Origin of the sequence: Roseibium alexandrii DFL-11, assembly GCF_000158095.2 — a bacterium.
GTDB classification, from domain to species: Bacteria; Pseudomonadota; Alphaproteobacteria; order Rhizobiales; family Stappiaceae; genus Roseibium; species Roseibium alexandrii.
The window spans coordinates 542756-769801 of sequence record NZ_CM011002.1 but is presented as its reverse complement, the minus strand read 5'-3'; the positions used below and the strand labels follow the sequence as shown (position 1 = coordinate 769801).

General features: G+C 57.2%; 217 protein-coding genes, 1 tRNA gene, 1 pseudogene and 2 riboswitches (2 of these 221 only partly in view). Of the genes and pseudogenes, 89 read left to right on the top strand and 130 right to left on the bottom strand.

The features are described from left to right. Positions 1-933 carry the 5' end (the start) of an ammonium transporter gene (amt, locus tag SADFL11_RS03660; protein ID WP_209002719.1) on the bottom strand. 2262 nt of this gene lie to the left of the window's left edge, so 933 of the gene's 3195 nt are visible here — the first part of the coding sequence; the start codon lies at positions 931-933; its stop codon lies beyond the left edge, outside the window. 259 nt (positions 934-1192) lie between these two features. Between amt and SADFL11_RS03655 the strand changes: the two genes are divergently transcribed. Continuing rightward, entirely contained in the window at positions 1193-1675 is a 483-nt protein-coding gene (locus tag SADFL11_RS03655) for an Mpo1 family 2-hydroxy fatty acid dioxygenase (RefSeq protein WP_008196563.1), read from the top strand. A 16-nt stretch (positions 1676-1691) separates the two neighbouring features. Here the strand turns inward: SADFL11_RS03655 and SADFL11_RS03650 are convergent, their stop codons facing one another. Beyond that, a complete protein-coding gene (locus SADFL11_RS03650) occupies positions 1692-2759 on the bottom strand; it encodes a metal-dependent hydrolase (RefSeq protein ID WP_008195961.1) in 1068 nt (355 codons plus the stop codon). Between the two features lie 448 nt (positions 2760-3207). On the opposite strand from SADFL11_RS03650, the gene SADFL11_RS03645 reads away from it, so the two are divergent. The 3 genes from SADFL11_RS03645 to SADFL11_RS03635 all read left to right on the top strand — a co-directional run bounded on the left by SADFL11_RS03645 (position 3208) and on the right by SADFL11_RS03635 (position 6551). Then, entirely contained in the window at positions 3208-3675 is a 468-nt protein-coding gene (locus SADFL11_RS03645) for a GyrI-like domain-containing protein (protein WP_050775955.1), read from the top strand. A gap of 225 nt (positions 3676-3900) precedes the next feature. Beyond that, on the top strand, positions 3901-5133 hold the full coding sequence (locus tag SADFL11_RS03640) for a GGDEF domain-containing protein (RefSeq protein ID WP_008194223.1): 1233 nt from the start codon (positions 3901-3903) through the stop codon (positions 5131-5133). A gap of 167 nt (positions 5134-5300) precedes the next feature. Then, on the top strand, positions 5301-6551 hold the full coding sequence (locus SADFL11_RS03635) for a GGDEF domain-containing protein (protein ID WP_008189749.1): 1251 nt from the start codon (positions 5301-5303) through the stop codon (positions 6549-6551). A gap of 31 nt (positions 6552-6582) precedes the next feature. Here SADFL11_RS03635 and SADFL11_RS03630 read toward each other — a convergent pair whose 3' ends face one another. The 4 genes from SADFL11_RS03630 to SADFL11_RS03615 all read right to left on the bottom strand — a co-directional run bounded on the left by SADFL11_RS03630 (position 6583) and on the right by SADFL11_RS03615 (position 10187). After that, positions 6583-6855 carry a PepSY domain-containing protein gene (locus SADFL11_RS03630; RefSeq protein WP_040450689.1) on the bottom strand — a complete coding sequence of 91 codons (273 nt, stop codon included), beginning with the start codon at positions 6853-6855 and terminating at the stop codon, positions 6583-6585. Positions 6856-7060: 205 nt separating this feature from the next. Beyond that, a complete protein-coding gene (locus SADFL11_RS03625; protein ID WP_008194631.1) occupies positions 7061-8167 on the bottom strand; it encodes an alkene reductase in 1107 nt (368 codons plus the stop codon). A 105-nt stretch (positions 8168-8272) separates the two neighbouring features. After that, positions 8273-8887, bottom strand: a complete 615-nt coding sequence (locus tag SADFL11_RS03620; RefSeq protein ID WP_008189040.1) for a TetR/AcrR family transcriptional regulator — start codon at positions 8885-8887, stop codon at positions 8273-8275. Between the two features lie 112 nt (positions 8888-8999). Then, positions 9000-10187, bottom strand: coding sequence for an ABC transporter substrate-binding protein (locus SADFL11_RS03615; RefSeq protein ID WP_040452148.1), 1188 nt, complete (start codon positions 10185-10187; stop codon positions 9000-9002). A 284-nt stretch (positions 10188-10471) separates the two neighbouring features. Between SADFL11_RS03615 and SADFL11_RS03610 the strand changes: the two genes are divergently transcribed. From SADFL11_RS03610 to SADFL11_RS03590, 5 genes are all read left to right on the top strand, one after another. Next, entirely contained in the window at positions 10472-11470 is a 999-nt protein-coding gene (locus SADFL11_RS03610) for an SH3 domain-containing protein (RefSeq protein ID WP_167578947.1), read from the top strand. An 89-nt stretch (positions 11471-11559) separates the two neighbouring features. After that, positions 11560-12033: a hypothetical protein gene (locus tag SADFL11_RS03605; RefSeq protein ID WP_050775956.1), complete on the top strand. Its 474-nt coding sequence runs from the start codon at positions 11560-11562 to the stop codon at positions 12031-12033. A gap of 143 nt (positions 12034-12176) precedes the next feature. Beyond that, the gene (locus tag SADFL11_RS03600) at positions 12177-13373 is read left to right on the top strand and encodes a lytic murein transglycosylase (protein WP_008196654.1); all 1197 of its coding nucleotides are present in this window, start codon (positions 12177-12179) and stop codon (positions 13371-13373) included. After that, positions 13373-13720, top strand: coding sequence for an SMR family transporter (locus tag SADFL11_RS03595; protein WP_040450690.1), 348 nt, complete (start codon positions 13373-13375; stop codon positions 13718-13720). Before SADFL11_RS03600 ends, SADFL11_RS03595 begins: the two co-directional genes overlap by 1 nt. A 76-nt stretch (positions 13721-13796) precedes the next feature. Further along, a complete protein-coding gene (locus SADFL11_RS03590; protein ID WP_134852891.1) occupies positions 13797-14372 on the top strand; it encodes a hypothetical protein in 576 nt (191 codons plus the stop codon). A 49-nt stretch (positions 14373-14421) separates the two neighbouring features. Here SADFL11_RS03590 and SADFL11_RS03585 read toward each other — a convergent pair whose 3' ends face one another. Then, positions 14422-14973, bottom strand: coding sequence for a cupin domain-containing protein (locus SADFL11_RS03585; RefSeq protein ID WP_008194217.1), 552 nt, complete (start codon positions 14971-14973; stop codon positions 14422-14424). 110 nt (positions 14974-15083) lie between these two features. Continuing rightward, positions 15084-15788, bottom strand: coding sequence for a metal-dependent hydrolase (locus SADFL11_RS03580; RefSeq protein WP_008197240.1), 705 nt, complete (start codon positions 15786-15788; stop codon positions 15084-15086). 236 nt (positions 15789-16024) lie between these two features. On the opposite strand from SADFL11_RS03580, the gene SADFL11_RS03575 reads away from it, so the two are divergent. The 5 genes from SADFL11_RS03575 (at position 16025) to SADFL11_RS03555 (ending at position 21677) form a co-directional block, all read left to right on the top strand. Beyond that, positions 16025-18433, top strand: coding sequence for a bifunctional diguanylate cyclase/phosphodiesterase (locus SADFL11_RS03575; RefSeq protein WP_008191319.1), 2409 nt, complete (start codon positions 16025-16027; stop codon positions 18431-18433). A 153-nt stretch (positions 18434-18586) separates the two neighbouring features. Then, complete coding sequence (locus SADFL11_RS25750; protein ID WP_134852890.1) at positions 18587-19900, top strand: calcium-binding protein; 1314 nt, start codon at positions 18587-18589, stop codon at positions 19898-19900. Beyond that, positions 19866-20051 carry a hypothetical protein gene (locus tag SADFL11_RS03565; protein ID WP_167578946.1) on the top strand — a complete coding sequence of 62 codons (186 nt, stop codon included), beginning with the start codon at positions 19866-19868 and terminating at the stop codon, positions 20049-20051. Before SADFL11_RS25750 ends, SADFL11_RS03565 begins: the two co-directional genes overlap by 35 nt. Before the next feature lie 140 nt (positions 20052-20191). Beyond that, positions 20192-20677, top strand: a complete 486-nt coding sequence (gene ruvX, locus SADFL11_RS03560; protein WP_008196320.1) for a Holliday junction resolvase RuvX — start codon at positions 20192-20194, stop codon at positions 20675-20677. A 73-nt stretch (positions 20678-20750) separates the two neighbouring features. Next, complete coding sequence (locus SADFL11_RS03555; RefSeq protein ID WP_008196384.1) at positions 20751-21677, top strand: AEC family transporter; 927 nt, start codon at positions 20751-20753, stop codon at positions 21675-21677. On the opposite strand, the gene SADFL11_RS03550 is transcribed toward SADFL11_RS03555, so the two are convergent. After that, entirely contained in the window at positions 21674-23353 is a 1680-nt protein-coding gene (locus tag SADFL11_RS03550) for an acyl-CoA dehydrogenase family protein (protein ID WP_008195303.1), read from the bottom strand. The genes SADFL11_RS03555 and SADFL11_RS03550 overlap by 4 nt on opposite strands. Positions 23354-23610: 257 nt before the next feature. Here SADFL11_RS03550 and SADFL11_RS03545 point away from each other — a divergent pair, with 257 nt between their 5' ends. Beyond that, a complete protein-coding gene (locus SADFL11_RS03545; protein WP_040452157.1) occupies positions 23611-24567 on the top strand; it encodes an aspartate carbamoyltransferase catalytic subunit in 957 nt (318 codons plus the stop codon). 20 nt (positions 24568-24587) lie between these two features. Continuing rightward, positions 24588-25889, top strand: coding sequence for a dihydroorotase (locus SADFL11_RS03540; RefSeq protein ID WP_040452159.1), 1302 nt, complete (start codon positions 24588-24590; stop codon positions 25887-25889). A gap of 18 nt (positions 25890-25907) precedes the next feature. On the opposite strand, the gene SADFL11_RS03535 is transcribed toward SADFL11_RS03540, so the two are convergent. After that, on the bottom strand, positions 25908-26471 hold the full coding sequence (locus SADFL11_RS03535; protein ID WP_008195866.1) for a peroxiredoxin: 564 nt from the start codon (positions 26469-26471) through the stop codon (positions 25908-25910). A gap of 288 nt (positions 26472-26759) precedes the next feature. On the opposite strand from SADFL11_RS03535, the gene plsY reads away from it, so the two are divergent. From plsY to rpmG, 7 genes are all read left to right on the top strand, one after another. Continuing rightward, positions 26760-27422, top strand: a complete 663-nt coding sequence (plsY, locus tag SADFL11_RS03530) for a glycerol-3-phosphate 1-O-acyltransferase PlsY (RefSeq protein ID WP_008197322.1) — start codon at positions 26760-26762, stop codon at positions 27420-27422. Further along, positions 27419-28555, top strand: a complete 1137-nt coding sequence (gene dprA, locus SADFL11_RS03525) for a DNA-processing protein DprA (RefSeq protein WP_008190284.1) — start codon at positions 27419-27421, stop codon at positions 28553-28555. The genes plsY and dprA overlap by 4 nt, the downstream gene beginning before the upstream one ends. Positions 28556-28730: 175 nt before the next feature. Further along, complete coding sequence (topA, locus tag SADFL11_RS03520) at positions 28731-31472, top strand: type I DNA topoisomerase (protein WP_008193600.1); 2742 nt, start codon at positions 28731-28733, stop codon at positions 31470-31472. A gap of 62 nt (positions 31473-31534) precedes the next feature. Continuing rightward, positions 31535-33814: a ribonuclease R gene (gene rnr / locus SADFL11_RS03515; protein WP_085955889.1), complete on the top strand. Its 2280-nt coding sequence runs from the start codon at positions 31535-31537 to the stop codon at positions 33812-33814. Between the two features lie 6 nt (positions 33815-33820). Beyond that, on the top strand, positions 33821-34291 hold the full coding sequence (locus SADFL11_RS03510) for a DUF983 domain-containing protein (RefSeq protein ID WP_081450466.1): 471 nt from the start codon (positions 33821-33823) through the stop codon (positions 34289-34291). Next, complete coding sequence (locus SADFL11_RS03505) at positions 34288-35034, top strand: NUDIX hydrolase (protein WP_040450692.1); 747 nt, start codon at positions 34288-34290, stop codon at positions 35032-35034. The genes SADFL11_RS03510 and SADFL11_RS03505 overlap by 4 nt, the downstream gene beginning before the upstream one ends. A 214-nt stretch (positions 35035-35248) precedes the next feature. Further along, positions 35249-35416 carry a 50S ribosomal protein L33 gene (gene rpmG, locus SADFL11_RS03500; protein ID WP_008192710.1) on the top strand — a complete coding sequence of 56 codons (168 nt, stop codon included), beginning with the start codon at positions 35249-35251 and terminating at the stop codon, positions 35414-35416. Between the two features lie 57 nt (positions 35417-35473). Here rpmG and SADFL11_RS03495 read toward each other — a convergent pair whose 3' ends face one another. Together SADFL11_RS03495 and SADFL11_RS03490 are read right to left on the bottom strand one after the other, a co-directional pair. Then, complete coding sequence (locus SADFL11_RS03495; protein WP_167578945.1) at positions 35474-35866, bottom strand: YybH family protein; 393 nt, start codon at positions 35864-35866, stop codon at positions 35474-35476. Between the two features lie 2 nt (positions 35867-35868). Further along, a complete protein-coding gene (locus SADFL11_RS03490) occupies positions 35869-36291 on the bottom strand; it encodes a YybH family protein (RefSeq protein WP_040450693.1) in 423 nt (140 codons plus the stop codon). Between the two features lie 109 nt (positions 36292-36400). Between SADFL11_RS03490 and SADFL11_RS03485 the strand changes: the two genes are divergently transcribed. Next, a complete protein-coding gene (locus tag SADFL11_RS03485) occupies positions 36401-36817 on the top strand; it encodes a winged helix-turn-helix transcriptional regulator (protein WP_081450609.1) in 417 nt (138 codons plus the stop codon). Between the two features lie 94 nt (positions 36818-36911). On the opposite strand, the gene SADFL11_RS03480 is transcribed toward SADFL11_RS03485, so the two are convergent. Both SADFL11_RS03480 and SADFL11_RS03475 read right to left on the bottom strand, forming a co-directional pair. Further along, positions 36912-38627 carry a methyl-accepting chemotaxis protein gene (locus SADFL11_RS03480; protein ID WP_008189989.1) on the bottom strand — a complete coding sequence of 572 codons (1716 nt, stop codon included), beginning with the start codon at positions 38625-38627 and terminating at the stop codon, positions 36912-36914. A gap of 576 nt (positions 38628-39203) precedes the next feature. After that, positions 39204-39575: a response regulator gene (locus SADFL11_RS03475; protein WP_008196858.1), complete on the bottom strand. Its 372-nt coding sequence runs from the start codon at positions 39573-39575 to the stop codon at positions 39204-39206. 163 nt (positions 39576-39738) lie between these two features. On the opposite strand from SADFL11_RS03475, the gene SADFL11_RS03470 reads away from it, so the two are divergent. The 3 genes from SADFL11_RS03470 to SADFL11_RS03460 are packed head-to-tail and all read left to right on the top strand — an operon-like array spanning position 39739 to position 41996. Further along, entirely contained in the window at positions 39739-40014 is a 276-nt protein-coding gene (locus SADFL11_RS03470; RefSeq protein ID WP_228198244.1) for a DUF3572 domain-containing protein, read from the top strand. Further along, positions 40007-40669: a hypothetical protein gene (locus SADFL11_RS03465; RefSeq protein WP_040450694.1), complete on the top strand. Its 663-nt coding sequence runs from the start codon at positions 40007-40009 to the stop codon at positions 40667-40669. The genes SADFL11_RS03470 and SADFL11_RS03465 overlap by 8 nt, the downstream gene beginning before the upstream one ends. Positions 40670-40697: 28 nt before the next feature. After that, the gene (locus SADFL11_RS03460) at positions 40698-41996 is read left to right on the top strand and encodes a DNA polymerase IV (protein ID WP_008194649.1); all 1299 of its coding nucleotides are present in this window, start codon (positions 40698-40700) and stop codon (positions 41994-41996) included. A gap of 4 nt (positions 41997-42000) precedes the next feature. Here the strand turns inward: SADFL11_RS03460 and SADFL11_RS03455 are convergent, their stop codons facing one another. Continuing rightward, complete coding sequence (locus SADFL11_RS03455; RefSeq protein WP_134852888.1) at positions 42001-42882, bottom strand: cell envelope integrity EipB family protein; 882 nt, start codon at positions 42880-42882, stop codon at positions 42001-42003. Between the two features lie 260 nt (positions 42883-43142). On the opposite strand from SADFL11_RS03455, the gene SADFL11_RS03450 reads away from it, so the two are divergent. The 5 genes from SADFL11_RS03450 (at position 43143) to SADFL11_RS03430 (ending at position 47561) form a co-directional block, all read left to right on the top strand. Next, positions 43143-43610 (top strand): RidA family protein, encoded by a 468-nt coding sequence (locus SADFL11_RS03450; RefSeq protein ID WP_008194695.1) that lies wholly within the window; start codon positions 43143-43145, stop codon positions 43608-43610. Between the two features lie 52 nt (positions 43611-43662). Further along, on the top strand, positions 43663-44424 hold the full coding sequence (locus SADFL11_RS03445) for a glycerophosphodiester phosphodiesterase family protein (RefSeq protein WP_008193196.1): 762 nt from the start codon (positions 43663-43665) through the stop codon (positions 44422-44424). 98 nt (positions 44425-44522) lie between these two features. After that, entirely contained in the window at positions 44523-45848 is a 1326-nt protein-coding gene (locus tag SADFL11_RS03440) for a GNAT family N-acetyltransferase (RefSeq protein ID WP_008192104.1), read from the top strand. 108 nt (positions 45849-45956) lie between these two features. After that, positions 45957-46076, top strand: a riboswitch (SAM-I-IV-variant riboswitch). Between the two features lie 34 nt (positions 46077-46110). Continuing rightward, positions 46111-47028 (top strand): homoserine O-succinyltransferase, encoded by a 918-nt coding sequence (locus SADFL11_RS03435; protein ID WP_008192704.1) that lies wholly within the window; start codon positions 46111-46113, stop codon positions 47026-47028. A gap of 104 nt (positions 47029-47132) precedes the next feature. Next, positions 47133-47561: an HIT family protein gene (locus SADFL11_RS03430; RefSeq protein ID WP_134853154.1), complete on the top strand. Its 429-nt coding sequence runs from the start codon at positions 47133-47135 to the stop codon at positions 47559-47561. Positions 47562-47626: 65 nt separating this feature from the next. On the opposite strand, the gene SADFL11_RS03425 is transcribed toward SADFL11_RS03430, so the two are convergent. From SADFL11_RS03425 to SADFL11_RS03410, 4 genes are all read right to left on the bottom strand, one after another. Beyond that, on the bottom strand, positions 47627-48286 hold the full coding sequence (locus tag SADFL11_RS03425; protein WP_040450695.1) for a glutathione S-transferase family protein: 660 nt from the start codon (positions 48284-48286) through the stop codon (positions 47627-47629). 85 nt (positions 48287-48371) lie between these two features. After that, positions 48372-48725 (bottom strand): AzlD domain-containing protein, encoded by a 354-nt coding sequence (locus SADFL11_RS03420; RefSeq protein ID WP_040450696.1) that lies wholly within the window; start codon positions 48723-48725, stop codon positions 48372-48374. Then, entirely contained in the window at positions 48722-49483 is a 762-nt protein-coding gene (locus tag SADFL11_RS03415; RefSeq protein ID WP_008188876.1) for an AzlC family ABC transporter permease, read from the bottom strand. The genes SADFL11_RS03420 and SADFL11_RS03415 overlap by 4 nt, the downstream gene beginning before the upstream one ends. A 106-nt stretch (positions 49484-49589) precedes the next feature. Beyond that, the gene (locus SADFL11_RS03410; RefSeq protein WP_008192066.1) at positions 49590-50294 is read right to left on the bottom strand and encodes an SDR family oxidoreductase; all 705 of its coding nucleotides are present in this window, start codon (positions 50292-50294) and stop codon (positions 49590-49592) included. Between the two features lie 104 nt (positions 50295-50398). On the opposite strand from SADFL11_RS03410, the gene SADFL11_RS03405 reads away from it, so the two are divergent. The 4 genes from SADFL11_RS03405 (at position 50399) to SADFL11_RS03390 (ending at position 54072) form a co-directional block, all read left to right on the top strand. Next, a complete protein-coding gene (locus SADFL11_RS03405; protein WP_008191464.1) occupies positions 50399-51283 on the top strand; it encodes a LysR substrate-binding domain-containing protein in 885 nt (294 codons plus the stop codon). Positions 51284-51382: 99 nt separating this feature from the next. Further along, positions 51383-52600 (top strand): FAD-binding domain-containing protein, encoded by a 1218-nt coding sequence (locus SADFL11_RS03400; protein WP_040450697.1) that lies wholly within the window; start codon positions 51383-51385, stop codon positions 52598-52600. Beyond that, positions 52597-53538, top strand: coding sequence for an NAD(P)/FAD-dependent oxidoreductase (locus SADFL11_RS03395; protein ID WP_040450698.1), 942 nt, complete (start codon positions 52597-52599; stop codon positions 53536-53538). Before SADFL11_RS03400 ends, SADFL11_RS03395 begins: the two co-directional genes overlap by 4 nt. 63 nt (positions 53539-53601) lie before the next feature. Further along, on the top strand, positions 53602-54072 hold the full coding sequence (locus SADFL11_RS03390) for a DUF427 domain-containing protein (protein WP_008191523.1): 471 nt from the start codon (positions 53602-53604) through the stop codon (positions 54070-54072). Positions 54073-54145: 73 nt separating this feature from the next. On the opposite strand, the gene clpA is transcribed toward SADFL11_RS03390, so the two are convergent. From clpA to SADFL11_RS03375, 3 genes are all read right to left on the bottom strand, one after another. Then, positions 54146-56590: an ATP-dependent Clp protease ATP-binding subunit ClpA gene (gene clpA, locus SADFL11_RS03385; RefSeq protein ID WP_040450699.1), complete on the bottom strand. Its 2445-nt coding sequence runs from the start codon at positions 56588-56590 to the stop codon at positions 54146-54148. Positions 56591-56602: 12 nt separating this feature from the next. Next, positions 56603-56935, bottom strand: coding sequence for an ATP-dependent Clp protease adapter ClpS (clpS, locus tag SADFL11_RS03380; RefSeq protein ID WP_008195276.1), 333 nt, complete (start codon positions 56933-56935; stop codon positions 56603-56605). Between the two features lie 402 nt (positions 56936-57337). Further along, a complete protein-coding gene (locus tag SADFL11_RS03375) occupies positions 57338-57667 on the bottom strand; it encodes a phasin family protein (protein WP_167579032.1) in 330 nt (109 codons plus the stop codon). A gap of 723 nt (positions 57668-58390) precedes the next feature. Between SADFL11_RS03375 and SADFL11_RS03370 the strand changes: the two genes are divergently transcribed. Beyond that, a complete protein-coding gene (locus SADFL11_RS03370) occupies positions 58391-60091 on the top strand; it encodes a serine hydrolase (protein ID WP_040450700.1) in 1701 nt (566 codons plus the stop codon). A 17-nt stretch (positions 60092-60108) separates the two neighbouring features. On the opposite strand, the gene SADFL11_RS03365 is transcribed toward SADFL11_RS03370, so the two are convergent. The 3 genes from SADFL11_RS03365 to SADFL11_RS03355 form a co-directional block, all read right to left on the bottom strand. Then, positions 60109-60813: a DnaJ domain-containing protein gene (locus SADFL11_RS03365; protein ID WP_008195065.1), complete on the bottom strand. Its 705-nt coding sequence runs from the start codon at positions 60811-60813 to the stop codon at positions 60109-60111. Then, positions 60810-61529, bottom strand: coding sequence for a vWA domain-containing protein (locus SADFL11_RS03360; protein ID WP_050775957.1), 720 nt, complete (start codon positions 61527-61529; stop codon positions 60810-60812). Before SADFL11_RS03360 ends, SADFL11_RS03365 begins: the two co-directional genes overlap by 4 nt. 119 nt (positions 61530-61648) lie before the next feature. Next, positions 61649-62083, bottom strand: a complete 435-nt coding sequence (locus tag SADFL11_RS03355; RefSeq protein ID WP_008192759.1) for a DUF1489 family protein — start codon at positions 62081-62083, stop codon at positions 61649-61651. A gap of 121 nt (positions 62084-62204) precedes the next feature. Between SADFL11_RS03355 and SADFL11_RS03350 the strand changes: the two genes are divergently transcribed. Beyond that, positions 62205-63089: an SDR family NAD(P)-dependent oxidoreductase gene (locus tag SADFL11_RS03350; RefSeq protein ID WP_008193521.1), complete on the top strand. Its 885-nt coding sequence runs from the start codon at positions 62205-62207 to the stop codon at positions 63087-63089. A gap of 146 nt (positions 63090-63235) precedes the next feature. Further along, complete coding sequence (locus SADFL11_RS03345) at positions 63236-63718, top strand: hypothetical protein (RefSeq protein ID WP_134852887.1); 483 nt, start codon at positions 63236-63238, stop codon at positions 63716-63718. A 100-nt stretch (positions 63719-63818) separates the two neighbouring features. Here the strand turns inward: SADFL11_RS03345 and SADFL11_RS25690 are convergent, their stop codons facing one another. After that, positions 63819-63941 (bottom strand): hypothetical protein, encoded by a 123-nt coding sequence (locus SADFL11_RS25690; RefSeq protein ID WP_265936775.1) that lies wholly within the window; start codon positions 63939-63941, stop codon positions 63819-63821. Between the two features lie 416 nt (positions 63942-64357). On the opposite strand from SADFL11_RS25690, the gene SADFL11_RS03335 reads away from it, so the two are divergent. Continuing rightward, the gene (locus SADFL11_RS03335) at positions 64358-65113 is read left to right on the top strand and encodes a DUF599 domain-containing protein (protein ID WP_134852885.1); all 756 of its coding nucleotides are present in this window, start codon (positions 64358-64360) and stop codon (positions 65111-65113) included. Here the strand turns inward: SADFL11_RS03335 and SADFL11_RS03330 are convergent. From SADFL11_RS03330 to SADFL11_RS03320, 3 genes are all read right to left on the bottom strand, one after another. Further along, positions 64999-66246 (bottom strand): adenylate/guanylate cyclase domain-containing protein, encoded by a 1248-nt coding sequence (locus SADFL11_RS03330; RefSeq protein ID WP_040450701.1) that lies wholly within the window; start codon positions 66244-66246, stop codon positions 64999-65001. The two genes, SADFL11_RS03335 and SADFL11_RS03330, sit on opposite strands and share 115 nt — an antisense overlap. A gap of 90 nt (positions 66247-66336) precedes the next feature. Beyond that, complete coding sequence (locus SADFL11_RS03325; RefSeq protein ID WP_008196728.1) at positions 66337-67143, bottom strand: YdcF family protein; 807 nt, start codon at positions 67141-67143, stop codon at positions 66337-66339. A gap of 9 nt (positions 67144-67152) precedes the next feature. Continuing rightward, positions 67153-67980, bottom strand: a complete 828-nt coding sequence (locus tag SADFL11_RS03320) for an aldo/keto reductase (protein WP_040452164.1) — start codon at positions 67978-67980, stop codon at positions 67153-67155. A gap of 107 nt (positions 67981-68087) precedes the next feature. Between SADFL11_RS03320 and SADFL11_RS03315 the strand changes: the two genes are divergently transcribed. After that, positions 68088-68492, top strand: a complete 405-nt coding sequence (locus tag SADFL11_RS03315) for a globin family protein (protein WP_134852884.1) — start codon at positions 68088-68090, stop codon at positions 68490-68492. A gap of 63 nt (positions 68493-68555) precedes the next feature. Here SADFL11_RS03315 and SADFL11_RS03310 read toward each other — a convergent pair whose 3' ends face one another. The 7 genes from SADFL11_RS03310 to speB (SADFL11_RS03280) all read right to left on the bottom strand — a co-directional run bounded on the left by SADFL11_RS03310 (position 68556) and on the right by speB (SADFL11_RS03280) (position 75159). After that, positions 68556-69170: an ATP-dependent Clp protease proteolytic subunit gene (locus SADFL11_RS03310; protein WP_008190473.1), complete on the bottom strand. Its 615-nt coding sequence runs from the start codon at positions 69168-69170 to the stop codon at positions 68556-68558. A gap of 189 nt (positions 69171-69359) precedes the next feature. Next, positions 69360-70208, bottom strand: a complete 849-nt coding sequence (locus SADFL11_RS03305) for an adenylate/guanylate cyclase domain-containing protein (protein ID WP_008194485.1) — start codon at positions 70206-70208, stop codon at positions 69360-69362. 147 nt (positions 70209-70355) lie between these two features. Beyond that, the gene (locus tag SADFL11_RS03300) at positions 70356-70760 is read right to left on the bottom strand and encodes an ACT domain-containing protein (protein WP_040452166.1); all 405 of its coding nucleotides are present in this window, start codon (positions 70758-70760) and stop codon (positions 70356-70358) included. Between the two features lie 61 nt (positions 70761-70821). After that, positions 70822-72609 (bottom strand): TRAP transporter permease, encoded by a 1788-nt coding sequence (locus tag SADFL11_RS03295; RefSeq protein ID WP_050775959.1) that lies wholly within the window; start codon positions 72607-72609, stop codon positions 70822-70824. Between the two features lie 62 nt (positions 72610-72671). After that, positions 72672-73628 carry a TAXI family TRAP transporter solute-binding subunit gene (locus tag SADFL11_RS03290; RefSeq protein WP_008195480.1) on the bottom strand — a complete coding sequence of 319 codons (957 nt, stop codon included), beginning with the start codon at positions 73626-73628 and terminating at the stop codon, positions 72672-72674. Positions 73629-73798: 170 nt separating this feature from the next. Continuing rightward, positions 73799-74185, bottom strand: a complete 387-nt coding sequence (locus tag SADFL11_RS03285; protein WP_008191135.1) for a cupin domain-containing protein — start codon at positions 74183-74185, stop codon at positions 73799-73801. Further along, positions 74182-75159, bottom strand: a complete 978-nt coding sequence (gene speB / locus SADFL11_RS03280; protein ID WP_040452168.1) for an agmatinase — start codon at positions 75157-75159, stop codon at positions 74182-74184. The genes SADFL11_RS03285 and speB (SADFL11_RS03280) overlap by 4 nt, the downstream gene beginning before the upstream one ends. 155 nt (positions 75160-75314) lie before the next feature. Here speB (SADFL11_RS03280) and SADFL11_RS03275 point away from each other — a divergent pair, with 155 nt between their 5' ends. Then, positions 75315-75626 carry a DMT family transporter gene (locus tag SADFL11_RS03275; protein WP_040452170.1) on the top strand — a complete coding sequence of 104 codons (312 nt, stop codon included), beginning with the start codon at positions 75315-75317 and terminating at the stop codon, positions 75624-75626. 38 nt (positions 75627-75664) lie between these two features. Here SADFL11_RS03275 and SADFL11_RS03270 read toward each other — a convergent pair whose 3' ends face one another. The 13 genes from SADFL11_RS03270 to SADFL11_RS03210 form a co-directional block, all read right to left on the bottom strand. Further along, a complete protein-coding gene (locus tag SADFL11_RS03270; protein WP_040450702.1) occupies positions 75665-76354 on the bottom strand; it encodes an SDR family NAD(P)-dependent oxidoreductase in 690 nt (229 codons plus the stop codon). 122 nt (positions 76355-76476) lie between these two features. Continuing rightward, a complete protein-coding gene (locus SADFL11_RS03265) occupies positions 76477-76983 on the bottom strand; it encodes a hypothetical protein (protein ID WP_008191887.1) in 507 nt (168 codons plus the stop codon). A gap of 152 nt (positions 76984-77135) precedes the next feature. After that, the gene (locus SADFL11_RS03260) at positions 77136-77630 is read right to left on the bottom strand and encodes an SET domain-containing protein (RefSeq protein WP_040450703.1); all 495 of its coding nucleotides are present in this window, start codon (positions 77628-77630) and stop codon (positions 77136-77138) included. 53 nt (positions 77631-77683) lie between these two features. Next, positions 77684-78922 (bottom strand): RNA polymerase sigma factor, encoded by a 1239-nt coding sequence (locus tag SADFL11_RS03255; protein ID WP_008190261.1) that lies wholly within the window; start codon positions 78920-78922, stop codon positions 77684-77686. 31 nt (positions 78923-78953) lie between these two features. Further along, positions 78954-79313 carry a YciI family protein gene (locus tag SADFL11_RS03250; RefSeq protein ID WP_040450704.1) on the bottom strand — a complete coding sequence of 120 codons (360 nt, stop codon included), beginning with the start codon at positions 79311-79313 and terminating at the stop codon, positions 78954-78956. Between the two features lie 494 nt (positions 79314-79807). Further along, entirely contained in the window at positions 79808-80980 is a 1173-nt protein-coding gene (locus SADFL11_RS03245; RefSeq protein ID WP_008189642.1) for an isovaleryl-CoA dehydrogenase, read from the bottom strand. Next, positions 80977-81435, bottom strand: coding sequence for a GNAT family N-acetyltransferase (locus SADFL11_RS03240; RefSeq protein WP_008192683.1), 459 nt, complete (start codon positions 81433-81435; stop codon positions 80977-80979). The genes SADFL11_RS03245 and SADFL11_RS03240 overlap by 4 nt, the downstream gene beginning before the upstream one ends. 2 nt (positions 81436-81437) lie before the next feature. Next, a complete protein-coding gene (locus SADFL11_RS03235) occupies positions 81438-81881 on the bottom strand; it encodes a PaaI family thioesterase (RefSeq protein ID WP_008188720.1) in 444 nt (147 codons plus the stop codon). A gap of 2 nt (positions 81882-81883) precedes the next feature. After that, on the bottom strand, positions 81884-82282 hold the full coding sequence (locus SADFL11_RS03230; protein WP_008194610.1) for a MerR family transcriptional regulator: 399 nt from the start codon (positions 82280-82282) through the stop codon (positions 81884-81886). A 79-nt stretch (positions 82283-82361) separates the two neighbouring features. Continuing rightward, positions 82362-83072, bottom strand: a complete 711-nt coding sequence (locus SADFL11_RS03225) for a glycoside hydrolase family 25 protein (RefSeq protein ID WP_008193292.1) — start codon at positions 83070-83072, stop codon at positions 82362-82364. 55 nt (positions 83073-83127) lie between these two features. Further along, positions 83128-83592, bottom strand: coding sequence for a VOC family protein (locus SADFL11_RS03220; RefSeq protein WP_050775960.1), 465 nt, complete (start codon positions 83590-83592; stop codon positions 83128-83130). 33 nt (positions 83593-83625) lie between these two features. Continuing rightward, entirely contained in the window at positions 83626-83919 is a 294-nt protein-coding gene (locus tag SADFL11_RS03215; protein ID WP_008196965.1) for a YciI family protein, read from the bottom strand. 57 nt (positions 83920-83976) lie between these two features. Beyond that, positions 83977-84402: an organic hydroperoxide resistance protein gene (locus tag SADFL11_RS03210; RefSeq protein ID WP_008190516.1), complete on the bottom strand. Its 426-nt coding sequence runs from the start codon at positions 84400-84402 to the stop codon at positions 83977-83979. A gap of 149 nt (positions 84403-84551) precedes the next feature. Between SADFL11_RS03210 and SADFL11_RS03205 the strand changes: the two genes are divergently transcribed. After that, positions 84552-85292, top strand: a complete 741-nt coding sequence (locus SADFL11_RS03205; RefSeq protein ID WP_008194715.1) for a MarR family winged helix-turn-helix transcriptional regulator — start codon at positions 84552-84554, stop codon at positions 85290-85292. 17 nt (positions 85293-85309) lie between these two features. On the opposite strand, the gene mgtE (SADFL11_RS03200) is transcribed toward SADFL11_RS03205, so the two are convergent. From mgtE (SADFL11_RS03200) to SADFL11_RS03180, 5 genes are all read right to left on the bottom strand, one after another. Further along, complete coding sequence (gene mgtE / locus SADFL11_RS03200; RefSeq protein WP_008192366.1) at positions 85310-86725, bottom strand: magnesium transporter; 1416 nt, start codon at positions 86723-86725, stop codon at positions 85310-85312. 142 nt (positions 86726-86867) lie between these two features. After that, on the bottom strand, positions 86868-87206 hold the full coding sequence (locus SADFL11_RS25815; protein WP_050775961.1) for a YARHG domain-containing protein: 339 nt from the start codon (positions 87204-87206) through the stop codon (positions 86868-86870). 67 nt (positions 87207-87273) lie between these two features. After that, the gene (locus SADFL11_RS03190; protein ID WP_050775962.1) at positions 87274-90528 is read right to left on the bottom strand and encodes an EAL domain-containing protein; all 3255 of its coding nucleotides are present in this window, start codon (positions 90526-90528) and stop codon (positions 87274-87276) included. 452 nt (positions 90529-90980) lie between these two features. After that, on the bottom strand, positions 90981-91430 hold the full coding sequence (locus tag SADFL11_RS03185; protein WP_008188563.1) for a DUF1499 domain-containing protein: 450 nt from the start codon (positions 91428-91430) through the stop codon (positions 90981-90983). A gap of 123 nt (positions 91431-91553) precedes the next feature. Beyond that, a complete protein-coding gene (locus tag SADFL11_RS03180; protein WP_008197260.1) occupies positions 91554-91913 on the bottom strand; it encodes a DUF2237 family protein in 360 nt (119 codons plus the stop codon). Positions 91914-92110: 197 nt separating this feature from the next. Here SADFL11_RS03180 and SADFL11_RS03175 point away from each other — a divergent pair, with 197 nt between their 5' ends. After that, entirely contained in the window at positions 92111-92485 is a 375-nt protein-coding gene (locus SADFL11_RS03175) for a PAS sensor domain-containing protein (protein ID WP_008197038.1), read from the top strand. Between the two features lie 302 nt (positions 92486-92787). Here the strand turns inward: SADFL11_RS03175 and SADFL11_RS03170 are convergent, their stop codons facing one another. Further along, positions 92788-93774 carry a zinc-dependent alcohol dehydrogenase family protein gene (locus SADFL11_RS03170; protein ID WP_008196225.1) on the bottom strand — a complete coding sequence of 329 codons (987 nt, stop codon included), beginning with the start codon at positions 93772-93774 and terminating at the stop codon, positions 92788-92790. A 261-nt stretch (positions 93775-94035) separates the two neighbouring features. On the opposite strand from SADFL11_RS03170, the gene SADFL11_RS03165 reads away from it, so the two are divergent. Together SADFL11_RS03165 and SADFL11_RS03160 are read left to right on the top strand one after the other, a co-directional pair. Continuing rightward, positions 94036-94617, top strand: a complete 582-nt coding sequence (locus tag SADFL11_RS03165; RefSeq protein WP_050775963.1) for an SOUL family heme-binding protein — start codon at positions 94036-94038, stop codon at positions 94615-94617. 40 nt (positions 94618-94657) lie between these two features. Continuing rightward, positions 94658-94888: a TIGR03643 family protein gene (locus SADFL11_RS03160; protein ID WP_040452190.1), complete on the top strand. Its 231-nt coding sequence runs from the start codon at positions 94658-94660 to the stop codon at positions 94886-94888. Positions 94889-94915: 27 nt separating this feature from the next. Here the strand turns inward: SADFL11_RS03160 and SADFL11_RS03155 are convergent, their stop codons facing one another. Continuing rightward, on the bottom strand, positions 94916-95476 hold the full coding sequence (locus SADFL11_RS03155; RefSeq protein ID WP_008194050.1) for a hemerythrin domain-containing protein: 561 nt from the start codon (positions 95474-95476) through the stop codon (positions 94916-94918). A 264-nt stretch (positions 95477-95740) separates the two neighbouring features. On the opposite strand from SADFL11_RS03155, the gene SADFL11_RS03150 reads away from it, so the two are divergent. The 5 genes from SADFL11_RS03150 (at position 95741) to SADFL11_RS03130 (ending at position 99982) form a co-directional block, all read left to right on the top strand. Further along, complete coding sequence (locus SADFL11_RS03150) at positions 95741-96472, top strand: dienelactone hydrolase family protein (RefSeq protein ID WP_040450706.1); 732 nt, start codon at positions 95741-95743, stop codon at positions 96470-96472. 169 nt (positions 96473-96641) lie between these two features. Further along, a complete protein-coding gene (locus SADFL11_RS03145) occupies positions 96642-97367 on the top strand; it encodes an SUMF1/EgtB/PvdO family nonheme iron enzyme (RefSeq protein ID WP_040450707.1) in 726 nt (241 codons plus the stop codon). Between the two features lie 80 nt (positions 97368-97447). Further along, complete coding sequence (locus SADFL11_RS03140; RefSeq protein ID WP_134852883.1) at positions 97448-98212, top strand: DUF3750 domain-containing protein; 765 nt, start codon at positions 97448-97450, stop codon at positions 98210-98212. Positions 98213-98404: 192 nt separating this feature from the next. Then, a complete protein-coding gene (locus SADFL11_RS03135; protein ID WP_008196121.1) occupies positions 98405-99055 on the top strand; it encodes an NAD(P)-dependent oxidoreductase in 651 nt (216 codons plus the stop codon). A gap of 639 nt (positions 99056-99694) precedes the next feature. Beyond that, positions 99695-99982: a hypothetical protein gene (locus SADFL11_RS03130; RefSeq protein ID WP_008194783.1), complete on the top strand. Its 288-nt coding sequence runs from the start codon at positions 99695-99697 to the stop codon at positions 99980-99982. Positions 99983-100539: 557 nt separating this feature from the next. Here SADFL11_RS03130 and SADFL11_RS03125 read toward each other — a convergent pair. Next, a complete protein-coding gene (locus SADFL11_RS03125) occupies positions 100540-100932 on the bottom strand; it encodes a hypothetical protein (RefSeq protein WP_008196301.1) in 393 nt (130 codons plus the stop codon). 174 nt (positions 100933-101106) lie between these two features. Here SADFL11_RS03125 and SADFL11_RS03120 point away from each other — a divergent pair, with 174 nt between their 5' ends. Beyond that, positions 101107-101352, top strand: coding sequence for a hypothetical protein (locus SADFL11_RS03120; RefSeq protein WP_040450709.1), 246 nt, complete (start codon positions 101107-101109; stop codon positions 101350-101352). Between the two features lie 53 nt (positions 101353-101405). Here the strand turns inward: SADFL11_RS03120 and SADFL11_RS03115 are convergent, their stop codons facing one another. The 5 genes from SADFL11_RS03115 to SADFL11_RS03095 all read right to left on the bottom strand — a co-directional run bounded on the left by SADFL11_RS03115 (position 101406) and on the right by SADFL11_RS03095 (position 110363). After that, positions 101406-101864, bottom strand: coding sequence for a GNAT family N-acetyltransferase (locus SADFL11_RS03115; RefSeq protein WP_008190259.1), 459 nt, complete (start codon positions 101862-101864; stop codon positions 101406-101408). Between the two features lie 129 nt (positions 101865-101993). After that, entirely contained in the window at positions 101994-108509 is a 6516-nt protein-coding gene (locus SADFL11_RS03110; RefSeq protein ID WP_040450710.1) for a hypothetical protein, read from the bottom strand. A gap of 256 nt (positions 108510-108765) precedes the next feature. After that, complete coding sequence (locus SADFL11_RS03105; protein WP_040450711.1) at positions 108766-109047, bottom strand: hypothetical protein; 282 nt, start codon at positions 109045-109047, stop codon at positions 108766-108768. A 102-nt stretch (positions 109048-109149) separates the two neighbouring features. After that, positions 109150-109446: a hypothetical protein gene (locus tag SADFL11_RS03100; protein ID WP_008194397.1), complete on the bottom strand. Its 297-nt coding sequence runs from the start codon at positions 109444-109446 to the stop codon at positions 109150-109152. Continuing rightward, positions 109443-110363 (bottom strand): glycoside hydrolase family protein, encoded by a 921-nt coding sequence (locus tag SADFL11_RS03095; protein ID WP_040452193.1) that lies wholly within the window; start codon positions 110361-110363, stop codon positions 109443-109445. Before SADFL11_RS03095 ends, SADFL11_RS03100 begins: the two co-directional genes overlap by 4 nt. Before the next feature lie 131 nt (positions 110364-110494). Between SADFL11_RS03095 and SADFL11_RS03090 the strand changes: the two genes are divergently transcribed. After that, the gene (locus SADFL11_RS03090) at positions 110495-110938 is read left to right on the top strand and encodes a hypothetical protein (RefSeq protein WP_008194407.1); all 444 of its coding nucleotides are present in this window, start codon (positions 110495-110497) and stop codon (positions 110936-110938) included. Between the two features lie 19 nt (positions 110939-110957). Here the strand turns inward: SADFL11_RS03090 and SADFL11_RS03085 are convergent, their stop codons facing one another. Beyond that, complete coding sequence (locus SADFL11_RS03085; protein WP_008192750.1) at positions 110958-111671, bottom strand: DUF2793 domain-containing protein; 714 nt, start codon at positions 111669-111671, stop codon at positions 110958-110960. A gap of 39 nt (positions 111672-111710) precedes the next feature. On the opposite strand from SADFL11_RS03085, the gene SADFL11_RS03080 reads away from it, so the two are divergent. Beyond that, positions 111711-112724, top strand: coding sequence for a phospholipase D family protein (locus SADFL11_RS03080; protein WP_209002718.1), 1014 nt, complete (start codon positions 111711-111713; stop codon positions 112722-112724). Here the strand turns inward: SADFL11_RS03080 and SADFL11_RS03075 are convergent. The 3 genes from SADFL11_RS03075 to SADFL11_RS03065 all read right to left on the bottom strand — a co-directional run bounded on the left by SADFL11_RS03075 (position 112715) and on the right by SADFL11_RS03065 (position 118631). Further along, positions 112715-116698: a baseplate multidomain protein megatron gene (locus tag SADFL11_RS03075; RefSeq protein ID WP_040452198.1), complete on the bottom strand. Its 3984-nt coding sequence runs from the start codon at positions 116696-116698 to the stop codon at positions 112715-112717. The genes SADFL11_RS03080 and SADFL11_RS03075 overlap by 10 nt on opposite strands. Positions 116699-116892: 194 nt before the next feature. Next, positions 116893-117633: a type 2 periplasmic-binding domain-containing protein gene (locus SADFL11_RS03070; RefSeq protein ID WP_134852882.1), complete on the bottom strand. Its 741-nt coding sequence runs from the start codon at positions 117631-117633 to the stop codon at positions 116893-116895. 575 nt (positions 117634-118208) lie between these two features. Continuing rightward, the gene (locus tag SADFL11_RS03065; RefSeq protein WP_040452200.1) at positions 118209-118631 is read right to left on the bottom strand and encodes an NlpC/P60 family protein; all 423 of its coding nucleotides are present in this window, start codon (positions 118629-118631) and stop codon (positions 118209-118211) included. A gap of 126 nt (positions 118632-118757) precedes the next feature. On the opposite strand from SADFL11_RS03065, the gene SADFL11_RS03060 reads away from it, so the two are divergent. Further along, complete coding sequence (locus tag SADFL11_RS03060; protein WP_008196470.1) at positions 118758-119456, top strand: SDR family NAD(P)-dependent oxidoreductase; 699 nt, start codon at positions 118758-118760, stop codon at positions 119454-119456. A gap of 13 nt (positions 119457-119469) precedes the next feature. Here the strand turns inward: SADFL11_RS03060 and SADFL11_RS03055 are convergent, their stop codons facing one another. Beyond that, positions 119470-120360, bottom strand: coding sequence for a DUF2163 domain-containing protein (locus SADFL11_RS03055; RefSeq protein ID WP_008196402.1), 891 nt, complete (start codon positions 120358-120360; stop codon positions 119470-119472). Next, on the bottom strand, positions 120357-120989 hold the full coding sequence (locus tag SADFL11_RS03050) for a DUF2460 domain-containing protein (protein WP_008189208.1): 633 nt from the start codon (positions 120987-120989) through the stop codon (positions 120357-120359). The genes SADFL11_RS03055 and SADFL11_RS03050 overlap by 4 nt, the downstream gene beginning before the upstream one ends. Positions 120990-121328: 339 nt before the next feature. Here SADFL11_RS03050 and SADFL11_RS03045 point away from each other — a divergent pair, with 339 nt between their 5' ends. Further along, entirely contained in the window at positions 121329-123602 is a 2274-nt protein-coding gene (locus tag SADFL11_RS03045; protein ID WP_008191564.1) for a putative bifunctional diguanylate cyclase/phosphodiesterase, read from the top strand. A 12-nt stretch (positions 123603-123614) separates the two neighbouring features. Here the strand turns inward: SADFL11_RS03045 and SADFL11_RS03040 are convergent, their stop codons facing one another. Beyond that, positions 123615-125255 carry a phage tail tape measure protein gene (locus SADFL11_RS03040; protein WP_008192509.1) on the bottom strand — a complete coding sequence of 547 codons (1641 nt, stop codon included), beginning with the start codon at positions 125253-125255 and terminating at the stop codon, positions 123615-123617. A gap of 150 nt (positions 125256-125405) precedes the next feature. Beyond that, positions 125406-126302, bottom strand: a complete 897-nt coding sequence (locus SADFL11_RS03035) for a LysR family transcriptional regulator (RefSeq protein ID WP_008195543.1) — start codon at positions 126300-126302, stop codon at positions 125406-125408. Positions 126303-126431: 129 nt separating this feature from the next. Between SADFL11_RS03035 and SADFL11_RS03030 the strand changes: the two genes are divergently transcribed. The 4 genes from SADFL11_RS03030 to SADFL11_RS03015 are packed head-to-tail and all read left to right on the top strand — an operon-like array spanning position 126432 to position 131000. Then, the gene (locus SADFL11_RS03030; RefSeq protein WP_040452202.1) at positions 126432-127385 is read left to right on the top strand and encodes a tripartite tricarboxylate transporter substrate binding protein; all 954 of its coding nucleotides are present in this window, start codon (positions 126432-126434) and stop codon (positions 127383-127385) included. Continuing rightward, positions 127382-127888, top strand: coding sequence for a tripartite tricarboxylate transporter TctB family protein (locus SADFL11_RS03025; RefSeq protein ID WP_008191458.1), 507 nt, complete (start codon positions 127382-127384; stop codon positions 127886-127888). The genes SADFL11_RS03030 and SADFL11_RS03025 overlap by 4 nt, the downstream gene beginning before the upstream one ends. Before the next feature lie 5 nt (positions 127889-127893). Continuing rightward, positions 127894-129405, top strand: a complete 1512-nt coding sequence (locus SADFL11_RS03020) for a tripartite tricarboxylate transporter permease (RefSeq protein ID WP_008197293.1) — start codon at positions 127894-127896, stop codon at positions 129403-129405. After that, on the top strand, positions 129405-131000 hold the full coding sequence (locus SADFL11_RS03015) for a gamma-glutamyltransferase family protein (protein WP_008189348.1): 1596 nt from the start codon (positions 129405-129407) through the stop codon (positions 130998-131000). Before SADFL11_RS03020 ends, SADFL11_RS03015 begins: the two co-directional genes overlap by 1 nt. A 463-nt stretch (positions 131001-131463) precedes the next feature. On the opposite strand, the gene SADFL11_RS03010 is transcribed toward SADFL11_RS03015, so the two are convergent. The 17 genes from SADFL11_RS03010 to SADFL11_RS02935 all read right to left on the bottom strand — a co-directional run bounded on the left by SADFL11_RS03010 (position 131464) and on the right by SADFL11_RS02935 (position 143578). After that, positions 131464-131736: a hypothetical protein gene (locus SADFL11_RS03010; protein WP_008192678.1), complete on the bottom strand. Its 273-nt coding sequence runs from the start codon at positions 131734-131736 to the stop codon at positions 131464-131466. Positions 131737-131798: 62 nt separating this feature from the next. Continuing rightward, a complete protein-coding gene (locus SADFL11_RS03005; RefSeq protein WP_008195893.1) occupies positions 131799-132173 on the bottom strand; it encodes a hypothetical protein in 375 nt (124 codons plus the stop codon). A gap of 14 nt (positions 132174-132187) precedes the next feature. Beyond that, entirely contained in the window at positions 132188-132613 is a 426-nt protein-coding gene (locus tag SADFL11_RS03000; protein ID WP_008196694.1) for a phage tail tube protein, read from the bottom strand. Positions 132614-132624: 11 nt separating this feature from the next. Continuing rightward, positions 132625-133008, bottom strand: coding sequence for a tail completion protein gp17 (gp17, locus tag SADFL11_RS02995; RefSeq protein ID WP_167578944.1), 384 nt, complete (start codon positions 133006-133008; stop codon positions 132625-132627). 13 nt (positions 133009-133021) lie between these two features. After that, on the bottom strand, positions 133022-133477 hold the full coding sequence (locus SADFL11_RS02990; protein WP_008191348.1) for an HK97-gp10 family putative phage morphogenesis protein: 456 nt from the start codon (positions 133475-133477) through the stop codon (positions 133022-133024). Further along, complete coding sequence (locus SADFL11_RS02985; protein WP_040450715.1) at positions 133474-133812, bottom strand: phage head closure protein; 339 nt, start codon at positions 133810-133812, stop codon at positions 133474-133476. Before SADFL11_RS02985 ends, SADFL11_RS02990 begins: the two co-directional genes overlap by 4 nt. Continuing rightward, positions 133812-134402 carry a head-tail connector protein gene (locus SADFL11_RS02980; RefSeq protein ID WP_040450716.1) on the bottom strand — a complete coding sequence of 197 codons (591 nt, stop codon included), beginning with the start codon at positions 134400-134402 and terminating at the stop codon, positions 133812-133814. The genes SADFL11_RS02985 and SADFL11_RS02980 overlap by 1 nt, the downstream gene beginning before the upstream one ends. A gap of 6 nt (positions 134403-134408) precedes the next feature. Continuing rightward, positions 134409-134567, bottom strand: a complete 159-nt coding sequence (locus tag SADFL11_RS25190; protein ID WP_008196088.1) for a hypothetical protein — start codon at positions 134565-134567, stop codon at positions 134409-134411. 104 nt (positions 134568-134671) lie between these two features. Then, complete coding sequence (locus SADFL11_RS02975) at positions 134672-135910, bottom strand: phage major capsid protein (protein ID WP_040450717.1); 1239 nt, start codon at positions 135908-135910, stop codon at positions 134672-134674. A gap of 14 nt (positions 135911-135924) precedes the next feature. Further along, positions 135925-136779, bottom strand: a complete 855-nt coding sequence (locus SADFL11_RS02970) for a head maturation protease, ClpP-related (RefSeq protein ID WP_050775965.1) — start codon at positions 136777-136779, stop codon at positions 135925-135927. Continuing rightward, positions 136766-138052: a phage portal protein gene (locus SADFL11_RS02965; protein WP_008193005.1), complete on the bottom strand. Its 1287-nt coding sequence runs from the start codon at positions 138050-138052 to the stop codon at positions 136766-136768. Before SADFL11_RS02965 ends, SADFL11_RS02970 begins: the two co-directional genes overlap by 14 nt. Continuing rightward, entirely contained in the window at positions 138052-139749 is a 1698-nt protein-coding gene (locus SADFL11_RS02960) for a terminase large subunit (protein ID WP_008194268.1), read from the bottom strand. Before SADFL11_RS02960 ends, SADFL11_RS02965 begins: the two co-directional genes overlap by 1 nt. Further along, positions 139746-140261 carry a hypothetical protein gene (locus SADFL11_RS02955; RefSeq protein ID WP_050775966.1) on the bottom strand — a complete coding sequence of 172 codons (516 nt, stop codon included), beginning with the start codon at positions 140259-140261 and terminating at the stop codon, positions 139746-139748. The genes SADFL11_RS02960 and SADFL11_RS02955 overlap by 4 nt, the downstream gene beginning before the upstream one ends. Before the next feature lie 168 nt (positions 140262-140429). After that, positions 140430-140765 carry an HNH endonuclease gene (locus tag SADFL11_RS02950; protein WP_134852881.1) on the bottom strand — a complete coding sequence of 112 codons (336 nt, stop codon included), beginning with the start codon at positions 140763-140765 and terminating at the stop codon, positions 140430-140432. 400 nt (positions 140766-141165) lie between these two features. Continuing rightward, on the bottom strand, positions 141166-141813 hold the full coding sequence (locus tag SADFL11_RS02945) for a transcription termination/antitermination NusG family protein (protein WP_008190169.1): 648 nt from the start codon (positions 141811-141813) through the stop codon (positions 141166-141168). After that, positions 141810-143309, bottom strand: a complete 1500-nt coding sequence (locus SADFL11_RS25405; RefSeq protein ID WP_050775967.1) for a helix-turn-helix domain-containing protein — start codon at positions 143307-143309, stop codon at positions 141810-141812. Before SADFL11_RS25405 ends, SADFL11_RS02945 begins: the two co-directional genes overlap by 4 nt. Next, positions 143306-143578, bottom strand: coding sequence for a hypothetical protein (locus SADFL11_RS02935; protein WP_040450719.1), 273 nt, complete (start codon positions 143576-143578; stop codon positions 143306-143308). The genes SADFL11_RS25405 and SADFL11_RS02935 overlap by 4 nt, the downstream gene beginning before the upstream one ends. Before the next feature lie 144 nt (positions 143579-143722). On the opposite strand from SADFL11_RS02935, the gene SADFL11_RS02930 reads away from it, so the two are divergent. Further along, entirely contained in the window at positions 143723-144055 is a 333-nt protein-coding gene (locus SADFL11_RS02930) for a helix-turn-helix domain-containing protein (RefSeq protein WP_167578943.1), read from the top strand. Here the strand turns inward: SADFL11_RS02930 and SADFL11_RS02925 are convergent. Next, positions 144027-144371, bottom strand: a complete 345-nt coding sequence (locus SADFL11_RS02925; protein ID WP_008192012.1) for a hypothetical protein — start codon at positions 144369-144371, stop codon at positions 144027-144029. The two genes, SADFL11_RS02930 and SADFL11_RS02925, sit on opposite strands and share 29 nt — an antisense overlap. A 368-nt stretch (positions 144372-144739) precedes the next feature. On the opposite strand from SADFL11_RS02925, the gene SADFL11_RS02920 reads away from it, so the two are divergent. The 4 genes from SADFL11_RS02920 (at position 144740) to SADFL11_RS02905 (ending at position 148962) form a co-directional block, all read left to right on the top strand. Continuing rightward, positions 144740-145234: a hypothetical protein gene (locus SADFL11_RS02920; protein WP_008193154.1), complete on the top strand. Its 495-nt coding sequence runs from the start codon at positions 144740-144742 to the stop codon at positions 145232-145234. Beyond that, positions 145215-145535, top strand: coding sequence for a hypothetical protein (locus SADFL11_RS02915; RefSeq protein ID WP_134852880.1), 321 nt, complete (start codon positions 145215-145217; stop codon positions 145533-145535). Before SADFL11_RS02920 ends, SADFL11_RS02915 begins: the two co-directional genes overlap by 20 nt. A 605-nt stretch (positions 145536-146140) precedes the next feature. Next, on the top strand, positions 146141-147577 hold the full coding sequence (locus SADFL11_RS02910) for an alginate export family protein (protein WP_040452214.1): 1437 nt from the start codon (positions 146141-146143) through the stop codon (positions 147575-147577). A gap of 122 nt (positions 147578-147699) precedes the next feature. Continuing rightward, positions 147700-148962, top strand: a complete 1263-nt coding sequence (locus SADFL11_RS02905; RefSeq protein ID WP_008189898.1) for a serine hydrolase domain-containing protein — start codon at positions 147700-147702, stop codon at positions 148960-148962. A 604-nt stretch (positions 148963-149566) separates the two neighbouring features. Here the strand turns inward: SADFL11_RS02905 and SADFL11_RS02900 are convergent. The 8 genes from SADFL11_RS02900 to speB (SADFL11_RS02865) form a co-directional block, all read right to left on the bottom strand. Continuing rightward, positions 149567-150745 (bottom strand): MalY/PatB family protein, encoded by a 1179-nt coding sequence (locus SADFL11_RS02900; RefSeq protein ID WP_008189282.1) that lies wholly within the window; start codon positions 150743-150745, stop codon positions 149567-149569. Positions 150746-150788: 43 nt separating this feature from the next. Continuing rightward, a complete protein-coding gene (locus SADFL11_RS02895; RefSeq protein WP_040450723.1) occupies positions 150789-151790 on the bottom strand; it encodes a succinylglutamate desuccinylase/aspartoacylase family protein in 1002 nt (333 codons plus the stop codon). Positions 151791-152248: 458 nt separating this feature from the next. Continuing rightward, a complete protein-coding gene (locus tag SADFL11_RS02890) occupies positions 152249-152977 on the bottom strand; it encodes an MBL fold metallo-hydrolase (protein WP_008191771.1) in 729 nt (242 codons plus the stop codon). Between the two features lie 3 nt (positions 152978-152980). Then, a complete protein-coding gene (locus SADFL11_RS02885; protein ID WP_008191547.1) occupies positions 152981-154063 on the bottom strand; it encodes an ABC transporter ATP-binding protein in 1083 nt (360 codons plus the stop codon). Further along, entirely contained in the window at positions 154060-154857 is a 798-nt protein-coding gene (locus tag SADFL11_RS02880; RefSeq protein ID WP_040452216.1) for an ABC transporter permease, read from the bottom strand. Before SADFL11_RS02880 ends, SADFL11_RS02885 begins: the two co-directional genes overlap by 4 nt. A gap of 2 nt (positions 154858-154859) precedes the next feature. After that, positions 154860-155723, bottom strand: coding sequence for an ABC transporter permease (locus tag SADFL11_RS02875; protein WP_008196070.1), 864 nt, complete (start codon positions 155721-155723; stop codon positions 154860-154862). A 39-nt stretch (positions 155724-155762) separates the two neighbouring features. Then, positions 155763-156845: a polyamine ABC transporter substrate-binding protein gene (locus SADFL11_RS02870; RefSeq protein ID WP_008192409.1), complete on the bottom strand. Its 1083-nt coding sequence runs from the start codon at positions 156843-156845 to the stop codon at positions 155763-155765. A gap of 44 nt (positions 156846-156889) precedes the next feature. Next, entirely contained in the window at positions 156890-157807 is a 918-nt protein-coding gene (gene speB / locus SADFL11_RS02865) for an agmatinase (RefSeq protein ID WP_050776124.1), read from the bottom strand. Positions 157808-157962: 155 nt separating this feature from the next. Between speB (SADFL11_RS02865) and SADFL11_RS02860 the strand changes: the two genes are divergently transcribed. Continuing rightward, positions 157963-158865 carry a LysR family transcriptional regulator gene (locus SADFL11_RS02860; RefSeq protein WP_008196540.1) on the top strand — a complete coding sequence of 301 codons (903 nt, stop codon included), beginning with the start codon at positions 157963-157965 and terminating at the stop codon, positions 158863-158865. Between the two features lie 271 nt (positions 158866-159136). On the opposite strand, the gene SADFL11_RS02855 is transcribed toward SADFL11_RS02860, so the two are convergent. Further along, positions 159137-160348 (bottom strand): MFS transporter, encoded by a 1212-nt coding sequence (locus SADFL11_RS02855; protein WP_008193667.1) that lies wholly within the window; start codon positions 160346-160348, stop codon positions 159137-159139. Between the two features lie 218 nt (positions 160349-160566). Beyond that, positions 160567-160722: a hypothetical protein gene (locus tag SADFL11_RS25185; RefSeq protein WP_167578942.1), complete on the bottom strand. Its 156-nt coding sequence runs from the start codon at positions 160720-160722 to the stop codon at positions 160567-160569. Positions 160723-161025: 303 nt separating this feature from the next. Here SADFL11_RS25185 and SADFL11_RS02850 point away from each other — a divergent pair, with 303 nt between their 5' ends. Beyond that, positions 161026-162162: a hypothetical protein gene (locus SADFL11_RS02850; protein ID WP_008191641.1), complete on the top strand. Its 1137-nt coding sequence runs from the start codon at positions 161026-161028 to the stop codon at positions 162160-162162. Between the two features lie 46 nt (positions 162163-162208). Then, positions 162209-162481, top strand: a complete 273-nt coding sequence (locus SADFL11_RS02845) for a hypothetical protein (protein WP_040450726.1) — start codon at positions 162209-162211, stop codon at positions 162479-162481. Here the strand turns inward: SADFL11_RS02845 and SADFL11_RS02840 are convergent. Next, positions 162467-163951, bottom strand: a complete 1485-nt coding sequence (locus SADFL11_RS02840) for a methyl-accepting chemotaxis protein (protein WP_008196795.1) — start codon at positions 163949-163951, stop codon at positions 162467-162469. The two genes, SADFL11_RS02845 and SADFL11_RS02840, sit on opposite strands and share 15 nt — an antisense overlap. Before the next feature lie 494 nt (positions 163952-164445). Continuing rightward, complete coding sequence (locus SADFL11_RS02835) at positions 164446-165537, bottom strand: HD-GYP domain-containing protein (RefSeq protein WP_008196466.1); 1092 nt, start codon at positions 165535-165537, stop codon at positions 164446-164448. 565 nt (positions 165538-166102) lie between these two features. Here SADFL11_RS02835 and SADFL11_RS02830 point away from each other — a divergent pair. Then, positions 166103-167347 (top strand): sensor domain-containing diguanylate cyclase, encoded by a 1245-nt coding sequence (locus SADFL11_RS02830; protein ID WP_040450728.1) that lies wholly within the window; start codon positions 166103-166105, stop codon positions 167345-167347. A gap of 90 nt (positions 167348-167437) precedes the next feature. On the opposite strand, the gene SADFL11_RS02825 is transcribed toward SADFL11_RS02830, so the two are convergent. The 6 genes from SADFL11_RS02825 to SADFL11_RS02800 form a co-directional block, all read right to left on the bottom strand. Next, entirely contained in the window at positions 167438-168136 is a 699-nt protein-coding gene (locus SADFL11_RS02825; protein WP_040450729.1) for an EAL domain-containing protein, read from the bottom strand. Continuing rightward, positions 168097-170250, bottom strand: coding sequence for a sensor domain-containing protein (locus SADFL11_RS02820; RefSeq protein ID WP_008193640.1), 2154 nt, complete (start codon positions 170248-170250; stop codon positions 168097-168099). Before SADFL11_RS02820 ends, SADFL11_RS02825 begins: the two co-directional genes overlap by 40 nt. A gap of 218 nt (positions 170251-170468) precedes the next feature. Beyond that, complete coding sequence (locus SADFL11_RS02815; RefSeq protein ID WP_008196686.1) at positions 170469-172709, bottom strand: methyl-accepting chemotaxis protein; 2241 nt, start codon at positions 172707-172709, stop codon at positions 170469-170471. Further along, complete coding sequence (locus tag SADFL11_RS02810; protein WP_040452218.1) at positions 172706-173086, bottom strand: response regulator; 381 nt, start codon at positions 173084-173086, stop codon at positions 172706-172708. The genes SADFL11_RS02815 and SADFL11_RS02810 overlap by 4 nt, the downstream gene beginning before the upstream one ends. 14 nt (positions 173087-173100) lie before the next feature. After that, entirely contained in the window at positions 173101-174210 is a 1110-nt protein-coding gene (locus SADFL11_RS02805; protein WP_008189163.1) for an ATP-binding protein, read from the bottom strand. A 198-nt stretch (positions 174211-174408) separates the two neighbouring features. Next, positions 174409-176670, bottom strand: coding sequence for a bifunctional diguanylate cyclase/phosphodiesterase (locus SADFL11_RS02800; protein WP_050775973.1), 2262 nt, complete (start codon positions 176668-176670; stop codon positions 174409-174411). Positions 176671-176984: 314 nt separating this feature from the next. Between SADFL11_RS02800 and SADFL11_RS02795 the strand changes: the two genes are divergently transcribed. After that, positions 176985-178328, top strand: coding sequence for a globin-coupled sensor protein (locus tag SADFL11_RS02795; RefSeq protein ID WP_040450730.1), 1344 nt, complete (start codon positions 176985-176987; stop codon positions 178326-178328). Positions 178329-178608: 280 nt separating this feature from the next. On the opposite strand, the gene SADFL11_RS02790 is transcribed toward SADFL11_RS02795, so the two are convergent. Further along, the gene (locus SADFL11_RS02790) at positions 178609-178998 is read right to left on the bottom strand and encodes a DUF423 domain-containing protein (protein WP_040450731.1); all 390 of its coding nucleotides are present in this window, start codon (positions 178996-178998) and stop codon (positions 178609-178611) included. A 426-nt stretch (positions 178999-179424) separates the two neighbouring features. After that, entirely contained in the window at positions 179425-181698 is a 2274-nt protein-coding gene (locus SADFL11_RS02785; protein ID WP_167578941.1) for a methyl-accepting chemotaxis protein, read from the bottom strand. A 394-nt stretch (positions 181699-182092) separates the two neighbouring features. Here SADFL11_RS02785 and SADFL11_RS25180 point away from each other — a divergent pair, with 394 nt between their 5' ends. The 3 genes from SADFL11_RS25180 (at position 182093) to SADFL11_RS02770 (ending at position 185415) form a co-directional block, all read left to right on the top strand. Further along, positions 182093-182869: a substrate-binding periplasmic protein gene (locus SADFL11_RS25180; RefSeq protein ID WP_167578940.1), complete on the top strand. Its 777-nt coding sequence runs from the start codon at positions 182093-182095 to the stop codon at positions 182867-182869. A 367-nt stretch (positions 182870-183236) separates the two neighbouring features. Beyond that, complete coding sequence (locus SADFL11_RS02775; protein ID WP_008196792.1) at positions 183237-184868, top strand: diguanylate cyclase; 1632 nt, start codon at positions 183237-183239, stop codon at positions 184866-184868. 241 nt (positions 184869-185109) lie between these two features. Continuing rightward, positions 185110-185415, top strand: coding sequence for a hypothetical protein (locus SADFL11_RS02770; RefSeq protein ID WP_008195545.1), 306 nt, complete (start codon positions 185110-185112; stop codon positions 185413-185415). Between the two features lie 48 nt (positions 185416-185463). Here SADFL11_RS02770 and SADFL11_RS02765 read toward each other — a convergent pair whose 3' ends face one another. From SADFL11_RS02765 to SADFL11_RS02740, 6 genes are all read right to left on the bottom strand, one after another. After that, positions 185464-185658, bottom strand: coding sequence for a hypothetical protein (locus SADFL11_RS02765; RefSeq protein ID WP_008194163.1), 195 nt, complete (start codon positions 185656-185658; stop codon positions 185464-185466). Between the two features lie 5 nt (positions 185659-185663). Further along, positions 185664-186587 carry a GGDEF domain-containing protein gene (locus SADFL11_RS02760; protein ID WP_008196074.1) on the bottom strand — a complete coding sequence of 308 codons (924 nt, stop codon included), beginning with the start codon at positions 186585-186587 and terminating at the stop codon, positions 185664-185666. A gap of 543 nt (positions 186588-187130) precedes the next feature. Then, positions 187131-187334, bottom strand: a complete 204-nt coding sequence (locus SADFL11_RS02755) for a hypothetical protein (RefSeq protein WP_008195506.1) — start codon at positions 187332-187334, stop codon at positions 187131-187133. Next, positions 187334-188818, bottom strand: coding sequence for a DUF6538 domain-containing protein (locus tag SADFL11_RS02750; RefSeq protein ID WP_040450734.1), 1485 nt, complete (start codon positions 188816-188818; stop codon positions 187334-187336). The genes SADFL11_RS02755 and SADFL11_RS02750 overlap by 1 nt, the downstream gene beginning before the upstream one ends. Before the next feature lie 131 nt (positions 188819-188949). Further along, positions 188950-189036: transfer RNA gene (locus SADFL11_RS02745), tRNA-Leu, on the bottom strand. A gap of 119 nt (positions 189037-189155) precedes the next feature. Further along, complete coding sequence (locus SADFL11_RS02740) at positions 189156-189422, bottom strand: FliM/FliN family flagellar motor switch protein (RefSeq protein WP_008192565.1); 267 nt, start codon at positions 189420-189422, stop codon at positions 189156-189158. A gap of 96 nt (positions 189423-189518) precedes the next feature. Here SADFL11_RS02740 and lipB point away from each other — a divergent pair, with 96 nt between their 5' ends. The 4 genes from lipB to SADFL11_RS02720 all read left to right on the top strand — a co-directional run bounded on the left by lipB (position 189519) and on the right by SADFL11_RS02720 (position 196864). Then, on the top strand, positions 189519-190226 hold the full coding sequence (gene lipB, locus SADFL11_RS02735) for a lipoyl(octanoyl) transferase LipB (protein WP_008195022.1): 708 nt from the start codon (positions 189519-189521) through the stop codon (positions 190224-190226). 175 nt (positions 190227-190401) lie between these two features. Further along, entirely contained in the window at positions 190402-192396 is a 1995-nt protein-coding gene (locus tag SADFL11_RS02730) for a methyl-accepting chemotaxis protein (RefSeq protein ID WP_008192130.1), read from the top strand. A gap of 199 nt (positions 192397-192595) precedes the next feature. Then, positions 192596-193738: an efflux RND transporter periplasmic adaptor subunit gene (locus tag SADFL11_RS02725; protein WP_008197221.1), complete on the top strand. Its 1143-nt coding sequence runs from the start codon at positions 192596-192598 to the stop codon at positions 193736-193738. A 6-nt stretch (positions 193739-193744) separates the two neighbouring features. Then, positions 193745-196864 (top strand): efflux RND transporter permease subunit, encoded by a 3120-nt coding sequence (locus tag SADFL11_RS02720; protein WP_008191259.1) that lies wholly within the window; start codon positions 193745-193747, stop codon positions 196862-196864. An 18-nt stretch (positions 196865-196882) separates the two neighbouring features. On the opposite strand, the gene SADFL11_RS02715 is transcribed toward SADFL11_RS02720, so the two are convergent. The 4 genes from SADFL11_RS02715 to SADFL11_RS02700 form a co-directional block, all read right to left on the bottom strand. Then, positions 196883-197776 carry an NAD-dependent epimerase/dehydratase family protein gene (locus tag SADFL11_RS02715; protein WP_008191791.1) on the bottom strand — a complete coding sequence of 298 codons (894 nt, stop codon included), beginning with the start codon at positions 197774-197776 and terminating at the stop codon, positions 196883-196885. 12 nt (positions 197777-197788) lie between these two features. Next, complete coding sequence (locus tag SADFL11_RS02710; protein WP_008190509.1) at positions 197789-198643, bottom strand: glycosyltransferase; 855 nt, start codon at positions 198641-198643, stop codon at positions 197789-197791. 7 nt (positions 198644-198650) lie between these two features. Next, positions 198651-199871 (bottom strand): NAD-dependent epimerase/dehydratase family protein, encoded by a 1221-nt coding sequence (locus tag SADFL11_RS02705; RefSeq protein ID WP_040452228.1) that lies wholly within the window; start codon positions 199869-199871, stop codon positions 198651-198653. Between the two features lie 152 nt (positions 199872-200023). Continuing rightward, positions 200024-200311 carry an acylphosphatase gene (locus tag SADFL11_RS02700; RefSeq protein WP_040450735.1) on the bottom strand — a complete coding sequence of 96 codons (288 nt, stop codon included), beginning with the start codon at positions 200309-200311 and terminating at the stop codon, positions 200024-200026. Between the two features lie 156 nt (positions 200312-200467). Between SADFL11_RS02700 and SADFL11_RS02695 the strand changes: the two genes are divergently transcribed. Next, positions 200468-200791 (top strand): hypothetical protein, encoded by a 324-nt coding sequence (locus tag SADFL11_RS02695; RefSeq protein ID WP_008194270.1) that lies wholly within the window; start codon positions 200468-200470, stop codon positions 200789-200791. Positions 200792-200812: 21 nt separating this feature from the next. Here the strand turns inward: SADFL11_RS02695 and SADFL11_RS02690 are convergent, their stop codons facing one another. Then, entirely contained in the window at positions 200813-201718 is a 906-nt protein-coding gene (locus SADFL11_RS02690) for a DMT family transporter (RefSeq protein WP_040452230.1), read from the bottom strand. Positions 201719-201800: 82 nt separating this feature from the next. Beyond that, positions 201801-201952, bottom strand: a riboswitch (FMN riboswitch). Between the two features lie 124 nt (positions 201953-202076). Further along, positions 202077-204089 carry an acetyl-CoA carboxylase biotin carboxylase subunit gene (locus tag SADFL11_RS02685; RefSeq protein WP_008196959.1) on the bottom strand — a complete coding sequence of 671 codons (2013 nt, stop codon included), beginning with the start codon at positions 204087-204089 and terminating at the stop codon, positions 202077-202079. Positions 204090-204316: 227 nt separating this feature from the next. On the opposite strand from SADFL11_RS02685, the gene SADFL11_RS02680 reads away from it, so the two are divergent. From SADFL11_RS02680 to SADFL11_RS02670, 3 genes are all read left to right on the top strand, one after another. Continuing rightward, complete coding sequence (locus SADFL11_RS02680; protein WP_134852877.1) at positions 204317-204787, top strand: hypothetical protein; 471 nt, start codon at positions 204317-204319, stop codon at positions 204785-204787. A gap of 116 nt (positions 204788-204903) precedes the next feature. Beyond that, positions 204904-205383 (top strand): hypothetical protein, encoded by a 480-nt coding sequence (locus tag SADFL11_RS02675; RefSeq protein ID WP_134852876.1) that lies wholly within the window; start codon positions 204904-204906, stop codon positions 205381-205383. Positions 205384-205507: 124 nt separating this feature from the next. Further along, the gene (locus SADFL11_RS02670; RefSeq protein WP_040450736.1) at positions 205508-205807 is read left to right on the top strand and encodes a hypothetical protein; all 300 of its coding nucleotides are present in this window, start codon (positions 205508-205510) and stop codon (positions 205805-205807) included. Between the two features lie 115 nt (positions 205808-205922). On the opposite strand, the gene SADFL11_RS02665 is transcribed toward SADFL11_RS02670, so the two are convergent. Continuing rightward, entirely contained in the window at positions 205923-207455 is a 1533-nt protein-coding gene (locus tag SADFL11_RS02665; RefSeq protein ID WP_040450737.1) for an acyl-CoA carboxylase subunit beta, read from the bottom strand. Between the two features lie 256 nt (positions 207456-207711). On the opposite strand from SADFL11_RS02665, the gene SADFL11_RS02660 reads away from it, so the two are divergent. From SADFL11_RS02660 to mgtE (SADFL11_RS02640), 5 genes are all read left to right on the top strand, one after another. After that, complete coding sequence (locus SADFL11_RS02660; protein ID WP_040450738.1) at positions 207712-209136, top strand: circularly permuted type 2 ATP-grasp protein; 1425 nt, start codon at positions 207712-207714, stop codon at positions 209134-209136. 6 nt (positions 209137-209142) lie between these two features. Then, on the top strand, positions 209143-210093 hold the full coding sequence (locus tag SADFL11_RS02655; protein WP_040450739.1) for an alpha-E domain-containing protein: 951 nt from the start codon (positions 209143-209145) through the stop codon (positions 210091-210093). Positions 210094-210122: 29 nt separating this feature from the next. Further along, a complete protein-coding gene (locus tag SADFL11_RS02650) occupies positions 210123-210941 on the top strand; it encodes a transglutaminase family protein (RefSeq protein WP_008194910.1) in 819 nt (272 codons plus the stop codon). An 86-nt stretch (positions 210942-211027) separates the two neighbouring features. Continuing rightward, positions 211028-211759: a proteasome-type protease gene (locus tag SADFL11_RS02645; RefSeq protein ID WP_008196975.1), complete on the top strand. Its 732-nt coding sequence runs from the start codon at positions 211028-211030 to the stop codon at positions 211757-211759. Positions 211760-211845: 86 nt separating this feature from the next. Then, entirely contained in the window at positions 211846-213273 is a 1428-nt protein-coding gene (gene mgtE / locus SADFL11_RS02640) for a magnesium transporter (protein WP_008195320.1), read from the top strand. 96 nt (positions 213274-213369) lie between these two features. Here mgtE (SADFL11_RS02640) and SADFL11_RS02635 read toward each other — a convergent pair whose 3' ends face one another. Further along, the gene (locus SADFL11_RS02635; protein ID WP_008189783.1) at positions 213370-214143 is read right to left on the bottom strand and encodes an ATP12 family chaperone protein; all 774 of its coding nucleotides are present in this window, start codon (positions 214141-214143) and stop codon (positions 213370-213372) included. After that, entirely contained in the window at positions 214143-214823 is a 681-nt protein-coding gene (locus SADFL11_RS02630; RefSeq protein ID WP_008195931.1) for an HAD-IA family hydrolase, read from the bottom strand. The genes SADFL11_RS02635 and SADFL11_RS02630 overlap by 1 nt, the downstream gene beginning before the upstream one ends. 398 nt (positions 214824-215221) lie before the next feature. Here SADFL11_RS02630 and SADFL11_RS02625 point away from each other — a divergent pair, with 398 nt between their 5' ends. Further along, positions 215222-216523, top strand: coding sequence for a DUF2778 domain-containing protein (locus tag SADFL11_RS02625; RefSeq protein WP_008191934.1), 1302 nt, complete (start codon positions 215222-215224; stop codon positions 216521-216523). A 73-nt stretch (positions 216524-216596) separates the two neighbouring features. Further along, positions 216597-216767: a hypothetical protein gene (locus SADFL11_RS25175; RefSeq protein WP_008192193.1), complete on the top strand. Its 171-nt coding sequence runs from the start codon at positions 216597-216599 to the stop codon at positions 216765-216767. Here the strand turns inward: SADFL11_RS25175 and SADFL11_RS02620 are convergent. The 4 genes from SADFL11_RS02620 to SADFL11_RS02605 all read right to left on the bottom strand — a co-directional run bounded on the left by SADFL11_RS02620 (position 216764) and on the right by SADFL11_RS02605 (position 221647). Further along, the gene (locus SADFL11_RS02620) at positions 216764-217549 is read right to left on the bottom strand and encodes an inositol monophosphatase family protein (protein WP_040450740.1); all 786 of its coding nucleotides are present in this window, start codon (positions 217547-217549) and stop codon (positions 216764-216766) included. The two genes, SADFL11_RS25175 and SADFL11_RS02620, sit on opposite strands and share 4 nt — an antisense overlap. 29 nt (positions 217550-217578) lie before the next feature. Then, positions 217579-218601: an RluA family pseudouridine synthase gene (locus SADFL11_RS02615; protein WP_008189687.1), complete on the bottom strand. Its 1023-nt coding sequence runs from the start codon at positions 218599-218601 to the stop codon at positions 217579-217581. Between the two features lie 147 nt (positions 218602-218748). Further along, complete coding sequence (gene crcB, locus SADFL11_RS02610; protein WP_040450741.1) at positions 218749-219132, bottom strand: fluoride efflux transporter CrcB; 384 nt, start codon at positions 219130-219132, stop codon at positions 218749-218751. A gap of 124 nt (positions 219133-219256) precedes the next feature. Continuing rightward, positions 219257-221647 carry a patatin-like protein gene (locus tag SADFL11_RS02605; protein ID WP_008189206.1) on the bottom strand — a complete coding sequence of 797 codons (2391 nt, stop codon included), beginning with the start codon at positions 221645-221647 and terminating at the stop codon, positions 219257-219259. 440 nt (positions 221648-222087) lie between these two features. On the opposite strand from SADFL11_RS02605, the pseudogene SADFL11_RS02600 reads away from it, so the two are divergent. After that, positions 222088-222942 (top strand): annotated as a pseudogene (locus SADFL11_RS02600) (adenylate/guanylate cyclase domain-containing protein); the annotation flags it as partial. A gap of 46 nt (positions 222943-222988) precedes the next feature. Here the strand turns inward: SADFL11_RS02600 and SADFL11_RS02595 are convergent. The 3 genes from SADFL11_RS02595 to SADFL11_RS02585 form a co-directional block, all read right to left on the bottom strand. Then, positions 222989-224293 carry a replication-associated recombination protein A gene (locus SADFL11_RS02595; protein WP_008196040.1) on the bottom strand — a complete coding sequence of 435 codons (1305 nt, stop codon included), beginning with the start codon at positions 224291-224293 and terminating at the stop codon, positions 222989-222991. A 13-nt stretch (positions 224294-224306) separates the two neighbouring features. Then, positions 224307-225764, bottom strand: coding sequence for a DegQ family serine endoprotease (locus tag SADFL11_RS02590; protein WP_050775974.1), 1458 nt, complete (start codon positions 225762-225764; stop codon positions 224307-224309). 132 nt (positions 225765-225896) lie between these two features. After that, positions 225897-227046 carry the 3' portion of a methyl-accepting chemotaxis protein gene (locus SADFL11_RS02585; RefSeq protein WP_208981245.1) on the bottom strand. 1031 nt of this gene lie beyond the right edge of the window, so 1150 of the gene's 2181 nt are visible here — the last part of the coding sequence; the start codon falls outside the window, past its right edge; it ends in the stop codon at positions 225897-225899.

Sequence of the window (227046 nt, the reverse complement as noted above, 5' to 3'; positions counted from 1 at the left end):
ACACCCGGCAGTCACTGCCACGAGACCGCCGAGAAGCCCCGAAATAGAGTTTTCCGGTAAAACCACGCCATCCCGATACTTGCCTGCCAGATACCCAGCGGCAGTCCCGGCTGCGGCCGCCAGGACCGTGTTGGCGAAGATCTTGGGCACATCCCAACTGGCGGCCAGTGTTGAGCCACCATTGAATCCGAGCCAGCCGACGAAGAGAGCGACAGCACCGGTTGTTGCCAGAACGGAACTGTGCCCTTGAATACGATAAGCTCGGCCCTCGGCGTCAAACCGCCCGATACGGGGACCGAGGATGATACACGCTGCCAACGCAATCCAGGCGCCGGTCCCGTGAACAACCGTTGACCCTGCAAAATCTACAAAGCCGCGATCGGCAAGGAAGGCTTCGGCGTCCGGGAACAAAACGCCGCCCCACGCCCAACGGGCAAAGACCGGGTAGATGACGGCTGCGGTTAAGACCGTGCACCAGACATAGGCCTGAAGCCGCATGCGTTCAGCAACTGCGCCGGAAATGATTGTCGCCGCAGTCCCGCAGAACATGACCTGGAACGCGAACACGGTCAGAGCCCAGGGCGTAACGTCTGACAGCAAAAACAACCGGTCATCGTAGCCGGCAAACCATGTGCCTCCTGCCCCAAACGCAACTGCAAATCCGAACACGGCAAAAATGATCACGCAAACAGCTAGATCAAGCAGATTTTTCTGCGCAACGTTGATGGAGTTCTTTGACCGGACCATGCCTGCTTCAAGCAGCATGAAGCCGAGCTGCATCAGAAGAACCAGCCCCGCAGCAACCAGCACCCAGACCATATCAAGGCGCTGTTGCAAATCATCCGAAGCAGCCTGCGCAGGCAGCATCATACCCTGAAGAAAAAAAACTCCACACCAAACAAGAGTTTCGAACTGTACCCGAAGCTTACGCATTCCAACCGCCCAAGAAACCAGAATGGGCGGCATGATCCTGCGCAATTTGTTAATTATGCCTTGCAAATATTGCCAATGCCGACAAGTTCAGCACACTGCTCAACTTTCATGCAATTACATGCCTGCAGGAGATCTTATTCTATGCAAATCACCACCTTTGCGGTCGCAGGGAAACGTCAAAACAGCCTAAGTCGGCGGTTGATTTTAATTGAACATATGTTCAATATAAGAGTAATGCACGAGCATACGGGAGGAGCGCATGACGACACAGACAGCGAACAACCGCCGGATTGACAGTCTGTTGGCGGAGTATGGCGAAAGCCACCAGAACGCGACCAACAAGTTTATTCACTGGATTTGTGTTCCCGTGATCGTTTGGACCGTCACCGCATTGCTCTGGAGCCTGCCGGTTCCGTCATGGTTCGCCGCAGTGCCTTACCTTAACTGGTCAACGCTTGTGATCGGGCTGGCGACGCTCTACTACCTGACCCTCTCCGTTCCCCTTGCCTTTGGCATGGCAGTCATCGGGGCAATATGCTCCGCCATCAACGCCAGCTACGGCCTGCCGCTGCCACTCTGGCAAACAGCGTTGGCAGTGTTTGTTCTTGCATGGATCGGGCAGTTTATCGGCCACAAGATCGAAGGCAAGAAACCGTCCTTTATAAAGGACATTCAGTTCCTGCTGATCGGACCGGCGTGGCTCTTGCATTTTGTGTATCGCAAGGCCGGGATCAAATACTGACGCAAGTACGCTCAAACTAGCATGAGCGCTCGGCAACCGACGCAACAGACGACTTTTCTGACGCTTCGGCCGCGCGTATAGCAGGCCGCCCTCTCAAACGCTCACCGAGCCAGGCGAAGTCTTCGCTGTCAGCGCGGCGCAGAGACAAATCGCGCTCTGGCATCATCGGAACAATGCCGCCATCCGTCTGTTCAGCAACGGCAAACCGGAACGCATAACCTGGTGTCAGACCCATCCGCAGATCCGAGATGACCACCTTACCGTCCACCAGTTCCGCGCGATTGAAACCGCGGCTGAACCAATCGAGCTTTTGGTAAGCATCCGAGTTTTGAACACAAGCAACGAGTTCAGGATGGCGCGGATGAGTGTAAATCTCCGGTTCCTGATCCCCATCAAAGAGCGACAGGTAAAGGTTCTGATACCGGTCTTCATCGAGACTGATCACTTTCCAGAGCGCAATATTAAACGGCGCTGCGATGGCGAAGATCTTTTCGGGAACCTCTCCCTGGCTGGCGAAGATTTGCTCTGCCCTTTGTTCGACATGGGCTTGAATTCCCACCGACAACAGCATGTAGGCGCTGGTCGCCACCAGAACGCCACCGACCCACCGTCCAAATCTTTGTGTCCAGTCCCTTTTGAAAAACGCCCATATTGCGACAAACAAAAGCGGCAGCGAGTAGACCGGGTCGATGATGAAGACTGATCCGACACCCACGGGATCTGGATAAAACGGCCAGAAAATACGTGTCCCATAGACGGTCATCGCATCAATCATCGCGTGGGTCGCGAAACACAGATAAACCGTCAGGTAAGTCAGCCAGCGGTGCTCTCTTAAACCCTTGTAGAGGCGAACGAGCAGCTCCCCAAAGACCGGTGCCGCCAGCGCATGAACAAACATCGAATGTGTCCATCCACGGTGATAGACAAAGCTGTCGACCGGGTCGGCGAACGGAATCAGAACATCCAGGTCCGGAACGGTCCCCAATAGGCCGCCTACAAGCGCTGCTTTCCGTGGACCGATTTTCTTGCCAAGACACGCAGTTGAAACGGCTGCGCCCAGTACGAATTGGGTAATTGAATCCATGAAGGGGTCCGGATGGCCTAAGCGGTCGTTCTTCGTTTTACGATAAGTGGGTCAATAGTTTGGTGATGCAAGGCGTACGCGTCGCTTTGCACAAAAGATCGCGTTAGGCGCACCTGCAATCTTGCCGGAGGACGGGAGGCATGTTCTGCACAGGAAAGCACCCTCTCAGGATCTGGTTCGGGATGTCGATTACGATCGTGCCGCCCTCTGCTACAAACGCGATTGCCCCGCCTTACGCTGTTTTTGGTTAAAATCCGTGCGCTTCGGTACGAATTTGAACTGATTTGGCCGCCGACCAGAGCGTCGTGCAAAAGGTGCGATAGAACATCGGTGTTGCCGGCACACTTCACCACGCAATCATCCGTCTTTTTGACAAGGATCATCGACACTCTGCCCTGGGGCCTCGACAATAGTCAGGACCAGCCCCTTGGACGATAAGGAGAGTGAGATGCCTGACTTCAAAACAATCACCGTTGAAGAGACGCCCTATCTTTTTCAAGAGGCGACTTGCAGCATGGATCCTGCTGATATCGGAACGACCATGGGCAAGATATTTCAGTCCGTATGGGCCTTCATCCAGAAAAACAGAATAGAAACGAGCGGCAAAGTATTGGCTGTTTACTATACATACAATCCTGAAACCATGACCTTCAGGGCCGGTTTTTCTGTTTCACCGGACGCCGCAAACAAAGGGGAAGCGCCAATCCAGTTCGACCGAACTCCGGCCGGAAAGGTTGTCTATTTTCAGCACAAAGGTGCCTACTCAACGCTTCGTGACAGTTATGGTGAAATGATGTCATGGATGGAGAAGGAACGACTAACCATGGGGGCACCTGCGTGGGAAGTCTATCTCAACGATCCGGCCACCACGCCTGAAGACGCGCTTTTGACGGATGTCTATGTCAGCCTTTCATGAGCGTCTTTTTATACGCGAGTGGCCGTGCGGCAGCAGCCGCACGGGATCTATTGTATTTGATAACAGCGGGATAGAGATAGATCAGAGAACAATCAAACTCACCGTCACGCGGTTAGGTATTTGCCAACACTTTACATGTAAAAAATGACATAAGCGCATTAGTTGCGTTATTATATTTTATCTATCTTAAATTTAGAATCGTGATCCAACGAGCCGGAAGACAGCATGACACTGGACACGCCGACACTGTTGATCGCATTGGCAGCAGCAGAATTTGCAAGTGCGCTGATTTTGCTGGCGTTTCTTGTGAGCCTGAAGAAAGCCAACCGGGCAACACGCTTGGCATTTGCCATCTACGCGCCCGCCATGTTTTTTGTGGCGTGTGGAACTGTTCTTGTCGCCTTCCGATCCGAGATCTCAGCATTCTGGAGCATCACGTTTGCGAATGCTCTCGTTTTGATCGGCTTTGCCTTGCGCCCGGAAGCCATTGCTGTGTTTTACGGACGCCCGGCTCGGGGCTGGATGCTGCTGGCAGCCCTTAGCGGCTGGACAGTCATTTGCATTGTTCCAGATTTCTTTGCATCGTTTACGCTGCGACTGATTTTCGTCCAATCGATGCTTCTTGCGGCTGCGGCATACTCCGTTTGGCGTGTATTCAGATTGAACAGCGAACATCTGACATCGGTTATATTGTTTATGGTCGGCAGCTTTTTGGAAGCATCAGCCTACCTAATGACGATCGGCAGCCAGTTTATCTACCAGCACGAATCCCTCAAGGTCTTTGCAAATCCCATCCAGCCACTGGCCTATTTGGTGCTGTTGATGGTGGCGATTGTCATTGTGTCGGCCTCCTTTGTCGCGATGGCCATTGAACGCATCCAGGTCCGGTTTGAGAAGCAGGCCTTGACCGACAGCCTGACCGGTCTTGCAAACAGGCGTGCTTTCATAAAGGCGGCTAAACGCTGGTTCTCATCAACGGCCCAAACTCAAGCCTTCACTCTCATCCTGATCGACATTGATCATTTCAAGTCGATCAACGACCAGTTTGGACATACTGCCGGTGATCGCGTGCTCGCCTCCTTTGGAACGGCCATGAAATCGATCTTCCCCCGCGCAATTCCGCCAGGGCGGATCGGCGGCGAGGAATTTGCTGTGCTTTTGCCGGAAACTGAAAAAGCAGATGCCGTCCATCTACTTGGCAGACTTCGTGAAGTCATTTCGCAGTGCGCGATTTGCCCAAAGTCGGAAGCGTCGGGAATTACGGTCAGTGCCGGTCTGATCACTGCGACGACCAGCCATGATTTCGAACAGGCCTTTGATCACGCCGATCAGCTACTTTACGAAGCCAAGAAAACCGGCCGCAATCGGCATGTCGCTCTCGACAAGACTGTTCCCTCTGACGAGCTGACGATTGTGAATACAGCGAACCAGCCACGGGGTATGGTTGCGAGCTTGTAATGCAAAATCTGCCATTTTGCGGAAACAATCGGCACTGCGTTTAAGGCTAAAGCGCGAGTCTAGCTGACACGCCTTCGTTAATATTGGCGAGGACATATGGTAGCCGGTAGTGTATAGATTCGACACCTTCCGTTTTCGTCACATTCATTGATTCAGACTTTCCCGCCATGAACCTGGACGTCAAAACCCTCTTTACGGTTGTTACTCTGGCCTATCTGATCGGCGCGGTCGTCATGACTGTTTTGTCGATCGCAATGCGGTCCGCTCCGAAATCTGTTCGGGCCGGTTGGGGGCTTTGGGGAATTTGCCTCTTTTTGTCCGCGGCGGCGGCAACAATGATCAGTCAACGCGGTGCCATTCCAGATGCGCTCAGTATCATTGTTGCCAACGCCCTCCTGACCATCGGGTTTGGTCTGAGGCCCAGTGCAATCGCACTCTTGAACGGCAGTAAGATGTATTACCTGTGGCTCCCGGTCGCAGGAACACTTGGATGGCTGGGCCTTTATGCGTTTGAGTTCTTCCGCTCAGACATTCTTTTGCGGGTCATTTACATCAATGGCTTTTGCCTGCTCGGGGTTTTGCTCTGTGTACGGGAAAGCATGCGCTTGAACCTTCACAGGGTCAGCAGCTGGTTTTTGACGATTGCGTTTTCCATGGACGTTGCAGTTCGGATCAGCCTGATCGGCACGCATTTGCAAAAACACTACCCAACGCTTCTAGAGGCCTATGAGACCCTGCCCCTGCAACTGTGTTTCCTTGCTCTGATCACGGCAATCGTCTTGAAGCTGGTCGGGATCACGGTGTCGATCTTCGAGATGCAGCGGCACCAGTATCGGGAAGAAGCGGAGAAAGACCCCCAAACAGGATTGCTCAATCAGCGTGGTTTCATGCGCGCCACTTCGCAACACCACGAACAATTGGCCGCGTCATCCGCCCCCTATGCGCTGGTCCTGATGGACATCGACGAGCTGAGACAGATCGAAGAGCGTTATGGCGTGACCATGCGCGACGCCTTGCAGAAACTCTTCGGGAAAATCGCCGGTTCCACATTGCCCTCAACTGCAGTTGCGGGTCACTTGCCAACTGGCCAGATCGTTGTGTTCATGCCTTTATCCGACGGTGTTGAAGCGAATTCCTACGCCCGCCGGATTTCCAAAATGCTGGTTACGGAAAGCCAGTCGGCGTCTGGCAATAAGGTCGCCGCGCGATTGAGCGCCGGGATATTTACCGGCACCGCCGACACCGATATTCAGCGCGCGATTGAAATCGCTGGCATTTGCCTGCGCCAAGCTCGGCAAGACAATCACAGCAACATCATGACGCATCACGCGGCAACCGGAGACCCAGTATCGGCGACAAGCGACGAGACACCCTTCGCCCGCCGCCAGAAGCAAGAAGTTTTGGATCCGGCGCAGTAAACCTCCGACCGTTAGTCACTGCGGCAGAACGTTAGTCATCCTCGATCTTGATCACCGTGCCACTGGTTCGATCGACATCGATCTCATAGTCCGCGCCATCAAAGGTAACTTCGACTTCGATCTTGCTGCGTGACACATCAATCTCGCGAATAGTGTAACCCTTGTCCTCAAGCTGGCCGGCGATCTCGGACACCTTGGTCCCAAGCGTATCACCCACGGCAACAGCTGCGAGTGCAGATCCTGCCGCCAACATGACTGCGGTTCCGAGTGCCGCCCCTGCCACCCAACTCTTCATGTTTGTCATTTCCAAAAATCCTAATTCTCGTTTCATCGAGACCTGGAGATAGGGGCTCAATTGCGGCTCCGGGGTGGCGTTTGTATTAAGCTTTGGTCATCTGCCGCACGGGTTGGATCTCGCGCAGAACAAGAGAAGCCGGTGCAGCTGTCTGCACCGGCTTCTTTCGGGCCGCCCTGGATTTTGTGGATGCCAGGCAGCCTGACCTTAATGCTTACTCAGCAGCGACCGCGCTCTCTGCAAGGCTTGGGTAATCCACGTAGCCCTTCTCTCCGCCGCCATAGAGTGTATCCGGATCCAGCGGGTTGAGTGGGGCGTTCTTTTCAAGACGCTCTACCAGGTCCGGGTTGGAGATGAACGGACGGCCAATCGCAACAAGATCCAGTTCACCGCTGTCGACAGCCGCGATGGCCATGTCACGGTCATAACCGTTGTTGCCCATCGTGGCGCCGTCAAACAGCGCATAAAGCGCCGCCAAGTCACCGCCCTCCGGGACCTCCCGCGGTCCACCTGTCTGACCTTCCACCAAGTGAAGATAGGCAAGCCCGTAGCCATTCAACAGTTTGATCACATGGCTAAAGACCGCCTGCGGGTCACTTTCTGTAATGTTGTTCGCGTTGGAGAACGGGCTTAATCGGATCCCTACACGGTCCGCACTCCAGGCCCCGGTCACCGCATCGACAACTTGCTTGAGGAAGCGCGTGCGGTTTTCGATGGAGCCCCCATAGTCATCGGTGCGCTGGTTTGCGCCATCTTTCAGGAACTGGTCAATCAAATATCCGTTCGCCGCATGGATTTCCACGCCATCGAACCCGGCCGCCTTCGCATTCAAGGTTGCCTTCCGGTAGTCTTCAACGATACCGGCGATTTCATCTGTTTCCAGCGCCCGTGGTGTCGTGGTTTCAATAAAGCTGGTGCCGTCGAACGACTTCGATGCCGCGGAAATTGCGGACGGCGCAACCGGGTCTGCCCTACCTGGCTGCAGAACCGGATGGGAAATCCGGCCCACATGCCAAAGCTGGATGACGATCTTGCCGCCTTTGGCATGAACGGCGTCTGTAACTTTCTTCCAGCCTTCGATCTGGGCTTCAGAATAGATGCCCGGGGTCCAGGCATAGCCCTTGCCCTGCGGTGAAATTTGAGAAGCCTCGGAAATGATCAAACCAGATCCTGCGCGCTGCGCATAATACTTGGCATGAAGCTCATACGGCGCATCATCCTCCGCACGTGCGCGGTTGCGGGTCAGTGGCGCCATTACGATCCGGTTTTTCAGATCGATGGCACCCGCTTTCGCCGGGGAAAACAGTTTGGTGTCGGACATCACGTTTCCTTTTCAACGATATCGACGGTTGCAACTGATGTTTACGGACCAATCAGTCCATATTTAATCCCCAATCCCCACTTGGCGGGACCAGAGACAAAGAGGCTAATCTGGATTCAGGATAGATTTTGCCTGAGCGAGTGTTTTGGCGATTCGTTCAGCCGGAACCCCGGCTTTCCTTAATGCAAGTGTCCCAATGGCCAGCGACGCATAGGCGCTGGCCTGATCACGGGCTGTGTCCGGGTTGTCCGGTTTGATTGCCTTGGCAATGATTTCCTCGATGGATTCCAAATGACGGCGGCCGATGGTTGCCACATCCTGATCATGCGGCGCGAGTTCCGTAACGCAATTGATCAGCATGCATCCACGCGACCCGCCCTGTGGATCTGCCAGCGCTTCAACCATTGCCATGACGGGATCATTTGCTGCCGTATCGGCAACATCCTGAAGATTATCCAGAGCCTTGTGGGAATATTGGACCAAGGCGCGTTGAAACAATGCCTGCTTGCTGCCGAACGTCCCGTAGAAACTTGACCTGCTGAGGCCCATGGCCTTTGTCAGGTCATCAAGTGACGCAGCCTCAAAGCCTTTTTGCCAAAAGACATTGAGCGCAGTCTCAAGTGCTTTCGTTTCGTCGAACTCCCGCGGCCGCCCCGGCCCGGGGGCACGCCCCACGGACTTTGGTCCAATCGTTTTTCGAATGTCTGCCGTGTCACTCATGATCCGGATATGGACTGCTCATTCCGGAATTGCAAGACGCATGAAAAAATTTCGGACTGTGCAGTCCGGAAACAAGATCCGAACTTCGTACAGGTCCCTGCCCTAACCCCGTTTACATGCGGCACGAGCCAGAATAGGCGTCACCAACATCATCGAAAATTCGGGCGGTTGCCTCCATCTCGTAGAGCGTGCTCGTCCGGCGCACCCCTTCTACGAGATAGAAATCCTGGATCGGAAATTGATTGTCATTGAAGCGAAAGTCACCGCGCACGCTTTCAAAAGGCGCTGCGTTCATTGCGGAAATCAACGTCTCCGGATCTTTTATGCCGCCGGTCAATTCTAGTGAAAAATGAAGAAACTTTGCTGCATCATAGCCTTGGGCTGCATAAACAGACGGCTGGTAGCCATAAGTCCGTTGGAATTCACGCATGAAGCGCTTGTTCGCCGGATTGTCGAGGTTGGGCGCCCAGGACGATGCAGACATCAGCCCTTCGGCGGTCTCGGCCATATACGGCAATGAGACGCCGTTTATGGTCTTGGCGGACAGGAACGGAATGGCTCCTTTGAGCCCGGAGGTGTGAAACTGGCGCACCAGCTCAACGCCCATACCCGACGGCATGAAGGCGTAAATCGCATCCGGGCTGATTTCATCGATCTGAGCAAACTCGCCTGAGAAATCGGTTTGTCCAAGGCGGGGGAAAAGCTCACGCGCTATCTGGCCCTTGAAATGCCGCTGAAAGGCCGCGAGCGCGTCCCGGGCAGCCTCATAGTCCGGCGCGATGGTGACCACCCTCTGATAGCCTTTCAGGCTCGCAAACCGGCCCATCGTCTCATGGACCTGATCATCTTGCGACGCAGTTGAATAAAAATACCGGCTGCAGGTCCGCCCGGCGATTGGCGCCGGCCCGGAACTGGTCCCGATAAACAGCGTGCGGCTGCGCACAACAGGATCATGGACCGCCAGCATCACTCTGGAAAAGTTGACGCCAACCAGCACATCGATGCCATTGACTTCGATGAGTTCCGTAACCTTTTCAACGGCGTAGTCAGGATCCAGCTTGTCATCAGTGATGAGGACGTTTGTTTCCAGGCCGCCGAGCGTCCCGTTTGATTGATTGACTGCGAGCATGAAGCCATCGCGCATGTGCTCCCCGTAAATCGCCGCCGGCCCTGACAAGGTCGCCATGAAGCCAACCGTCAACTTGGGCGGGTTTTGCGCGTAACCAGGTGAGACCGCCATCAGAGCACTGCAGAGAACCGCTCCGGCCAAGTGTTTGAACCGCACGCGCATATTCATCATCGTGTTTTGCCCATTTTTGACCAAGTAGCGGTGCCGCAGATCCCCAGAAGACTGGACTGCCAGAGCACCCTTCACCCTAGGGTGCAGTCTGACAGCGACTCGTTATGCAATTGCAAACAGCCAGCATGTTTTGACACAGCAACCCATCGCGAGATTTACAGAATATTTCCCCAGAGGCGCCGCATTCCAGCCCGCATGACGGCGCATTGACCGGGTTTAATTGACAGGTCTCCAACATGGCGATCGCTCCGCGCGTGACAAACCGCAAACTCATGGAGGGCTCAATGGTAAAAGTAACTGCCCAAACCAACTCTTGCGAACCTCAGTCTGAGGGCACACCGGACAATGCAACACAAGAAACGCAAGACATCAAAACCACGACAACAACTGCAAACGCTGCCACCGAAGACAATCAACACGATCCTAGCGCCCTGGCGGCCCGGATTCTTCAATTGAGTTCGGATTTTGAAACAAAGATGCCGCTGCGCCCCAAGAAGCCGGCGCTGAAGGGGTCGGATGAGACCCCCTTGGATATGCCGGAGGTTCTGACTGCAGATCCAATGGATGACTGGCCCCCCCGCCCAAGACGGCGACGCGTGAGCCGCGCCCTGCCCGTTCAATATGGACCATCATTCAAGACCCTGGCGGTGAGTACAGTTCTGCTCGCTCTTGCAGGCACCGGTGCCATTGCGCTTGGCTTGCCGGATTTGATGGTGGGCAGTGATCCGGATGTCGTCCAGGTCGAAACCCAAACAATAACAGCAGTTCCCAAGGGCGATCTCACAAGTTCGGTTTCGAACACCCCGTCTACCGGTGCGACACGGGAAACCCCGAAGACCTTTACGAAAGCGCAGGACCGTATCCATCAAGCTTTTGCGGAAACAGGGATAAGCGCCAACACGCCAACAGATGAGTTGGCAAACCGGGCGATGGCGTCTTTAGATCAAGGCGCGATTTCACGAAGCCTAGTAAATTCTGAAACAACAGCTGCCCGGCAAGTGTCGGCGAGTGGCAGTACAGAAACAGCTTCCCGCTCCCCTTTAAAGTCCGAACCGCGGCAAGCAGCTGGAACGCCGCTCGCGCCGCCTATTTCGAACGGCGAAACAACCGGAACGATCACGGCGTCTGTCAATCTGCGCGCAACTGGGACCAAAAACGGGAAGATCATCGGGATTGTGCCTGAAGGTTCAGAAGTCAGCTTCAACGACTGCGACAAGTGGTGGTGTGAAGTCGTTCACGACGGCAAGACGGGCTTTGTCGGCCAAAAATTTGTCGACAGGTAACGCATCCAATGGGCAACGCGGCAGGTAGAAGCTTGTTAAGGCGTTGCCCTTAAACTCAATTCCCGGATCCAACAGCGGGAGACCTCGGCATGCGAACCACGTTCAGTCGCACTCTTTCTTACAGCGTTCTTGTGCTGCCTCTTCTGCTGTTTGCTGTCTCTCCTTCCAAGGCCGATGGCACGGACTGCGTCGTCTACGCAACAGACTATGCCAATGCGCATGTCGGCAGCGGCAACATGGTTGGTGATGCAGTTTCGGGTGGCATGACCGGTGCCGTTGTCGGTGGGCAATGGAACCCGTTGACTGGGGGCGCCGCCCGCGGCGCACGGACAGGCGCAGCTCTCGGCGTGTTGAACAATCTCGGCTCTGTTCCTCAAGGCTGGCAAGCACTCTACGATATGGCTTACCAGATCTGCACACAGCAAAATTCCGGAGCAACTGCAGCCCCTTATGGTGCAGGTGTCATGCCTAACTGCCGGTCTACCGCCAGTGTTGATGGTCCATCCGAAAGATCTCCAGACGGCGGGTTGATGGTCGGCTCCGGCGGCCGGAACTGCCGCTAACCAGTGCAGACCGTTGCGTCTTTCGTGGATGAAACAGGGCCCCCTTCCGGAAACGGTTGACCTTGCCAGCAAAGCACACTCAACTGATCGGGATTTTGTGCCAAAAAGCACCCTCATTTGATCGTTGACGACAGGACTGGTTCATGACCCGCCACCCTTTTCCATTGAAGACATTTACAGTTGCCGCGCTGACAGGCCTGGCGCTGATGACCGCCCCGGCTGTGGCCCAACAATGCGGCGGTGACTTTCAAACATTCCTTGCCGGCGTGAAACAGGAAGCCGTTGCCAAAGGCCTGTCCGCAAGCGCAGCAGATCAGACACTCTCTGGCGCTCAGATTGACCGGAAGGTCCTGTCGCGCGACCGGGCACAGGGCGTCTTCAAGATGACGTTCCTGGATTTTTCCAAGCGCGTGATCTCCAGCTACCGCATGAAAAACGGCGCTGCCAACATGGTCAAATACGCCAGCGTTTTTGACCGCGTTGAGAGCGAGTACGGTGTTCCGGCTCCTGTCATCACAGCGTTCTGGGCTTTGGAAACGGACTTTGGCGCCGTTCAAGGTGATTTCAACACAGTCAACGCGCTCGCCACGCTCGCACACGACTGCCGGCGGCCCGAACTCTTCAGGCCTCAGTTGATTGCTGCAATTGAGATGGTCCAGCACGGTGATCTGGACCCGCAGAATACCACGGGTGCCTGGGCGGGCGAAATCGGCATGGTCCAGATGCTGCCCGAAGACATAATCAAGTTTGGCAAGGACGCTGATGGAGACGGCCACGTCCGCCTGAAAGCCAGCGCCCCGGACGCGATTCTGACGGCCGGTGCCTTCATCGGTCATCTCGGCTGGCAGCCAGGTGAACCATGGCTGCAGGAAGTCACGGTTCCGCAAAGCCTGAACTGGGCCGAAACAGGCCTTGGCAAAACGAAGTCTGGCAGCGACTGGGCTGCGCTCGGCGTTCAGCCGCGCTGGGGGCAAATTTCCGGGAACTTGCCTGCGTCCCTCCTGTTGCCTCAGGGCCGCAAGGGTCCGGCCTTTCTCGCTTATCCGAACTACAACATTTATTTGGAGTGGAACCAGTCGTTCATCTACACGACGTCGGCGGCCTACTTCGCAACGCGCCTTGCAGGTGCCCCGCGTTACGATGCCGGCAATCCGGACCCGGGCCTGAATGATGCTCAAATGAAGCAGCTGCAGACCAAGCTGAGCGCATTAGGATATGACGTTGGTAAGATCGACGGGATTTTGGGTGCCGGAACGCGCAACGCAGTCCAGCAAGTCCAGCAACAACTCGGCATGCCCGCCGATGCCTGGCCAACCCCCGCCCTGTTGAACAGACTTTGATGCCCGCTCCAACCGCTGCCACCTTTGTGTTCCTCGCCGCGGCCATTTTAGCCGAGGTTATCGCAACGTCGGCCTTGGCAAGAGCCGAGAACTTCACCCGGTTCTGGCCAAGCATCATCACGGTTGTCGGCTACGCCATTTCGTTCTGGTGTCTGTCCTATCCGATCCGCGTCCTGCCCACGGGCATCGTCTATGCGGTCTGGTCCGGTGCCGGGATCGTGCTGATCACCATGGTCGCCTGGTTGGTATTTGGCCAAAAACTGGACCTGCCTGCGGTTCTCGGCCTCGGCCTGATCCTTGCCGGTGTGATCGTGATCAACGTATTCTCAAAATCTGTGGGGCACTGAACTTCCAACCACAGATTGACATGAGCCGGTGCCCAACCCACTCTGGTCCTGTTCTATGCCGGAGGGGGAAACCGCCATGGACCAGGATGGTTTTAATAAGGACCTGATCGTTCGTGCGCTGGTGACAGTCGCGGCATTCGCGATGGTCGCCGTGAGCATTGTTTATCCAGACAAGATCACCACCGAAGCGCTCGTGTTTTGTGGCATCGCCGTGTTGCCTTGGGCAGGATCGTTCGTGAAGTCTTTCAAAGTCGGCAAAGACGGTCTGGAGGCCGAACTGCAGGAGCTGCAGCGGGAGCTGCATCAGACAAGTGACACCGTCTCCGCCATCATAGAAACAACCGCAGAAACCGAGGAACCTTCAGCGGCTGGACCAGAGCATTTGGCGATATTGGAAACCAGCGCGCCAGGCCTCATCGATGAAAATTGGCGGAAAATCCTGACTGCATTGGTGTCCGACAAGTACAATTTCCGAACAGCGACCGGAATTGCGAAATCCAGTGGCCTGAGTTTGAGGCAGGTTCGCCAAATTTTGCCCGAGTTGCGGGATGAAAACCTTGTCCGGGAACTCAGCCGGACATCCCAAAACCGTCAGCTTGGAAAAACACAGCCGCTGTGGGGTATCACAGCGGCTGGTCGTCATTTGATCTGATTGTTTGCTTCAAGGCTCGCATCAGCCGGCAGTTTCAGTTTCCAGGCACTTACTGGATCTTCGGCGCATCACCGCCACCCGGAGCTTCTTCAAGCACCGTTGCCTTGCCGTCATCGCCCCGCAGGAACACTGCGAGAATTTTCGCAGGACCGTCTCCCGTATTCACACCGCGATGCGTGACATTCATCGCTTCAAGCAGCCCCTCACCTTCTCGGTAGATTTTCTTGCCGATCCCCTCGTAGGTCACGGTGATTTCGCCTTCCAGGATATAGGCATAAAGAGGTGCATGATGCTGGTGCCATTCTGTTTCCTCGCCAGGTGCCATGGTGACAACCAGTGAATGGATCGACGGATTGTTTTGAGGAAACCTGATGTCCTCACCTGCAACGGTCTGGTTGCCGGAAAAAACCTCGCGCACTTCGTTGTACGGCGTCTTGGCAGCCTCTTCCTTTTCAATGGCCGCTTGAGACCCCGGTTTTGCCGCTGGTTGTGACGGGGCCGGTTTGCCGTCCGGTGTAACCGACTTGTCAGCCGCAAAACTGACGGGCATGCCAAGGGTCACTGCCAGTCCAAGGCTTGCTATCCATAAGGCCAGCCGCATGTTTCCTCCGATCAGTTTAGTAGTCTGTCATTGTATGGTTGCTTTTCAGCGCTCGGCACACTGTCCGAGCTCCCAAAACTTCTGGAAGAACTGGCCAGACGCAAGACCAATTAAATCTCTATGAAGTCTCCGGGTGCCATAGCGGCCACTTTGCCACTGTGGTCCCCCATCGCTGTCAGGAATGCGTCCGTGTTCTGATCCAGAATCGGGAACGTGCCATAGTGGCAGGGCACAATTGTGTCGAATTTGAAGAACCGCTGACATGCCATTGCAGCCGTCTTTCCGCCCATCGTGAATCGGTCCCCTACCGGGACAAGTCCAATCTTTGGCTGATAGATTTCATTGATCAATGCCATGTCGGAAAAGATATCGGTGTCTCCCATGTGATAGAGGACTTTCTGACCGGGCACCTCAACAATGATGCCATGTGGATTGCCGAGATAAATGGCTTCTCCGTCCGACTGCTTGGATGAGGAATGATCCGCGCGGACCATACCAACCCGGAAAGGCCCGGTGTCAACCATGCCGCCTGAGTTCATCGGATTGATGTTTTCGATCCCCTGGCGTGTTGCCCACATGCAGATTTCGAAATTGGCCGTCAGCTGCGCACCAGTTTCCTTCAGAATGTAGATTGAATCCCCGATGTGATCGTCATGGCCATGGGTCAGGATGATGTGGGTTGCACCTTGCGTTGCTTCCTCGGGAGTTGTGGCATCAGGAAACATTGGGTTTCCGGTCAAAAACGGATCAAACAAGATGGTGGCAGCGCCGGTTTCAAGTTTGAATGCGGAGTGTCCATACCAAGTGAGTTTCATGCCCATGTAACATCCTGCTCGATAACATTAATAACGTTTGCAGTCAGTGCCCTGCAAAATTACAGTGTTGAGTTTCCGTATGTTAACATAAAGCCGCTTTTGCTACGGTGTTGCAAGACAGACAGCTTACGACTTGGAATTTTGAACGGGAAGATCGCGCAAGACGATAACCAAATTAGACAATGCAAGAAGCCAGGCGCTGATCAGGGCGCTTTGTGCAGTCCAAAGGACATCAGATGAAGATCAGAAGTTATGTGATTTTCTGTTTTTTGCTTGCTGCTCTTTTGCCGACGATCATCTTCAGCGTTTGGTCCTATCGGGAAACCGTTGCCCGTGAGCTTGCGGATGTTCAGGACCGGCACCTGCTCCTTGCGAAGAAAGCAGCTGCGACGCTGGATCATTACCAGAAAAACCTGATCGCAGCCGTTGAGGCGATCGGGACGTCGGCGAGGTCCAGTGAAACATCCGGCGCCTACAGCCGTCTTTTTGAACAATTATTCATTGCATGTGTTGGAATTACCGACAAGCGGACCGGGCACACCGAGTACTTCTTCAAAACCGGTGTCTCTGGAGAAGGCCATATTGAAGAAGCAACCCTGGAAACCCTTCTCGGCAATTCGAAGCCGGATCAGGCGGTGTTCTCAAATATCTTGCCTGACAAAGAGGGACGCAACCGGATCTATCTGGTCATTGAACAACCCAATCGAACTCTCATTGGGGTTATCAAGCCGGACTATATTGTTGAACTCGGCGAGAGCATTGTCTTCGGTGAAAAAGGGCACGCGGCCATAGTCGACAGCTCGGGAACTGTAATCGCTCATCCGCGGGACGAGTGGATTGCGTCCAGAAAAAACATCTCTGCGGTGCCTGTCGTTGCGCAAATGATGGCCGGCAACAGCGGGGTTGGAGAGTTCTACTCGCCGGCAGTTGAAACGCAGATGATTGCGGGCTTTGCAACAGTGCCCGGTCCAGGCTGGGGGATCATGGTTCCACAGCCGGTCTCAGAAATTCATGCCAAGGCAAGCCAGGTTCTGTTTTCTCTGCTTCCGGTGCTCGGGATCGCGCTCGTTTTTCTGATGTTTATCGGACTTTTCCTGGCAAGGTCGTTGTCGCGGCCGATTGAAGAACTTGCCCAAGCAATGCATCTTGGCGCCTTGAACCAGAAACTGTCTCCACTGAAAATGCCGAAAAGCCTGATCCGCTTCCGGGAGACAGAGGAGGTGTGTGACAGCTACAACACGATGGTGTCCCGCATATCGATGGCGAGCGCACAAATCGAAAAACTTGCGTTTAGCGATCATGTGACAGGACTTCCGAACCGCGATCATCTGCATCTTCAGGCGGCGTCCATCCTTGAAGAAGCGATCAGCCCGAGGCGTGGTGGCATCATTCTGCTGATTGATCTGGACGATTTCAAAGAGATCAACGACCTCTATGGCCATCTTGCCGGTGATCAACACCTTAAGGCGTGCGCCGAGACCCTCTCTAAGGTGGCTCAGGATGCAAAGGTGAGCACGCCCGAGGGCAAACCCTTCGCCCCGCCGATTGTGGCGCGCATCGGCGGGGACGAGTTCATCGTCATGATTCAGGGAATGATTGACGACGAGGAGATCGAAGAGTTTCTGGCCCAAGTCCGAAATGCGTTGGCGGAGCCCATTGCCGAACTTAATATCACACCAGGTGCCAGCATCGGCTGCGCGAAATTCCCGAACGACGGCGTTGAGCTGATTGAGCTGATCAAACGGGCCGACATTGCCATGTACCACGCAAAAAGGTCGGGCAAGAACAAAACTCAGGTCTATGCGCCGCATATTGGCACGAAGTCCGTCTCCGAGATCCGGCGTGACCTTACCGAAGCGATTGAGCAAGAAAAGCTCTATCTGGAGTACCAGCCAAAGGTTTGCACGCGGCGCCGCAAGGTAATCAGCGTCGAGGCCCTCGCCCGCTGGGAACATCCGGAGTTCGGGCTCTTTATGCCGAAATTCTGGGTCCCTAGCCTTATGGGGTCCAATGCCATGCCGCGTCTTGGCGAGTGGGTCATGAAGACCGCCATGAAGGACCTCGACCGCATGCGGTCTGAAGGGCATGATCTTTGGATGTCCGTGAACATCGGCACCGATCACTTTGTCTCAAAGGGTTTCATAAGCAACGTTGAGGCGATCCGAGATGAACTGAATTTCGATCCCGGCCTTCTTGAGATCGAAGTCACGGAAGACACGCTTTTCAGTTCGGAAGAAAAAGCCGTCGATGCATTCAACCAGCTGCACGATCTCGGCTACAGGGTCTCTATCGACGATTTCGGCCGCGGCTATTCGAACATTGCCCGGCTCGCGAACCTGCCGGTTGATTTCTTGAAGATCGATCAGTCCATCATTGCTGGTGCAAGTGATGATCCGCGCATTGGCACGATCATGGCTTACACCCTTAAGATGGCAAAAGAGCTCGACTGCAAAACCGTGGCAGAGGGCATTGAGACCGAACAACAGGCCGAGTTCGCGAGCAGATTGGGCGCGGACTGCCTGCAGGGCTATTTCTTTACACCAAGCCTTCAAGTCGGCGAACTGTTGAATTGGCTGGATGCTCAGCCTGGATCAAACGGTCATCCCTATTTGCGCGAAACAAATGATGCAGTGGCTCAGGCCTGACCGGTTGTCTGAACCTTTTTCCGTAAACTCTCGTCAAGCAGGAAACAGAATTTCAACTGGACTGTGTCAGAGTGTGTTTAGACCTAATGGTTGTTACCCGGCCAATTAATGCGAGCCCATCGCATAAGAGACTGAATTCTTAAACTATTTGACATGACAAAGCTTTCTTCAGAAGAGATTTTCCAAATCCTGCTGGGCACCGAACACGCGGGCAACACTGCAACGGTGTACCGGGTTTCCTTTGCTGTCCCGAATTCGCTTCTGAGCCAAAGTCAGGGTGGCAACAACAGCGGGTTTTCCTTTGGGATTGTACAGCTTGATGCCGGATCCAACAGTTTTGCGCAGTCTGCTTTCACGTTGATCCTGCAGACAGCACGCGACACCGGCAGCCTGACAAGCTCTCAATTCACCCATTTAAGCCAATATGTCGGTGCCAGCCGGCCTGACCTAAATCCAGGTCTTTCGTCCACGTATGCTGCAGACCGGGCCTTTTTGAACGACACCATTTTTGGCCAGCAGTACGCTCGGGACATCGTCGATCAATACAGTCAGCTTTATATCGAGAGTTCGCTTCTCCCTACGCTCACAACCTTCCTGGATACAATGGAGGACCGCTGGGGCACAGGAACAGCTTTCAACAGCAACCATCCGGATTACGCATCTGCACTTGCGATGATCACCTCGATCGCGAACCGGTTTGGCTCCATCCGCGAAACAACAGCGCATTTTCTGGATACCGAGCCGAGCAGTCTGGCCGTTGTCAAAGCAAGGTTTGATCAGCTCGCAGCGACAACAGTCGTCGAACCAGAAGATTGGGATCTCGTTCTGATTGGCGCCGAACTTTGGCAAAGCACCTTTGGAACAACGAACGGAGATGACATCCTTCAAGGAACGGCTGGAAATGACAGCTTGTTCGGCGGGAATGGCAATGATCAGCTCACCGGCGGCCTTGGAGATGATGTCCTGGATGGCGGTAACGGCACCGATACTGTCGTGTTTTCGGGAACCCGGGAACAATATGCTGTTTTCGCCGGCAGCAACGGGCGGATCATGGTGGCCGATACAGTCGCCAACCGGGATGGCCGGGATTTCGCAGCAAACTTCGAGACTATCCAGTTCTCCGGCGCAACACTCGACATCACGACCGCCTTGATCGAGCCGTCTGACACGGACAACAGCGCTTTTCAGATCTATCGTTTCTACAACTCCGACACGGGCGCCCATTTCTTCACATCGAGCGTTGAAGAGCGCAATGCCGTGATCGAGACGTTGCCGAGTTTCGTTTACGAGGGCAACAGTTACGACAGCAACGTTTCTGCAGACGATGGAACGGCCGTGTATCGTTTTTATAACGCAGATACCGGTGTTCATTTTTACACTGCGTCCGAGGCAGAGCGCGATACGGGGCTGGGACCAATTGCCGAGCTATTCGTTGGAAGGGATCAGCTACTTCGCATCACCGGATGACAGCGACGGCGGACAGGCGCTCTACAGGTTTTACAACACATCCAACGGGACACATTTCTACACAGTTTCTGAAGCCGAACGGGACGCGATCATACAAACGCTGGGTCACTACTCCTATGAAGGTGTTGCCTACTTTGTTGAATTTGCCTGAGAAACTTTGCAGAGGTGAAGGTCTTTTCCGCGCTTATGATGCGCGGTTTGAAACTTCGGTGCCGCTGACCAAGTCTTTAATCTTCTCCTATCATCAACAACAGACTGGATTGGCGGCGCCCATGCTGTTAAAGGCCAGCCATGGCTAACGACCCCACCCTTTCGCTGGAAGACTTCATTGCTGCGGTCCCGGACCGCACACGGCTCATCGGCCTCGACCTCGGAACGAAAACCATTGGCCTTGCGCTTTCCGATCTCGGTCGTGGCATTGCAAGCCCGATGGAGACAATCCGGCGCAAAAAATTCACACTGGACGCCGAGCAGCTCTTGAAAATTTGCAACGAACAGGGTGTCGGGGGGCTCGTGCTCGGCCTTCCGCTCAACATGGACGGTACAGAAGGTCCGCGCGTGCAAGCCACACGGGCCTTTACACGGAACCTCGCGCCCAAGACCGATCTACCGATGACCTTCTGGGACGAGCGCCTCTCGACGGCCGCCGTGACGCGAACACTTCTCGAAGCGGACTCGAGCCGGGCAAAACGCGCCGAAGTCGTCGACAAGATGGCCGCCGCGTACATCCTGCAAGGCTTTCTCGACCGGCTCGGCTTCATGGGTCTCGAAACCTGATCTTTTTCTTATTCCCAGCGCTGGAGGTGACGGCTGTTTCCGACCGGCGCGATCTCATGAAAACTCTTTTCCCATGCAAATGATTTTCTTTGCCCTCGCCCCGGTCATCCTCGTGATTGCCTCAGGATACCTGCTCGCCCGCGCCAATCTGATCAGCGGCGAACAATGGGTGGGCGTCGAACGTCTTGCCTACTTCGTACTGTTTCCGGCCGTTCTGTTTCGCACGATCGCTTTGGCCGACTTTTCAAGCGTCCCAACCTTCGACATGGGCGCTGCTCTCCTGTCCGCGATTGTCACGCTCGCTGTAGCGCTGCTTGCCGCCCGAACTTTAATCGAGAAGATCTGGGGCATTCCGGCTGTCCGCTTCACGTCCATCTTTCAGGGCTCTTTACGCTGGAACGCCATGATCGCTCTTGCCCTTGCAGCCAACATCGGCGGCCAAACGGCACTCGCAATGCTGGCGGTGGCGATGGTGTTCATGATCCCGATCCTGAACGGTGCAAGCATTGTTGTCCTGTCGTGGTATGCCAGCGGAACCACACCGAATTTTTCAAAGATCCTCAAAGACCTTTTCACCAATCCTTTCATACTGTCGATCTTTGCCGGTGTCTTGATGAACATCAGCGGTCTGACCATGCCGGCAATCGTTGATGATACGCTGGAAATCTTCGCGCAGGCGGCCCTGCCGATCGGCATCATCTGCGTTGGAGCGGGGCTCGACTTAAGCTCCCTGCGCCGTCCGGGCCCCGCGCTCACCATGGGCACCTTCCTGCGGCCGGTCTTCATGCCGCTGCTCGCCTTCCTGTTTGCGAATCTCTACGGCGTCACCGGCCAGGCGCTCACCGTTATCATCATCGCCTCAGCCGTGCCCTGCGCAAGCAACTCTTACCTGCTCGCCCGCCAACTTGGCGGGGATGCAAAGCTGATGGCCGAGATCATCACGCTGCAGACCCTCGCTGCGACCGTGACCATCCCGCTAGCACTGTTGCTTTTCACCTAGACTGCCGGCGGATAAAGGCTTTCCAAGATCCCTGCTGCATCAATACCAGCAGGCAGGATGCCGTAGGTCGAGCGCCAGCCGCCGGAAAGCCGCGTCTTTGCAAAGGCGTCAGCGACATCATCCAGCTGCAGCTCCTTCAAAGCTGCAACGGCTGCTGTCAGGGCGAGACGTTCCGTTAGAACGCGGGCATGAGCTGGATCTGCCAAGGCTTGCGCTGCCAGGCTGGGCAAGCCGCTGCAGGCCGCGGAGAGAGACGCACCGCCGCTTTTCGAGAGCTCACTGAGCACTAGGTTCGGCGCTTCAGGGTGGCGGCCAAGCGCACGCAGAACGTCCAGCGCCATAACATTGCCGGAGCCCTCCCAGATCGGATTGACCGGGGCATCCCGGTAAATCCGGGCCATATCATAATCCTCGACATACCCATTGCCGCCGAGACACTCCATCGCCTCGTAGGTGAGCGCGGGACCGGTCTTGCAGATCCAGTACTTGATCGCTGGGGTCAGCAACCGGGCATAAGCAGCTTCAACCGGGTCAGTTTCCACCTTTGCCGCGGCACGAACCAAGCGCAAGGCCAGAGCCGTGGCTGCGGCGACATCCAGCGCCATGTCGGCGAGGACCGCGGTCATCAACGGCTGGTCGATCAAATAGGCCCCGAAGGTTTTGCGGTGCCGGCAATGGTGGACGGCACGGCTGACCGCTGCTCGCATCTGACCGGCAGAGCCCAGCGCACAATCAATCCGGGTCGGGGTCACCATATCGATGATTGTGGCAATGCCCCGCCCCTCATCGCCAAGCAGATATCCCTCGGCCCGATGGAATTCGACTTCCGAGGAGGCGTTCGATTTGTTGCCAAGCTTGTCCTTCAGCCGCTGAAATCGCAGCCCGTTGACCCGGCCATCAGCCAAAATGCGCGGGATCAGAAAACAGCTCGGTCCGTTTGCTGTCTTTGCCAGCACGAGGAATGCATCACACATCGGTGCGGAGAAGAACCATTTGTGCCCGGTGATCGCGTAGCTTCCCTGATTGCCAGCCTCTGCCGTCGACGAAATGGCCCGGAGATCGGTGCCGCCCTGCTTTTCCGTCATGCCCATGCCGATGGTAATGCCGGTCTTTTCGTGCATCGGGAGGAACCGGGGATCATAGGTCCGGGTTTGCATCTTTGGCAGAAGGTCTGCGCAAACATCCGGATATTGCGCCATTACGGCTGCCGCCGCGTTTGTCATGGTAATCGGGCATGTGTGCCCCGTTTCAGCTTGTGACGTCAGGAAGAATTTGGCAGCGCGCACCAATTGGGTCGACACACCACCGTCCAGCAAAGCGCTGTGCATCCCGGCAGAAAAGCTGTGCGCCATCAGATCATGATAGGCCGGATGGAACTCGACTTGATCCAACCGGCGGCCATGGCGGTCATGGGTTTTAAGGGCGGGAAGATGGATATTCGCCTGCCGCCCGAGCTCCAGAAACGCCTCAGCTCCCACCTCAGCGCCATGAGCAAGGACATCCTTCAGCTCCCAGGCCGAAACATGCGCGGAGACTGTAGCCAAAAGCAGCGGATCGCCTGCCGCCAGATTGGACCCGCCATATGGTGGGGCCTGATTGAAAACGTCATGTGTTGCAAGGGCTTCCACCCCGGCATCGCCTGAAGACTTAGCTGCTTCGCTCAGATGGTCTGCCATGACGGTTCCTCCTCCCGATGAGCACTCTGAATGCCCTTGTCAGTTTACGTAAGCGTAACAAGATAGTGGAAATCAATGCAACCACCGACCGTTGTGCAGTGCAGATATTGCCCAACCTGATGCATGGTCAGATAGAAGAATGTGCCTTTTTCAAATTTGACCATTTGATTAAAGTCTTAGTCTGCATGTGGACAGCGGGTAGAGACCCGATTCCGGCCTTGTGCGCAGACCCGTTCCACCTTAAGAAGATGATCTCGATGAGCGAGCAAGAATCCTATCGAGACAACCCTTTCCCCCATCGTCATTTGCTGGGCATTGAGGGTCTTCACCCCCACGAAATACTGGGCCTTCTGGACCGTGCCGAAGAGGCCGTGGAAATCTCCCGGCAGGTGCACAAGCGCAAGCATGTGCTGCAGGGCCGGACACAGATCAACCTCTTCTTCGAGGCCTCCACCCGCACGCAGAGCTCCTTCGAGCTGGCCGGAAAACGCCTTGGCGCGGACGTCATGAACATGGCGGTCTCCCAGTCGTCGGTCAAAAAGGGCGAGACCCTGATCGATACGGCCGCGACCCTCAACGCCATGCATCCGGACCTCCTTGTGGTGCGTCACCATGCAGCCGGCGCGGTTCATCTTCTGGCCCGCAAAGTCGGCTGCGCGGTGGTCAACGCCGGTGACGGCCCGCATGAGCACCCGACACAAGCCCTGCTCGACGCACTTACCATCCGCCGCCACAAAGGCAAGATAGCCCGGTTGACGGTGGCGATTTGCGGCGACATTGCCCATTCGCGCGTTGCCCGCTCCAACATCATACTTTTGAACGCACTCGGCGCCCGGGTCCGGGTGATCGCCCCGTCAACGCTCCTGCCCTCTGGCATCGCCCAAATGGGCGCAGAGGTCTATCAGGACATGCGGGAGGGCTTGAAGGGCGCCGATATCGTCATGATGCTGCGCCTGCAGCGCGAGCGCATGAACGGGGCCTTCATCCCGTCCGTCCGGGAGTACTACCGCTATTATGGCCTTGATGCGGAAAAGCTGTCTCATGCCAAGGACGATGCGCTTGTCATGCACCCCGGCCCGATGAACCGCGGTGTCGAGATCGATCCGGCGATCGCCGACGGACCGCAAAGCCTCATCCGCGAACAGGTCGAAATGGGTGTCGCCGTTCGCATGGCAGTGCTTGAAGCCCTCGCCGACAACCTTCCAACTGCTTGAAACTCCAGAGGACAAACACCGTGGCACTCGACACACCCAAACCTCTGGTTCTTTCAAACGCCAGAGTGATTGATCCGGCGCGCGATCTGGACGCGCCAGGATCGATCATCATCGCCGACGGCACCATTCTTGCCGCCGGGCCGGAAGCCGCCAATCAGGGCGCGCCTTACGGCGCCGAACTCATCGACTGCAAGGGCGCCATCGCCTGCCCGGGCCTCATCGACATGTGTGTGTCGGTCGGAGAACCCGGCGCAGAACACCGCGAAACGCTCGCAAGCGCCTCGGAAGCTGCTGCAGCAGGCGGCATCACCACAATATGCACCATGCCGGACACCGATCCGGTGATTGACGATCCAGCGCTGGTCGACTTCATCCACCGGCGCGCCCGCGACACGGCGAGTGTGAACGTTCTGCCGCTTGCCGCCCTCACCAAGGGTCTTGCGGGCGTTGAAATGACCGAGATCGGCCTGTTGAAGGAAGCTGGTGCAGTCGCCTTCAGCAATGGCCACAAGTCCGTGCAGAACCCGCAAATTCTGCGCCGGATCATGACCTATGCCCGCGATTTCGATGCGCTTGTGATCCACCATACCGAAGACCCGGCCCTTGCCGGCGGCGTGATGAACGCCGGACTCAACGCCAGCTGGAAGGGCCTCTCCGGTGTGCCGCGCGAGGCGGAAATCATCATGCTGGAACGCGACCTGCGCCTCGTTGGGATGTCCAAGGGCAAATACCATGCGAACCTGATCTCCACCTCGGAAAGCGCCGATATCATCCGAACTGGCAAAGGCCGGGGGCTGAACATCACGGCAGGGATCTCGATCAATCACCTGACGCACAATGAAAACGACATCGGCGCTTACCGCACCTTCTTCAAGATGTCGCCGCCCCTGCGCGATGAAGACGACCGGCAGGCGATGATCGCGGCGATTGCCGACGGCACGATCGACATCATCTGCTCCAATCACGATCCGCAGGACGTCGAAACCAAACGCCACCCCTGGGCGGAAGCTGAAGACGGCGCGATCGGCTTGGAAACCCTGCTTGCGGCGAGCCTGCGCCTGTACCACGCAGAACAAGTGGACCTGAAAACACTGCTTGCGGCGATGACCTACAATCCGGCAGACCGGCTGGGCCTTGAAACCGGACGGCTTTCAAAAGGCGCGCCAGCCGATGTCACTGTCTTTGACCTCGACCGGCCCTGGGTTCTGGAAAAGAGCGCCATCCGCTCGCGCTCCAAAAACTCCCCATTCGAAGACGCCCGCTTCTCGGGCCGTGTGATGCGCACCGTGGTCGGCGGCAAAACCGTCTTTGCGCATGGGTAAGTAACCGTCTAGCCGATGTCAGGCAGGGTTCTCTTCCAGCCACGCCATGACATCGGCAGCGTTCCGGTCCGGCGGAAACACCGGATAGAATGCTTTGATCACGACGCCGTCTCGGACAATCAAAGTTAGGCGCTTCAAAAGCGTCTGACCATCGGCTTCGAAGGACGGCAAATCAAGGGCATTCGTGAAGGTCAGATCCGCGTCCGACAACAGCGGAAACGGCAAATGAAGACGCTCGACGGCCTCCGCCTGGTAGGCCGTCGATTGGGTCGACAGACCGAAGATATGACCGGCGCCAAGGGCCGAAAGTTCTTTATAATGATCCCGGAAGGCACAGGATTGCGGCGTGCAGCCCCGCGCACCAGGGATCGTGTCCCAGCCGTCCGGCAAGGGCACACCCGGCTGCCCTGTCTTGGGGTAGATGTAAATCACACTGGTCCCGGTAAGGTCCGCCAGATGCACCTTGCTGCCATCCGTTGCCGCCAATTCCAGCTGAGGCAGTGTCGTGCCCTCAACACGCGCAGCCGTGCTGTCATCCTCTGGCGCCGGCAATTTCGACCAATCCACATCTGTCAGGCTCACGGATATTCTCCAGGTGGGTAGATACTTTAAACCGCTTTTTGGCACAGCGCCGTAATTTGGCAAGGAAGTCAATCAATTTGCTGGAGCAGGTTTTCATGGCCGTCATTGCCGGACTTGATCCAGCAATCCATGCCGCTTCGAAGCCACAAGCACTGGCGGTATGCTTTTGAAACGAAACGGTATGGATACCCGGATCAAGTCCGGGTATGACGGTAATAGGAGCGCTTTGGTTTAAGGTGGGAATTCTTATGCAGACCCTGCCCCGCGCACTCGGGAGAAGAACAAAAAATGCCTGATCCGATCAGCTGGGAATTTGCCTGGCCCTATTATCTGGCCGCACTCGCCTTTGGCTATTTGCTTGGCACCATTCCGTTTGGCCTGATCCTGACGAAACTCGGTGGGCATGGCGATATCCGCGAGATCGGCTCCGGCAACATCGGCACCACCAATGTCCTGCGCACAGGCAGCAAGAAGCTGGCGGCGGCAACACTTCTGGGCGATGCGCTGAAAGGCACCGTTGCGGTCCTGATTGCGGCCCGGTTCGGGCCGGATACGGCCTTGATTGCTGGGTTTGGCGCGTTTCTCGGTCACCTCTTTCCGGTCTGGCTGAAATTCAAGGGCGGCAAGGGTGTTGCTACCTATCTCGGCATCCTCTTGGGCCTTTATTGGCCGATGTTCCTGATCGCGGCTCTCACCTGGGTCGGCATGGCCGTTGTCTTCCGGTACTCCTCACTGTCGGCCCTGACCGCCTCGGCCGTTACGCCCATTATTCTGTATTTCGGCTTCAGCCAGTTTCAGCTGGGCGAGATGTTTCTGGTGCTCACCCTCTTGCTCTGGGCCAAACATCACGAGAATATCGGCCGGCTCCTCAAAGGACAGGAGAGCAAGATCGGCAAGAAATCGCGACCGGCAGAGGCTTCGGTCTCCGAGCCGTCACCGGGAGACGGGTGAGAAGCCCGGCCCACGATAAAACCCTTCGCCTCTCAGAGGCCCAACGCCTTGCCTGGCTGCGTTTAATACGGTCGGAAAATGTTGGCCCCACCACTTTCCGTGATCTTCTGAATCATACTGGATCTGCCGAAAAGGCCCTGCAGCTTCTCCCTGAACTTTCCAGGCGGGGCGGCAAAAAAAGCTACAGGCTCTGCACGCAAGACGATGCGGAAGCCGAACTTGAGGCCCACGCCCGGTCCGGCGCCCGCCTTGTTGCCCTTGGCGAGCCGGAGTATCCGCCGCATCTGCGTCACATCGACGGACCGCCACCGCTTTTGTCCCTCAAGGGGGGATCTGTCACTGCCCGGCACAAGACGCTGGCGATCGTCGGGGCGCGCAACGCCTCGCTGTCGGGCCGGAAACTGGCCGCAATGTTCGCCCGGGATCTTGGAAACGCCGAGTTCGTCATCGCCTCCGGCCTTGCCCGCGGCATAGATGCCGCAGCTCACGAAGCAGCGCTCTCAACGGGGACTGTGGCTGTCTTTGCCGGCGGGATCGATGTGCTCTACCCGAGTGATCATGACCGCCTTCTCGCGGCGATCCTTCAAACTGGCGGTGCGGTGATCAGCGAAATGCCGTTCGGCTGGAAACCTCGCGGACGCGATTTCCCCCGGCGCAACCGCTTGATCTCTGGCGTTTCGCTCGGCGTCATCGTGATTGAAGCTGCCAAGAAATCCGGGTCACTCCACACGGCGCGGTTTGCGCTTGAGCAGAACCGGGACATTTTCGCAGTTCCCGGCTCCCCTCTTGACCCGCGCTCGGACGGTGCCAACAGCCTTATCCGCCAGGGCGCGGCGCTGGTGACAAACGCAAAAGATGTTCTGGAGGATCTTGGGAACAGGATCGAACCTGTCCTGCCGTTCGATCAGGACTTGAATGAACCGGAAAAGGATCTTTTCTCGGCAGCTCAGGAACCGGACGAGAGCCTGCGCGCCCGCATCATATCCGCCCTCGGCCCCACACCGGTCGATCTTGATGAACTGATCCGGTTTGCGGCCGTGCCGCCGCGGATGGTGCACATCATTTTGTTGGAGCTCGAACTCGCCGGGCGGCTCGAGCGGCACCGCGGCAATAAAATATCGCTGCTTTTATAAGGATATTTTCCCCGTATAAGACAGTGGATAACCTCTCTGCAAAACGGACAGCTTGACCCCGGTCGCGCAAAGGTCCATTTGACACGCGGCGCATGATCCGTGATCGTCTGCGCCACAAAACCAGCTTCTCTCCCGGGCGAACTCCTCCGTCCCGGCACAAAAAATTTGGGTAAGAATGAACGTCGTCATTGTGGAATCGCCGGCGAAAGCCAAGACGATCAACAAGTATTTGGGCTCGGATTATACCGTTCTGGCCTCTTATGGTCATGTGCGGGACCTGCCCCCCAAAGACGGTTCGGTCAAACCCGACGAAGACTTCGCCATGAGCTGGCAGGTCGACAGCAAGTCCCAGAAGCGGCTGAGCGAGATCGCCAGTGCGGTCAAGGATGCCGACCGCCTCATTCTTGCAACTGACCCCGACCGCGAAGGGGAAGCGATTTCGTGGCACGTTTTGGAAGTTCTTCAGAAGAAGCGCGTTTTGAAGGACAAACAGATTGAGCGGGTGGTGTTCAACGCGATCACCAAGAAGGCGATCCTTGAGGCGATGGACAATCCGCGCCAGCTGGACACACCGCTTGTCGATGCTTACCTCGCCCGCCGTGCGCTCGACTATCTGGTCGGTTTTACCCTGTCTCCGGTTCTGTGGCGCAAATTGCCAGGCGCCCGTTCAGCCGGCCGTGTGCAGTCTGTGGCGCTCCGTCTCATCTGCGACCGGGAAATGGAGATCGAAACCTTCAACCCACAGGAATACTGGTCGATCTTTGCCGGCATGAAAACACCGGCCGGCGACGTGTTCCAGGCAGGTCTGACCGGCTATGACGGCAAGAAAATTGGCCGCCTCGACGTCAAGACGGGCGAAGAAGCTGGCGCCATCAAAACCATGCTGGAAAGCGCCAGCTTCAAGGTCGACAGCGTTGCCTCCAAGCCGGCCAAGCGCAATCCGGCGGCACCCTTTACCACCTCGACCCTGCAGCAGGAAGCGTCCCGCAAGCTCGGCTTCTCCGCCTCGCGCACCATGCAGGTGGCCCAGAAGCTCTATGAAGGCATATCCATAGGCGGCGAGACCTCCGGCCTTATCACCTACATGCGTACCGACGGCGTCTCAATTGCAGGAGAAGCGATTGCCGCGGCCCGCTCGGTCATCGGACAGGATTTCGGCGACAAATATGTTCCCGAAAAGCCGCGCGCCTATTCCTCCAAGGCCAAAAACGCGCAAGAAGCGCACGAGGCGATCCGTCCAACTGATCTCGCCCGCCGCCCGAAAGATGTCGCCGCGTTCCTCGACCAGGATCAGGCCAAGCTCTATGAGCTGATCTGGAAGCGCACCATGGCCTCCCAAATGGAATCGGCCGTTCTCGAGCGTACAACAATTGAAATTCTCGCGGACGGCTCCGGCAAACGCGCAAATCTGCGCGCAACCGGGTCGGTTGTACGCTTTGACGGGTTTCTGGCGCTTTATCAGGAAAGCCGCGACGACGACGACGAGGAAGGCTCCAAGCGCCTTCCGGCCGTTGATCAGGGCGCGGCACTGACCGCGACCTCCATCGACGGTACCGCAGAGCCGATCAATTCCGCCCAGCACTTCACCACCCCGCCGCCGCGCTACACCGAGGCGAGCCTGGTCAAGAAGATGGAAGAGCTCGGCATTGGCCGCCCGTCCACATACGCCTCCACGCTGCAAACCCTGCGCGACCGCGAATATGTAGAGCTGGAGAAAAAACAGCTGGTCCCACAGGACAAGGGCCGGATTGTCACCGCGTTCCTGGAAAGTTTTTTCCGGCGCTACGTGGAGTTCGATTTTACGGCCAGCCTGGAAGAACAGCTCGACAAGATTTCAGCCGGCGAACTCTCCTGGCTCGACGTCCTGAAGGATTTCTGGACGGCCTTCTCTGGCTCGGTCGACGAGATCAAGGACTTGCGTGTTGCCGAGGTCATTGATTCCCTGAACGAACTCCTCGGGCCGCATATCTTCCCGGAAAAGGAAGACGGCACTGATCCGCGCAAATGTCCAGCCTGTGACACAGGTAAACTGTCCCTGAAAGTCAGCCGTTGGGGTGCCTTTATAGGCTGCGAAAACTACCCGGAATGCGGTTACACCCGCCAGCTGGGCAAACCGAGCGGCGAAGAGGGTGAGGCCGATGACGGCCCGAAGGTCTTCGGTGAGGATCCGGAAACCGGCATGGAAGTCTCGCTGCGCACCGGACGGTTTGGCCCTTATGTTCAGCTCGGAAACGAAGCCAAGCCGAAGCGCTCGTCGCTGCCGAAAGGCTGGTCTGCGGCAGACATGGATCTTGAAAAGGCCTTGCAGCTGCTGTCGCTGCCACGGGAAGTCGGCGAGCATCCGGAAGACGGCAAGATGATCACGGCCGGCCTTGGACGCTACGGCCCGTTCGTGTTGCATGACGGCACCTATGCCAATCTCTCTTCGCCGGACGAGGTGTTTTCCGTCGGCATCAACCGCGCCGTCGATGCACTGGCAGAAAAACGCGCCAAGGGTGGCGGACGCCGGGGCGCCGCGGCAACGCCGCTGAAGGAACTTGGCGAGCATCCGTCCGAAGGCGGACCGGTCAACGTCTATGACGGCCGCTATGGGCCTTACGTCAAACATGGCAAGGTCAACGCGACGCTGCCCAAGGACACTGCTCCGGAAGCGGTGACCATGGAACAGGCTGTGGAACTGATCGCGGCCAAAGGTGGCACCAAGAAAAAGGCGGCCGCCAAGAAGACCCCCGCAAAGAAAACCACTGCGAAAAAGACAACAAGCAAAAAGGCAGCGGCCAAGGACGGTGAGGAAAAGACCACCTCCAAGAAGCCTGCTGCCAAGAAAACGGCAGCCAAGAAGACAACGGCAAAATCCGCGGCCAAGGCCGAGGTGGACGCAAAGTCTGAAGAAGTGCCCTGGGACGACCCCTCTTGAGCGCAAAACGCATCAACACGCGGAAACACACAAAACGCAAACACGCCAAAGTGCCAGGTGACATGCCCTCCCGCGAGGACATCCTGGCCTTCGTCGCCGACAATCCGGGCCGGGCGGGCAAGCGCGAAATCGCGCGCCATTTCGGCATTATCGGTGGTGCGCGCATCCATCTGAAAAAGATCCTCAAGGATCTGGCTGAAGACGGCCTCATTGAGAAGCGCAACAAGCGCATGATCCGGCCGGGCGACCTGCCACCGGTGTTTGTCGCCAACACGGTTGCCCGCACATCTGATGGCGACCTGCTTGGCACGCCGGTCGATTGGGACGATGAAGCCGGCAATCCGCCGCAAATCTTGATCCTTGCCGGCAAAACCAAAAACACCCAGCCCGGACTTGGCGACCGGGCCCTAATCCGCCTGAGCGAAGGCGACAGCGGCTCGGAAGCAGAATTCACAGCACGGGTCATTCGGGTTCTGGAAAAACGCCAAGGCGCAATTCTGGGCATCCTCAGAAAGCGTGACGGCAACCGTCCGCCTTATCTGGAACCCATCGACCGCAAACAGCGCGAACTGGATGTCGATCCGGCGGAGATGAAGGAAGCCGAGGACGGCGATCTCGTCAGCGTCCAGATTTCACGGTCCGGGAAGTATGGCCATCCGCGCGCCGGTATCGTGGAACGCTTTGGCTCGATGAACTCCGAGAAAGCAGTTTCCGAGATTGCCCTGCATTCCCATGGCATTCCGCATGTCTTCCCGAATGCGGTCGAGGTTCAGGCAGAAAGCGCCAAGCCGGTTGATAAGCTTGGACAGCGCGAAGACTGGCGCCAGATCCCGCTGGTCACCATCGACCCGCCCGATGCCAAGGATCATGACGATGCGGTTTACGCCGAACCGGACGAGAATCCGGACAACGAAGGCGGCTATGTTGCCTACGTGGCGATTGCCGACGTCGCGCATTACGTCACGCCGGGCTCACCGATGGACCGGGAAGCAAACCTACGCGGCAACTCGGTCTATTTCCCGGACCGGGTGATCCCGATGTTGCCGGAGCGCATATCCAACCAGCTGTGTTCATTGCGGGAAAAGGAAGACAAACCGGCAATGGGCGTGCGCATGGTCTTCGACAAGACCGGCCGCAAGATCAGCCATACGTTCCACCGCGTGCTGATGCGCTCGGCCGCAAAGCTCTCCTACATCCAGGCGCAAAAGGCGATTGACGGCGTCACTGACGAGAAGACAGAAACGCTGCTGGACGGTGTTCTGAAGCCGCTCTGGGCCGCCTATGCCGTTCTTCAAAAAGGCAGGGAAGCGCGCGAGCCGCTGGAACTGGATTTGCCGGAACGCAAGATCAAGCTGAAGGAAGACGGCACCGTTGACCATGTCTACGTGCCTGAGCGTCTCGATGCGCACAAGCTTATCGAAGAATTCATGATCCAGGCAAACGTTGCGGCTGCCGAAACGCTGGAAAAGAAAAAGACGCCCCTGCTCTACCGGGTACACGATGCCTCAACGCCGGAAAAGCTGGAGAACCTGAAGGAATTCCTGTCGACGATCGACATGAAGCTGCCTTCCTCTGGCGGTTTGCGGCCTTCGGTGTTCAATGGCATTTTGAAGAAGGTCAAGGACACTTCCCAGGCGCATTTGGTCAACGAAATTGTCCTGCGCAGCCAGGCGCAGGCGGAATACAACCCGCAGAACATCGGTCACTTTGGTCTCAACTTGCGCCGCTATGCGCACTTCACGTCACCGATCCGCCGCTATGCCGACCTCATCGTCCACCGGGGCCTGATCTCGGCGCTTGGGCTCGGCAAGGACGGTTTGCCGGAAGGCGTTGAAAGCAAGCTGGAGGCAATTGGCGGCGAGATTTCCGGCGCCGAGCGCCGGGCCATGCTCGCCGAACGCGACACGATCGACCGGTTGATTGCCCTGTGGATGAGCGATCAGGTTGGCGCCACATTCCAGGGCCGGATTGCCGGAGTGGTCAAATCCGGAATGTTCATCCGCCTGGAGGACACGGGCGCAGACGGGTTCGTTCCCGCCTCCACCATCGGGCTCGATTATTACCGCTACGACGAAGCGTCGCACGCCCTGATAGGTGACAAAACCGGCGAAACCTACCAACTTGGGGATCAGGTCGAAGTCCGGCTTGTGGATGCAGCTCCATTCGCCGGCTCTTTGACGTTTGAAGTTGTGAGCCACGGACGGATTGCCGGAAAGGCGATCCGCAAACCGATGCCCAAGGCACGGCGCGGTCCTCCGAAGGGAGGCGCACGTGGCAGCGCGACGGGCGGCCCCAAGGGCCCGAAGGGCAAGGCCGCTCCGCGGAAAAAGACCCGAAGGTAGGTTAAAGTGACGGTCCGGTATGAATTGAACGGCGTTGAGGAGACCATCGACGAAGCGCCGGAAAAACTCAAACGTCCTCTCATGCAGGCAATGATGCGCGGCGCCATGGGCCGCTGCATGTCCTGTGGCAAAGGTCAGCTTTTCGATGGATTTCTGGCAACCCAGGATGCTTGCAGCAATTGCGGCGAAGAGTTCCACCATCAGCGCGCAGACGATGCCCCGCCCTATTTCACGATCACGATCGTTGGCCACATCATCATTCCGGGCCTTTTGATCGTAGAAATGATGTGGCGGCCGGAACTCTGGATCCACATGGCCATCTGGATCCCGCTGACCATCATTTTGTCTTTAGCCCTAATGCGACCTATCAAGGGTGCTTTGGTGGGGCTACAGTGGGCGTTCTACATGCATGGATTTGATCCGGATGCAGAAGATGACCTGCCCGCTGCATCCCCCCACCTTGAAAGCCCGAGATGAGCGATTCTTTTAAAGAAAAATTGGACAAAGATGAGCAAGCCGGAAATCACCCCTACATTCGCCCCAAAGATGCCGCGACGCTTCTGATCCTTGATCGCTCAGGCTCTGGCGACGTCAAATTGCTGATGGGCCGCCGGCACATGCGGCACACCTTCATGCCGGGAAAATTCGTGTTTCCAGGTGGTCGGGTCGATCCAAGTGATTCCCGCATCTCAAACGTTCTGCCGTACCACCCCCAAGTTGAGGCACGCCTGTCAGAGGGTCTGAAGAATTCGAAAACCGCTGCCCGCGTGCGCGCCTTTGCGCTCGCCGCCATTCGCGAGACCTACGAAGAGGCCGGCATTTTCATCGGCCGCAAGGCTGACACGGATCAACTGCGTTTGGGGACCGGATTTGAGGCCTTCGCAGAACGCCATGTTCAGCCGGACCTTGGCGGCATGCGCATGATCGCCCGCGCGATCACCCCCCCGCAGCGCCCGCGCCGCTTTGACACGCGTTTCCTGGCCATCTGGGCCGACGCCATTGCCGACAAATTGCCGGGCGGCCACGGCCCCTCCGGTGAACTGGAAGACTGCGCCTGGTTGACCTTTGACGAGGCGCGCCAGAAGGAGCTGCCGCTCATCACCACAAAGATTCTTGAGGATCTTGAGACCCGGTTGCGGCAGGATCCGGACCTCTCCCCGGAGACCCCGGTTCCTTATTACTTTTTCAAAAAGGGCCGCTTTGAAAAAGAGATTCTTTAGCGCGCGCAGCACGAAACATTCCCATACGGCGCGGGCACCGAAAGAAACCTAACTTTTTTCTCCGGCAAAACTCTCCGGAACCTCAGGCAACACTTGACTTTCCCGCCGTGATGAGTAGTTTGCGCGCTGATTTCAGACATTGGGGCAGATTCACCGCCAGCCCATCTGGCCATAAGAACCCTTTGCCCGGTAACCGAGAACAGGATCCAAGGCCATGGCCAAGGCGACAACAATCAAAATCAAGCTTCTGTCCACGGCGGACACCGGCTTCTTCTACGTCACCAAGAAGAACTCCCGCACAATGACCGAGAAAATGGTCAAGCGGAAGTACGACCCGGTTGCCAAGAAGCACGTTGAGTTCAAGGAAGCCAAGATTAAGTAATCTTCGGCATTCCGAAAGCTAAAAAACCCGCCGTTTCCGGCGGGTTTTTTGTTTCACTCAGATATTCGTGGCAAGTGCCGGTGGCCCTAACGGGCAATCAATGAAAAACCCCCAACCACCATTGTCCAGCCTGCGGACAACTTCCGTTGACTTCCCTTCTGCAATCAGGTTCCCCCCGGCATCTTCAAACCGCCAGTCATGCTGAAGGAGCGCCGTTTCCCCGCACTCCTGGATACCCGTTACACGGTTCACAATCCTGGGCTTCGCCGCAATAAGTTCAGAAAAAATCTCACGGACCGCCTCGTGCCCATACTTTGGGGGCTCCTCGGGCGGGAAACAGATCACGCAATCAGGGTGAAATAGCGAAAGAACCCCTTCCAAATCACCCGCTTCCATACATTCGCCGACCTTCACGCCAACTTCATGAGGATACTTGGCCATTTGTGTCATGCTCATATCTCCGATTTGTTAAAGTCAGCCGGAGCAGCGTCCGGCGGAGTGTTGTCCATGTCGAAGACAATGCGCCAAGCACCATTCGGGTCCTTCTTCATGACCAGCGCAACCCGTCCAGCATCATCCGTCCCAGCAGGTCCCTTTGACTTCTTCAGACAATACTTTCCATAAAGGATGGCGATCTCTCCGGTAATAACGTGACCTTCCTCCTGAAACATCATTGAACCGTCCAGCATTTCAAAAGCTGTCGCGAACCAAGGCCGTATTTCCGAAACCCCTTGCATCAGCGGCGACTGTGCATTCGCATAAACGCACTCGGCGTGATAAACGCGCATCAACGCATCCAGGTCGTGCGTTTCAAAGGCGGCGAGCCACGTGTTCATAACCTCCCGCACTTCGGAAAGTTCATCAATTGCTTCCATCTTTTCTCAAACTCCGTCTCAATGAAAAGAGCGTTTTTGCTCAGACGGATACCCATATATTCAGCTCTGGAGACGGGTGTAAGGAGGCATGAAAAAAGTGGGTAGTGACATGAAAGTAACCTTCGATCCCGTGACAACGATCCTGCGGGAAATCGACCGGTCGCAAGAAACCAGTGGAGAAGCTCCCTGCCCGGTCCGAGACGTACTCGACAGGACCGGTGACAAATGGAGTGTTCAAGTCCTCTTGCGGCTCGCACCAAAACCGGAACGGTTTAATGCGCTGTTGCGGTCCGTGTCCGGAATATCGCAGCGCATGTTGACCGTGACGCTGAAAGGATTGGAACGGGATGGGCTTGTTGAACGGACAGTATTCGATACCCGTCCTCCCTCGGTCGAATACACGCTAACTCCACTCGGCGCTTCATTAATTGAGCACCTGGCAGCTTTGGCCAATTGGGCAATAAAGAACGAGCCGCAGATCTCAAAGAACCGCGCAGCATACGACAATGAGGCACCTGCGCCTTGAGTTTTTTGGTTCAGACCGAAAACAACTCTGAAAAGAAAAAGGCCCGCGGAGTGCAGCGGGCCTTTGTTCATTTCAGGGTCTGGAAAGTAGCCTATTAGGCCGCTTCGACGTTCGTCAGAAACTGTTCGATTTCAGCTTTCAGCTGATCCGTCCTTTTGGCCAGGTCCCCTGCGGATTGCAGAACGTTATTTGCAGAGCCTAGTGTGTGCTGTACCGCGCCGGACAGGTTCGTCATGTTCGACGAGACGAACTCGGTTCCATGCGCTGCCTTCTGAGCGTTCTGGGTGATCTCGCTCGTGGCCGCACCTTGCTCATGAACCGAGCCTGCGATGTTCCCGGTGTAGGAATTCACCTCTTCCATGATCGATGTAATTTCCGCAATTGACTTGGCCGAATCCTGTGTCGCATCCTGGATGGCGGTGATCTGGGCGCTGATCTCTTCGGTTGCCTTGGAGGTCTGCGTGGCAAGTTCTTTTACTTCGGCCGCAACGACCGCGAATCCTCTGCCGGCCTCCCCGGCACGGGCCGCTTCGATGGTCGCGTTCAATGCAAGAAGGTTTGTCTGTTCAGCAATCGCCTGAATGAGGGTGACCACCTCGCCGATCTTCGTTGCAGATTCGGCCAGTCCCTCAACCTTCACGTTGGTTGACCGTGTGCCCTCAGTTGCCCGTTCCACAATTTGCGTGGTTTCAGACACCTGCCGAGAAATCTCTGTAATCGACGCGGAGAGCTCTTCTGCAGCGCTTGCAACCGTTTGGACGCTCAAGGTCGTGTCCTGACAGGACGCTTGAGTTTCATCAGCCCGTGTCGCGCTGGTCTGGGAAACCTCAGACATTTTGGTGGCTGTTGCATCCAACTGACCGACGGTATCGCCCACTTGATCAAGAACCCCGGACACACTGCCTCTGAACTGGGCGATCATGGCCTTCATGCGATCCTGGCGGCCAGCTGCCTCAGCTTCCGAATGTTCGCGCTGACTGCTCAACACGGCGCGTTCTTCCGCCTTCTTGCGCAGTGTGGACAGAGCATTTGCAAGGATACCAATCTGATCAGTGCGGTCCGCGAACGGAATATCGATCGTCAAGTTGTCTTCCGCGATTTGCTCGGTCACAGAGGCAAGTTCAGTCACCGGCCGCAATTGGCGCTGGATTAGGAAGACCAAGAGACCAAGCGCAATCAGCACCACCGGCAGTGCGAGCATGGTGAAACGCGACATGATCTCGCTGACATTGGCCTGAACCGCCGCCTTTTCCACGCCTGCATACAGAATACCGATGATGTCGCCGCCCGGCGTAAAGATCGGCTCATAGACAGTGTAGTAGTCTTTGCCCAGGATGGTCGCCTGCCCGTGGAATGTTTCACCTTTGGTAACGACCGGATACACTGCACCCTTCTTGCCAAGGGGCGTCCCGACAGCACGATTGCCGTCGCCCTTGATAATGTTCGTTGACTTGCGCCAGAAATCCTGGCTATCGGCTTCCCAAGCGAACACAGTTGCCGTTTCGCCGGTCATACGCCCGATCGTATCAATCATGTCGTGATTGGCGAACTCTGGGATTTCCGCGAGCTCAATACGCTGGACGTCGCCATCCCCTCTCCAGGACACCTTCGTGCCTTCAATATCCCGCGCCATGATGGTTGCAGCGACACGAAGGTTAGCGGCTTGCTTGCCAACTGCAGTCTGTTCGGCCTGATTTGCCGCCACCTGATAGACAATACCGCCAACAACAAGCATGGAAAGTGTAAGCAATGCGGCGCTCGCCAACGCAAGGGACGCAGTGACGCTCAGTGAAGAAAGTCGTTTGATCATATTCCACCCCTAGAAAAACTAGGCTGGATCATATCTTCCGCTAGGTTAAGGATAGTATAATCACATACATCGTAAAAGTTGCGGAGTAGCGTTCGCACATTAGTAAAATATTCTAAGAAGCCAACCTAGCTGACGCGCAAATTTTTCAAGGTCCCGCTCATGGTCAGGCTAATATTTTATAGAAGTATCAGAGAGTTAGTGGTCGGCGGGAACACGGTATTCGAGGAGGCCACTCTTCGACCGGTTCCCTGCCGACCTACCCCACGGACCCAGGAGATGCGGCGGACCTGAGCAATCCCGAGGGGAAACTGAATAGGTTTGCTGCGGAAAATTCAGCAAGACAAACGGTTGTCAGGCCGAAACCTAACAAAAACTACACTAACTCATCGCTGTTGAATTGCAATAATTTCCGTGGATAGCACACAGAAAGATAAGGGTTTTAATTAAAATGTAACCTTAACATAAACAGCAACCCCGGCATTTCAGACGAAAGACATGGAACTCTTTACGGGTGGACTGCCTTTGCCTCCGCGCAATCGGGAATCGTTTCGCCTATGTAATACATTCTTTGCCGGCTTAAGGCTCACCAAGGAACGACTTGACCGTATCAAGGAATTTGGAAACCGAAATTGGTTTGGATATGTAGGCTTCACAGCCGCCTTGGCGGATACGCTCTTCATCCCCCTTCATGGCAAAAGCAGTGACAGCAACAACTGGAATCGACGCAATACTCTCGTCTTCCTTGATCCACTTGGTCACTTCAAGGCCGGAGACTTCGGGCAGCTGAATATCCATGAGGATGAGATCAGGCCGGTTTTCGCGCGCCAGTTTTAATGCTTCAATGCCAGTTCTTGTTTGAAGCGTATCAAAACCGTGTGCTTCGAGCAGGTCATGAAACAACTTCATGTTCAACTCGTTATCTTCCACGATCAACACGGTTTTCGCCATATATTTCAGGCCCTTCGCCGGCTAGAGCCGGTCCTACTCTTTTTTGACGCGAAGTCGTCTTATCCCTTGTGGAACCCATCCCCGGGTCGCATTACAACTCTTCTAACCCGGAATCGTTTCAGAAAGGCAAAAAAACACAATGAAAAATGTGCAAGGAAAATCATTGAGTGTTGAAGAAGCTCAGGGAATTGCGACGCAAGCCCTTGTGCAGCTCAGCCAAGACCCTGAACAGGTCGGCCGGTTTTTAGCCTTTTCCGGCATTGGCCCGGACCAAATCCGGGACGCTGCAAGCGAGCCCGGGTTCCTGGCCGGCGTCCTTGAATTTTACATGATGGACGAAGCGCTTCTCCTTGCCTTTTGCGAAAATGCCGGCCTACGTCCGACGATGATGGCAGCCGCTCGCTATGCCTTGGCCGGAGGTCCTGAGTACGATGCCTGAACCGACCCCCGTGCTTCCGGAAGTCCTTGCACAAATTCAAAGCCTGCCAGCTTCAGACCGCCCTTTGATCATCTGCGATGTCGATGAAGTCATCCTGCACATGATCCTGCATCTGGAGGAGTACTTGAACAACAAGGGTATGCACTTCCTCAATCACTCCTACCGGCTGACCGGCAACATCGCGCGCACCGAGGATGGCGCGCCGGTTCCCGCGGATCAGGTCAAGAGGCATCTGATCACCTTTTTCGATGAGGTCAGCCATGAGCAAGCCATGGTTCCGGACGCAAACGCCGCGCTTGCCGAGCTCACAGATCAGTGGGACATCGTTCTGTTGACCAACCTACCCGGCTCTCACAACAAGCCGGTGCGGGAAACGCTGCTAAGAGGTATGGGGATCCCCTATCCGGTGCTGACAAACTCCGGGCCAAAAGGCGGTGCTGTTGCCGCCCTCGCCGGCGGACGAGCCCATCCGGTCGTTTTCATCGATGACAGTCCGACCAATCACCGATCTGTACAAGCGTCCCTGCCCGCCTCTGTCCAGATCCAGTTTATTGCCGATCAACGCTTCCTGAACTCGGTTGAACCAGAGCCTCATATCGACCTACTCTCCGGTGACTGGCGCGAGACAAGCCGGTTCATCAGGTCTATTCTTTAGGGCTGGTTTTGAAGCCCGGTACGAGCCTATGACAGAAGAGCCAAAAGCCCTGTGCCGGGATTGCGGCGCACGCGCCCCGCAGCATGTAAGCCGCTGTCCGTCTTGCGGCAGCCCGAGGCTTTTGGCGCACCCGGAGCTCGACATGCTGTCGATTGCCCACATCGACTGCGATGCGTTTTACGCCTCGGTTGAAAAACGCGACAATCCGGAACTCCAGGACAAGCCCGTGATCATCGGCGGCGGTCAGCGGGGCGTTGTGTCGACCTGCTGTTATATCGCTCGCATCTCCGGCGTTCGCTCCGCCATGCCGATGTTCAAGGCCATGGAAGCGTGTCCCGAGGCCGTGGTGATCAAGCCGAATATGGAAAAATACTCAAGGGTCGGCAAGGAAATCCGCAGCCGCATGCAAGCCTTGACTCCGCTGGTCGAACCCTTGTCGATCGACGAGGCCTTTCTTGACCTCACCGGTACAGAGCGCCTCCACCATGCAAGCGCTGCCGAAACGCTCGCCAAGTTCATCCGAGACATTGAAGCTGATATCGGCATCTCGGCGAGCGTCGGCCTTGCGCCCAACAAATTCCTCGCGAAGCTCGCCTCGGATTTGGAAAAGCCACGGGGATTTTCCGTGATTGGTGCAGCAGAAGCGGAACAGCGCCTTGCACCAATGCCCGTCGGCAAGATTTGGGGTGTTGGGAAAGTCTTCCAAACGAAACTGGACCGTGACGGCATACGAACGATCGGCCAACTCCAAACCATGGATGCCAACACCTTGGCCCGGCGGTATGGTTCTATCGGGCTGCGCTTGGCGCACCTCTCCCATGGCGACGACAGCCGTGACGTGACCCCTTCGCGCGGCGCGAAAAGCGTTTCCACCGAAACCACCTTCAGGACAGATATATCGGACTTCCATGTCCTGAAACCGATCTTGCGAGACTTGTCTGAAAAGGTGTCCTTCCGCCTGAAAAAATCGGAGCTTGCAGGCCGCGGCATCACACTCAAACTCAAAACCTCTGAGTTCAAAACGATCACGCGCGCGCGGCATTTGACCGACCCGACGCAGCTGGCGGACAAGATATTTGATGCAGGGGTTGCCCTCTTGGAGGCGGAAACAGATGGGCGCCGCTTCCGTCTGATCGGCATTGGGGTCAACGACATCTCAGATGCCTCTCAAGCGGATCCAGAGGACCTTCTCGATGCAACGTCGGGACGGAAGAAAAAGGCAGAACTTGCCATCGACAAACTGCGCGGCAAGTTCGGCAACTCAGCTGTCGAGCTTGGCTTGACACATGCCGCGAAACAGGCACGCAAAGCCGCCGAAGACAAGTAGACGATTACTCGCAGTCAGATTTGTCGGTCAGATCTCGAAGTTCCAGCGCCGTCATGGTTCCGGCAATTTTGAAATCGCCGTAATCCAGAACAAGTTTATCGCTCACACCGTTTTCAAACAGCCTGAAGGACAACTGGTAGACGGGTGTCTGTTCGCCGGAATTTTCCTGCGTGGAGGGATCGAAATAAGCAACGGTCACCGGCCAGGATGCAACAGCATCCAAGGCGTCCTGCCGTTCGCCATCAATTTCCGGCACAATGCCTACGGCTTTGGCACCGATGACGGCAGTGGTCCCAAAGACTTTGTCTCCTGTTTCTGCACCATCATAAATGTCGCTTGCGGTGAAATGCCCGCCATCTTGCGCGGTCTTTACGATGTTCATCAGGTGCTCTGTTGGAAACTGAACATCTTGGCCGATCTGCAGAGACTTTTCGTCCGGTTCTTTCAGTTCGACCGCCTTCAAGCCCGTTTCAGTCCGCGCCAGTCCCCGGCTCGATTCGACCAGTTTCTGATCGACATAGGTCTTGGACAGAAATTGGTAACTCTCTGCATCCGGGCCCTCGAACGACGTGGTCTGAAGATCTGTTACCTGAGAGCCACCACTCAGATCCCGGAACTCGGTGACAAACCGGAAATTGACGCTGTACCCTTCGCAAGCATTGCCTGAAAACTCATAGACCATGCGTCCGGAGAGACCTGCAATCCCGGACTGTTGCTCGGTATCGGAAAGCTTCATGTCATAGACAGCTCTATGCGGGGCAAGCTGTATGCCCGCCACTTTGGCAGCTGCTTCACTGGCACCAAAAGTGACAACCACGATGGCCGCCACAGCGCACTTAAATAGAAAAGCAGTTTCAAAAGCCCGGTCTGAAACGGTTCGCCGCATCACTTTTCCTCGTCACCGCCTTTGGAGCGGAAATTTCTTGTTTCTATTCTTTTATTCGGGTTCATGCCGGACTGCCAGCAAGGAATGCCCGGCCCCACCGATAATGTAGGTCACAAAAACAGGCGCAAAACCATTAACTGGACTTTGTTTTGTAACGAGGTGGCGAACAAATACCGCCCCCATCTGCCGGAAATGAGCTTGTCAGTTTCTGCAATTTGGGCCAAGACACCGGCAACTAACCATTTTTATCGGGGACACACATGACCAGCAAAACCGAAGCCCGCTTGGCCGAACTCGGCATCACACTTCCAGATGCCGCCGCACCAGCTGCCAACTACGTGCCTTTTGTCAAGACCGGCAATCAGCTGTTCATTTCCGGCCAGCTGCCGATGGACAGCGGTGCCATCGCCGTGACCGGCAAGCTTGGCGACGGCCTTGAAGTTGAAGACGGACAGAAAGCTGCAAAACTCTGTGCCATCAATCTCCTCGCACAGGCAAAGGCGGCAACTGGGGACCTGGACAAAGTGGTTCGCCTGGTCAAGATCGTTGGTTTTGTGAACTCAACGGGTGATTTCACCGACCAGCCGAAGGTGATCAATGGTGCGTCCGATTTCCTGGTTGAGGCTATGGGAGACAGTGGCCGCCATGCACGTTCCGCAGTCAGCGCTGCCTCACTTCCGTTTGGCGCCGCAGTTGAAATCGAAGCCATTTTCGAGATCGCGGACTAATTCCGCTCTGGCGGGGCCCCGTAAACGCTCCGCCAATTCCGGACAAATCAATATGTCACCAGAACTTGCCGCCATTTTCGCCCGGCCAATCGCGCACCGGGGGTATCACGATGCCAGCAACGGCATCATCGAAAACACTCCAACCGCAATCCAGCAGGCTGTGGACAAGGATTACGGGATTGAAGTTGACGTTCAGCAGACCAGTAATGGTGAAGCGCTCGTCTTTCACGACGATGACCTGGATCGTCTCGCAGATGGCAGTGGGCCGGTTTCCGGGCTGTCTTCAGCAGATCTCGTCAAACTGCAAATGCGCACGGGCACAGACCACTTATGGCTGCTCCAGGATCTTTTTGATCTGGTGGATGGCCGCGTGCCGCTGGTTGTCGAAATCAAGTCCTTGCTCCGGCGCGATGCGCAAGGTGACTTTGTCCGCCGCGTTGTTGATCAGGTCGATGCCTACAAAGGACCAGCCTGCATCAAGACCTTTGATCCGGACATGTTGGCAGTGGCAAAGGAGCACAACAATTCCGTCCTCCGCGGGATTGTGGCAGATGCGGCCCGCCCCGGCCCGGACTACACACGCCACAGCCGGATGGACCGTTTCATTTTGCGCCATCTGCTCCACTTTCCACGCACAAGTCCGCACTTCATCTCCTATGGCGTCAACGATTTGCCGAGCCCCGGCCCCAGCATGATGAAAAAGGTTTTCAAGACACCAATCATGGCCTGGACGGTCCGGACACCGGGACAGTTGGAAGTCGCAAAACGGTTTGCCGATCAAATCGTCTTTGAGGGCTTCGATCCGGATCAATAACGGACGAACATTCTTGGACTGGCATTCCCTCTTGCGGCGCAGCAAAGCGGCTCTACATTCTTGTCAACAACCCTTTTATGGCGGGCCGACATACTGACATGACGTCTTCTATTTCACCGGACAATGAACAGCCGCAAAAACCTGGCGCCGGTGACGCGGAGACGACACTTTCCATTAGACTTCTGTCGTCCCTGGCAGATGTGCCAGCTGACAAATGGGATGCGGTTGCCAATCCCGGCTGGCTCCTCAGCCAAGGTGGAAAGCTGACACGCACACCGGGCGCTGGTGAGTCTCAAGATCTCACTTCCACCCTAGCCCCTGAAGCTGATTCATTTTCTGAAGAAACAGACTTCAACCCCTTCTTGTCTCACGCCTTTCTGGAAGCACTGGAGGCGTCCGGCTGCGCGACACGCCAGACAGGCTGGATGCCCCGGCACATGGTGCTGGAGGATGGTAACGGCGCGGTTCTTGGAGCTGTTCCCGCTTACCTGAAAAGCCACTCCCAGGGCGAATATGTCTTCGATCATGGCTGGGCCGATGCATTCTACCGGGCTGGTGGCGACTATTATCCAAAACTCCAGATATCGGTCCCTTTTACTCCGGCTACAGGCCGCCGGTTTCTGACCAGCCCTGACATCAACCGGGAAGCCGGGCTGCAGGCACTCGCGGCTGGCCTTGTACAGGTTTGCCAACGCACCGGCGCCTCCTCGGTCCACGCGACTTTTTTGACAAAACCGGAATGGCAGTCACTTGGTGACCTCGGCTATCTGCGGCGCACGGATCAGCAGTTCCACTGGGACAACAACGGCTACGACACCTTCGACCAGTTTCTTGGTGACCTCGCCTCGCGCAAACGCAAGGCAATCAAAAAGGAACGCCGCGAAGCACTCAGCGCTGAAGGCCTCGAAATCGAATGGGTTACCGGCAGCGATTTGACCGAGGCCCATTGGGATGCGTTTTACGGATTTTACATGGATACGGGCGCCCGCAAGTGGGGCCGCCCTTATCTCAATCGTGCTTTCTTTTCGCTGATCAGTGAACGGATGGCCGACCGCATTCTTCTGGTTCTGGCAAAACGCAACGGCCGGTATGTGGCCGGAGCCCTCAACTTCATCGGATCGGAAACCCTTTTCGGTCGCCATTGGGGCTGCACCGAACACCATCCGTTTCTGCATTTTGAGCTGTGTTATTATCAGGCAATCGATTTTGCCATTTCCAAAGGACTGAAACGCGTCGAAGCCGGTGCTCAGGGAGCGCACAAGCTCGCGCGCGGTTATCTGCCGCAAACGACCTATTCGGCCCACTGGATTGCTCATGAGGGCCTTCACGACGCAGTTGCGGACTTTCTGGAGCAGGAGCGGCGCGCGGTTCAGCGGGAAAACGAAGCGCTGGCTGAGCATGCCCCCTTCCGGAAAGACAGCTGAACCTTCAATTCGCCACGCGACTGAGATCCAACACCAATTTGCGTCTTTCACAAGATCGGCATTCGTCTGTACAGGGCTTGCCCGATCGCGTCCAATCCATTACCTAGAGACCATCATCAAGAGTTGGGACAGATGCCCCACGCCAACCTGCCGATCCGGGCAAGGTGGTTCTTCGAACAGAAGATGCGGCCCTGAACTTTAAGTTCAAAGGCAACGAATCGGATCGAAGAAAGGCATCTGTCTCTGGTTACAGGACGCGCAAATGCCGATAAAAATTCCAAACGATCTTCCCGGCCGCCCCATTCTGGAATCCGAAGGCGTGATGATCATCCAGGAAGCGGATGCCATGCGTCAGGACATCCGCCCGCTGCGCATCGGTCTTCTCAACCTGATGCCGAACAAGATCAAGACAGAGACCCAATTCGCACGCCTCCTCGGTTCCACCCCACTTCAGATCGATCTGACGCTGGTGCGCATGACCAACCACGTGCCCCGCAACACGCCGACTGAGCATCTGGAAGCGTTTTATCGGCCCTGGGAAGAAGTCCGGAACGAGAAGTTCGATGGGTTCATCATCACCGGCGCCCCGGTCGAGAAGCTACCGTTTGAAGATGTCGGATACTGGCAGGAAATGCGCGATGTGCTGGATTGGACCCAGACACATGTTCATCGCACGCTGACCATCTGCTGGGCCGCTCAAGCGGCCACTTATCACTTTCATGGCATGCCTAAATATGCGCGGGACGACAAGGCAACGGGCGTCTACCGGCAACGTACACTCGCACCGGCCTCGCCGTATCTCCGAGGGTTTTCCGATGATTTCTGTTTGCCAGTCTCACGCTGGACGGAAACCCGAAAGGTCGACATCCCGGACGGCAGCAATCTGATGGTGCTTGCGGAAGATGACGAGACAGGTATGTGCCTTCTGGACGACCCGGAGCATCGCTGCCTGCACATGTTCAACCACATTGAGTATGATACCACGTCTCTAGCAGATGAATTCGAGCGGGACAGCCAGGTATCTGACACGCCGCTCCGGCCACAGAACTACTTTCCGGACGATGATGCCACCCGGCAGCCCGTAAATCGCTGGCGTGCCCACGCGCATCTCCTGTTCGGCAACTGGATCAATGAAATGTATCAGTCCACACCGTTTGATCTGAACGATATCGGGCATTAATCCGGACATTGCCAGGCGTTCTCAACCCTTGTTGTTAAACCGCCTGGCAGAGTACTGTGGCCAACGACATTCGAAGATTTTTCCTTTTAGAGGTACGCATGCCGATCGAAACGCCAGCCTATGATGACCAGAACATCTTTGCCAAAATCATGCGCGGAGAACTGCCGAGCCACAAGGTCTATGAAGACGACAAGACGGTCGTGATCATGGACATCATGCCGCGCGGAGACGGACATGTGCTCGTCATTCCGAAGGCTCCGTCCCGGAATATTCTGGACATTGCGCAAGAGGATCTGAACGCTGTGATGGCCACGGTCCAGAAGATGGCTCATGCCGTTATCAAGGCATTTGGGGCGGACGGCACCACAATTCAGCAGTTTTCTGAACCAGCCGGTGGCCAGGTGGTGTTTCACACCCATGTTCACATCATCCCCAGGTTTGACGGTGTCAAGATGAAGCCGCACACCGGCGAAATGGCAGACAACGATCTTCTTGCCGAACAAGCCGACAAGATCCGCGCCGCGTTGGGCTAGGCCTTAAACCTGCGAAACTGTTCCGGAGGCAGGGTGTAGCGCCTCCGGAACCCCTAAACCTTGCCTCAGCTCGCGGCGGCGATCCGTGCCGGGTTCGCGGCGGCCTCCTGCTCTGAATCGAGCACGGCCTCATTTTCCAAGACACGCTGGAAACTCGGCCGTGCGGTAATCCTCTCGGCATACTCGGTAAAGACGGGCCAGTCCGGCACAAGATCAAACATCAATGTCCAACGCAGAGCAGATCCCCAGAAGATGTCTGCTGCGGAAATCTGATCCCCGAGTATATGGGGTGCTTTTTCCAGCTGCGCCGCCAGCGTCTTCATCACGGCGTCATAGGTGCAATACGGCGCAATCTGCCGCGGTATATCCGTGTCGAACGCCTTGTTGACCACGGCGGGCTCAAAGGATGCGGCATAAAACACCATCCATCGCAGATAAGCGCCGCGCCGGGGATCGGTCAAACATGGTGTCAGTCCTGCCTCGGGATAAAGATCGGCAACATGCAGGGCGATTGCGATGGATTCGGTAATGAGTGTCTCACCGTCTTGAAGTGCCGGCACCTTCCCGAGGGGATTGATCTTCAGATACTCCGGCGACTGTAAATCACCGGCTTTCGCGTTGTGTACTTTCAACTCGTAATTGGCACCAAGTTCATCCAGCAGTATGCGGAGCGTGCTGGCGCGGCTGCGCGGTGCATAATGAAAAACGAGTTTGTGATCGGTCATGGCGGGACTCCTTTGATCCGGTGCGGCCAATTGGCCAATGCGCGCCATGTATCAGCCCCCTCCTGCCACCCCTCTGTCAGGAGTGTCAGGAGCCCAAGATCACCCATCCAGTCAGCAGAAAAACAACCGCGGACAGCACGCCGACGATCACGCGCTGCCCCAGAGCCAGAAAGCAGACAAACCCGAAGGCCGCGGCCGCCAACCGCAACCAGATCGGCGTATCGCCCAGCACGCCTTGAGGAAACAGGACAAGCTTGGAAATCACACCGGCAACCAGTGCCGTTGCAACGCACCGGACCCAAATGAAAAGTTCGCTGTCTTCGCGCAGTTTCCCGCCGGCAAAAACGCCCAGCCACCGCCACACATCGGTTGCAAGCCACCCGGCGACGAGGATCATCACATAGGGCCACCACCAGGTTTCCGTCATGAGATCACTCATGACAGCCCCCGGCGCCAAAATCGGGTTGCAAGATAGGCAAGCGTTCCGCCAAGCAGGCCGGTCCAAAGAAGATCAAGACCCGGAAAATAAAGGAAAAACAAAGGGCCGAGCACAAGGCCGGAAATCATCGCCGCCTTGTCGGCATTCATCCGCGCTGCACCCCACAAGGAACAAAGAAAATAAACAGGTGTCACCAGGACAAGAGCGCCGGCGGCCATAGGCGGCATCCGCTCCACAAGCATGTAGGCAATTCCGGTGGACACAAAGACAAAGCTGGTCACCCCACCGCCAAACCCGATGAAGAATGGCAACCGCCCTTCCCTCGGCAGGTCGGGCAGGTTCTTCATCGCGTAGACCCAAGCCGTCACCGCCACGAAGTGCGAGGCGATCAGCAAGTGCCAGGTTTTGGTCTTTCCCGGCACCTTCAAGAACGGCATCAAGGCCATCGTCATCGGCATCAAGCGGACAGACGCGAGGGCCACAGCGACAGCGGCGGGAATCACTCCCATGCCCGACGCCATGGCTCCGGTTAAAACCACCACGGATGGCAGGGCCCACACCGCCCCTGTCATGAGAAGTGTTTCGGCCAGACTCAATCCTGTTTCGCGTGCCATCCCGGCAAACCCGACAAAAGCAGACGTCAGGATAAAGGCGGGAATGGAGATGGCTGCGCGCGCGCCGCGCAGCATCCAGCCCCGGCCGGAAACGGGTGGTTTCGACGATAGCTGCGGTTGCCCCGTGTCCTTTGAGGCAGTCATGTAGGCATGTCCAAATTTCTGAAGTTAGTAAGGATTCCTTACCTTTATCCAGCAAACCTGTCCAGCCCACTGTCCGGTGGCTTCGGCCTCCAGATCAAACTCCGCACTAAACCGACCGTGTCAGCCCGCCATCAATCCGTATGTTCTGACCCGTGACATAGGCTGCGGCATCACTGGCCAGATAGGATATCAACCCGGAGACCTCCTCCGATCGGCCATAGCGGCCCATTGGGATTCGCGACCGGCGGTCTTCCTTTTCCGGCAAGCTGTCGATGAAGCCGGGCAAAACATTGTTCATGCGCACGTTCTCAGCAGCATACTTGTCCGAAAACAGCTTGGTGAAGGCAGCAAGTCCGGCCCGGAAGACGCCGGATGTCGGAAACATCGGATCTGGCTCAAACACCGCGAAGGTGGAGATATTGATAACGGTTCCACCACCCTGGCCAGCCATAATCGGCGCGACAAGACGGCTCGGACGGATCACATTCATCAGGTAGTAATCCATGCCGAGATGCCAGTCTTCATCCGGGATCTCCATGATATCGCCCTTTGGACCGTGCCCGGCAGAGTTCACGAGGACATCAATGCGCCCGAAGGCAGTCATCGTCTTGTCGACAAATGCTTTCAGGTCATCATTGTTCAGGTTCGAGCCGGTGTGACCAATCCCGCCAAGTTCCGCGGCGAGCGCCTCCCCCTTGCCGGAAGACGACAGGATCGCGACTTTGAACCCATCTGCCGCCAGCCGTTTTGCTGCGTCCGCTCCCATGCCGGATCCACCGGCTGTGATCAGGGCAATTTTTTGTTTACTCATGACTTGTCTCCTTTGGGCTTAGTTTTAGCGTTGAAGCATCTGCTTGACCAATCATGCTTTCTGCACCTAAACAGTAGAAAAGCTACTGCCAAGGCCTGAGAGCAATGCGCCACCCCAGCCTCAACAAACTCAGAGCATTTGATGCTGCGGCCCGGCACCTCAATTTCCGGCTGGCTGCAGAGGAGCTCAACCTCACACAAGGGGCAGTTGCCCAACAGGTTCGCGCTCTGGAGGATGAACTTGGCGTTCAGCTGTTTGACCGGCTTCCCCGCGGTCTTGCGCTGACCGGGCCGGCAGAAGAGTTTCACGCGCAAGTCCGGCGCGGGCTCGATGAAATCGATCGGGCGATAATCGATATATCCCAACAGGTCCCACGCATCACACTCAGTCTGCCACCCTCTTTCGCAGCACAATGGCTTGTTCCTCGCCTGCCCGGCTTTTTGGACAAGAACCCCGGACTGGATCTCGCGACTCTCGCCACCGAGCGGCTGGCAACCTTCAAAGGCGATGGCGTCGACCTGGCCATTCGGATCGGCACCCCACCTTTTCCAGGCCTCAAAAGCCATTTTCTTGCACCAATTCGGCTAGTGGCCGTCGCATCGCCGATGCTGACCGGAAACCGGAAGACAATAGAAAATATTCAGGATATGCCGCACCTGCGCATTCTTCTGGACAGCCATACCTCCTGGGAAGAGGTGCTAGGGACAGAGCTGCTGCCGGAAGACGTAACTTACCTGAGCTTCAGCCATTCCAGCCTTGCCATCAACGCGGCGTTGGAGGGGCAAGGCATCGCCCTTGTCCCGGAGCTTCTGGTGCAGCGGCAACTCACAAACGGTGCATTGACATGTTTGTGGCGTCAATCCGATCAAGGAATAGGCACACGCGGCTACCATCTTGTTTACCCGGAAAATCCGGTCCGATTTGGCGCAGCACGGCAGAAGGTGATTGATTGGATCTGCCGGGAGTTTGGGAAAGACCGACCGGCATAATATCTGTCCAGTTTTGCTCTGTTCAAACTTCTATTCGTGCCATCCAAAGCAGTGCGACTTGCGTAAGCAGGGTAAAAAAACAGCGCTGGACATTGCCATATGACGATCTTTTCGCCGACCCGCGAATCAGCTCTCCAACACCTTGATGATTTTACACCGCAGATGGGCCGGGCTTATGCGGCTCAGAGGAACCACGATCGCGGCTCTGGCAAGCACACGTCCGTTTCCTGCCTGTCGCCATACATCCGGCGGCGGTTGATCAGCGAGCAGGAAGTCGTGACCGCAGCACTCCGGAACCACGGTCTTGATGGCGCTGAAAAGTTCATTCAAGAGGTGTTCTGGCGCGGATATTTCAAAGGCTGGCTCGAACGCCGTCCGGCCATTTGGACCTCTTATCGGCAAGGGTTGACTGCCGACCTGGAGGATCTAAAGAAGGACAGCGGTCTTCGTCAGGCGGTCGCTCGTGCGGAGGCCGGCCAAACCGGGATCGACTGCTTTGATGCATGGGTGAATGAGCTCATCGACACTGGATACCTCCACAACCATGTACGTATGTGGTTTGCGTCCATCTGGATATTCACATTGAAGCTTCCGTGGCGTATCGGCGCCGATTTTTTCTACCGGCACCTTCTGGACGGCGACCCGGCCTCGAATACCTTGAGCTGGCGCTGGGTTGCCGGACTGCATACGCGCGGCAAGACCTACGAAGCTCAAGCCTGGAACATCGCCAAGTTCACCGGCGGTCGGTTTGCGCCGGAAAGTTCGGAACTTGAAACCGGAGTAAAGTCGCTGGATTGGAGCGAGCCGAACGGGCTGCCGTCCGCGCAACCGCCACGGGATTTTGTTGCGCCGGAACCGGGCAAGCCGACGGCCCTTCTCCTCACCGAAGACGATTGCCTGCCGGAAACGCTGATCCCGGACGGCATCGAACTCGTTGCAACCGCGACGCTGACATCAAGTGACCTGAGATCACCTCGGCCTGTTCCAGATCTCATTCGATCATTCGAAGCAGCGGCTTTGGACGATGCTGCACAACGGATTGGACAGGCGGCGACAAGGTTGAACACAGCTTCGCCAGACCCAATCATCGAGTGGGCGGCAGAAGCCGGAGCCAAGCAGATCCTCACGCCCTATGTCCCGACCGGACCGCTCAAGGACTGGCTGGACGCAGCCCGGCCGAAGCTCGAAAACCATGGCCTCACCCTGACCGAAATCCGGCGTCCTTGGGATGATGCGATCTGGCGCTATGCAACGGCCGGTTTCTTCAAGGTGAAGAAGGAGATTCCAAACATCATCAACCGACTGGAGATCGCATGACAGAACCGGTTCGCATCGGCATCATTGGGGCTGGTATGACAGGGCTCTCTTGCGCCCGAACACTCAAAGATGCCGGGCACGCGCCTATGATCTTCGACAAAGGCCGCGGCATTGGTGGGCGTCTTGCGACCCGGCGGGCAGAGAACGGTCTTCAGTTTGATCATGGCGCGCAATACATCACAGCAAAGACGGAGGAATTTCAGAAACTGATCCAAAGCCTCATGTCCGTTGATGCCGCCGGTGAATGGGACATGGGCGAGCGGACCGGCTTTATCGGTGTGCCCTCCATGAACGCCCTTGCAAAAGCCTTGGCCAGTGACCTCGACATCCGCCGGCAAGCCCAAGTGAGTTCGGTCACCGAGACCGAGGACCGTTGGTTTTTGGCCATCGGTGAAGAATCGCTTGTCTTCGACCGATTGATCATCACCGCCCCGGCCCCGCAAACCATGGCTTTGCTGGGCACCGGACACCCGATCTCAAAACAGATCGCCCATGTCAGTCTTTTGCCCTGCTGGACCTTGATGGCAGCTTTTGTCGATGAGGTTGACGCTCTACCCGCGTCCCACCGCGACCCGGATACCCCGCTGGCCTGGATCGCGAATGAGAAAACCAAGCCAGGGCGCCCCGGCCGGACTGCATTTGTCGCACAGGCAAGTCCCGACTGGAGCAAAGACCATCTGGAACTCGACAAGGCCGCCGCGTCTGACCTGATGCTCAGCGAGCTTTGCAAGAAACTGGACCTTGATCGGAGCAAGGTCATCCATGCCGATGCACACCGGTGGCGCTATGCAAAAGTCGGCACTCCACTCGGAGAACCGTATTTGTCGAATGCCTCCAAAACGTTGTTCCTAGGCGGTGATTGGTGTCTCGACGCCCGTGTGGAAGCCGCGTTTCAAAGCGGCTCTGCAATCGCGGAAGCCCTTCTGAGTGAGCTGTGAAGCAGCTTTTTCAGACGCAAGCGCCCATCAAAACGAACCCATTTCTGAAACGAGGGAGCCACCATGGATTTGCCGATTGAAAACGTCCAATCCTATCCGAGACCACCGATTGTCGAACCGGTCCCGCAGCGGATCCTTGTCGTTCTGGGGTCCGTGGAGATCGTTGATACCACGCGGGCCTTACGGGTGCTCGAAACCCATCATCCACCGACCTATTACATTCCGCCGGAGGATGTGAATGCCCATTTGCGCCGCCTCCCGCAATCCACCCTATGTGAGTGGAAAGGTGCAGCCACCTATTTCGACGTGTCAGCCGGCACCCGGACCGCACGGGCCGCCGCTTGGCGCTATTCCCTGCCAACAGCCGAATTTCAGTCGCTCAAAGACCACCTCGCCTTTTATCCTGGAAAAATGGACCTTTGTCAGGTGGGTTCTGAGCGTGTCGATCCGCAAGCTGGAAAATTCTACGGTGGCTGGGTGACCCCGAACCTTCAAGGTATGCCGAAAGGCGCACCCGGGACCGAACACTGGTAACGCGATCAGACCAACTCCCACTAACGAAAACGGGCGCCCATTGGGCGCCCGTTTACATTTGATTTCAATACCTTCAGTCCGCAAGCGGAACTTTCGGAACCAGGCTTTTCTTCGACGACCCGCCTTTGTCCGTTGGCTTAGACGCCTTAGAGGCCGTTGGTTTGGCCGCCGGTTTGCGCTTGCGCTTTGGCTTTGCCCTTGTAACCGCTTTCGGCTTGGCCTTGGGCGGTGTGGCGCGTTCTTCAACGCTCTCCAAGAGCAGACCGTTGCCGTCCTCGGACACCGACACCTTGACCATGCCGCCCTTTTTGAGCTTGCCGAACAGCACTTCATCAGCCAGCGGCCGCTTGATGTGCTCCTGGATGATACGGCCAAGCGGCCGGGCTCCCATCTGACTGTCGTATCCCTTGTCGGCGAGCCATTTCACAGCATCGTCGCCAAGTTCGAAGGTGACATTCCGGTCTGCAAGCTGGACTTCCAGCTGCATGACGAACTTCTCGACGACCTTGTAGACAACTTCGACCGGCAGGTTGCCGAACGGAATGATCGAATCCAGACGGTTGCGGAACTCCGGTGTGAAAAGCTTGTTGATCGCTTCCTGATCGTCCCCTTCCCGCTTGATGCGGTTGAAGCCCACCGGCATTTTAGCCATATCGGCCGCGCCTGCGTTGGTGGTCATGATGAGGATGACATTGCGGAAGTCGACTTGCTTGCCGTTGTGGTCAGTCAGCTTGCCGTGATCCATGACCTGCAGGAGAATGTTGAAGAGGTCCGGATGGGCCTTTTCGATTTCATCCAACAGAAGGACGCAGTGCGGATGCTGGTCGACGCCGTCGGTCAACAGCCCGCCCTGATCGAACCCGACATAACCCGGAGGCGCGCCGATCAGGCGGGACACCGTATGCCGCTCCATGTACTCCGACATGTCGAAGCGGATCAGCTCCACACCCATCGATGACGCCAGCTGACGCGCGACCTCGGTCTTGCCAACACCCGTTGGTCCGGAGAACAGGTAGGACCCGATCGGCTTGTCCGGCTCGCGCAATCCAGCGCGAGCAAGCTTGATCGCGGATGCCAACGTTTCGATGGCGTTGTCCTGACCGTAAACGACGCGCTTCAGATCCTTGCCAAGGTTTTCCAGAACCTCTGCATCGTCCTTGGAGACCGACTTCGGCGGGATCCGCGCCATCGTTGCAATGGTGTTCTCGATTTCTTTGACGCCGATTGTCTTACGGCGGCGGTTTTCCGGAACCAGCATCTGGCTCGCACCGGTCTCATCCAGAACGTCGATCGCCTTGTCCGGCAGTTTCCGGTCGGCAATATACTTAGCCGACAGCTCAACCGCCGTCTTGATGGCATCGTGTGTGTACCGGACCTTGTGGAAATCCTCGAAATACGGCTTCAGGCCTTTCAAAATGTCGATGGCGTCCGGAATGGTCGGCTCGTTGACATCGATCTTCTGGAACCGGCGCACAAGTGCCCGGTCTTTTTCAAAGAACTGACGGTATTCCTTGTAAGTCGTCGACCCGATGCACCGGATGGCACCAGAAGCCAGCGCCGGCTTCAGGAGGTTGGAGGCATCCATTGCCCCGCCTGATGTGGCACCTGCACCGATGACCGTATGGATCTCATCGATGAACATAACCGCACCCGGGTAGTCCTCGATTTCCTTGACCACCTGCTTCAGCCGCTCTTCGAAATCACCGCGATAGCGCGTACCTGCGAGCAGCGCCCCCATGTCGAGTGAAAAGATCGTTGCATCCTGCAGAACTTCAGGCACATCGGCATTGACGATGCGGTGGGCCAAACCTTCAGCAATCGCCGTCTTGCCCACACCTGGGTCACCGACGAACAACGGATTGTTCTTGGACCGGCGGCACAGGATCTGGATGGTCCTCTGGATTTCGCTGTCCCGCCCGATCAGCGGGTCGATCTTGCCCTTCTCCGCCTTCTCATTGAGGTTGACGCAGTAGGCTTCCAGAGCGTCGGTTTTCTGTGTCGGCTTTTTCTCAGCATCGTTGCCGGAAAGCACGTCTTCTTCTTCCGCGCCCTCAACCGGCCGGGTCTCCGACATGCCGGGACGCTTCGCGATCCCGTGAGAAATGTAGTTGACTGCGTCGTAGCGGGTCATGTCCTGGTCTTGCAGGAAATAGGCTGCGTGGCTTTCGCGCTCTGCAAAGATCGCCACGAGCACATTTGCACCGGTAACCTCTTCGCGCCCTGACGACTGCACATGTATAACAGCGCGCTGAATCACACGCTGGAAACCGGCAGTCGGTTTGGCGTCCTCGTCACTATCGGTGACAAGGTTGTCGAGTTCGGTTTCGATGTATTCGATCAGGTTCTGCCGGATCGTGTCCAGATCCACATTGCACGCCCGCATGACGGCGGCCGCGTCCTGATCGTCCAGCAAAGCCAAAAGAAGATGCTCTAGCGTAGCGTACTCCTGCTGGCGCTCATTGGCGAGCGCCAAGGCTTGGTGGAGGGCTTTTTCAAGACTGCGTGAGAAAGAAGGCACGTGTGTAAGTCCTCACTTTTTTTCCATGACGCATTGCAGGGGATGCTGGTGCCGGCGCGCGAAATCCATAACCTGTGTCACCTTGGTCTCGGCAACTTCATAGGTATAGATCCCGCATTCCCCAACGCCGTGATGATGCACGTGCAGCATGATGCGCGTGGCTTCTTCACGGTTCTTTTGAAAGAAGCTTTCCACCACATGGATTACGAATTCCATCGGCGTGTAGTCATCATTCAAAAGCAGCACGCGATACAGGTTTGGCCGCTTGGTGACTGTTTTCGTCCGGGTGACAACAACCGTTCCGGCGTCGCCACCGTCCTTGTCATAATCAGGTCCCGCAGTCATTTCCGTTACACTCGTATGTGTCACTCCAGCCCTAACCGTCTCATTTCCAATAGGCCCGCTTAGCATTCAGAGCTGGTCCCGGCCTTATCTTACGCAGGTTACATCCCACCGGATATCCGGCCTTCGGATATGTAATCCTGCCGCGCTCGAGGCACTTTCGCAATGGTCGATTTCATCAACATCTGGGCATTTGCCATCCCGGATGCATCAGCATGTTGTCAATTACGGATGTAGGTCTCTAAAATCCGATTAAAAGACCGTGCTTTGAGCGAAAATCGACCAACGTTCTCACCAAGACGGGGAAAAAAGAATAATTGGGTAAATCCCAAAAACACAAAAACCCGGCCGTAACCGACCGGGTTTTCAAAAACTCACTCCAGGCACAGGCCCAGGGATGGCAAGTTACTTGCCGAACTTACCGATCATGCCTTCGTAAGGCTTGTAGGCGTCTTTGGACAGATCAGTGACCATTTCACCGATCTTGGTCATTTCGCCAACAAAGCCCTCGTAGGAGGTCTTCACATAGTCAGCCTGGGCTTCAAATGCAGTGTCGATGGATTTGGAAGCCACCAGCTTCTCAACAGCGGCTGTGCCTTCTTCGAAGGATTTCTTCTGATAATCAGCAACCTCAGCAGCAATTGCCTGAAATCCTTTGCTCATGGAGCCGAATGATTCCATGGCCATGTCCATGCTGTCTTTGCTCATCTTCTGGATTTCATTGAAGTTGTTCATCATGTCGTTTGCCCTTCTCCGGCGAACCGGTCGTCAGCGGCATCAACTGTGACCCGTCTGAACTGTCCGGCGCGCTTATCGCTTTACCTAACGCAAGCTTCATAATGCACTGCACAAATTCTGTCAAGGTGATTTTGCAATGCAAAAACAACTTTAACGGGAACAACTTAAGTAAATCCCGAAAAGCTAATTTTCTGGCAACCCAACGGAAACCGGGTCAATTATGAGCGCCACTGCCCGTTCCTAAACCCAGACATGCGCAGTCTGAGTTTTCACGGCCAGCTCTCCGCACCGATACAAATAAGGTTCAAACTGAAGAAACCATCCCAATTGAAAAAAGAAGCGCGAATTCGCAATTCCTTTTCACCGAAAATATAAGCGTTAGACGACCAATGCATTTTCTTGACGCTTCCCTCTTCAAAAAAATAAAAAGACGGTACTTCAAAGTAACCGTTCCATTTTCACTATCAATTATGCTCAATGCATACACTGGCCCGGAAGACCATTCGAGCAAGATGCGGATTTACACTTGATTAACCATAACAAAAAACAAAAAATTTAAGTGCTTTTCTGGCATCCCCTTTACACATTCGTAACCGTGATTCCATCAAATAGCCCTCGTACTTCGCGGACGGCTTGAATGAACGGCCTGGGGCTGGCCGATCATCCCCGTCCACAAAAAGAAACGCGTGACCCGAATTGGGAAAAGTAACAGTGTTAGGTATGCGTTCTTCACGCTCTGCGCGAATGATTGGCCGTCTCGGCAAAATGCTTGTCGTCGGCACTCTTGTGCTCTGCGCCCCAACCGTGGCTTCGGCCAATCCTAAATATGCTGGCATCGTCGTGGATGCCAAGACCGGCAAAACCCTCTATGCGGCCAATGCGGACGCCTACCGGTTCCCGGCCTCGCTGACGAAGATCATGACGACCTACATTATCTTCGAAGAGCTTGAGGCGGGCCGGCTTTCCATGTCCAGCCGTTTGAAAGTTTCAAAAAACGCCGCTGCTGAAGTGCCGTCAAAACTCGGCTTGAAACCGGGCAGCACCATTTCGGTGAAAGATGCGATTGGTGCGCTGGTCACCAAATCGGCCAACGATGTGGCAACCACTGTTGCGGAAAACATCGCCGGTTCCGAAGCAGCATTTGCCCGACGGATGACCCGGACAGCCCGGCAACTCGGCATGTCCAAGACAACCTTCCGAAACGCACATGGTTTGCCGAACTCAAAGCAACGGACCACTGCACGTGACATGGCGACATTGGGCCGCGCCATCCAGGAGCGGTTTCCGGAGCGGTACAAGCTGTTCAATACCCGTGTCTACAAATACAAGGGCCGCAACCTGCGCAATCACAACAGACTGCTGGGCAGTGTGAAAGGCGTGGACGGGATCAAGACGGGTTATATCCGGGCATCGGGCTTCAATCTGGTCACGTCCGTTCAACGAAACAACCGTCATATCGTTGCTGTTGTCATGGGCGGCCGCACCGGCGCACGCCGAAATGCTCATATGACTGACCTGATCGGACGGTATTTGCACAAGGCGAGCCGAGGCACGCGGACTGCACCGCTGATTGCTTCGGCCGGTCCCGTTTTCGCTTTTGATGCGGCGTCCCTTAAAGAACCGCCGCTACCTGCGAATAAGCCGGGTGGTGGAATTGCACCGCCTGCAACCGGGGCGCCGGTCGTTCTTGCAAGTGCCTACGCACCGGTAAAACTTCCGGAAGACGCGCTGGCTGCCAATCAGGTCCCTGCCCCTGCTCCGGCACCGGTTCCAGGCTTTGGAAATGAAGTTCCGATCCCGCCGAAGGCCGTAAAGTCACGCTTCAATGACACGTTCGCGGTTGCAACATCTCTGCCACCGATCCCGAGAACCAGCCCGGACGCATCGATCACGACACAGTCCATTTCCAAGACGGCTCTTCTGCAGGCAGCGCGCCAGCAGGCGGGTATCGATCTGCCGGTCCGCAATGACGAGCAGGCTCCAAGCGCTCCGATCCCGGTACGCACTGTTGCAACTGAAGCCATTGAAGTCATTCCGGCGGCCGAAGTCGGTGCAACGCAGACAGCTGCACTGACGCAAACCATTGATGCGTCTTCAGAAGAGCTGGCGCAGGGCGATGCTGACGAAAATGAGCGCGGAGATGCCGATAGTGCGGCTGAACCCGCTATCGCGGTCTCTGGCTGGCAGGTGCAGATTGCTGCCGCCGAAACCGAAGCTCAGGCCATGGCCCTTCTTCAGAGAGCTGAAGCACGGACCGGCAACGCCTTGAACAACCGCACACCTTTCACAGAGCCTGTCGAGGCCAATGGCACGACGCTCTATCGCGCCCGCTTTGCCGGGTTCGACAACAAATCTGCAGCCCGTAGGGCCTGCCGTACCTTGAAAAAGGCGAAATTCGCCTGCTTCGCCATCTATGAGTAATTGAGTAACGGATGTCGTTAATGTCTTCTGAGAAGCGTGTCTTTCGCCTCGTTGATTTTCGCCGCGAGGAAACCGGAGCCTCCTTGGTCGGGATGGACCCGCATCATAAGCCTGCGGTGCGCGGCTCGGATTTCCGCGTCCCCGGCATCGGGAGAAAGCCCCAGGATCTGGTAGGCCTCCTCATCTGTCATGGGGCCCGAGCTCGACGCGCTTCTCTGCCGATGTGTGGCATCCGGCTCGAAGTCTTCACGCCAACCGGCAAGCCTGCGGTCGAGATAAGCTTCGACTAGCTTCAGGCTTTGATCGTCCTGATGAGCTTCCTGCCAAAACGTCTGCAGCTCCTCATCTGTCAGATCATCCAGCCGGCGGCCCTGGAAACTGCCGGCAAGTACCGTTCCAGATAACGCACCAGTGTCATGGTCCAATTCCATTTCGACCATGGCAGAGCGGACCTGGGACTGCTGCCCGGCAGTCTTTTGGGGATTATAACCCGACAAGTTCCGCAGTCCGGCCAATCCAAGCAGCGACAACCCAAACCCGAACGCCGGGATCGCCAGCGCAAACCTTCCGGTAACGGCAAAAACACCCGCAAGGATCATCAAGAGAATACCGCCATAGGTGCGGATAGACTGCGCGAGCCTGGCCGGGTTGGCCTGAACGAACTGCCGCATCATGGCAATGAAGACGACAAGCAGCACAAGGCCGAGAAGCAAATAGATCATGATGACGGCTTGAGTTGCTCCAACAACAATCGGGCGCCCTGCCCGCCTTTCTTTTCAAACGCAGTCAGCGCCTTGTGACCACCGCTAGCGAAAACAGCAACCGCCTTCAAGAGCTCGGAAAGTTGACGCGCAGCACCGGCGTCAAACGGACAATAAGCTCCGTTGGTTAAACGGGCGATTTCGCGGAACGCGCTCTCTGCAACCTGATCCCGGCCTTCTTGAAAAAGAAACATCGGCACTCCCAGAAGGCCAAGCTGACCTGCCTTGTCACATAGGGCGTCGACGTTTTCTTCCATGCAGTCGCCGACATAAACAACCGCCGCAATTTTCTCTTTTTCCGCAGCGCTGATCGCAGCTGAAAGTACTTTACGGATCTGCGTGTGACCGCCTTGGCAGGTAATCCGGCTCATCACTCCGGCGAGCTCCTGCCCTGTTTCAAACCAACGCGAGGCTCTGCACTCGCCAAAGCCGCGGAAATAGACAAGCTTGATCTTGAGGCCACCAATGGACGCGGCTTCCTGAAACATCTCACCCTGCAACTGACAAGCCGTGTCCCAAGTGGGTTGCCGGCTCATTGTAGCATCGAGCGCGAAGATCAGCCGGCCGGATGTACCCGGGGCCGGGCGCGGCGCTGACTTCACCTTGTCGAGAAAAGCGGACACATCGGCCTCGGTCGAACGGACAGTCTGATCCTGCCGTTTCGCCGGGGTATTCATGCTGTCCCGTGTCTTTGCCAAGACTGAGTGTCCCTTATCCTGCCGTTCACAACCCGAACTTGGTTCTTGGGACCGTCTACGTCAACGCTTTTGCCGCAATTGCCGCAGGCGGTTTGCAATCAAATGAGACAGAGCTCCGTGAGATCCCGCCGCATGCTGTCCGGCATGTTCTGAACATCTCCACCGGCACGAATATCCTTTGGTGCATCTTCGGCCTTCAGATAACGCCACCCCTGGAACGGCCGCTTTGGCTGATATTGTGTGAGTATCAACCGCGGCTCCAGCACCAGGTCGCAGCGTTTCACCCCAGCATCATCGGTAAAAGGCCGAATATCCAGGAGATGCTGACGTGCCTGAATTTTTCCTTTGATGACCCAATAGAGCGACCCGCCATCCAGCAGCGCGTCACGCCGGGTCGGCACCATACGCGTGGTATGGGTGGTGTGTGCGCCAAGCCCGGCCGCCCGCGCCTGCTCAACGCGAAAGTCGATCCAGGCCTGAAGGCTCTCGACGCTATCAGCACCCACACAGAGTTTCACAAGATGCAAGGTCATAAAACTGACCTATCAGTTAACAAAGCAAGGTCAAGAGAGCGACCGTCTGCAGCGGTGGATAGTGATTACAACAAGGGCTTACGCTCTTGCGCTTGAAGCGGTAAACCGGTCATCTCGTACAATGGATGTATTCGTTACAGGTGGCACGGGCGGGATCGGCTCGGCAGTAGTCAAACAGCTCGCCCAGGACGGTTGCCAGGTCATCGGCCTGTCCAGATCCGATCAATCTGCAGAAAAACTGCGCCGCCTCGGCGCCTCAGCTTATCCCGGCGATCTGCGGGATCCGGCCACGTGGGTTGAGCGGGCAACAGCATGCGATGCTGTTGTCCACCTCGGAGCGACCTTCTCGTCCGACATGGGCAAGGTCGACCGGATCGCCATGCTGGAGATGAAAAAAGCCGCGCGGCACCGCAAACAACCGCTCAAAGTTGTTTATACCGGTGGGATTTGGCTGTACCCGCCCTGCAAGGCAGGAGACATGCTCAATGAGAAAACGCCGTTTTCACCGCTGCCTGCCTTTCGGTTCATGACAGAGACCATCAAGACGCTCTCCACAGGAACAGACCTCGCGCTTTGCGTGGTCCACCCTGCCCTTGTGTGCGGACCAGATTTTGGTCCGGTTGCAGAAATGACAGCTGCCTTGAAACAGAGCGGGAGGTTTGAAACCCGGGCCTCGGAACACACGTTTTGGCCGCTGGTTGAAGTATCCGACCTTGCCCGGCTCTACGCGCTGGTGTTGCGTCAGACCCGATTCCGCATGTCCGTCATAGGCAGTGGTATCTCCGGCGTCTCCGTAGACCATCTTACAAGCCATATCTCAGCTCGTCATGGCAAGCCTCTGGAAATCGTTACGCAGCCGGCCCCGGAAGGTATTGATCGCGATCAGGACTGGGCCGCCGGCTACGCTCTGTCCCAATCTGCAGACAACACACATGCGAAACGGCTTCTTTCCTGGTCTCCGGAGCACGCCGCAGTCGAGGATCTGGTGATCTCGCTTTCCAGATAATCGGCACCTCATCGACCGAGCGAAGACTTTATCAACATACGTACGGTAGCTTTCAGGGATCATTACCGAACGGATGATCGACATTGCGGCTTTTCCTCTCGCTGGTTCTAATTTGGATGCTTTCAGGTACTGCCCTGGCAGATACCATGCAGCCGCTTGGAAGGTTTCATGTCATCAACACGGCAGGCTTTATTGAGCGGGACGGCAATCGGGCACCGCTTGCGTCTGATCTTGAGACAGGCGAACTCACGCTTTACAGAAATGTCGTGGGCAATCTGGTTTTGACCATCAGCGAAACAGACATTGAACTCTTTGAGGTTGAAAATGGCCTCGCTGGTCTGACCTGGAACTCAGGAAACTCATCTCTGTTGGAAGCTGCGGACATTCTGGATTTGAGCCCTCACACCCTGCCAGAGCAAGTGCAGGCCTGGGGCGCCGATGTCACCTGGCCGGGACAAGGCGAAGTGCAGCTTGTGCTTCTGCCGCTAGGCGAAAATGCATACAGCAGTTTTCTGATCAGCCATCCGGGAAGCAGCACGGTTGTGCGTCAGATGGAGTTGCGCAAAGTCTCAGGACCGCCAAACCGCCCAGCCCCAAAAGCGACTGTTCCAGCTCCCGTATTGAATTGAAAAACGTCAGAACTTGACTGTTTCACCGCCCAATCGGACAGCCAGAAAGCAAAAAGCCGCAGCGATCGCTACGGCTTTTGTGTTTCGTGCGCCCTCAGGCTTATTTGGCGATGGCGACGGCTTGTTTGGCGTTGTCAACGTCGTTGAACAAGAGAACCATGGCGAGTGCGATGCCAACGGCTCCGACTGTCCAAAGTGTCACGCTCCAACAAGATTTCTGCACGTTTTCGTCCATTAAATCCCTACATATTTTTCCGCGTTGCGGGCCGCATCCGACCGCAAATGTGGCGCTAGTGAGGCGAGGTGGTAAACGATCCCTTACCTGTTCGCAAGTGCAAAAATCTGGCATCAGTTCTGCAATTTTCACATTGCCGGTTTTTTGTTTTAATTTGAGCAACTTACGGCCCTGAGAGCAGTTGCACATATTCTGATCAGCTTGCCGCAAACGTAAGAACCCAGCCCCAATTATGTCCGATTCCAAAGAAGACGCGGCACCTGTTTTGGGGCCCTTTTATCGCTCATCCGCATATCCATGACAGTTGCCTCAGGAATTTGTCCTTCACCGCTTATGCTGGGCTGACGTTCCCGATAAGATGCGCAGGTTCCACGTCAATCGCTCTCAAGACCATACGGACCTCTATGCACGCCCTATCCCAACTCGATTATGCCGCCGCCGGCCTGTTCCTGGTAGCTTGGCTCGGTTTCAACCTGCTGATTGATCTGGGTCCGCTGCGCAAGAAAACCCTGTCATATGCGATGGAAACGCAGCGTCGGAACTGGATGCTGACCATGGCAACGCGCGAGGTCCGGATTATGGACACCGCGATCCTGTCGGGATTGCAGCAAGGCACGGCCTTCTTTGCATCAACCGCCTTGCTGGCAATCGGGGGAAGCTTTGCCCTTCTGGATGCGACAGATCGCATTCTTCAGGTCGCCGGAGATCTCTCCATCCCGGTTTCCGACAGCCGTGCTCTCTGGGAGATCAAAGTGTTGGGGCTCATGCTGATTTTTGCTTACAGCTTCTTCAAGTTTGGTTGGGCGTATCGGCTCTTCAACTACGCCAGCATCGTCATGGGCGCTGTTCCGGAGCGCAGCCAGGGCGATCCGGACGCCATTCGCGAAATTGCGGGAAAAGCAGGTGAGCTAAACGTCCTTGCCGGCCGCCACTTCAATAGAGGCCAGAGGGCGCTCTTCTTCGCCATCGGCTTTCTAGGATGGTTCGCCGGCCCGATCGCCTTCGCGATCCTGACCGTCGCCGTGTTTTTGGTGCTCCTGCGCCGTCAGTTTTCTTCCAAAGCCCGCGCAACAGTTATGTCCGGGCAGTTGTCGAACTTCTCTCCAGACGTCAGATTGGGAGAATACACCGACACCGGATCATCAAACCCCTTCACGTGATAGCTGCCAAACAGTCCTGAGCGGCAGCCCATCAGGCCTGCAACATTGTCGGACACGAGCACTTCGCGGCCCAAGTCCTTGGCCAGTTCCGCAATGCGCGCGGCGAGATTGACGGCCGGTCCGACAACAGTGAAATCAAGACGCGTTTCGCTGCCGACATTGCCATAAAATACATCGCCTGCATGCAAAGCGATCCCGACGCTCATGTCAGGTGTCACCATGCAGGTTTTCTGCTGATTGATCTCTCCGATCTTCTTCAGCGTGTCCCGTGCAGCCAACAAGGCGTTGTAGGCAGCTGACTTCGCTTCCTCTTCCGTTTCGTAGGGGAAGATAGCCATCACCTCGTCGCCGATGAACTTCAGCACCTCACCGCCGTGAGCCTCAACGGCTTCGGTCATCGCACCGAAGTATTTGTTGAGGAACAGAACAAGCTTGTCGGCAGGCAGACTATTGGACAGACGGGTAAATCCGCGGATATCGGCAAAGCTGATCACAGCCTTGATCCACTCGCCCTCCCCGCGCCGGGTCGTGCCATCAAGCACCTTCAAACCTGCCCTTGGGCCGACATAGGTATTAAGCACGGTTTCCGCAGTGCGGCGTAGCGATTTGAGTTCGCACACGAGCGCCAACGGCCGCATGATCGAATCGAAAACACTCAAGTTACCGCCCGAAAAGCCTTTGGGTGCCTTCGTCGCGAAGGTCGCGACCTTCACCGAGCCATCTGAAAACGGCATCGGCAGAGCGATGTAATCGGTGTAGCCCTCTTCACGGAGTTCCTGGCAGACCGGAAAATCATCGTCGGTGCCGGCGCAGTTGGAGATGTCGACCCGGACAGGCTGTTTGGTTTCATGAACACGTTTGATCGGGCTGCTTTCGTAATTGGCGTCAGCATCTTCGCCGGGGACATAGCGCCGGAGCTCGCGTGTGCCTTCGCTGTCCCAGATCGAACCTTCCGCACGAACGTTCGGGTGAACGATCCAGATACCCGTTGTCGCACGGTCGACCGGCACACCACCCGCCCGCAGCCGCTGCGCAAGTTCACTAACGATTTCAAGAGTGCCGTCCAGCTGGGGTGCGTCGCTGTAAAGCCATTGCACCACATCTGCCGCGACAAGCGGCGCTTCGAGGACCATCTGCCCGCCCTTACTTTTCAAATGAGATGAAACCCATATGGGTCTCTTAACCGGAGAATAAAAGTGGTGTTTTTCGGAAACTTTTACTGGTTAAGAAAAACCCGGGCCTGGAAACAAGGCACTGCTGCGGCCAGTCATCCAATAAACCGTTAGGCCGATCCACTCCCGAACACCAATGTCCAGGCGGCGCAACCCTTTGGACGCACCATCAAAGCCGAGTCCCCAATCCGCGCCACCGCGGGTTCGGTAGTCAACAGGATAGGCTGTTACGCCGGTCCATCCGGCAGCTTCAAAAACCCCCATGGATCGGGGCATATGGTACGCCGAGGTCACCAAAAGCCAGGTCTGTCCCGGCTTTGGATCGACCAGCTCTTTCGTGAGAACAGCGTTCTCCCAGGTGTTCCGGGATTCGTCTTCCAAAATTATGCGTTGTGAAGCGATACCGAAATCGTCAAACAGGCGCGACGCCCCTTCGGATTCCGTCGCCTGCCCCGTGATGATTGTCCCCTGGCCGCCGGTATGAATGATCAAGGCTTCAGGGAGCTGCTTGGCAAGCCGGGCAGCGATGGTCAACCGCTCCCCGGAAACGGTCAAAGCCGTCTCACCGCGCGCACCCGTGACCACCGTATCGACCGCGCCGCCCAAAATGATAACGCCGTTGAAAGACCCGAGCTCAGCCGGTCTTGAAAACCTGTCTTCCAAAGGCTGGATCAACAAGTTTGCTGCCGGAGAAAACCCGCAAATGACGAGGCCAAGTGCGCCAACCCAAATGAACCGCCGCCCCCACTTTTGAAGCCGCGTTCCCATCGATACAATCAGGCCGACCACAACAAGCGCAATCAGGAAATTGGACGGCTGAATGAAAAACGCTGCAATCTTGGAAAGATAAAAGAACATCTACTTATATCACTCTGGATCCCAGACAGGCCCCCAGGCGGCGTTGATTAGCCGGCCCTCAGGCCTTCCCAAGGCGCTGATTTGCGCCATCTCGTCGCTGTCGAGCTCGAAATCAAAAATTTCAATGTTGGCTTTCAGCCGATCCGGATTGCTGCTCTTTGGGATGGCGATGACGTTCGGCTGCTGCACATGCCATCGCAATGTGATCTGAACCGGCGACTTGCCATACTTCTCAGCCAAATCGCGGAACAAGCCTTCCTGATCAACCCGCCCTTTGACGATCGGACAATACGCGGTCAGCGCCATTCCAAGATCCTGTGTCGTCTGCAAGAGCGTTCGCTGGCTCAAGAAAGGATGATACTCAACCTGGTTGGTCACAAGCTGGCCACCGGCAAGATCCTGCGCCTGCCGCAACAGCGCGGACGGGTAATTGGACACACCAATCGACCTTGCAAGGCCGCGGTCTTTCGCTTCAACAAGTGCGCCGATGGTTTCCGCGAGCGGTATGTCGGGGTTTGGCCAGTGAACGAGCAAGAGATCCACATAATCGGTTTGAAGCTTGCGAAGACTTGTTTCTGCCGAAGTACTGAATGCATCGGCTGCGAGCTGATCCCACCAGACCTTGGTGGTCAGAAAGAGGTCCGGGCGGTTCATACCGGAAGCGCGAATCCCATCGCCGACCTCAGATTCGTTTTCATAATACGCTGCCGTATCCACATGGCTGTAACCGTTCTGTAAAGCAAATGACACAGTCTGCGCGCATTGTGACCCACGCAAATCCCAGGTTCCCAACCCAATAGCCGGGATCGATACGTCACGAATAGATCTGAAAATCATTGTGGATTCTTCCATGGATGAAACAGCTGTGATGACAGTCACAGCCACCGCAGACGAAAGGGGTCAAACTTCCCGCAACGTTCGCAAAGATGGCCGGAGACAGTGATATGACATTGTATATGAAAATTGGTGGCAGAAAGGCAGTCTTGGCTGCAATTCCCCCGCTCAGAGACCGACTGGAGTCCGATCCGTGTTTCGATCTTGCACCGCTGCGCGGTGAGTTCGATGCGTCGGGAGACTTTTGCGAGTTCCTGGTTTTCCTCTTCGGCGGTTCCCCGTTTTATGACGGCAAGCCTGTGACCGACCTCCTCTCGCCCCTGTGCGATTGCGACGATGTTTATCGCCGTTTCGTAGACCACCTCGTGGCGGTATTGCTTCACGGTGATCAAAACGAGGAAAACGAAGCGGAACTGCGTTCGCTCATGGAACGTCTGCGCCCACATGTTCTGGCGCCCAGGCCCACAGCTCCAGTTCTGGTCTATTCCGTAGACAACGACCAACTGCGCGCCTGACGCTGCAAACAGAAGCGCCGGCGACTTCCATCACCGGCGCTCTTTGTTCTAAGACTGAAAGGATCAGCCGAGTTCGTTGACGCTGGTCACGACTTTCCCGACGAGGCCATAGTCAATGCCCTCTTCCGGGCTCATCCAGTAGTCACGATCTGTATCTTTTTCGATACGCTCGATCGGCTGCCCGGTTGCATCCGCGAAGATCTTGTTAAGACGATCGCGCATCTTAATGATTTCCTTGGCCTGGATCTCGATGTCCGTCGCCATACCGCCGGCGCCACCGGACGGTTGGTGCAACAAGAAGCGGGTGTTCGGCGTGCAAAAGCGCAACTCTTTCGGCACAGAAACGTAGATCAAGGCACCGGCACTTGCGACCCAGCCCATGCCGAGAATACGAACTTCCGGAGAAATGAACTTGATGGCGTCGTGGATCATGTCACCGGATTCAACGTGACCGCCCGGAGACGACACGATGACGGTGATCGGATCATTGGAAACTTGTGCCAGCGCCAGAAGGCGGGCGCACACGTCACGGGCCATGTCCTGGGTCACCGGACCTGTAATCAGGACGGTGCGCGCTTCGAACAGATGCTTGTCGACCTGGATCGACGGTTGGGCTTTGGACTTGTCCTCGTCTTCATCGTCGAGGCGTGCAGGCACCGTGGTCGAATAGTTTTTCATGCGCAGGATTTAGCTCCCTTGGCTGTTGTGCCGGTCATTCCCGGCGGTTCTTTCCGGTCTGGTCAGCGGGCCGAGCCGAACCGGTTTGTCCCATGTGTAAGCGAAGAGCTGCGCTCTCGCAAATCTTGTCAGCGTTCTTAAGCCGAAAAGAGTTATCAGACCGGCAACATATGCTCACAAAGACGCTTTTCAATCCGGCCGGTGTGGATGAATGGGGAGTTTGTCGCCCCGGCGCCCCGCGATCAGATGCCAGACCAGCATCATTCCAAACGGCAGAGACGGCCAGACGAACCACAACGTCGACAGGCCTGAGGTCAACAAATTGAGGACAAAGAAGAAGCCGATCATGAAAACACAGGACTGGACCCGCCTCGGTTGAGACCGGATCCATCGGCGCGCCTGTTCAAATCCGTTCGCCACCGCCTGCGTGTCTTTTTCCCAATTGCCACTGCTGTTGGGTTCAGCAGTGTCCTGCAAGTCGTCCTCTTCAGATCCAGCGGTCTCAGGAGAGTTCCGGCCACCGAGGCGCACTGAGAAAGTTTGCACAGGTTCGGAGACATTCTTGACCTGTTTTGGCCCGAGCGGCTCGAAGCCGAGCGCCAGTTTTGTGCGGACCTGGTCGTAAACCGATTGTGACAGCATAATGCCGCCCTTTGGGGCCAGTTCCTGCAGCCGTGCGGCGACGTTGACGCCATCACCGTAGATATCATCGCCCTCAATCATGATATCGCCGAGGTTCAACCCGATCCGGAATTCCATGCGGGTCGCGTCCGGCAACTCGGCGTTTTTATGAGACAGCTCGTTCTGGATTTCGACTGCGCATTGCACCGCCTCAATCACGGAAGAAAACTCGATGATGACCGCATCGCCCCAAGTATTGACGATGCGCCCACTATGCCGTGCTGTGAGGGAAGACATGATGCTGCGGTAGGTTTTCAGACGATTGAGCGTGCCGTCTTCATCCTGCTCCATGAGCCTGGAATAGTGTGCAACATCCGCACACATGATAGCGGCCAAACGGCGCTTCGCCCGTTCCATCAATCTACCCCTGACTGCCCGGCGCCCGATAACATACTTGTGACCGTCGCCTTAGTTAGGAATGGGAATCTTCGGCTGAAATTGCAAGGAAAAACCTTTGTCAATTGTCGCAATGCCGGTCGTGAGGTGAGTTCCAATCCCGGTAACTCACTGCGTTTCAGCAAGCGTTCTCAAAGCGTTCAGCGCATCTTCCGCCCGTTCTTCTGGAACAAAAACATGGTCGTGAAAAAACGCCGCAACCACGTTTGCCGGGATACCCTCCTCCGCCAAAGCTCTGGCAACAGCTGCCGTCAAACCAACCGCCTCTAGCGACGAATGCACTGTCAGAGTGATCCTGCGGAACCATTCTGCCTCAACCAGTTCGAGCTCCCGTGCCCGTTCCAGCGGGAGAATGGCCGTCATGCCCTCCGTCTCGGAAAAAAGACCGATCGGTTCGTACTCAGCGAGTTCAACGAGGCTCTTCGTTGCAAACGTGCAGAACACATACGGCTTGGGATCAAGCATTGGCCGCATATGGGAGATCAGGTTTTGGAGGTCGGTTTCACCGGTCATGATTTTCCATCTGCTTGCGTTTGTGTTGCTGCGCTTTGGTCCGAGATGCTCTGCTTGCAGACTAAACACCTGCCAAAAACACAACAAGCAGGCCACTGCCGATGGCCAAAAATTTCTGAACCGGCTTTGTGAACCCGATCACGCCAAAGGAAATCAGGCCCAGACCGAGACCGATCTTGGCCGCAGCCAACAGCGCCAAAGTCGGTGCATCGGATAGGGCAATCACCGACGGGTTGGCGATCATCGCCAAGGGAATGACGTAGAGCCCGATGCCCAGCGCCATCGCCGTGAAAGCCACTTTCAGCCAGTTCTCGCCGATCATCCCGGCTGCAATGAAGACCGCCCCACACACTGGGGGGGTGATGGTAGAAATCAGCGCAAACCAGAACACAAACAGATGCGCTTGAAGCGGTTCAAGACCCTGCTCGATAAGGGCTGGCCCGGCAACCGAAACACAGATGACGTAGGCCGCCGTCGTTGGGACTTCCATGCCCAGAACCAGACATGCAATGGCAGTCAGCAATAGCGCCGGCCACAAGTATCCGCCAGACCCGGAGAGGATCAGCGAAGTGATCTTCACCCCGAGCCCGGTAATCGCGAGAACACCGATGATGATAGAGGCGCAGATGATGATCGAGGCGATGACGGAGACTTGGCGCGCTGCATTCACAAAGGCGCTTTCCAACCGACCAAGGATCTCCTTGCCCGAAGCCACACCTTTTGCAGTGAAAAACAGAAGGACAAAGCCTGCCAGAATGGCGAGGCAGGCCGCATACTGCGGTGTGTATTTCGCGACGAACATTCCGTAAAGCAGCACCGCAAACGGCACCATGAAGAACGCCGAGGTGATGAGCACCTGGCGGACCGGCGGCCGGTCCTCCTTCGCCACGGCTTTCAGATTATGATGGCGGGCGTAGGCATTGATGCCGATCCAGACCGCGAAAAAGTAGAGAATCGCCGGCAACAGTGCGGCCATCATGATCTGCGTGTACGGTACGCGGGTCAGTTCGACCATGACAAAGGCTCCTGCCCCCATCAGCGGCGGCATGATCTGGCCACCAGAAGACGCAACAGCCTCTACAGCGCCAGCCAAACGTTTGGGATATCCCAGCCGCGTCATCGCCGGCAATGTAATTGCCCCGGTTGAGGCGACATTCGCCGACGCCGAGCCGGAGATGGACCCAAAGAGCGCAGAAGACAGCACGGACACCTTGGCCGCACCGCCCTTGAGACGGCCCGCCGCTGCGGCTGCCAGGTTCATGAAGCCTTGGCCCGCTTCGCCGGCATTCAAAACCGCACCGAAGATCACAAAGATCGCAACCACATTGACCGAGACCCCGGTCAGGCTGCCCCAGATCCCGCCCTCGGCGATGGTGAGTGTTCCAAGAAAGCTGGCCAGCGGTGTTCCTGAATGCCCGAATTCACCCGGAATATGTTGACCGAACAACCCGTAAGCCAGCGCAAGCGCTGCCACGATCGGCAGTGGCCACCCGATTGCCCGGCGGGCACCTTCCAAAACCACGATCAAAAGAACCGCAGCCAGCCAATACTGAAAAGAGCCTTCCAAAAAGCCGTATTGATCGGACAACATATCCTGGTTGATCGCCACCCATAGGCATCCGGCGACACCAAGGACACACAGCACAGCACCGCTTGCGCGCTTGAGCAGTGCGCCTTCAACGAACAGGAAGATCCACGGCAAGGCCAAAGCAAGGTGCAGCGGCCGGCTGACCAGGTTTGGCACCAAGCCGGAAAAGATCAGTCCGAGGTGAAACACCACGAGGACAACGGCAAGGCAAAGCATCAGGGTTCGCCAGAGTGGCGACGTCGGGGTGTCAGTGCTGATCATGGGAACTGTTCAAAAAAGAGAGATCCGGCGCCAAATGAGCGCCGGATCGGGAGACAAACGAGTTACTTTTGAGCATCCGTGAGATCGATGCCCGCTTCCTGGTAATAGCGCACGGCACCTGGATGGATTTTGCCAGTGATGTTTTCCATCAAGCCCTGGTCAACGCCGTTCCACCAGGCTGCACCCTCACCCATCTTCGCTTTCTGCTCCCAGAAGGTCTTGGTCAGGGCGTAGGCCGTGTCATCGTCCATTGCAGTCGTGGTAAAGGCGACCACCGGCAAGGATGTTGTGGTGATGTCTTCGCTCTGTCCGGCATAGGTGCCCGCCGGAATGACCAGCTTGGCCCGCTTGGATTGCGCGATCTGATCATCAGACAATGAAATGACATTCACTCCGGTCGACGCAGCCGCTTCAATAACGTTCGGTGCCGGCCAGGACCCGGCGGTCACAAATCCGTCGATTTGGCCATTCTTGAGCGCCGCAACAGCATTGGACAGTTCAACCTCGGCAAGATCGACCTTGCCTTCCAGGCCGAAGAGCTTGAGGTACTTCTCACCTTCACGCGCCCCGAATGAACCTTTACCGAGCAGGATGGTTTTGCCTTCCATACCAGCGAAATCCGTCACGCCGCTCTTTTCAGACATGACGAAATGCATGGTCAGCGACGGGATCGGGAAAAGGGCGCGGATCTCGTCGAACTTCGGATCGCCCTTGCCCTCGAACATGGCTTTGCCGCCCTGGGCAAGCCTCACGAGCACCGGCGGTGTGGTGAAGACATAGTCTCCGCCGCGCGCACGGGCTTCCATCACGTTTTGAACTGAGCCCTGGCTTTCTTCAACGGTGACGATGATGTCGCCGTTGCTGCCTTCCTTGACCGCTTCAGCAATCTGAACGCCCATTTGGTAGTAGGACGAGGTGGACTTCGCCGACTTGTAGGTGATGCGCGTTTCCGCCTGTGCGTGAACAGCACCAAGCGACAAGGACAGGCCTATGGCCAGTTTCAAAAGACCGGATTTCATGCGATCGCTCCCTATGGTTTTCATTAACGTTATTGGGAGCGCTTCCAAGGCGCAATGCTATTACAAGCAGAAATGGTACGTCGGTTGTTCAAACCGGATCAGCTTGACTATAAAACGTGCAATAAACGTCAGAAGCCGAAGACGGATATTATCCGGCAATCCACTGCCAATCAGCCGATGGTCGGCTTCCATATTCCTTTAACAGGCTCGGCTTCTGAATCTCCCGGCCATGGTGGCATGGAGATACAGATGAATTTCAGCGGCTGATCGCCGTCGCAGCGGTATTGAAACGCTGTCCCTACCGGAATGTCGATGGACACTCCAGCTTCCAGAACCACCGTTTCTTCACGCCCTTCCCTTGCACGCCAGATTTGACCGCGCCCCTCCAGCACATGCCAAAACTCGCTGACGGTCTTCAAACGGCATCCCTTGTTCACTTGCCCGGGCGGGACTGTACTGTGGATCATGTTCCCGGTCTCGCCGTCCATGATGTAACGGATTTGAGCACCGGCGGGCGATTTGGCGTCCGGCTTAACCGGGAGTTTGGTTGTTTTCATTCCTGCTCCGCTCCTTTCAGGGTCAAGGCCATGTTGCACAAGAGTTCGAACATGATCGAAACACCCAGGAAGGCCGTCCCGCCGCTTTGATCGAACGGCGGCGACACCTCTACAAGATCCGCCCCGACAATATTGACCCCGTCCAGCATGCGCGCGACTTGCAGCGCTTCAAAAGAGTTCGGACCTCCGACTTCCGGTGTGCCGGTCCCTGGGGCAAACGCCGGATCAACAAAATCGATGTCGTAGGAGACATATGTCGCGCCTTGACCGGCGATCTCCTTTGCCTCCGCCAGGACATCCTGCACCCCGCGGGCGAAATACTCCTCGATGGCAATCACCCGAATGCCAACACTCTCGGCAAAATCCCGGTCTTCAAAATCATAAGCCGTTCCGCGAATGCCGATCTGCACAACCCGCTTGGGGTCCAGCAATTCCTCTTCAACAGCGCGCCGGAAGGGCGTTCCATGGGTATATTGCATGCCGCCAAAATAGCTCTTGAAGAGATCTGTATGGCTGTCGAAATGGATCATCCCGACCGGTCCGTGTTTGTTGGCGATCGCTCGGAGTATCGGTAGCGAGCACAGGTGATCACCACCAGCTGTCAGCGGGACGACGCCTGCATCCAGAACTTCATCATAATATGTGGTCATCCGGTGCAGGCTGTCGTCAACACTTGCCGGGTTCGGTCCGACATCACCAAGATCCGCGCAATTGACCAGCTCAAATGGCCGCACACCCGTATCCCCGTTTTGCGCCCGGATCATTGTAGAGGCGTCCCGGAGCTGACGGGGACCGTGGCGCGGACCGGGACGGTTGGTCGTGCCACCATCCCAGGGCGCTCCGATCAGGCCGATCTGCACCTCCGGTAGCCGGGGGTTGTCGAGTTCGACATGGGGCAGCCGCATGAATGTCGGCACACCGGCAAAGCGCGGCAGGTCGAACCCGGAAACGGGCTGAAAAAACGGATCTGACATGAACAATTCCCAAAGCGACGCGGCTGGAGCAAAAGATGTCTGATTGAACATAACCAGACTTGAACCCGTCAAGTGACTTCTTATCTGACGGGTACGCGGACGGCCGCGCCTCCCCATTACATTCAATCCGGGACGACCCGAGCATGGAGACAAACATGGCTTGGGTCTTGTTGTTTTTGGCCGGCCTTCTGGAAATCATCTGGGCGTATGCGATGAAACAATCGCACGGCTTCAGCCGCTTCTTGCCAACCTTTGTCATGACTGTGGCCATGGCCGGATCTTTCGGACTGCTGGCAGTTTCAATGCGCAGTTTGCCGCTCGGAACGGCTTACATGATCTGGACCGGGATTGGTACGATCGGCGCTTTTGCCGTCGGTGTCTGGGTACTTGGCGAAGCGATCACCCCGCAACGCCTGATCGCGGCACTGCTGATCGTCGCCGGTATGGTGACGATGAAACTGTCTTGATCAAACCGGCAGCAACAAAAAGACCGGATCGGCGTGGGCTACCACTCGATCCGTTCGCCCATGTGATCAAAATAGCCGCCGGTCTCGGCCGGTGTCAGGCCGTTGATCACGGTCAGCAGGCGTTCGGCGGCCTTATCGGGCGCCTGCACCTCCAGACCCGATTTGGCAAACCCTTCAGTCAATGGTGTCCGCACGGTTCCAGGATGAAGCGCGACACAGACCGCATGCGGTTTGCGCCGCGCGAGCTCAATGGAGGCGGTCCGCACAAGCTGATTAAGGGCGGCTTTCGATGCCCGGTAACCGTACCAGCCCCCCAGATTGTTGTCTGAAATGGATCCAACCCGCGCCGATAGTGTTGCAAAGACGCTTTTGCCATCCTTGGGTAGGAGCGGAAGGAAATGCTTCATCAAAAGCGCCGGACCGATGGCGTTGATGGCATAAGATTCTGCAAGGGCTTGTGGATCCAGCTCCCGAAGGCTCTTTTCCGGCTTGCGATCGCCGAGCGTCAAAGCGCCGGTTGCATCAAAGACGAGCCGGAGATCATCACCCTGCCCGGCAACCCATTTGGCAGCGGCTTGAATGCTGGTCTCGTCGAGCAAATCCAAACCTGGATGCGTTCTCCGGGAAAGGCCAACCACGCGGTCATAAGGACCACTTTCATCCAGCACCCGCACCAAGGCGGAACCGATGCCGCCCGTTGCCCCAATCACAATTGCCAAAGTGCCCATAGATTGTCCTGTTTGCGTTTATGTCGTTACGCAACAACAGCCAATCAGGATTGGTGGTAATGATGACTATCTTGGAGGGCAAGGCAGACCGGCCCAACCTCAGACCGATCTGCCTCATCGTCTTAGGTGCAGGCGATGTTCACATTGAGTTGGGCGTCACCATTCTCCTGCATCGAAAAGGTGATCTGGCCATTGGCATCTTCAAACACGCCCGATCCACCGAGCACATCGCGGGTCTGTTCATTGCCGATCGTGCGGGTTTCCGGTGAATGAACCGGTTTGTCGACCGTATAAGCCCCTGAACGGGCATAGAGATTGCCGTTTTCAAAGCTCAGGACAACATCAGAAGCCAGCCGGACCTGACCTGCATCATCTTCACCGAGGACACGGGTTTCCCATTCAACTGAGCCCACCGCGTTGCCGTTGTTGTCGACGAGATCGCTGTGACCGATTCGAAGATCACCGGGCATCGGTGCATCGGATCCCTGCTTTACCACTTTGACGACGCGATGTTCATTCATCGGCGCTGTAACCGAAAATGGTTGGCATTGTTCAAGGGCGTGCGCACTGCCAATTCCCAAAGCTGCGGTGGCGAGTGTTGCTGTGATGAGTGTTTTTTTCAGGGGCATGTCATTCCTCCATGAGTTTGTGCCGTTCGATGCACTGGAGATGCGACCACCCGTTCGTATATTCAATAATTATTCAAATGTATAATCATTACATTTACTACAGGAAAACGTGATTCAATTGCAAGACACTCAAACGAAATGAAATCTATATTTTATGTAATTTTCCGCGCCAAGTAATCCGAGAACCAATCAGCATACCGAACCTGCAGTTCCGCACGGCGCCAGTCTCGTCCTGTTATAAGTCCGCGGCAGCGATCAGTGCCGCAAGCGCATTCCATTTCCCAGTCATCATCATCACCCGTCGCATAGTCAAAACTGAGTTCCTCACCGTCTTTGATGTGGCGCATCGCATGAAAGGCAATCTGGCCCCGAATTCCGAGATTTGGCGCACACGAATGATTGAGGTGCATCATCGAGCTTTCGCGCTCGTCGGCTGATACCGGCCCAATAAACAGGTCGTCCCCGATCTGGATCTCCGCCGGTCCCAAACTCTTTGCAAGTTCGTCGCGCCTTGCCCGGTCGAACACATGACCGCCCTTGACGACCACCAGCTCACCTTTGGTGATTGGCGCAATGGCAAAAAGACCGCGCCCTTCGAATCCGCTGCTCCGCTTTTCCACCTTTGGCGAAAACCATGTCATCGTCATTGCAACAAAAATCCTTCAAATACCGTTTGGCGAAACTGACCGGTATCATCCGGTTATGACTGCTCCCTGACACACCGCCTTGCCCGGTGTTCCAGAAACAAACGGTCGGCTTTCGCCTGTGCCAATGCGATTGCCTTCGCATAGACGGAGTGCGCCTTGCCGAGGTTCCCCGCGCGATAAAGCAGTTCCGCCTTGGCGGCATAAAGAGGCTGATAGTCCGAGAGATCCGGCTCCAACACCGCAATCAGTTCCAGTGCCTCATGGAGGGCGCCGATCTCCGCCAATGCAACAGCACGGTTCAGGCGGACCACATCCGTCGGCTCGAAAACCAGCAACTCTTCGTAGAGCAACAGGATTTGTGCCCAGTCTGGCGATGCGCCTTCACAATGGCACGCTGCAATCGCCGCTTTGATTTGGTAAGGCCCCAGTTTTCGGCGCGCCAAGGCGGTTTCGACCAGCGAGATGCCGTCTTGCAGTTCTGAAGACTGCCAGAGCGCCCGGTCCTGATCGAGAAAGGCAACGCGAGCTCCCTCACCGTCAAACCGTGCCGCACGGCGCGCATAATTGAGTGTCAAAAGCGCGAGGCAACCTTCGATTTCCGGGTCATCAGGCCGAAGTTTGTTCAATATGTTGCAAAGGAAGATAGCTTCGTGGGCGAGACCGCGTTGATCATCCTCAGGTGCAGATAAGCCTGTTGTGAAGATCAGATAGACCACACCCAAAACGGCATCGAGCCGTTCCGCCCATTGTTCGGGACCTGGCACTTCATACGAGATACCTGCGCCGCCAAGCTTCGCTTTCGCCCGGGACAATCGCTGTCCCATGGTGGTTTCGCGGTCCAGGAAAGCCCGTGCGATTTCTCCAGTCGTCAGTCCGCCTAATGTGCGAAGCGTTAGCGCCATCCGGGATTTGGTTTCAAGTACCGGATGGCAGCAGGTGAAGATCAGGCGCAATCGCTCATCCGGGATATCTTCGTTCTCCTCCAGCCCGGACACCTCATCCATCATCATGGAAAGGTCCGTCTCGGCGCGATCGACCGTTTGTTTGCGTCTGATGCGATCGATTGCCTTTCGATAGGCAACTTTCAGGAGCCATGCCTGGGGAGATTTGGGCAGACCATTGCGCCCCCAATGAGAGACTGCGGACACCATGGCATCCTGGAGGACGTCTTCGGCGAGTTGAAAATCCCGGAATTTGCCAATCAGGATAGATAACAACCGCCCCCGCTCGTCCCGGGCGAGGCCGCCCAGGACTTTGGTGACTGCGATGGCATTCGAGCCGGAGGCGGTCATGGAACCTTCCAGACAGTTTAGGACACCGCCGTTAGCCAGCGTCAGGATAGTCCATCACCGGCCGTACTTCGACCGTCCCGTATTCCGCGCTCGGGATCTGAGCGGCATAACCAAGGGCCGTATCAAGATCCGGAACGTCGATGAGATAAAACCCGCCCAGGTGCTCCTTGGTCTCAGCGAATGGTCCATCCATGGTTTCCACTTTTCCGCCGCGCACACGCAGCGCTTTGGCAGTCTCCGCCTCTTTCAGCCCCTCACCGGCCAGCATGACACCGTCCGCCGCCAATTTCTCACTCAACGCGAAATAGCCGCTCATCATCTTTTCAAACTCCGGCGTGCCATAAACCGGTTCGCGGGCGGGGTCTGCATAGATCAACATCATGTATTTCATACTGAAATCCTCGTTTCTTCAGTGTCAAAAACTGTCAAAATCCAAAATCGGGCCGCGAGCAGACTTGTTCTTTTCCGATCAAATCGCAAGACGCTTGCTCTCCGGACTTCCTTGACCAAATCGGAGGAAGTGAACAGGGTCGCACCCATTCCGATCCGATAAAAGGTCCTCTCAAAACACCAAATTCAGGTTTCGACACACTTCTGACGTTCGGCGTCCGTCTTTTTCGACATGCTTGAAAATGTATTTGCAAAAAATTGTCCGACCGCGGCAACGAGAAGCGCTTTAGAAACAAAAAAGCCCCGGCAAACAAAGCCGGGGCAAACTTGATGAAAAACCTCATTTCTCACAGTAGTCGTCCTCGGCCTTGTGCCGAGGATTCATATTTTTCAATATCTTATGGATGTTCGGAACAAGTCCGAACATGACGCCGAAGGGAACATTGGGCTTTGTCAGAAGTCTGGGGCCTGTTGCCAATCTTGGGAGACAAAAAATCACGCTGTCTTGGAGAAAATCTCGCGGCCGATCAGCATGCGGCGGATTTCCGAGGTGCCGGCGCCAATTTCATAAAGCTTGGCATCGCGCAAAAGCCGACCGGTCGGGTACTCGTTGATGTAGCCGTTGCCACCGAGAAGCTGGATGGCATCCAGCGCCATCTTGGTCGCGTTTTCCGCCGCATAGAGGATCGCGCCAGCTGCGTCTTCGCGGGTGGTTTCACCCCGGTCACAGGCCTTTGCGACCGCGTAGACATAGGCCTTTGAGGCGTTCATGGAGACATACATGTCCGCGACCTTGCCCTGGACCAGCTGGAACGTGCCGATCGGCTTGCCGAACTGCTCGCGCTCGTGAACGTAAGGGATAACCACATCCATAGCGGCTTGCATGATGCCAACGGCACCGGCTGCCAGAACCGCGCGCTCATAGTCGAGGCCGGACATCAGGACATTGACGCCCTTGCCGACTTCTCCAAGCACGTTTTCTTCCGGCACTTCACAATCCTGGAAGACCAGTTCGCCGGTTTCAGATCCGCGCATACCCAGCTTGTCGAGCTTCTGGGCAACGGAAAAGCCCTTAAAGTCCTTCTCGACGAGGAAGGCCGTCATGCCTTTGGGGCCCGCGTCCATATCGGTCTTGGCATAGATGATCATCGTGTCCGCAGACGGACCGTTGGTGATCCACATCTTGGAGCCGTTGAGGATGTATTTGTCGCCCTTTTTGTCAGCGCGCAGTTTCATCGACACAACGTCGGATCCAGCACCCGGCTCGGACATCGCCAGCGCGCCGAGATGTTCACCGGACACCAATTTTCCGAGATAGCGTTTTTTCTGATCGTCATTGCCCCAACGGCGCAGTTGGTTCACGCACAGGTTCGAATGCGCCCCATAACTCAGGCCGATCGAGGCCGAGGCCCGGCTGACCTCTTCCATGGCAATGCAGTGTTCCAGATAGCCGAGGCCGGAACCGCCCCACTCTTCTTCAACCGTGATACCGTGCAAGCCCAGTTCACCCATTTCCGGCCACAGCTCGCGCGGGAACCAGTCGTCCCGGTCAATCTTTTCAGCCAAAGGCGCAATCCGGTCCTGAGAATAGGACCGCACCGTGTCGCGCAGCATGTCGGCTGTCTCGCCGAGATCGAAGTTGAAGCTTGGAAAATCGTTGCGGATCATACGCTGTCCTCCCATTTGCGCTTTTCGTAGCGCACGAAATTGCTCAGGATACCGACCCGGTCATAGAGCTGCCGGGCTACGGTGTTGTGATCGTGTGTGTGCCAGTAGACATTGCTGCAGCCGCTTTGCTCAGCCGCTGCGTAGACGGCCTCAATCAACTTGCGACCAACGCCGCCGCCGCGCTGAGTGCTGTCGACATAAAGATCTTCGAGATAGCAGGTCGGGGTGAGCGACCAGGTCGAGGCGTGCTCAAGGAAATGCACAAAACCAACCAGTTTGCCGTCTTGCTCCGCCACCAGCCCGTCATGAAAGCCATCTGAGAGCAATCGCTCGAACAACCCATCGGTGACTTCGTCAGACAGGGTTTGCTGGTAGAATGCAAGATACGCCTGCCACAGCGGCAGCCATGCGGATTTGTCCGCCCGTTCGATCGGTCTGATTTGAATGGGTGCCATATTCAGTCCTTCATGCCCGCAACGCTCATCAGCGTGAAAAGCCCGGTCGCCACATGGACTTGTGTGTCATCCGACAAGCCATAGACATCAGCCTGCGCGATCGTCAGTGTCCGCCCGGGCTTGAGAACACGGCCCCGGGCGACAAGCGTTGGCTGGGCCGCAGGATTAAGCAGATTGATCTTGTATTCTGTGGTCAGAACGCCGGTGCCATCAGCGAAGAGCGTCAGGGCCGCATAGCCGGCCGCGCTGTCAGCGATCGAGGATGTGGCACCTGCATGAAAGAACCCATGCTGTTGCGTCAGCTCCGGGCGCATCGACAGTTCCAGATCGACCGCCCCTGGCTCCAAATGGACCATGCGCGCACCAAGATGCTCCATGAAGGCCTGCGCTTCAAAACTCTTGCGGACCCGCTGCTCCCAGTCGGCTGATCGCGGTTTCAGTTCCATCTTCAACGCTCCTCACTGGTGACTGGGGATAGCTCTTCCATACGCGCGAGCGCACCGGCTTCCACTTCTTCCAGCTCAAGCAACGTCAATTCAATATCGCGTTGTTTTTCCAAAAGCTCTTCGCGCCGTGCGGCAATTTTCTCCATCAGCAGACGCAGCTGGCCGGCTTCACCCGGCGCACTGCCGTACATGCCGATCAGCTCTTTGACTTCCGCCAGAGAAAAGCCAAGCCGCTTGCCGCGCAAAATCAACTTGATGCGGGTCCGGTCTCCGGGCGTGTAAAGCCGTTGACGGCCCCGGCGCTGCGGCGTCACCAACCCCTGTGCCTCGTAAAACCGAAGCGTTCTGGTGGTGATGTCGAACTCTTGCGTGAGCTGTGTGATGGTAAAATAGCGCTGCATACCCGATCCTTCGCGGGCACACTTCCGCCTTTTTACGTTAAAGTCAATAGATCTTATTTTTGATATTTATTTCAGTATTTTAACTTTGAATATCATCAACAGACAATTCCTTCTGGAGAACATTCAGATCAACGCTGCCGGAAATCCCGTCCACAGTCCCGCGCTGGTGAAACTGCCAGAGCACCCAATCTGAGGAATAAGACGGCGCATGCCAGATGGAGCGCACCCAAAGCCTGCGGTTCAGCCCATTGCCGCTCAAATACATCCGGTAAAACTCTTCCGGCGCATAGAAAATGACCCGCTTGCCTGCGATCGGTTCCACCGCTGCAACAAAGGCGCTGATCTCCCGCAGCAGCTCCTCAGTCGTCGGCCGCCGGGCACAATTTCCTTCAAACTCCAGATCAACAACGGGTGCCAGCATATCCGGCTCGTCCGGCAGGACGGCCAAGAAGTTGCGCGCCTGCGTTGCACCGTCCTTGCACAAGCTGAAGAAGTGATAGGCGCCCGTCGGCAGGCTGGCGGCCCTCGCCGCTTGCCAGTTTGCAGCAAATGCCCGGTCGCGGAAATCGCCACCTTCGCTGGCCTTGATGTAGGCGAAGGCAACGTCGTCGCTCGCAACCTTTGCCCAGTCGATGTCGCCTTGATGATGCGAGACATCAATGCCGCGCACAGGAAAATCGTCCCGGTCCGGTTCCCAGTTCATGAAAAAGTAAGCCGCCCCTGCAATCGAGATCACACCACCGACGGCAATGTAGAACAAGGCCCGCAAAACCGCTTGCAAGAATTTCATACCATCCCTCGCCGTCCCCATGCAGCGGCCACCATGGCGTAAAAGTCTTTAAAATTTAGGCCAGAAAGTTCGGCCAAAGCGGCGCCGATGCGAGTTCCAGAATATTGCCGTCCGGATCCTTGAAATAAAGGCTTGTGCCACCCGCCGGCCAGACAACTTCGCTGATGATGTCGACACCTTTCGATGAGAGGTAATCCCTCCAGGGACCGAGCTGATCATTCAAAATCCGGAAGGCAAAATGCCCATGCCCACTTGTGTCATGGCCGGGAACAATTCCGCCAGGTGTTGGCACATCCTCTCCAGTGTGTCCGCGGTAGAAGACAAGAAGGGTTTGCGCCGGCCCCGCATCATAGGCGAACAGTCGATCGCCAGCGACCATGCGCTTTAGACCCAATATCCCTTCATAAAAGCCATGCGCCGCGTCCATGTCATCGACATAGACCGCAGTCTCAAGAATTCCGTCCAATTTCGGTCTATCGCTCACACTCACCGTTCCCACTGCACTTTCAGCAATTGGCATTTAAGCTCAAGCCGGGGGGCCACGGGGCCTCCGCTAAAACGAGATGCAATCGGCTTTCATAACCGGATTAAACTCCGTGACGTGATACGCGGCAACGCCCTCTTGCTTGAAAGGGTCTTGGTCAATCAGCTTTTGACGTTCTGCGCGGGTGTCCGCGCGGGCAAGAATGACACCACCTGTCCGTGGTTCCTTCGGTCCAGATGCCAGAAACACACCGTGATCATAGCCGGACTTCAAGAAAGCCCGATGAGGTTCAAGCAACGCGTCAACTTTCGAAAAGTCGGCGATATAGGTCAGATCGACCACAAACAGGTTTCCTGCCATCATTGAGAATACCTTCAAGAGGATACCGGTCCACCGTTTGAGATGAACCGGCGGATCACGTCAGACGATTGACAGTTTCACGTCGATGTTGCCACGGGTCGCATTGGAATACGGACATACTTCATGTGCCTTGGCGACAAGAGCTTCGGCCTCGGCCTTATCCATGCCCGGAACCGAGACTTCCAGCGCGACCTCCAAACCAAATCCACCCTCGGATCTAGGGCCAATGCCGACTGTCGCAGTGATGGATGTGTCTGCCGGGACCGCAATTTTTTCCTGGCTGCCAACGAATTTCATGGCGCCGATGAAACAGGCTGCATAACCGGACGCAAACAGCTCTTCCGGGTTGTTGCCTGCACCTCCGGCACCGCCGAGTTCTTTCGGCGTCGTCAGCTTGGTCTTGAACGATCCGGTTAGGGTTTCGACTGCGCCATCGCGCCCACCGGTTGCTTTTGCTTTCGTTTCATAAAGCACTTCAACGCTCATCTCATCATTCCCTTAAAATGTGAAAACTGATTTTTTGCCGGTAGCCAGCATCTTTTATATCGCACACGATATAATTTACCCACATAAGCTGCACTGGCAAAAACGTCAACAGGTTGCGATCAAGTCGCGCGCGATTTATAAGGCGGATTATGAGTACGACGACCAATCAAATGTCTCTTCTGGACGCAATCGGCTTGAATGCGCCGGAAGACGAAAAACCCAAAAAAGACAAGAAGTCAGCTGCGCCGGAAAAGTCTTCCAAGCCAAAGAAACGGAAGTCCAAAAAGACCGCTGACGAGGCAGCCATGGCTTTGGATGCAGCAGCAGTCGAAGGCACTGATCCAGCAGATGCAACCGGTGAGGTTCCGGTGAACACATCGGATGCATCCGCAGAAAATCCAATTGAAAACGGCGAAAAATCCGACGGGATCGGCACGCTGGAGATCCGTCCTGATGGCCCGCTGCCGCTGGACAAGTATCTGTGCTTTTCGCTCTATTCGGCGAACCACGCGATGCACGGTGTCTATAAAACGCTGCTGAAAGACGTAGGCCTGACGTATCCGCAGTTTCTTGCCATGACTGTCTTGTGGGACAAGAACAATGTCCCGGTCGGGGCGATCACGCAAAAGCTTCAGTTGGACACCAACACGCTCACACCGCTGCTGAAACGCCTGGAAGCCATGGGCCTCCTCACCCGTACCCGCTCCACCAAGGACGAACGGCAGGTGATCCTGAAGCTCACCCGCAAGGGCCGAAACCTTCAAAAGAAGACCGAACATTTTGCAGAATGCATCTTCTCGTCAACAGGCCTGAGCCTTGAGGAGATCGTGGATCTTCAAACCAAGATTATGAAATTGCGGGATAATCTCAGAAACACTGACCTTAAATGACGCGAAGTCTACGGATGCTAGAACGGCAAGCCAAACCAGAGTGCGGCAATGCCAAGGAAGGCGAAAAAGCCGACGACGTCCGTCACGGTTGTGACGAACACACTGGATGCGATTGCCGGATCAATATTGAGCCGGTCGAGTGCGATCGGGATCAATAGGCCAGACAAGCCGGCAAACAGCATATTGATCACGATGGCGCTGCCGATCACGACGCCAAGCCCGAGGCTTGAAAACCACAACCAGGCGGTCACACCGATCAGGACCGCCAGTGCCAGTCCGTTCAAACAGCTGACAAGAACCTCACGATTGAGAACACGCATAAGGTTCCGGGCGCTGAGTTCCTGGGTTGCGATACCGCGGACGGCAACGGTCATCGTCTGAGTGCCGGCATTGCCTCCCATCGACGCCACGATTGGCATCAGGACGGCAAGTGCCACCATGGCCTCGATCGTCTCCTCGAACAGCGCGATTACGACAGACGCCAGAACCGCGGTTCCAAGATTAACAACCAGCCAGGTCAAACGGGACCTGGCAATTGTCATGACATTGTCGGAAATCTCCTCATCGCCCAACCCTGCGAGGGCACGCAGGTCTTCTTCAGCTTCTTCCTGGATGACGTCAACGATGTCGTCGACAGTCAGAACGCCGACAAGCCGATCGTTTTCGTCAACCACCGCAGAGGACACAAGGTTATAGCGTTCGAACCGGCGGGCAACCTCTTCCTGATCTTCCGTCGCCTGGACGGCGTCCAGTCGCTCGGCCATGATCGAGGTGACTTTTTCACGCCGCTTGGTTCTCAAGATCTTGTCGAGATGGACAGACCCCAAAAGCTTGAACGAGGGATCGACAACATAGATCTCATAAAAATCATCCGGAAGATCCCGGGCTTCGCGCATGTAATCAATGGTCTGGCCAACGGTCCAGAACGGCGCTACGGCGATAAACTCACTCTGCATGCGGCGGCCGGCGCTATCTTCCGGATAATCCAGCGCCTTTTTGAGCTGGGCCCTGTCCGCATAGGGCAGTTCCTCAAGGATTGCGGCCTGGTCGTCTTCGTCCAGATCTTCAAGGATGTAGACCGCGTCATCGGAATCAAGGTCGCCAAGGCCTTCCGCGATGACATCATTTGGAAGATCTTCGAGAAGTTGAAGACGGACCGCCTCGTCGGTCTCCGTCAGGGCGGTGTAGTCGAAATCCTCGCCGAGAAGCCGGATGAAGGCGGCCCGGTCATCCGGACTTAGGGCTTCGAGAAGATCGCCGGTATCTGCTTCATGCAAATCAGCAGCAATCGCTGACAGACCGGATTTGTCTTCCGCCGCGATTGCGGTTTCAACGGCGGCGATAAAGTCCGGATTAAGCCGTTCGTCATCGTCGCGAACCGGGATCTGCAGCTCGGGTGAAGGGGACATGTCAAGCTCGGCCGCATTGCTCATTTCGCCCTCCCTTTTGTTCCGTACGCTTTTGCCGGAAGCAGCCGCATCCTATTTGCAGGAGCATCTAGAACTAACGGCAGATGCACGAAAGCGCCACCGGAAAAGCGATGAAGGTCCACAGGCTTAACGAAAGCCTGTCCACTCAGGAGCACTTCTTCAAAGATGCCGTTTCTCGCACCGCTGAGAGATAGTCCCTCACCTTCGCCGGCAAAATTCTTTCCTCATCGGAAATACATGGCTTGGCTCGTTTGAACGCATTCTGTGCACGCTGGCTCTTCAAGCACACACGGGCTTTAGCCAGAACTTCCTGCTCCAGATACCAAAGCTGCTGGCAGGTTAAGGAGCCAAGCGAAGACTCGTTTGGCGTAAACTCTTGCGATTGGACACCCGGCGGCCACAATAGAAGCGCGACCAGCGCAATACGGACCCGCTTCCGGGATATGGGCACTGAAAACAATCGTCCGCAGGTGTATTTTGCCATCTCTTAGGTATCCGCCACCCCGCTCGATTCACAAAACTATCTTAGCCGATGGATAGCCGAAATGTACCTAAATGCTCCAGGAGCTTTCCGGACGGTCATCCTGTTCAGCATCCAGCGCAGCCTGGTACGCATTGACCAGTTTATCCGGCTTGCTGATCAGAAAACCCTGGATATCCGAACACCCGGCGTCAATCAGGAAATTTCGCTGTGCCCGGGTTTCGACGCCTTCAGCAACAACGCCCATACCAAGGCTCTTTGCCAGGACAATGGTGGTTCGGACGATTGTGGCCGCGCTTTCGCTCGTATCAAGGTTCTCGACGAAGGACTTGTCGATTTTCACCTTATTGATCGGCAACCGCCAAAGGTGTTTGAGAGATCCATAGCCAGTGCCGAAATCATCGAGCGAGATCAGCACACCAAACTCATGCAACCGAACCAGATTTCGATGAATTTCCTCGAAACGCTGATCCAAAAGCACGTTTTCGGTAATTTCAAACTCAAGCCGCCCCTGCAGCACCTTCAGATTGTCCAACTGGCGCGCAACGCGATCCGGAAACTCCGGGTCGCACAACTGAGAAGTCGATAGATTGATAGCCAAACGGCCAGGATCAAATCCCTCGTTGATCAGATTTGCAAAGTCACGGCACGCCGCCTTGATCACGGCGCAGCCCAAGGGAACACCGAGCCCCGCATCCTCAGCGATGGCCACGAACTCGGCGGGCGATACAGGAGTTCCAATGTGCGCCCAGCGCGCCAACGCTTCGAAACCAACCAAACGGCCTGTTGCCGCCTCAACCTGAGGCTGGTAGGCAACAGTGATCTGATCGTTCGCGATTGCTTCCTTCAACCCTTGCGCAAGGTCTTGGCGCCGCTCAAGGCTACGCCTGTAAAGCGCGTCGTAACATCGCCATCCGTTCCGACCGGACGCTTTGGCCTGATAAAGCGCCAAGTCTGCACTCTTGAAGATTTCCGTTGCTGTATCGCCATCAGCCGGCACGCGTGCCAAACCCATTGAAACCGTTGAAGGAATTGTTCGCGACCCAAGTTGGACCGGCTGGCACAGCGCGGAATGTAGGTCGGGCATATCGGAGAGTCCGCCATCAAGACCACCAAGGCCCGGAACGATAAATGCAAACTCATCGCCTCCAAGACGTGCGACCGTGCCGCCACCGGCCCGGTCGACAAACCGTTCCAGACGGGCAACGGTTTCCTGCAGCAACAGGTCGCCGGCATCATGCCCCAATGTATCGTTGACGGATTTGAACTGATCCAAGTCCACGATACCGAACAGCGCGCTCTCCGATGCCGCCTTTGCACTTTCCGCTATTTTGGAAAGCTCCCGGATCATGACGTTCCGATTGGAAGCGCCCGTCAGCGAATCCGTATCGGCGATGCGCCGGATCTCCTCTTCCGCCCGTTTCAGCGATGTCACATCCGTTCGCACTCCGACACTGACACCGCCATCTGATACCCGTTCGCGAATTTGAACCCATCGACCATCGGTGAGTTTTTCCACCAAGATAGACTTGGGATTTCGATATGATTCCAATCGCCGATTTAACCAGCGTTCCTGTTGTTCTGGAGTATCTCCGGCATCTGCATAAAGGCCTATGTCGAGGCCATGAATTAACATCTCGCGGAAAGTAACCCCGTCCTCTATGGCAGGAGCGGTATCGGCGTAATTTGATCGGTAGGCGTGATTGCACATGATCAAATGGTCGTGGCTATCAAATGCAACGACAGCGTCAGGAATTGTTTCAATCACATCCCTCAGGAGCGTCCTGGCCTCTTCAAGCTCGCGCTTGTGGTTTTCCTCAGCTGTGATGTCCACAAAACTGGCCACCACTTCTTGTTCTCCCGTCGGCGAAGATCTTGTCGGTCGCGCATTCACCCGCAGCCACTGCACGCCACCATCGGGACGCTTAACCCCAACGATCTGGTTGATGACCGGCTCGCCAGTGCGCAGCACAACGGTCGACGGCATCTCGTCTCCGCCCATTGGACGGCCATCAGGAAATATCGTGCCCCAAGTCGGGTCCATGATTTCCTGCCCACGCATTTGGGCTTCGCTCATGTGCAAAAGACGGCAGGCCTCTGGATTGGCTGCAATAATGTCGCCGTTCTGATCATGAAGAACCACACCGGCCGTGACGTTGTCGACGATCGCCTGAAGTCTCTGCCGACTCTCAACCAATGCAGTAACATCGGACTCTATCGCCATATACCCGGTCAAAACGCCTGCATCATTTCTCAGCGGACGAATTTCCATATCCAGCCAATACTTTTGACCGGCTTTTGACTGATTAAGTATGGTTTCACGTACAGGTTCACCGGCACTGATAGCGGCTGTCAGGCGGGCGGAGGTTTCGGGGTCCGTTTCGTCACATCGCAGGAAGTGGCCTGGCTTACGGCCTGCGACTTCTTTCAAGGAGTATCCAGTTAACTCTTCGAAAGCCGGGTTTACCCATTCGATGGCACCTTCTGCATCCCCAACGATTACTGGTGTTCTCGTCGCATTGATAATTTGATCAGCAAACTTGAGGCGTCGTGTCAAAGCTTCCCGGCGAGTTACATCGCGCGCAACTCCCCAATGGCCAAGAAACTTGCCTCTTGGATCATAACGGGGCTCGCCGTGGACCTCAAAATGGGACGCAGATCCATCGCGCCCTCGGAGCTCGCAGATAAAGCCCTCGATGGCTTGTTGGTTGGTCAAGACTTCGTGGAATTTGGCTGGGCTCCCGTCGAGGCCCGCTTTGTCCTCGATGATTTCCCAGAGCTTGCTGCCAGTCCAATCAGGAAACTGTTTGACCATGAAGCCATCATCGCCCTGGATGCGCGTCAGCCGATGTTCGGCATCCGCCTCCCACAACCAATCTGACGATAGAGCCAAAAGAGTTTCGAGCCGCGCTTGTGCTGCAGCTTTTTGCCGTTCTGCCGCCACAAGTGCAGTCTTATCCGTCGCGATACCAATCCCACCGACGATGCGGCCGCCTATCACAAGCGGCACAAGAGTCGTCTCAGACATAATGCGGCCGTGACGGGTCTCCGTTTCGGTCATGCAATGGACCGTTTCCCCCGCCAAGACGTTTTTGTGCATCGAAGCCCAGAGTTCGACTTGCTCCTTGGGCATGCGCGTCTCGTCGGCCCGTTTACCGATCAGGTTTCCGAAGGCTTCCCGGTCGAGCTTGTTTTGAAAAATATACCTGCCTGCTCTGTCAAACACCCAAGCGGGTTGCGGCAGGTTTTCGTAAGCGGCACGCAGGAGATCGTATTCCGGAGCTTCAAAGCGGGAGTTCTCATCAAACTGAACAGGTTGCTTCATCGGCACTCACATCAGACCAAATGCGCTATTCCTCTAGGGCAAAACAGCACCTTAAGCAGCATTCTCAAGAGCAAAGACTAAAGAAAGCGCGAACACAAGCTTGTAAATTCAGCAGAATATGCAAAGAAATTTTTTGAGCTCTGGCGAGTGACTTGTTCTTCTGCAGATAATGACAATGGTCTTACGTTCCTGCCCGCTCATACCGCCAACTTGGGTCGGCGCTTTTCAGCGTCAAAGCTGCTAGCGGAAGTGCCACCGCATGGTTTGACTTGGACTGGTGACCACAGATATTTGAGACCGGTTTACCGAACCGGAACTTCAGAGGAACTCGGTGCTCACGGAACGTCCGGCTTCCGAGCCGGGAAATGTCGAGTGCCAGCCCGTTGGTGCCAAGTGTTCGCCGCAGCGCCGTCTACAACAATTCAGAATTTGGCTGTGCCCGGCCCTTAACGCTAAATGCCAAGAGCTTCGAACCAGCCAACCATCCGGTCCCGGTTCACACCTAGATCAGAGCCGCCGTAGACAAGGTGCGAGTAGATGTGGACGAAATCGCCTTCCACCCAGACCTGGGTGACATCCGGGAAACCCCAAACCAATGAACGATGGACGAATACGAGCGGCAAATCATCTAACGAGCCTGACACGCGGCGTGAGCGGGCGGTCTGAGCAATCTGCCGTTCCAGTGCAGAGAGGTCTACGGCCTCGAGCCGGCGGACAGCATAAAAACCGCCAGCAAGTTCCGTATCACCAGCGGCGAACCGCGTTGTCACCGCAGGAACATCCGCCCTGGTTACGGGCACAAAGCGGAAAAACAGGACCGCCCCCACTCCGCACAACACCACAACCAGAGCGACCAGTCCCCAGAACCATGAACTGCCGAAACCGAGTTGCAAGACGTTCATTATGTCCTCCGAGGCAAGGAACAGCCAAGTGGATTTTGCCTGAAGCGTGCGTCGGACAGCCTGCGATGGTTTTCCCCAACGCAGTTCAGACGAGAGCTTACACCCGCTTCATCGCAGCGCACATCAATCAATCCGATAGGCAAGCAACACATCCTTGGACACGAAGTTAAGAGCACTTTCATGAGTTGCACGGGCTTTAACTTTTGGAGCCGCCCCCGCTTCATGCGCCTCCTTCCAGCGCAGGGCGCATAAACACCAGCCATCTCCCGGCTTGAGCCCAGGAAAACCGGAGGCTGGAATGGGCGTTTTTAGATCGTTCCCGCGTGCCTTTGTGAAAGATAAAAATGCCTCCGTCACCACAGCGCAGATAACATGGCTCCCGCGGTCTTGATCATGCGTGGCACAAAACCCATCCCTGAGATATCCGGTCATCGGGTCGGTACAACAACTCTCAAGAAGATCGCCAAGAATGTTTTTTGCCATACGTCACTTCCGTCAAAAATGGAGGTAAAGTTGCCATTGCGGTCAGCCGCCAGCCAGATAGAGCAAGACATCCATGCGACAAGGCAGATGGCATCAGCAAGACCCCTGAAAATTCAGGTTGAGCTTTTCGTTGAAGTTGTCTCGTCGATGAGATCTTCTAAGGTCATGCTGCAAGATAAAATCCGGAGGAAAGCGACATGGTCACCTCTCTAACTGACGATCAGCTGAGATCTCTTTTGGAAACAGAAGAACAGGATATGAGCGTCGTATTTTCCGATCCGAATGTCCCTGACAATCCGATGATCTTTGTCAGTGATGAATTCGAACGCCAGACCGGATACACATCGGCCGAAGCCGTTGGACGCAACTGTCGATTCCTTCAAGGTCCCGAAACCAACCCGTTCGCGATCGAAGCAATCCGGCAAGGTTTGAAGGCGCAAACGCGCTTTACAATCGATATTCTGAATTATCGAAAAGACGGAATGCCCTTTATGAACCGGTTGCGCATCAGGCCAATCATCGATGGCGATGGACGGCTTATTTTCTTCGCTGGTGCGCAAAACCCGGTGTAGATAGCGCAGATGCAACGGTTGGACCGCTGGATGTCAACCCATCACTTGACTTGGTCCAGTCCGCGTACATCCGATTTCGAACGCGGTGCACGGGTTTGGTAAATGGCAAAGGCCGCCTCAACAGACAAGTCAGGCGGCCAATTATTGTTGGCGTAAAATGTCGAGTTAAACTCGCATCCGCCCGCGGCCTCGTTCAATTGGCTGCATCATAGACGGGTTGGCAAATTCTCTCATGCTTTTCGAGTAATCAGGAAACCAGGATGCGACATCCATGCGCATCCGGCCTCCTTGCATTTGTGCGACTAAAGCTCCACGACGACCTTGCCGATCGCCTGCCCGCTTGTCAGCCGGTCATAGGCCGCTCCAACTTCTGTATGGCCAAAACTCGTTGCATCCAAAAGCGGTTTCAGCTCCCCAGCATCAACGATTTCGGCAAGCTTGGTGAGAATGACGCCGTGCTCTGAGCGCTTGAAATCATGCAGCATGGGGATCAGCATAAAGACCACATGAAGGGACAGGCCCTTGAAGTGGGCGACGCTCAAGTCCAGCTCGACCAACGCCACCGTAGACGCGACATTCGCGTTCAGCGAAGCTGCCTCGAATGAGTTTGCCATATTGGCGCCGCCGACGGAGTCAAAGACTACATCAAAACCCCGGCCATCCGTGTATCTCGCCACATAGTCGGCGACCGGCTCGGAAGTGTAGTTGATCGCTGTCGCCCCGTATCCGTTGATCACAGACAGCTGCTGGTCTTTCGAGCCGGTCGCGTAAACCTCGGCCCCAAAATGTTTGGCAAGCTGCACTGCGACATGTCCAACTCCTCCAGCGCCACCATGAACCAGGACCTTTTGGCCCGCTTTAACGCCCGCGCGGGTGAGACCCTCAAACGCGGTGATACCAACAAGCGGGAGTGCTGCTGCCTCGCGCATGGTCAACGACTGCGGTTTCTTGGCAATTAGCCGCGCATCAACTGCCATCAGCTCCGCCAATGCGCCCGGCAGATCGGCCAGTCCGCCAGCACAGCCGTAAACCTCATCGCCCGGAGCAAATCGGTCAACGCCTTCTCCCACGGCCTCAACCGTGCCGGCAAAGTCCATTCCCAAGAGGGCTGGCAACTCTGGAGACAGCGGAAGGTCGGTTCCCATCTGTTTTATCATTGTATCAACAGTGTTGACGCTGGTCGCGCCAATGCGCACGAGCACTTGTCCGGACTTCACCTCAGGTTCCGGCAATTGGACAGCATCAAATTCTGCAGCCTCACCATATGTCCTTAAGACCATCGCTTTCATACATCATCTCCTTGAACAGCGTGTTGCCCCGAAGATGAGGATTTTCATTTTCCGTATAAACCGGTCGAAATAACATTCTGTTTTCGGTTTTTGCGCATAAACGCTAAGCTGATCGATAAAAAACATTTCACGGAGCTGTTTGCCGAACCCGCAGTTCTTGAGTGGGTTTGTCAGATATGCCGCATACAGGCAAATGGATCGGGTCTGGCATTTGTCCGCCGCTGCTCCATGTGCTCTCCAAACAACTTTGCGAGGGCGGCGATGGTGCGCGCAAATCACGACCGGGCAACGCTTCAGCAGCCCGTCCATGAGCTTTTGCAGGAACACAGCCAGTTCGAGATCCGGCACTACCCGGCAGCAGGTGCCGTCCGGATCATAGAAAGCAACGGCCGGAGCGCCGCAACCCGAAACGGGTTCAACGCTCTTTACAGCTACATCACCGGAAACAACGAAGACCGGCATCACTACGACATGACCGCGCCGGTTCTGCAGCGGGCGTGTAGTACAAATCGCGGTTCTCAGCACTTAGGCGATAAAGGCGATCTGATGGGTGGTGACTGGGAGATGTTTTTCTTTCTGCCTGACGGTGTCGACGCGGCTTCCGCAGCAGAGCCGGTCAATACACGCATTGAAGCGACGACGCTTGGCGAACGAAAGGTGGCGGTCCGCAGCTTCTCCGGCCGGTGGTCGGATCAAAATTTCGCGGATGAGGCGATGCACTTGCTCGCCAGTCTGACAGAGAACGGTTTTACAACCACCGGCCCGGTCTCCTTCGCATTTTACGATGCACCGTCCATCCTCCCGGCTAAGAGGTATAACGAGGTTCAAATTGAGGTCGAGTAACGCTGAACAAGAGATGCTGCCACTGAAGACCAAGTCTTCGATGCGACGCAAAAAGCTGACGGAACCGTCCGAGCTGTCTGAGGAGCATGCCAGTGAGGTGATCGAGATGGCCCTTTCCGATCACGTCAGTTTTGCCGAGATTGAACTGGAATACGGGCTTTACGAACCACAGGTCAAGGCGCTGATGCGGGATCGCTTGAAACCCTCCAGCTACCGGGCCTGGCGCAAACGGGTCCGCAAGTTCTCCGACCGGCGCGCGCATTACAAATGACGGCACGTAGGAACAGCTGCTGACAACTTATAAACCGAGCGCGCCGTACTTCAGCAGCACCGGCACAACCAGCTCTTCCTCATCTATCAGGTGGCGATCAAGCTTATCGGAAAGTCGCTCGACTGTTTCATGAAAAGCAGCGATAGGGTTTGTATGTTCGGCCCTCTGCGACAAGACGGTTTTGGCCTGATCTACAAACCCCTGCAGATGGGCGTCCAGCAAGTGGTGATCTGAGTCCAGTAACTCAAACCCTTGAGCGAGCCGATGGTCTTTAGACACAAGCACCGGAAAATAGTGATGATCTTCGATCGTATGGTGCCCATGCAACTCAGAAACCAGCAAGGATCCGTATTGAGCGAGGTTTGACGCGAAAATCTCTGGCGCGATCTCTTTACCAAGCCGATGCTCACACAAGGAATTCAGGCGCGCAAGAAGATCCCGGAACATCATGTGCCGTTCGAGCCAGAACTGGATCAGACCGTTGTAGCCAGCATCTTGCGTCCATCCGGTGCGTGGATAGTCCTCCAAAAGCACGCGCAAGGCATCTGGAAGCGCGGTTCGATAGTTCAGTGAGAGCTTTTCGTCCATAAGAATTCGCAGGAAAGGCCGCCCAAGGCTGCTGATTGAGCTTTCTGTCGGCGGCTGTGGTTCAAAAATGAATTGACGCAGTCGGGATATAGCGCTGTGGCGCCGTAATCAAAGGGCTTCATGTCTTTCGACAATCCTAACGCGCAGTCACAATAGCGCAAACCCGCGCGAGATTGCCATGGAGCCCACCTGTTCTATCTGACGTTTGGTCAGCGGCGGAGGCCGCACAGCAAGTTAACGACTGGATTTAAGGTGGGATTTGATATGCGTTTCACGATACCGCTCTTGGCTGCGATGATGCTGACCGGCCCGGCCCTAGCCGAAGACGTTGCCTATGACGTCTCCGGAGAAGCCTTCACCGGATATTTTGCCAAGGCTGAAGACCCAAAAGGCCTTGTTCTGATCGTTCATGACTGGGACGGCATGACCGATTACGAACGCAAACGGGCGGATATGCTTGCGGACATGGGTTACAACGCCTTCGCCCTTGATATGTTCGGCAATGACACACCAACCGAAACAGTTGACCATCGCAGGGCTGCAACCGGAGCCCTTTATCAGGACCGCGATCGCATGAGGTCCCTGATCCAAGCAGGTGTTGATCAGGCGAAACAACTGGCGGGTAACACCCAAATGGTGGTTATGGGGTACTGCTTTGGTGGTGCGGTCGCCCTTGAAATGGCCCGCAGCGACATGTCCGGCATGGCGACCGGCTATGCCAGCTTCCATGGCGGACTGTCCACACCAGAGGGTCAATCCTGGACCGGCGATGAACCACCGCTTTTGGTTTTGCACGGTGGCGCCGACACATCAATCACGCTGGATGATGTTGCAACGCTCGCCAAAGAGCTAGAAACCGCCGGCACGCCTTACGCCATAGAAGTATACTCTGGCGCGCCCCATGCCTTCACAGTCTTCGGCTCGAACCGTTACCAGGAACGGGCTGACACCGCGAGCTGGGATGCCTTCTCGACCTTCTTGAGTGAACAGCTCTAACCGCATCTCTTTAATCCTGCGCGGCCAACAAACCGCGCAGTCCCGGACGATGGCGCGATGTGAGTAAATGTTCTAAAGGCGGTGCTGTACGCGATTTCGGCGGAAAAACCGTCGCAAAAACCGCCCAGCCACCTCTCAGAGTGAACCCGAATAGACAAAGAAAGTGCTCATGCAAACTTTGAAGTGTCTGTTTCTTATGCTCGCTTTCGCTGGCAACGCGAAGGCTGAAGAGATGGTCAGTATCGGCAGCTTTGGAATAGATAGGACTGAGGTCACGATCGGCGCGTTCCGCGAGTTCATTGATGCCACAAACACAACAACGTCGGCGGAAATCGCGGGCGGCGGAGAAGTGTATGAATCCGGCTGGGTTCAAAAACCTGGCTGGAACTGGCGAACGCCCTTCGGCCTTCCCGCGTTGGACACGGAGCCCGCCGTGCACGTGACCTACGATGAAGCATCAGCCTATTGCGCCTGGCGCGAAAAACGTCTTCCAACTGATGCGGAGTGGGTCGAAGCCGCTTACACGGAGCATCGGATCTCACCGCCCGCGCCCTTCGAACCGGGCGTGACATACCCCTACCCAACCGGAAAGATCCCGGAGGGCGCCAACTGCCTGCAGGGTTGCGGCGCCTCACCGGCTATTGACGTCAGTGCTGTCTTGCGCCGTGGCACCGGCCATGCTCCAGCTGGAACAACACGGCCCGGTGCCAACGGTCTCTACGATATGGGTGCAAACGTCTGGGAGTGGACCGACAATGGCGCGGGCGGTCAAAAAACAACGCGCGGCGGCTCTTGGTGGTATGGGCCGCAGCAAATGCATAGGGATCACATCGCAACAAAACCGGCAGGCACAGCGGTGGTCTATATCGGCTTTCGCTGTGCCCGGTCTTTGTAGGCGGAGCTGCTGCCAGTGTCTTGGTCAAAAGAAAACCAAAATCACCTCCAATCAAGAACTTCCATGACGAAAGGAACACCATGCGTCGACTCTTGATCTGGAGTGCCTGTTTTGTCCTGTTCAATCTGGCTCTGGGGCTGACGGCCTATCTGTCGGGCGACCGGTCACCGGACACCCACTGGAGCACTGCCAACCGGGAGCCCATCGGCATTGCGCCAAATCCAAGGACGGAACAGCAAGCGATCGTTCAGGTTTACGCGGCGCGCGCGTTCAGCTGGCGCGGCTATTTTGGTGTCCACAGCTGGATATCTGTGAAACCGGCGAACGCGGATCATTTTACCACTTATGAAGTCACGGGGTGGCGGGTCCGCTACGGCGGCAACGCCGTCCGGGCCTCCCGGCGCGCACCGGACAGCCGCTGGTTTGGCTCCGAACCAGAGCTTCTGGCAGAACTGCGCGGCGAACCGGCAAGCGAGGCGATTGTACGCCTGCAAACTGCCATTGACGCTTACGAATTCAACAGCATCTACACAGTCTGGCCCGGCCCCAACTCGAATACATTTGTCGCCCATCTTGGCAGAATGCTCCCTGAATTGCGGCTGGACCTGCCCCCTACCGCTGTTGGCAAGGACTACCTGGCCTCCGGTTTGTGGGCCCCAGCACCGAGCGGGACTGGATATCAACTGTCCTTGATGGGGCTCTTTGGGGTTTTGGTTGCCTGGGAAGAAGGATTGGAGCTGAATATTCTGGGCCTCACCTACGGCATTGATCTCAATGATCTTTCTCTGAAATTGCCAATGATCGGGCGGATCGGATTTTCATCCGGAAATACGCCTTCGGCCTGATGATCGCTGGGCGAACGGCAGAACAGCTGCCCTGATCAGCGATCCTCCAACCAACCTTTGATCGGCACGCCTCTCCTTATAAAAGCCGTTCCTGCGGTGTTTGGCCACGCTTGCCGGCTGGCCTTCCTGGTCGATTTTCACCCGCAGACATGAGCGCTTAGAAACGCTTAGCGAACAGGAATTGGAGGTCTGATGGCGAACATATTGGTGATTGGCGCCAGCCGGGGCATTGGCAAAGCAGTCTGTTTGGCAGCTGCGGAGAAAGGTCATGCGGTGCGCGCAATGTCTCGCAGCGGGGCAACACCGATGGGGAAAACCGGCGCGGTTGAAGCAATCCAAGGCAATGCATTGGATCGCGGCGACATCGATCGTGCGCTTGATGGTGTCGACACAGTCGTCTTGGCTTTGGGCGTTCCTGCTTCCCTGGACATGATCACAGGCCCTGTAACCTTGTTTTCAAAGGCCACCCAGGTGCTTCTTCCGGCGATGGAGAGTGCCAACATCGACCGTCTCATAGCCGTGACGGGATTTGGGGCCGGTGATAGCCGCTCAGCCATCAATCCGCTGCAACGCCTCCCGTTCAAGGCGCTTCTCGGACGCGCATATGCAGATAAAACCACCCAGGAAGCGATGATCTCGGAAAGCGGGCTTGATTATTTGATTGTTCGGCCGGGCGTTCTGACAAATCAACCCAGATCCGGGCGGTACAAGGTTCTGGAAGACCCGAAAAAATGGCGCAACGGCGTCATTGCACGCGCCGACGTTGCCGATTTCATCGCGGGCCGGCTGACAGATGAAACGCTTGGATGCAAAAAACCGGTCCTGATCCGCTGGCCCTTGTGATCTCTTGACGCATATCTCAGCGCATCAGGCGATGGGTGACTGGTTGGACCAATGGCCATAAGCAAAACTGATCCAGCTCTGCAAAAAACGAAAAACGCAGCAAAAATTCCAACATCTGGAAATCCATATCAAAATTGACTGCGTAACAGCATCAGATCCCGAACTTGGATCTTGTTTCAACGCAAGGTGTGCTGCGCTCCCCCTGCAGCAAATTGCGTTCTCCTCCTGCTGACCCGCCAACACCAGTTGGTGGGTCTCTTTTTTTGAAGGTTCGGCCTCATCAGCATGCGGCACCAACGGGTTGACGGACTTCAGGTTGCCTCGACCAGCAGTCGATGCAAAAAAACGGATCGAATACCAAAAACAAAAAAGCCGACCCAAGGGCCGGCTTCTTTATGAACTCAATCACTTGGTAGTGTGATTGATGGTGCGGTCGAGACGCCCAAAATCAAATACTTTTATTATATATTTCAATGACATAAATTTTTCTGCGATTCATTTTGGGGTAAAAGTTGGGGTAAAAACTGGGGTAAAGAGTCCTCAGGTGCGAAGGCGAAATATACATCTATTGATTGCATTTCTATAAAATGCACGTAATTTAAAACCTTCCTTTCCCTGCTGACAGGTAAGAGGGTCCGTATGCGCGCACTTGTTTTCTCGGTTGCAGTCCTGTTGCTTCTGTCGCCGCCGGGCCTGGCACAGCCAGTGGAGGTGCTTTTCCAGGCCGTGATCACGACCGAAGGAAAGGCCTGTCCCGCCGTCACACGAGTGAAGGTCCTTGGGAAGTCGACCAGCGGCACGAGCTTCGTCGCGGCGGCCTGTTCCGACGGCAGCCGTCATGTGATCGAGATACTGCCGGATCTCGCGCTCAACTACATCTCCAGCTGCAGCACCTTTGAAGCCGTCAGCGGGACGTCCTGTTTTTGACCGGCACGATGCTCGGCTTTGGGGCCATGTTGGAAAGCCACACGATCCCGAACACCAACGCAGGCCTTAGCCGGCCCGCACCACTTGCCCAACCGCTTTCCAGGGTCGGTCGCATCCGATCACGGTCGCACGCTTCGCGTTGAGCACGCAGGAGGCGGGAAATTGCGCGCCCCCTTTGTTCAAAGGGGCTGCGACAAAAACAGCCAATTGATGCGGCCAGGCTGCGATCTACTTTTGGTGTTGCAAGGCGGTCGCGGAAGCCGCTCACAAAAAGGCCCAGTGCTGCCGCAGGCGTGTCCCCCAACCGACGTCTCCAGCGCCGACAGGCTTGAAAGATGAGCGGCAACCGCGGTCTCCTGCACTCAGGCATTGGGGCAAAAGGCTCAGCTCCGATCCTAACCTCGATCGACTTGCAGACCCGGATGTCTCACTAAAGAGCATCCGGGCTTTTTTGTGTTCCGAAAACCGATCAACAAGCGTGTTCGCTCCGGGCTCAGCCAGCCACACAGGCCCTGTTCGGAGCTCATGCGGTAAGGCGCCCAGAAAGCCATTTTGTCTCACCGCGCCCGGCCGGTTCCCGCCGTTGGCAAGCGCACGACATTGCCGGCCCCGCCCGGATCCGGCGGCCCGGAATCAAGCACCACCCGGATGCCCTGGCGCACCACCAGCCGCCCGCCCGGACGGGTTTTCAGGGCCGCATCAAAGACCAGCTTGATCAGCTGATAGCTCTGGGCCGCGGCAAGCAGCTCCAGAAATCCGCGCCCGTCCGGGCTCCAGACTTCCAGGCGAAAGCCGAGGCCGGCCAGATGCCGGTCCGCGCCGGAGGGGGTGAGCAGCCGCCGGGCAATTTTCTCGGCCGTCTCCGGCCGCAAGGTGACCATTCGGCCGCGCGCGGCCCGGGCCCGGATCAACTGGGCCAGCTCTTCTTCCGTTGTCCAATCCGCGCTCATGTTCTTCTTATGTTCTCAAGTCACGAAAACCGTCAAGCGCCGATCCGGAAAAGCTCACATCGCATTCAGGACAGGCCCTTGCTCTGACCCTTTACTGCCGATTGCCCCTTCAAAGGCGGCACATCTTCCGGTTAAGCTGGGTGCCTGTTGCACCCCGGGAAAAGAGGCTCCGGCATGTCCAGAATCAAAGAGAGTGACGATGAAACCCGGGGTTTGGGGGACGCGCTTCTGGCCTTTGCCCGGGCGGTTCATGAATTGGCGCCGGACTGCCTCGACCCGGCCATTGCCGCTGCCTACGACGCGCTGGACGCGGAAAAGGCCAGACGCCCGAACGCCGATCTCAGGCTCGGATATGAATTCCTTGAGCTTGCCCAGGCTCAGGGAACACCGTTGATTGTACCAAAGCCAAAGCTGCAGTGAGCGCGGCAGCGTCTCCGAGTGCGGCCGCCAAATTCACGGCTTTTGCAAACACCTCAAGACAGATGTTTTCGTAAAGGAACCCATTCGTAATGGGTGTCCAGCGCATCCTTCAAAACTGCTTCAAAGCCACACGCCTGGTAGAAGGAATTGGCTGGACTTCCGTTCAAGGCCATCAACCGGACCGGCAATCCGGCAAAGCGCGCTTCGGCCTGCACGTCGTCGACGATTGAACGCCCGATCCCCCGGCCCTGACAGGCTGAAGTGACATAAAGATGATCGAGGTAGATGTGATCGGTGTTTCGTCGAACAACAAAAAATCCAACCACCGAACCTTCTAAACGGATTATCTTGGTATCTGCAGCACAAAAGGTGCTCAGGAACCGGTCTCTGGCGCGCACGGGATCGAACCGCCCGGCAGCCTCCAGGCTCGGGCGCATGGCCTCAACCCGAAGTGCGGCCAGTCCCTCTGCATCCGCTGCATCAGCAGTCTCTATTCGAATGTCAGCGCTCACTCCGCGCCCCCCTTAGGCTATAGAAAGGCCTGATCTGATACCGCCGCTCGATCCAACAGGTCATTCACGTCCTTTAGGACAGCACATGGGCGGCAACAAGCATCTGCGGGACCGGGTCATCCGCAGACCCTAAAACTTCATGCCGATCTTAAAGCTCGCAGAATGCGACAGGGTTTCCGATCCAATCCCGGCTTCATACCGAAGTTGCGCCTCAAGTTTATCCTCCCAAAAAAGGGACGCTCCCGTTGCCAGAGTCGCCATCACATCCTCTCTTTCAAAGTCCTGGTCAATGCCCGCTTGCGGAAGAAAGGAATTGGGAAGGGAAACCGTCACGCTTGAATCGTTAAGGGCAATCCGTGCGCCTGCTTCCACATAACCGCGGGCCAGAACACCGTCCCCGAGATCGAAGGCATCGGAGCCAACACGGACCGCAGGGTGCAAATCTGCGAAGAAATGTGTCTTCGGAACCACTTTAAGGTTGAGAGACCCGGCCCCCCGTTCCTGATAGCCTTCATCTTGGATCAATGCGAGATCAAGTTCCACCAACGGCAGGATATTGATGGTGTCATACTCAAAGAGATAACCCGCCCGAAGCCGCGTTGCGACAGAATAAGTCTCTTGATCTGAGCTGGCGATCATCGACGAACCAGGAATGGAAACCATTCGCTTGTTGTCTCCCCAACCGTAGCTGCCAGCCAGCGACACGGAACTGTAGATCGGACCGTTGGTGTATTTCAGGATGGCACCGGCATGGATGCGGTGGCCATCACCTGATGTTGTTTCACCTTGGGAATAGGACTGCTCGTATGCACCGGACACCCCAACAACAACGTTCGGCACGATTTCCTGTTGGGCCCCCAGGCTGAACATGGCGCTGGTGACACGGTTGTTCCAATCAAACCGCGTGGTATCAAAAGACACCTTGGACCAGGTACAGTCGTGCTGCTGTATCATCGCAAAAGCACCCGTTGCGCTACCACAGCTCTGCATGTTGTTGAGGTGTGCAGTTGTGGACGCGCTGGTCGCCTGCGCCGTGTAGTGATGATTGGACGCGTCTAAAACCTCCAGTTCCTTCACTAAGGCCGTCGTGTCCAAAGCGTTCGCTGCTTGAAGCGTCACTGCATACAGCTCTTGCGCCGCAGCCTGCCCCCCGGCAGCAGAAAGAAGTGACAATTGACCATCAACGTATTCGGCAATCGCTCCAGCATTCCCCGTAAGGCCCGCACCACCGAAATCAACCGTCGCACCGGTCACGTCGACCAGATACGTGCTGCCGTCGCTGGTGCTTTCAGTTCTTGATTGGTAGGTGAATGTGGTCGCAGCTGTTCCTTGCGCAAGGCCAAAGGGGAGCGGGTCACCTGCAACGATTGCTGAGCTTTGCCCATCGTCCCGTCCGTTTTCAATGATGGTTTGAGTGACAAACGAACGTCCCGGTAATGCCGTCAACTGAGGGATCGTCCTTCCGCCGCTGTCGGCTGAGAAAAAACCACCCGCGCTGATTTTGCTGGACGATACACCGTTCGGGTCCAGGTTCAGGAAGTGACGCCCGCCCCGCAGATGATAAAACTCGCCGGTGAAGGATCCGGTCAGATCCCCGCTGTTTTCAAACCTCGGCATTTCACCTGTTGACCCATCGTAATTTAGTTGAATGTCTCCGAACACGACGCCGGTCTTGCCGATGCGGTAATTTCCCTGACCATTGGATGAGAGAGCTGTCCGGCCAGAAGCATTGATTGATCCGTTGATTTCAACGTCTATGTTCGAGGTCGTTGTTTGATCAATGAAAATACCACCTGCAGCGCCACCTGTGGCAGTGATCGATGCGCCATCTTGTACCTGCAGCCCGTACCTGGACGTGGCACTCGTTTGCAGAGGGCTATCCGCATATACTGCCCATGAATTGGCACCCGAAACGGCTAGGTCACCGCCGAGTGTAACATCAATGTTGTCAGACTGAGCACGCACAGCATGAGCTGCCGATCCACTCGTGGAAACGCTTGATCCGGGCCTTAAGTAGATTGCAACTGCATTGTTGCTCTGAGACGCGCTCGCATTGCCAACCGTCTTGAAACCATCTGACGCAAAGACTGTTGTCGCGTTGGTCATAGCCTGCGCCAGAATGCCGTGCGCCGCATTGCCGCTTGTTGAGATGGTCCCGCCAAGACTGACATTCACGCCAATAGAGCTGTTGAAGTCGGATCCACTATAGTCGCCGGAGCTGATCGACATCGTCGCATCGGCCAAGGCCTTGTTCAAGAGCCAGGCCCCGCCACCACCACCGATCGACTGCGCGACGACACCAATCGCACCATCGCCGCTTGTCTTTATCTCCAGCGGATTCGATGACTTGGTGTCATCCACGACAACGCTGCCCCCAAGTCCGCGATTGCCGTTCGTCGCCAAATCGAAAGTGATGTGCTCCTGGCTCACATTCGTATGAGCTGATTGCATCAAGCCCCCGCCGCCACCGACGGATTGCGCAAAGATCCCATGGGAAACCTGACCTTGCGTGGTGATTGTGCCTCCGGGAACAACTTTCACGGTGCCACCGCTGCCACCATCTCCAGCTGACTGGCCAAGCCCACCGATGGACAGGCTCAGGTTGTCAACGGTGCCGGTTGTATCGGATTCCGACTTTTCAGCGCCACCTGCAGCACCACCGCCGCCGCCAACAGACTGCGCGAAAATCCCGACGCTGTTGTCGCCAACGGTCGTGATGGATGTCGCGGATGTGACGGTCACGACGCCGCCTTTACCGCCAGCGCCACCTGAACCCCCAATCTTGAAGCTGTTTTTGCCATCAACGTCGGCACCCGCTCCGTCGCCGCCGCCACCACCGACGGACTGTGCAAACAGGCCGATGGCGTTCTGGCCAGCGGTCACAATATTTGCAGGTGTTTCAATGGTGAGGTCGCCACCGTCTCCCGAGGCCCCTCCGGTCCCGCCGACCGAGATGGCCAGGATTTTTGTTGTCGCCTTGTACTTCTTTTGCGGGTCCGGCAGCTTCGGCGCCTCTTTGTATCCGGCATCGGACTCCCCGCCTTCACCACCGCCGCCGCCGACGGATTGCGCAAAAACGCCGTAGGACCGGTCTCCAGTGGTGTAGATTGCAGCGTTACCGGTCTCTTTTGTGATGGTCACGTTGCCGCCTCTGCCGGCAGCGCCTCCGCTGCCACCAAGTGCAAGGGAATAGGCACGCGAACCTTCCTGCTGGAACCCGGACGCCGAGACATCTCCGCCCGAGCCGCCACCGCCGCCGACCGACTGAACAAAGGCGCCGTGCGCCTGATCGCCGGTTGTTGCGATTGCTGCAGAACCGGCCATGGCAAAGTCTACCTGGCCACCATCACCGCCGCCGCCACCGCTGCCGCCGATCGCAACCGAGACATTGACCAATGTCGGTTCCTTTTCTTCGCTGTTTTCGCTCTCGCCACTGGAAGATCCGCCAGCAACGGCGGCCTCAAAAGTGTGAGCGCGGCCGCCGTCACCGCCCCCACCACCAATCGATTGCAGCTTGGCGCCAACGGACCGGCCACCGACCGTGTTGATGGTCGCCCCCTCAAGCATTTTGAACGAAACGCTGCCACCGTCATTGCCGGAGCCACCATCACCGCCGATACCGATGGAAGCCGCGACCTTAGACCCCTCTTCGGATTTGCTCAGCGCTGCAACCGCATTCAAGGAATAGACATTGCCGCCGTTGCCGCCACCACCGCCTATCGACTGTACAAGTGCGCCGTAGGATTTTTGACCAACCGTCACGATGGCGCCGGACTGGGACCCATTGATCTGGCCGCCCACATTGCCGCTGCCCCCGCTTCCGCCCAGGAAAACGCCACCCGATACGCCAAGGCCCTCGCCACTGACCAAAGAGCCGGAATAGTTATGGACAGAACCACCATTGCCGCCGCCGCCGCCAACAGATTGTGCGACAAGTCCGTGCGCCTGATCTCCCGTTGTCCCAATGTATGCCCCGGTGTCGAGCGCGAACGTGACTGCTGAACCGCTCCCACCTTCGCCGCCGTTACCGCCAAGATTGGCAGAGATGTCGACGGCATTCTTGCCCGCAGCTCCGCCCACGGACGTTACGTTGCCACCAGCGCCGCCACCGCCGCCGATTGACTGCAAAAGTGCCCCGACCGACTGGTGGCCGGAAGTTGCGATCTCACCGCCATGGTTGAAAGTGACGCTCCCACCTGCATTGCCATCGCCGCCATCGCCGCCGATATTCACTCCGAACTTGGCGGCACCGCCTTCATCACTGATTGCGCCGGCCGCCGAAAAACTGTTTACGGCCCCTCCGACACCGCCGCCGCCGCCGATGGATGAGACGGCAGCCCCGTGCGCTTGCGCACCGGTGGTTGCGATCCGTCCGCCTTTTCCGATTGTGAAACTTGTTTCACCACCGCCCCCGCCAATGCCGCCGCTGCCACCAAGTTTGGCCGTGGCCTCGAAAGCGTTTGAACCGAGGGAGAGACCGAGCGATGTGACATTGCCACCTGCCCCGCCACCGCCGCCAATAGACTGGATGAGCATGCCATACCCTTGGTCTCCGCTGGTCCAGATCCTGCCGTCATGTGTCGCTGTGACCTTACCCCCGAAGGCACCAATTCCGCCGTCTCCACCGAGATCGACCCCGAGGTTGACCGCAACGGAATCGTCATCTCCGGCAGCAACAGCGCCATCGTAAGCGTGTACGGAACCGCCGGTTCCACCACCGCCGCCGACGGAAAGCGCCGACACACCGTGGGCTTGCGTGCCACGGGTCAGAATTGCGGACGTCGCAGCGCTTGAGTATTCGATTTTTCCACCGATACCGCCGCCGCCGCCTTTGCCGCCGATATCAACATTCGCGTTGACGCTGTCTACGCCTGCAGCAGCATTGACCGAGGTGACGCTCCCGCCTGCACCGCCGCCGCCACCGATCGAGTGCAAGGCGGCACCGTCCGACCGGTCACCGAATGTGTATAGAACACCGTTGACCGAAGCATTCACCGATCCGCCCGCGCCCCCCGCGCCGCCCGAACCGCCAAGCGCCACATTTGCGGTGATTGCCACTTCAGACGCAGATGCGCCGAGCGCCGTGCTGTTGCCGCCGGCCCCGCCGCCGCCGCCAACCGAAAACGCAGAAAACGCGTTCGCAATTCGACCATTGGTAACAATCGAGCCACCGACCTGACCGGTTACATCTCCTCCAAAGCCGCCTTGGCCGCCACTGCCGCCGAGAGAGACATTCAGTGTTAAGGAGGGTCCTTCCGCATCGCCGGACACTCCGGCCGCGAAAGCGCGCCCTCCAAGACCACCGCCACCGCCGACCGACATTGCAAGGACGCCCGTGCTGAAATTGCCGGATGAGTTCGTTCCGGTTGCAATTTTGCCAGATCCGCTCTGGGTGAAGCTGACCGAGCTGCCCGACCCACCTTGGCCGCCACCGCCCCCCACAGAGGTTTGGAACGACGCGCCGACACCAACGGCCACGCCGGACGCGGCGCCGCCGTCGCCACCGCCACCGCCGATTGACATCGACAGGATGCCCTTTGAGTGGTTACCAGTTGTTTCAATGGAACCGCTGTTTGTTGTAGCAACCGTACCGGAATTGCCGCCGCCCCCACCGGAGCCTCCAACGGCCACGCCAACAAACAATCCGACATCAAGCGCTGCGCCGCCATGGCCACCGCCCCCACCGACAGATAGGGCCGAAACACCATGCGCTCCGTCACCGGATGTTCCAATCAGCCCGCCATTGTTGAAGATGACATCCTCGGAGTTGCCTCCATTGCCCCCGCTTCCGCCGAGCGAAAAGAAAGCAAGTCCGGAACTGCCCCCATCGCCGCCATTCCCCCCGACAGAATGCAGCATGGCTGCTGTCGCGCCAACGCCCGACGTGGTGATCGATCCGTTTTGGTTGTTGACCGTGACGTCGGCCCCGGCGTTGCCGCCGACGCCGCCACTTCCGGCGCCGCCGAACCAGCCCCCTTCGCCGCCATCTCCCGCGGTCCCGCCAATACTGCGGGCCAGGATCCCGTAGCCATAGGCGCCCTGTGTTGAAACAGAACCGTCGTTCGTGACAGTGACGTCACCACCATTGCCGCCATTCGCTCCGCCAGCGCCCTCAGAAAACACGTGACCGCTCCCGCCACCGCCGCCCGTGCCGCCCTGGCTCAGAACCTCAATTCCAATCGCGTGATCCCTCGTAACGAGGATGGATGTGCCGCTGTCTGAAGTGAGCTCTATCACGCCGCCATCGCCGCCGCGGCCGCCTGCAGACCCGTCATGGATCGCGTCACCGTCGCCGCCCTGACCACCATCCCCGCCCTGATTGAGGATATAAAGGGACGTGTTTCCTTGGTTTGTGAGCTGAAGTTCAAGTCCAGGAAAACCGGCACCACCACGGCTAGACCGATCAAATGTGGATGCATTGCCGCCGTGCGGACCGTCCGGAGCTACACTAACAATATTTGTACTATCTTGGGTGGTGGCACAGACCGGCGGCCAAAGCGTTACGTATTCGACAGACCCGCAAGATAAACCATCATCCGCTTCGGAAAACGGACTAAACAAAATCAGCGTACTGAGGGCTGTTGTGCCGAAAAGCGCAAGTCGTGAAATTGCAGGAAATGAATTGGATAACTTTATAAATTGCATAAATCTGCCCCACCAGTTCAGCTAATAAGATCACTAGATGCGGCACATGGTTAACGAACTGTTAACCATGTGCACTCCCGGCAAAGTTAGCTGGCGAAGAAGGTTTATTAGGGCGCGTTTTTCAACAATAGACCCGGCAAAGAAACCACCCCCGTCAGAGATAAAGTGGCGGGCAGGACCTATCTCACATCGGATTAAATGGCTGATTCTGACTTTATCACGTCGCCCACCTCATCCCGCTGCGGCCTGATCCCAATCAATGGCGAACGGAGGCCAGCACGCTGGCCAACCTTTCGGGCAATGTCTCAAGATCCGCCGACAGTTTGTTGATCGCATCCACAAGCCGCAATTCGACTTCCCGCAAGTGTTCCCGGCTGGCGTATTCCTCTGCCACCTTCAAGCGGAATTCATTCAGATCCCGCCGGACCCCTAAGATCGCGGCAAACAGGAACCACCACGCCCCGCCAAGCGCCCCGCCGATCACGCACAAGGCCAGCAACTGTTCCCAGGTGATCGCAGCCTGTAAGTCACTCGGCATCACCAGCACCCCCGCCGTTTGCCGTTGCGGTCATTGCCAGCGACGCGCTCCGCCCCGCCGCGATCGATCCTGACAAGGGCTGCAAACCCGGCCGGGCTCAAGCTATTCGCTGTGAACCCCGCGCAAGGCCCGGCAGTCGTCAAGGTCTTGCACCCGGCCAATATTGCGGAAATACTCAAGACACAAGTGATCGTCTTCCAAGTTCTGCAAATAGGCATCGTCGCGCGCCCTTCCCTGTTCGAGTTCCAGGGCCGTTTCCAGATCCTTGGCCCTGTCCTTTAACCGCGCGTGGTTTCCCCCAAGCGCATAAACGGACGCAATGAACACAGCACCAACCAAAACGGCCGCACACAGGCGGCCGGTTTTGGTAAGCGCGAAAAACTTGAACACGGCAATCATGGCGCAGCTTCCCTTTTTGCCGCGCTGCCTTGCAGCCGCCGGGTCAGAACATCGCCATAACGCCAGACAAGGTACACGATAAGGATCAGCCCGAGCCCGAAGGCGACGCCCAGGATCCAGGTCCACGGCACACCGAACAGGCCGCCACCGGTCACAGCCGTGACCAGCGCCCCGCCGATCTGGCTGTCCTTGATGACAAGCGCATCCTTTCGGAGCTGCACCAGCGTGGCCGGACCGATAATGCCGTCATTCACAAGGTCCGGATGCTGGCGCTGATAGGCCAGCACAGCCGCCTTTGTCCGATGTCCCATCCAGCCGTCAATCACGCCCGGATCAAATCCAAAGCGGGTCAGCGCTTCCTGCGCCTCCCGGACAACGGGATCCGGTGCGGATGGCGGCACCGGCCGGGCAAGACGCGGACGACCTTCCAAAACACCGGTGTAGACCCCGTGTTCCAAAAGGTCCGCCTCTTGCCGACGCCGGCGCACCAATCCGTTCAGACGATGCCCGCCGGCGGTTGTTCCGGTCCGCCGCAACAGTCTTGCAGCCTCTTTGACATCGCCCCGCTTCAAGGCCTTGGCCCATTTCCAGCTCAGCGCCCGGGCGCCCAGATTGTAGACGACCGACACGCAGGCATCGAACTGGTGTTGCGGTAGGGTTTCAAAGGTCCGCTCCACCGGGATCTCATACTCATCGTCGAGCATCCGCGTCATGATGTGGTCCGCGTCCCGCCGGCTGATCGTGTCCCCCAGCCTCAGCTTGCGGCCATGGCGGGTCCGCCACCAGGCGGCAAAAACCCGGCCGCGCATGGTGAACCCATACCCGATCGTCACCACGCCGACCGGGTCGATGTACGCCCGGCTCACATACCCCTCATGACCGGCCAAAAACGCCAGTCCTTTTTCACTCATCTGCATGATCTGCCCCCTTTCCTTCAGGCACAAAAAAACCGCCTTGTGGCGGTCGAAATCCGTCAATCTTAAAAATTGACGGCGCGGGAAATTCATCTTTAGATTGTTGTGATTTGAAGAACTGAGGGTCCAATCTCGTGGCGATAAACAACCATGCAATTTTGATGATTACCGGATTGATTGCGGCATTTGCTGCATGTAGTGCCAATGCACTTGAGTATCGTTGCGAACTTGAAAATCAGCTCGTGGTGAATTCACAAAACGACGTTGTTGAGATGAAAAACGGCTCTGACACCATGTCGTTTTCCATCATTGATATCGACGCAGACAGCAAAACCGCGCGCCTAGTAGCAAATGTCGGTAGCGCGAACATCTACGCCTTTGAAACCGGTGCTGGCTTCAATTTCGTGGAAATCACGGGCGGTGGATCTGCCCATGTCTTATCTGTTGATCGCGCCAATAAGCTTACTGCACCGGGAAACTTTGGCACCGCCAGGCCGGCCACATACAGCCGCCAAACCCACATGTTTGACGGAACTATCACAACATTCTATGTCGGAAAGTGCATGGAATTGTCTTAGTCAACGCACCTGATCGGCATCAGCTTTGCGGCACCACCGGCAGGAAGTAATGCAGCGCTATCCGGACCTTGCCCCCGGTAAAGGCTTCCGTGTCGCCATGCGCCGTGATCACCACCGGTGTATCGGCATAAAAGGCCTCTGGCCCGATCACCCCGGCATTGTTGGATCCGGCCGCGATCCCGAGATACCCGCCGAATTTCTCAGGCTGCCCGGAAATGCCGCAGTGATATTGCCAGACACCGGTCACGTCTTCCGTCGTCAGGGTCGACACGCCAAAGACGATGGCCCGGTTCGGGATTTGAACCGTGCTGGAGACACTGGCACCGCTTAAGGTCAGTTCCTCTTCCACGGTCACAATCCGGCTTTCCGCGCCGTTTGGGGTGACGGAAATCAGGGACGGGTCCGGCCCGCTCCAATTGGTCCCGTCATAGACCGCAAAACCGCCCTCATCTGCCACAAAGGCCCGCCACCCGGCCGCTGCATCGTAAAACGTCCAAACGTCCTCACGGTAAGACGCAATCTTGCCGTCATGCCCGGCAAAGGCGCCGTTAGCGCCTGCCGGGACCAGATACCGGGCGCCATCATCTGGGCCTGCCGGATCGCTGGTGACCGATTGCGAGAGGACGGACAGGTTGACCACTGCGTCAAGGATGCCCAAGGCCTCATTGTGCGTGATGTGCTTCTGGCTTTGACTGGCGGCAATTTCCGGCAGCTTCAGATTTGGGGTTGTCATTTTTGCGGATCCTCCGTTAGAAATTTTGAGATTGATTCATTGATTGAACAGGCATTGGAGAGAGTAAATTTGTCGGACAATACGGAAACGAAAATCGTTAATGGCCATGAGTTGAAAGACCGCGTACGCCGCCTCTTCGAGAACCATGCGCCGAATATTGCTGTTGCGTTCTGGGGAGAAGGAGCAACAGAAGGACTTGGCCTCGACAAGTCACCCAAAGGCCGGATTGTCTGCAATCTCGCGATGGGAGGAACAAACCCGAAAGAGATCGAGAAACTTATGCAGTTTCATGATGTCCGGCATTGCGACACCTTGCACTCCAAGGTTTACCTTGGCGCCAGAACGGCAATTGTTGGATCATCAAACGCCTCAGCAAATGGACTTTCTCTTCAAGGGGCAAGCTGTGACGGGTGGATAGAGACCAATATCGTAACCGGTTCACGGAACATCTGTGCCGAACTGGCCGATTGGTTTGACAATCTTTGGCAAGATGAAGAAAGCCGGGAGATCACTACAGAGGATTTGCAGAAAGCCTACAAGGTATGGTCAAGCCGCCGCCGCTCAGGTTTTCGAGATAAAAAAATCGAGGGAGATCTGGTTCGCCGGATCCTCCATCATCCTGAAGACTTTTCGGCTACTCGATTGTTTGTAACGCTATACGGCGAAGGCGAAGTCAGCGCAGCAGCACAAAATGCCCTGGAGCATGAAAACAAGAACCACTCCGCCGGACTGGAGCTGGATTGCTTCGAGAATTGGGATGAGATCGAACCAGATGCTGATCACATTTGCTTCCATGTCGGACCGCGTGACGGAGTTCGATACGATGGAGTATTCACCGTACCACCAGGTCCCCCTATTCGGAATATCGACGAGAACAACAGCATCACACTATGCTGGAAGACCGACAGCCAGCACCTAACATCCGAGGGGTCGATGCACATGAAAGCGGCTGTAAAAACTTGGCTCAAAGATAATCCACTCGATGAGGCACGATGCATACCGATTGAAGAATTCATCCCAGCCTTACGGAAAAGCAGCGACGCCTATACCTGATAGCTTCCCTTTCCGGCCGCGCCCCGGCCATAGGTTGCGGACATCTGGAAAACGCGGAATTCAAATGACTGTCCTGAAGACCCAAAATCGGCCGCCTGTTGGGCGGCCGTATAGGTGACAGACTGGCTGGTCGACTGAAGCGTTCGCTTCAAGCTTCCGTCTTTCCAGATTTCGATTTCATAAGCCTCAAGATCTTCACCAAGCGGCACATCCGCCTGTTCCCATCCGTCCCCGCCAATGCGGGTTCGGCGGATCCAGGACAAGGCGATGTCACCACCCCCCGCGTCACTTGGCTTTAGATGAACCGGGGACAGAGGCCGTTCCCCGCGCCCGGTGAAGGTGACGGTTTTTCCGACAAAGTCCGGATCCCCGACCGCTCCACTTGCGGGTCCGGCTTGCCAGTTCAGCGGCAAGCCGATCTGTGCGCGATCAAGACCCGTTTGTTCCAATCCGCCATCCAGGAAGACCACGCGCGCACCGCTTACGGCACCCATGGCGGTTTCCGTTCCCTTTTGACCGCGCAGCAGCCGGGTCAAACGGTAGGTCCGCGCGCCGGTCAGCTCCGCATTTGCGAACTGCACCAGTTCCCAGTCCCCGTTCGGCGCCTCGATAAGGACAGCGTTGCCGCCGGCGAACACCTGAAGATCGTCAAGACCCTGCAGCTGGCCGTCGTACAGCTCCAGTTCCACCGCATTCCTGCGATCCCAGCGATGGAGCGGTCCCGGCGCAAGATCGGCTATCAGATGCCCGATGCGACCGGGGACCGCCAGGCTGGCCCGAACCACATATCCGCTTGTGGTTGGACTGGACAAAAACACCAAACCGGACGCAAACGGCTTTCGTATTCCCGTCAGATATCCCTGATGCGCACTGTCCTGATCCCGCAGCAAAGGCCCATCGATAAAGACCGGCGTCACGTCCGCCGTCACGTCCGGCCGGCCACCGCCACCCCCGCCTGTTCCGCCGCCACCGGATCCACCGCTGCCATTCCCGCCACCGCCGCCAATCCGGCCAAGCTCGATGATCGAATTGCGCGCCGGTTCATAAACCGGCCCGTCATAGCTCTTGCCCTCGATCTTGCGCCCCAGACCGTCGACGGCCTTTGTCAGTCGCACCAGATGTGAGCGGCCGCCAAAGTCAAACGACACCAGATCGCCCGGCTCCAGCGCAAGGTCTGCCTCTGACGTGCCAAACTGATAACCTTCCCGGCTGGCCCAGGCTTCCTGCAACAGGAATTCCGCCAGCGCCACCATGCGCGGAAAGTCCGCCACCATCGGCGTATCGGTCACCACCACACGGTCACTGACCACCATTTCCAGAAGGGCTTCCCCCGTCACGGTCTGGAAATCCCGTGCCGCGTCATAAGCGGTCACCCGAACCGCGCGCGGCAAGTCCGTTTCCTGCGCCCGGCGAATGGTGACCGGCGCTTGGTTTTTGCCCCGGTCTAGCATGTCCGCCGGATCCAGATCGGCCACCGGCTTGAGGTGGCGCCGGGATCGCCCTTCGATGCGCCCACCGCTTTCCACCGGATCAAAGGCCATGGCTGCCGCGAGGCTTTCAATCACGGACCGGGCAGAGGTTATGGTGTCGATGATGTAGCCGTCCGCCGTGCCAATCATCCCGTCCGTATTAAAGTCCGCGCCCTCAACAAGGCCGCTCCGCTCCATCATGAGTTTGGCAATGCCGTCCGCCGGCGCCCCGCCCATACGCCGGGACAGCCAGTGTCCGGTATAAAAGTTGGCATGATCAGCCCAGACATCGGCGGCAATCGGAAACGACGGAAACGGCCTTATATCCCATGCCCAGCCATAGAGCCGGCCGGGCTCCAGCATCGGACCGCCGTAAACGGGTGACACCGGGTTATTGCCAGGATCCGCCCAGAATTCCAGCATGGCGCGCAGATAGCGGCGCTGAACAAAGTCATCGCGCGCGCCGGATGAATAATACGGCACGAACGATTCTGATGATTTCGGATCATAAAAGACGTTCGGCTGGTTGGGTCCCTTGTCGATCCCCGGACAGCCTAGTTCGGTGAACCAGACCGGCTTGGATTGCGGTACCCAGCCTGTCACGCTTGTGTCACGCACCCCGCCCGGCCGGTTCTGGTGTGGGTTCTGCCACCAGTTCCGGACATCCTTCTGCCGGAATACCCAGTGGTCCCCATGCGCCGTGTCCTCGATCGGTGTGCGCGTCTGGCTGTCGCGGTCTTCAGGACTGGCATAAAACCAGTCGTAATATTCCCCGCCCTCGATGTTCGCTTTGAGGTACGCGACATCGTAGATCGATTGATACCCGGCCATGTGGTCCGCATGTCCAAACCCATCCCGCCAATCACTCAGCGGCATGTAATTGTCGATCCCGATAAAGTCGCAGTCCGACGACGACCAGACCGGATCCAGTTGAAAGAACACGTCCCCGCTGGCATCATTCGGCCGGTAGGAATGATATTCGGACCAGTCCGCTGCATAGCCCAGCTTGGTTGAAGCGCCCAGCATCGATCGAACGTCTGACAACAACGACACCAGGGCGGAGACAAACGGAAAGCTGTTCCCAGCCCCACGGACAAACGTCATGCCCGGCATTTCCGTGCCGACACAATAGGCGTCCACCCCGCCCGCCATTTGAGCCAGCTTGGCAAGGTGCAGGATAAACCGCCGGTAAGACCACTCTTGCGGCCCGGAATAGGTGACCTCGGATCCACTTCCGCCAAAGTGACCCGGCTGCGCGGTTCCAATAAAAACGGCGGCTTGCGTTGCCGCAGCCGCCGTCTTGTCCGGAGTGCCGGGCTGCCCCGGCGCCGGATGGCAGGTGATCCTGCCGCGCCAGGGATACGGCGGCTGCTGCGGCCGGCCGTAGGGATCCGGAAAGCCGTTGTCGTTTTCGATATCCATCATGATGAAGGGATAGAGCAACACCTTGAACCCGCGCGCCTTCAAGTCCTTGATCGCGGCAATCACGCTGGCATCGTTCGGGGATCCGCCGTAAGCCGGTTTCCCGTCGATGTAGGAAACAACCGTTGCAGTCTCGCGGCTCAACCCCGCCACCTGCCACTCGATCGGATCTGTTTGCTTGACCGCCTCAATGCGCGGTTCAACAAGACACTGGTCACAGCGCAAGTCCGTCCCGAACCAGGCCACAACAAGGGCTATTCGGTCAACATTCGGGCAAACGGCTTTCAAGAGATCCAGGGAGTGCAACCAGTCGCTGGTGTGCGTCTTGGTGTGGCGGTTGTTGTCCACCTTGTCCGTTGTGGTGATGAAGTCCGCGACCCGCTGCGGTTCATAGCCGAATTCCGTTGACCCCGGAATGATGCACATCCCGGTCAACAGCTCTTCCTCACGCCCGACACTGCGCATCACTTCAAAGGTCAGCTGCGGGATCCGATTGCCGAATTTTTCCAGCGGCAAGCGGTCAAAGACCACATAGGCAAGGCCGCGATACGCCGGCGCATTGCCAGCGCCCTGCTTGGCTTCAATCAGACTGTCCGGCAACTGGTCTTCAGACCCGGTGTAGATCCGGTGCGTGATCTGGGTCAGGTCCAGTTCATTGCCGTCCGCCCAAACACGCAGGACCGCAGCAATCGGACCTTCACACAGACCCACGGCGAAATTGCCAAAGTAAGCGTATGTGGTTGTGGTGACCTTGGATCCACCGCCCCCGCCCTTGCCGCCGGTGCGCTGCGTGGACGTTTGAATTTCCTCTTCCAGGTTGGTGGCCCAGATCACCTGCCCCGAGACGCGCGCAAAACCGGCGACGATCGGGATTGCCGCCCCTTCCGTGCTTGATAAGACCTGCAGGCTGTCCAGCCGCGCGCCCTCGACGGTCTGGGAAGATCCACCGCCGCTGAACAAATAGCTGTCCAGCAAGGATCCGCCGATGGTGACGGCCGTTGTGATGGCGCTTGCGACAAGACCCGTCGCGCCGGTCGCCCCGACAAGCGCCGACGCGGCCGCACCCAAAAGAAGTGTTGCCATTGGTTTTTCCGGTTTGTTTTGGGCCGAGAGTATTGGGCGCGTTTGGTCGAGGCTCATGGAGCCTTGGGCCTTGCTCCGCAAACGTTGGATTGGCAGTGCCGAAAGCGCTCCGAAGGTATCTGCGAATGCTTCGATCACATCAATGCCAAACGAAACATTTGAAGGCGCTAGGTGCGTCCATCACGCAAACTCATCTATTCGGTTAATGGACGCGCAGGTTCAAGGCTTCCGGCAACGTCAGCATGTGGACCCAGTATTTCCAGAAGTCGTCCGCTCTGGTTCATTTTGCTGATCGTTTCATTGATGCTGCCAATGAAGTGCCTGCCGGTCTCATTTTCATGGCAAATAAAGCTCAAGGGATAGCGGAAGCCATTTATGAATTTGTTTTGTGCAAATACCAGGTCTGGTTTGCCGTGTTTTTCAAATGCCAATGCAATATCGGGATGATAGCCAACGATGGCATCCAGCCTTCCAAGCTCCATCATGGTGATGAGCTGCTCCTCCGACGACACAACAGCATAGTGTGAGAGTTTCTTGCCAAACAGCCTGGAAGCGACAGCTCCATTGATAACACCCAGCCGCGAAGGGGCAAAACCGTCCAGCGCCACATCCGAATGTGTGGGCTCGCGCGTGTAAAGGCGAAGTGTCAGGTAATCGACGGGCTCAGATACAAGCAAAGAGCCTGTTCCGCCGTCTCCTTCAAAAACGGCGAGCGCAGATGGAAACAAACAGGAGTTTTTGTTTTCCAGAAATAAATACTTGGCTCTTTGCAACGGCGCCGCGAGCAGCGCGACTTCGGCATTTCTTTCCGGAAACACTTCACTCAGAAACAGGTCGTATTGGCTGCCACTTTCCATCGTCAGCCGATACGGAAGATAGTTCAGATATAGAGTCATCCCGTTTTCAGTGTCGGCAGCCGACTTGGTTGGTGCCATGAAAGACAGCCAAGCGACCAACACCGCTGCCAAAAAAAGCTCTCATATCGAACGACCTATTCCACGCACAGCAAGGGGTTTGTAATCTCTGCGTAAGGTACCACTCCCTGCCTAAAGCAAACGTAACCGGCGCAGAATTGACATCATTCAATGGCTTGGCCAACACAACGACGTGGGGGGCTTTTAGGAACCTCTGTTTGACAGGCCTGCCTCCAAAGCCCGCTTGGCGCGCCAGATCATTCGGATGGATCGCCGCGATTTATCCTACCGTTTGTTTCAATTATACGTTTGCTTTAGGGTGCCGAACCGTGGCCGATGGGGTCACGTGCACAGTAACTTGATTGCGCCAATTCACTTCCCAACCGGAAGTGTATTGGCGTTTTTTTTACCCCCTGCCACGGCTCTGATAAAAACGGTAACAAAAAAGTCTTTTCGGTCAACAAATTTTCTTTATTTCGAATGTGTTTTGAATAAAATTTACTCAATCAGATAAAGTCATCATGAATTGATGATTTATTCGGCAAGAAAAGTAATTTAATCTGTATTCTGCAGAATACAGATCTTGGAATTTAACTCTACGGTAATTCAAATCCTTCCGCAGCCCGCCGAATCCAAAAATCATCCAGCGTGACTTCACACACGCCCGTGCCTTCCAGGGCATGGATCATTCGGCTATCACCCGAGACAATGCCGCAGTGTTTGGCGATGGCTTTCGGCAGCATGCGGAAGATCACCAAATGGCCCGGCTCCAGCCTGTCTAATGCAACAGGCGCAAAATGCCGCTTGGCAGCCGCCAGCAAGGTTTCGTCCGCTGACACCTGCCCCCAGTCCGGGGAATAGGCCGGCGGTGTTTCCGGCTCTTGGCCGTAAAGCTCCCGCCAGACACCGCGCACCAGTCCCAGGCAATCGCATCCAATGCCCTTCAGACTGGCCTGATGGTGATAGGGTGTGCCGGTCCAACCACGCGCCAAATCGACCACATGCAGATTATGATCCATCTTTCCGTCCATCCTTGTCATCCAAACCTCTGCGGACAAAGCCGCTTGAAGGGCTGGTCCATCTTGTCCTCACCGCTTCGTGCGCCCACCTAAAAAGTCAGGTCCAAGCCGAAGGAGTTTCCGGACATGACTGCCCCTCTCGCCCTGATCATTGGCGCCGGCACCGGCGTTTCCGCATCCCTTGCCCGCAAGCTTCATCAATCCGGCTACCGGCTGGCCCTTGCCGCCCGCACCACGGACAAGATCCGGGACCTGGCAGAGGAAACCGGCGCACAGACCTTTGCCTGCGACGGGTCGGACCCGGCCGCTGTTGATGCCCTGTTCTCCGAATTGGACGGTCCTTTAAGGGTGGCGGTCTACAACCCGTCCGCGCGCCAGCGTGGCCCGTTGATCGAGCTGGACCGGGCAGCGGTTCAAAATGCCATCAATGTGACGGCCTATGGCGCCTTCTTGATGGGTCAGGCGGCCGCAAAAGTGATGCTCGGCCAGGAACCGGAAAACGGCACGAAGGGCACGATCCTCTTTACCGGCGCCTCTGCCGGGGTGAAGGGTTTTCCGCAATCCGCGCCCTTCGCCATGGGCAAGTTTGCGCAGCGCGGCCTTGCCCAATCCATGTCCCGCGAACTGCACCCGCAAGGGATCCATGTCGCCTGGATCAACATTGATGGGGCCATTCGCAATCCCGGACGCACGGAACCGGCAGACCGGCCGGATTCGATGCTGGACCCGGATGCCATTGCCGACAATTACATCAACCTGATCAATCAGGACCGCTCCACCTGGTCGAGCGAACTGGAGCTTCGGCCGTGGGTGGAACGGTTTTAGGAACGGCAGCCCCCTAACCGACAATCGCGGATCCGTCATTGTCCGTTTCCCCTGTCACCGCATAGCCAAGGACAAAATCATTGCCGGGCATATGCGGAAACCCCCGGAAGTTCACACCGTTTGAAAACTTCGACTGGCAGACGGAAAACGTATGCGGACAGCCTGCCCGCACCGTGAACGAATCCCCCGGCTGGATGGCGTTGACCGGACGCTGCCAGACGGTGAGTTCGTTTCTGCCATCATTGACCCGGTGCAGCTTCACCTTGACGGTCTGCCCGGCATTCGCACTAGTTCCCCAGATGAGTGTCCCGCGTGAAAAGTGATCATCGGCAAAGCCGTCCAGGCCACTCACCTGAAACACCCGGTCATTGACCGTCGTCACAGTGCCGCTCGCCTTGTAAGCCGCGCTTTCCAGATCAACCCCGCACCGGCTGTCACCCAGCGCGGCATCACAGCCATATTGATAGGTTCGCCCGACAGTCTGGTTCAGCTTGTGCGCCAGTCCCCGGAATTCCGCCTGAAACGCGATGTCTCCGCGGGTCACTTCCCCGATATGGCCCCGCTTGATGACCTCGGCTTGAGAAAGGTCTTGCCAGTTCACGCGGTAAAGGACGATTTCCGCGTCATCATAGAGCCCACCGGCAATGTCATTTTCGGTAATAGCGGAAGAGGACAAGGCCCCTTCCACGTCCAGATTGTCCACCGACAGCCCGAGGCTGCTTTCAATTTCGGTTGCCGAAAACCCGGAAAAGGCTTCAAAGGTAACGCCATTGAACGTCAGGGCACGGTCATGGTCCGTAAATCCAAGAACCACCCCGTCATTGCGGGTCACCTTCCAGCACCAGCACAGCGTTGTCACTGCCCCGGCAATATGTGCCGAAAACCCGGCTCCAAACTGTCTCATGACAAAACCTCGACGATCGGTATGGCCGGGATGGACCCGAGCCGGTGATTGTTCAGTTGAACATCCAGATAGTCCGTGTCGAACCGCGCCGGGACGTCGAACTCAAACCCGGCCGTGACCACCACGCCGCCGCCGGGCGCAACCGAAAAGCTGACCCGCCCGGTGATCGGGTTCACACTGTATCCGCCCTCCTGAAGGGCGCCATTCAAGGCAACCCGCACGGATCCCGGCACCGGCTTCGTGATGGTCCGGACGTAAGGATTGAAGCCCGTGCCATAGGTCTTGATCAGCTGATAGTCCGTCTGCGCACCGTCCCCGATGCCCAGGGGCTGGTCCGTGGCTGTTACGGGATCAGACGGATCACAGGACTTGTAATCCGCCCAATCCTTCCAGCGGAAGGCGCTGAGCCGCCCCCGCCGTTCTTCAAAAAAGGCAATGACTGCGTTCAGGTCATCGACCTGCTTGATGCCATAACCGGCGTCATACCGGCGCCGCGAGTCCTGCCATTGCTGGTTCCGCTGTTCCTTGCCGGATGTCAGGGCCACCACAACCGTTTTGCGCTCCGGTCCGCCCCGGCTCCCAAGGGAAATCGTGGCCGGAAACCGGACATCATGAAACTCATCGGGCATATTTCTGATCTCTTTCCGTCATCCCGGACAAGCGCAGCGCAAGCTGCGGGACGATCCGGGATCCAGCGCATCAGCCGCGCGCCAGCGCGACCGGTTGAAATCAGAGCCGTTACCGTCTCCGCCGTCCGCGCGCGCACCGGGACCTGTTGACTTAAGGTCAGGGAATGGCACCCAAAAAGGCTGCAATCTCAAAAGAGTACTTGTCGAAATTGAAAAAAATGTCTCTACAAGTATTTGCCCTGGATAAAATGGCTAGAGATTATTCCATACGTTGTCGATCTGTTTTAACGACTTATAAATATGGATAACTACTTACTTTTGCCGTAAGGGAGATTAGGCTTGGATATTAGCGCTGCCCTTGTTGGTCTTGTTGGAAATGTGGCTGTTCTTGCCGCAGCAGCAGCACTTACGCTTCCTCTTCAATACAAGTTTCGTTCCCTCCGGGGCAAAGTCGGGCTTGGCATCCTGTTCGGCTGCCTGTGTCTCCTTGTCATTAAAATGCCGGTTGAGTTTGCAAGCGGAGCACAGTTTGACACTCGGGCAGCGCCAGCGCTCATGGCAGGCTATATTGGCGGGCCAATCTCTGGTCTGATCACAATGGCAATCGGGGCAGCGGCGCGGTACAGCGAAGGTGGAACCATGGCGCTCGGCGGCGCCCTCAGCCTGGTCATCTATGGCAGCGCCGGGCTTGCAGCACGCGCGCTCTTCAAGACCCTCACGTGGCCCCTGCTGTCGGCTCGCGCGTTGTTTGCTCTGGCCGCCGCTGGCACAATTGCCACGCTACCTGCGTTTTTTGTTGACAAGGGCTTGGCATTTGGCCTCGCGGTCCTGCAACAAGCCGGGTTTATGCTTGTCATCGGAAATATGGTTGGCGTGCCAACGCTGGGTTTATTGATCCGCGTGTTCCAAAAATCATACGAGAAGTCGCGGCGCGCACGTGACGACGCCTTTATTACACGTCTTGCTATGAAAGCGGGTCGGGCGGGCATATGGGAGTACGACCCCCGAACAAAGACCTTCACTCTTGACGAGATTGGCGCGGCCCTGATGGGTGCCGACGAGGCTCGCAAAGGAATTGCCTTCGATGACCTCACCGCGCAATTGGACCAAAAAGACCAGAAGAAGCTTCAATCGGCACTGCAAGGGGCTTGCATGAGCCCAACCCCATTTTCTGTCGATCTGCGGACAACGGACAAACTCGGTTTGCCTGTCTGGCTTCGTTTCCAGGGGAGTTGTGCCAATCCGGGGGACCCGGATGAAACAAAGCACTTGGGCATACTCCAGGACATCACGTCCGAGGTTCAGACCCGCCAGCAGATCAAGAAGGCCGCCTGGACAGATCATCTGACAGGACTGGCGAACCGGATGGTGTTCGATACACTCTTGGAAAAAAACTGTACGCAAGATCCAAGGGCCCGCCCCTTCAATGCGCTCCTGGTTCTGGATGTCGATAACTTCAAACTGATCAATGACAATTTTGGTCATGCCGCAGGCGATGCGGTTTTGAAAAGAGTGGCTGCAACGCTCCATGAGAAGGCACAGCCTGGGGACACACCCATCCGGATCGGCGGGGATGAGTTTGCTTTTTTGTGTTCTTGTCCAACCGCGCAATCTCTGAAGCAGCGTGCGGAAACAATCGCCGATGCGATTGCAAAGCCTCATCAGATTAACGGCCTGTATATACCGCTGGACGTCAGCATCGGGGCAATCCAAATCACCGCAGACCAAACGTCCGCAACCGAAACAGTCTTGTTTGCTGATGCCGCGCTCTATGCTGCGAAAGAGACCCAGGGCACGATGGTCAGCGTGTTTGACCAAGATATCGAAAAGAAGTTTGTTCGGCGAAAGCGTATTGAGAACAAACTCCTCCAAGCGGACTTCGATACGACATTTAGTCTCAACTACCAACCGGTTGTGCAGATGCCTGAGGGCAGAGCCACCGGTTATGAAGCCCTGTTGCGCTGGAAGTGTCCCGACGGAACAAACGTCTCGCCCGCCGAATTTATACCGATCGCTGAAAGTCTCGGCCTCATCCGTGAAATTGGCGCCTGGGTTTTGAAAACCGCGATTAAGGAAGCCTTGACCTGGCCTGGGGAGTTGCGCGTGGCCGTGAATGTCTCGCCGCACCAAATTGGCACTGGACACCTTGCATCTTACGTCGAAATGCTGCTGAGAGAGTCTGCGTTTCCCGCCGAACGGCTTGAGCTGGAGTTCACGGAAACGGTCTTCATGCGGTCGGACCATTCCACCCTGGAAGAACTTGCGCGGATCCGGGCCATGGGCATCCGGCTTGTCTTGGATGATTTTGGCATCGGCTATTCGTCCCTCTCCTACCTTGACAAGTTTTCATTCGACAAGATGAAACTTGATCGCAGCTTTGTGACGGATGTCACACTCAACCCGACCCGCGCGGCGATCGTCGCAAGCGTTGTCGATCTCGCCGCACGGCTGGACATTGATCTCGTAGCCGAAGGCGTTGAAACACTCAAAGACTTGCACTTTTTGACCGGAACCGGCGTCAAGCTCGGCCAGGGCTTCTACTTCGCAAGACCTATGCCTGCTGCGGACTTGCCTTTGCTGAAACAGCCGGCCCGAAATTCTGCAGGCTCCTGATCCCCAGCGCCGTCATCGTCCCCGCCGGCCCCGCGCGACCGTGTCCAGGATAACGCCACCAATCTGGCCTTCCGAGCGCCGGAAGCTGTCAGCGTCTGGTGTTTGGACCGACATATGAATGACGACCGGCACCGCGTCGTCCCCCTCCGAACGTGCCCGAAGTCTGGCCTCCAGGGGCGTGATGTGCGCCGGCCCGTGGATGATCTCCGGTCCGTTTTCTCCTGCAATGCCCCACTGGCCGGCCCCGAGCGTTCCGCCATCTGCGAAGAAGCCGCCAAACATCGGTTTTGCGATCCCGCCCCCGAACACTGCAAAAGCAGAGGACACAAACCCGTTCACGGCACGCGTCAGGGCCGCATTCGACACCTGCTCCAGAACCGACTTCAGGGCCTCCTCAACCGACCGGGCTCCGGTCACAATGCCGGAAAAGGCACCCGCCACGCTGTTTGAGATCGTTCCGGCAAGCCCCACGACGCTGTCCTGCAATCCTGCAAGCCCGCGCGCCAGTCCGCGCATGACCTCTTCGCCGATTGTCATCATCACCTTGGACGGCGACCGGATATCCAGCGTGTCGCGAAACCAGGCGCTGATATTGTCACCGACCTCGAGGATTTGGTCCTTGAGGTGGGTCACCTCAGACAGGATCCCGTCCACCAGCCCGAGCATGATCTGCCGGCCAAGATCCACCATCTCGCCCGGAAGCTTGGCGAAGGCAGTCAAAATGGCATCGGTAGTCTCGCGGACCATTGTTTTGACGCGCCCAGCCCAGTCGACCAGACCGTCCCACCAGGTCTCGAAGGCGCCCCAGGCATCTGCCAGCGCCGTCACGATGGACGAAATCTCGTGAACAACCGCGACCCCGAAGGAGATCATCGCCGAGGACATTTCGGCAATGCGCGGCGCATGTGTGACAAGCCAATCGGAAAACCCTTCGAGATGCGGCGCAAGATCTGCCGCCAGCTGGCGGCCCAGCACGCTGAAGATGGCCCCGAGCCGGGTCATGTTGTCGTTGAAAGCCTCCGCATGGGCCGTCATGTCTTCCGTAAAAACAAGCCCGAGCCCATCCGCTTCGGCCATCATGGTGTCCAGCGCGGCTGTGCCCCCGTTGAGCATCGGAATCATGTCCGTGCCAGACCGTCCCATGAGAGCCATCGCAAGCGCGGTTTTTTCCGCACCATCCGGCAGATCGGCAAAGGCGGCGGCGAGCTCCCGCAGGACCTGGCTGGAGGACTTCAGCGTTCCGTCCGCCTGGCTGACGCTCACACCAAGCCGGCCAAAGGCCGCATGCGCCTCCCCTGTCCCGTCCCTTGCATCTTCCATGCTCACCGCGAGCCGGCGCAACGCGGTTTGAAGCCCGTCAAAGGAGACACCGGAAAGGTCCGCCGCGTGTTTCAGCCGTGACAGCTCGGCGACCGGGACCCCGATTTTCCGCGACGCCTTGGCCATGGCATCGGCCGCTGTGAGCGTTCCACGCACGGACACAGCGAGCCCCGCTGCCGCCGTTGTCGCCGCAGCCCCGACCGCCAACAATCCCTTGGACGCTATCTTGCCGAACCGGGACAACCGCGACTCTGCGTTTCGCAGACCTTTGGAAAAGGCTGCGGAATCCATACCGAGCGTCACGCGCAGCGCGCCGACAACTGCTTGGGTCATGAGCAGGGTCCTGGTTTGAGGGATGGCAGCGAACACAAGGCCAAGAAATCCTCGGTGGTCCGAAAAAAGTGGGTTGCCGGCAGCCGTGGAACCGCTGTGTGTTCGAACCGGCTCCAGCAACCAATCAGCCCGGTCAGCTACATCCCAACGTCATATCGTTTCGGCATGAGCGATCCCAAGCCGATCGCTGATGTCGGACAAGGTCGTGGTCAATCGGTCAATGACCCCAAGACGGCCGGATTTTTTTCGTCGGACAATACCGAGGCGCCGCGAAATTGGAGGGCCGCCGAACGCAAAAGAGGCAAGATGTGAGGCCGTTGGATCCAAAAGCGCCGTCTTCGGAACGACTGCGATCCCAAGACCCGCATAAACACTGCTTATGATTGCAGGAATGGTGTTGATCACCGCGATCTCTCGCGCAGTGATGCCCATACGGGAAAATTCTGTATCAATTTGCCGCGACAAGGGCACATTGGTCGCATAACGAATAAAGGCATAGGTCTTAAGGAGCTGCTTGTAGGTCTTATCCCGACCGTCCGGAGGACCGATCAGTTGGAGAGGTTCTGTAAGGAAGGGCGTCCAGATAAGGCCGCTCGGAACACCGACGTGCTCAGCAACGATGGCAACGTCCAGTCGTCCAGCCACCACATCACTCATAAGAGTTTCGGACAAACCAACGCGCCAATTGAACAAGAGACCTGGATAGGCCTGCCGCATCTCAACCAGAGCCTTGGGGAGAAGCATCATGGAAGCGGTCCGGATTGCGCCAATGTTAAGCGTTCCACTGACTTGGACTCCAGACAAAACACGTTTCGTCTCGCTTACAACCTGAATGATTGTGCGGGCGGACTGGAGAAGTTCCATGCCGTTGGCGTTCAGGCTGGGCGGGCGTCGCGTTCTGTCAAAAAGCTGTGTCCCCAGTTCTGTTTCAAGGGCCTGAATTTGCTGGCTGACCGCCGATGGTGTCAGGTTGACCACGGAGGCAGCCGCGGCGAAGCTCCCCGTGTCTGCAACGGCAAGCAAGGTTTCCAGTTGACGCGTGTCCATCGCATCAAATTAAGAAACTCTAATTTTAAAAGCAAATATTATTCGCTTACATAAGCAATATAAATTTTATAAGACTTTCGTAATGCCTATGGATTGGGCGTGCGTACTTTTTATTCACAGGAGATGGCGATGACGTTTTTGAAAAGCCTTGTTGCTGGCGCGGCGGTTGCGCTGGCAGTAACTGGGACGCAGACCGTTGCGGCCCAGACCTACCCAGAAAAGCCGGTTGAGTTCATCGTTCCATGGTCCCCCGGTGGTGGCAGCGACACATTGATGCGCATTGTATCGAACAATGTCACCCCATTCCTTGGCACAGAAATGCCGGTCATCAACATGCCCGGCGCGGGCGGCACGGTCGGCCTGAGGGAGGCCTCCCGCCGGGATGCTGACGGCTACACGATTTCTCAGGTTCATGAAGGACTGCTGACGGCAAATGCGACAGGGTTGACCGAACTGAACTGGTCCGATTTCGATCCAATTGCGCTTATGACCGCATCACCGCAGTTTCTCGTGATTGGCAACAACCTGCCATACAAGACCTTTGAGGAGTTTGTCGATTACGCCAAGGCCAATCCAGGCGAAATCACGATGGGTGTAACCTTGGCTGGCGTTCCGCATCTGCATGCCGCCATGATCGAAGAGGCATTCGGACTTGAGTTTTCTTATGTTGGCTACGAAGGAACAGGCCAACGCATTCGCGCGCTTGTCGGAGGCAACTTGGACGCCGCAATCGGCGATATCTCATCTTCGGCCCAGTTCGTGGAAAATGGTGACCTGATCTTCTTGGGGATCGGCAGCAGTGAGCGCATCCCTCAAGCGCCGGACGTTCGCACATTCAAGGAACTTGGCGCGGATCTGGAGCTTCAGGTAACGCGCGGCATTGTGATGCCAAAGGGGTCACCTGAAGAGGCTCGCGATGCGCTTGAAGCTGCGCTCTCTGAGCTGTCGAAAGACCCGGCCTTCATTGAGCAAATCAACAACGCTGGTGCATCAGTCAACTTCCGTGGTCAGGAAGAGTACAGCACATATCTGACCAACCTGTCCGGCACAGTCGACCGCCTGGCAGAGGTATTGGCTCCATGAGTGGAGAAGCTACCAGGGTCCAAAACGAAGCGGGCGAAGTCGCCCGCTTTTTTTCCTACATCGTGTTGCTGCTGGTGTCAGCATTTCTGCTCATCGAAGCCATTTCAATTCCGAAATCAAGATTTGAAGTTCTCGGTGCAGGTGCGTTTCCGACACTTCTTTACAGCTGCATGATCCTGCTTTTGCTGGCGGCCGCGATAAGATCGTTGCGTGCACTTCCGGCAGCTGCGTTTTCCCGGTTTTTTAAAGGCATTCCGGCCTGGGCTATCGAACGGCGATTGGTTTTTGCAGTGTTCGCATGCCTGGCAGTCTACTTGGCCGCAATGCCCATGGCGGGGTTCAGGGTATCAACCTTTTTCTTCCTGCTGGTTTTGCAATTCATTCTCGCTCCGAAAACTCCAAAAACCGCGATCCTGATTGTTGCAAGCTCAGCCGTTTTTTCCTTCGGAATTGAATTCGTCTTTGACAGGGTCTTTCAAGTGTTTCTCCCGAGAGGTTGGTAGCCGCTATGGATGCGTTTTTGACCGGTGCGGCCGAGGTGTTGTCGGCGCAGACCTTGCTGTTCATGCTGATTGGCTCCGTTGCCGGAATCATTGCTGCGGCGATTCCGGGATTTACGGTGACCATGGCCATTGTGTTGACCTTGCCCCTCACCTTCACGATGGAACCTCTTCAAGGCATCGCAGTCATGTTGTCGGTGTATGTCGGCGGCTACACCGGCGGCCTCATCTCTGCCGCTCTCCTGGGCATTCCAGGGACCCCTTCATCCGTCGCAACAACATTCGACGCCTTTCCGATGGCGCGCAACGGCGAACCGGGACGCGCTTTGTCCATTGGGATCTGGGCATCTTTTTTCGGGACGATGATCTCAACTGTGGTTCTTATTTTTGCCGCCCCCCCACTGGCAATTTTCGCGGTCAAACTTGGGCCCTGGGAATACTTTTCCCTCATCGTGTTCGCGCTGACCATCGTGGCAAGCCTTGTCGGGAATTCTCTCCAGCGCGGCTTGATTGCAGCGCTGATCGGCCTGGCTATCTCAACCGTTGGCACCGACCCGATCCTCGGCAGACCGCGGTTTGATTTTGAGATCGAAATGCTGCAGGCGGGCCTTCCCTTCTTGGTCGTTTTGATCGGCATATTTGCGATCTCACAGCTCGCGTCGGAGGTCGAGAACCCCAACGAATCGACCTCCGGTCGGGCGATCATTGACCGAAAGATAGAGTTTCACACGTGGCAGGTGATGCGCGAGGTCATCATGAGACCCGTCAACCTTGTGCGATCGTCGCTGGTTGGAGTTGTCATCGGAGCACTTCCCGGAGCCGGTGGGTCCATCGCAAACCTGCTCGCATATGATCAGGCAAAGCGGGCGTCAAAGACGCCGGAAAAATTCGGAACCGGCATCACCGATGGCGTTGTTGCATCAGAATCTGGAAACTCGGCGACCGCCGGTGGCGGCTTGATACCGATGATTGCTCTCGGCATTCCGGGATCTGCTGTCGATGCGATACTCATGGCATCCCTGATGGTTCATGGAATTTCAATCGGGCCGCGTCTCATCCTCGATAACGCAGACCTCGTTTATGGCATGTTCCTTGCCATGGCGGTGTCCAGCTTGATGATGCTGCTGGTGTGTCTTGTTTCCATGCGCGTGTTCTTGCGCGTATCCGAAGTCCCGAAATGGATGATTGTGCCAACCGTATTGGTCTGTTGTGTGATTGGCTCTTTCGCCTTGAACAACCGGATCACCGATCTCTACCTCTTGGGTCTGATCGGCGTTGCTGGCTACAGTCTGCGGGCCCTTGACTATCCGCTTGCCCCCCTTGTTCTTGGCGTGATTCTGGGCCCGATTGCAGAAACGAATCTGCGCCGTGCATTGATGACGGACCAGGACGTGACGTTGTTCCTCACACGTCCCGTAAGCGCGTTGTTTCTGCTGGCAGCAGTTGCGTCGGTTCTTTGGGCCACCAGGACATATTTCAAAACTCAGAAATCCAACACTCCCCCGGAGAGTCCGTCATGATGAACTTGGGCTACAATCCCATCTACCCATCGCATCGCTCTGCCGTTTTTGCCGACGACATCGTATCGACGTCCCACCCTCTGGCTGCGCAGGCAGGTCTGTCGATCCTGGCACAAGGAGGCAATGCCGTTGATGCGGCGCTCGCGACAGCCGCGGCGCTAACGGTCGTCGAACCGACGGGCAACGGGCTGGGATCGGACGCCTTTGCGATCCTGTGGGATGGCCAGGAACTTCACGGCCTGAATTCCTCCGGGGCCGCTCCCGCAGCATGGACGCCAAATCGCTTTTCCGGGCTGGATCAAATGCCCTTCCGAGGATGGGAAAGCGTCACTGTGCCTGGCGCTGTGAAGGCCTGGGCTGAGCTGTCGAGGCGATTTGGAAAGCTGGAATTCGAACAACTGCTCATGCCAGCCATCAAATATGCAGAAGATGGTTTCATTGTCTCTCCCATCATTGCCTCTCTCTGGCAAAGGGGGGCCGACATGCTCAAGCAACAGCCTGGCTTCAGCGATGCTTTCATGCCGGACGGGAAAGCACCGGTCGCGGGTGAGCGGTTCAAAAATCCTGCACTTGCCAGAAGCCTCAGGCTGATAGCCCAAACAAAGGGAGATGCTTTTTACACCGGTGAGCTTGCGGTCAGAATGGCGGCATTTGCCAAGCAACATGAGGCCGCCCTCACGGTGAACGATCTGGGCACCCACCAACCAGAATGGTGCGGGACGATACAACAGTCCTTCGACGGTTTTGAACTGCACGAAATCCCGCCGAACGGCCAAGGCATAGCGGCCCTCATGGCACTTGGCATCCTCCACCACACACCCTTGCGGGAAATGCCCGTGGACGATGCGGATGCCTATCATCTCCAAATCGAAGCGATGAAGCTCGCGACCAGCGACCTGCACAAGTATGTGGCGGATCAACGGTTCATGACAGCCGTCACACCAGAAGCCTTGCTGGACCCTGACTACCTAAAATCTCGGGCCGCCCAGATCGACATCAAATCGGCGCGGCATCAGGCCGCTGGCGTCCCCAAACACGGCGGAACCGTGTATCTAACCACGGCGGATCGATCCGGCATGATGGTGTCTTTCATCCAATCCAATTACTCTGGTTTCGGGTCCGGTGTTGTTGTACCGGAAACAGGTATCAGCCTTCAGAACCGGGGAGCAGGATTCACTCTGCAAGAGGGGCATCCAAACCGGGTTGGCCCGGGGAAACGACCATTTCACACCATCATACCGGGCTTTTTGACCCGCAGCGGAAAGCCACAAATGAGTTTTGGCGTCATGGGCGGTCCAATGCAGGCTCAAGGTCATTTGCAAATGGCCCTGCGGACGCAGCTTTGGGGCCAAAGCGTTCAAACGGCGGCCGACGCGCCGCGATGGCGCATTACCCAGGGATTGGAAGTGGCGTGTGAGCCAACGTTGCCACAAGATGTTCTTCAGGATCTGGCCGACCGGGGGCATGAAATCAAACTGGAAACACCAGACAGTGCTTTTGGCTTTGGTGGCGCACAACTGATCCATCGTTTGCCTGGTGGCGGGTATGTCGCCGGATCAGATCCGCGGAAAGACGGTCAGGCAGTCGGTGTTTAGCGTGTCATCAAGAACTGCAGCGAAGCGCAAATAGCTTAGGCTCAGCCGCGGTCACCGTCACGCGCAGCGCGCCGACAACTGCCTGGGCCATGGGACGGTTCCTGGATAAGGAGAAGGAGAAACTGGAAGATCGGCGGGACGATGAGAGGAGCCCAAAAGCCCGGATTGCCGCTGAATTTGCAAATTCTCGGCGGCAACCAACTAACGTAGCGTCAGAAATTGATTTAAGTCACGGACAGCCCGCCTGGCCCGTTGTTGAATAACGCTACAGCAAGGCCGGTTGATGTCCTCCCAAGACCGGCCTCTCTGCTGACTTCAGCCGCCGTCTCGGGCGGCTTTTCTTTTTTCCGGAACCCGAACCTGACAGACTGTCATGCGCGTTGTCTACGGACATCAAAGTCGATTGACCTGTGTGCGAAACGGATCAACAGCGAACGGACGAAGAGGAAAAATCGGTGCGGCCTCACCCTCTGCGCGCCTCCTCTCGGCGCCCGCCAAAAGCGGCATTCATGACCAGGGCCATTTGCTTTAGATGCTGCCAGCTTTGCCGCTGTTTTGAGGCAGAACGGTTGCGCTCCTTGTTGGGCCGGTGGGTCTGATATTTCGGAAACTTGCCGCCCTTGAACGGCTGACTGAACAGCCCGGCGTGGTAGGCCGTATAATAGGCCAGATCGAGGTCCAGAAGGTGACGGTCCGTCGCCGCCTTCAAGAAAAGATCCAGCTGCCTCAAGGTCATCCGCCAGAACTGCTCCGGATCCCCGCCTGCGGCAAAGAACCGGCGTTGCAGCTGGTCCCAGTCTAGCGGGCCCCAGTCTCGCCGGTCGTCGCCGGATTCAGCGGCTTTCCCGGCGCATGAGTGTCTTCCGGGGATGGAAAGGCAAGCGCCAGCGCCTCGCCGATTTTGGGGCCGACCTGATCCAGCCCAAGTGCGTCGATGATCTCTCCGGCTTTGGCCGCATCAACGTCCGGGTGATGGTCTTTTAGTCCGCAGAGAAAGAAATCTCGAATGCTCCGGATCCGGACGGTGGCTTCATCCTCAAAGTCCCGCGCCACATCCAGCGCACTGCGGCCGAACAGGTCCTCGATCTCGCACAGCGCGTTGGTCCCGTAGCGCAGCGTCCAGGTCTGCCCGAGGGCGTCAAAACCCGTCTCACCCTTTTGCCGGTTTGCCATGACGGTCTCCCAATTTAGGCGACAAAGGCCGGCTGGCCGGACAGTTTGAACGTGACCGAGGCGGTCATCTTGTCGTCGAGCGGCGCCGTTGGCTCATATCCGGTCACAAACGCGGGGAAGCCCCACTCGGTCGCGTCCGGGAAAACGATCTTGTAGTAACCGGGCGTGTCCTCATGGATGTCCGCAAGAAGGCTGGTCACATCCGGGCCATCCGGATCAAACTCCAGATCAAGACTGACCTCGCCAGGATCTTTCAGCCCACCGGCAAACTCCCGCCACCCTCCCGAGGAAGCCATGTCGGTGACATCCACCGCATCGCGGGAAAGTCCCGGACCGCTGATCGCCACTACACCGGCAAGGCTTGCGAAAACACCTCCGGCGGTTCCATCTCCCGATCTTTGAAAACTGGTCCCGTGTCCAATGCGTGCCTGCGCCGACATGGCTGCGCCTCCTATTCATCGTGCCAAAGTGTCAGATCGATCGAAATGCGGAAGACCGGCTCTCCGCCTGCGGCGGTTTCGGAGCTGTCGCGCTCGTTCGCGATCGCAATCAGCTGGAAAAACGTCCCCGACCGGTCACCGGAATACCCGTTCACGGCGTCCCGGACGGCCCTTGCCGCCTGTTTGGCTTGCTCATAGCGCGTGGCATAGATGTCTGCCTGAACCAGGCTGTCCACCAGACCGGATGGACCGCCAAGGTTGCTGTCGCGCCGTCCCCCGAGGCGGGTCAGGACAATCGCCGGAAGGGTCTCCCGGCTCTGCGGACGCCGTCCCCAATAAATACGCGGTCCCGTCAGCTGCGTCAGTGCGGCCGTTCCACGCAAAAGGTCTAGCAACCCCTCCTCCATGTCACCGCCGCTTCGCGGACCGGGCGGCCACCCGGCGCGCGGTTTTCGTCACTTCGTCCGCCAGGTCCCGCGTCACCACGGCCAGCGCGTGCATTTTGGTCGCCAGCCAGGCCGGCCGCAAAAAGGGTTGCGCGCCGTGGTTGACGTTTCCGAATTCCTGCTGCACGCCGGCCGGGTCGCTGGTCCCTGCATGGACTTCAACGGCGTTCTTTCCGGTTTTTCTAACTGCCCGCCGCTGGCGTTTTGTCAGTCTAGTGGACACACCGATCGAGGCTTTCAGGTCATTGCCAGATGTTGCGGGATCATCCGGCGCCAGAAGGGCGGCCTTCTCGGCAACGGGTGCAGCCGCCTTCTTCAGAACCCGCCGTGCGACGCTCCGGGCCGTGACATGGCTGTTGAGAGCTTTCAGAGATCTCTCAACCGCACGAAGCCCGGCTATCTTGTAGGTCGCGCTCATGCATCCGCATCCCGAACCGCTGTGATTTCGATAAACCTGTTCCGTCCACCGGCGGTTTCCTTGACGCCGAGGATGTCCCAGACGGCGCTCTCGTGCCGAAGCCGGTCTGCCGGAGTAACGGTCCTCGTCGTGCTGAACGCCCGGACCGTGAACCGGGCCTGCAATCGGGACCCGACTTCACCGGCGGCCAATCGTTCCCCGTCGCGGACATCGGCGCGCATCGCCCAGAGCGTGATCACCTCCGACCACGACGCAATATCCTCGCCAAATTCATTCTGCTGCCAGGAGGCACGCTGGATCGTCACGCGGCGGTCAAGTTTTCCGATTGCCGGCATCAAAGTCTTCTGACCCGGTAGGGCCCGGCCAGATGCATCGCACCGAGCGGCATTTCTCCGGCCCGGGCACCTTGGGTCACGGCTTCCCGGTTTTCGTAAAGATGCCCGACCAGCAACAAGATGGCGGACTTGAGAGGGCCAGGCACCTCCGCAGCAGATCCGAACCCTGCCTGGAATTCAACGGAGACGGCATCCGGCCGGTCGCACGTCGCGGGCCACAAGCCCTCCAGATGCCGGAGGAGATAGGCGCCGCTGGTGTCTTCAAAGACGTTGAAACCGTTGGCCGGAAAGGTCTGTTCTGTGGCAGTTGTGTCGAGATACCGAACGACAACGGACGCGGCATCGACATCCGGAAATGGCAGGCGGACAGATCGGCCACAAGGAAAGCCGTGGTACCAGGCTTTCCAGGTCTGCCACACCAGACACCGCCCGAGGATGCCGGCCCGGCCGTCGAAACTGTCGACGGCGGTGTCGATCAAACCGGCGATCAGGGCATCCTCTTCAGAAGACGAAACCCTGAGATGGCATTTCGCATCCTCAACGGTCACCGGCGTTTCCGTCGGTGCAAGGATGCGCTTCGGACGCAACACGACGGTTTAATCCGCCTTGAGCCCGAACACGGACGGATCGAGCCCCCAGGCAAGAATCTGGTCCCGCGTGTATCTCGGGGTTCGGGTCGATTGTTTCGGGCGGGCCGGTTCGGGTGGTGTGCCGGTCTCCTCATCGGAGGTGGCAGCTTGCTTGGTGTTTGCCATGGTGGTCTTCCCTCTTGGGGTTCAAACGAATGGGGGGTGTGCGGGTGGCATGACCGCCACCCGGCGACTTGCTTTTCTGGGTCGCCCGCCATGCGGCCCCGCCGTCACGCGTGTTTGATGACCTTCAGCGCTTGTGGGTCAATCACGCTGCCACCAACCCGTTTGGTCGTATAAAACAGGACATAAGGCTTGTTGGTATAGGGGTCTCGCAGAACCCGGATGCCGACCCGATCGACGATGAGATACCCTCTGCGGAAATCTCCAAACGCGATCGACAGGGCATTTGCAGCCATGTCGGGCATTCCTGCCATTTCACTGACAGGGTACCCGTGCAAGGTTGCGGGTTGCCCGGCCTGGGCACTGGGTTGCCACAAATAGTTGCCTTGCCCGTCTTTCAGCTTCCGGATGGTGCCGAGACTTGTGCGGTTCATCACCCAGCGGGCATTTTGGGTGTAAACTGACGGCAGCGCGTAAATGACATCAAGCAATTCATCGGATGTCACATCTGCAGAGGCTGCCGCCGGCACGGCTTTGATCGGCCCGAGGGGATTCCGGTTTGCGTTGGCCGCCCCGTCGGCAAAGGTCAGGAACCCGTGGGGTTTGTTGGCACCGTCGCCGGCAATGAAGGCATTGCTTTCCTGAAAGGCGAATTCCGTTTCCACTTCTCCGGCAAGCCAGGTTTCGGCGTCGATTTCCGCATCATCGAGCAATTGTTGGGTTGCGGCCGGTTTTGCGTAGATTTCACCTGTTGCAATTGGCATCTCGGCAATGCTTGCCGTATCCGTCTCGGGCCTTGCGGCCGTTTCACCGACCCAGCCGGAAGCGGTTCCCCGCAGGTTGAAAACCTTTCGGTAGGTGGTCCCCGAAATCTGTTGCAGGCTGGCCACCTGCCGCATCGGTGAGACCTCGATCAGCTTGCCGGTAATTGTCCGGTCCCATTCAACCGGCGCAAGATATCCGCCTTCGGAATCGGTGCCCTTGTTCAGCGAGGCCTCGACATCGCCGCGCCGGAAATGGGCCTGAAAGGCTTTGGTGTAGTCCGCATCGACGGGCCCGGCGCTGCCGCCAAGGCCGCCCATCTCCAGCGCTGCCATTTGAGCATTGACCATGTCGACCGCCGCCTGCAACTCGCCGACGCTGGCGTTGATCCGCTCAAGTTTGTCTGTCGTGACCACATCTTCAAACCGTCTCGCGGTTTCCTGCTCCTTTGCTTCAAGTGTTTCCTTGAAGGCACTGAAATCCTTGTTCAATGCAGTGATCAACTGGGCAATGTCGCCGCTTGCGTCGGCGCGCACGGAACAGAGCCCCCGCGCGGATACCCGCGCTGGCATCAAATGTTTCATCGGTATGATCCTTGTTAGGACGTGAGCGTTTTGCGAAGGGCGGTCAGCGCTTCGCGCACAGTGTCAGCATCGCGCGTGACAGCGGCCGGAGCATCCCGCGTCTCGGCCTTGAATTGGGATACGAAGGCTTTGGCGTCCTTCGGCGACATGTTGCATTGGGCAATCAGGGCGGCTTCCAGAACCCGGGCCGGTGGCGCGGGCTTTGGCGCGTCCGCATCGGCTGTGACAAGTCCCTGGTCCAATTTGCCGGACGCAAGTCCGGCCTCCAGGGCCCGTTTGACGCTGAAACAGGTTCCGGCGCCGCGCCCCCGATCCATCCACCCGGACACTGTGCTGGGATCCGCGCCAGAGCGCGCCGCATAGATCTCGGCCATCACCGCGTCGATATCTGTCAAGATGTCAGTTGCGTCCTGCGTGTCGAATTTGTTGCCGATCGTGACACCGGATGCATTGTGCACCATGAGCGTCGCACCATCCGCCATCAGGATCTCATCGCCGGCCATGGCAACCACCGACGCCGCCGAGCTCGCTTGCCCGATCACGTTCACAGTCACCTTCGCGCTGTGCATACGAAGCAGGTTGTAGACCGCAAGGCCGGAGAAGAAATTACCGCCGGGTGAGTTGATATTGACCGTGACATCCCGCTGTCCGATCGCCCGGAGCGCCCGGGAAATCCGGCGTTCCGAATTGTCGGCCGATGACAGGGGGTCCAAACCGATCTGGCCATAGATCGTGATAACCGTGTCATCATCCGTCTCGGTGGCAGAGACGGCTGCATCATAGTGATCCAGGGTCTGTGCCGGTGCTTCAAACGCCATCCAGTCCGGGCGCTGAAACGCCCTGACGTCCGGCAACTCAAGAAGGCTCATTGTCTGCTTCCCTCTGTTTTCCGGGCGCCATGGGCAGATCGGCGCCCGGTGTTAGATCGCTCAATGCCCGGATTTCCTCTGGTGTCATCCAGGGCTGGTGGCCACCGGACCCAAGCGCCTTGGCAAAAAACTCGGCCTGGTCCGTCATTGATCCGCGCAAAAGCCCACCGGCATTGAACTTGGCCTCGATGGTCTCGGTCTCGGCATCGGTCAGAATGTCCCGCTCTATGGCCTGTTCCCAGGCGGTAAACCAGGGGTTCAAGCCGTATCGGACAAACATCTGTCCGAGCACATCCACCCCGGATCCCCAGGAGGTGTCGTCGACTGCCAGGAGCGGCCGCGGCACGCCGAACGGCCGGGCAACATCCTCAATCTGATGCTTGCGCGTTTCCAGATGCTGGTTGTCCCGGCCGGATTGGGCACCGTCCTTGTAGTCCATGTCCTCTTCCAGGATCATGTCCCGATGGGCATTGCCCGCCCCCCGCCGGTCTTCGAGGCTGGCCTTCAAACGGTCATACGCTTCCGGAGACAAACGCTTTTTCATGGACAGGATACCACCGGCAATGACGCCGTTTCGGAACAGGCGCGCTGCGGCAGTCTCCGTCTGGATGGCAAGACCAATGGCTTCAGCCGCTTTGGCGACCAGGGAAATGCCTTCAATTCCATTTTCGGACAGTCCGAACCGGAGGTGAAACACATCCTTGGCCGGGAGAACGGTTTCACCGCCTTCGGGCCGCTGGTACCGGTAGCGCAGAGACCAGTCCGGCAGCTGTTCCACCTTGGTCCTGGCCGGATCAAATGGCACAAGCTGCAAGACCCTATGTCCACGGCGCAGGATTCGGGCATAGGCATTTCCATGGATCAAGGCCCTCTGCTGCATGAGGCTCCGGAATTCAAAGGCCGTTTGCCAGGCGTTCGGCTTTCGATGCAGGACCCGGAAAGCGGAATGGTCCTCGGCCTTGGCTTTGGTCACCTTGTTCCGCAGGTGCAGGGGCAACATTCCGATTGCAAAACTGATGAGGGACACACATCGAAACACCGTCGTGTTTTTCAGGGCCTTTTCCGGTGTGATCGTCACGCCGGCTTCGGTCAGGGCCCCGCCGCCCCCACGCACAAAGTCGAGAAACCGCGGATCCTCAAAGTCGTAGAAGACGGCACCATCACCGGCCATGGCCTGAAGCGGCGTTCCGAGCCTTGCATCCACATTCAAGGCGGGCGGCTCGGTCCGCGCCGGTGCGGACGTTCGGCTCAAGAACCGGAAGAAAGAGGCCATCAGAGAAACAGAATCCCGCGATCTTCATAAACGGACGGTCCGCCGGCGGGATCCGGATGACGGCTCATCAGGTCGAAGGCATTGAAGGCGGCAATCAACGGATCGATTTTCATGGAGCCGGACGCCTGTTTGGTGACGTAGTCGGCGTTGCCGCGTTTTTCGGTTTTGGCGTTCCCGATGCACCAGGACATCAGGCCGCTGCCACCGTGCACCAGAGACCCGTCATCCACCTTGCGCGCCATGCCCTTTGTCACACCGGAAAGCTTGTAGCCCTGGGGAACGCCAACCAGCATGTCTTCGGGCAGCTCCCGGGCCATCAGTTCGTCCATGATGGCGGCCACTCCGACCGGATCGAGGCCGACGGCATTTTTTTCAGGAAACAGACCCCGGCTCCAGACCTGCTCGATGATGTCCGCCACCGCAACGATGTCCTCTTCCCCGGACCGGCAAATCAGAACCTCGCCGGATTGTGCAAAACCCTGGACCATGGTTTTGATATCCTTCCGGCGATCCAGTGCCTTTTCGTGACAACACGCCATCGTCCAGAGCATCCAGCGCTGCGCGCCGCGCTCCCGGCCAATCAGGGCGAGACCCAGAAAATCATCCAGGCCGCCGCCATCGATCCCCGCCGTCACCACTTCGGCCCGGTCAAGAAGGTCCTCAAGGCTGGCAAGTTCCGGATCGGCAGCGCTGTCCCAGGCATCAGCTCCCGCCCAGCGGTCCCGGCGCAACCGGGTTCCGATCGGCACGTTCAGATGCTTGGCAAGGAAGGTCTGCTTGTCGTCGTCCCCGCCGCCCGAGACGGCCTCCTTCAACTTGGTTTCCAGCCAGCCGCGGCGCACAGACCGGCCGATATTCGGATTGGTAATGTAGAAATTATCCGGATCGAGATACGCTTCCCCCTCGATCATGGGCTCCGGAAACTCGTAAAGAACGCCCAGCTTTTCGGTGTCCGTGATCTTGCCGTCCCGAACATCGCGGAAATAGTCCAGCTTGCTTTTCCAGACGCCGGCGGGTGGCTCGTCGGAATGTGTCGTCAGATAGATCACGAAACCTTCCGGCCGGGCAATCAATCCGCCCGTTGCCTCTTGCAGCATGGCGCTGGATCTCGGTTTCTTGCCGAACAGCCAGAGCTCGTCCACCAGAATGAAACCGGACTTTTTGCCCGCAGATGTGTCGCTGTCGGCCGCCACCACCTTCAACTCCGCTTCCGTTGTCAGGTGCTTGATGGTGCGCTGGTGATCGCTCGTCTTGAGTACCATTTGCAGTTCGGGATCCGCCTTCACCATGGCCGAGGCGGGAATGTAGCTGTTGTTGGCCACCTCCATTGTCGGTGCCAGCAACGTCAGTTCGTTGGTGTGCCGCCAGTTGCGGATCAGCGCGGTGATCATGATGCCGGCGGCAATGGTGGACTTGCTGTTCTTCTTCGCGATCAGCAGGAGAAATTCCGAAATCAGGCGGCGGGCATTTCGTGCATCATAGGCGCCGAAGATCGCCCCGACGAACTCGAACACCCATTGGTCCGAACAGGCTCCGAAGGTCGGCTGGTTGGGCAGGTCCACCACGCGCAGGGACTTGAACACTTTCAGCGCCGCCTCCGCTTCTTCCGGGAAAAGCGGGGCGAACGGGATCAGCGACCGGCCTGCAACGATCCGCTGTTCCCAGTCCGGACAGGCGGTCGACCAGGTCGGCGTCACTGGAGGACCGGTCCGTCAGGTGGCGCGAAGATGCCGGTATAGTCTCCAGCCGCCCGGCGCGCGGCTTCCTTCTTGCCGAGCTTACCACCGGCCGCGCCGACACTTTGGGCGCCACCGGCTAAAACGCCGGCCGCCGCCCCCCGGTTGGCAATGGTCTCGGCCGCGATCAGCCGGTCATGGCGCTCCAGCCGTTTCATGTATTTGTCGATCGCCGACACGTTGCCCTTCTCCACCTCGCCCATCAGCGCGCTCAGGAGTTTGGCCTCGACCCGGCACCGGGCTTCCGCCTTGGCCTTCAGCTCCCGAAAATAATTCTTGCGCAAGGTCGGCGCGGTGATGCCGAGCGCGGCCGCGATCTTGTCGACCGGCCATTGGAAGGCGCATAACTGTATGACAAGTTTGCGCTTTTCCTGCGTTGGCCGGTGCGGCGGCCGCCCGCGCTTGCCAAACCCCTCCGGAATCGGGTCACCAAGCAGGTCAAAATCAAACGCCTCCAAAAAAAATCCCCCCATGACTTCCCCCACCGGTCCGGGTGGGGAGTGGTGTCAGAGTTTTTGCCCCCCCGCTCCCGACCGACAATCAGGCCAGCCACCAACCGATAAGTCCGGCTCGCCCGTGACCAATAAATCCGCCGCCTGTGCGAGAGCTGCACCGCTGTTGGCTCGGCTGCGATCGAGGCCTTAACCGCCCGCCGTGCCAGCCGTGCGGGCCTTTCGGGCCTTTCGGGCCTTCGCGGTCTTGCGGTTGTGGCAGGCGATGCACAGGCACTGGATGTTGAGCGGATCAAACTCCGCCCCGCCCGCGCTCCGTTCCACGATGTGATCGGCAATCAGCTTGTCGGCCCGCCTGGAGAAATCGGAACCGCAGGCCTCACAGCGGTAGCGGCGCTGGCGCTTGATGTCGGCAGCAAGGGCGCGCCAGCCGGCTGACTGGTAGAACGGGTCGGTGAGCTTCACCGGCGGCCTGATCCGGGAGGCCAGCGTCCGCGGGGGTCTGCGGATCATCTTCAACGCCACGGCTCATCTCCCATCCGTCCTGCTCCCAACCATCTCGCTTTGAACCACGCAGATCCTGGAAACGCTACACACCGCCTGCCCCCTGCCGCCCGCCCGATGGAACCACAGTCCACCACACGCAAAGCTCAGACAAACGCACGTGCCGGACACCGCCGAGATCTTGGAAGCCGCATCACACAGCCCTACCTGCTTCCACCGGTCCTCCAGCCGCGACACCCCAATCACCAACGCTCAGAAGCCCCCGCCAGAGCCCCGTCCCATCCCGCTTTTTTAAGAAAAATCCCATAGAACCCCGCCGCGCCAACTCCGCAGATCCTGCGTTTCAGGTTGGCCATGCGCTGCCCCGGTCGCTCCGCTTAAGGGTGAACAGTCTCACCCGGGCCCGAGGGTTCCAGCGCGTTCAGCGTGTTCGTTTTGCTACCTCAGGCTGTATTACCGCGTCAAGAGGCGCGGTCACGGCCAGGCGCATGGCCGAGCCCGTCAGCTCGCCGATCACGCGCTCCTTCGCCGCGTCATAGCCGGTCACGGTGAGGTCCTGCCCGCACCAGGAGCCTTTCACCAGTTTCACCACCGCGCCCTCTTTCAGGCGCGCCACATCGGCCATCTGCCCGTCCGCCACCGGCCGGCCCTCAAAGGTGCCGTGCGACAGCTCCAGGATCTTGATGAGATCACTGACCGCCACCCGGGCCACCGCCCCGGTTTTGTCAAAGGACAGAACACCTTTCACCCCGTCACAGGCTCGGATCTGGTCAACGCTCTGGCCCTTTTTGACGTCCATCCCGGCAAAGAGATAGCGCGGGAACATCGGCCGGATCACGGTGTAGGTCTGCGCGGGTTTGACCTTGCGCCCGCGCCCGTGCCGGCGCTCGATCTGCTCCATCGGCAGGAAGGCCAGAAGACCGGCGCCCAAGAGCCCGTCCCGCGCCCGGGTTTCGCATTTCGGATTGGTGTGGATAACCACCCACTCGGCCTTGGCGCGCAAGAGCAGCCGGCTCAGGAGCTCCAGATTGTGCACGATCTGCGGCCGCTTGATCCGCACGATGCTCATTCCGCCGCCTCCCCCTTGATCCCGTTGTCCTTGATCCCGTTGTCCTGGGGCCCGTTGAGCCCCCGGTCCTGTCCATCGCCCGCGCCCTGCGTCTGGGCCAGATCCATCACCCGTTTTAGCGCCTGATGCTGCGCCTCAAACCGGGCGAGCGCCGCCGCCACCGCAGCACTAAGGTCCGGATAGCGGTCAAAGCCCTCCGGCGGCTCCGGCAGATAGATCCAGTCCGGCAGATCCCGGTCCGCGCCGAACCATGGCCAGCCGCGGGCCGCGTGCAGCGCCTTCCACGCCGCCCAGAGCTCCGACCCGACCCGCACCGCGCCGAACAGCCCCTCCAGGGGGGCAAGGGCCGGGTCCGCGGCGCAGCCCTTGCGCTGGCGCAGGGCCCGGGCCTGCAGCGCGCTCACCTTCGGCCAGCCATAAACGGCCCTGCGGCGCAGCCGTTCGCACGCAGCCATCTCACCCCCGGCCGACAGCACCCCTTGCAAGTACGCGGAGGGTTTTGGGAACCGGCCATAGGGCGGGCGCATCAGGTCGGCAAAGCGCACCGCGCTCCAGGCCTTGCCGAAGGGCGCCGCCCGGGCCCCGGTTGAGAGGCCGGTCGCGGCACCCCCGGATCCACGGCCCGCCGAGCTAATGTCCGGATCTCGGCTTCCCGGCACATCCTGCCAGAGCCGTTCGGTGCAATAGGTCGAGGGCGCGGGCGTGAACGAGCGGCCGGTGGCGCGCAGCAAAGCGAACCACGCATCCCGGCGGGCAAGCGCTGCCGCCCGGTCCGCAGCGCTCAAGGCCTGAAAGGCGCGCAGGGCCCGCTGTTTGGGCATGCCGTCCAGCCCCGGCCAGTCCCGCACCAGCTTCCAGAACTGCCGTTCGATCTGCTTCGGATCGTCAGCTGCATCTGCCCCCCCATCGGCAGCCGTGTCGGGCGCTTGCTCTGTCCCAGGAACGTCATCTGGAACCAATGCTGGCTCAGCTTCCACGCCCTCATCCGCGCCCTCATCCGCGCCCTCATCCGCGCCCCCATCCACGTCCCTGGCCGCTTCCACGCGCAGGCGGTCCGAAAGAGGGTTCTTTACCGGTTCCCTTACAGGGTTTGTGTCCGGTTTCCGGACACGGGACGGGCCCGAATCCGGACGCGGACTGCATGCAGATCCGGACACGGGATCGGTCTTGGTCCCCTGTCCGGAATCCGGACAGGGGCGCTCGGCCGCAAGGGCAACAAAATCGGCTTCAAAGCCCAGCTTGTAGCGGGTTGCCTCCTGCTGAAAGGTCTTCGGGTTGCGCCGCTGTTCCCGGCGGATCAGGCCGCGCCGTTCCAGGTCCTTCAGATGCAGGTTCAAGGTGGACCGGCTCATTTCGCAGTCCCGCGCCAGAGTCTCCTGTTTGGGAAAACAGCCGTGATCCGGATTGTGCCGGTCACACAGGTGCCAAAGAACGATCTTGGCGGCCGGTTTCAAGCCGCGCTGCAGGATCGCCCAGTTGGTCGCCTTGTGGCTCATGGCCGGGACCACCTTCCAAGATCAGATGGCAACCGGTGCCGCTCCAGCGGCGGCAGGGCAATCCCCTGGTCCCGGGCGGTCTTTTGCGCAATGCGCACCAGGGCGCAAGCTGCGGAGAGCCTCAGGTCCGTCTGCTCGCCGCTCAACAACTTGGAGACGAGATTCGGCGGCACCCCGGCCTCCCGCGACCAGCGGTATCCGGTGAGATCGAGCACGGTGAGCACCCGTTTGATCCATTGGCGAAAATCACGAGGCTCTGGCAGGTCCATGATCCACTCCCGGGGCCTTAAATGGTAGAAAATCACCTTTTAAGGTTAAATTCATACTCAGTTTCTATGGAAATGCTTTTTCCCGTTATTCACAAGTTCACCGAAAAAGGTGAAGATCGGGACGCGAACGACAGGACAGACACCATGCGCAGCCACACATCGGACGACATCTGGGACCGGCGCCGGCGCAACCTGAGGGCGGTCATCGCCTGGCAGGGCACGAACCCGAGCCGGATCTGCCAGGACGCCAACTTGAGCGTCAACACGCTGAACAAGTTCCTGCGCGGCGACACCCGCACCATGCGCTGGGAAAGCCTGGAGCGGATTTGTGCAGCGCTGGAGATTTCCAACACGGCGGTGCTCGACAGCCAGAACCCCTGGTCTGAAAACCGCAAGCAGCTCCATGCCCTTGTGGAGGCGATGAGCGAGGACGAAGCCAGGGACGCGCTCAACCGTCTTTTGTCCCGGCGGGCCTGAGCCGCCCCGCGTCCGCCAGATCCGGGCCCGATACCCCCAATTCCGGCGCCCCCAAGTCTGTTACCTCCAAGTCTGGCGCCCCCAAACCCGGATTTTCCGGTCCGGACCGATCGGGATCCGCCGGCAGCTCTGCCTGAAGCTCTGCCTTCTGCTCCCCCGGAAGGTCCGCCTGACGCCCGGCCTGAAGCTCCCCCTGTTGCTCCCCCTGAAGCTCGGCGAGAAAGGCGGCCACTGCCGCCTCGTCCATCTGATCGATCAGCGCCCGGAGCCGGGCTTTGACATCCCGGCCGTCCCGCCCCGCAAGGTCTTGCCCCATCTTCCCCACTCCCCATTGTCCCCACTCCCCCTCATCCCGATCTCCCAAATCCCGCACTCACAAAGCCCACACTCTCAAATTCCCAGTTCACCCCCTTTTTGGCACCACCACTCTCAAGCACATCTTTTGAGTGTGCCGCCCCACTCTCAACGAAACCGGCACGGCGCCCCCCAAAAAGAAACGGGACGGATAAGAGAAGGGTCGAAAATTCAACACCTTGAAGACTTTTCTTCCGGCAAAATCTGTCGCCAAACCGCCCAAATTCCCCAACCATCGCCATCGCCTCTATTGACTAATTTAACCTTTTAGTATGATTTTATACCTGTTTTTGCAACCATTACGTGCTTAACCCACAAAGGAGAGACGTGATGACACCCGGATCACGCCCAAAAGGACCGCTCCTGAAAGGCGCGCTCCTGAAGGGCTCGCGTCCCGTCACCTGCGACCGGTCGACGGCCAGTCCCTACCGGGCGGAGGGGCCGTTGGTGTTCAAGACCGCCAGCCGGGTTCAGGGCTACAAGGCGCGGATCCGCGTGCCGTCCTATCTGATGTGTGCGGTGAACGAAGGCCTGGAGGACCCGGACCGCGCCGCCCGGCTGATCGCCGAGGCGCTGAATGCCCACGCGCTGTTGCGTGCGACCGGCACCACGCAATCAAAGACGGCCGTGCGCTACTGGCTGGAGGCTTATCTCGCCTCTGTTTCCATCCCGCACACCGATCCCGATCTTTGGCTCGACCAGTACCGCGAGGCCCGCGAGCGCGCCGCAGCGCTGCTCGCCAGACACGGGCTCATTGCCCTGATCCTGGAAACCAGCCGCCTCCTTGCCGAGAACGGACCCCGCCATGGGCACGCCCCGGACTAAAGCCCCAGCAGCAGCTTCGGCATCGCCATCAGCGCCGGCATCGGTACCACCAGCTGCACCGGCAACATCTTTGGCATCATCTTTGGCATCGGGGGCGCCATCGACGGCGACATCAGCAGCGTCCGGCCGGCCCATCGACACCGCCCGGCTGAAGTCCGCCCTGAAGGTGACGGCCCTCCTGGTCCAGAAACTCGGCGATGATTACCTGCCATTTTTCATGCGCCTGGAAACCGAACTCGCAAAACACGAAGCCAAGGAAGCCGCCCGCGCTCGGGTACAAAAGGTGCTGGAAGACGGGTGACAGATCGGCAAAGAGCACGGCCCATGGTCACGGCCCGTTTTTACGCCGCACGCCCGCGCATTCAGGCAAGAAAAGCCCCGACAACCCCCTCTGAAGTCATCCCCGACTTGATCGGGGATCCAATCGTTTCCAGAGCTTAGGCAAAGACCGATCACGACGCCCACCAGACAGTCTCAAACCCCAAACCGCAAAGACCGGTCAGGAACCCTGTGATCCCACAACACCCATCGCCGCTCGTCGGGGCATCACCGGGACCGGCACCCGCTTGGGGCGTTGATGCGTGCCAGGGCAACGGCCCGAATGGGCGGGAAGCAGCCTTTCGCTGCGGTTGTAACGAACGACCGCACTGGGCTGCAAGATCCCGGTTTGTTTTGGACGTTGCCGCCGAAAAGATAATGGGCCTTGGGATCAGACCCAGAGACCGGGCTTGGAGAACAGTGGGCGACCTTTTGTTTCTGAAACGTATCAGCGGACTGACGACCAACCCTCACGGCAAACAAACAAAATATATCCTGTCAATCGGAGTTGAAATTGACTTATAAAAAACAACGATGAATCCACGTAAGTAAGTTCGGAAGCTTAAGGCGTTTCAGGCGGTGCAATTGATGAAAACTGGCCATCTAGCCGCGTTTGCAGCGATTGCTTTAGGGCAATTTGGAGTGGCGGCCAGCCCGCCTGCTTGGGCATCTGAACCGCTAATTTACCAAGCGGATAATTTGGAAGTCCAACTGCTTCTACAAGCGGGTGTAAATGTGGTCGCCGAAGGCAACCTTTTCTGGACGCTGTCCGACACATTTGCACGCAGCGAGAACTATAACCCGGATAAGGTCTGGGTGGAGTATTACCTGAAGCCTGGGATCAGTGCATCTTATACCCTGCCGTGGGATATGACGGCATATGGAAAGGCATCTTTGGTTGCCTCATATACACAAGATATCGATGCGTATGACTTAGGAAACACCGGCCGCATAACGCTCGAAGAGGGGTACGTCGGTATCCAAAAACGGTTCGATAACCTTTCCAAGATCGATTTTTCAATTGGTCCGCGTGAACTCAAGCTCGGGACTGGAATGCTGGTGGCGAACGGTGGTTCGAGTGGGTTTGAGAGAGGAGCATTGAAATTTGGGCCACGGAAGGCTTGGGAACTGGCCGCGATCGCCCGTGGAACCGTGGGCAATTATTCAGCCACTGCATTTTACTTGGATCCCAATGAAATGCCGTCCACGGATAACAAAAATGAGCTTGCGGGTTTTGACGTGCGCTACGACGGCTCAGGCGGCGGATTCGCTGGAATAACGTATCTGAACGTCCTGTCATCGAACAATGCATATCCGAAAGCAGCCCCCGCAGGACGCGGGGCACCCTCCATACAAGCCGGCGCGCGTGACGGATTAAACGCCCTCGGGTTTTACGCGCGGACCGGTCCGATAAACACGCATTTCGGGACCGCGTTTTTTTCTGCGGACGGCGCCGCCGAATGGAATGAAACAATCGATATGTTTGCTTGGGGCGGTCGGTTGCAGGCCGGACATATTTGGTCGGAACATTCCTGGTTGCCGTCTTTGACCTATACCTACAAAACCTTTTCGGGTGATGATCCGGCGACCTCGCAACAAGAACGTTTCGATCCGCTTTATTATGACGGCTCTCCCAGCAGCTGGGCGACTGGCTCCAAATCGTCGATGACCTTCATCAATTCAAACGTCCAGGCCCACGAAATCGCCTTCAATATCAAACCGACGAAGAAAAACTCGATTACTCTCAGATATGCGCACATTCGCGCCAATGAATTGCGCAGCCCGATCCAGTTTGGACAGGCGACCCGATTTGAAATCGCCGGGGGAGATAATATCGTGGCTGGGGTCACCGACCACCATCTCGCCGACGATTTCTTTCTGGAATTCAGTCACGGCTTTAACCGAAATGCGTTTCTTACCGCTGGACTGAGCGCTTCTTTCCCGGGCAAAGGGCTTGATCTGGCTGCCAACCGGGACCTGCCTGTATGGTACGGCGGCTTTGTGAACCTTGTAATCAATTACTGACCACGGTGCTTTCAATCTAAGGGCAAGGAGACACGATTAAGATGCAGTCGCTACAGATAATCTTTTTCTCGCTATTGGTGAGTGTCTCAGTATCCGCGCCGATAAACACTGCTTTGGCAGAAATGAAAGAGCCTTTAAGCGCGCAACAATCCGATCCGCGCGTGTTGCGATGGATGGAGGGCTTTCCTCCGCCCGCTGACAAGCTCATTACTCAACCGGATTCCGTTTATTTCAGCTTCCCCAAACTGCGCTGGTCGGTCTGTCACCTCCGTGAGTTTCTGCCGACAGAAGAAATCAGCCGGGGATTGAAGGCGCCGTTGCCGCTGACCTACGCCCCAGCGCACGAATTTGCAGAACTCCGGATTGCAATTGACGGCTTGACGTTTCTGCCGATTGGCAGTTCAGAAGAGATGACCTGGGAGCAGTCTCTCTTCGCAAATTACACGGACGGTCTTCTGATCTTGCATAAGGGGAAGGTCGTCTATGAACGCTATTTTGGCTGCTTAAATGAAGACGGCAAGCATGCTGCCATGTCTATGACCAAGTCAGTTACCGGCCTGCTCGCAGAGATTTTGGTTGTTGAAGGTGCGTTGGATGAGAACGCACTTGTATCAGAAATTATTCCGGAAATCGGTGGGAGTGCTTTTGCCAATGCCACGGTGCGTGAAGTTATGGACATGACGACAGGCGTCGCCTACTCCGAAGACTACGCGGACCCGGATGCCGATATCTGGAAATATTCTAAAGCCGCAAGTCCTCTCCCAAAACCGGACGGGTATATTGGGCCGAACGGCTATTGGGAATACCTTCAAGAAGTCGAACCAGAAGGCAACCACGGGGATGCGTTTCACTACAAGACCATCAATTCGGACATGCTGGGATGGATCATAAGCCGTGTCTCTGGAAAGGCGGTTACCGACCTTGCTTCCGAACGTCTGTGGATCCCGATGGGCGCAGAGCAATCTGCCTACCAAACGGTAGACGGAAATGGCGTACCGTTCGCCGGGGGAGGCTTAAGTGCAGGTCTTCGAGACCTCGGGCGACTGGGCGCGATGATGCTGAACGGCGGCAAGGTTGGCAGTGAGCAAGTGTTTCCGGAGCAAACTGTTCGAAACATACGGTATGGGGGGCATAGGGATAAATTCGCAGGGTTTCCAACCCTTCCGGGTGCCAGCTACCGAAGTCAATGGTGGGTTCTGCACAACGACCATGGAGCCTTTGCTGCCCGTGGCGTCCACGGACAAACCATCTACGTAGATCCGACAGCAGAGATGGTTTTGGTGCGTTTCGCATCCCACCCACAAGCCAAGAACGGATACATCGATCCAACATCATTGCCCGCGTTCCAAGCAGTGGCGGAATACCTGATGAGTCTCGCCGACTGATTGACCCTAATAAACCGGTTCCGCTCAAAGGAGACAGTCATCGGGCTTCCGTGCAATGACCGGTTTTTGGGGCCGGACGGGTTTTGACCTGTGATCAGCACAACGGACATCCCGGTTGAGCCGATGCGCGGGCTCGTCCGGCGGCCAGTGACGATGAGACCCCAACGAGGAAAAGCCCCGCACCCCTTCCGATGTCATCTCCGCCTTGATCGGGGATCCCCCTGGCCGCACTCGAAACGCGGACGCAGCTCAAGAACGCACCCGCTTGGGGCGTTGATGCGTGGCAGGGCAATGGCCAGAATGGGCGGTTTTTGGACCTTCGCCGCGCTCCACACAAAGGTCCGCAATGCAGACCTTTCGGACCTTAGACCGAATGGAAGGTACGGGCAAACCGGACGCCCACTTTCGAATAGACCAGTGTCTGCAATTCGGGCCATTCCGCCCCAAAGCGGAAGCTCTTCATGGTGGAGCAATGGCGTGCCGTACTGTAAGTCCGAACATCGCTAGCTTGCCGGAATGCTATTCAAACCAAATGGCGTCAGTGGAGACCAATTGGTCGGTTGGTAGGGGCTTGGACAACGCTGTAACTTACAATGCGAAACTCTCAGGAGTGAGAGACGACCGCAGCTTCGAGCCGTTCCAGCGCGGTATCAAGCCGCGATCTCGGGCAAGCAAAATTCAATCGGCCGAAACCCGCACCTTCCTCTCCAAAAGCGATCCCTCTGGTGATCGCCCACCCGGCTTCTTCCCGCAAGAATGCGGTCAGCCGGTCAGTGTCCAGTTCCATTCCTCGAAAATCCAACCACGCAAGAAAGGTACCTTCCGGTTCGACGAGTTTCACGCGCTCAAGACCTGATATACGCTCGCGCAACAGGTCGCGGTTTCCGGTCAGATAGGCGATTGCTGCATCAAGCCACGGACCACCCCCGCGATATGCGGCTTCCATCGCAACAGAGGAAAAGGCGTTGTTCTTGTTCACGGTTAGGCGGCTGTTCTCCGCCTGCAAAGCTGCGCGCTTGTGATTGTCCGTCACGAGTGTGAAGGCCGCGCAGCAAGAAGCGATGTTGAAGCTCTTGGCGGGAGACAAGCAAACAATGGAGTTGAGGGAGTTTTCCTCGCCAAGGGACGCGAAGGGGACATAGGGGTGACCTGCAAATGTCAGATCACCGTGAAGCTCATCAGATACCACCAGCACGTTGTGGCGGCGGCAGATTTGACCCAATTGCTCAAGTTCTGCCCGCGTCCAGACCCTGCCGACCGGATTGTGTGGATTGCATAGGAACATCATCTGCGTGCGAGAATTGCTGGCAACCTCCTCCAGACCATCGAAATCCATCTCGTAGCCGCCCTCTTGCAGTCGCAAAGGGTTGAGCACGACACGTCGGCCATTTTCATGAATAATATCCTGAAAGTCGAAAAAAACAGGCGGTTGGATGATGACACCCGCGCCTTCTTCCGTGAACGTGTTAAGAACCATCGCCAGAGCGTTCAACACATTTGGCGCACGCAATATATGCTCCGGATCGACGCGCCAGTTATGTCGATCGTTGAGCCATTCCGTGAGAGATGGAAAAAGTCCATCAGGTACGGCCTCATATCCGAACACGCCATGAGCCAGGCGCCGGGTCATCGCTTCTCTTATGCAGGGGGCAACCTGGAAATCCATGTCCGCAACGCCGGCCTGGAACAGCTTGGGAGCATTGGGTCCTAAAACCCGAGTGTGCCATTTGAGCGCCGGCACTTCGGTGCGGTCGATAACCTCGTCAAAATTCCATTCGGTCATTCTTGGTACCGCTAAGCAACTGTGCCAAACTTGAGTAGAGCGTTCACGCCGCGTCCGATGCAATCTGGAACAGTGCGTCGCCCCGCAATACGTGGGCCATCGCACGCCGAGCCAGGATCATTCCGGCATAAGGGGAGACCACCACATCTGGGGTACGTCCCGGTGTTTCAGGATGATGGATCAGCGCGAGGGTCTCCCCCTCGGCGATGTCTTCAGCAATCTCTTTGACGGGCTCAAACACGCCGGGTTCATAGCAATACACCGATCCTTTTACATTCAGAACGCGGCTGCCGAGTGCGCGGTCTGGGACGAAATCTCTGATCATGCCGAGTGCGCCGAGAATGCGCTGCAAGCCACGGCTGGTTCGGCTCAGGATGTCTGGCGTGACGCGGGCGCCGCCGCCCAGCTCGGCCATCACATTGATCACCCCGTTGCGGTTCGCCGCCCCCATCGCCGTCCGCGCCGTGCTACCTTTCCCACCGCCGCCTGTGAACTTCCAAGTGTAGGGAAGATCAAAGGCGTCTTGCAACACTGTCAGGCCGGCCTCTTCTTCTGGCGAATGCGCGGGGCCGCGCAACAGTGTTGCTGGATAATCAAGAGATGCACCCCCGGAATGAAGATCGACCGCGTAATCCGCCATCGGCAGCAGCACGTCCTCATACCAGTGCGCGAGCATCTCGCTTGGAGTGCCGGAAGGACTGCCGGGGAAAAGCCGGTTGAGGTTGCCATGGTCAATGGGAGATGTCCGCAAGCCCGCTTCGGCAGCCGGAAAATTCAGCATCGGCAACAGAATCAGTCTTCCGTGTATGTCTTCGGCATTGAGAGACCGGGCCAACGATGACACGGCAATTTGTCCTTCATACTCATCGCCATGGACCCCGGCTGTGATAACAAGCGTTGGCCCCACGTTGTTCTTTATCATGGTGACCGGAACAGGGATCCAGCCATATGCGGACCGATGCACGGAATAAGGCACCCTAAGGTAACCTTGCTGTTTCCCATTCGCGTCGAAGTCGACTTCGCTGACAATAGCGCTTTGTGACATGGTGATCTCAATTCTCCGATGCTGGCTTCGGATTATCGCTACTCTTTCATCTGCGGCGGCTCAAGGCAGAGCCGCAGTTGAACGCGCGCGGCATCACGGGTAACAGCGACATTCGCCGTCTTTCAAGGCTATGAGTTCGGATTACTTCAGCTCGTTCAACATTGCCGCTCTGAGACAGTCTGCCCGAGACATCTTTTCGAGCCACCGCTGAGGGGGGAGGTAACCATATCGGGAATCAGCACGGGCTTAGAGCTCAGCGCACCACATGTCTTGGATGGGCTCTTTTAAGAGCTTTGCCGCAGTTTCCTGTAAGGTCTGCGGTGTGCCGAACGTGCCACTTGATGGCGGCGGCGCAAAAGTCCAGAAAGTTCAAGAACACATTGGGAAAGCGCACAGTGGCAAGCGGCTGCGCAGCGGTCGGCCCGGCAACCATCCGCCCGACCTGTGCCCTGCCCGGCTCAAACATCGTGGGATTTCAACCAGGCCCGGATCAAGTCTGAATATCGCTCCCCGGAAAAGCTCGGGAAATGCCCGCCGTGCACAATGCGAACCGGGATGTCCAAAAGCCGTTTCATACTCGCGATGTAGTCGTCCATGTCGGAATGATAGGTATCCTCGATCAGCGGGCCGTCGTACAAGATATCACCGGAAAACAAAATGCCGCTTGATTTTTCAAACAGCGCGATTCCGCCCGGTGAATGGCCGGGGGTGTGGATCACTTCGAAATGCCGGTCACCGAGATCAATCATGTCCCCATCTTCGACGATCCTGGTCGCGGGCGCTTTCTTTACGGCATAGTCGGTCGATGTGTAGGGAGATGGCGGCAATTTGGTGAAGATGTCATCGGTCACGTAAGGATCTGCGAGCGTGTTCTTCCGCGTTGGCAGTGCCAAAAGGTCCGCCTCGTCCTTATGGACGGTTCTGTGTTCAAACTCGTGATGGCAGCCGATGTGATCAAAATGGGTATGACTGGCGACAGCTTCCAACGCGCGCTCCGTGACAAGCGGGACGTGCTCACGCAAGCTGACCACACCCATGCCGCTGTCAACAAGCATGTCCTTGTCGCGGCCTCTCACATGCCAGATATTGCACCGGTAGAATGCCTTGATAAAGGGTTCGGAAATATACGTGACATCGTCGCCAAAGGACGAGGTTTCGTACCAGGTATGAGCTGCAGCAATGTCCATCTTTCACCTTGTCGCAGGAAGCACAACGGCGTCGCGCGCCTTAATCCTGATATCGAGTGTTTCGCCGACGTCAGGGCAGCCGGTCTGGGGAAGTTTGATGACAGGTCGGAAGCCGTCGACCTCCAAGTGGCTGAGTTGGGCCAAGTGATGGGTCCCGGCAAAGGTCAGCGTTTCAATCCGCGCGCGCCCCAGGCTGATGTCCCCGTCATGGGGCGGGCCAGTCACAAAATGTTCCGGCCGGATCGACACCATAACGGCATCCCCGGATGAAAAACGGTGTGACTTTGACGACAGGTTGAAACGGCCGCAGGCTGTCTCGATAAAGACCTCTGGGCCCGACTGATCGGCCACGCGCCCGTCGAGGAATGAACTCTGCCCCATAAAACCGGCGGCAAAGAGGGTCTTGGGTTCCAGATAAACCCGCTCCGGCGATCCGAGATCTTCAATCCTTCCCGTGTTCATCACAACGACCGTATCTCCGATCGCCATCGCTTCTTCCTGATCATGCGTTACGTGGATGAAGGACGTCTTGACCTCACGTTGAATGCCTTTGAGCTCGGCCTGCATCTGGTGCCGGAGTTTCAGATCAAGCGCGCCAAGCGGCTCATCAAGCAACAGCACTGTCGGTTCAACGGCCAGGGCCCGCGCCAGGGCGACGCGCTGGCGCTGTCCGCCCGACAGTTCATGCGGTTTTTTCCGCTCCTGGTGGCTGAGGCCAACAAGGTCCAGCATCGCTGCTGCGCGCCGGTTCCGTTCAGCTCCATCCACACCACGCATGCGCAAGCCAAAAGCGACATTGGCCAGAATGCTCATATGCGGGAACAGCGCATAATCCTGGAAAACCGTCGTCGTGGGCCGCCGGGCGGGCGCGACCGAGGTCATGTCTTGCCCCTTGATCAGCACCTGACCGGTGTCCGGGGTCAAGAACCCTCCAATCACGGACAAGAGCGTGGTTTTTCCGGATCCGGAGGGCCCAAGGAAAACCGTGTATGTGCCGGTCGGCACTTCCAGCGAGACATCGTTCAGCGCCGTGAAGGCTCCATAGCGATGGGTGACGTTTTGGACATCTACGGCAAGGTCGGTCACCTCGGCCTCCTTTTCCGCAGAACCATGAGTTCAACGGCAAACACCAGCACCACGGATATTGCAAAGACAAGGCTGCCGACAGCGTTGGTTTTGGGGTTAAGGCCTGAGCGCAGCAGGCTCCAGATTTCAACAGGCAAAGTCACGTCAAAACGGGTCAACAAGAAAGAAATGATGAATTCGTCCCAGGAAAAGGTCATGGACAGGAAGAAACTGGCAAGGAGAGCGGGCCATAACATCGGCGCGGTTATCAGTGCGATCACCTGCCATTCGCGGGCGCCAAGGTCTCGGGCGGCCCGTTCCATATTCGCCTGATGATCGCTCATCTGACTGTAGATAATCGCAAAACAGAGCGGCATGTTGATCACGACATGACCGATGCCCGCGGCCAGCAAGGACTTCGGGATCCCGACCGCGTTGAATGTGATGAGCAGACCCATCCCGATAATAAGATAGCTTACGGTCAAAGGTGCCGTCAAAAGGGCCCGTTGCAGTCCGCTGAGGGGCAGATGGAAGCGCGCGAGCCCATAGGCCGACAGGAACCCGAGAAGAACCGCGGCCAACGAAGATCCGATTGCAACGCTGACCGAATTTGCCAACGCCTCAACAAGCCGGCGGTCCGACAGGACGGCCTCATACCACCTGAAACTGAAGCCTTGAAACGGCGGAATTGGAAACCGGCCATCTTGAAAGGAAAACAGCACGAGAACGGCAACGGGCAGAAAGATAAACCCATAAATCGCCAGGGCATAAAGGACCGATGCAGCCGTTGAAACCCCCTTTGACCGACGCGCCATGATCAGGCCCTTTCCAGCCGGAGCCATCGGGCACAGAGGATATACGCAAGCGTCACAACGGCCATCAGGATGATGGCGAGCGCTGCCGCCGTCGGAAAGTCGGCACGCCGTCCGATCTGCAACATTATGACCTGGGGCATGAGGAGTTCATTGTTGCCGCCCAGGATTTGGGGCGTGATGTAATCGCCAATGCACAGCACAAATGTCAGGAACGCGCCGACCATGATGCCGGGCAGCGTGAGCGGCAGAACAATATGCCAAAAGATCCGAAACGGACCCGCACCGAGATCGGCCGCGGCGCGCCGATAGTTCGGCGGGAGTTGGACCAGATTGGCATAAATGGTCAGTGTGAGAAGCATGACAAAAAAATGTACAAATCCGATGACCGTGGCCGTCCGGGTGTTGGCCAGGCTCAAGGGCTCGCTGATCACACCAATGCTTAGCAAAGATTGGTTGATGATCCCGTTGCTGGAAAGAACAAGCAGCCAGGAATAGGACCGGACGACATAACTTGTCCAAAACGGAAGAATTGCGAGCACGAGGGCCAGCCGCTGCCATCGCCGGGGAACCTTTTCAGCCAGGATCCAGGCGAACGGATAGGCAAGCAAAACCGATGTGATCGTGACAACCGCTGTGACCTCAAGCGAGTTCAGCATTGCTTTTAGGAAATGAGCACGCTCGAAGAACTTCAGGTAATTGGTAAGTGTCCAGCTGGCAATCAGCTCGGTGCCAAGCCGCTCCCAAAGACTGAGGCCCGTCATGATGAGGAACGGGATCACGAAAAAGGCGATTGTCCAAAGCACGGCAGGAGCGACGTAGGCCACTGCGGCCATGTCTACCCGGCTTCTGCTTCGGTCAATCGCCATGTCCAAACATCCGTTCAATGCGTCAAGGATCTGCAAGCCTCAGCGTTGCAGGAACTCGGTCCAGACATCCTGCATTTCAGCATCAAGGGCCGCATCAGGCGCCGGATAAAGCTGCGAATTTGCGATGTATCCTTCCTGATCCTCCCACCGCAGCGCGGTTTTTTGCGCCTCTGTTAACTGTGTTTCTGCTTTTGAATTGGCAGGCATCGCCCAATAGCATGAGGACGTGGCCAGCCGGGCTTGGCCCTCTGGAGACAGGATATACTTGACGAATTCAACGGCCAGATCCTTTCGTTCACTGTCCTTGAACACGCCGATGGACTGAGACCACCGCACACCGCCTTGCTCGGGCAGGATCCAATCAAGGTCCGGATTGTCGGCACTCAAACCCGCGGTGACCCATTCGCCCCCGCCGACAAGAATATCAACTTCCCCGGTGGCAATAGCGGTTTGGCTGGAGACGACCTCGCCAACGAGTTTGGCGTTGTCCTTGATCTTGAACAGCGTGTCTTTGATCGCCGGCAGATCATCGCTCGACAGGTCTGAGGTGCTCTTGCCAAGCCCCATGGCCACCATGCCCATGACGGGCAGATAGTAGTCATAAACGGCAATGCGGCCTTTGTATTTGTCTGACCAAAGAACGGACATGTCTTTCATGTCTTCCGGGTCGACCTTGCTCTTGTTGAACGAAACCGTGTTGTAGCCAAACTTTTCGGACACAGCATAAACATTGCCGTCGCGCATATGATTGTCTTCCATGCGCAGTGCCGGAAAGATGTCATCCATCGGCAGCTGATCGGCCGGGAGCGGCGCAAGCAGGTCTGCGTCGATCGCACGAGGCACATCCACGCCGTCGATCACAAAAACGTCCCAGTCGCCAGGGCGGGATTGTTCGATGATTGCCAAGGCAGCACCGGTTCCCTCGTATTCCTTCAGGTTCACCTTGACGTTGAACTTTTCTTCAAATGGTGTGATCAGATCGGGATCGGTGTGATCGCACCAGACCAGCGCGTTCAGCTCATCCGCCGCTTTGGCGGTCATCGGCATCGCTGTGAACGCAGTTGCCAAAGCGGCGGCTGCGACCGCAGTTTTCAGAACTCTGTGTTTACCTGTCGTGATCATGATTTCTCCAATTCCGTCTGAAAGCGTCTCACCTGTTGGAACATTCAGGAATCTGTGTAGCGAACCCCGGGCAATACGCAGAGTAACTCGTACAGGAGGTTCGCCCCGACAAGGGCCGTGTTGCCGGACGGGTCGTAAGGGGGGGACACTTCGACCAGATCGGCCCCGACAACGTTCAGCCCCCGGCACCCCCGGATGATTTCGAGTGCCTGCCAGATTGTCAGTCCGCCGATTTCCACGGTGCCCGTGCCGGGGGCAAACGCGGGGTCAAGACTGTCAATGTCGAACGAGACATACGTCGGGTGGTCCCCGATTTTCTGCCGGATGGTCTCCATCAGGGGCACCAAGGACGTGTGCCAGCAGTCTTCAGCCGGGATGACCGTAAAGCCCTGGCGGCGGGACCAGTTGAAATCGTCTGGAGAATACCCCGTGCCGCGCAGGCCGATTTGAAACACCTTGTCCGCCGCAAGACATCCGTCCTCCAAAGATCGCCGGAAAGGGGTGCCGTGCGCGATCTTCTCGCCGAACATTTCGTCATTTACATCCGCATGGGCATCCACATGGATCAGGGCAACCGGACCGTGTTTTTTCGCGATTGCGCGGAGGATCGGATAGGTCAACGTGTGGTCGCCCCCCAGCGCAAGAGGGACCGCGCCGGTTTTCAGGACACTGTCAAAAGCGTCTTCAATCAGCGCCACGGACTTCTTGAGGTCGAATGTATTGAGGGCGACGTCACCGACATCTGCCACTTGCAGACTGTCAAAGGGAGCGGCTCCGGTCGCCATGTTGTAGGGGCGCAACATGCACGATTCCGCTCTGATCTGGCGCGGCCCCTGACGCGTGCCGGAGCGATTGGATGTCCCGATATCCAGGGGCACCCCGATAAAACACGCATCAAGGCCCTCGGCGGTGTCATGCACCGGAAGGCGCATCATGCTCGCATTGCCGCCAAAACGTGGCATTTGGTTTCCGCCAAGCGGCTGATTGCGGATCACATCGACCTCCAGACTGGACAATTTTTAAGCACGCCAATTATTTGGTCAGCCTAGAGCGTGACGTAGTTCGATAAAATAGGATATTATCAAAACTTGGTTTTGGTTTTATCAAGGTATCGGGCATGCGATTGGCAGGAAGCGATGTGCGGTTGCTCCAGGTGTTTGAGGCTGTTGCGCGCCATGGAGCGTTTTCCGCCGCGGAAGCGGAGTTGAACATTGGAACGTCGACCATTTCCAACCACATGACCGCGCTTGAAGAGCGTTTGGGGGTGAAACTGTGTCAACGCGGGCGCAGCGGGTTTCGCTTGACCGAAAAGGGGGAAATTGTACTCAGCAGCGCCCAAAGACTGTTCAAGGCCATCGGTGACTTTGATGCCGAAATCGGCGGCTTGAAGGGCGCGCTTGCGGGTGATCTGAGAATAGGCCTTGTCGACAGCATCGCGACAGATCCAAATTCGAAAGTGTCGGATGGGATATCAACGTTTCGCAAACGCTCAGGCGCGGTCACGCTCACCTTGATGCAGGACAGGCCCCAGGAGCTGCAGCAAAAAGTCCACGACGGAGAATATCATTGCGGCATCGGCAGCTTTCCGCATCTGATATCGGGCTTGGACGCCATTCCACTCTATGAAGAACGGCATTTTTTATATGCCGCTCAAAGCCATGCTTTGGTTGCGGGAGCGGAGCCTGTGACCACCGAGGTGCTGGCCGACCACCCGTTCATTCGCCGCGGGTATTGGCGGGCCTCTGATGAGAAACGGCTGTTGCTGGGACCGGTCGAAGCGACGGTCCATCAGATAGAACCGCAACTCATGTTGATCAGGTCCGGACAGTATCTCGGGTTCCTGCCGGAACATTATGCAAGGGCCTGGGTCGATGCGGGCGAGTTGAGCGCCTTGCTGCCTGACACACTGAACTACACCTGTACCTTCAGCTTGATCACGCGAAAGGGCTACCGGAAGACGGAAACCTTGCGGGTCTTTTTGCAGGACCTTTTAAATGCGCACAGCGCAAGACCACTTTGATCTTGTAATCGGTCCGTGGCACCTCGCCTTTATCCAATGACGTCTTGTCAATTCGGCGAGGCGGCGCTTCAGCCGGGCGCGGGTTCCTGCTAGCCAAACGTCACGAGCTCATCGGGTTGAGCCCTGCTCGAAGGACCGCTCGGGGCCGAACGTGCGGTCCTGATTTCTTGTCACGATCCCGGGACGCGGCCCACATCGGTCATGGATGGGCGACGTCGTAACAGTCCGCTAAAAACCGAAGACCTTTTGAGCCTGTGATGGCCTGATCCGGTCAGATGGCGTTTGACACGCGCTGTTCGGCGCCTCTCGCCGCATGGGCCAGCACAAGCGCAACGCCCGAAAAGCCGATCAGGATGGAAAGCAGTGTCGCGGGCCCGGGGATCGCGTCCAGCGCCACGCCCGTGGCCGCGGCGGCGCCTGCGCCCATCAGGATGGTGATGGCCCCCGACAGACCCGACGCCGTCCCGGCCAGTTTGGGGTTCACCGACATGACACCCGCATTGGCCGACGGCATTGTAAGACCGTTGCCGATGCCGATCGCAATCATCCAGGGAAAGAACGACAATGCATCCGCGCGTCCAAGGGAAAGGAGCAGCGCCGCGATCAGGAGGGCAACCAGGGTGACGAGCCGTCCGGTCATCATCAGCAACGACAGGGGAACCTTCTGGCCCAAGCGGATGACAATCCAGTTGCCCAGCATGAAGCCAACGGGCGGCAGTCCCATCACGACCCCGGTCCCAACGGGAGACATGCCGAAATACCCGGTTGCGACCAGCGGGATCCCGGTGATGTAGACAAAGAACACGCCGACGGAAAACGCCATGCAAAGCGTGTAGCTCCAGAACGCCGGGTCGGCGGCGAGCGCAGGATACCCCTTCAATTGGTCGCCAAAACTGCTGTGACGGCTTGCGTTGGTCTCACCAACGTCTTTCCAGGACAACAGCCACAAAGCGGCGGCGGCAAGGGCAAAGGCCCAGAAGGTCGATCTCCATCCAAAGCCGCTTTCCAGAAGCCCGCCAAGCATCGGCGCCAGCATGGGCGCAAGGGCCATGGCCATGCCGATTTCACCCAGACGGACGGCAGCGTTTTGCGGCGCGGCGCTGTCCCTGACAATGGCACGGGAGATCACCGCCGCGGTTGCGATGGCTCCTTGAACAAGGCGGAACACCATGAACACCCAGAAGTCCTCGGCCAGTGCGCAGCCGGCCGAAGCGGCCAGGAAGATGGTGACCGCGGCCAGCAGGACCGGCCGGCGGCCATACCGGTCGGACAGCGGTCCGGCCACGATCTGAAGACAGGCCGTCAAAACCATGTAGAGCGAGATGGACAGGCTGATGTCGGCATAAGACACACCGAAGTCAGCGCTCATCGCGGTCAGGGACGGAATGTGCATGTTCAGGGACACGATCGAGATCGCCGACAGCAGGATCAGGGAGATCTGGCGTGGCGGGGAACCGGCAGGACTGAGAACGGTCAAATTCATTGCACGGCCTCCAGCCGCGATTTTTGTGGCGTCTTTATGGATCAATCCGCAAGGGGGTTGGAGCAAGCCCACCCCGGATGCGCACCCTGTGACATATGGAACCTCGATCCGGCTTCCCACCACCAGAAGAAAGTTTTGTTGTTTTTTCCATGGAAAGGACCGCCGGTTTGACACAGCTGTTCGAACACCACCGACCAAAGACAATGCGGATCCCCGTTTTAAGCGCAAGACACCACACCGGGCGCGCCAGCGTCCCGGATCAGAGCCTCGCCAACATGCCGCTGGGCCGATGAACCGAAAGGCATGGCAGGCAGCCCGACAACAATCATGCACCCGCAGCTGGTCGTCACCGCGCAGCTGGAGTCTGCGATCAAGCCCCTTCTCCCCCTGCAGAAATTCGGCGCCAAACTGCCGCTTATCCTGTGCCTTAAAATCCACGGTCGGCACGACCGCGAAGAGGCCGCCCGCAACACCTCACCGGTGTCTCCCGCCGCCGCGCTGAACCGCAGATGCGTCCACCAAGCCCCCCGGCCCGAAGGACAGTGCAGAGCTTTAAGACCACGGGGCAAAGGCAATTGTTTCAGTTTTATGAAACAAAACAATGTTTCCCGGCTCAAGAACGATAGGATCTACCGTTAGGGAACTTTCAAGATTTTTTTCAAAGAGGGCAGACAACCATGAGCTTGACGGAAGATGAAATCTCCAGGATCCGTGAAGTCATCGGCACGCCCGAGAAGAAAAACGTCAAACCACAGGGCTCCGGGACCCATCACCAGAACACCTACACCTATTTTTATGTTCCGGCAGACTTTGGCTCCGACGCAACAATCGCCGATGACATGGGGCTCGGCGCGGTGTTGCGGCTGGGCGGATACTCGGATCTGGAAGAGCCGGCAGATGCCGAGGCCGGACACAGCGCGGGGGTCTTGGCAACGGTCCAATCCGACGTCTATCCGGCCCAGCATATTTCCGATGAGACCAGCGCCGAGGCGCACCTCAACGCACCGGGCAAGCAGACAACTGGCGAAAACGGCAACGTCACCAAACGGCAAGGGATCTTGCTGGCCTGCGACGGGCGCGTTCTCCTGCGCTCCGGGGAGAAGGTCTATGTGCATGCGGCCGAACAGATCCACATCCAAAGTGATCAGAACATGGCCCTTGTGACGGTCAATGGCGCGATCGACAACACATCCGGGGACAAGTTCACCGTCAAGGCCAAGAAGAAGATCAGCCTGCGCTCCGGTGTCGCCAGCAATGACAACTACACCACCAGGGGCGTCAACAACTCAGGAGACAAGGGCATCGAAATCATCGCCGATGAGGGCAATTCGGATGTCTATATTGAGGGAAAGTCGCTCTACCTGCAGGTCAACGGCACCAGCACGGCGGACATCACGGAAGACAATTCGACCATCATGCGCGCCGACAATTTCGAGGACATTTGGGGCCACAACACCTCGATCTTCCGGGGCACGTTCCTGGAGTTTTATTTCGGCGCGGGCTTTTCCTACCGGGCCGCTGCCTCGCTCAACATTGCAACGGCGCTCGACATCAACATCGGCCTCTTTGACGTTGGCATCACCGCGTTCGACATCAGTTTGACCGGCAAGGAAATCAATCTGAACGAGACGGTGTTTGGCGCTGTGTCCGTGGATGCAAAACTGGCGGCCCTTAAAAACGACATCACGACGCTCGCCTGCGAGACCGACAGCATCAAGGCCTCGACAAATGTCCTGAAGTCGGAAACCCGCTCGATCAAATCCACCATGGGCAACGTGCAAGCCGATCTCCAGAACCTCGTCTTTTTCGGCTGAGTGGGCGCAGGCTTCCGGTCGGTATGGGGTATGGTCGGCAAAATCCGTGAGACGAACCGGCCATAGATCCGGATACGCGTCCACGGCACAGCTGAAAGCGGCGTTTCAGATCACCGCCCTCTCCGCCCCGGCAACCGGCGATGATGACCTTGCGGTTGTCCTGCGCCCAAAAATCAGGCTCGCCAGCCACAGGGCCAACAAGCCCGCACTGCGGCAAAAGGGCTTTGGGGACCAGGTCTTGGCCGAGGGGCGCTCAGAACTCTCTGGGCGTGCTGGCACCGAAGCCGAAAGTCACGGCCCTATGTCAGCCCATTTCTGACGCGGCCTTTTGAACGGTTTGGATCGAGGTATCGATTTCGTTGGCCGCGTCTGAAATCTCCCGGATTCCGGTCGAGATTTCGCGCACACCCGCGGCTGCCACCTGCATGGATCCGGACATTTCCCGCGTTGTCGCCGACTGTTCTTCAACGGCCGACGAGATCGTGGTGTTGATCTCCTTGATCTTGGAAATCGTGTCCGTGATCACCTGGATGGCACTTATGGCATCGCCGGTGCTGGTGATCACCCGTTGAATGCTTTGCCCGATTTCGTCGGTTGCCTTGCTGGTCTGGGTCGCCAGCTCCTTGACTTCCGCGGCGACCACGGCAAAGCCCTTGCCCGCCTCACCGGCCCGGGCTGCTTCGATCGTTGCGTTCAACGCGAGCAGATTGGTTTGTTCCGCGATTTCGGAAATCAGCTTGACCACGTTGTCGATTTCAGACGCCGCCTCGGACAGGCCCTCAACGGTCGACGTGGTGCGCCCGGCCTCCGCTTCTGCCCGCTGGGAAATCCCGCTGGCTTCAACCACTTGCTGATTGATTTCATTGACCGAGGCCACCAGCTCTTCGACGCTCGCCGCCATCGTCTGGACATTTTCAGAGGCCTGGTCGGCCGATGTGGCAACGATCGCAGCCCGCTCGTTGGCAGCAGAGACCGAGCCGGTGATCCGGCCGATGTCATCGGAAATCAGCTGCTGTGCGGTCCGCCGCTTCTGACGGCGGACCACCGTGTCGGTAATATCGGAACAGAACTTGACGACCTTGATGACCTGACCGGTGTCATCCAGCAGGGGATTGTAGCTGGCGCTCAACCAGACGGTCTCGCCCGCCTTCGTAACCCGTTCATACTCGCCAAACTTGGCTTGCCCATCGGCAAGCTCCTGCCAGAACCGGACGTAGTCTGCCGTCTGACGCTGGTTGTCCGGCATGAACATCCGATGGTGCTTGCCCACAATCTCGTGCGCAGCGTAACCAGATGTTACCAGGAAATTCTCATTCGCTTCCAGAATATGGCCGTCGGGCGTGAAACTGATCACAGCCTGGTTTCGGCCAACGGCATCGATCTGGGCCTTGTAGTCCTGGCGGGCCAGTCGGTCGCTGGCATCCCGCCACTCGACCATGGTTCCAAGCCGCGTTGCCCCATCCAGGATTGGCTGTGCAATCAGATCAAACTTCGTACCACCAACCTCGATCATCGTCTCAAAAACGCCGTCCATGGCGCCGATCATGCGCTTTTGATGCTCCGGGTTCTTGTGGAAGATGTCGATATTCGCGCCGACAAGGCCATCGATCTTGAAAGCCGGCAGGTCTGTTTGGATCGCAGCTTCATTGGCCCCCAGAAAGGTTGCAAGGGCCTTGTTGATATAAACGATATTGCGGTTGTTGTCGGCAATCATGACCGCCGACGACACATGCTCCAGCACCGCGAGTTTCTGAGACGTCGCCGAACCCGTTCTGCCAAAACCAAACATCGCCTGTTTCCCTTGGAAACCGTGAAGTGACTTAACGGGAGTTTGGCGAGTCGGGATTAAAGATTAACTAAAAAACAATCGGCTATGAACGTCAGACTGTGCAAGGTGCGATCCGTCCGTGCGCCAGGAGGCGCAGCTACACCCAGATTGTCGGTTTGGAGCAGCGTCACGTGCACTCAGGCAATGAATGACGTCCAAAAGCCCGTGTGACCAAAAACATAAGGACACTCCTGCCGGCAAATCAATCGAATTGGCGTTTGCGCACGCGCCGCAGGAGCGCAGCCTTCAATCGAAGTTGGAAAGCCAAACCCCGCCTCCCCCTCTGATGTCATCCCCGACCGGATCGGGGATCCACTCGTTTCCAGAGCTGCGATAAAGGCCCTACCCTCCCCATCCAGAAATTCACTGAAGAAACCCTGCCGGTTGACCTGCGCCTCAATACCAAAGAGCACGCAAAACAACACCACCACACCGCACAGCCTGGAAAACGCCCGTCAGGCCGCGCCTCTGCGGCGCGCACCAACCTTGCCAACCCGTGTCCCGCAGACGATGTTGGCAAATTGCTTGAGTAACTCGGGGTCTAGTTTGCCTTTCATGTCCCACATCATGCCCATGGCAACCCGGGGACTGTAGACCTCTTTGTAGGCGCGTTTTTCGGTCAGGGCCGAAAAGATGTCGGCAATCGTCATCATCCGGACCATGGGCGAAATCTCATCGGCGGACAGCCCGTCTGGATAGCCGGATCCGTCCAGAAACTCGTGATGGGACCGGGTCATGTCGATGATCGACTGCGGCAGACAGCTGTGTTCGGACAAGAAGTCGGCCCCGGTGCGCGGGTGCTCTTTGACAACGCTGTATTCCTCGGCCGACAACTTCCCGGGTTTGTCGAGGATGTCGAGCGGCACAAAAAGTTTGCCAAGGTCGTGCATGAGGCCTGCCTTGGTCATGTGGCAGTGTTCCTTGGGCGACAGGCCCAACCCGATGGAAAAAAGCGTGAGATTGCTCGCAACGGTCATGCAGTGCTGAAAGGTCTGGCTGTGATGCATTTCCACAATGCTGAGCCAGTCGCTGGCCCGATTGTTGTTGAGCAGCGAAACAATGTGCTGGGCCGCGACATCAAGCATCTGATCTTTGAGCGCCTCTCGCGACCGCACGCTTTCCGCCATGCTCGTCAAGGCGGCATTGGCGGCTTTCATGGCAATGTCAGGCGCGTTGTCCGCGTTGCGAATGCCGTGGATGTAGTCTTCCATGACCTTGCTTATGATGGCCATGATATTGGCGGGTTTTTCATTCTTGTGAATGAGAGTGTTCTGCCCGGCCCCTTTCCAGAAGGCGCATTCGGATTGGGACTTCACGTCGCAAATGACGACGATCGGCACGTTTCCCAGCGCGCGCAACTGGTCCTGCACACGCCTGCGCTGATGGTCGGAGTTGATCTTGAGATCAAAGACGACAAGCGAGAGGTATTCGGCTTCGGAAGTCTGGATCGTGTCTTCAATATCGATGTCGAAGAAACCGTATCTGTCTTCAACCAGGCGAAGGGCACTTTTGTAGGGAAATTTGCTGTCAAGAACCCTCAAGAACATGGTTTTTTAAGTCCTGCCGTTGTTGCACCCGATGAACGAAGGCCTGGATGTCCAGACCCGAGACCCGGCCAAACAGGACCCCCCACCGCTCCGATCAGGACTGCGCAGACTTCACATATCTTCGAATACTTGAAACAATCTAACAAAACCTTTTTTGATTGGCAGAATTTGGGGGGTTATGTTTTATAAATTGACCCGTCCGGCGCATTTTATTGTCAATATTACGGATATATTGAAGTTATGCACTCCAAGTCTTTTGGTTTTCGTTCAGACACTTGCGGCACGGTCGGGCCCGCGACCTTTGGCTGAGAAAGAACCGCGACCATGGGGCCAGGAAAGTGCTCTTAAGGGTCCCATCGGTGAAAAGAGCCTGCAACTGTTCGCCGCGACACACAGGCAAACGATTGCTTCCACCTTTCTGTTAGGATTTGCCTCTTACGCTACGTGATGTGCGCCGTACACCCTTCGGCCGGCTGTCCAAAAAAGACAAACGTCACCCCGCTGGCCCTTTTGAAGAACAACGGATCCTGCGCAGAGGAAACGATTGAGGACAGAGGCAAAGGGCATGAGCAAACCCCATAACCAGCCCGTGACATATGAAGACCTTCAGCGTTTGGAGGTCTATGGTTCGGCCCTACGCCAGATGCGCAAGATGCAGTTTGATGGCATCCCCGTTCCCGATCACGTCAGCGGGCCGCTGGATACCTTTGGCGAGGAACTGGCCGAGCTCGGCGATTGGCTCGAACAGCGGTTTGAACAGTTTCACAAACTGCAGACGTTGTCGGAGGAAATCGGCAGCGAACTGTTTGCCGAAAACGTTCTGGACCGCATCTACAAGACATTCTCCACTCTAATCCCCTATGACCGGATCGGCTGCGCGCTTTTGGAAGAAAATGGCGCGCGGGTCCGGGCCTTTTGGGCAAAGGCGGATTATCCGGATATGCGCATCAGCAAGAACTACGCAGCGTCCATGTCGGGCAGCAGCCTTCAAACCATTCTTGCCACCGGAGAGCCACGCATCATCAACGATCTGGAGGCCTATCAGAGGGACAACCCGGGATCCAAGGCAACACGCACGATCCTGGCCGAGGGGATCTTGTCGAACCTGACATGCCCATTGATTGCAAATGGCAAACCGTTGGGCTTTTTATTCTTTTCCAGCCGGGAGAAGAACACCTATCGGGATTTGCACCATGACATCTTCTTGCAGATCGCCGGTCAGGTGTCGGTGCTGATTGAAAAGAGCCTCTTGTACCAGCAGCTTTACGAACTCAACGGCCAGTTGATGGAGGCCCATCAAAAGCTGAAGGACCAGGCGATGCATGACGCCCTGACCGGAGTGCTCAACCGCGGCGCCATCTTCAATCTGCTGGAAAGCGAGCTGTGCAAGGCGGCCCGCACACAAGCCCCCCTTGTGGTGATCATGGCGGATCTCGACCATTTCAAGAGCATCAATGACCGCTTCGGCCATCTGGCCGGCGACGAGGTCTTAAGGACGGTGGCAGCGACCATCAAAGACACCTTGCGCGGCTATGACCACGTCGGACGGTATGGCGGTGAAGAATTTCTCATTTTGCTGAGTGGGACCGACACAAACATGGCCGTCGACGTTGCCGAACGGATCCGCGGAACGGTCGCAAACCTCGAAATTATGCATAAGGACGGGCCCATACGCCCGACGATCAGCCAGGGGCTGGCGCTGTCCGACCCCTCTGGCACGGCCGAGCAAGTCATCGCCCGCGCAGATGCGGCCCTTTACAAGGCCAAGGAAGACGGCCGCAATTGCCATAGGCTGGCCCCGAACGGCTGAACTACCACCCGCATGGCTCTTTGGAGAAGTGTGACGTTGCAATTCGGCGCGAATCCCTCACACGGGGCACAACTCCCGGCAGCGCACCGCTTAAAGAAGGTCTGCGGCCACAGCGGCTGGAACAGGCCGGCCGGTGTAATACCCTTGGACAAGAGTGCATCCAAGATCTTTGAGGAAGTGCAGTTCGTCTTCAGTCTCGACCCCCTCGGCCACGCAACTGAGGTCCAGTCCCTTTGCCATTGCGATGATCGACCCGGCAATCACGGCGGACCCACGGTCCCGCTTCATCCGCCGCACGAAGGACTTGTCAAGTTTCAATCCCGTCAGGGGAAGTTCGGTAACATGGCTCAGCGAGGCGAACCCGGTACCGAAATCATCGAGAGCCACGCCAATGCCCAAGCTCCGGGCCTTCCGCAAGTTGTTGAGGATCTCGCCTTGATGTCGATCGAGCAACACCGTTTCCGGAATTTCCAGCTCCAGAGAGCTAGGCGAAACGCCATTTGCCTCAAGCGACAGGATCAAACGCTCGAAGAAACGCGCCGATCTGAGCTGTGATGTCGCCAGATTGAGCGCAATGGTCACTCCGGACCCCGGCGGCAACAAAAAGCGCCGGGCGAGATGAAGAACTTTGGTCATGATCGCTGTGCCGAGGGCCTCCCCCAGACCGGTATCCTCGGCAATCTGCACGAATTCAAAGGGGGGGATCGCCGTTCTGTTTAGTGTCCAGCGGGCAAGGGCCTCAAACCCGCTTATTCCGCCCGTGACAACATCGACCTGTGGCTGAAACACGACGTCGATCTGGTCAGATACACCGCACTTTTCAACGCCTGGGCAAGGGTGTTGAAGCGATCTTGCTTCTGCCCGATGTCAGAATCAAAAAGACGAAAGACCCCACCGCCAGCCTGTTTTGCAGCATATAGCGCAGCATCCGCATGCCTAACGATCGCGTCGGCATCCAACGGCTCTGTTTCAATGAGGGTGCCGCCGATCGACTGCACAGGCCGATAAGTTCGTCCACAGAGCTCGACGGGACGATTGAGACTGGACATGATCCTGCTGGCAATGTCCGGGAGATCCTGCGCCGGTTCGATAGAGGCCACGAACAGGGCAAACTCATCGCCGCCAAGACGCACGCAAAGATCCTCTGGCCCGGCCAGCTGTCGGAGGCGTTCGGCGGTGGCACACAACAAGGCGTCACCCGCCTCGTGACCGTAAGTGTCGTTCACGAGCTTGAAGTGATCGAGATCGATCAGAAACAGCGCACAGCAGCGATCCTTTTGCCGCGCGCGCGCCTCCAGCACGTTAAGAAGGACCCTACGGTTTGAAAGGCCCGTGAGTGAATCCGTACGTGCGGCAATATGTGCGTTTTCTTCGGCCCGCTTCAAGCTCGTAATGTCCGTACGCACACCCACCACGGTCCCCGAGGCGCTGCGGCGTTCGCGGATCTGAAGCCACCTGTCATTTCCCAGTTTTTGAAGGGCTTTGGGGGGTGTCTTCGCCGTGTGAGCTGCAAGACGCCGGGAGAGCCAAGCGGTCTTGTCTTCGGGATGATCGCCCACCTCCCCGTATTGCCCGTGCTCCAGCCCGTAGCGAAGAATATCCTCAAACTGTGCCCCCAGCTTTATGGCCGGGGCAGAGGCCTGATACGTCTTGAGGTAGTTTTCATTGAAAAGGATCAGGCGGTCGTCTGCATCAAAGGCTGCAAGGGCATCCGGGATGGTCTCGACAACCTCATGCAGAAGATCCGTGGTTTGCTCAAGCCGTTGCCGTCCCTCCTCGTCTTGGGTCACATCAATGAAACTGAAAACGTGTTCCTGACGCTGCTCCAATACATTCCAGGTCGGCGCTGAGCTGACGCGAATGAATTTCTTTTGACCATCGGCGAAGCCGATCCCGAAGACTTCATTTTCAATCCGGTCCCCGTTCTCAAGGATGCGAAGAGCAGGGTTCTGGCAAGAGTGGAGAGCAGATCCGTCACGATTGAAAAGGCGGACGATCGCATCTGTCAGGGACCGCGACAAAAGAGCCTCTCGGGTCTTGTTGAGGATCCGGCACGCCTCGAGATTGCAATCGACCACGAGACCCGTTTCATCGGTGTGGATCACGCCGGCGGGAAGGTTGACCAGAAGATCGCGAAACTGTTCCCGGGCACGAACAAGATCTGTGACGTCTGGTTGAACGGCGACAAACCCCTCGCATGCACCGTCTGCGCCGGCGATCGGCTGAATGCTGACATCGAACCAGTACTGCTCGCCCGTCTTGCGCTGATTGAGGATTTGCCTGCGGATCGGCTGTCCCGCCCGTACAGCCGTTCCGATTTCAAGGACGGTTTCGGGATCTGTTTCCGCACACTGCAAGAAAGACCCAGGTGTTTTGCCGACAACCTCCTCAAGAGCATAGCCCGTCAGCGTCGTGAAGGCAGGACTGACCCATTCGATCAATCCCGAGCGGTCCGTGACGATAATCGGCTTGTTGACGGCAAGTTCCAGCCCCTTGATCCGGCGGGTTTCCATCTCGGAGACAAGTCTCCGATGGGCCACTTGCCAGACACCCTCATAGCCTTGAAACGCGCCCGAGGGCGCAAACACGGGCAAACCGCTCAGATCGATGTCGACCAGCTCTTGGCCCGCATGCCGAACACGAAAGCGCATCCGTTCCAACGGTTTGTGGATGGCAAGGCGCTTGCGCAGCTGCTGTTGCTGATCCAAAGTCACCGGAAGATCCCACAGCTGTTTGCCGACCCAGTGAGTGGTGATCAAGGCCCGGTCATCTTTGGAAGCGTCCGGCTCGGCGTTGGTCAGATAGTGCTGTGCATTCGACCGCCATTGAAAAACATCTGCCAGCCCCAAGATCTGACGGGCCGTCGCCTCAATCCCGTTTCGCGTTCCGTTTTTCGCAGACACTGTCTCTCATCCTTGAATGGCATCAGAAAAAAGTGAGGCCCGGTGGACGAATGAGAGGGACCTTTCGCCGGGATTTGCATCGTTCAAGTTCAAGGCACTCCGTTTCCACTTCGTCCATACGGCCTGGGATCAAAAGTGTGTGTGACCGGTCATATTCCTGAATAATCTAGAGTTTCCTGGCAAAAGATCGACCATGTCCTCCGCCCGACCTCAAGATTCTAAGCGACTTTCAGATATCTTGCGGTGCGTTCCACACTCTCGCGATCGAGCGGCAGCTGCACAAAGACCCGGTTGCCCTGAACATCGGCAACCCGGCCCCGGACATAACCCAGTCCCGGGATATCGAGCTCCAGCTTGGTCGCCGGGGACGGAGGTGTCTGAACGCACAGTTCCAGCGAGGCAGGCGACATTGTCTCAATCACGGCAGGCTGGGTTTGGCCGTCGGCGGTCAGTCTCGCATCGACACGCAGGGATCTGCGCTCGATTTTCTCGCGCACCGTATTCTGACCCAACCCATCGAGAAAAAGGACCACTTCGTCAGAAAACTCGTTGGTGTCCGCGACCAGGCGTTCGGCGGCCATGCGCACGTCGCCAGCGACGCTGCGCGTGGATTGGCCTGTTCCGAAAACCGCTTTCATATCTTCCTGGATCGTATCGGTTTCATGACTGACCATTTGAACGGCGCGCGCGATTTCCTCGGTCGCGGCCTGCTGTTCCGTGGTTGCTGCGGCCACGGATTGCGACACCTCATTCAGGGCATTAACCGCGGCTTTGATCTGGTCGGTGGCCGACACGGCCTCGTGGCTGGAGTGGCGCACCAGGGCGACAGCCTCCGCCACCTCCTCCGTGGCGAGCGTGGTCTGGCTGGCAAGTTGTTTGACTTCAGAAGCGACGACCGCAAATCCCTTGCCCGCCTCGCCCGCGCGCGCAGCCTCGATGGTTGCATTGAGGGCCAGAAGATTGGTTTGTTCCGAGATCGCCCGGATTGAGTCCACCACGGAAGAAATCCGGTCGATCGCTCCGCCAAGATCGCCAACCCGATCTCCCACTTCCGCGGCAACGCCCGCGGCATTGTCAGCCATGTCGCGGGCCTTGGAGATTTGGGAGCTGATCTCTTCAATGGAAGAGGAAAGTTCTTGGGTGGCTGCTGCGGCCCCGCGGGTGTTGTCTGCGGTGCGGTCAACACTTGAGGCGACCCGGCCGGCATTGTCCACGTTGTCATCGGCTGACGCCACCAGGCTGGTCGAACTTTTGCCCATGCCATCAAAGGCATTGCGCAATTGACCGAGGACATGTTGAACGGTTTTTCCGAACATCGCCACCAGCTGATCGATTTCGTCCTGGCGCTTTCGTGCCTCCGCGCGTGTATGCGCCTGTTCCTCCTGAAGGGCACGTCGGTCCCGGCCGGCCTTGTCGAACACTTCCAAGGCCCGCGCCATGGCACCGATCTCGTCCTGGCGCAATGTTCCAGGGATCTCTACATCCGGCTCCTCGGCGGCGATTTTTCCCATGAGGTCGGTCATGCGCTTGATGGGCTGCGACACTGTACGGCGAAGCCAAACGGTCACAGCGCCCGCAAGCAGCAGAGCGAGGCCCACCACCAGGCTGACGGTCCACAAGGCACTCTGTTTTTCCGCAGCAATCCGCGTCGCAACCTCCTGCTCATAACCATGCGCGATGTCGGCCATACGTTCCGCTGAGGCGAGCAAGGGCCGCACGCCCTGATCAAAAAATGCGGCGGAAGCCGTTGCCTCCTTCTCAACGGTTCGGGTCAGGTGTCCGAGGGCGTCCGAGAACTCCGCAGTCATGCCAAGTGCGGAGCTGCGATCCGGGCTGTCGGGCAGGTCCTGCAAGGCATCTTCCAGGTCAGCGACGGCCTTGGCGGCGGCATCAAGCTGTGCCCCGTCGTAGCGCGTCAGGTACCTGTAGGTGTGAAACTTCGCCCGCATCAGATGGAGCAGGGCAGCGTCTGCGCCTTGATGTCCTTGATCTGCGAAACCCGCCAGCAGGGATTCAAACCGGTCGGCAAGTGCTGGGAGCGCAGTTTCGGTGAGATCGTTCCGGTCATTTCTGAAAACAGCAAACTCACTGAAGCTTTGCCGGGTGGGGCCCAGCAGGGACTGGGCCGCAAGTGCGGCAGTTTCAAAATCCCCATGCGCCACCTCAAGAGCTGCATCGAGTTTGCCATGGACGGTTTCAAAACGCTCCTGAGCGGACTGGTATCGCGCCTCCGTGTTGCGGGCGATATACTCTTTGGCTGAACCGACAAACGCCTGCGTTGCCGCTTTCAGATCAACCGCCCGCTCAGCCTCTGCCGCCGCACGCTGATAATAGCTGAAATTTGCATCTATCTTGGAAAGTGTCAGGGTCGCTTTCGCAGCAAGTCCAACCAGGGCCAAGACAAGAACGGACAAGCCAAGGCCGACCTTCCAACTGATAGACAGGCTGTGCAGTGTCATTTTTGAACCTCGCCGAGAAGTGCGCGCACGGCGGCGTCAAGTTCGGTGCTGTCAAAAGGTTTTTCGAGAATTCCGTCAGCGGTCGTCTCGGCAACTTTGAGCGCATCGCCCGTCGACACAAAACTGCCGCCCCCGGAGATGGCAAGAACCGGATAGGGCCCCGCGGAACCGGACTTGATCTCGTCGATGAGATCGAGACCGTCCATTTCGGGCATCAGCATATCCGTGATAACAAGATCCGGTTTGACGGATCTGAGCGTTGAGAGCGCCGAAACGCCAGAGTCGGCTTCGTCGACCGTATGGCCGGCGCGTTTTAAGCCGGCCGCAATTGATCTCCGCACGCCTTCGACATCATCAACAACAAGAATATGCGCCATGACCAGGGTCTCCACTACACGGTTGCGGCCGCTGAAACGGGAACTAGGAAGGGTTCAACGGGCAGCGTGATCACAAAACGGGTTCCGGTGCCGGACCGGGTCTCAACGGCGATCGATCCGGAAAAGGCCTCGACCGTGCTGTGCACAAGTGCCAATCCGAGACCGGTGCCCTGACCGATCGGTTTTGTCGTGTAAAAGGGCTCAAACAGCCGCGATCGAGTACGCGCATCCAGACCTGGCCCCGTGTCCTGCACGCAGATCTCGACCCGATTCCCGACCTCCTCAAGACTGAGGCGGACCTCCCCTGCCCCGTCCAGCGCATCCAGTGCATTCTGCCCAAGTTCAACAAGCGCGTTGGTCAACGCCACCGGATCGCCACAAAGCGCCAAAGTGCCCCGGACGCGGTGACTGGAGGTTATGCGCACGCCCGGCGGCGCCGCGATTCTTAGATGCCGCAACGCAAGATCAAACACCTCGTTTGGATGAAACAGCTTTGCGTCCCGAAATTCCCGGCCACGGGAAAACGCCAGAACTGATTTCAGAAGGGTCCGGGCAGCTTTCCCGCTCGTCTCGATCAACTCGAGCCAGTCCCGTTCCTCTGTTTTGTCCATCGGAAGAGAGGGGGCGATTAGCGCCGGAAGACTTACAACCGGCTGCAACGCGCTGTTGACCTGATGGGCGATCCCGCCGGCAAACCGCCCAAGCGCCGCCATTTTCTCCGAGTGTTGTTCTTCCAAAGACGCGGCCCGTCGATCGGTCACATCGGTTTGAAAACCGACGAAAGCAACCAGATCCCCAGTGGCGGTCTTGATCGGGCTGATGGACAGCGCGTTCCAAAACGGTGTTCCGTCCTTCTTGTAGTTCAACACCTCCACACAGATGGCCATCTCGGCCTCAAGGCTTTCCCGAAGCTGAAACACCGTGTGCGGATCGGTGTCCGGCCCCTGGAGAAAACCGCAGTTGCGGCCAACCGCTTCCTCAAGGGAATAGCCGGTTTGCCTTAAAAACGCGGGATTGACATAAACGAGAGGGCGTCCGGGTGTCTTGGCATCGGCGATCGTGATGCAGATCTGCGCTGCATCCAGCGCGGTCATCCAGACTTCGTCCGCAAGGTCAAACCGCATACGTAAATTCCCTTATTTGAAAACTTACGCTGCGGCACCGCGATTAATTAAAGGTGAATCTCATATGCAGCATTTTTGGGCAAACCGAATGTTTTTGGCAAAACCGGACGACATCAGGACAGCGCTCACCGACATGCTCGGAGACACCGCCGGAAACACGATGAGGGCGGAGGTCGGGACTTTGGACAGCGTGAACCGTCAGGTGGTCCCCTTGGCCGGGATCAGCCAGGTGTCTTCAAAATCTTGGGCCTCAAGTGGCCGCGAATAGTAATACCCCTGCGCGATGGGACACTTCATGGCCTTAAGTGCATCGGCCTGCTCCTTGGTTTCCACCCCTTCTGCAACGCTCTGCATGCCCAGTTTTTCGGCCATGGCAATCGTTGCCGCCACGATCGCATAGCTGGCCGCGTCGACCATCATGTCCCGGACGAACGACAGGTCGATCTTGAGTTCGTCGGCCGAAAAATGCTTCACGTAAGACAGGGACGAATACCCTGTGCCAAAGTCATCGATCGCAATCCGAAACCCGAGATCTTCCAGTTCGTTGAGGGTCTCCTTGCCGGCCCAAATATCCCGCATCAGCCCATGTTCGGTAATTTCCAGTTCAAAAGCATTTGGGTCACAACCAAACGATGCAACGGTCTCTTTGAGGTTTGCAACATACCCGGACGACATCAGCTCCTGCGCCGAGATATTGATCGCGACACGCCCGGGTACAGACAGACCTCTGGCGGCCCAGTCACTCATATGCCGGCAAGTCTGTGCGAGCACCCATTCCCCAAGCTTGGTTATCAGACCCAGTTCTTCGGCAATCGGGATGAATTCTGACGGCGGGACGGCGCCCAGCTCTTCGTCACGCCACCGGATCAAGACCTCGCACCCTTCGAAACTGCCATCCTCAAGATGGACCTGAGGCTGAAACACCAGGTGAAACAGGCCGGCCTCCAGCGCAAGTTTGAACCGGTCTGAAACACGCTGGCGCCGATGCAGAGCATCAGCAAGGCTTTGGGTGTAAAACACCGAACCCGCCCCGGTCGCCTTGGCCTGGTACATGGCCATGTCTGCCCGGCTCAGCAGAGCATCCGCCTCGCGCGCATGATAGGGGGCAAGCGCGATCCCGACACTCAGGCCCAGGGCAAATTGCTCGCCGGAGACATCGATCGGCTCCAACAGCGCCGCTTGAAACAAATCCGAAACGGCCTGGGCCTCTTGTTTTGTTTTGACTGGACAAAATGCCGCAAACTCGTCGCCGCCTAGCCGGCCAAGAAACACGTCTGTTGGGCACACCGACTGAAGGCGCTGCGCTGCAATCGCAAGGACACGGTCCCCCGTGGCGTGGCCCCGCTTGTCGTTGACGGCCTTGAAATGATCGAGATCGATGTAAAACAGCGCGAATATCCTGTCCTCACCGCCCGGACCGCACAGGCACGATCGAATGTGAGCGAGTGTGCCGTCCCGATTGGCAAGCCCGGTGAGCGTGTCGAAATAGGCCAGCTGGTGAATGCGCGCCTCGGCCCGTTTGCGCTCCGTGATATCGAAGCGGACCGAAATGTAGTTTTCAATGCGCCCATCCGCGCCCTTAAGCGGTGCGACGATACTGTCCAACCAATAAAGGTCACCGGTTTTCGTGCGATTGCAGATTTCACCCCGCCAGGTCTGCCCGGAAGAAATCTGTTGCCAGAACGCATGCCAGAACTCTGGCGGATGATGACCGGAATTCAAAAGACTGTGGGGGGACCCGACCAACTCCACCCGGCTGTACCCGCTGAGCGCAACAAGCGCGTCATTGGCATCCAGGATGCGGCCGGCGCGATCCGTCCGGCTGTAAATGGTCTGGTCTTCGATCAGGGACAACAATTGGTCTTGCCAACGATCCAAGGATGGCGCCTGACCCGGCGCATCCCCGGCCTTGCCGTGAGGATTTTTGGACGAAATGTGAAGCCCGATAAGATGTCCGAGTGCTTCTGGAACCGAAAAGTCGACGCCCCGATAGTCCTGTCCGGTATCACAGCAAAACACCAACGCGCCAAGAACACTCCGATCAGAAAGGATCGGAACGCAGCAGGAAGACCGGGGAACCTCGCGCTCTTCCAGTGATTCGTCGAAGCGGGTCTGGAAGGACCCGAGAAGTGTCTTGCCGTTCGAAAGGTCTGCGGCTGAAAAACCGTCTGGAAAGCGCGAACGCACTGAGGGCGGTGTGTCATCCGAAAGAGCGGCGTGGTGGGCACACAGGAAAAAACACCCCGTGCCCCCGTCCCGCAGGAACAAGCGGATGCTGGTGCTGCGTTGCCCGGCCTCATGATAGGCAATCGCGGCCAAGAGTTGGTGGATCTCATCATGGGAAGTCCCACCGCCCTTAAGCACATCTATGTCCTTGAGCGCATCCATGTGCCAACGGCGTGTGGTCTCAGGACCAGGGTCCGCGTCCCGAGGGGCAAATTTGGTGGCGTTTGGTTGCATGGCCGCCTCTTTCCAAAATCACAGCCGTCATGTCCTTCCACCCAAGCGCCCGCTGACACCCTGCAAGAAATACCAAGCAAACATGATTAGGACCGTCAATACCAATTGACACTCATCATGAAAACGAAAGAAATCAAGTACGTAATCGCGCTTACACCTGCAATTCTACCAAGACTTTATCGAAATAAGCGGAGTTTTGATGAAATTTAACGCGCATGCATTTGAAATGGGCATTTAGAAACAGAGCTTTTGTCACGATTTGTTAACATGACCTCGGAATTCTGCCCTAGAGGAAAATTCGAAAGGCAAATCACATGTCGCATGCGTCAGCGTCTATTCGGGAAAGATTGCAGTTCGCGGAGATCGATGGCGGGGTCGTTGAGGGGTTGCGTGCGATCTGGCCCGTGATCGAGAAGGATATCGACGGCATCCTGGCGGCATTTTACACCCATCTGCGCCAGCATCCTGAGATGGCAGACATGGTGGGCACGCAACAGCCACGCCTGGAGAACGCCCAGAAAACGCATTGGAGAAAGCTGTTCCTGCAAGGGTTTGACGAGGATTATGTCGACAGCATCAACCGGATTGGCCGTGTTCACAGCCGCATCGGACTGGAGCCGAAATGGTATATCGCGGGTTACAAATTCGTCCTGGTCCACCTGCAAGAGGCCTTGATCCGAAAACTGCGGTTTTCGCCGGGCAAACTTGCAAGGGCGCTGTCTCATGTCACCACGGCGGCCATGTTCGATCTGGACATGGCCGTGTCGACCTATCAGGCGGTGCTGATGGAAGAGCAGGCCGACAAGACACGGGCGCTCAACTCTGCCATCGCCCGGTTTGAAGAGATCATCGCGGTGCCGCTCGACGGCATACGCTCCGGGGCCCGCACCATGGCCACGGATGCCGGCGAGCTGATTAAGGTATCCGGAGCCGCCAGATCGGAAACCGACACGGCCACGAGCATTTCAGAAGAATCGCAGGTCAATGTTCAAACCGTGGCGTCCGCAACCGAAGAGTTGTCAGCCTCGATCCTGGAGATATCCAAACAGATTTCCGGTGCGTCCGGGATCGCAAACCGGGCCCGGATGAGCGCCGAAACAACCACGACGGATGTTCAGGGCCTTGCAGGTGGTGCGCAGAAAATCGGCGATGTGATCGGCCTGATTCAGGCGATTGCCGAACAAACGAACCTGCTGGCCCTCAACGCCACAATCGAAGCGGCCCGCGCGGGGGAAGCAGGAAAGGGATTTGCCGTAGTCGCGGCCGAGGTGAAGGAGCTGTCAACCCAAACGTCTCGCGCGACCGAGGAAATCAGTCAGCAGATTGGCGAGATCCAGGCGGCAACCACAAGCGCGGTCGGATCCATTGAAACAATCGCGACCGTCGTGCGGGAGCTCGATGAGGTTACCGCGTCCATTGCCGCCGCGGTTGAGGAACAGGGCGCAGCGACTGGTGAAATCTCTGCAAGCGTGCAGACCGTTGCCAGTGGGGCATCCGTACTCGCCGGCAATATCCAGGGGGTCCAGCAGGCCATCACGGCATCGGACGAAACGGCCCGCGCCTTTGTGTCCAAAGCACGGGACATGGAAGCGGGCGCAGAGACGATTGCGTCCGACATCACCCGGTTCTTCGATGACGTCCGTCACCTAAGCGCCTGAGGTCGGCATCCGTTCAGTGGCAACATGCCGCTGGACGACCGACCCGAAAGGCATGGCACGCAGCCCGACAGCAATCATGCATCCGCGGCTGGTCGTCACCGCGCAGCTGATAGCTGCGCTCCAGATCACCCCGCACTCCGGAAACGATGCCCGCCCCGCTCTTGAGCACTCCCACGCAGCCCCACACCCTGCGACCACTGGCACCTGCCCCAACGCCCGGGTGGACCGTGGCCAGGACATGCCAGAACACCCAAACCGAATGTTCAGGTGGGTAGACCCGTCAGGCGGGTCTGTTTTTCATCATCGAAACGCCCGCAAGGGCCAAGGCTACCCAGGCGGCCATGAGGGTGACCCCACCCACCGGCGTCAGATAGGTCAGCTCGCGAACATCTAGAACGACCGAGAGATAGATGCTGAAGCTGAAGAGCATTGTGCCCAGGATGAACAGCCGGCCACTCCATTGAAGTGCGGGCGGTTTTGCGGGGCCCACGCCACTGAGCAACGTCAATCCAATGGCAGTTGTTACACCTGCGTTCACCTGGTTGTAGCGTATCGCCGTCATCAAATAGCGGAACTGCTCCTCTGTGATGACAGGCCGCAATCCGTGTTCGGCATAAGCGCCAAACGCAACAGAAAAGAACCCCAGAAAAGCGCCAAGCACCAAGACCATGAATGCCCCTCGTTCAAATGGATTTGGACAAAAGCAGCCCCGGGAAGGCCTGAGAAAGCGGCTGTTATTAGGCCTGTTTTCCCGGCCAATGCCCGATCGCCCATATACCCTTGTCAACCGCAGCTCAACCGCGGATGTGCGGAAGACCTGCGTTCAGATGAAAGCCTACGTCTGGCCCCGGGTCGCAGTTTTGTTGTAAGGGTGCGGCAAAATGAATCCCGATCTGCTGACGCGAAGGGTGTGAGTGCCAGTGGGACTAAGGGGCGCGCTATGGCGCAGACTGAACCACGTGAAGACCAAGGGGACGCCTGCCCGCGGACGGCCCATTGATACGCCTGGGCCGCGGCTCGCATCGCCCTTAGGCCGGGGCGCCCGCCCGCGCCGGAACCAAAATCCCCGCCGGACCGCAGGGAGAGGCCCCTCGCCTCACCCCGCCCGCATGTCAGCGAGGAACTGATCTGCCGCCTCGCCCAGCTCCGATGAAATCCCGGAGAGTTTGTGCGTGATGTCCTGAAGCTGCACGGCTGCCTCATCCGTTTCCGCGTTTGCATCCCGCACACCGGTGATGTCATGCGACACCTGCTGGGTGCCCGTGGCCGCCTCCTGAACGCTGCGGCTGATCTCCTGCGTCGCGGACCCTTGCTCTTCCGCGGCGGCGGCCACCGTTGCCAGGGTTTCGGCAATTTCGCTGATGCGTGCCGTAACGGTGTCGATTTGCCGGACGGACTGATCCGTGATGCTCTGCATCGACGTGATCTGCTGACCGATCTCCACCGTTGCCTTCGCCGTCTGTTCGGCGAGGGCCTTCACCTCATTGGCAACAACCGCAAACCCTTTGCCGGCATCGCCGGCCCGGGCCGCCTCGATGGTTGCATTGAGCGCAAGGAGATTGGTTTGTTCCGCAATTTCGGAGATCACCTTGACGATATCGCCGATCTTCTGGGAACTGTCGGACAAGGCAGAGGCGCTGATTTTGGTTTCCTCCGCGATGCTGGTGGCTTCCGTTGCCATGCCGCTGGAATTGGCCACTTGATGGGTGATCTCGCTGATGGAGGTGGCCAATTGTTCCGCGGCGCTGGCAACCGACTGCACGTTTTGGGTCGCTTCCTCGGCGGCGGCGGAGACCGACGTTGATTTTTCCTGGGCCTGTGTCGAGACCATCGACAGCCGCTCGGTAAAGGTCCCCGCATCGCTGACCGATGCGGTCACCCGCTTGACCGCATCACCAACCGTTTCAGCAAGGCGCTCCCGCTCGGTCACATCATCCCAGGCCACCATCGGCCCGACGTACCGGCCTTCGTTGTCCATGATGGCAGAAACCTTGAGGGAATACCGCCGCCCGCCATAGGTCACACGGCCGGACCAGGGCAGGTTCTCGGGATCCGACAGCACCCTGCGCTGATGCTCGGGGTGTTTGTGGAACACATCGATCGAGGTGCCGATCAGCTCCGAAACGGCCACTGGCAATTCAGCACCAACCCGCTCCATGGTCTCAAACATCACCGGGTTCATGAAATCGATTTTGAAATCATTAGTAGCGTCCGCCATCATGAGCGGTGTCGGCATCTGGTCGATCATTTGAGACCGCGTGAAGGCCGCCCGGACGCTCTGCCGCAGCGCGGCCGCGGCCTCCAGCATGGTGCCGATTTCATCGCTGCGCCCGCCGGACGCAATCTCCATGTCGGTCCGGCCGTCTTTGAGGCGGTTCAAGATAGATGTGATCTCGGAAATCGGGCCAACGATCGACCGGATCAGTAGAAATGCTGCCCCAACTGCTGCGAGCATACTCAGGAGAGCCGCGACACCCAATACCAGCGGCTGATTGGAAAAGGACCGGGCAATCTGAGGGCCAATTTTATCTTGAACGGCGACAGCCGTTTCAAGAAGGGCGTCCGCATCCGACAGGATCCGCGGTCCGACCACATCCAGGTCCTCAATCAAGATGGCCTGGCGCTGTTCAAACAGGGTTGCGACCTTGGAAAACGCGTCCCGGTACGCGGTCAACCCGCCCTGCACCTCCAGCGTCAGCGTCCGCCGTCCCGGATCCTGAAGCTCTGACAGCAGTGTGTCCACGTCCGTCAGGGCAACGCCGATTTCTGTGAGTGCCCGGTCCTTGTCCGCCGGGGCCCCGCGCAAAAGGAACTTCTGCGCATAAAGGCGGCCCAGCATCAAATGCTGCTGAACCCGGGCGGCATAAAACGCGGCGGCCGGATCGCCGTCTTTGTAAGCGGTTTCCATGACATCAGACAGCTGACCGCGCATCTCGGGGCCTTTGACATCGAGGATGGAGCGAACGATCTCATGCCGGGTCTGGTCAAGGATGACAACGTCTGCAAACCGGTCTGCATAAAGCTGCGCGTCACCGGCGATCTGATCGATCTGGGACGTGAGAGCCGCGTCGTTACTGAGATCCCGCAAGATGCCCTTTTCTTCAATGAAGGACGTGATCTCGGCGCTGACAACCGCTTCGGCCCCGCTGTTGTCCAGGGCCCGGTATTTCATGACCTCAAGGCGGGCGCTCAGGATATCTTCGGTCATATCGCCAAGAAGGACGCTTTGCCGGGCTTGCCCGCGATACTCGGCAAAATCCGACCCGCCGGCAACGGACGACCAGATGCTGAACCCGGCAATGCCGGCAAGCGCAAGCACGGCGGCGCCGAAACAGATCTTCAGTTTTGACTTATCTTCAGGGCTGCCCACAGCGTCATCCCACCACTCCGCAAAAAATGACGTTACGGAAGAAAGGTGCGCAATCACGGTTAACAAATCACAACTCAGAATAAGGCAAAGAAGAAAAACTCATCAAAGAATTGCACGAATTCTGAGCACCTTGGCCACCGGCTGTACTACGGGATTATTCTTACGCACCTTAGTCATGGAAATATTTAACAATACACATTGCCCCCAGTCGAAAAAAGACGCGGTAATCGTCGGCCCTCCCGGTCTTGGGGGTGGTCGGATCAAGTGCGGCCACCAAAGCCCAGACCGGTCCCATGATCTGGATACTGCTGTTCAGGAGTATAAACAGGACTGGTTGCTAAGCGGTGTGAGGGACAACGCAGGCACACAAAAGGTCGATCGGGGCGCTCTGGAAATGATGACAAAAAAGCGAGAATGGCGCGTGGCCCTGATCTTGGTCTTGGGGTCGGTAAGTCTGCCTGCGTACGCTCAAGCCTGTAACCTCACCTTTCTGGCGCCAGAGCTGCCACCTTACGGGTTTGTGGATCATGGGACGAACGTCGGCGCAGCGCTGGATATTGTCCGGGAAATGGCCGCCCGGCAGGGATGCAACGTGACCGTGACGCCCGTCCCGCGGATCCGGGCTCAGATGCTGACGCAACACGCGCCGAACACGATCATCGCGCCTGTTGCACGGACACCGGGGCGGGAAGATCAATTCACCTGGCTTGGAACCATCGCGCGTGAGACCGTCAGCATTTATTCGCTCGCCTCATCTCCCGCCATGGATTTGGCGGGCCTGAAATCCGGCGCAACCGTAGCCGTTCTCAGAAATTCGGCCATCGAACGGCTTGCAGAGCGGTTAGCCTTGCCAAACGTCGTGGCCGCACCCGATAACACGGCCCTGGTTCGCATGCTTGCGGCCGGCCGCGTTGACGCGATTATCTCCGCGCGGTCTCTCACTGTGAATGCCATGCGCGCGGAGGGAATGGACCCAGCGCGGTTCCGGATTGGCAAAGATGTGGCCGAATTTGATGTTGCCGCAGCCATGTCAAATGGCAGCGACCCGGCGATCGTACGCAGGCTGCGCAAAAGCTTGCACGACATGAAGACCGACGACAGCCTTCAAGAAGCGCTCCTTAAATACCGGATCACCCCGCCACCGGACAATCCGCCGATCGAAACAGAGTGAAAGGACGCTCTACTTGGGGAAGGCGCCCTCCGAAGGTCCCGTGTCGCATGATACGATGATGATTGTGTTGCAGGGCGTGTAGTAAACACATGGCACGCAACGGAATTAATGAGACTACACATCCGGATCAGTCTTGAAGAAGACCTCTACATTTCTAAAACTGCCAACCGTCGCCTGCCAGTTGACTTGGACACAAACGAGCTTGCCAACTTGGAGCGGCTGACAAGCGGGTACCAAGTGCGGACGGAAAATCCTCAAAACTTGTGACAAAAGCCTGTTCGACCAAAATTTCAATTTAACGAATGTTTCAACAAATTATGGCTCTGATTGGTTCGGATTGTGACTGAGTGCTTGCGGACCATGACTGATGGATCACCTGAACCGAACTGCCTTAAACGCATCAAAACTTAAAAAGGCAGCCCTCGGTCTGACCATCGTATATGTGGTTTTAATGGTTCTGTCGTTCAGGTTTATCGACGGCGAAAGGGAAGCGCGGGTAAACCTTGAGTTGGAAACCCGCGCATCGGAATTAGCGAACAGAACAGCTGAAATTCTGCGTTTCTCGGTCGAAAACCTGCACGCGGCCTCTGGCTTGATCACCTATATGCACGGGGTCACTTATTCGCAATTTAATGCTCTGACAGATCATTACTTTGAGGCCGACCCTGGTCTCTTGATCATGGAATGGCAACCCATCGTCAAGGCGTCGGATCGAGCAGAGTTTGAACGCAAGGCACGCGAAAACGGTCTCCCGAATTTTCAGCTCTGGGAACCGTCAGATACTGGCACGCCTGTCGTGGCCCAAAGCAGAGCTGAGCATGTCCCTGTTTATCTGATGAGCGCACGCTATCCGGATGATAACGAGATCAACACGCTTGGCCTCGACCTTGCCTGGTCGCCGGAACGTATGGCCTCAAAACTGCATGCGCGGGACAAAGGCGTTGCGCAATCCTCTGGTTTCTTTCCCATCGTTTTGGGTCCCGATGACACGGCTTCCCCGCTTGGTTTTGCCATCACACTCCCTGTCTATCAGTCAGGTATTGTTCCGGAGAGCAAAACGGCCCGGCACGAAAAGATCCTGGGTTACTTCGCCGGCGTTTATTCGGTGCAACTGCTTCTGGAGCCAGCCTTGGAGGAGCTCGTAAAGGACGGGATTGGCGCTGAAATATATGGCCGTTCGAACCATTCCGCCGGCATACTTACGGCAACAGACGCTCCCACAAGTTTTGAAAGAACAATAGAAACAGCACTCTACGGCAATACGTGGACAATCACACTCGTTGCTTCTCAAGCTTATGTAAACGGACTCAAGGACCCGCTGCTGTATCTTATCCCAATCAGCCTCACCTCCGTCTTCGCGCTGGTTCTGGTCTTCATGTTTTTTGAGGAGAGATCAAAAGTTCGTCTGAAACTGGCTCACGGGAAACTTGAACAGGCGAACCGGCAACTCGATGCACTGGCACGGCAAGACGCCTTGACGGGGCTTGCCAACAGACGGGCTTTCTTCGACCGGCTGGATCAGCTCTTGAACGAGCTTGACCGGCACCCGCACCCTGCATCGTTTTTGATGCTTGATCTCGATAAGTTCAAAATCATCAATGACACAAGGGGCCATGCAGCAGGTGATGAGGTCCTCAAAGCCTTTGCATCCCTGTGTCAGGAAACGGTTCGCAAAGTCGATGTTGTTGGGCGAATTGGTGGAGAGGAGTTCGCCATTTTGTTGCCGCATACAAGCGCTGAAGACGCGACCGTCTTCGCAGAACGGCTGCGGACAGCAGTGGCCGCAATCAGGTTTTCGGAAACCGGACCGCTTTCCGGACTCACATTTACCGTAAGCATCGGATTGTCGGCCATTTCCGAGCGCATTGACGCTAGAACATGGTTGTCTCAGGCCGACAAGGCCCTTTATCAATCCAAGGCTTCGGGACGCAACAGGGTGACAGTCTATCAAAAACTGTCCAATGACGATGTCTTGGTGCTGAAACCCAAAAGTGCCTGACTCTTATTGATACCCGCAAAAACACGAGCAGAGCGCCTCATCGTTGGGAACCCACACCGCAATTGTCCCGTCACGCATGGCCAGATCGCACCCATTTTATGGGCCTTGCGTGCGAAAATAAAGCAAGGACCCGTACGGTCGTACCGGATAAACCCCTGCAGGCTTTGCGTACCGCGAAAGGCGGATACACATGTTCGAGCGATCGCGGTAGATCTGAACTGTCAACTTGGAGTGACAGTCGATGGAAGAGCATCACACGTCCGGCCGGTCTGCGCCGCACGCCGCCCCGGACGGCCTCAGCCTTTATGAGGTGGAGGCCGATTTTTTGCTCGAAGACCTCATCGACGAATGCCGCTCTCTTGGCCGGGAAGGCCACCCGGCCCTTGCCCGGCTTGCCGACGCTTTGGAAGAGGTGCACACCCACCTTGAAGGCGCGTCCATCGAGGACCTGACTGCGCAGGCGGAACGCACGGCCCTGATGGCCGTTTCCGAGGACCTGATCGTCCTCCTGGCTGAGTTGGAAAACCTGCGCGACTTGCGCGCCTGAGGATGCCCGGCCATCTGAAACGAACGTGCATCCTGGCGCGATAGCACCTCAAGCGGCCAGCAGGACATGATCCTCGGCAATGGCGGTGTCGAACTCGATGCCGGCGCCCGATCGCGGGACGGCTGGTGCACCGGCTTGGGACGCCGACCAGTACGACAGCCAGATAAGACGATCAGATACGACGATCAGATACGGCGACCTGGTACACCGATAAGCTGACCGGCCCAGGTCGCCGGTTGGCACTCAACTCAGGCGCTGATGCGGTTGCGGCCGGTTGACTTGGCGGCATACATTTGGGCATCGGCCCTTTGCAGGGCCGTTTCCAAATCATCGCCCGGCTGGCTTTGGGCAAGGCCCGCAGAGATGGTCATCGGACCAAAGGATTGACCGGTCCGGTTGTGATAGATCGTCCGGCGGGAAATATCCGATCGGATGGTTTCCAAAAGAGACAGGCACTCGGCCGGCTCCGTGTTGTAAAACAGGACGCAGAATTCCTCGCCGCCATATCGGCACAGAACGTCTTGCGGACGCAAATGGGTCTGTATGAGGCGGGCGACAACGCGAATGGCGTGGTCCCCGATTACATGACCATGTGCGTCGTTGATTTTCTTGAAGTGGTCGATGTCAATGAGCGCAATGTGCAGGGACAGGTCCGCCGCGCTCAACCGCGCCGGCAGCTCGGCTTCCAGAAACCGCCGGTTGGGCACACCGGTGAGCGCATCGGTAAAAAGCTCGGCCTGATAGGCGCGCAACTCGCCATCCAGAGCGTCCGCTTGGGCCAGAATGTTGCCGAGATGCTGCTCAAGCTCCGACCGCAACTGCAAGGTGGTGTGCCGCAGTGCAGTGTCGTCCGGCTGGGCCTCCGCGCAAGTCATCAGATGCGTGATCAAATCGCTGGAAGTCCTGGCCGATTGGGAAATCGCCCGTGTCCGGGCCTGGGAGCTGTGCACCACGGATTTGTGACGATCAGCCTCCACGCTGCCCTGGATGTAGGTCTCATACAAAAACGCGACGGTGCGCGCGGTCAACGGCGCACCGGCGCCCTCGAGCCGGCGCAGCTCCCGGGCGATGTCGGTCTCCGGTTCGGTCAAACCAAGGAAGAGCACGTGAAAGGCTTTCGGATCACACTCCAGCCCGTGGCGTTTGATGTTTTCCAAGACCTGATCACACATCCACGTCACGTTCTGGTTTCCTTCGTCCTGTGTCGCTGGCGCTAACGTCAGATCGGGGTCCGCCCCTGGCCACCGGCACCAAGCTGCGCGGCACAAGGACATCGGTGCCGCTGTCCTCGTTGCGCTTGGCGCAAGTCTGCTGCCTCCGCGTTAAGAAAGGATTTTTTCCCAAGCGTTCCCCGAAACGCGCCCCGCCACCAGGCACGGTGAGACCGCGCCACCTGGCATGGCATGAGACAACAAAAGGTCTGCAAAGAAGCCGTCACCGGCGCGTCGGATTGCAAGGTGGATGGCGCATCAAGGCCACGGCTGCCGCACATCCTTTAACAGGAAAGGAAACAGAGCCCTGCAGCCATCCGCAGCCAGTAAAACATGGGCGGGTACTGAAAGGACGACGACCGGAAGCTGGCACGCGCCCATATCATATCCTTAATATGCACCGGCACTGGCCGTCTTGAACAAGTGGCCCGCAGTGTCAAAGGACGGTCCGGTCCCGGTCGATCGGTTTCAGTTTCTCAGGATCGGTCTCCCCGAGCAGCTTCATCAGGCCAACGAGCCCTTGGCGGCCTCAAGCGCCTCAAGCTCGGGCCTCTTTGAGCGTGCATACCAGGGCCGTTTCTGGGCGGTCAGGAGGTCCCGGGCGGCCTGCAGCGCGGCCGCGCACACGTCCGGATCCCGTTTGAACACTTCAGCCGCAAACAGCTGAAGCGCGGTACTGGTTTCGGGTCCGGTTTGATATCCGCTCATTACCTCACCTTTCGTTTGGGTCTGCGCTGCGGCCGGGACGCGAGGGCGTCGATCAGCGTTTCTGAGAAGGGCAGCTCGATTTTCTGCAACTCCGATTGGCGCCATGAAAGCGAGCCGCCGTCGCCGTAGTCCGGCCGGCTGAGCGCATGTCCCATCAACAGGCAGCGCAGCTCATAATCGAGCCCGGCTTCCTTCATGCGGGTTTCAAAGGCATGGCGCAGCGAATAGATCCGGTGATGCTCCGACGGCAGCAGACCGGCGCGCCGCAAGTGCCGCATGCCGATCGCGGAAAAATTCGTTTCCTTGTCGCGGTAGCGCGGAAACCCGTCCGGAGCTTTCAGGAAAGCTGCCAGCGACACGCCGACAAGCGGGATCTGGCGCACGCTGGAGTCTGTCTTGATCGCCCGGTCCGCGCGGAAGCGGATTTCGATGAACGGCACCGCGCCCTCCAGATGGATCTGATCGGCGGTGATGTTGCAAAGTTCCGATGGCCGGCATCCGGTTTCAACCAGCGCCAGGAACAAGAGTGCGGCCTCCCGGTTGAGCCCGTCAAAGGCACCGGGGGCCAGCAAACGGTCGCGGATCCAGTGCGCCGGGAATGGCGGCACGTCCTGTTTCAAGGCCTTGGGGTCCCGGAAGGACAGGTTCCGGAACGGGTTGTCCCGCCCCTCTTCGCCGATCCTTTGATAATAGGCCTGAAACAGCCGCCGCATGTTGCCGACATCCCGGTTGGCCGAATTGCCCGACAGGGGTTTTGACGGCGCGCCGCGTTTGCGTTTGTGCCGTCCACCAGCGCCAGTGCCCGTACAAGCATCAGCGCCCGTGGCCAGGTTTGCGCTCGTGGCCAGGTTTGCGCCTGTAACCCGCGTCTGCCACCAGTCGAAAAACGCCAGCGCATCGGCCCGGGTGACTGCGTCGACCGGCTTATCGCCCACCACCTTGATGAAATTGGCAACCGCCCGGGTCTTCACCTTTTTATAGGCCGCGATCTGCGCCGGGCTTTTGCCTTTCAGGGCGTCGGGGGCAATTTCGGTCAAGTAAATCTCCAGCACCTTGGAGACCGGCACGTCGGGCCGCGGCGCCGTTCCAAGAAGCGCCTCCGCATCGCTCTTGCGCTCCAGGTCCGGCCGGCCCTTCAGGACATCGAGCCGGGCGATCAGATCGTCGAGCGGGGCGTGGTTTAAAAGATCGCTGGAAGATTTCCAGACAAAGCCGAGGGCAAGCGCCCGCTTTTGCGCGGCCCGATACCGGGCCGTTGCCGGGTCGGCGGCTGCGGCTCCGCCGCCGAGCAGCGAGGCCCAGAACAGCGTGTCCGCCTCCTCCATGGCATCGCGGCGCAGCCGCGCAACGTCCAGAAGTTTGGTTTTCAGTGAGACTTCAAGGGATGACCGGCCGACCAGATCCTGCACGTCCAGCGGCACCTGCCGCCGGTAATACCATGTGCCGGACCGATGGCACTTCAAGAACCGGTCGTCGTTACCCACCGCATCATCCTTACACGCATGTGGGGTAAAAACTGGGGTAAATTGTGGGGTAAAATCCGCATTTTCACAAATAAAAAAACCGGCCAGAGGCCGGTTCCTTTATGATCTCAATCACTTGGTAGTGTGATTGATGGTGCGGTCGAGAAGACTCGAACTTCCACGGGGGTTAGCCCACAGCGACCTCAACGCTGCGCGTCTACCAATTCCGCCACGACCGCTTATTCATTTCCCCGGCGCTGACCGCGTCGAGGCGCCCCATGTAGCAAAAGGTTTTGGGAGGCGCAAGAGCCGAACTTGCAATAATTCACAGGCGCCTAACTTTTTTAAAAGGGCCGGATTAAAGCGGCCCTTCTGTTCGCATCGGGCGGGTTTCCGGCGGCCGCATCAGGACTTCGGTAATCGAAATGCCAATGCGTTCACCAAGCAGTACCACCTGCCCTTTTGCCACGAGCGTGTTGTTGGCGTAGATCTTGACGTCGTCATCTTCATCCACATCAAGATCGATCACCGCCCCGCGGCCCATGCGCAGCAGCTGGTGCACCGGCATATGGTTTTCGCCGAGCACGACTGAGATATCGACATTGATTTCATCAAAGGTGGCCATAACACGCCTTAGTCCTTAAATAGGGCGAACATCCGCCAGCGCTGATCCTACCACGGGATCGGCAGCCTGCTCAAAAAACAAAGAAGTGTCATCCACATGTCACCTGACCTCCGCGACGCTCTGAACTTCAGCTTTCTGCCGGAAACCGGCTCAGCACCGGTCGAATGGCACATCTCCGACGACTTGGTCGACTATGAAGCGGCTTCTCAGGAAATGGACGAACGGGTCAAGCGAATCATCGCGGGCGAGGCAAATGAGCAGGTCTGGCTACTGGAGCATCCACCGATTTATACCGCCGGCCCAAGAGCCGACGACCAGGACCTGATCACACCTGACCGGTTTCCGGTCTACCGCACCGGCCGCGGTGGCCAGCACACCTATCACGGCCCGGGCCAACGTGTCGCCTACGTCATGCTGGACCTAAAACGCCGCAAACAGGATGTGCGCGCCTTTGTGTCCGCTCTTGAGGCCTGGCTCATCAACACGCTCTGGCACTATCACATCCGCGGCGAACGCCGGGAAGACCGGGTCGGCGTCTGGGTGCGCCGGCCGGACCGCGGCACAAATGTCGAAGACAAGATTGCTGCGATCGGAATTCGCATGCGCAAATGGGTGACATTTCACGGCATCAGCTTCAACGTGGAACCAGAGCTGGATCATTTCTCCGGGATCATCCCCTGCGGCGTCAGCGAACATGGGGTCACGAGCCTTGTGAATCTGGGCATCCCGGTGACGATGGCGGAGAACGACAGTGTTCTCAGGGCAGAGTTTGAGAAGATCTTCGGGCCGACGACCACGTCTTAAGTGCCCGGCGATTTCATTGGTGACCTCTCAAAAAACAAGCAAAGTCAAACCAACAACAAAATCATTAAAATTACATTGTAATTAATAACAACTATAATTTAGGTTTTCTCAGATATCTGACGCTATTACGTGTCACACACATCGAGATTTAGTCTTTATTTATCGAAAACAGGCAGTGTCCGACCAACTCAACACATCTGGGACATCGGCTGTGACACAAGCGTCCACAAAACATGCTGCCAAGAGCATCATCACCAAGATCCTGCTAGCCGCAGCAGCAGTGATCATCGCCATCTTTGCTGGTTTCGGCCTCTTCAACGACACTTTGCAACGCTCGGCGAAGTCGGAAGAGATCCGGGACTACATGACTGGGGTCGGTTTTGCGGAAGCCAACTCGGTCCGCAATTGGTTCCAGGCCCGCCTGATGCTGATTACTTCCGCTGCAGAGGGCGTTGCCCGGCAAGAAAGCCTCGGCGCTGATTTCTTTGATCTGCCGACTTTGACGTCTAACTTCGATGGCACCTATTTCGGCGCACAGGAAGACGGAAAATTCACGATCTGGCCGGAAACCGACTTGCCGGAGGGGTATGATCCTCGCGTCCGCCCCTGGTACAAGGACGCCATTGTGGCAAACGGCCCAACGATCACCGCACCGTATCAGGATGCATCTACCGATCGCCTGATCGTGACAGCCGCAACACCTGTGAAATCGGGTGGCACGTTGTCTGGAGTGGTCGGCGGTGACTTTGACATTACCGAGATCGCAAAAATGCTCTCTGCGTCTGACCTCGGCGGAAACGGCTATGTGTTTGTGGCAAATTCGCAAGGAACCATCCTCATACACCCTGAGAATGAACTGGTATCCAAACCGCTCTCAGACTTGTTTCCGAACGACCCTGTCTCTGTCTCCAGCGACACACAGTATGCATCTACGCAGTTTGGCGACCGCATCATCCAATTTGTTCCAATCGAAGGCCTGCCGGTTGACTGGCAGATCGGCCTGTCCCTTGACCGGAATGCAGCCTATGCCAGCTTGGCGAGCCTTCGCAATTCGGCTTTCATTGCCACCGCAATCGCGACGGTCCTGATGCTGGTGATCCTCGGCTCGCTCTTCCAAACGCTGCTCGCACGGCCTTTGGCATCAGTCACACGGGCAATGAGCGAAATTGCCGGCGGTGATCTTGATTGTCCGGTCCCGGGCGTTGAACGCCGCGACGAAATCGGGTCGATCGCCAATGCCGTGGAAGTCTTCAAGACAAACGGCAAGGCCCAGCGCCACCTGGAAGAGGAACAGGCATCCGAACAGCTGGCCAAGCAAAACCGCGCAGAAACGGTCGACCGCCTCCTCAACGACTTCAACCACGAAATCCGCGGTGTATTGGAAACCGTTGCCCATGCAACCGGCGAGCTCGAAGGCACGGCCCGTGAACTGGCGGAAACATCAGAGAGAAGCTCCGATGATGCTGCCTCGGCCGCAAAGACAACGGGTGATACGGCTGCGAACGTGCGTTCAGTCGCCGCAGCCTCAGAAGAGCTGACCTCGTCGATTGCGGAAATCGCCCGCCGCGTTGAAGACCAGGCGAGCATCGCCGGCAAGGCGTCAACAGCTGCAGCCAATACCGATGAGACGGTGCAAAGTCTTGTCGCAACGACAGACCGGATCAGCCAGATTGTCAGCCTGATCAACGACATTGCGGCACAGACCAACCTCCTGGCCTTGAACGCGACCATCGAGGCCGCCCGCGCCGGGGAAGCCGGCAAGGGCTTCGCTGTTGTCGCGTCCGAAGTGAAGTCGCTCGCGAACCAGACAGCGCAGGCGACCGAGGAAATCGCAACGCAAATTCAAGCGATGCAGTCGGTGTCCGATCAAACGGCAACGGCGATCAAGGACATCGCCAGCGTGATTGGCGAAATGACCGAGATTTCACAAGACATCTCGGTTTCCGTCGAGCAGCAAAGTATGGCGACCACCGAGATCTCGCGGAACGTCAACGAGGTCTCGTCCGGCACGGATGCGATTTCAGAGACCATGTCGCAGGTCTCAAGCGGCGCACAATCGACCGGACGCAACGCCACCGATGTCTTGTCCACGGCCGAAGCCTTGATGGCGCAATCGAAGACCCTGAGCTCGAAAGTCGACCAGTTCTTCGATGGCATCCGCGCAGCCTGATTGGCCTGTGCAAAAACAAGTTCCGCGCGGCTCACTGCAGCCGTGCGGAGATTGATGAGATCCGCTGCGTCATCTCTTATCCCGTCTTGCTTGACCGCCCCGGCTGACTTGATCTGATTGCCACCGACAATATATCTATGAGTTGCAGGGACCAAAGCTGACCCGTTGTCACGCTGGACCATTCCGACGAAGGCATTGGATGATGGGATTTTTCAAGCAACTGGTGGTGCTGTGTGTGCTGGCCGGGCTCGCGGGCGGCGGTTACTGGTATTACCAGACCCACATGACGAGCGCAGCCGAGGGCTCTGGCGAACGCAGCCAACGTGGTGCCAGAACGGTCAAGGTTGAGGCTGTTCATGCCAAAGAAACAGAACTCCCCGTCTTTGCCGAAGCAGTCGGCACGACGCGCGCCTTGCGGGCTGTCGATATCGTGCCTCTGGCAGAGGGACGTATTGTCGAGATCGACATCAAGTCCGGCCAGGAAGTAACTGCAGGGACTGTTCTTGCGCGGCTGGATGATGAGATTGAACGGGCAACGCTTGCAGAAGCCAAGGCACGCGTGAATGAACGCCGCCTCGCCATGGAACGCGCGGAGTCCTTGCGCCAGACCAACACGATCAGTCAGGCGAATCTGGAACAGCTGCGCTCAGAACTTGCAATCGCCAATGCCGAACTCGACCGGGCGCAACGCCGCTTGGCGGACCGGACCATCCGCGCCCCATTCACCGGAGTTTTGGGCATCAGCTCGATTGATCTCGGAGCCCGGGTGGAAACATCCAATGTGATCACGCATCTGGATGATCTGGCCGAGGTCGAAATCGAGTTCCGTCTGCCCGAAACTGTCTACGGGCAGATCGTGCAAGGTCAGCCGGTCACCGCCACCAGCGCAGCGTTCCCCGGCCGCTCGTTCACCGGAAATGTTGCTGCGATTGACAGCCGTGTCGATCAAGCCTCCCGGTCCTTCCGCGTCCGGGCCCGCCTGCCCAACCCGGATCGGGTCTTGCCGGTCGGGATGTTCATGCGGCTCGAGATTGAGTTGAGCATCCGCCAGGCGATTGTTGTTCCTGAAGAAGCCCTGCAGGTCGAAGGCGGAACCATTTTCCTATTTGTCGCCGATGGAGACACGGCAGATCGGCGCAATGTGGTGACAGGCTTGCGCCGGAACGGGTTCGTTCAGATTTCAGAAGGCGTGGCAGCTGGTGACCTTGTCATTCACCGTGGCATCCAATCGCTGCGCGATGGCAGCAAGATCGAGGTGATCGACGGTCAGCCCGAAGCGCAGGATGATGCCTCCGGAACGCCGGAAACCGCCGCGAAGGCCCAACCGCGTCAACGGAGCTGACGGTCCATGCTGTCCGATCTTGCTATCCGCCGACCGGTTCTCGCCGCCGTTGCAAGTCTTCTGATCATCGTATTCGGGATTGGGGTCCTGACCTCCATCCCGGTCCGCGAACTTCCTGATATCGATACGGCGGTTGTCACAGTGACGACAACCTATCGCGGCGCGGCTCCGGAAGTCATCGACACGGATCTCACAGAGATTATCGAGGGATCCGTGGCTGGTGTGGCCGGGGTCAAGACGATCAGCTCGAGTAGCCGCCGCGGCCGCAGCCGTGTCGTCGTGGAGTTTGAAGTCGGCAACGACATTGATGCGGCTGCAAACGATGTGCGCGATGCTGTTTCCCGTGTCCGGGCAGATCTTCCGGCCGATGCGGACGAACCGCAAGTGGTCAAGAACGATGCGGATTCAGATCCAGTGATGCGCCTCGCCGTCACATCCGACAGGTTAAGTGCGGCTGAGATCACCGACTATGTCGACCGGTATGTGATCGACAGGCTGGCGACAGTCCCGGGCGTTGCATCGATCGACACCTATGGCGGACGCCCGAAGGCCGTGCGTGTCTGGCTGGATCGCCGCGCCATGGCCGCCCGGAATCTCACGGTCGTTGACATTGAACGCGCCCTCCAGCGCGCCAACCTAGAATTGCCGGCGGGCGAACTGGAGTCAGACGTGCGCCAATTGTCGGTGCGCCTGGACAGCCGATTACCGACAGTCGATGCCTTTTCAAATGTCGTAATTGAGCGTGTCGGGGGGTATCCGATCCGGCTTCGCGATATTGCAACGGTAGTCGCTGGTGTTGCGCAGGAGGACACGATTGTCCGGAACAATGGCAAGACTGCCGTCGGATTGGCGGTCATTCGGCAAAGCCAATCAAACACGCTTGCCATTTCAGAAGCCGTCCGTGAAGAAATCGATGCGCTTCAGCCGAACCTGCCAGCCGACATGCAGATCGAAGTCGGCTCGGACGATGCTATTTTCGTTGGGGCCTCGATCCGGGAAGTGGTGATTGCCCTGGGTGTGTCACTCGGGCTTGTTGTCCTTGTGATCCTGTTATTCCTGCGATCCCTGCGCGCAACCTTGATACCAGCAATCACGATCCCGATCGCTTTGATCGGAACCTTTGCGGCGATCTCCGCACTCGGGTTCTCGGTGAACGTCCTGACACTTCTCGCCCTCCTTCTGGCCATCGGCCTGGTGGTTGATGACGCAATTGTCGTTCTGGAGAACATCCAGCGGCGCATCGATCTCGGTGAGAGCCCGTTGATGGCAAGCTTCCTGGGCACCCGCCAGGTCACTTTTGCCGTCCTTGCAACGTCCATGACACTGATTGCCGTGTTTGTGCCCCTCTCCTTCCTGCAAGGCCAGGTCGGGCGGCTCTTTGTCGAGTTCGGGTTCGTGATGGCGAGCGCGGTGGTTATCTCGACCTTTGTTGCGCTGACCGCATGCCCCGCACTGGCATCCCGTATTTTGACCAGATCCAAAAAACCTCAGGCTGGCTCCAACGAAGATACCCCTGCCGAGACCTTGGTGCTTCGGTGGTTTCGCAAAGGTGTCACGCTTGCAGTCCGCATGCCACTCGTCATCCTCGCGCTTGCAGGCAGCATCGCCGCACTCGGCTTTGTCGTCTACGAGCAGCTGCCGCGCGAACTGACCCCGAGCGAGGACCGCGGAATTGTTTTTGTGCCCCTGTCTGCCCCTCAAGGCAGTACGGTTGGGTTCACCGATCAGGCTTCCCGTCAAGTTGAAGGCATTGCAGAACCGCTCGCCGCTTCCGGCGATATCGAAACGGTCTTCACCTACACCGGCACCTGGGGCCGTCAGAACCGGGCCTTTGTCGTCCTGCGCCTCGCGGACTGGGAAGACCGGGAAAAATCCCACCGCGACGTCGTCCGGGCCATGATCCCAAGCATGGGCCAGATTACGGCTGCGCGGGGCTTTCCCATCACGCCAGCTGGCCTTGGTTTGCGTGGCAGCCGCACGCCGCTCCGAATCGTTGTCAGCGGTCCCGACTTTGAAAGCGTAAAGGTTTGGGCCGCACGGCTTCTGGAGCGCGGTCAGGAAAACCCGAGTCTTCGCAATCTGGAAATGGATTACGAGGAAAACCAGCCGCAGCTCGACATTTCCGTCGACCGTGAACGCGCTGATGATCTAGGCATTTCCGTTGAAACAATTGCAACGACACTGCAAACGCTGCTGGCATCCCGCGAAGTGACCACCTTTCTCGAACGTGGCCGCGAATACCCAGTCCTTGTGCAGGCTGCAGCCGACGACCGGGCGTCTCCAACGGATATCGAATTCATCTTCCTGCGCTCAGATGACGGCGACACGCTCGTACCGCTTAGCGCCCTTGTGTCGCTCGATGTCAACGCTGCGGCTGCGGAACTGCGGCGCTACGACCGTTTGCCGTCCATCACGATCGAAGGCTCCATTGCGGAAGGGTATTCGCTCGGCGACGCCATCGAATATATGGAGGGTGCTGCTGCTGAGATCCTGCCCGCTGAAGCCAGGATCAGCCTTGCCGGTCAGTCCCAACAGTTCCGAGAAACATCCAGCGGCGCCGGTTTCACCTTTGCGCTGGCCCTCTTGATCGTGTTTCTGGTCCTCGCAGCCCAGTTCGAAAGCTTTGTCCACCCATTCGTGATCATGCTGACCGTGCCGCTCGGCGTTGCGGGCGCCGTCTTTTCGTTGGCAGCAGCCGGCTTGTCGCTCAACATCTACAGCCAGATCGGCATCATATTGCTTGTCGGGCTGATGGCGAAAAACGGCATTCTGATCGTTGAATTCGCAAATCAGCTCAGGGATGAAGGCAAGGACGTCACGCAAGCCGTCATCGATTCAACGGTACTGCGTCTCCGGCCAATCGTGATGACAGTCGTGTCCACCGTTTTGGGGGCAATGCCGCTGGTGCTGGCGAGCGGTGCAGGTGCCGAGAGCCGCATTGCAATTGGAACCGTGATTGTCGGCGGGTTGCTCCTGTCCGGTATCCTGACACTGTTCCTGACGCCGGTGCTCTACAGCTTGCTGGCGCGCTTCACAGAACCACGCTCCGCGATCGAGCGGCGGCTGAACACTGAACTCGGCAAACGTGGCCCGGCGGCAGGAGCCGAAACCCCGCCTGCGGAGTAATGAGAACGGTTTTCTGATTTAGCCCGCCGACACTTCGGTTTCGGCAGGTGCGGGCAAAGACTGGATGAACCTTTCCAGTTTAGCCTTGCCGCCGGGAGACCAGCCGAGCCTGACCAGTTTTGCTATATCCATAACGCCCACAGGTCCCGGCGCACGGATCGGCAAGTGCCACTCAAGGCCAAACGTTTCCTGGTAAATCTTCAGAAGATCCCGAAGATCAAGCAGCATGTCGGACGCATTGAACACATCAAAGACGGCCTCACTACGTGCACGCTCTTCCAAAAGCAGCGCGACAGCGATTGCAAGGTCCTCGCCGTGAACTTCCGTGCCGACTCGAGGGATCACGGCATCACCTTTGGCGAAGTCATCGAGAACTTTGGTCCATTTGTGGGTTTCCAGGCCCGGAGGGCATCCATAAACGCCAGTGGCTCTGATGACAGTGCCCTTGAAGTTGGCATCGCTTAGCACCTCAAGCGCCAGTTCACCGGCATATTTGACCTTGCCGTAAAAGCTGTCCGGGTCGACAGGCGAGTCTTCCGTCAAAACGCCCCATTCGCTTGCTCCGGCATAGACCGCGCGGCTGGAGAGGAACACACACTGAGCAGCACCAGCAGCCTTTGCTGCCTGGAACAGTGCCTGCGTTCCTTCGACGTTCCGGTCAATGAACCCATGGGGGTCATCGCCCTCCCCGTCCCGGTACTTACCCGGCACATGAGACAAGGCACAGTGGATCAGCGCATCGGCCGCCGGCAGTGTAATTTTGCGATCATCCAAGTCCCATTTGACAAACTTGTCTTCCGGGATGTCGGATGGCGTGCGGCCCAGACACGAGATCTGGTGGCCGTCCTGGCGCAAACGGCTGGCGATAAACCGGCCGAGCTGCCCCGTAGCCCCGGTGATAAGAATATCCATGGATCGACTTTTCTATTTCTGTGCAGGTGGCCACGGCAGGCTGGCAAGCATGCCGCCAACATTCCGTCCATCATGAAAGGCCTGCCACAGATCAATCAAGGGGCGCAAGAGATCTGACCGCGCATGGCCCGTTTGCCACGGCTTTTCATACTGATAGTGCAGAATGTGGATCTGGTTCCAATCCCAGAGGTCCGGCAGATTGAACCAGACATATTGCAGCATGTTGTAGAAAACCGGCAGGCCATGCCAGTCAGGAAAATAGCTTTCCAGAAAGGTCTGATCGGTCCGCCGCCAGAACGCCTCCGGGGCATCCAGCTTCTTGACCATATCCACATAGGTGTCCGCATTGGGACGGGCGGTAAAGACGCCGCTGTTCATCCGGTGAAAGTCGCCCAGCGCCTCGTAGACATTCGGGGCCGCACAAAACTCCGGATACGCAAACAGCTTGTCACAGTTCTTCAGAACGAGTGCATCAGCATCAATGAAGACCATGCTCTCATATTCCTCGAGCTGCCAGAGACGCAGCTTCACGAAGTTGTCGAGCGGGGTATGAAAAACCGGCTTGCCGCCCTTTGTGAACGGCGCCGCCTTGTGCAGCCGTCCCCGCTCATGCCGTTCGTTGAACGCATTGGACGTTGGCAGACGATCACACTGGCCGAGACGCGGCGAGAACTCGCGGAGCGCTTCCAGATCGCCAGGATCGACACCCGGCGTATAGAGCACCACGAGATCCGCTTGCGTTCCGCTGAGACGCAAGGAGCGCAGGAGCGCAGTTGCACCGAGCACATAATCGGCGTTGGTCACCAGCGTCACATAGGCATGTGGACTGGTGGCCGCTGTCTCAAAGACCGGATGATCGCTTGCCATTGGGACTTCAAGAAACAGATTTCAAACGCGGGTGCTCCGGATCGCGTTCGATGTCGGCGGCAATCTCCTTCGTCCAGGCAGAAACGGCCGGAACCCGGCTGCGGTCAATCCGGTAGGCGTAGGCCTTCGCTACATCCACGACTTCGCTCAGCAAGCCGTCTTCAAGCTTGATCGGATTGAGGCCAAGCTCCAGGAATTGTTCGTTTTTGACCACCAGATCGTTTTCCGGCGCTTCCTTGCGCGGGTTCGGCAGATAGGCGATTTTTGCGCCGGTCAGCTTGGAAATGAGCTCGGCCAGATCGCGCACGCGGTGGGTTTCCGTCATCTGGTTGAACACCATCACCCGGTCGCCGCGCTCCGGCGGGTTGTCCAGGGCGAGCTCGATGCAGCGGACCGAATCCTGAATATGAATGAAGGCCCGGGTCTGGCCACCTGTTCCATGGACCGTTAGCGGATAGTCGATCGCTGCCTGGATCAGGAAGCGGTTGAGCACGGTGCCATAGTCGCCGTCATAGTCGAACCGGTTGATCAGCTGCTTGTGTTTGAGCGTCTGCTCGGTATGCGTTCCCCAGACAATGCCCTGATGCAGGTCCGTGATCCGCAAGCCATCATTCTTGGCGTAGAACTGAAAGAGGAGCTGATCGAGACACTTGGTCATGTGATAGATCGAGCCGGGATTGGCCGGGTAAAGAATCTCTTGAGAGGCGGTCGCGCCGGAGAGTGTTTCGACGTCGACGCTCAAGTACCCTTCCGGGATCGCCGCACCAACGTTGGAATAGCCGTAAACACCCATGGTGCCGAGGTGGATGAGATGAGCGTCCAGATCGAGCTCCACCATGGCATTGAGCAAGTGGTGCGTCGCATTGACGTTGTTGGTGACGGTATAGTTCTTGTGCTGGTCCGATTTCATCGAATAGGGCGCGGCGCGCTGTTCGGCGAAATGGATGATCGCATCCGGGCGCTCTTCGGCGAGCCACGCCTTGAAGACCTCGTAGTTCTCGGCAATGTCGATCAGATGGAACCGGATCGTGTTGCCGGTTTCCTGTTTCCAGATCCGGGTGCGCTCCTGAATGGAATCCATCGGTGTCAGTGATTGCACGCCGAGTTCGGCATCGATCCAGCGGCGGCTCAGGTTGTCGATGATGTGGACTTCGTGGCCCTTGTCGGACAAATGCAGGGACGTCGGCCAGCCAACAAAACCATCACCACCAAGAATTGCAATCTTCACCTGATCACTCCCGCATTCGTTCTGGCGGACCTGTTCCACCGTCATGATTGTTTCATATGTGAGATCAGATGATTGCGATATTTCAATGACAGTTCAATGTGATATTTTCAAATTGATACATATGAGAAGGGATCGGACGCTTCTTCCACATGCTAAAACGTTTCACGCACTGTGAAACGTCCGGTAGCAGGCTCAACCGGCTCAAGATCGGATACAGACGTGACCCGTGCAAGCGCAGGACCGTGCCAAAGCGCGTCCATCATATCGACCACCGTATCTGATGGACCGGATATAACGGCCTCAACGGCGCCGGTCTTGAGGTTCCGCGCCCAGCCGGACAGGTCTCGAGCCACGGCCTCCTCGGCGCACCAGGCCCGGTATCCGACACCTTGCACCCTGCCCTCGATAAGGAGATGGACGGTCAAAGGATCCTGGGTCATCGGCACTCCCTTATTCAAAAAGCGTTACCTTGGCTTTGAACTTAGAGTATTGCGGATCGTTTCAAACCTGCAATGGGGCTTTATGCAGTAAAACCTTGCGGTATGAGGATAATATCTTGCGCCAGCCTATTCGTCCGCCTTTGTGCACGACGATAAATGACCTACATCCAGCCGAGCCCGCATTTATTGAAAGAGGATCTCATCGGCGTGACCACAAAGAAAACACTCAACATCCGCGTGCCCAAAGATCCTTCAGAAGCGATCACGGCCATTGTTGCTTATGCGGGCATTGCAAAGAGACTGCATGTCGAACTCAGCACGCATGCAGAAGCCATCGGACTGGATCTTGATCAAATCAAAACCGACCTCATCAGCGAAGCCAAGAAGGCAGTTCCACACAATGATTTCTCGGACAACGAGATCAGGAACTACAACATCATGTTCGAAGCCATCGATACGATCTTCAAGCCGATCGACTGATATAGACTGTTTCTGAAAGGCTCATGCTGTCTTTGCGGCGGCATTTCCCCGCCTCTGCTCATCGAGCATCACCAGGAGCGATGCCCCGACAATCACCAGAGCACCCGGCCAAAACGCACCCGTTGGCGCAAAACCGAAGGCAATGAAGCCAACGGCAATGTTGAGCGGCAGCTTCAGATGGTCGAACGGCTGAACAAAAGCCGCGTCTGCCTTTTGATAGGCCAACGTCAAAAGATAGTTCGCAAGAACGGTCAATAGGCCGGCCCCAACGAGCAGGAAAAGCGCCGGACCACTGACGACAAGGCCTCCATCGGCAAAGGCCAGCGCCGCATTTACGGGCGTCAAAAGGAGCAGCAGATAAAGCGTGATGGAATCCGCGGCCTCGCGCTGTGTCAGCTTTTTTGTCACAAGCGACGTTCCGGCCCAAAACGCAGCGGCTGCGACAGGGAGCAAAGCGCTCCAGTTGAACGCTTGCGACCAGGGCTCGAGGATCACCATCCCACCTGAAAAACCGGCAATGGTCGCAAACCATCGCACCCAGCCAACCTGTTCCCCAAGAAAGATCCGGGCTCCAAGAATAACGAAGAACGGCGACGTCATCACAAGGGCAATCGCCTGCCAGATCTCCACACGCGCCAGACCGGCAACCCAAAGCTGAATGCCTATGACAGCCAGGAAAGCCCGCAGGAGGTGCAACCCGAGCTGCTGTGTTTTCAAGGCGGTTCGCCCGCGCCGCAACACCCAGGGAAGCGCAAAGCCGAGACCAAGCGCATATTGCCAGAAAGCTGCCGAAGTTGAGGGCACGCCGAGCCGCATCGTCGATGCCTGCAGGGCCCCATTTACAAGGGCAAATGAGGCCCCTGCGCCGACCATGGCAAGCGCTGCCAGAAAAGGCTGCGCCTGAAGTGAGGAGAGTCTGGTGTCCATCGTCTTTAAGTCCGTTCCAGTTTTCATCCAGAACAGTCTCAAAAAGACCAATATGCTGCACCGCTTGAGACAAGCGGTCCAGCCAAGCTCTCTATCATCCGGACTATAACCGTCGGCTCCGGCTTCTCACCGGATCTGCTGACCCTCGGCAAACACGACTTACCAAGGCGCTCGCGGGCTCCAGGTTTCCCTGATACCGCCGGTGGGGACTTTCACCCCGCCCCGAGAACTGTTCCTGAAACCAGTGTTTACGGGGTTCAAACTTTAGGCGCAATGGCTAACGACTGAAAAATTCAGTATGACTGAAAAGCCGCCGGATAACCGGCAGCCAGTCAATTCAGAACGAAACAGAAGATGATCAGGAGAACTCCATGATCACGGCGTCAACCGCGAGGCTGTCGCCCGGCTCTGCCTTGATGGCGGTCACGACACAGTCCCGCTCCGCACGCAGGACGTTCTCCATCTTCATGGCTTCAACGATGGCCAGCTGTTCGCCCGCTTTGACTTCCTGACCTTCGCTGACGGCGATGGATACGACCAGACCTGGCATCGGACAAAGCAGCATTTTCGATGTGTCCGGCGGAAGTTTTTCCGGCATCAACTCATCGAGTTCGGCAACGCGCGGCGTCATGATCTTTGCTGTCACGGAATAGCCCTGCCAATCGAGGCGGTAGCCTCCACGAACCGGACGGACCTGGACTGTGATGTCCTTGTCTCCGACGCGGCCGCTCCAAAGCGCAGCGCCCGGCGCCCAATCTGACTCCACATTGACGACAGGCCCGTCACCGATCGCGACATCAAGCTCTATCGGTGTTCCCGGATAGCCCGCGGCAAGACGGATCGGGACATAGGTCTTATCCAGCTTGACCACCCAGTCCTCGCGGATGGCGCCGGAGTGCGGCCGCAAACGACCGGGAAGATGGTCAAGACGTTCGCGTTCAATCGCCGCCATGGACAGCGACACGGCCGCCAAAACGCCCCGCGCTTCGTCATCCGGTTCAGCCGGGAAAAAGCCGTCCGGGTATTCATCGGCAATGAAACTGGTCGACAGTTCACCGGACCGCCAACGCGGATGGTTCATCAACGCTGTCAGGAATGGCACGTTGTGCTGAATGCCGTCGACATAATACCCGTCCAGCGCCTTGCTCATGGCGTCGATCGCTTCTTCGCGCGTCGGGGCATGGGTGATCAGCTTGGAAATCATCGGGTCGTAGAACATGGAGATTTCCGAACCCTCGACCACACCGGTGTCATTCCGGATGATCAGCCCATCGCTTTCCAGTTCTTCCGGCGGCACGTAACGGACAAGCCGGCCAATGGACGGCAGGAAATTCCGGTAGGGGTCCTCAGCATAGATCCGGCTTTCCACCGACCAGCCGTTCAGCTTCACGTCGTGTTGCGCGATTTCAAGCTTCTCGCCATAAGCGACCCGGATCATCTGCTCGACCAGGTCGACACCGGTGATCAACTCTGTGACCGGGTGTTCCACCTGAAGACGGGTGTTCATTTCCAGGAAAAAGAAGCTCTTGTCCTGGCCCGCTACAAACTCGACTGTGCCCGCACTGTCATAGTCAACGGCTTTCGCCAGCGCGACCGCTTGCTCGCCCATCAGCCGGCGGGTGTCTTCATCCAGCAGCGGCGACGGCGCTTCTTCGATTACCTTCTGGTTCCGGCGCTGGATCGAACACTCACGCTCGCCTAGATAAATCGCGTTGCCGTGTTTGTCGCCCAGAACCTGGATTTCAATGTGGCGCGGGTTCTGGATGAACTTTTCAATGAAGACGCGGTCATCGCCAAAGGACGACGCGGCCTCAGACTTGGAGCGGGTGTAACCGTCACGCACTTCATCAGCATTCCAGGCGATCCGCATGCCCTTACCGCCACCGCCGGCCGAAGCCTTGATCATCACCGGATAGCCAATGTCCGCTGCGATCTCGACGGCTTGATCGGGTGATTCAATGACACCGAGATATCCTGGAACCGTGCTGACGTTCGCCGCGTTGGCAAATTTCTTGGATTCGATCTTGTCGCCCATCGCTTCAATGGCGCGCGGGTTCGGACCGATCCAAACGATACCTTCCTTTGCAAGGGCCTCCGGAAAGCTTGCCCGCTCAGACAGGAAGCCATAGCCGGGATGCACAGCTTCAGCACCAGTCTCCTTACAAGCCGCGATGATCTTGTCGGCAATCAGGTAGGATTCAGCCGCCGCTGCAGGACCGATGTGAACGGCCTCATCGGCCATCTCCACGTGCAGTGCATTCCGATCGGCATCTGAATAGACCGCAACGGTTTTGATTCCCATCTTCTGTGCCGTCTTGATAACACGGCACGCAATCTCACCCCGGTTGGCGATCAGTATTTTCGAGAACATGCAATTCCACCCAGCTGGACCTGTTTTCTGAGTTGTAGGCCGGTCCTCCCCTCCAGTGCAACTTATCCAAAGGGTGGTCAGACGATGTGAGAACCATCTTTCAAACCCGATTCAGGTAAAACAATCGATAGGTTTGGATCACGCTCTATTGCGGCAAGGCACTGATTTTCCTTTTTCTTAACAAATATATTGCAAATTCTACCATGTATTTGGAGGAAGACGACGTGGTGAAAAAACTAATAACATCACTGATCATCGGCTTTGCCCTGACGAGTTCTGTTCAGGCGAAAACGATCGAAAAGTGGCATGCCGGAGAAGTCGACGGCTTCACCCGCTATTGGACTACAAACAACATCGGCGCGAGTTTCGTCGTTTGGTGCCATCCGCAGCGTCCAGTCAACGGAACTTTATTGCATGTCGTCATTGACGGCAAAACACCCACTCCAAACACACGCATGAAGCTGATCATCGATAACGAGATCATGGAAATTCCGGTCAACGAACAGGGATATATCGATACAGGATGCGCAACCTGCGCTGACACGTTCGAATATGTCTGGCACCGGCTCCGCGCCGCAACGGCCATTGCGGTGAAGTTCAAGGACGACAGCTACGCGGGTTTTTCGCTCAAAGGTGCGAAAGAAATTTTACCGGCAAATGTCTGCCCGACTGACTGGCAAAAAAAGCAAGCGTCATGAGCAACATCTAAGACAAGAGCGGTAAGTGTCATTTCAAAGCGTTTCTACTCAGCTGAATTAGCTAAAATTTAAGACAACCCTCGGTATTTTCAGCAGTGCATACATTGGGGCTCCAGATGTTCACTCGCCTGTTTCTAATTGCAATGTTTATCGGTCTTTCCATCACGCCGGGCGTTTCGGAAACCGTGGGCAGCTGGCACAGTGAAAAGGTGAATGGCTATCAGCATTACTGGACCAAAAACAAACTTGGATCCCGGTTTTCAATTTGGTGCCCTGCTAGCAAGAAGGCCGTGCTTCCGCTGATCAGCATTGATATTAAGGGTCGTCTTCCAGTTCCCAAAACCTTGATCCGGGTCGAGCTCGATCACCGCTTGATCAAATTTACAGCCGACAGGGACGGGTATATTCGCCCGGACTGCCCCGCTTGCGCCGACAACATGCGTTACTTCTGGCAACTTCTTCGCAACTCAGCACGCTTTGCAGTCCTGTTCGACGAAGATCGGCGTTATGCCGGTTTTTCAACCCGCGGCGTGGGCGAGGTTATTCCACCGACCGTCTGTGAATCGGACCCGGGTCTCCAAGCCAACCACCAATAGATCACGAACTAGCGAGTCGAGACAATCAGTGCTGCCGGTCACATTTCCGGCCACTGATCCCGCGCTATACTCAAGCTTATCAGACCTGCAAAAACGTAGTGTCTGAAACACGCTGGAGGTTCGCATGAAGCTTAGTGTCTTACTAATCCCCGCCGCTGTTCTTTCGCTTCTAACAGCCGCGAACGTTGCCGAGGCTCGGCCAGATTTGCGCCAAATGACCTGTGCCCAGGCACAAAATATGGTTCAAAAAACCGGCGCGGTGGTTTTTACGACGGGCCAGTACACTTATTCCAGGTTCGTCGCGAACCTGAGGTACTGTGATCGTGAAAAGGTTCTGGCACCGCAGTATAGCGCCACACGCGATAATCCGCAGTGCTACGTTGCTTATGAATGTAAAGACCCGGATTTGCTGTTCATCGATTGAGACACCGCGGCCACGGCCAACTCTCGAAGAGACGACGGCAATAAAGTCAGCCTAAAAAAGAAAAACCCGCCAAGTTTTTTTCTCGGCGGGTTTTGACGCTAAACATCTTTCGCAATCAGAGCGGAATGTTGTCGTGTTTTTTCCACGGCGTCTCGACCTTTTTAGCGCGCAACAAAGCCAAGGCTTTCGAAACACGGCGGCGGGTCGAATGGGGACGGATCACATCATCGATGTATCCGCGCTCGGCTGCGACGAACGGGTTTGCAAACCGGTTCTCATAGTCTTGCGTGCGCTTTTGGATCTTTTCCGGATCCCCAAGTTCAGAGCGATAAAGAATCTCAACAGCACCTTTTGCGCCCATCACGGCGATTTCCGCCGTCGGCCAGGCATAATTGATATCCCCACGAATGTGCTTGGAACTCATGACGTCATACGCTCCGCCATACGCCTTGCGGGTAATGACTGTGACCTTTGGAACCGTCGCCTCTGTGTAGGCAAACAGAAGTTTCGCGCCGTGCTTGATCAGACCCCCATATTCCTGAGAGGTACCCGGAAGGAAGCCCGGCACATCGACGAAGGTAACAATCGGAATATTGAAGCAATCACAAAACCGTACGAAGCGGGCTGCTTTCCGGCTGGCATCAGAGTCCAGAACACCGGCCAGAACCATAGGCTGGTTCGCAATGACACCAACCGTACGTCCTTCCATGCGGCCGAAACCGGTGATGATGTTGCCCGCAAAACTCTCCTGAATCTCATAAAAGTCCCCCTCATCGAGGGTCTTCAACACAAGCTCTTTCATATCGTAAGGCTTGTTGGGATTGTCCGGGATGAAGGAATCCAGGCTCATGTCGATCCGGTCCGGATCCTCGTAGTTGGTAACCTCGGGCAGCTCTGCCTGGTTGTTCATCGGCAGGAAGTCGATGAGACGCCGCATTTCCAAAAGCGCCTCAACGTCATTGTCGAATGCACCGTCTGCGATTGACGACTTGGTTGTGTGAACAGACGCACCGCCGAGTTCTTCTGCAGTGACCGTTTCATTCGTCACGGTTTTCACGACATCCGGTCCCGTGACGAACATGTAGGACGTATCCCGGACCATGAAAATGAAGTCAGTCATTGCCGGCGAATACACGTCACCGCCTGCACATGGGCCCATGATCAGGGAAATCTGCGGAATGACGCCAGAGGCCTGAACGTTGCGGGTGAAAACCTCGCCGTAACCACCCAGCGCCGCAACACCTTCCTGGATCCGCGCGCCGCCCGCATCGAAAAGGCCAATGATCGGTGCCCGGTTCTGCAGAGCCATGTCCTGCAGCTTGACAATCTTTTCAGCGTGCGCCTCGGACAAGGACCCACCGAAAACAGTAAAGTCCTTGGAGAAGACGTAGATAGTGCGGCCGTTGACCGTGCCCCAGCCGGTGACAACACCGTCTCCAGGTATGTGCTGCTCGTCCATGCCGAAATCAGTGCAGCGGTGCTGCTTGAACATGTCGAACTCTTCAAACGAGCCTTCGTCCAAAAGGATTTCGATCCGCTCCCGAGCGGTCAGCTTGCCTTTAGAGTGCTGGGAATCGATGCGCCGCTGGCCACCGCCCATCTTGGCCGTTTCCCGCCGCTGCTCCAACTCCACGAGAACGTCTCTCATCTGGGTCTCCCAATGTCTCTATCTTGTCTGGTCCTAGCATGCCCTCAGGACCCGGCAAAGTCAGCACAAGGGAGAATGGCCGGAGTGATACCCCAACCTGTTTTCGGCTCGATACCTGGACGGACCGGCTTTTTCCACCCGCGACACGCATTGCCTTTTGCCTAAAAATTAGGCGGAAAACGCCGCTAAATTGACCTTGGGTTGTCAGATCCGGCCTGCCATCCTAGTCTTAATTGACAAAGCAAGCGGGGAGGCAATGTCAGACAGCTCTGGGTTTTTCAATGAGATGCTCGAACAGGACGGCAGTCCACGGGCCCCATATTCAAGAATCGCCAATTGGCTTAAAGACAAGCCAAACAGTTTTTTATCCAAGAAGAGCCGTGATGCGGAAACCATCTTCCGCCGCCTCGGAATTACCTTTGCGGTCTATGGAGCAGAAGCAGCCACTGAACGGCTTATTCCCTTTGATCCTATACCCAGGATCATCTCAGCTTCAGAGTGGCGCCGCTTGTCGGCCGGTATCGACCAGCGTGTCCGCGCCCTCAACGCATTCCTGCACGACATTTATCACCGCCAGGAAATTATCCGTGCCGGACGCATTCCGGCAGACCTGATCCTGCAAAACGAGGCATTCTTGCCCGAAATGGCCGGGTTTACGCCGGCACGCAAGGTCTATTCCCACATCATCGGAACAGATCTTGTCCGGGTTTCTGAGAACGAGTTTTACGTGTTGGAAGACAACACGCGAACCCCATCTGGCGTCTCCTACATGATGGAGAACCGGGAAACGATGATGCGTCTCTTCCCGGAATTGTTCCAAACCCACAATGTGGCCCCCGTCGAACGTTATCCGGAAAATTTGCGCCAGACGCTCGAAAGCGTTGCCCCGGATCCGGCGAAATCAGAACAGACCATCGTCGTCCTGACACCTGGTATCTATAACTCCGCTTATTTTGAGCATGCGTTCCTGGCCGACAGCATGGGCGTGGAGCTGGTTGAAGGCCGCGATCTGTTTGTCGATGCCGGCAAGGTCTTCATGCGCACAACCCGGGCCCCAAAGCAGGTCGACGTTATTTACCGCCGGATCGACGATGCGTTCCTCGACCCCCTCACCTTCAATCCAGACAGTATGCTCGGCGTGCCCGGACTGTTTGATGCCTATCGGGCAGGCAATGTGACGATCTGTAATGCACCGGGAACAGGAATTGCCGATGACAAGGCAATCTACGCCTACGTGCCTGACATTATTGAGTTTTACACCGGTCAAAAACCGATCTTGAACAATGTGCCAACCTGGAACTGTTCGCGCGAAGATGATCTTGCGTATGTGCTCGACAATCTCGCCGAAATCGTCGTCAAGGAAGTTCACGGATCCGGTGGCTACGGCATGTTGATCGGCCCAACAGCCTCCAAACGGGAAATCGCCGAGTTCCGGAAAATCCTTGAGAACAACCCCTCCAACTACATTGCTCAGCCGACGCTCGCCTTGTCGGCTTGTCCAACCCATGTTGCCTCCGGCATCGCGCCCCGCCACGTGGATTTGCGCCCCTTCGTCCTCATCGGCGATCAGGTGCGCATCACACCTGGCGGTTTGACCCGCGTTGCGCTGAAAAAAGGCTCCCTGGTGGTCAATTCCAGCCAGGGCGGCGGCACAAAAGACACCTGGGTACTGGAGGACTGAGACGACATGCTAGGAAGAACCGCCGCCTCCTTGTTCTGGATGTCGCGCTATCAGGAGCGCGCCCAAAACATCACCCGGCTGATGGAAGTTGCTTATCGCGGGGCTATCATGGCTTACGATGGGCAAGCCGAAGGCCACCATTGGCAATTCGCTCTTGCCTGTTCAGGTGCTGAGACTGGCTACCATGAAAAACATGACGAGCTGCACTCGCGGCACGTTACCAACTACATGGTGTTTTCAAAGGACAACCCGATCAGCATCCGCAACTGCCTTGAGCTGACACGCAACAATGCCCGTGCAGTGCGGACTGGCATAACTGCAGAACTCTGGGAGGCGATCAATACGACCTGGATTGAGTTTTGCGACACCAGCCCGCAATCAGTCACCCAGGAAAAATTGCCCGACTTTCTGGCTTGGCTTGCTCAGCGGTCACATCTTTTCCGGGGGGCCCTTCTGAATACCGTGTTGCGGGATGACGGCTACTACTTCAGCCAGATGGGGACTTTTGTCGAACGGGCCGATAATACCGCACGGATCCTCGACAACCAATACTGGGTGCTCTTGCCAGACAACGAAATCATCGAAGACGGCAGTTCTGAACGGTATCAGTGGTCTGCAATCCTGCGGGCCTTGTCCGGCCGCCGGAGCTACCGGTTTGCCTATCCAAACGCACAGTTGAAAGCTTTCAACATTGCCGAATTTCTGATCCTGCGGCGCGAAATGCCCCGGTCGCTCGCCTATTGTTATGACTGGCTTGCCGACACGGCCGAAGACCTAGGACATTTCTATGGGTCGCGGGAACCAAGCCTGGATTTGGCGGCTGATGTCTTCAAGGATCTGAAGGAGAAGCAGATGCGGGACATCTACCAGGAAGGCCTGCATGACTTCCTGATCGACTTTATCGGCAAGAACAACCAGTTCGCCCACCAACTTTGTGAAGATTACAACTTCGCCTGACCTGTTAACCGAACAATTTCGGAACCGAGATGCGATTATTCGTCCGACATACAACTCGCTACAAATACGATCAGCCGCTCGCCAACGCCATGCAGCAGCTTCGGCTCACGCCGGTCGACAATCCTGCGCAACGGATCATTGACTGGAGTATCGAAGCGCCAGGCATTGAACGTGCAACAACCTATTCCGATGCGTTTGACAACATCGTGCATATGGTCTCGCGCGCGGGGCCTGTAGAAGACGTCGAAATCACTGCCACCGGCACCGTGGAAACGACGGAAACCAACGGCGTGATCGGCAAAGAGAAGGGTGCCAGCGCGCCGGCGAGGATCTACACCCGCGTCACACCCCTCACCCACTCGAACCAAGCGATCCGGAAACTGGCAACCCTTGCAGAAGTCCCGGATCCGATCGGCGGGTTTCACGAGCTCATGCACGCCATCCGCGACAAGGTCGACTACAAGGTAGGCGTGACAGAGACCCACGCCAGTGCGACGACTGCACTTGCGGCCGGTGAAGGTGTTTGCCAGGACCATGCCCATATTTTCATCGCTGCAGCCCGCTCAATCGGGACACCGGCACGCTATGTGTCCGGGTATTTGCTGCTTGAAGACGAACAGGCCTCAGAAGCGCACCATGCGTGGGCGGAAGTCCGGATCGAGGGACTCGGATGGGTCGGTTTCGATGTATCCAACACTATTTGCCCAACCGAGCGCTATATCCGCTTGACCACAGGGCTCGACTCGCGTTCCGCTGCTCCTATCCGGGGGATCCGTTTTGGCGGGCAGGAAGAAAACCTGCATGTCGAGGTGGATGTGGCGCAAGCTGCGCTTCAGCAGCAACAATAATCGGGTCTTTTTTGAATCCGCTTGCCAACGCCGGGAACTGGGACTAAACGGCGTCGGCCAAAATTCGCGGGATCGGGAAGAGCCGTATGACCTATTGCGTTGGAATTAAACTGGACCGTGGCCTTGTGTTGGCTGCCGATACGCGCACCAACGCCGGCATCGACAACATTGCGTCTTTCAAAAAGCTGCATGTCTGGGAAAAGACCGGCGAGCGGGTCATCACCTTGCTGTCGTCCGGCAACTTAGCCGTAACGCAGGCTGTCGTTTCCCTGTTAAGCGAGCACGCCGACAACTCAAGCGATGAACGCACCACCGTCATGACCGCAAAGACCATGTTTCAGGTCGCGCGTCTGGTCGGCAGCGCCATTCGCGAAGTCAAGGCAATCGACGGCGAAGCCTTGGCCGCAAATGCCGACAACTTCTATGTCAGCTTCATTCTCGGTGGCCAAATCAAGGGCGAAGAACCGCGCCTGTTCCAGGTCTATGCGGCGGGCAATTTCATCGAAGTCGCAGATGACACGCCTTTCCTGCAAATCGGGGAACACAAATACGGCAAACCGATCCTCGATCGTGTCACAAGAAAGAACATGCGTCTTGGCGAAGCTGCCAAGATGATCCTTCTGTCCTTTGATTCCACTTTGCGCTCCAACCTCTCCGTCGGCATGCCGATCGACATGCTGCTCTACAACACAGACAGCTTCAACACCGACCGGCAGATTCGCATCCAGCAGGACAACCCGTATTTCCAAAAGCTCTCCCACGGTTGGTCAGAGAAACTACGCGAAGGTTTTGCCGATCTCGAAGAGTTCGACGTCTAACCGATTTCCGGCACCGCCCGCCTTTGTTAGGGTTCCGTCACATTGAGCTTTTAAAAGCGTGCGGAGACAACCGGAGTCCTGCCTGAATGAGCAAAGCCGAAACCATGGCATCCGCACTTCCAGAAATTGTCTGGACCCGCGAACCTGCCCAGGAACACCTTGAAGGGAACGACGCAGCACTCGCATCCGTGCGGGATATGATCAAGGCTGGCAACCGGCAGGATCTCCTTGACCTATTAAAGCTTTGGGATCCGACCGATGTCATGCAGATGCTGACACGGCTACGCCTAAAGCACGCCCGCAAGCTGTTCAAATGGCTCCCGGCCAATCCGTCGATCAAGGTTGTTGCGGAGCTCAGTCCGGAATTCCGGTCCATTTTGATGGAGGAGTCCACCCTCGATCAGTTCCGGGACATCCTGGCCGGGCTCGACCCGGAAGACGCAATCGAGATCCTCAACGAGTTTCCCGAAGATGCCGCCGATGAGCTGATCGCACGCCTGCCCGATGTGGAAGATATCGCGACGCGTGCCTCTTATGCCGATGACACGGCCGGGCGTGTTATGGCCCGGAAGTTTGTGGCGCTGCCAGAGGCCTGCACCGCCGGAGAAGCCGTCGAACAAATGCGCGCGGAAGCCGACCGGATCCGCAAGGTTTTCACCGTTTATGTTACCGATACTGACGGCAGGCTTACAGGGACGGTCGAAGTCGGCAAACTCCTGTTGGCCCCTGCAGACGCGCCGTTGTCCAGCATCATGAACCGCGATGTCATTTCAGTGTCCGCGGACATGGACCAGGAAGAGGTTCTGCGCCTCGCCCGAAAACGGGACATGCGAACCGTTCCCGTGGTCGGTGCGGATGGTCATTTGGTGGGACGGATCACACCAAAGCAGCTGACCCGCATCGCGTCCGACGAAGCCAATGAAGACATGCTCTTGATGAGCGGCGTGTCTGCCGAATCCCGTCCCGACGATACGGTTTTCCGGATCGTCCGCGGCCGCCTGCCCTGGCTGCTCGCAGGACTGCTTGGTGCAAGTGTTGCGGCAACTGTTGTCGGGTCCTACGAAGACCAGCTGGCAGAAGCGGCAATCCTGGCAGCTTTCATCCCAGTGACCATGTCGATGGCGGGCAATGCCGGGCTTCAAGCGTCCGCGGTTGCCGTTCAGGGGATCGCTACTGGCGCCCTTTGGTCCGGTGATATTGTGTTCCGGCTGCTCAAGGAATTCCTGGCAGCCCTTTTGAATGGCACTGTGGCCGGCATTATCCTTGGGACGCTGGTCATGCTTGCCTCTTTCGTCGTGCCGCTAGAAGCGCCGCTAGATCTGGCTTTGGCGACGTCACTCTCTTTGTTGTGCGTCACCACAATTGCTGCCATGGTCGGCGCCACCATTCCAATTATTCTCGACAAGATCGGCATCGACCCGGCAATGGCCATCGGTGTCTTCATCACCTCGTCCAATGACGTCTTGGGCGTCCTGATCTTCTTCCTGATGGCAACGACATTCTATCTGGGCTGATTTTTCTGATTTCAGCACTCCCAAACCATTGGCCGCCCCTGCGAAGGCAGGGGCCCTGTAGCCACCAAAGCTCGAGACATTGCAGCTTTTCCAGCCTTACGCGTTTGCCAGAACAAGAGCGGCAGCATCGAACTCGGAGCGCTTGTATGCGCGGATCTGTTTGGCTTCCGCGTCCTCGCCCCAACGCTCAATGTTGAAGTCCTCTTCAACATGGGCTGCGGTCCAGACACTGTCCGCATCGAGGAACCCGTCGCGCAGGGCCAGCGCAAGGAGCGCCGACCCAGTCAACGTGGTGACGGTATGCAGCCCGGCAAGCCGCAGCGGGCTGTCTTCGCCGATCCTAGTGCGGAACGCGGTGAGCAGCGCCTGGTCCTGGGGGGTATGCATGATGCCTTCGATGAGCACAAAGCGCCCGCTGAGCTGGTCTCCTGCCCACTCAACCACCGGGTCCCACACACGGCGCTGCGTGTCGCAGAGGCTCTCCGGGTCGTCGGCCCGATAGCAAAGCGCGTCATTTGCGGCAAACCCGGTGATGTCATCCGCGACTTCGCCAAACCGATTGGCGACTGCGTCCTGAGCGGAATTGGCAATCCGCGTCAGAGGCATTCGGGCCGGATTGATTTCCTTTTCCTGAGCGTCCCACTCCGCGGCAACGGCCGCGCCGAGCACCTCAGTCGGCAGCAGCAATGTCGACTTGGCCGGTGTCTTGACCGGACGCCCATCTAGATGAATGGCAAAACCATCTTCTGTTTCAATGTGTTCGGCGCTCTTATAGAATCTCTTTGGCAGCTCGCGGCGGGACAGTTCCCGGGCCCGTTGCTCCGGATCCTTTGCCGCATCTTCATGCAATGCTTCAAGATAGTCACGCATCACACTGCTTCCTCTGTAATTTCCAAAACTTCATTGATCGCCAGCACGAGCTCATCGAAAGTATGCACGATCCGCTCTGCGCCCTCGGTGACCAACTGGCTGTGATCATGGTAGCCCCAGGTCACACCGATTGCATGGACCCCGGCAGACCGCGCCATGGACATGTCAAATCCGGTATCGCCGATCATGACCGTCTTTATTGCTTCTGCACCGGTTTCCCGCAAAGCCCGTACGATCATGTCCGGATGCGGCTTTGAAGGAGACGTGTCCGCGGTCTGAATGGTGATGAAACGGCCATGCAGATCGTGGACATCCAGCATGTACCGAACTCCGCGCATTGCCTTGCCCGTTGCGATGCCTAGCAAAACATCGGGCCGTGCATGAAGGCGGTCGATCGCTTCGCAGGCGCCCGGATACAACGGATCAAGGTCCAGTCCGGACGTCCGCCGAGCGATTTTTTCCGTGCGGTAAGCGTCCGCCATTTGCGCGACCAGATGCGTGTGCTCAGGACCGACAAGATCCTGAAACGCCTCTTCCAGCGACCGCCCAACGATCGACAGGATGGTCTTTCGATCCGGTGCCGGAAGCCCGACAGCGGAAAACGCCGTTTCGAAGCCATGCACGATGGTGTTCTGGCTGTCGAGAAGCGTGCCATCGACGTCAAATATGATCAGGTACATCAGGATCCGTGTCCGTTGGGCCCACCAATTGGCCGCATGTGCCGGGTTTTCCGGCCAGGGTCAAGCGGTCAGGGACATATTTTGGCCCGCATTTGCAGTCAAACGGCGCGCTGCCGGATAGAGCATTTTTTCCCGCCCCTGCAGAAGTTGCCGGTTTCCTCCACAGAACCGCCCCTCCCGGGCGAGCAATTTTGGATATCGCGGAAAACAAACGGGCACTTCGCGGGCACCTCAGTCAAGGTGATCTGAGTTTCGAGTGCGCCGCGCCCCGGCCGAAACGGCAAAAAATCGCCGTATGGTTAAAAGTTTATATAAACGCCTCAGGCAAGCTTGACGGGCGAGTATCAGTAAACATTGCCGCGTGATTCGGTCCGCGGTCTCAGGGAAACACGTGCTTTATGCCAAAGACACACCAGTCCACGCCAAAGGCGCACACTCCGGTATCCAAGCGAAACAGCTTCGGCGGCCATCTATTGACAATCGGTTCGGTCACAATCCTCGCCGGTGCTCTCGCCATCAAGGCGGCATTGCCTGCCTTGCAAGGCACAGCTGAGAATGAAGCGGCCGCACTCACACCGATCAAGGCTACAGTACAGGTTGCCAAGGCCGAAGATGCGAACCACGCGGTTCGTATCGCAACGTCGATCCTGATGCCGGACTTCCCTGAGAATGAACGCGCGTCTTTGGACGCCAACCACAAGGCAAATATTGTCCCGGCTACGGCACAGCTTCTGCCAACACAGAACCAAAAGGCCGTAGCAAAGGTGGCCCTCGCACAACGCTTGGCGTCCCTAAACCTCCGCTATGCGCTTTTGGCGAGCAGGCCTGCCAAAAACGATGACGTTTATGGTCCGTCGGCTCCAGCTGGCATCAATACTCGGACGGCTGAAGCAACCGCGCCGGCAGGACAAGCTGCTGACACAGCTGAACCCGAAACGGTCGTCGCGGGCCTGGTAGAACCGGCCCATGACACGGCAGATCCGTCAACAGTCGATACCCTGCCGATGATCGACGCAGAAACGGCTTCTGTGCAAGTGGCAAGCCTGTCGCCCTCAAATGTGCTGCCCGTGCCTGCCATGCGTCCGAAACCCTTGGTTCGAATCAAACCCGGCGCAATTGCAAAGCCCTCCTCTACACCAAACACACGCCAGACCACACAGCCGCCTATAATGGCCTACGCCAAGCCGCAGGAACCGGGCAAAGATGATTCACCGTTCAGCGGCCTCGGAAAACTTTTCAACGGTAAAGGCGGTGGCTTGCCGGGCCGCAGCAGCAAAGTCGCAGTGTATGACATCAGCGCAGCTGTCGTTCACATGCCAGATGGCAGCAAACTCAAGGCGAATTCCGGCATCGGACACCGGATGAACAAACCCAAATACGCCTATGTGAAAAACCTCGGTCCCACGCCGCCAAACGTTTACAAGCTGCGGATGCGCGAGCGCCGTTTCCACGGGGTCGAGGCAATTCGGATGCTGCCCTACGATGTTGCTGCCATGCGCGGCCGCGACGGCATGCTGGCGCACTCTCCGCTTCTTCGGCGCAGCAAGGGCTCACATGGCTGTGTTGCGTTCACCCACTACGACAAGTTCCTGAGAGCCTTCAAACAGGGCAAGGTCAAAACAATGATCGTCGTGCCGGACATGAGCAAACTGCCGAAATACATAGCGCTTTACAACGAACGGAAATACGCATCCAGATAGCGCGCTTGTGGTCTGTCAGATGATTGGGTATGGGTTTTAGGCATCTCCAAACGAAGCCTGTCCGGAGCCATCCTTGACCAAAATAATCGCGCTATTCTTGATCCTGGTGGCTGCAATCCAGGTAATCAAGCCGCTCGGCTGGCCTGGCCTCAAGAAGCGGTCTGATGCCTGGAAACTGGCAGCCGGCGTGGTTGCCGTCACCATCGGATCCGTTATTTTGACCGCACTGTTTCAGGGACTTTAAGTCTGCCCTGTCAAAAGATCTAAAACCGTTTCATGAAGCTGTATCGAGCCCGACGCAACAATTGCGCCTCGTGATGACAGCGATAAGGGAGCGCCACTCCAGTCCGTGATGCATCCCCCTGCTTCCTCGACGATTGGAACCAGAGCACAAATATCGAACGGATCAAGATCCGGACCGTTCAGGCACACGTCCACCATCCCGCGCGCCAAGGCACCGTAGGCGAGGCATCCGCCATCAAAGCCCGTCATGGCGCCTGTGCTGTTCAAAGCATCAAAGCCTCGCCGGCTCTCACCACAAAACGAATTCGGATTGGCCAGCGACAAAACAGCGTGATCCAAATCCGCATCTTTGCGGCTGGTGATGCACCGGCCATTCAAGGTCGCCCCACCTCCCTTGATCCCACAATACCGGATATGCCCAATCGGCTGATCGATGACGCCTATGACAGGTTTCCCGTGGTGGCAGAGCGCAATCAGGACACCGAAATTGAGGAGCCGGGCACCGAATTGCCGTGTCCCGTCAATCGGGTCCAGCACCCAGACAAACTCCTTGTCGAGGTCTTCTGCACCAAACTCTTCGCCGAGAATGCCGTGGTCCGGATGACGGAGTGCGATCAAATTACGAAGACGGTTTTCAACGTCTGTGTCCGCTTCGGTCAAGGCAGAACGGTCGGCCTTGTACGAGACGGCGCCCTCACTGAACCAGGCTGTCCGCAGGATGTCGCCTGCGGCGTCAGCAAGGTCATTCGCGGTCCGGGCAAACTCCGTCAGGTGATCAACCATGTCCAAATTCTGGCATGAAAGAAACTTCGCTAGCGCTTGATGAAGTTCTCATCCGGATCGTCTGTTTCCGGATCATAGTCCGTCGCATCAAACCCCAGAAGGTTCCAGGTCTGCTGCATGTGCGGCGGCAATGGTGCAGACACATCGATCTTACCGTGACCAGACGGATGCGGAATGACGATTCGCCGTGCCAAGAGATGCAAACGGTTCTGGATACCGCCCGGCAATTCCCAGTTCTCAATGTTGAAGTATTTGTCATCCCCGATGATCGGGTGTCCGATATGAGCTGCATGAGCGCGCAACTGGTGTGTCCGGCCCGTAACCGGCTTCATCGTGACCCATGAGAGCTTCTGGCCGGACTTTTCGAACACGGAGTAGAGCGAGACAGCGTGTTGTGCATCATCCGCGCCGCCTTGGCGGACAACCTGCATACGCTCTTCTTCCTCATCGCGGGCGAGGAAGGTTGAAATCCGTCCCTGGTGAGGTTTCGGAACACCAGCCAGAATTGTCCAATACACCTTGCGCGTATTGCGATGCCGGAACGCCTTGGTCAGTTCCTGAGCCGCCTGACGGGTCCGCGCAACGAGAATGATCCCTGAGGTTTCCCGGTCAAGCCGGTGGACCAAGCGCGGCTTGTTGCCCTTTTGATCGGTAAAGGCATCCAGCATGCCATCCAGGTGGCGCTTCAAGCCTGAACCGCCCTGAACAGCAAGACCAGCCGGCTTGTTCAGGACCATGACCTGGTTGTCCTCATAGAGCAGCATGTCCTCGATTGCCTTTTTATCGTCGGCAATCAGCTTGGTCGATTTCGGCCGGGCGTTTTTCTTGTCGTCCGCCGGCAGTTCAACACCGAGCGGTGGAATGCGGATGATCTGCCCTTTGGCGATCCGCGTGTTGCTTTCCGCGCGTTTGCCATCCACCCGCACCTGTCCGGTCCGCAGCAGTTTTTGCAAGCGGCCAAAACCCAGTCCTGGATAATGGGCCTTGAACCAACGGTCGAGGCGCATGCCCGCCTCATCAGCGGTCACTTTTTTCTGTTCAATCGCGGACATTTTTGGACTCGTTCAGCTGCAGCTTGAATGTGCTGCGCTAGATCTGGGCCTTCGCGGCGCTGCAAAGGCAAAATAAACATTCCGCCGCGTATAGGCGGATTTGGGCCGAAAGGAAAGGAAAACGTGCAGGCAGGCAACCCTATGGCCTCAAGATCCACCAATGCGCATGACCGCAAGACCGGCGAAGACCGCCAGAATGGAGAGCACGACCGAGCCAGCCACATAGATCAAGGCCAGCATTGTATCGCCCCGCTCCCACAAGACCGACGTATCAAGGGAAAAAGCGGAAAAGGTCGTAAAGCCGCCGAGAAGGCCTGTTGCAAGGAAATACCTGAGAGGCTGCAGGTGCGCGGCCTCATGCTTGACCAACCAGCCAATAAAAAGCCCCATGGCCAGCGACCCAATCACATTCACCGCCAAGGTGCCGACCGGAAATCCAGGGCCAAACAACCGGAGGGTTGCCATCGACACCAGGTGCCTTCCGCCAGCGCCAATACCGCCACCGATCATTACCAGTAGGAGATGATACAAACCAATCCGCCCTATTCCGTTATCTGCTTTCAGTCTTTGCCGGACCGGACCCTTAAATCAACCATGACGTCTGGTTTCTTGCACACCAAAAGGCCATTGCAGTGCTCAGGCGGTTGGAGTGGGGTCACACATTCTCCGCGACATGGGCAAAGTCGGGGTAGATCGATCGGACCAATGCATCCACTCGGTCGAGTTCTTCGGGAATGTTCGCCAGTTTTTCCCGCTCCTCGTCAAGAATGGCCAGAAAAACCCGTGCACGCGCCTGGTTTACCTGATGCTGAGGCAAAGTGGTTTCGCCGACAGCCGAGAGAATGACGCTGACCAGCCGGTCGGCAGCGTTGAGCCGGCCCCATAGATAATCATGCTCGCGCCAGGACCTGTTAAAGAACGCTCCAAACATGTTGAGCTGTTTTCCCTTGAGCTCAAACCCGTCGGTGTAGAGGCTTTCGGCGTCCTTCGGACTAATGCGGTCGACGAGGATCTCCGTGACTTCCGAAAAGTCATTCCGCTGCAGGACCGGGAATGTGATCAGGTCATAAAAGCCGAAGCCGATATAGGCCTGCAGAAGTGCGCGATGCTGGTCCTTGTCCAGTGCTCCTCCTGCCGCCTCGGCAAAGAGCTCGTCCTGCAACCGATCCAGATCAGCCAGCCCCATCATACCGCTCAGCTGGTCTATCATGTGTTCTAGCGACTGAGCACAAGACGCGGAGGCGGGATCCCGTGCACAGAGCTCGTGGGCCGATTGCACAAATTGTCCTCCGTAGAATCGTTCCTGCCAGCGCCACGACAAATGATCAACCTGCTCGTAAAGAAGGCCCTTCAGCCGATCCAGGGCAGCGGTATCTGGCGGCGGCAATTTGGAAGAGCGATCGTAGCTGTAAAATTCGTTCAGCTTGCGAATGACAAACCGCAGGCGGCGGATCCGGTAGTCGACGTCCAGCCCTCTCAAAAGTGCAACCACCCCCGGATCGTTTCTACCAAGCTCATCTTGACTTTCAGACGTCAAGCTCAGGAAGTGATTGTAGAATTGGTTGAGAAGCTGCTCTTCCTGGCGGGTTCTGTTCTGGCTTGCGCCGAAGGCTGTGACCAGTTTGGCAAGCCGTTCTGCCAGTGCATGTAGTTTCAAGGACTGATAGTTCAGAAAAGCAAATCCAGCCTGTTCAAAAGCCTTGACCGTCGCCTGTTTCCGGCACCGCGACACGACATCGGGCGTGATAGCCCGCCAGCTCGGCAAGATCCCGGACACGGCCTTCTCCACGATCGGGTTGGCTGTGTCGATCAATTTCGCCAACCAACGGCTGCGGCGGTTGTTTTGCTCCAGTTCCTTGAGATCATCTCCGATTGGCTCATTGCGGGGAATATGGGCCAAGGAAGCGAGAATAACCCGGAAAAAGCCAGGCAGTTCGGTGACGCCTTTCTCCTCTGCCGCGTATTCAAGCGGGGTTGGATCGACATACAAGAGCCGCCGTGACACCTCTCTTGCTGCCGGGCGATCCTTGATGACATCGATCACGGGGGCGAAAGGTTTGTTCATCACCACGCTGCCATCGACAAAACAGTGACGTGAGGCCGTGTCATCATCGAGATGAAGTGCCCGGGACAAGAACCGGTTACGATTGGCCCATTGTTCCTTACGGCGGGCGAGAACCCGATCCATCTCCGCAATCGTCGCTGGCGGAAAGGCCCCGGGAAATGACGACGTCGCACGGGCTGCAAATACCAACTCCGGGATGCTTTTTTCATCGAACTGGCTGTCAATGAAATGGTTCGACCGGTGCGAGGCATGGAAACTCAGAATGCGCCGGTGATCCCACTCCTCCACATAGTCCGGGTCATCCAGCAAAATGCGCCGTTTGATACCGTTGTAATCGGTGATCGTCACAAAGAGATCGAGGGTTTGGCCCCTCGGGATCAAAGTGCGCTCCGCCGACCTCTTGATTGCCATCTTCTGGCTCGCATCGAGCATCCATCCGATGAACCGTTCCCCAGAAAACGGCGGTGAAAACCATCGTGACTGCATGAACTGGCGCAGCTTGTCGCGCGTTTCAGGATCTTCAACCCGCCGGGAAAGCCGCGTAGAGACCAACCTGTCCAGCATCGGTGACACCGACATCTTGAAGTATCGGGACAGGCCATTCTGTGGCCGGGCAAGTCGGGTCACATCCGCATTTTTCAGCCACATCTCACTGTGACTGTCGAGCGGCAGGTCATGGGCAATTGCGCGCCCGAGCATAATGCCATTGACACCACCTGCAGAGGCCCCGGCAATAGCGTCGACAACAACGCGAATATCCGCCTTGGGCGACAAGAGATTGAGAAGATCTTCATAGGCAGCCTGGGACGGCGCCATATCCTCGGTGTATTCCGGCTTGTCACCCTTGTTGGATTTTCGGTCTGCACGATGAGAAGACGCCCGCACCAAATTCAGGATTTCACGGCTCACCCCATGCATGTAGATGGCAAGGGACACCCCGCCATATAAAACAAGCGCAAGTCTGAGCTCGACTTCCTTCATGGGATTGATTCGGTCCTTCTATCCAAATGCTACCGCAGATCGCCGCCCGCATCATTCATGTTGTCATTCGCCCTGCCATTCGTAAGAATCTATCAGGCCATTCTTATTCAAACCTGTTCACAGATGGTTTTTCAGAGCTGGCGTAACGCTTTCCCCTTAGAAACTCGTGCAAATTGATCTGCAGCGTTTTAGATTGCTTGCAGGCAAGGCCATTGGCGCCAGCAGCCATTCAACCGCGGCGAACCGCCGGTGTGGATCAAGCGTTTATGGAAGAAACGAAAAGCATCAAATCGGAAGGCCGCGCCAAAGCGCCCAAGCAGACGCGGTCGAAATCCGGTTCGGAATTGCAAAAGCTTCGAAAGGACAATGCTGCCCTTCGGGCAGAGTTGGACGACCTGACCCTGCTTTATGAAGCAACGATTGAGCACAGTGAGGCGATCGAAGACCAGCTTGCTGGCCAGACCGCTAAGCTCGAAGTGCTCTCCGGGAAGCTGTCCAAGTACCTTTCTCCGCAAGTCTACAAGTCGATTTTCGAAGGGCGGCAGGAAGTCAAAATCGCCTCGACACGCAAGAAGCTGACTGTTTTCTTTTCTGATATCGCTGAATTCACAGAGACCGCTGACCGGCTGGAATCTGAAGAACTGACAGCTCTCCTCAATCACTATCTGACAGAGATGTCGAACATCGCGCTCAAACACGGCGCGACCATCGACAAGTATGTCGGTGATGCAATCCTGATCTTTTTCGGGGATCCGGAGACAAAAGGCGTGCGCGAAGATGCTCTTGCCTGTGTACGGATGGCGATTGAAATGCAAATTCGCATGAGCGAATTGCAGGCGGATTGGCGCAAGGCTGGCATTTCCAAACCACTGAAGTGCCGGATGGGCATCCATACGGACTACTGCACCGTTGGCAACTTCGGCAGTGGGGACCGTCTCGACTACACGATCATCGGCCGGGGTGTGAACATTGCTTCCCGCCTTGAAAGCTTGGCGGCACCCGGGGCGATCACGATTTCCTTTGAAACCTACTCACAGGTCAAAGATCACATTGTCTGCCGGGAAACCGGCGATGCCACCGTCAAGGGGATCGCCTATCCGATCACAACCTTTGAAGTGCTGCGCGAAGAAATGCAGGAAGATTTTCCGTCGACGGACAAGCTCATGGACATGTCCAAGCAGCTTGAGGATCTTGCCTTCGAACTGCCGTCGGAAATTGGCAGTAAAGAGCGTGAAAGCCTTGTCTCTTCGTTGAAAAATGCCTTGGCGCGCCTCAACGAAGCAGACGACAAGTAGATCCGCTAGATCAGCTTTGGGCGTTTTCATCAAAACGCCCGATGCTCTAGCTGCGCTCCTTGCGCAGCTTGTCCCAGTACTCCAGGCGCTTCCGAAGATCCCGTTCAAAACCGCGTTGCGGCGGATTGTAATAAGTCTTGCGGCCCATATCTTCCGGGAAATAATCCTGACCAGAAAAGCCGTCTGGCGAGTCGTGGTCGTAATGATAGCCGTCGCCATAACCTTCCTGCTTCATCAGCTTGGTCGGCGCATTCAAGATATGTTTGGGCGGCAGCAGCGACCCGCTGGTCTTGGCATCCCTCATTGCAGCCTTGTAGGCAACATAGGCGCCATTCGATTTTGGCGCTGTCGCCAGATAGATCACACACTGGGCAAGCGCGAGCTCGCCTTCCGGTGAGCCAAGCATCTGGTACGCATCCCGCGCGGCATTGGCCTGAACCAGCGCATTGGGGTCCGCAAGGCCGATGTCTTCAACCGCCATCCGGATCAGACGCCGGGCGAGATACATCGGATCTTCCCCGCCGTCCAGCATCCGGCAAAACCAATACAGTGACGCGTCCGGATCGGATCCGCGCACCGACTTGTGCAGGGCTGATATGAGATTGTAATGGCCGTCCGCGCCCTTGTCGTAAATCGGGGCCCTGCGCTGAACGATTTCCTGCAGGCGTTCGGCATCGAACACTTCATCTTCGGCGGACGCCCGCCAGACATCCTCTGCCAGCGTGAGCGCCGAACGCCCATCACCGTCTGCCATACGAATGAGGACCCCACGCGCTTCCTCATCGAGCGGCAACTTGCGCTCTTCCACCTCCTCCGCCCGTGCCAGAAGCTGTTCAATCGCACCCTTGTTGAGCGATTGAAACGTCATCACGTGCGAGCGCGACAGAAGAGCCGCATTGAGCTCAAAAGACGGGTTTTCCGTGGTCGCTCCAACCAAGGTGATCGTCCCGTCTTCCATCACGGGCAGGAAACTGTCCTGCTGAGCTCTGTTGAAGCGGTGGATCTCATCGACGAACAAGAGAGTTGCCCGCCCGCCCATGCGCCGTGCACGGGCGGCTTCAAACACTTTCTTGAGATCGGCAACACCTGAAAAAATCGCCGAGATCTGCTCGAATGCGAGATCAGTCTCGTTGGCAAGCAGGCGTGCAATCGTGGTCTTTCCGGTGCCCGGAGGTCCCCAGAAGATCAGGGAACCAAGCGTCCGGGTTTTCAGCATCCGGGACAGCGTGCCCTCAGGTCCGAGCAAGTGGTCCTGCCCGACAACGTCTTCCAACCGTGCCGGACGCATGCGATCTGCCAGCGGACGCGGTGCAGATGCAGCCAAACCAGAAGCTTCGAACAGATCACTCACGCATGTTACCTGACTAACGCAGAACGATTTGGGACACTTTACCGTCCCGTTCGATATCAAGACGCCAGATACGCGGGGGTGTCTTCGTGATTGTCTCCAACATGCGCGTACTGGATATCGCCTGGTTGTTAATCCCCCGGACGATATCGCCCGGACGCAGGCCAACACGATCTGCCTGACCACCCCGTCGAACCTCTGCAATGATCACGCCTTCCGGCAGCCCGTCGAGCCCAAGCTCCTGAGCAACGGCGGGAGACAGGTTCATCACGGTCGCTCCTTCAAATGGCGAGAACTCAAGAAGTTCGCGCGTGTCGCGAGGAATGGTTTCCGGCGCAGGTTGCAAGCTGATGGATACGGTCTCTTCCCGGCCGGAACGCAGGACCGTAAACTCGGCACTTTCGCCGATCATCTTGGTGGCAAAACGATAGCCGAATGCATTCGGGTCAATCACCTCCTTGCCGTCAATTGCGACAACCAGATCACTCACACGCAGATCTGCCTCGTGGGCCGGAGAGCCGTCAAACACCGCAGTCACCAGAACACCTTTTGGCCGGTCAAGAGATAAGGCTTCTGCAATCTCGGCGCCGACCAACTGAACCGTCGCTCCGAGCCAGGGCCGCTGAACCTTGCCGCCCTGGTCGGCCGCACGGGCAACATACCGCGCCATATGCGCCGGGATCGCAAAGCCGATGCCGTTGGACCCGCCGGAGCGCGAGAAAATCGCGGTGTTGATCCCGACAAGCTTGCCCGTCATGTCAATCAGTGCGCCGCCAGAATTGCCCGGGTTGATCGCTGCATCAGTTTGAATGAAGAACTGGTAGTCCGTAACACCGACCTGCGTTCGAGCTAACGCGGACACGATCCCTTGCGTCACAGTCTGGCCGACCCCGAACGGATTGCCGATCGCCAGAACAATATCACCGACCTCCAGCAAGTCCGCATCGGCAAACTCGACGTGTTCAAAAGGGCCGCCCTCACGGATTTTTAACACCGCCAAATCCGTCTGCTCGTCCATAAGAACGATATCAGCATCAAATTCACGCCGGTCATTCAGCGCAACCCGGACTTCATCAGCGCCTTTGATCACGTGATGGTTGGTGATCACCGTTCCGTCTGCTGAAATAATCACGCCGGAACCCAGGGAAGATTCGACACGTTCACGTGGCTGGCCGAAACCACCGTTCGGTTGGCCGAAAAAGCGCCTGAAGAACGGATCGTCAAAGAACGGCGACACCTGCTGGCGCTGAACCACCTTGCGGCTCGCATAAACGTTCACAACGGCGGGTGCAACTTGCTTCACCAACGGAGCAAACGACAGCTTGATCTGGGCCGCGCTGTCCGGAACAAGACGCAAATCCTCCGGCGTCGGCTGTTGCGCCTGTGCCGATGCCGAACCTAGCCAGAACAAAGCCAACAGACCTGCGGCGACGGCTTTCCTGCCGGACCTAGCGCGTGTTCCCAACAGACCCATGAAAACTTCCCTTTTCCCGATTCTTTAATCTTCAAGATGCTTACACGGCAGATAGGGAAAAATGGAGGCAAATACAAAAAGAAAAGCCGCGGACCCTGCCCGCGGCTTTTCAACTTGTCATGAGTTTTGAAATCAGGCCGAGCGCACCTGATGCAGGAACTTGCGCACTTCTTCATCGAGATGCTCTGCCTGGCTGGCCATGGCAACAGCTTCTTCAGAGAAAGATGTCGCGGCGCCATTGGTCTGTTCGGACAGGGACGACACGTTCTGGACATCCTGAGAGACCTGAGACGTGCCGCCGGCAGCGCGCTGGGTGTTTTCGGCAATGCCTTGGGTCGCGTAGCTTTGCTCCGTGACAGCTGCGGCAACCTCGCTGACGGATTGGGTGATCTCGTCGATGGTCTTCTGGATGTCACCGATCGCACCGACCGCGTCATCCGTGGCACCGCGGATCGCATCAATCTGCTGCTGGATCTCGCCGGTTGCCTTGCCGGTTTGAGCGGCAAGGTCCTTAACCTCGGAAGCAACGACAGCAAAGCCCTTACCAGCTTCCCCTGCCCGCGCCGCTTCGATCGTGGCGTTCAGCGCCAGAAGGTTGGTCTGGTCTGCAATGTCACTGATGAGCGTGACAACTTCACCGATCCGGTTGGCCGCTTCTGCAAGCGACTTCACGGTGTGGTTGGTTGTCTCTGCCCGGCGGGTCGCATCTGCTGCGACGCTGGAAGACCGCTCGATCAGGGTCGAGATTTCCTGAATGGAGCTGGACAGCTGATCGGATGCTGCTGCAATGGATTCCACTTCAGACAGGGTCTCTTTCGACATCTCGGCTGCTTTGGACGACGTCTCGCCCGCGCTTTCGGTCATCTGGCGCATGTTGTTGGCAGATTCGCGCAAGGAAGCTGCAGACTGTGCCACCTTGTCGACCACTGTCCCGACGGTCGATTCAAAGTCGCCAGCAAGGCTTGCCAGCATTTCCTGCCGCTGCGCGGCCTGACGTTCTGCTGTTTCGGCCTGGTCTGCAGCGCGCTGCTCGTTTTCTTCGGCTGCGTTCTGACGGATCTGCAGAACCGCCCGGCCAATGTCACCGATTTCATCTTTCCGGCGGGCCGCGGTGATTTCGGCGTTGAGGTCACCTTGCGCAATTGCATTCAGCGCACCCACAAGCGTCGTCAGCGGCTTGGTGATGTTGCGGGAGAAGAAGATCGCAACAACAGCTGCAATGGCAATTGCGATCAACGACCATGTCACCATGGAGTTCCGCATGGCTGTGACACTGGCAAAG

What these genes read in the sequence shown, in the direction of transcription:
- SADFL11_RS03655 (WP_008196563.1), top strand. Translation starts at nt 1,193, where the DNA reads ATGACGACACAGACAGCGAACAACCGCCGGATTGACAGTCTGTTGGCG.
- SADFL11_RS03650 (WP_008195961.1), bottom strand. Translation starts at nt 2,759, where the DNA reads ATGGATTCAATTACCCAATTCGTACTGGGCGCAGCCGTTTCAACTGCG.
- SADFL11_RS03645 (WP_050775955.1), top strand. Translation starts at nt 3,208, where the DNA reads ATGCCTGACTTCAAAACAATCACCGTTGAAGAGACGCCCTATCTTTTT.
- SADFL11_RS03640 (WP_008194223.1), top strand. Translation starts at nt 3,901, where the DNA reads ATGACACTGGACACGCCGACACTGTTGATCGCATTGGCAGCAGCAGAA.
- SADFL11_RS03635 (WP_008189749.1), top strand. Translation starts at nt 5,301, where the DNA reads ATGAACCTGGACGTCAAAACCCTCTTTACGGTTGTTACTCTGGCCTAT.
- SADFL11_RS03630 (WP_040450689.1), bottom strand. Translation starts at nt 6,855, where the DNA reads ATGACAAACATGAAGAGTTGGGTGGCAGGGGCGGCACTCGGAACCGCA.
- SADFL11_RS03625 (WP_008194631.1), bottom strand. Translation starts at nt 8,167, where the DNA reads ATGTCCGACACCAAACTGTTTTCCCCGGCGAAAGCGGGTGCCATCGAT.
- SADFL11_RS03620 (WP_008189040.1), bottom strand. Translation starts at nt 8,887, where the DNA reads ATGAGTGACACGGCAGACATTCGAAAAACGATTGGACCAAAGTCCGTG.
- SADFL11_RS03615 (WP_040452148.1), bottom strand. Translation starts at nt 10,187, where the DNA reads ATGATGAATATGCGCGTGCGGTTCAAACACTTGGCCGGAGCGGTTCTC.
- SADFL11_RS03610 (WP_167578947.1), top strand. Translation starts at nt 10,472, where the DNA reads ATGGTAAAAGTAACTGCCCAAACCAACTCTTGCGAACCTCAGTCTGAG.
- SADFL11_RS03605 (WP_050775956.1), top strand. Translation starts at nt 11,560, where the DNA reads ATGCGAACCACGTTCAGTCGCACTCTTTCTTACAGCGTTCTTGTGCTG.
- SADFL11_RS03600 (WP_008196654.1), top strand. Translation starts at nt 12,177, where the DNA reads ATGACCCGCCACCCTTTTCCATTGAAGACATTTACAGTTGCCGCGCTG.
- SADFL11_RS03595 (WP_040450690.1), top strand. Translation starts at nt 13,373, where the DNA reads ATGCCCGCTCCAACCGCTGCCACCTTTGTGTTCCTCGCCGCGGCCATT.
- SADFL11_RS03590 (WP_134852891.1), top strand. Translation starts at nt 13,797, where the DNA reads ATGGACCAGGATGGTTTTAATAAGGACCTGATCGTTCGTGCGCTGGTG.
- SADFL11_RS03585 (WP_008194217.1), bottom strand. Translation starts at nt 14,973, where the DNA reads ATGCGGCTGGCCTTATGGATAGCAAGCCTTGGACTGGCAGTGACCCTT.
- SADFL11_RS03580 (WP_008197240.1), bottom strand. Translation starts at nt 15,788, where the DNA reads ATGAAACTCACTTGGTATGGACACTCCGCATTCAAACTTGAAACCGGC.
- SADFL11_RS03575 (WP_008191319.1), top strand. Translation starts at nt 16,025, where the DNA reads ATGAAGATCAGAAGTTATGTGATTTTCTGTTTTTTGCTTGCTGCTCTT.
- SADFL11_RS25750 (WP_134852890.1), top strand. Translation starts at nt 18,587, where the DNA reads ATGACAAAGCTTTCTTCAGAAGAGATTTTCCAAATCCTGCTGGGCACC.
- ruvX (WP_008196320.1), top strand. Translation starts at nt 20,192, where the DNA reads ATGGCTAACGACCCCACCCTTTCGCTGGAAGACTTCATTGCTGCGGTC.
- SADFL11_RS03555 (WP_008196384.1), top strand. Translation starts at nt 20,751, where the DNA reads ATGCAAATGATTTTCTTTGCCCTCGCCCCGGTCATCCTCGTGATTGCC.
- SADFL11_RS03550 (WP_008195303.1), bottom strand. Translation starts at nt 23,353, where the DNA reads ATGGCAGACCATCTGAGCGAAGCAGCTAAGTCTTCAGGCGATGCCGGG.
- SADFL11_RS03545 (WP_040452157.1), top strand. Translation starts at nt 23,611, where the DNA reads ATGAGCGAGCAAGAATCCTATCGAGACAACCCTTTCCCCCATCGTCAT.
- plsY (WP_008197322.1), top strand. Translation starts at nt 26,760, where the DNA reads ATGCCTGATCCGATCAGCTGGGAATTTGCCTGGCCCTATTATCTGGCC.
- topA (WP_008193600.1), top strand. Translation starts at nt 28,731, where the DNA reads ATGAACGTCGTCATTGTGGAATCGCCGGCGAAAGCCAAGACGATCAAC.
- rnr (WP_085955889.1), top strand. Translation starts at nt 31,535, where the DNA reads ATGCCCTCCCGCGAGGACATCCTGGCCTTCGTCGCCGACAATCCGGGC.
- SADFL11_RS03505 (WP_040450692.1), top strand. Translation starts at nt 34,288, where the DNA reads ATGAGCGATTCTTTTAAAGAAAAATTGGACAAAGATGAGCAAGCCGGA.
- rpmG (WP_008192710.1), top strand. Translation starts at nt 35,249, where the DNA reads ATGGCCAAGGCGACAACAATCAAAATCAAGCTTCTGTCCACGGCGGAC.
- SADFL11_RS03495 (WP_167578945.1), bottom strand. Translation starts at nt 35,866, where the DNA reads ATGACACAAATGGCCAAGTATCCTCATGAAGTTGGCGTGAAGGTCGGC.
- SADFL11_RS03490 (WP_040450693.1), bottom strand. Translation starts at nt 36,291, where the DNA reads ATGGAAGCAATTGATGAACTTTCCGAAGTGCGGGAGGTTATGAACACG.
- SADFL11_RS03485 (WP_081450609.1), top strand. Translation starts at nt 36,401, where the DNA reads ATGAAAGTAACCTTCGATCCCGTGACAACGATCCTGCGGGAAATCGAC.
- SADFL11_RS03480 (WP_008189989.1), bottom strand. Translation starts at nt 38,627, where the DNA reads ATGATCAAACGACTTTCTTCACTGAGCGTCACTGCGTCCCTTGCGTTG.
- SADFL11_RS03475 (WP_008196858.1), bottom strand. Translation starts at nt 39,575, where the DNA reads ATGGCGAAAACCGTGTTGATCGTGGAAGATAACGAGTTGAACATGAAG.
- SADFL11_RS03465 (WP_040450694.1), top strand. Translation starts at nt 40,007, where the DNA reads ATGCCTGAACCGACCCCCGTGCTTCCGGAAGTCCTTGCACAAATTCAA.
- SADFL11_RS03460 (WP_008194649.1), top strand. Translation starts at nt 40,698, where the DNA reads ATGACAGAAGAGCCAAAAGCCCTGTGCCGGGATTGCGGCGCACGCGCC.
- SADFL11_RS03455 (WP_134852888.1), bottom strand. Translation starts at nt 42,882, where the DNA reads ATGCGGCGAACCGTTTCAGACCGGGCTTTTGAAACTGCTTTTCTATTT.
- SADFL11_RS03450 (WP_008194695.1), top strand. Translation starts at nt 43,143, where the DNA reads ATGACCAGCAAAACCGAAGCCCGCTTGGCCGAACTCGGCATCACACTT.
- SADFL11_RS03445 (WP_008193196.1), top strand. Translation starts at nt 43,663, where the DNA reads ATGTCACCAGAACTTGCCGCCATTTTCGCCCGGCCAATCGCGCACCGG.
- SADFL11_RS03440 (WP_008192104.1), top strand. Translation starts at nt 44,523, where the DNA reads ATGACGTCTTCTATTTCACCGGACAATGAACAGCCGCAAAAACCTGGC.
- SADFL11_RS03435 (WP_008192704.1), top strand. Translation starts at nt 46,111, where the DNA reads ATGCCGATAAAAATTCCAAACGATCTTCCCGGCCGCCCCATTCTGGAA.
- SADFL11_RS03425 (WP_040450695.1), bottom strand. Translation starts at nt 48,286, where the DNA reads ATGACCGATCACAAACTCGTTTTTCATTATGCACCGCGCAGCCGCGCC.
- SADFL11_RS03420 (WP_040450696.1), bottom strand. Translation starts at nt 48,725, where the DNA reads ATGAGTGATCTCATGACGGAAACCTGGTGGTGGCCCTATGTGATGATC.
- SADFL11_RS03415 (WP_008188876.1), bottom strand. Translation starts at nt 49,483, where the DNA reads ATGACTGCCTCAAAGGACACGGGGCAACCGCAGCTATCGTCGAAACCA.
- SADFL11_RS03410 (WP_008192066.1), bottom strand. Translation starts at nt 50,294, where the DNA reads ATGAGTAAACAAAAAATTGCCCTGATCACAGCCGGTGGATCCGGCATG.
- SADFL11_RS03405 (WP_008191464.1), top strand. Translation starts at nt 50,399, where the DNA reads ATGCGCCACCCCAGCCTCAACAAACTCAGAGCATTTGATGCTGCGGCC.
- SADFL11_RS03400 (WP_040450697.1), top strand. Translation starts at nt 51,383, where the DNA reads ATGACGATCTTTTCGCCGACCCGCGAATCAGCTCTCCAACACCTTGAT.
- SADFL11_RS03395 (WP_040450698.1), top strand. Translation starts at nt 52,597, where the DNA reads ATGACAGAACCGGTTCGCATCGGCATCATTGGGGCTGGTATGACAGGG.
- SADFL11_RS03390 (WP_008191523.1), top strand. Translation starts at nt 53,602, where the DNA reads ATGGATTTGCCGATTGAAAACGTCCAATCCTATCCGAGACCACCGATT.
- clpS (WP_008195276.1), bottom strand. Translation starts at nt 56,935, where the DNA reads ATGACTGCGGGACCTGATTATGACAAGGACGGTGGCGACGCCGGAACG.
- SADFL11_RS03375 (WP_167579032.1), bottom strand. Translation starts at nt 57,667, where the DNA reads ATGAACAACTTCAATGAAATCCAGAAGATGAGCAAAGACAGCATGGAC.
- SADFL11_RS03370 (WP_040450700.1), top strand. Translation starts at nt 58,391, where the DNA reads ATGCGTTCTTCACGCTCTGCGCGAATGATTGGCCGTCTCGGCAAAATG.
- SADFL11_RS03365 (WP_008195065.1), bottom strand. Translation starts at nt 60,813, where the DNA reads ATGATCTATTTGCTTCTCGGCCTTGTGCTGCTTGTCGTCTTCATTGCC.
- SADFL11_RS03360 (WP_050775957.1), bottom strand. Translation starts at nt 61,529, where the DNA reads ATGAATACCCCGGCGAAACGGCAGGATCAGACTGTCCGTTCGACCGAG.
- SADFL11_RS03355 (WP_008192759.1), bottom strand. Translation starts at nt 62,083, where the DNA reads ATGACCTTGCATCTTGTGAAACTCTGTGTGGGTGCTGATAGCGTCGAG.
- SADFL11_RS03350 (WP_008193521.1), top strand. Translation starts at nt 62,205, where the DNA reads ATGGATGTATTCGTTACAGGTGGCACGGGCGGGATCGGCTCGGCAGTA.
- SADFL11_RS03345 (WP_134852887.1), top strand. Translation starts at nt 63,236, where the DNA reads ATGCAGCCGCTTGGAAGGTTTCATGTCATCAACACGGCAGGCTTTATT.
- SADFL11_RS03335 (WP_134852885.1), top strand. Translation starts at nt 64,358, where the DNA reads ATGCACGCCCTATCCCAACTCGATTATGCCGCCGCCGGCCTGTTCCTG.
- SADFL11_RS03330 (WP_040450701.1), bottom strand. Translation starts at nt 66,246, where the DNA reads ATGGTCCTCGAAGCGCCGCTTGTCGCGGCAGATGTGGTGCAATGGCTT.
- SADFL11_RS03325 (WP_008196728.1), bottom strand. Translation starts at nt 67,143, where the DNA reads ATGTTCTTTTATCTTTCCAAGATTGCAGCGTTTTTCATTCAGCCGTCC.
- SADFL11_RS03320 (WP_040452164.1), bottom strand. Translation starts at nt 67,980, where the DNA reads ATGATTTTCAGATCTATTCGTGACGTATCGATCCCGGCTATTGGGTTG.
- SADFL11_RS03315 (WP_134852884.1), top strand. Translation starts at nt 68,088, where the DNA reads ATGACATTGTATATGAAAATTGGTGGCAGAAAGGCAGTCTTGGCTGCA.
- SADFL11_RS03310 (WP_008190473.1), bottom strand. Translation starts at nt 69,170, where the DNA reads ATGAAAAACTATTCGACCACGGTGCCTGCACGCCTCGACGATGAAGAC.
- SADFL11_RS03305 (WP_008194485.1), bottom strand. Translation starts at nt 70,208, where the DNA reads ATGGAACGGGCGAAGCGCCGTTTGGCCGCTATCATGTGTGCGGATGTT.
- SADFL11_RS03300 (WP_040452166.1), bottom strand. Translation starts at nt 70,760, where the DNA reads ATGACCGGTGAAACCGACCTCCAAAACCTGATCTCCCATATGCGGCCA.
- SADFL11_RS03295 (WP_050775959.1), bottom strand. Translation starts at nt 72,609, where the DNA reads ATGATCAGCACTGACACCCCGACGTCGCCACTCTGGCGAACCCTGATG.
- SADFL11_RS03290 (WP_008195480.1), bottom strand. Translation starts at nt 73,628, where the DNA reads ATGAAATCCGGTCTTTTGAAACTGGCCATAGGCCTGTCCTTGTCGCTT.
- SADFL11_RS03285 (WP_008191135.1), bottom strand. Translation starts at nt 74,185, where the DNA reads ATGAAAACAACCAAACTCCCGGTTAAGCCGGACGCCAAATCGCCCGCC.
- speB (WP_040452168.1), bottom strand. Translation starts at nt 75,159, where the DNA reads ATGTCAGATCCGTTTTTTCAGCCCGTTTCCGGGTTCGACCTGCCGCGC.
- SADFL11_RS03275 (WP_040452170.1), top strand. Translation starts at nt 75,315, where the DNA reads ATGGCTTGGGTCTTGTTGTTTTTGGCCGGCCTTCTGGAAATCATCTGG.
- SADFL11_RS03270 (WP_040450702.1), bottom strand. Translation starts at nt 76,354, where the DNA reads ATGGGCACTTTGGCAATTGTGATTGGGGCAACGGGCGGCATCGGTTCC.
- SADFL11_RS03265 (WP_008191887.1), bottom strand. Translation starts at nt 76,983, where the DNA reads ATGCCCCTGAAAAAAACACTCATCACAGCAACACTCGCCACCGCAGCT.
- SADFL11_RS03260 (WP_040450703.1), bottom strand. Translation starts at nt 77,630, where the DNA reads ATGACGATGACATGGTTTTCGCCAAAGGTGGAAAAGCGGAGCAGCGGA.
- SADFL11_RS03255 (WP_008190261.1), bottom strand. Translation starts at nt 78,922, where the DNA reads ATGACCGCCTCCGGCTCGAATGCCATCGCAGTCACCAAAGTCCTGGGC.
- SADFL11_RS03250 (WP_040450704.1), bottom strand. Translation starts at nt 79,313, where the DNA reads ATGAAATACATGATGTTGATCTATGCAGACCCCGCCCGCGAACCGGTT.
- SADFL11_RS03245 (WP_008189642.1), bottom strand. Translation starts at nt 80,980, where the DNA reads ATGATCCGCAACGATTTTCCAAGCTTCAACTTCGATCTCGGCGAGACA.
- SADFL11_RS03240 (WP_008192683.1), bottom strand. Translation starts at nt 81,435, where the DNA reads ATGGCACCCATTCAAATCAGACCGATCGAACGGGCGGACAAATCCGCA.
- SADFL11_RS03235 (WP_008188720.1), bottom strand. Translation starts at nt 81,881, where the DNA reads ATGGAACTGAAACCGCGATCAGCCGACTGGGAGCAGCGGGTCCGCAAG.
- SADFL11_RS03230 (WP_008194610.1), bottom strand. Translation starts at nt 82,282, where the DNA reads ATGCAGCGCTATTTTACCATCACACAGCTCACGCAAGAGTTCGACATC.
- SADFL11_RS03225 (WP_008193292.1), bottom strand. Translation starts at nt 83,072, where the DNA reads ATGAAATTCTTGCAAGCGGTTTTGCGGGCCTTGTTCTACATTGCCGTC.
- SADFL11_RS03220 (WP_050775960.1), bottom strand. Translation starts at nt 83,592, where the DNA reads ATGCCAATTGCTGAAAGTGCAGTGGGAACGGTGAGTGTGAGCGATAGA.
- SADFL11_RS03215 (WP_008196965.1), bottom strand. Translation starts at nt 83,919, where the DNA reads ATGATGGCAGGAAACCTGTTTGTGGTCGATCTGACCTATATCGCCGAC.
- SADFL11_RS03210 (WP_008190516.1), bottom strand. Translation starts at nt 84,402, where the DNA reads ATGAGCGTTGAAGTGCTTTATGAAACGAAAGCAAAAGCAACCGGTGGG.
- SADFL11_RS03205 (WP_008194715.1), top strand. Translation starts at nt 84,552, where the DNA reads ATGAGTACGACGACCAATCAAATGTCTCTTCTGGACGCAATCGGCTTG.
- mgtE (WP_008192366.1), bottom strand. Translation starts at nt 86,725, where the DNA reads ATGAGCAATGCGGCCGAGCTTGACATGTCCCCTTCACCCGAGCTGCAG.
- SADFL11_RS25815 (WP_050775961.1), bottom strand. Translation starts at nt 87,206, where the DNA reads ATGGCAAAATACACCTGCGGACGATTGTTTTCAGTGCCCATATCCCGG.
- SADFL11_RS03190 (WP_050775962.1), bottom strand. Translation starts at nt 90,528, where the DNA reads ATGAAGCAACCTGTTCAGTTTGATGAGAACTCCCGCTTTGAAGCTCCG.
- SADFL11_RS03185 (WP_008188563.1), bottom strand. Translation starts at nt 91,430, where the DNA reads ATGAACGTCTTGCAACTCGGTTTCGGCAGTTCATGGTTCTGGGGACTG.
- SADFL11_RS03180 (WP_008197260.1), bottom strand. Translation starts at nt 91,913, where the DNA reads ATGGCAAAAAACATTCTTGGCGATCTTCTTGAGAGTTGTTGTACCGAC.
- SADFL11_RS03175 (WP_008197038.1), top strand. Translation starts at nt 92,111, where the DNA reads ATGGTCACCTCTCTAACTGACGATCAGCTGAGATCTCTTTTGGAAACA.
- SADFL11_RS03170 (WP_008196225.1), bottom strand. Translation starts at nt 93,774, where the DNA reads ATGAAAGCGATGGTCTTAAGGACATATGGTGAGGCTGCAGAATTTGAT.
- SADFL11_RS03165 (WP_050775963.1), top strand. Translation starts at nt 94,036, where the DNA reads ATGGTGCGCGCAAATCACGACCGGGCAACGCTTCAGCAGCCCGTCCAT.
- SADFL11_RS03160 (WP_040452190.1), top strand. Translation starts at nt 94,658, where the DNA reads ATGCGACGCAAAAAGCTGACGGAACCGTCCGAGCTGTCTGAGGAGCAT.
- SADFL11_RS03155 (WP_008194050.1), bottom strand. Translation starts at nt 95,476, where the DNA reads ATGGACGAAAAGCTCTCACTGAACTATCGAACCGCGCTTCCAGATGCC.
- SADFL11_RS03150 (WP_040450706.1), top strand. Translation starts at nt 95,741, where the DNA reads ATGCGTTTCACGATACCGCTCTTGGCTGCGATGATGCTGACCGGCCCG.
- SADFL11_RS03145 (WP_040450707.1), top strand. Translation starts at nt 96,642, where the DNA reads ATGCAAACTTTGAAGTGTCTGTTTCTTATGCTCGCTTTCGCTGGCAAC.
- SADFL11_RS03140 (WP_134852883.1), top strand. Translation starts at nt 97,448, where the DNA reads ATGCGTCGACTCTTGATCTGGAGTGCCTGTTTTGTCCTGTTCAATCTG.
- SADFL11_RS03135 (WP_008196121.1), top strand. Translation starts at nt 98,405, where the DNA reads ATGGCGAACATATTGGTGATTGGCGCCAGCCGGGGCATTGGCAAAGCA.
- SADFL11_RS03130 (WP_008194783.1), top strand. Translation starts at nt 99,695, where the DNA reads ATGCGCGCACTTGTTTTCTCGGTTGCAGTCCTGTTGCTTCTGTCGCCG.
- SADFL11_RS03125 (WP_008196301.1), bottom strand. Translation starts at nt 100,932, where the DNA reads ATGAGCGCGGATTGGACAACGGAAGAAGAGCTGGCCCAGTTGATCCGG.
- SADFL11_RS03120 (WP_040450709.1), top strand. Translation starts at nt 101,107, where the DNA reads ATGTCCAGAATCAAAGAGAGTGACGATGAAACCCGGGGTTTGGGGGAC.
- SADFL11_RS03110 (WP_040450710.1), bottom strand. Translation starts at nt 108,509, where the DNA reads ATGCAATTTATAAAGTTATCCAATTCATTTCCTGCAATTTCACGACTT.
- SADFL11_RS03105 (WP_040450711.1), bottom strand. Translation starts at nt 109,047, where the DNA reads ATGCCGAGTGACTTACAGGCTGCGATCACCTGGGAACAGTTGCTGGCC.
- SADFL11_RS03100 (WP_008194397.1), bottom strand. Translation starts at nt 109,446, where the DNA reads ATGATTGCCGTGTTCAAGTTTTTCGCGCTTACCAAAACCGGCCGCCTG.
- SADFL11_RS03095 (WP_040452193.1), bottom strand. Translation starts at nt 110,363, where the DNA reads ATGCAGATGAGTGAAAAAGGACTGGCGTTTTTGGCCGGTCATGAGGGG.
- SADFL11_RS03085 (WP_008192750.1), bottom strand. Translation starts at nt 111,671, where the DNA reads ATGACAACCCCAAATCTGAAGCTGCCGGAAATTGCCGCCAGTCAAAGC.
- SADFL11_RS03075 (WP_040452198.1), bottom strand. Translation starts at nt 116,698, where the DNA reads ATGGCAACACTTCTTTTGGGTGCGGCCGCGTCGGCGCTTGTCGGGGCG.
- SADFL11_RS03070 (WP_134852882.1), bottom strand. Translation starts at nt 117,633, where the DNA reads ATGGCACCAACCAAGTCGGCTGCCGACACTGAAAACGGGATGACTCTA.
- SADFL11_RS03065 (WP_040452200.1), bottom strand. Translation starts at nt 118,631, where the DNA reads ATGGATCATAATCTGCATGTGGTCGATTTGGCGCGTGGTTGGACCGGC.
- SADFL11_RS03060 (WP_008196470.1), top strand. Translation starts at nt 118,758, where the DNA reads ATGACTGCCCCTCTCGCCCTGATCATTGGCGCCGGCACCGGCGTTTCC.
- SADFL11_RS03055 (WP_008196402.1), bottom strand. Translation starts at nt 120,360, where the DNA reads ATGAGACAGTTTGGAGCCGGGTTTTCGGCACATATTGCCGGGGCAGTG.
- SADFL11_RS03050 (WP_008189208.1), bottom strand. Translation starts at nt 120,989, where the DNA reads ATGCCCGATGAGTTTCATGATGTCCGGTTTCCGGCCACGATTTCCCTT.
- SADFL11_RS03040 (WP_008192509.1), bottom strand. Translation starts at nt 125,255, where the DNA reads ATGACCCAAGCAGTTGTCGGCGCGCTGCGCGTGACGCTCGGTATGGAT.
- SADFL11_RS03035 (WP_008195543.1), bottom strand. Translation starts at nt 126,302, where the DNA reads ATGGACACGCGTCAACTGGAAACCTTGCTTGCCGTTGCAGACACGGGG.
- SADFL11_RS03030 (WP_040452202.1), top strand. Translation starts at nt 126,432, where the DNA reads ATGACGTTTTTGAAAAGCCTTGTTGCTGGCGCGGCGGTTGCGCTGGCA.
- SADFL11_RS03025 (WP_008191458.1), top strand. Translation starts at nt 127,382, where the DNA reads ATGAGTGGAGAAGCTACCAGGGTCCAAAACGAAGCGGGCGAAGTCGCC.
- SADFL11_RS03020 (WP_008197293.1), top strand. Translation starts at nt 127,894, where the DNA reads ATGGATGCGTTTTTGACCGGTGCGGCCGAGGTGTTGTCGGCGCAGACC.
- SADFL11_RS03015 (WP_008189348.1), top strand. Translation starts at nt 129,405, where the DNA reads ATGAACTTGGGCTACAATCCCATCTACCCATCGCATCGCTCTGCCGTT.
- SADFL11_RS03010 (WP_008192678.1), bottom strand. Translation starts at nt 131,736, where the DNA reads ATGACCTTGAGGCAGCTGGATCTTTTCTTGAAGGCGGCGACGGACCGT.
- SADFL11_RS03005 (WP_008195893.1), bottom strand. Translation starts at nt 132,173, where the DNA reads ATGGCAAACCGGCAAAAGGGTGAGACGGGTTTTGACGCCCTCGGGCAG.
- SADFL11_RS03000 (WP_008196694.1), bottom strand. Translation starts at nt 132,613, where the DNA reads ATGTCGGCGCAGGCACGCATTGGACACGGGACCAGTTTTCAAAGATCG.
- SADFL11_RS02990 (WP_008191348.1), bottom strand. Translation starts at nt 133,477, where the DNA reads ATGAGCGCGACCTACAAGATAGCCGGGCTTCGTGCGGTTGAGAGATCT.
- SADFL11_RS02985 (WP_040450715.1), bottom strand. Translation starts at nt 133,812, where the DNA reads ATGCCGGCAATCGGAAAACTTGACCGCCGCGTGACGATCCAGCGTGCC.
- SADFL11_RS25190 (WP_008196088.1), bottom strand. Translation starts at nt 134,567, where the DNA reads ATGGCAAACACCAAGCAAGCTGCCACCTCCGATGAGGAGACCGGCACA.
- SADFL11_RS02975 (WP_040450717.1), bottom strand. Translation starts at nt 135,910, where the DNA reads ATGAAACATTTGATGCCAGCGCGGGTATCCGCGCGGGGGCTCTGTTCC.
- SADFL11_RS02970 (WP_050775965.1), bottom strand. Translation starts at nt 136,779, where the DNA reads ATGAGCCTTCTTGAGTTGCCGGACGTCAGGGCGTTTCAGCGCCCGGAC.
- SADFL11_RS02965 (WP_008193005.1), bottom strand. Translation starts at nt 138,052, where the DNA reads ATGGCCTCTTTCTTCCGGTTCTTGAGCCGAACGTCCGCACCGGCGCGG.
- SADFL11_RS02955 (WP_050775966.1), bottom strand. Translation starts at nt 140,261, where the DNA reads ATGGGGGGATTTTTTTTGGAGGCGTTTGATTTTGACCTGCTTGGTGAC.
- SADFL11_RS02945 (WP_008190169.1), bottom strand. Translation starts at nt 141,813, where the DNA reads ATGAGCATCGTGCGGATCAAGCGGCCGCAGATCGTGCACAATCTGGAG.
- SADFL11_RS25405 (WP_050775967.1), bottom strand. Translation starts at nt 143,309, where the DNA reads ATGAGCCACAAGGCGACCAACTGGGCGATCCTGCAGCGCGGCTTGAAA.
- SADFL11_RS02935 (WP_040450719.1), bottom strand. Translation starts at nt 143,578, where the DNA reads ATGGACCTGCCAGAGCCTCGTGATTTTCGCCAATGGATCAAACGGGTG.
- SADFL11_RS02930 (WP_167578943.1), top strand. Translation starts at nt 143,723, where the DNA reads ATGCGCAGCCACACATCGGACGACATCTGGGACCGGCGCCGGCGCAAC.
- SADFL11_RS02925 (WP_008192012.1), bottom strand. Translation starts at nt 144,371, where the DNA reads ATGGGGCAAGACCTTGCGGGGCGGGACGGCCGGGATGTCAAAGCCCGG.
- SADFL11_RS02920 (WP_008193154.1), top strand. Translation starts at nt 144,740, where the DNA reads ATGACACCCGGATCACGCCCAAAAGGACCGCTCCTGAAAGGCGCGCTC.
- SADFL11_RS02915 (WP_134852880.1), top strand. Translation starts at nt 145,215, where the DNA reads ATGGGCACGCCCCGGACTAAAGCCCCAGCAGCAGCTTCGGCATCGCCA.
- SADFL11_RS02910 (WP_040452214.1), top strand. Translation starts at nt 146,141, where the DNA reads ATGAAAACTGGCCATCTAGCCGCGTTTGCAGCGATTGCTTTAGGGCAA.
- SADFL11_RS02905 (WP_008189898.1), top strand. Translation starts at nt 147,700, where the DNA reads ATGAAAGAGCCTTTAAGCGCGCAACAATCCGATCCGCGCGTGTTGCGA.
- SADFL11_RS02900 (WP_008189282.1), bottom strand. Translation starts at nt 150,745, where the DNA reads ATGACCGAATGGAATTTTGACGAGGTTATCGACCGCACCGAAGTGCCG.
- SADFL11_RS02895 (WP_040450723.1), bottom strand. Translation starts at nt 151,790, where the DNA reads ATGTCACAAAGCGCTATTGTCAGCGAAGTCGACTTCGACGCGAATGGG.
- SADFL11_RS02890 (WP_008191771.1), bottom strand. Translation starts at nt 152,977, where the DNA reads ATGGACATTGCTGCAGCTCATACCTGGTACGAAACCTCGTCCTTTGGC.
- SADFL11_RS02880 (WP_040452216.1), bottom strand. Translation starts at nt 154,857, where the DNA reads ATGGCGCGTCGGTCAAAGGGGGTTTCAACGGCTGCATCGGTCCTTTAT.
- SADFL11_RS02875 (WP_008196070.1), bottom strand. Translation starts at nt 155,723, where the DNA reads ATGGCGATTGACCGAAGCAGAAGCCGGGTAGACATGGCCGCAGTGGCC.
- SADFL11_RS02870 (WP_008192409.1), bottom strand. Translation starts at nt 156,845, where the DNA reads ATGATCACGACAGGTAAACACAGAGTTCTGAAAACTGCGGTCGCAGCC.
- speB (WP_050776124.1), bottom strand. Translation starts at nt 157,807, where the DNA reads ATGCCACGTTTTGGCGGCAATGCGAGCATGATGCGCCTTCCGGTGCAT.
- SADFL11_RS02860 (WP_008196540.1), top strand. Translation starts at nt 157,963, where the DNA reads ATGCGATTGGCAGGAAGCGATGTGCGGTTGCTCCAGGTGTTTGAGGCT.
- SADFL11_RS02855 (WP_008193667.1), bottom strand. Translation starts at nt 160,348, where the DNA reads ATGAATTTGACCGTTCTCAGTCCTGCCGGTTCCCCGCCACGCCAGATC.
- SADFL11_RS02850 (WP_008191641.1), top strand. Translation starts at nt 161,026, where the DNA reads ATGAGCTTGACGGAAGATGAAATCTCCAGGATCCGTGAAGTCATCGGC.
- SADFL11_RS02840 (WP_008196795.1), bottom strand. Translation starts at nt 163,951, where the DNA reads ATGTTTGGTTTTGGCAGAACGGGTTCGGCGACGTCTCAGAAACTCGCG.
- SADFL11_RS02835 (WP_008196466.1), bottom strand. Translation starts at nt 165,537, where the DNA reads ATGTTCTTGAGGGTTCTTGACAGCAAATTTCCCTACAAAAGTGCCCTT.
- SADFL11_RS02830 (WP_040450728.1), top strand. Translation starts at nt 166,103, where the DNA reads ATGAGCAAACCCCATAACCAGCCCGTGACATATGAAGACCTTCAGCGT.
- SADFL11_RS02815 (WP_008196686.1), bottom strand. Translation starts at nt 172,709, where the DNA reads ATGACACTGCACAGCCTGTCTATCAGTTGGAAGGTCGGCCTTGGCTTG.
- SADFL11_RS02810 (WP_040452218.1), bottom strand. Translation starts at nt 173,086, where the DNA reads ATGGCGCATATTCTTGTTGTTGATGATGTCGAAGGCGTGCGGAGATCA.
- SADFL11_RS02805 (WP_008189163.1), bottom strand. Translation starts at nt 174,210, where the DNA reads ATGCGGTTTGACCTTGCGGACGAAGTCTGGATGACCGCGCTGGATGCA.
- SADFL11_RS02800 (WP_050775973.1), bottom strand. Translation starts at nt 176,670, where the DNA reads ATGCAACCAAACGCCACCAAATTTGCCCCTCGGGACGCGGACCCTGGT.
- SADFL11_RS02795 (WP_040450730.1), top strand. Translation starts at nt 176,985, where the DNA reads ATGTCGCATGCGTCAGCGTCTATTCGGGAAAGATTGCAGTTCGCGGAG.
- SADFL11_RS02790 (WP_040450731.1), bottom strand. Translation starts at nt 178,998, where the DNA reads ATGGTCTTGGTGCTTGGCGCTTTTCTGGGGTTCTTTTCTGTTGCGTTT.
- SADFL11_RS25180 (WP_167578940.1), top strand. Translation starts at nt 182,093, where the DNA reads ATGATGACAAAAAAGCGAGAATGGCGCGTGGCCCTGATCTTGGTCTTG.
- SADFL11_RS02775 (WP_008196792.1), top strand. Translation starts at nt 183,237, where the DNA reads ATGGATCACCTGAACCGAACTGCCTTAAACGCATCAAAACTTAAAAAG.
- SADFL11_RS02770 (WP_008195545.1), top strand. Translation starts at nt 185,110, where the DNA reads ATGGAAGAGCATCACACGTCCGGCCGGTCTGCGCCGCACGCCGCCCCG.
- SADFL11_RS02760 (WP_008196074.1), bottom strand. Translation starts at nt 186,587, where the DNA reads ATGTGTGATCAGGTCTTGGAAAACATCAAACGCCACGGGCTGGAGTGT.
- SADFL11_RS02755 (WP_008195506.1), bottom strand. Translation starts at nt 187,334, where the DNA reads ATGAGCGGATATCAAACCGGACCCGAAACCAGTACCGCGCTTCAGCTG.
- SADFL11_RS02740 (WP_008192565.1), bottom strand. Translation starts at nt 189,422, where the DNA reads ATGGCCACCTTTGATGAAATCAATGTCGATATCTCAGTCGTGCTCGGC.
- lipB (WP_008195022.1), top strand. Translation starts at nt 189,519, where the DNA reads ATGTCACCTGACCTCCGCGACGCTCTGAACTTCAGCTTTCTGCCGGAA.
- SADFL11_RS02725 (WP_008197221.1), top strand. Translation starts at nt 192,596, where the DNA reads ATGATGGGATTTTTCAAGCAACTGGTGGTGCTGTGTGTGCTGGCCGGG.
- SADFL11_RS02720 (WP_008191259.1), top strand. Translation starts at nt 193,745, where the DNA reads ATGCTGTCCGATCTTGCTATCCGCCGACCGGTTCTCGCCGCCGTTGCA.
- SADFL11_RS02715 (WP_008191791.1), bottom strand. Translation starts at nt 197,776, where the DNA reads ATGGATATTCTTATCACCGGGGCTACGGGGCAGCTCGGCCGGTTTATC.
- SADFL11_RS02710 (WP_008190509.1), bottom strand. Translation starts at nt 198,643, where the DNA reads ATGGCAAGCGATCATCCGGTCTTTGAGACAGCGGCCACCAGTCCACAT.
- SADFL11_RS02700 (WP_040450735.1), bottom strand. Translation starts at nt 200,311, where the DNA reads ATGACCCAGGATCCTTTGACCGTCCATCTCCTTATCGAGGGCAGGGTG.
- SADFL11_RS02695 (WP_008194270.1), top strand. Translation starts at nt 200,468, where the DNA reads ATGACCTACATCCAGCCGAGCCCGCATTTATTGAAAGAGGATCTCATC.
- SADFL11_RS02690 (WP_040452230.1), bottom strand. Translation starts at nt 201,718, where the DNA reads ATGGACACCAGACTCTCCTCACTTCAGGCGCAGCCTTTTCTGGCAGCG.
- SADFL11_RS02685 (WP_008196959.1), bottom strand. Translation starts at nt 204,089, where the DNA reads ATGTTCTCGAAAATACTGATCGCCAACCGGGGTGAGATTGCGTGCCGT.
- SADFL11_RS02675 (WP_134852876.1), top strand. Translation starts at nt 204,904, where the DNA reads ATGTTCACTCGCCTGTTTCTAATTGCAATGTTTATCGGTCTTTCCATC.
- SADFL11_RS02670 (WP_040450736.1), top strand. Translation starts at nt 205,508, where the DNA reads ATGAAGCTTAGTGTCTTACTAATCCCCGCCGCTGTTCTTTCGCTTCTA.
- SADFL11_RS02665 (WP_040450737.1), bottom strand. Translation starts at nt 207,455, where the DNA reads ATGAGAGACGTTCTCGTGGAGTTGGAGCAGCGGCGGGAAACGGCCAAG.
- SADFL11_RS02660 (WP_040450738.1), top strand. Translation starts at nt 207,712, where the DNA reads ATGTCAGACAGCTCTGGGTTTTTCAATGAGATGCTCGAACAGGACGGC.
- SADFL11_RS02655 (WP_040450739.1), top strand. Translation starts at nt 209,143, where the DNA reads ATGCTAGGAAGAACCGCCGCCTCCTTGTTCTGGATGTCGCGCTATCAG.
- SADFL11_RS02650 (WP_008194910.1), top strand. Translation starts at nt 210,123, where the DNA reads ATGCGATTATTCGTCCGACATACAACTCGCTACAAATACGATCAGCCG.
- SADFL11_RS02645 (WP_008196975.1), top strand. Translation starts at nt 211,028, where the DNA reads ATGACCTATTGCGTTGGAATTAAACTGGACCGTGGCCTTGTGTTGGCT.
- mgtE (WP_008195320.1), top strand. Translation starts at nt 211,846, where the DNA reads ATGAGCAAAGCCGAAACCATGGCATCCGCACTTCCAGAAATTGTCTGG.
- SADFL11_RS02635 (WP_008189783.1), bottom strand. Translation starts at nt 214,143, where the DNA reads ATGCGTGACTATCTTGAAGCATTGCATGAAGATGCGGCAAAGGATCCG.
- SADFL11_RS02630 (WP_008195931.1), bottom strand. Translation starts at nt 214,823, where the DNA reads ATGTACCTGATCATATTTGACGTCGATGGCACGCTTCTCGACAGCCAG.
- SADFL11_RS02625 (WP_008191934.1), top strand. Translation starts at nt 215,222, where the DNA reads ATGCCAAAGACACACCAGTCCACGCCAAAGGCGCACACTCCGGTATCC.
- SADFL11_RS02620 (WP_040450740.1), bottom strand. Translation starts at nt 217,549, where the DNA reads ATGGTTGATCACCTGACGGAGTTTGCCCGGACCGCGAATGACCTTGCT.
- SADFL11_RS02615 (WP_008189687.1), bottom strand. Translation starts at nt 218,601, where the DNA reads ATGTCCGCGATTGAACAGAAAAAAGTGACCGCTGATGAGGCGGGCATG.
- SADFL11_RS02605 (WP_008189206.1), bottom strand. Translation starts at nt 221,647, where the DNA reads ATGAAGGAAGTCGAGCTCAGACTTGCGCTTGTTTTATATGGCGGGGTG.
- SADFL11_RS02590 (WP_050775974.1), bottom strand. Translation starts at nt 225,764, where the DNA reads ATGGGTCTGTTGGGAACACGCGCTAGGTCCGGCAGGAAAGCCGTCGCC.